Source organism: Xanthomonas sp. NCPPB 3005, from assembly GCF_041228095.2.
GTDB classification, from domain to species: Bacteria; Pseudomonadota; Gammaproteobacteria; order Xanthomonadales; family Xanthomonadaceae; genus Xanthomonas_A; species Xanthomonas_A bonasiae.
Genome location: NZ_CP166096.2, coordinates 4775185 through 5002686 on the forward strand (window position 1 = coordinate 4775185; position 227502 = coordinate 5002686).

A 227502-nucleotide genomic window follows, 5' to 3' on the forward strand; every position below is an offset into this window, starting at 1 on the left:
GTGGCGCTGTACGACCTGCGCCGGCGCAACGTGCTGCAGACCGATCCGGTCAACGACGGCTACAGCATCGCGGTCGGCGAGCAGCGCAGCCGCGGCCTGGAGCTCAACGCCGCCGCCGACCTGGGCAGCGGGGTCAGCCTGTTCGCCGGCTACGCCTACACCGATGCAGTGGTCACCGACGACGGCGGACAGAGCGTCACCACCGTCGGCGACCGTTTGTACAACGTGCCCAAGCACAGCGGTTCGCTGTGGCTGCAGTACGCGCCGCACGGCGCGGACGACGGCTGGACCTTCAGCGGCGGTGCGCGCGCCGAAGGCGAGAAGACCGCCTACGGCCATCGCATTCCCGGCTACGCGGTGTTCGATGCCGGTCTCGCCTACCGCCAGGGCCATTGGCGCTATGCGTTGAACCTGAAGAACGCGTTCGACCGCGACTATTTCGCCGGCGGCCTGCAGCGCGCCGTGGCACTGGGCGACCCGCGCACACTGCTGTTCTCGGTGGGCGTGGACTACTGAGCTGCCGAGCGCGTGTTGCTCCTGGCAGGAAGTTCAGCGGCCCCGGCGCCATGTCGCGGCTGAAGCCGCTCCTACAGTGCACCCGGCGAGTCGCCCGCGCGCTTCCTGTAGGAGCGGCTTCAGCCGCGACGAACGAAGCGATCCTGCTATCCGACTTCGGAAACAGTCGGGACTGAAGTTCACCACAGTGCACCTAGCCGGTCCGCCGCAAGCCCCTTGTAGGAGCGACTTCAGTCACGACGCGCGGACTCAGAAACCGCTGCGAATTTGACAACCTGTCGCGGCTGAAGCCGCTCCTACAGTGCACCCATCGAGTCGCCCGCGAGCTTCCTGTAGGAGCGGCTTCAGCCGCGACGAACGAAGCCATGCTGCTATCCGGTTTCGGAAACAGTCGGGACTGAAGCTCCCCCACAGTGCACCTAGCCGGTCGGCCGCAAGCCCCTTGTGGGAGCGACTTCAGTCGCGACGCGCGGAGTCAGAAACCGCTGCGACTTTGGCAACCTGTCGCGGCTGAAGCCGCTCCTACAGTGCACCCGGCGAGTCGGTCGCGAGCTTCCTGTATGAGCGGCTTCAGCCGCGACGAACGAAGCCATGCTGCTATCCGGCTTCGGAAACAGTCGGGACTGAAGTCCCTCCCACAATGCACCCAGCCGGCTCGTCGCAAGCCCCTTGTGGGAGCGACTTCAGTCGCGACGCGCGGAGTCAGAAACCGCAAGAGTAGCGGGGCCCAATCCCGAGACGCCAGCCACCCCTCAGCCCTGCGCGCACGGCTGCGGCGCGGCCGATGTCTCGGGCGCGACGCATTGGCCGAAGTCGCGCGGCAGGCCGCCGATCTCGCGGCGCTGGCCGACCTGCAGGTCGAACTCCTGCAGCATGCGCGGCGCGCACCGGGCCGCCGCTGCATTGCCGGCGGCCGCGGTCGGCGCCGCGCAGGCGGCGTAGACCTGGTAGTGGCAGCGCCCGCTGCGGCTGTCGACGCAGCGGAACGTGGCCAGCCCGCCGCGGTAGCTGGTGCGGCTGAAGATCACCGCGGCCCCGCGCTCGCTGGTGTGCACCACGGTCTCGCGGTGGGCGTCGGTGGACAGGTCGAAGGCGGCGTGACCCTGACATCCGACGATGCCGAGCAGACACGACCACAGCGCGGAGAGCAGACGCATGGCGAATTCCTTGTTCCAGTGCGGAGATGCGGGAGGCGGCGCTTACATGCCGCGAAACAGACTCATGTACGGCAGGCTGACGGTCAGCACTTCGTCGCGGTGGCGCAGCTTCATCCGGCCCTTGCCGGTGTCGTCGCGGACCACCGAGGCCACCGCCTTCAGGTTGACGATGGTGGACCGGTGGATCTGCCGGAACGCGGCCGGATCCAGCACCTCCAGCAGTTCGCGCAGCGGCGTGCGCAGCAGCGCTTCGCCGTCGCGGGTCAGCACCGTGGTGTACTTGTTGTCGGCCTGGAAATAGACCACGTCGTCGAGCAGGATCAGCCGCGTCTCGCGGCCGCTGTTGGCGGTGATCCAGGCCAGCGGCGGCGGTGCGCTGGGCGATGGCGGGCGTTGTCCCAGGCGTTGCAGCAGCGCATCCAGCACCGCCACGTCCGGCCCCTGCGCGGCGCGCGCCTGCAGCCGCTGCACGGTCGCCTGCAGGCGCTCGCGCACGATCGGCTTGAGCAGGTAGTCCACCGCGCCCTGCTCGAACGCATCGATCGCGTACTGGTCGTAGGCGGTGACGAACACCACCTGCGTGCGCGGACTCAACTCGCCCAGCGCGCGCGCCACCTCGATGCCGCTCAGGCCGGGCATGCGGATGTCCAGGAAGGCCACGTCCGGCTGGTGCTCGGCCAGGCGCTCCAGCGCGCTGGCGCCGTCCTCGCATTCGGCGACGATGCGCAGCTGCGGCCAGACGTCGCCGAGCAGCCCGACCAGTGCGGTGCGCAGCAGTTCCTCGTCTTCGGCGATGACGGCGTCAACCATGACCGGCTCCTGACGGCAGCGGCGGCGGCGGGGGTGACGACGGCGACGGCGGATACGGCAAGGTGATCGTCGCGGCCACGCCGCTGGGGAAGTTGGACACGATCGCGAACGTGGCCGCGCCGGCATAGGTCAGGCGCAGGCGCTCGCGCAGGTTCTTCAGGCCGATGCCGGTGCCGCTGGACTGGCTGTTGAACCCCAGGCCGTCGTCGGCGACGGTGATGGTGGCGTGGTCGTCGAACGCGCGCGCCAGGATCCAGACCGTGCCGCCGCCGGGCTTGGGTTCCAGGCCATGCTTGATCGCGTTCTCGACCAGGGTCTGCAGCATCATCGACGGCAGCGGCAGGGTCTTCATCGCTTCCGGCACCTGCAGTTCCAGCTGCAGCCGCGCGCCCATGCGGATCCTGAGGATCTCCAGGTAGGCCTGGGTGCGTTCCAGTTCCTCGGCGAGCGAACTCAGCGCGTCCTCGGCGCTGGGCAGCGAGCGGCGCAGGTACTGGATCAGGTAACCGAGCATCAGGTCGGCGCGCGGCGGATCGGTGCGCGCCAGCACCTGCGCGCTGGCCAGGGTGTTGTACAGGAAGTGCGGCTCGACCTGCGCGTGCAGCAGATTCAGCCGCGCCACGGTCAGCTCCTGATCGGTGGCGGCCTGCTTGGCGGCGGCCTGCTCGTCGCGGCGCAACTCGGCGACGCGGCGCGCCACCGCGCGGCTCAGCGCCTCGGCGTTCTCGTAGTTGCTGCCCTCGTCGACCGCGAACAGGTCGATCCAGGCGCTGGCGTCCGGTTCCAGCAGCAGGGTCAGGCTGCTGGTGCCGGCGCCGGGCGTCAGCGTGGCCAGCACCTGGTTGCGCTTGACCGCGAAGCGTGCGGCCAGGTTCCAGCGCGATGGCGTGCGGCCGTTGTACGGATCGATGCGACGCACCTTGGCGCGCACCTGCAGGCTGTCGGCGGCGCTCTCGATCTCTTCCACCCGCGGCAGTTCGCGCACCGCCGCATCGACCAGCGCGAACGCCTCGCGGGTGTCCAGCGGGATCTCGATCTGGCGGCGCTGGCGGCTGGACAGGGTGGCGTTGTCCAGCCGCCCGGCGATCAGCCAGACCCGGCGCAGATGGGTGATGCCGGCGACCAGCGCCGACAGCATCAGCAGCATCGCCAGCAGGCCGAAGAACCAGCCGGGCCGGTCTTCCATGCCGTAGAACAGGCCGCTCCAGACGAAGCCGGCGACGATCACCGCCGCGACCCAGGCGCACAGCAGGCGGAGAATCAGGGACACGCTGGAAAACATGGCGGCGGGGATCGGTGACATGGCCGCGAGCATAGCCGCGGCAGCGCAGGCCGCCAGTCCCCTTGCGACAAAACCATGCACGTGCGGACGGAACCTCGGATCGGCGGAGCCAAACCGCGGCGCCGCGTCGGCCGTGCGTCCGCGCGCGCCTAGCGCGGGCATGCCGCAGCGACGCGGGTGCGCACGCTCGCTTAGACTTCGCCCGTCACGATCAGGAGTCCGGCATGCACCGACGACACTTCCTGCGCAGCGGCGCACTGGCCGCCACCGCCTTCGGCGCCGGTCCCCTGCTCGCGCAGCCACGACGCGGTGCCGCGGTGCCGCAGCCAGCGCCGCTGCCGCGCCTTCCCGCGGCGGCCGCCCCCGCGGCCGCCTTCGCGGCGCCGGCGCCGCTGGCGCCGATCCGCGCCAGCGCCGACCGCATCGTCGCGCTGCACGCGTGCACGCGGCCGTTCCGCGCGCAGGGACCGCGCATCGAGGCCGAACGCATCGGCCGCAAGACCGTGATCCACAACTACGGCCATGGCGGCAGCGGCTGGTCGCTGTCGTGGGGATCGGCGGCGATCGCCACGCAGCTGGCGCGCGCCACCGGCCAGACCCAGCTGGCGGTGATCGGCTGCGGCGCGATCGGCCTGACCACCGCGCTGGTCGCGCAGCGCGCCGGGCTGCGCGTGCGCATCTACGCCAGGGAGCGGCCGCCGGAAGTGCGTTCCTCCTTCGCCACCGGGGTGTGGTCGCCGGATTCGCGGGTGTGCAGCAGCGCCTACGCCACGCCCGAGTTCGGGCGGCGCTGGGAGCGGATGGCGCGCACGTCGTTCGACATGTACCAGAATCTGCTCGGCCTGCCCGGCGACCCGATCGAGTGGCGCGACGGCTACGTGTTGTCGGATGTGCCGTTCGACCAGCCCAGCGGCCATGGCGGCAACGGCGAACCCGACTACCCGCCGCTGGAGGCGCAGTATCTGGCCGACCTGGGCCCGCGCTCGCAGCCGCTGGCGGCAGGCCAGCATCCGTTCCGGGTGGCGCACGTGCGCCGCTACACGCAACTGGTGTTCAACATCAGCGCCTACGCGCGGCTGCTGCTGGACGATTTCCTCGCCGCCGGCGGCGAGATCGAGACGCGCGAGTTCGCAAGCCCGCGCCAGTTCGCCGACCTGCGCGAGAAGACCCTGGTCAACGCCACCGGCTACGGCGCGCGCGCCCTGCTCGGCGACGACAGCCTGGTGCCGGTGCGCGGACAGACCGCGCGGCTGGTGCCGCAGCCGGAAGTGACGTACGGGCTGGTCTATCGCGGCCACAACCTCAACGTGGTGCCGCGCCGCGACGGCATCCTGGTGCAGGCGCAGGCCGACGGCGATTTCGGCAATCCCGATGCCACTTCGGACCGTGCCGCCTCGGAAGCGGCGGTGGCGCGGCTGGCCACCCTGTTCGCGTAAGCGGCGCCGCGACGCGCCGCATGCCGGCCACGCCGTGGTGGCCGCGGCGTCGGTTCGCAGGAGCCGGAGCGCCTCGGTAGACGGAGATGCCGCCTACGCGCCGCAGCGCGCTGGTTCGCTTGCCACGCCGAGGCGGCCGTGGCAGTGCCGAAACCCGTCGTCTCGATCCGCGGGCGCGGTGCACGCGCTTCGCTCGCGGCCAGCATGCGCTCGCCTTGCTGTCGCCTCCGCGACCAGCCGGCATGCGTGGCGTGCACGTGCGCTACAGCCGGCTGACGCTGCGGATGCGGATCTCGTCGCTGTCCACGCCATGCCGCTGCGCGGCCTGCGCGCGCAGCTGCTGCAGCAGGCGTTGCGGGTCCAGCGGCGCAGCGTCGTCCCAGCTGTGCGCCAGCGTGCCCCAGGCCACGCGCTGGCCGAAGCTGTAGGCGTCGTAGTCGGCCAGGTAGTGGCGCGCGCGCTCAGGTGCCGACGTGGACATCGCCTTCGTAGCCGTTGCAGCCCAGGTGTTCCAGCGCGATCGACAAGGCCAGCGCGTAGCTCTGCGCGCAATAGCCGCCGACCTGCCCCACGCGCTGCCGCGAGGCCGCGCACAGGCAGGGTTCGCGCTGGTCGCAGGCATCGTCGTGCACTTCCACGTAAGGCCGGCCGAGGTGCGCGACCGCGGCGGCGGTGGCGGCGCTGTCCGAGCACGCGCCCGGATCCAGCAGCAGCATTTCCACCGCCGCCGCGTCGGCCTGGGCCAGCGCCTGCAGCAGTTCGCTCTCGCTGGCGCAGCCGCGCACCGCCAGGGTCTTGCCGGCACGGCCGGCGTGCTCGAGCAATTGCCGCATCACCCGCGGCGCAATGCGCGCCGGGCGGCCGCGATGGCCGGCCACGCAGTCCGGGCCGCGCAACAACAGGATCGACATGGCGGCGCCCTCAGTTGGCCAGTGCCGCACGCGCGCCGAGATGGCGCGCGGCCACACCCAGCGCGATCGCGTAGCTGTCGGCGAGCGCGCCATTGGCGATCACCGTCAGCAGCGGCGCGTGGCGCGGATGCAGCAGCGGCTCCAGCGCCTGCGCGCTGGCGTCGTGCACTTCGATGTAGGGATGGCCCAGCGCATCGAGCGCCTCGCGCAGGTGCGCGCCGTGATCGGCCAGGTCCGCGGCCGGCAGCTCGCCGGAGTCCAGCAGCACCAGTTCGGTCTCGTCGTGCGCACCCTGCTGCAGCCGCGCCACGATCTGCGCCGCATCGGCACAGGCCACCGGCACCACCCGGGCGCCGGACGCGCCGGCCAGGCGCCGCGCAACGGCAATGGCCGGCGCATCGCGGTGCGGGCCTTGAATCACCAAAATCGACATGGAACACATCCAACGGAAAGGACGCTGCAGACTCTAGGCCTGTGCCGCGTAAGCGCGCCATTGCGGTAGGCGGCTGGGGCGTAAAGCTTGCGTAAGAAGTGCCGGGATTGGGGATTCGGCATTGGGGATTCGAAAGAACGCAAGCCGGCAGAGCCACGCTTCGCGACCCACCGCTTTTGCGAATCCCCAATCCCGAATCCCCAATCCCGGAAGTGCGGCGCCGCCGCGCTTCTGCGATCATCTCCGGTTTCCCGCTGCCGACGCCGCCAGGAACCCTTCCATGACCCAAACCGCCTTGCGCCGCGATGTCGGCCCATTCGCCCTGATGCTGACCGGCCTGGGTTCGATCATCGGCTCCGGCTGGCTGTTCGGCGCCTGGCGCGCGGCCGGGCTGGCCGGCCCCGGCGCGGTCTGGGCCTGGCTGCTGGGCGCGGCGATCGTCACCACCATCGCCCTGGCCTATGCCGAACTGGGCGCGATGTTCCCCGAGTCCGGCGGCATGGTCCGCTACAGCCACTACTCGCACGGCTCGCTGGTCGGTTTCATCGCCGGCTGGGCCAACTGGATCGCGATCGTGTCGGTGATTCCGGTCGAGGCCGAGGCCTCGGTGCAGTACATGGCCTCGTGGCCGTGGCAGTGGGCGCAGGATCTGTACGTGCAGCAGCCCGGCGGCGCCGGCGAGCTGTCGGTGCCGGGCCTGTACATCGCCGCGGCGCTGGTGCTGGTGTATTTCCTGCTGAACTTCTGGAGCGTGAAGCTGTTCGCGCGCTCCAACAGCCTGATCACCGTGTTCAAGCTGGTGGTGCCGGCGCTGACCGGCGTGGCGCTGATCGCCAGCGGGTTCCACAGCGAGAACTTCAGCGTCGGCCTGCACGGCGGCACGCATACGATCGATTTCGCCGCGGTGCTGACCGCGGTGGCCACCGCCGGCATCGTGTTCAGCTTCAACGGCTTTCAGAGCCCGGTGAACCTGGCCGGCGAAGCGCGCGATCCCGGGCGCAGCATCCCGTTCGCGGTGCTCGGCTCGATCGCGCTGGCCACGGTGATCTACCTGATCCTGCAGGTGGCCTACATCGGCGCGGTGCCGCCGGAACTGCTGGCCAAGGCCGGCTGGCACGGCATCGATTTCCGCTCGCCGTTCGCGCAGCTGGCGATCATCGTCAACCTGCATTGGCTGGCGATGCTGCTGTACGTGGACGCCTTCGTCAGCCCCAGCGGCACCGGCATCACCTACACCGCGACCACCGCGCGGATGATCTACGGCATGGAACGCAACGGCACCCTGCCGGCGGTACTGGGCAAGCTGCATCCGCACTGGGGCGTGCCGCGCCCGGCGATGTTCTTCAACCTGGCGGTGTCCTACCTGTTCCTGTTCTTCTTCCGCGGCTGGGGCACGCTGGCGGCGGTGATCTCGGTGGCCACGATCATCTCCTACCTGACCGGCCCGATCAGCGCGATGGCGCTGCGCCGGCACGCGCCGGAGATGCACCGCCCGCTGCGCATCTTCGGCCTGCCGGTGCTGGCCGCCACCGCCTTCGTGCTGGCCACCGAGCTGCTGTACTGGGCGCGCTGGCCGCTGACCGGCGAGATCATCGTGCTGATGCTGGTGGCGCTGCCGGTGTACGCCTACTACCAGCACCGCCAGGGCTGGAAGGACTTCGGCAAGCACCTGCGCGGCGCCAGCTGGCTGATCGCCTACCTGCCGACCATCGCGCTGCTGTCGTGGGCCGGCAGCACCACCTTCGGCGGCCATGGCTACCTGTCCTATGGGCCGGACCTGATCGTGGTCGGCGTGGTCGCGCTGGGCTTCTATTTCTGGGGCGTGCGCGCCGGCTGGCGCACGCCGTCGCTGCAGCAGGCCAGCGCCGGCTGAGGCCGGCGTCGGCGCGGGGTCAGCGCAGCGCCTGCAGCAGGCGCGAGACCAGCGTGGCGCCGACGAACCCGGGCAGGCTGCACAGCAACGCCATGGTGAAGGTCTCGATGAAATCGCGCCGCGTGTCCAGTACCGCGAACGCGATGCCGAGGCAGATCAGCGACAGCAGCAGCCCGACCACGCCGATCCGCGCATGCGCGCGCCAGCCGTGCAGCCGCGGCCAGTACCACGCGGCGACAGCGCCGGTCAGCAGCGCCGGCACCGCGCCGAACAGATAGGAAAACAGCGAGATCGCCAGCGCCCCCGCCAGCGCATCGATCGGCGCGTCGCCGCCATCCAATGCGCCGAACAGCAACAGCGGCAGCGCCACCACGAACGTTCCCAGCGGCGGCCCCCCGATCAGGAACGCCAGCACCACGCCGGTGCGCACCAACCCGGGATGCAGCGGGTCGACGGCATCGGCCGCATCGGGCAGGGTGTCTTGCCCGACCGCAGGCGCAGGCGGGTGGAGCGTGTCCGGCGCCGCCGGCGCGACGTCCGGCGGGTCGGCGGACACGCCTCAGCCCCGGCTCACTGCCGCTGCGCCGCGCTGGCGTCGCGGGTGGCGCGGAACTCCGAGTCGCTGCTCCAGTTCGGCCATTGCGGCGAGTTGGCCAGCTCGCTGCCCAGCGTGTACAGCACCTGCAGGTCGCGCGCGGCGCCGGCGAAGGTCCAGCTCGGCAGCCATTCGTCGCCGGGCTGGTGATAGCGCTTGGCGGTGTAGTCGTCCGACGCCGCCTTGCCGGCCTTGACCCCGCCATCCACCCAGTCCTGCCCGGCCGAGAACGACAGCGCCGGCACGCCGCGCTTGGCGAAGGAGAAGTGGTCGGAGCGGAAGAAGTAGCCGGCTTCCGGCTTCGGGTCCGGCGTGTAGCGCAGGTCCCAGCGCTTGGCGACCGTCTTCAGATCGTCGAGCAGGTCCAGCTTGGCGGTGCCGTAGATGCCGAAATCGCGCGACGGGCCGAACGGGCTCATGCCGTCCATGTTGATCACCGCCACCGTGCGCGCCAGCGGATACAGCGGCTTGGACGCGTAGTACTCCGAGCCGAGCAGGCCCTTCTCCTCGGCGGTGACCGCCAGGAACACCACCGAGCGCTGCGGCGCCGGGCCCTTGGCGAACACGCGTGCCAGTTCCAGCAGCGCGGCGGTGCCGCTGGCGTTGTCCAGCGCGCCGTTGAAGATGCGGTCGCCGTTGGCGTCGGGCGCGCCGACGCCGATGTGGTCCCAGTGCGCGGTGTAGATCACGCTGTCGTCCGGATGGGTGCTGCCGGGCAGCCGCGCGACCACGTTGTGCGAAGTGATGACCTCCGACTTCACCGCGTAGTCGGCATGCAGGCGCTCGCCCTTCAGTTCCACCGGCTTGAACTCGCGCGATTGCGCCTGCTTCTTCAAGGCCTCGAAATCCAGCCCGGCGCGCTTGAACAGGTCCACCGCCAGGTCGCGCTGGATCCAGCCTTCGAGCGTGGGATGCGCGGCCTTGGGATCGTCGCGGACCACGTCGAACATGCTGTTGGTGTTGGAGCTGGCCACCGTGGCCCAGCCGTAGGAGGCCGGGGCGGTCTCGTGCACGATCAGCACGCCGGCCGCGCCCTGCCGCGCGCCCTCTTCGTACTTGTAGGTCCAGCGGCCGTAGTAGGTCATGCCCTTGCCGTCGAACGCGCCCTTGCCGGTCTCGAAGTCCGGGTCGTTGATCAGCACCACCGCGATCTTGCCCTTCAGGTCCACGCCCTTGAAGTCGTCCCAGCCGCGCTCCGGCGCCTTGACCCCGTAGCCGACGAACACCAGCGGCGCGCCGTCGATGGCGACCTGGCTGCTGCCGTCGAGCGCGGCGCGCACGGCGATCTGCTGGCCCTGGGTCAGCGCCTGGCGCTGGCCGCCGGCCTCGACCGCCACCTGCGGCGTGCCGACGATGTCGGCGCGGCGCAGCGGCACCGCCTGCGTCCACAGGCGCTTGCCGTCCTGCAGGTCGCCGCCCGGCTGCAGGCCCGCGGCCTGGAACTGCGCGCTCAGGTAGGCCACGGTCTTGTCCTCGCCCGGCGTGGCCGGCGCGCGGCCTTCGTACGCGTCGGAAGACAGCGTCTTGACGTCGGCGGAAATGCGCTTGGTGTCGAAATTCGGTGCCGACGGCGGCGCCGCCATCAGTGCGCCGGAAATCGCCAGCGCCAGCATGCCCATGATCGGTCGCTTCACTCTTGCCCCTTGGATGGATGTACCCGCCCGAGTGTAGCGACGCCGGCGGCGAGCGGCCAAGCAGGGCCGGCACCGCCCAAAAAGACGTGACGCACTGCTCGGATTGCCATCTGCGCATGCTCTAATCGCCGCGCTCGCCAAGCGCATCGCAGCGCTCGTGGACAAGCCGCCCTTCTGTGCCGGCAATCACGACGCCCGCCGCATCGGCTCCCGATGATGGCCGCCATGCGCCCCGCCGGCGCCCCCACCTTTGGCCGTTCCGTCTTGGACCGGCCGTTTTCGGAGAACCAGAGAGATGTCGACGTCGAAAAAATCCCGCATCACCCGCTGCCTGCTGGCCGCGGCGCTATTGGCGGCCAGCGGTTCGGCCTGGAGCTACGCCATCAACGGCGGCAAGGTGGTGGACGACAGCGGCAATCCCGTGCAGCTGCGCGGCGTCAACTGGTTCGGCTTCGAGACCAACGTGCACAGCGTGCACGGCCTGTGGGCGCGCAACTGGAAGGACATGATCACGCAGATGCAGGGCCTGGGCTTCAACGCCGTGCGCCTGCCGTTCTGCCCGCAGACCTTGAACGGCACCGCGCCGAGCAGCATCGACTACGGCCTCAATCCGGACCTGCAGGGCCTGAGCGCGTTGCAGGTGATGGACAAGGTGATCAACGAACTCAGCAGCCGCGGCATGTACGTGCTGCTCGATCACCACACGCCGGACTGCAACGCGATTTCCGAGCTGTGGTACACCTCCTCCTACAGCGAGCAGCAATGGCTCGCCGACCTGACCTTCGTCGCCAAGCGCTACGCAAGCGTGCCGGGCGTGATCGGCCTGGACCTGAAGAACGAGCCGCACGGCGCCGCCACCTGGGGCAGCGGCAACGCCGCCACCGACTGGAACAAGGCTGCCGAGCGTGCCTCGGCAGCGGTGCTGAAGGTGGCGCCGAAATGGCTGATCGTGGTCGAAGGCATCGGCGAGAACGGCAACTGCTCCAGCAGCGGCGGCCACTTCTGGGGCGGCAACCTGGAGCCGCTGGCCTGCACCGCGTTGAACATCCCGGCCAACCGCCTGCTGCTGGCGCCGCACGTGTACGGCCCGGACGTGTTCATGCAGTCCTACTTCAGCGCCTCCAATTTCCCGGCCAACATGCCGGCGATCTGGGAGCAGCACTTCGGCCAGTTCGTGCAGTCCGGCCACGCGCTGCTGCTCGGCGAGTTCGGCGGCAAGTACGGCCAGGGCAATGCGCTGGACGTGAAGTGGCAGAACGCGCTGGTCGACTACCTGATCGGCAAGGGCATCCACAGCGGCTTCTACTGGTCGTGGAATCCGAACAGCGGCGACACCGGCGGCATCCTCAACGACGACTGGTCCTCGGTGCGCACCGACAAGGTCACCCTGCTGAAGAAACTGTGGGGCGATTCCAGCAGCACCACGCCCGCACCGACGCCGACGCCTACTCCAACGCCGACGCCCACGCCCACGCCCACGCCGACCCCGGGCAGCGCCAGCTTCAGCACCAAGACCATCGTCGACAGCGACTGGAACGCCGGCTATTGCCACCGCGTGCAGGTGACCAACACCGGCAGCGCGAGCGGCAACTGGGCGGTCAGCCTGTCGATCGGCGGCACCGTCAACAACCTGTGGAATGCCACCTGGTCGCAGTCCGGCAGCACGCTCAAGGCATCCGGCGTGGACTGGAACAAGACCCTGGCGCCCGGCGCCACCGCCGAATTCGGCTTCTGCGCCGCGCGCTGACCGCGTGCAATGAAAGCGCCGCCGCGCACACCTGCGCGGTGACAATGCGAACGGCAGCGTCCCACGACGCTGCCGTTCGCATTTGCGGCGACGCAGCGCGCTCGCCGCGCTTTCGATGACCACGCCAGGTGCGGGAGTGCGTCGGGGTCGCGCCGGACGATCGCCCGCGACGGGCTCGCTCGGCAAGTCCACCGCCACCGACCTCGCTCCCGGTTCCAGACGCTCGGCAAGGCAAGCGGGAGAACGCGTCTTGGCCGCCGCCGCTGTGCCATAAGTCACGTTCCGAGCCCGGCGTGCGCCCACTATGCTGGCCCATTCTCCTCATCAGGCCCGGCCCCATGCTTCGACCCTTGTCGTTGTTGATCTCCAGCATCCTCACCCTTGGCGTCGGCGCCGCCATCGCACCGGCCAGCGCCGCGCCGCCGGCACTGGCGGCCAAGGCCACCGTGCCGGAGATCGCCTACACCCGCTTCACCCTGCCCAACGGCCTGACCGTGGTGGTGCACGAAGACCACAAGGCGCCGGTGGTGGCGGTGAGCATCTGGTACCACATCGGCTCCGGCGACGAGCCGGCCGGCAAGACCGGCTTCGCCCACCTGTTCGAGCACCTGATGTTCTCCGGCTCGGAAAACCACAAGGGCACCTATTTCCAGCCGTTCGAGAAGGTCGGCGCCACCGACATGAACGGCACCACCTGGTTCGACCGCACCAACTACTTCGAGACCGTGCCGACCACCGCGCTGGACATGGCGCTGTGGATGGAATCGGACCGCATGGGCCACCTGCTCGGCGCGATCGGGCAGAAGGAACTGGATACCCAGCGCGGCGTGGTGCAGAACGAAAAGCGCCAGGGCGAGAACCGCCCGTACGGGCGCGTGGACGAGAACATCCTGGCCAACATCTTCCCGGCCAACCATCCGTACCAGCACGACACCATCGGCTCGATGGCCGACCTCGACGCGGCCTCGCTGGACGACGTCAAGCAGTGGTTCCACGACAACTACGGCGCCGCCAACACCACCCTGGTGCTGGCCGGCGACATCACCGTGGCCCAGGCCAAGGCCAAGGCCGAGCAGTACTTCGGCGACATCCCCGCCGGCAAGCCGGTGCCGCGCCAGCAGCCGTGGATCACCCCGCTGGCCAGGCAGACCCGCGGCGTGCAGCACGACCATGTCGCGCAGCCGCGCATCTACCGCACCTGGGTGGCGCCGCAGCTGGGCAGCGACGACGCCGTGCAGCTGGACCTGGCCACCACCGTGCTCGGCGGCGGCAAGACCAGCCGCCTGTACCAGCGCCTGGTGTACCGCGACAACCTGGTGGACGACGTCTCGGCCAGCATCCAGCCGTTCGCGCTGGCCAGCCAGCTGCAGATCACTGCCGACGTGAAGGACGGCGTGGACCCGGCCAAGGTCGAGGCCGCCATCGCCGACGAACTGAAGAAATTCCTGGCCGAAGGCCCGAGCGCCGACGAACTGCAGCGCGCCCAGGTCAACTACCGCGCCGGCTTCGTGCGCGGCCTGGAGAAAGTCGGCGGCTTCACCGGCAAGGCCGCGATCCTGGCCGAGGGCCAGGTCTATCGCAAGGATCCGGGCGCCTACAAGCACGACCTGGAGCGCGCGCAGGCGGCCACCGCGGCCAGCGTGCGCAAGGCCGCCGACACCTGGTTCGGCAAGGGCGACTACCTGCTGACCGTGCTGCCGGCCGGCGACGGCTTCGACCCGGTGGCCGAGGACAAGGCGGTCAAGCCGCTGCCCGCGGCCGACGGCAAGCCCGCGCCCACGCTGCCGGCCAAGGCCAGCTACAGCGTCGGCAAGAACCAGGTCGATCGCGCCGCCGGCATCCCGGAGACCACCCAGTTCCCGAGCCTGAGCTTCCCGCAGCTGCAGCGCGGCAAGCTCAAGAACGGCATCGAAGTGGTGTTGGCCGAACGCCACACCATCCCGGTGACCCAGGTCGAACTGCTGTTCGACGCCGGCTACGCGGCCGACCAGGGCGGCAAGCTCGGCACCGCCAACTTCACCGCGGCGCTGATGAACGAGAGCACCCGCAGCCTGGATTCGGTGGAAGTGGCGCAGCGCCGCCAGCGCCTGGGCGCGATCACCAGCGTGGCGTGCGAGCTGGACAGCTGCGCCGCCTCGCTCGACGCGCTCAACGACCAGCTGGCACCGTCGCTGGCGCTGTTCGCCGACATCGTGCGCAACCCGGCGTTCAAGGCCGAGGACATCGAACGCATCCGCGGCCAGTGGCTGGCCTCCATCGCGCAGGAGAAGACCCAGCCGCAGGGCCTGGCGCTGCGCACCCTGCCGCCGCTGCTGTACGGCCCGCAGCATCCCTACGGCGTGCCGCTCACCGGCAGCGGCACCGAAACGGCGATCAAGAGCCTGAGCGCCAGCGACCTGACCGCGTTCCAGAACAGCTGGCTGCGCCCGGACAACCTGCGCATCCTGGTCGCCGGTGACACCACCCTGGCGCAGATCATCCCGCAGCTGGACGCGGCGTTCGGCGACTGGCAGCCGCCGGCGGCCACGCGCCCGAGCAAGACCCTGTCGCAGGTCGCCGCACAGCCCAAGCCGCGCGTGTTCCTGATCAACCGCGCCGACGCGCCGCAGTCGCTGATCCTGGCCGGCCTGCTGGCGCCGTCGACCAAGGCGCCGAACAACCTCGCCATCGGCGTGGCCAACGGCGCCTTCGGCGGCACCTTCACCTCGCGGTTGAACATGAACCTGCGCGAGGACAAGCGCTGGGCCTACGGCGCCAACAGCTTCATGCTGGATGCGCAGGGCCAGCGCCCGTTCCTGTTCTTCGCCCCGGTGCAGACCGACAAGACCGCCGAATCGGCCGCGGAGATCCTGAAGGAAGCCAAGGCCGTGGTCGGCGACAAGCCGCTGACCGCCGACGAGATCGCCAAGATCAAGAACCAGCGCATCCGCGCCCTGCCGGGCAGCTTCGAGACCACCGGCGCAGTGCTGGGCGCGGTCGAGAGCATCGTCCAGTACGGGCGTCCGGACGACTACGTGCAGACCCTGAAGACGCGCCTGGAAGGCATCGACCAGACCGCGGCGGAAGCGGCGATCAAGGAAATCGTCGCGCCGCAGGCGATGACCTGGGTGATCGTCGGCGACCTCAAGCAGATCGAGGCGCCGGTACGCGCGCTGAAGCTGGGCGAGGTGCAGGTGCTGGACAGCGACGGCCAGCCGGTCAAGGCGAAGGCCAAGGCCGCCGGCAAGCAGTAAGGCAACACGCGCATGGCCGGGAGGTCCCGGCCATGCGTGGCAAGGCGGCGTACGGGCGGATCGCCCGCGACGCCGGAACGCCTTGGCGTGGCGACGCGCGCGCAGTGGTGCATACGCTGCCCGATCCCCAGTCTCGCATTAGAGGCACGCGCGCAAGCGCGCTGCCGATTGCAGCCATCGTTGCGCGCTGCACGCATCGGTCGCTCGACATCCAAGCAGTGCAAGGTCAGGACGACGGCCGCGAGCCGTTCCTTCCTGTTTCCGGAAAAAGCTGGCTGACCGAGCATCCTCGCAGAAGTAGACTCGCCTCCTGGACGCTGCTGCCGATCGGAGATCGCGATGCTTGAAAACACATTCTCGGATGGCGAAGCGGCCATCACCCCAGCGGACCTGGATCACCTGGAATCGGTGATTGGCAGAAAGCTGCCGACTCCCTTCAGGGAGCATTACCTCAAGTACAACGGCGGCATGCCTGAGCGAGCGTATTGGGTCGGCGAAGATGGTTACGAGCCGATCGAGGTCGCCACGTTTAAACCGATTGCGCATTGCGACTACACGCTGCTGTCCACCTACCGGTTGATGCTGCAGAAACAGGTTCTGCCCGCACGCCTGCTGCCGTTCGCGAACGACTGCGGCGGCAACTTCTTTTGTCTGGATCTGGACACGGGAGCCGTCCGCTATTTCACCACCGACACCTTCGACAGCGACCTCAGCCCGGAGCAAAACCAGGCCAACGCCGAAAGGCCTGTCTGCCCGGATTTCCTTCAGTTCGTCCAAGGGCTGATCGACGAGGAGGATGCGGACGAGGAATGAACCGGGCAGCAAAACGAGCATGGCAAGCAATGCCCTTCACGGCACCTGGCCGCAGCGCTTGCTATCCCGGACATCCTTCCCGCCGCTACCCGTTCGATGCCGACCGCTCCGCCACGCATCGCCAATCCCGCTCCGCGCATCCGCGTCGGCTGCGCCGGCTGGTCGATCGCCAGCACCCAGCGCGCGCTGGTCGGCGACGGCGCCAGCCAGCTGCAACGCTATGCGACCCGCTTCGATGCGGTCGAGATCAACTCCACCTTCTACCGCGCCCACCGTCCCGCCACCTACCAGCGCTGGGCCGACAGCGTGCCGGCGGACTTCCGCTTTTCGGCCAAGCTGCCGCGCACCATCACCCACGACGCGCGCCTGTCCGGCGTGGGGCCACTGTTGCAAACCTTCCTCGACGAAGCCGGCCACCTCGGCGACAGGCTCGGCTGCCTGCTGGTGCAACTGCCGCCGAGCCTGGCCTTCGATGCGCGCACCGCCGCCACCTTCTTCGCCATGCTGCGGCGCCGCTGGCACGGCGGCATCGCCTGCGAACCGCGCCACGCCAGCTGGTTCAGCGCGCGCGCCGAGGCCTTGTGGCAGCGCCACCGCATCGCCCGCGTCGCCGCCGATCCGGCGCTGAACGCCAGCGCCGCGCAACCCACCGGCACCGCGGCCCCGGCCTACTGGCGCTGGCACGGCGCGCCGCGCGTCTACTACAGCGACTACGCCGACGACACGCTGCGCGGCCTGGCCGAGCGCGTCGCCGCCGCCACGCCGCACACGGACGAAGCCTGGGTGATCTTCGACAACACCGCGCTCGGCCACGCCCTCGCCAACGCCGCCACGCTGCAGGCGCAACTGCGCGCGCTCGGCGCCGGCACCGCCGGCTGACCGCCACGCCCCGCCGGGGCCCGCCGTTTGCGGGACAAGGGCCCGCCCTGCTGCGGCAGGAACCGGACACTCGCTCGCCGCCCCTGTAGGAGCGGCTTCAGCCGCGACACACCGTGTCGGCACCCGGCTGCCGCCGATGCAAGGCGCTCCGCTTTCGTGCGCCAGGTCCGCAGACTCGGGCCAGCGGCCAACATCGACGCACCGCGCCGTCCGGCCCGCAGCGGCGGCGCCAAGCCCGCGGGCGGCGGCGCCCGATTGGCCCCGCTCTTGCATCGCCTCCGGCATGTCTCCGCAACGCACTCCGATTCAAGCCCACCGGCGCATGGCCGATATCGCCAGATCGGCCGATCGCGTCGCGCCTCGGCCGGACCGCCCCGCGCTTCCGGGTTTCGCCAGCGCGCGGCCGCCACAGCCGCCAGTCACCCGCCTCCTCCTTCGGTCGTTTACCATGCCGCACGCATCCTGCTCTGGACCCGAGATGAGCCATGCCGCTCCTCCCTGTTGCACGCCGCTGCTGAGCCTGTCGCTGGGCCTGCTGCTGGGCAACTACGACACCGCCTCGGCGCAGCCCGCGCCGACCGCGATGCAGACCGCGCCGGCACCCGCGCCGCTGACCCCGGACCTGGCCTACCCCGAACTGTTCCAGGCGGTGCAGCAGCAGGAACTGTTCGACGACCAGAAGCACTTCGTCGATGCGCTGCCGCTGCGCGACCCGGCCCTGATCAACGCCGACTACCTGGCCCAGCGCCAGCAGCCGGACTTCGACCTGCGCCGCTTCGTCGCCGCCAACTTCGAGGAATCCGGCCCGGTGCAGACCGAGGCGATCCGCCAGGACACCGGCCTGCGCGAGCACATCGACGCGCTGTGGCCGCTGCTGGTGCGGCGCCAGGTGGACGTGCCGGCGCACAGCAGCCTGCTGTCGCTGCCGCAGCCCTACGTGGTGCCGGGCGGGCGCTTCCGCGAGGTCTACTACTGGGATTCGTACTTCACCATGCTCGGCCTGGTCGAGAGCGGCGAGCGCGAACGCAGCCGGCAGATGCTGGACAACTTCGCCTACCTGATCGACACCTACGGGCACATCCCCAACGGCAACCGCAGCTACTACCTGAGCCGCTCGCAGCCGCCGTTCTTCTCGCACATGGTGCAGCTGCAGGCCAAGGTGGAAGGCGACGCCGCCTATGCGCGCTACCTGCCGCAGCTGCAGAAGGAATACGCGTACTGGATGCAGGGCGCGCAGACGCTGGCGCCGGGCAGCGCGCAGGCGCACGTGGTGCGGCTGGCCGACGGCAGCCTGCTCAACCGCTACTGGGACGCGCGCGACACGCCGCGCCCGGAAGCCTGGCTGCACGACGTGCGCACCGCCGCCGAGGCCAAGGACCGCCCGGCCGCCGAGGTCTACCGCGACCTGCGCGCCGGCGCCGAGAGCGGCTGGGACTATTCCAGCCGCTGGCTGGGCGACCGCAAGACCCTGGCCACGATCCGCACCACCGCCATCGTCCCGGTCGATCTCAACAGCCTGCTCTACCACCTCGAAACCACCCTGGCCCTGGCCTGCGCCAAGAACCCGGGCGCGGCCGGCTGCGACACCGACTACGCGGCCCTGGCCAGCGCGCGCAAGACCGCGATGGACAAGCACCTGTGGAGCGATGCCGGCTACTACGCCGACTACGACTGGCAGCAGCGCCGGCTGCGCGACCAGGTCACCGCCGCGGCGCTGTATCCGCTGTTCGTCGGCATCGCCTCGCCGGCGCGCGCCAAGCGCAGCGCCGACACCGTGCAGGCGCAGCTGCTGCGTCCCGGCGGCCTGGCCACCACCCGCCTGCATACCGGCCAGCAATGGGACGAGCCCAACGGCTGGGCGCCGCTGCAATGGATCGCGGTGGACGGCCTGCGCCGCTACGGCCAGGACGCGCTGGCGCAGCGCATCGGCAGCCGCTTCCTGGCGCGGGTGCAGGCGCTGTTCGCGCAGCAGCACAAGCTGGTGGAGAAGTACGGCGTCGACGCCAAGGCGCAGGGCGGCGGCGGCGGCGAATACGCGCTGCAGGACGGCTTCGGCTGGACCAACGGCGTGACCCTGCTGTTGCTGGACCTGTACGCCAAGCAGGCGCCCGCCCCAGCGCTGACGCCGGCCGCGCAGCAGGCGCGGCAGCCGGAGCCGGCCACGCCCTGAGGCGCCGGCCGGCGGGTATGCTGCGATCCTTGCCCAGACCCAAGGATCGAAGATGAGCGTACGTACCCTGGCCGAATTCCTGTCGGCCTCGCGCGAGAAGGACGCCTCCGCGGACGCGTTCGAACTGGAAAGCCCGCACCTGCTGGAAGTGCGCCTGGACGGCCTGGTCTGGGCCAAGGCCGGGGCCATGGTCGCGCGCAAGGGCGCGGTCAAGTTCACCCGCCAGGGCCTGCTGGAACAGGGCCTGGGCAACCTGCTGAAGAAGGCGGTCAGCGGCGAAGGCATGCAGCTGATGAAGATCGAGGGCCAGGGCCGCGTCTATCTGGCCGACGCCGGCAAGAAGATCACCCTGCTGCGCCTGGCCGGCGAGTCGATCTTCGTCAACGGCAACGACGTGCTCGCCATCGAGGCCGGCATCGACAGCCAGATCACCATGATGCGCAAGGTCGCCGGCATGCTCTCCGGCGGCCTGTTCAACGTGCGCCTGAGCGGCCACGGCATCGTCGCCATCACCTCGCACTACGAACCGCTGACGCTGCCGGTCAACGCGCAGAGCGGCCCGGTGTTCACCGACCCCAACGCCACCGTGGCCTGGTCCGGCGGGCTGACCCCGGAGATCGTCGCCGACGTCAGCCTGGGCACGCTGCTCGGGCGCGGCTCCGGCGAGAGCATCCAGCTGCGCTTCGCCGGCGAAGGCTGGGTAGTGGTGCAGCCGTACGAGGAAGTGGCGCTGCAGGCGAAGAGCTGAGCCCGGGCGCCGGAGACCAGCGCCTGCGTCAGCCTGGACGCGCTGCCTGACCGCGGCGGCGGCGAGAGCATGCAGTTGCGTTTCGCAGGCGATCGCCGGGAATGGTGCAGCCGTACGACGAAGTGCGCTGCAGGCCAGGCGCTGAGGGCTGGCACACACGGTCAGCCTGGCTTGCCGATGGAATGGCCGGATGCCGCGCATAGCCGCCGGGTCGGTGCACCATGCTCCCTGCGCTGCCGCGCGCTGCGCGGACGCACCGTGGCGGCATGTATGCGGATGCCAGGTTCGATCGTGCGTGCGTCGGCGGGAAAGCGCGCGACCACGCGACCTGCAAGCCTTACGTGGGAACCCGCGCTACTGCGCCGGCGTTTCCGTCTTGATTCCCATCGCTTCGCGGTAGCGTTGATAGAGCGCCATCACCTTGTCGATGTAGTCGCGGGTTTCCGCATACGGCGGCACGCCGCGATAGCGCGCCACGGTGCCGATGCCGGCGTTGTAGGCGGCCGCGGCGAGCGTGCGGTCGCCCTGGTAGCGGCGCAGCAGCGACTGCATGTAGCGCGCGCCGCCGGCGATCGACTGGTCGGCGGCGAACGGATCGGCCACGCCGTATTCCTTCGCCACTTCGGGCATCAGCTGCATCACGCCCTGTGCGCCCTTGGGCGACACCGCCGCCGCGTCGAAGCCGCTTTCGGCGTGCGCGATCGCGCGCAGCCACGGGTCGTCCACCCCGGTGGCGCGCGCCGCGGCGCGGAATTGCTTTGCGTGCATGTTCAACTGCGGCGCGCCGACCTTGCCCAGTCCCGGATGCGCCGCCTCGCCCGGCGGAGTGACCGCGGTGAAGCGCAGGTACGGGCGCGACCCGGGCAGATTGCGCGTGGAATACACCAGGCGTCCGTCCTGCTCGCGCTCGTACAGGGTGCCGCTGAACACGCCCATGCTGCCCCACAGGTTGGGCGTGGCGATCGCGGCGTCGTCGAGCTCCTTCGGCGTGCATTTGGAGCCCGGCTCCGGCGCGGTCGCCAGGCTGACCGTGCCGTCGCGCACGCAGCGGTACACCGTGCGCGCCTGCGCGCCGGCGACGACGCAGCACGACAGCAGCAGGACCAGCAGCGGTCGGGAACAGGGCATGGGCGGCTGACGGAACGGGCGAAGGCGGGCGCGCATCATCGCGCACCGGGCGTCGGCGCAGGTGAGGACCGGGCGGACGGCGCTTTCTGACGCGCGCCGTGTAGGAGCGGCTTCAGCCGCGACATGTTGCCGACGCCGCCGCAGTTCAGGCTCCGCTCGTCGCGACTGAAGTCGCTCCCACAGGAGACTTGCGGCGAGCCGGCCGGGTGCACTGTGGGGGGACCTCAGTCCCGGCCGCTTCCGAGATCGGATAGCCAGACCACTCCGTTTGTCGCGGCCGAAGCCGCTCCTACAGGAGAGACTTGCGGCGCGCCGGCCGGGTGCGCTGTGGGAGGGACTTCAGTCCCGACTGCTTCCGAGCCCGGATAGCCGGCCACGTCGCTTGTCGCGGCTGAAGCCGTTCCTACAACGGCACGCAGCCGGGAAAGCGCCACCGCTACGGCGCGCACGCCGCTAGTTTCTGGTCGGCATACCACAGCGCGCGCCGCGCCAGGTCGTAGGCGCTGTCGGCGGCGCGCGGCAGGGTCTGCTGCGCCAGGATCGGGTCGGCGCCGTGGGCCATGGCCTTTTCCACGCGCTGCAGTTCGTCCAGGTTGTCCAGCACCGGCTGCAGCAGGCGGCTGCGCTGCGCCGCCGGGCAGGCCGCGCGGCGCTGCTCCAGTTCGCCGATCGCCTTGCGGATGCGGCGGCTGGCTTCGCCGTCCAGGCCGGGCGCCTTTTCCAACGCGATCGGCGCGGCCTTGTAGGCATCGCCGGTGGCCTCGCTGCCGAGGTCGCCCGGGCGCTCGTGCAGCGCCGGGTTAAAGCGCACGTCCGGCGGCGGCCGCGCCACCGCCGACTGGTGGGTGCTCTTGGGCAGCATCTTCTTCATCGCATCGCCGATGCCCTGCATCGCCACGTCGCCCAGGGTGCCGCTGGTGGCCCAATCCTTGTCGAAGCGGGTGGGCCGGTAGTCGATCGGGTTCGGACGCTCGAGCAGGCGCTTGGCCTTGGCCAGGTCGCGCGGATTGGTGGTGCCCGGCGGGGTGCCTTGCGCCTCGGCGAACGGATCCACCGCCACGCCGTCCGGCAACCGCGCGCTGCCGTCGCGGGTGTACAGCGTGGCGCTCATCGGCGCGGCCTGCGTGGCCACGGGGGCGGCCGTGCGGGTCGGGGGCGGCAGCGGCGCTTGCGCCGCGCGCGCGGTGGCCGGCGCGCGCCGTGCCGCGGCATGCGGCGCGGACTGGGCGGCCTGCGGTGACGGTGGCGGCGCGGCAACCGGTTCCGGGCGCGGCACGAACACCAGCCGCATCGCGTCGTGGACGCGCGGCGGCGTCGCCGCCGGCGCGATCAACAGCAGGCGGCCGAGCAACAGCAGGATCAGCAAGGTGGTGGCGGCCGCGCCCAGGTGCAGCAGCCGGTCTTCCGCAGGCGCAGACGTCACGACGATCGAGATTCCATAGCGAGGTATGCGTCCACCGGAGGATTGTCTCCGGACTCCGCTATGGTGCCGTGAGTTCCTGTGCCGCAACGTGTCAATCGGCGTCCAACGCCGTCATGCGCTGCCACCCGCCGCCGGACTGCGGGTGCAAAACCCCCGCCACGCTTGACGCTGCGCCGTGTCGCGAGGAAACCGGCTAAGGTGGCCGGCGCCGCTACGGCGACAGCCGGCGTACAGCCAACGCGCGTCGCCCCCCTGGTTTGGAGAACGCCCCGTCGTGAAAACCCGTCTGCCATGAAGCACGCAACGATTCGCTGGCTAAGCGCCTGCCTGCTGAGTGCCGCCGCGGCGCTCCCGGCCACTGCCGCGCCGTCGCACCTGGACAGCATCGCGCAGCGCGGCACGCTGCGCGTGTGCACCACCGGCGACTACCTGCCCTACAGCCTGCTGCGTGCGGACGGCGGCTACGAAGGCATCGACATCGCCCTGGCGCAATCGCTCGCGGCCAGCCTGGAGGTGCCGGTGACCTGGGTCCCCACGCGCTGGGCGACGCTGCTGCCGGACCTGCTCGCCGATCGCTGCGACATCGCCGTCGGCGGCATCTCGGTGTCGCTGCAGCGGCAGCGCCACGCCTGGTTCAGCGCCGTGCTCGACGTGGACGGCAAGATCCCGCTGGTGCGCTGCGCCGACCAGCAGCGCTATCGCGACATCGCGCAGATCGATCGCGCCGAGGTGCGGGTGATCGAACCGCGCGGCGGCACCAATGAAGCCTTCGCCCGCCGCGAACTGCCGCAGGCGCGGCTGACCCTGTCCGACGACAACACCGCGATCTTCCGCGAACTGCTCGAAGGCCGCGCCGACGTGATGATCACCGATGCTTCCGAAGCGCGCTTCCAGCAGCGCCGCATGCCCGGCCTGTGCGCGGTGAATCCGCAACAGCCGCTGCAGTACAGCGAAAAGGCGTTCCTGCTGCCGCGCGACGACATGGCCTGGAAGGCCTACGTGGACCAGTGGCTGCACCTGAGCAAGGCCAGCGGCGAGTACCGCAAGGCACAGGCGCCGTGGTTGGGAGATGCGGCGGACTAGCGCCCGCATCGCAGGCAGCCAGTCGCCAGTCGCCGCAGTGCATGGCGCCGGCGGTGCATGCGGAGAGCGCCCGGCGGCCCTTCGCGATCCCGCCGGCAAGGCGCTATGCTGCCGACGCCGGCGGCGATCGCTCCGGCAGAAAGGGACATCGACAAGGGGACAATCATGAAGAACGGATGGAGCGCGCTCGCGCTGGCGAGCGTGATGCTGGTGGCCGGGTGCTCGACCAATAGCGTGGTGCGCCAGAGCTACAAGGCCGCGGCGCCGGAAACCTACTGGTACCAGGTCAAAGGCAACGAAGACACCGATGCCGAAAGCCTGGGCATGTTCCAGCGCCAGCTCGACGAAAAACTGGACGCGGCGCATCTGCGCGGTGCCGAGGGCAGTGCCGACGCGCGCAAGATGACGATCACCATCGACCATTACTACATGCGCAGCAACGGTGCGCGTTTCTGGGCCGGCATCATGGCCGGGCGCGACAAGATCAAGAGCAAGGTCGAGGTCGCGGGCGCAGATGGCAAGACCGCTGCGCGTTTCGATGTCGAGTCGACCAATACCAGCGCCTGGGGCACGTCCGAAGGCCTGGTCGGCCGCCACGCCGAAGAAATCGTCGAACGGCTCAAGCAGCTGCAGTAGGCAGGTGCGCTGGCGATCGCCGTTGTGCGGAGGACGCAACTGGCGTTCTCCGCGCGCGATGACTGTGCCAGAACACGCCCCACACGGGTATTCGAAGGTGACGCAGCGTTGTGGGAGCGACTTCAGTCGCGACGGGCTTTATCGGTAACGCCCGTCGCGACGGAAGTCGCTCCCACAAAAAGGGCGCATGCCTGCAGATCGACAAGAGCATCGGCTCCGGAACGCGCCTCTGCAGATGGCTCAACGTGTCGCGCGCGCATCTCGCCGCGGTGCCCTGCGCCTACTCCAGCGTCACCCGCAGGTCGCGATTCGCAATGGCCTGGTTGCCGCTGTAGTCGCTTGCGGTGATGCGGATCAGATAGTCGCCCGCGGGCAGTGCGCTCGGCTGCCATCGCCCTTCGGCAATGCGGCCGTCGCGCACGGTGTTGGTCACCACGTAGCGGAAGCGGGTCGTGGCGCTGCCGTGCACGGTGATGCCGCTGTCGGCCGCGTACGCCACCTTCACCGCATCGGCATCGGCGGGCATGCGGTCGAACCGGATGCCCGGCTGCGCCGGCGCGGCACCGGGCAGCGGCCGGCCTTGCGCATCCAGCACCTCGTAGCCCAGCGCATACAGGCCAAGGCGCCGGCGCGGCAGGTTGCGATCCACCTGGTCCCAGGCCTCCACCACGATCTGCACGCCGCCGTTGCCGCGCGCCACCCGTACCCGTCCTTGCGTCGCCGGCAGCGCCTGGCCGTTGCCGTCGAACAGCTCGATGCGCTGGATATGCGGCGGGTAGTGATCGGCGTAGTCGCGGAAACCGAGCAGCACCGCATTGCGTTCGAAGCCGCTGGCGCCCACGCTCAGGTGCACATGCGCCATCGCGTTGATCGTGCCCAGCGCGTCGCCGGCGGCGAAGCGGGTGCCGCGCAGCACGCGCACCCGTTCCGGCGCGCCGTTCTCGTCGGCGAGCAGATGGAAGCGATGCGGATCCAGCGGCGCGCCCTGTGCGGTGCGGCCCACACGCATGTGGATGTAGCCGAGCTGGTCCAGCGCCATGCCTTCGCCGAGTTTGCCCAGCGCCCAGGTCGCGCTGGGGCTGGCGACCTTGGCATCGGCGATGGCGTAGACCGTCTGCCCGACGTCGCCACGGATATCCAGGCCCGCATGCAGATGGTCGCGGCGCTCGCCCTGGTAGTTGCCGCGCACCTCGCCGAGCGTGCCGACCACTTCGTGCCAGCCATCCTGCGGACGCAGCGGCCAGCGGCCGTGGGTGGCCGGCAGCGGCTGTGCGGCGGCCGGTCCGATCACCACGGGCGCGGCAGCGGCAGCGGCCTGCGGCGTGGTCGGCAGCAACCGGTGCACCCGCGCGCTGCCCGCATCGGTGACATAGACCGCGCCGTCCGCGGCCACGGTCACGCCGGCCGGACGCGCCAGGCGGGTGTCGCTGCGCTCGCCGGACAGCACCAGCACGTGTCCGGTCGAGGTGACCTGCAACACGCGGCCGTCGTCGCTGCCGACGTAGCCGTGGCCATCGAAGGTCAGCCCCAGGCTCAGCGGCCGAGATAGCGGCGACGCCTCGCTGGCGCCGGCCAGGGTGACCACCCGCCCGTCCGGCAGCAGCTGGCGGATCGCGTCGTTGCGCAGGTCGGCGATCCACAGCACGCCGGCGCGATCCACCTTCAGGTCGGTCGGCGTATCGAAGCGCGCTTCGGCGCCGATGCCATCGGCATAGCCGGGGCGATCGCCGCCGGCGAGCGTGCGCACCTGGCCGTCGCGCTCGATCACGCGGATGCGGTCGTTGTAGGTGTCGGCGACGTAGACGCGCCCCTGCGCATCCACCGCCACGCCCATCGGGCCGTTGAAGCGCGCCTGCGCGGCCGGGCCATCGCGGAAGCCGGCCGTGCCGTCGCCGGCCAGCGTCGTCACCACGCCCTGCGCGCTGAGCTTGCGGATCGCATGGTTGCCGGTATCGGCGATGTACAGCGTGCCCGCCGCGTCCACGGCGATGCCCGATGGCGTGGCGAAGCGCGCCGCACTGGCGATGCCGTCGGCGAAGCCTTCGGCGCCGCCGGCAACGGTGGCGACCGTGCCGTCGCGGGCGATGCGGCGAATGCGGTTGTTGTCGCCGGCATCGGCCACGTACAGCACGCCGTGCGCATCGACCACGATGCCGTAGGGATCGGCGAAGCGTGCGCGTCCCGCGGCGCCATCGGCCAGGCCGCGCACGCCGTCGCCGGCCACCCACTGCAGCTGCGCCAGCCAACCCAACAACGTCGGCGCCGGTGCGCTGGTGCGCGCCGCGCTGTGCGGACGTTCGCTTCGCCACCAAGCGAACAACGCGAGCGATACCAGCGCCAGCAACAGCAGCCACACCCCGGTCTTTCTCATATCCTGCCCGCGCGACGAATGGTCAGGCACCTTAGACAAAGCGCGCGGCGCAGGGAAGCGCGCGTGCTGGCGGCCTCCCTAAGCGAGCGCGCCTGCGAAATCGATGAACGCCACCGGCACCTGCGCGGTCAGCCAGACGCCGTTGTCGGCGCGATGGAACGCATGCCCGGCCTCGGCCATGGCCTGCGCGCGCACCGTCAGCAACACGGCCCGTCCATAGCGCTGCCCGACCTGCAACGCCGTGTCCGCCGACACCGACAGGTGCACGTGCTGGCGCTGGCCCGGCAGCAATCCATCGCGGCGGATCGCGTCCAAAAAGCGGGTCGCCGTGCCGTGGTACAGCTGCGGCGGCGGTTCCACGGATGCAAGGCCCAGGTCCACCGGCAGCGAATGCCCCTGGTTGGCGCGGATGCGCAGGCCATCGGCGCTGATCGCGAAACGCTGCTTGTCGCTGTCCGCCACCACCCGCTGCAGTTGCGCGGGGGTCAACGGATGCGTGGGCTGCGCCAGCCGCAGCAGTGCGTCGATCGATGCCCAGCCCTGCGCATCGAGCTGCAGTCCGATCGCCTGCGGCTGGTGCCGCAGCACCCAGCTCAGGAACTTGCTCGCGGTCTCGTCGGAACCTTCCATCGCAGCGGCCTCGGCATGCACTCGGGCCGGGCACGATAGACCACGTCGGCGCGATCAGCCACTCAGGCCGAGCTGTTCGGCCAGGTCGTTGCGCGGCGAACGGCCGTACAGGCGGCTGTATTCGCGGCTGAACTGCGACGGGCTCTGATAGCCGACCCGATAGCCGGCCGAACCCACGTCCATCCGCTCCACCACCATCAGCCGCCGCGCCTCGCGCAGGCGCAGCTGCTTCTGGTATTGCAGCGGGGTCATCGAGGTCACTGCGTTGAAATGGTGATGCAGCGAAGACGCGCTCATGTTCACCTGTCGCGCCAGGTCTTCGATCCGTATCGGTTCGGCATAGTGCTGGCGCAACCACGCGATCGCCTTGGCGATACGGTTGCTGGGGCTGTCCTCCTGCGCGATGCGCAGCAGGTTCGGGCCGCACGGTCCGGTCAGCAGGCGATACAGGATTTCCTGCTCGATCAGCGGCGCCATCGCGGCGATGTCGTCGGGCTGTTCCAGCAGCCGGAGCATGCGCAGCGTCGCATCCAGCAACGCCGCGCTGGCGGTGTTGACCGACACGCCGCGCACGCAATCGGCGCTGGCCTGCGCCGGCAGCGGAATGCGTTCGAGCAGGTCGCGCAGCCGGTCCGGGCGGATCGCCATGGCCAAGCCCAGCAATGGCTGCTCCGGGCTGGCCTGGGTGATGCGCGATACCACCGGCAGGTCCAGCGCCACCAGCAGATAGGTGCCGGCCGCGTAGCGGTATTCCTCCGTGCCCAGGCTCAGGCACTTCTCGCCCTGCACCACCAGGGCGAAGCAGGGCCACTGCGCGGTGTGTGCCTTTGGCGAGGGCGCGGTGCGGTAGGAACAGAACAAGCCGTCGATGGCGGTATCGCCGTCGCCGTCGGGGACGGCCAATCGGGCAATGAGTGCGGCGATTTCTTGATAGCGGTCGGCGAGCGCGGTCATCGGCGTCGGGCGCGGTGGCGGGCAATCCAGGGACAGACAGCTTGCCTGATGCTGCGACGGCGCGTTCGCCGCCGCGGCACGGTTTGCAGGATCGGACAAGAATTCCGCGGGATCGCGATAACGCGGCACGGCGCCGCGCTCGCATTCTGTTCAGGCCGGATCCCCCGTCGCGTCTACCGGAGTGCTCCCATGCCCATCCTGCTCCCCTCCTCCCCCACCTGTGCGCCGATCGCCGCCGCCGTGCCCTGCCGCCCGCTTTTCCCACACTGCGCCGCGCCGCGCAAAGCGCAGGGCTGAGCCGATGCAAGCGCATAGCGAAGCCCTGGAAATCACCACCTTCCGCCTGCAGGACTGCACCTGGCGCACCTTCCTGCGCGCCAACGCCGAGGTCGATGCCTGGCTGCAACGCCAACCCGGCTTCCGCTCGCGGCGCATCGCGCGGCGCCGCGACGGCACCGTGGTCGACATGCTGCTGTGGGACAGCGTGGCGCACGGCACCGCCTCGGCGCGGCGGCTGATGCGCGAACTGCAAGGCGCGGCGATCCATGCACTGATCGATCCGGACACGGTGTCCTGGGACATCGCGCCGGTGCAGCACGTCAGCGGCGAGGAGCGCGACGACAGCGAGGCGGAAACCGAGGCGGACAGCCTCGCCGCCTAGGCAGCGCGAGCGCCTGCACCCGCCGCCGCGCTCACACCCAGCCGCGGCGGCGGAACCACGCCAGCGGCAGCACCACGCTCAGCGCGATCACGCCCAGCGCCCAGTAATAGGCGTCGTGCCACTTGAGTTCGGGCATGTGCGCGAAGTTCATGCCCCAGATGCCGACCAGCACCGTCGGCGGAATGCCCACCACCGACGCCACCGCCATCACCTTCATCACGTTGTTCTGGTCCATGTTGATCATGCCCAGCACGCTGTCGAGCAGGAACTCGACGCGGTCGTCCAGGTGCTGCTCGAACTCGCCCAGGGTGACCAGGTCCTTGTGCAGCAGGCCGATCCGCTTGGCCGCATCGGCGCCGAACCAGTCCGGCGCGGCACCGTCCAGGTAGGTGGCCAGGCGCAACAGGCCCTGCCCGGCGTTGTGCATGCCGCCGAGCCGCCGACCCATGCCGCCGACCTGGCGCAGCATCCGCTCCATGTCGCGCGATTTGTAGGGTTCGTCGAAGACAGCGCGCGTGGTCTCGGTGATCTCCGCCTCCAACGCTTCCAGCCGGTCCGCCAGGCGGCCGACCACCTGATCGAGCAGGCGCAGCAGCAGATCGTCGCTGGTCCGGCACGGGTTCTTTTCCAGTTGCGCAGCCACCGCTTCCAGCGAGTCCATGCGCTGCTCGCGCTGGGTCACCAGCATCTGCGGCGACAGCGCGAAGCCCAGCGGCGCGGTCGGGCCGTCGTCGTCCTGGAAGCGCGGCACGTTGAGGAACAGCACATCGCCCTCGATGCGCACCCGGCTGCTGAACTCGATCTCGCCGATCGCCGCCCGCGTGGGCAAGGCGAACCCCACCTGCCGGTCGGCTTCGGCGAGTTCCTCGCGGCTGGGCTGGCACAGATCCACCCAGCAGAACGGTTGCGCGGAGGTTCCGGCAATGCGGTGGATCGTGATCATCGGGATCGGCTTGATGGCGGGAGGGCGCGAGCATCCTCCGCCGCGGCTGAAGCGAACGTCAACGGCGCAGGCACGCGGTGCGGCGGCCAACGCCGCGCCATCGCGCCGAACAGCGCCATCGCCGCGCTACGGCCGGCCCTCGCCACGCCGCTGCCGCTCAGGCGCGCCCGCCACCGCGGCGCTTCAACGCATAGCCGATGCCCAGCAGCAGGAACCAGGCCGGGCTGGCCAGCAACGCCTGCCGGGTGTCGTCCTGCAGCGTCAGCAGCGCCAGCACGAAGGCGAAGAACGCCAGGCACACGTAGCACATGACCACGCCGCCAGGCATCTTGAACGCCGAGGCCGCATGCAGCTGCGGGCGCTTGCGCCGGTAGGCGATGTACGCGCACAGGATCAGCGACCAGACGAACATGAACAGCACCGCGGCCAGCGTGGTGACCAGGGTGAAGGCGGTGACCAGGTTCGGAATCAGGTACACCAGCAGCGTGCCGCCGAGCAGGCAGGCGCAGGAGAACAGCAGGCCGCGCGCCGGCACCGCCGCGCGCGACAGCCGGGCGAAACCGCGCGGCGCATGTCGCTCCTCGGCCAGGCCGTAGAGCATGCGGCTGGTGGAGAAGATGCCGCTGTTGGCCGACGAGGTGGCCGAGGTCAGCACCACGAAGTTGATCAGGCTAGCCGCGGCCGGCACCCCGGCCAGCACGAACAGCTCCACGAACGGGCTCTTGCCCGGCACCACCTCGCGCCACGGCGTCACCGCCATGATCGCGATCAGCGCCAGCACGTAGAACACCAGGATCCGCACCGGGATCGAATTGATCGCCTTGGGCAGGTTGCGCTGCGGGTCGGCGGTCTCGGCGGCGGTGGTGCCGACCAGCTCGATGCCGACGAAGGCGAACACCGCGATCTGGAAACCGGCGAAGAAGCCGCCGATGCCCATCGGGAACATGCCGCCGTCGTTCCACAGATTGGCCAGCGCCGCCACGTGCCCGGACGGCGACTGGAAGCCCCAGGCCACCAGCCCGGCGCCGGTGAGGATCAACGCGCAGATGGCCACGATCTTGATCAGCGCGAACCAGAATTCCATTTCGCCGAACAGCTTCACCGTCACCAGGTTCAGGCTCAGCAGCAACAGCACGCACAGCATCGCCGGGATCCACGGCGCCAGGCCGGGGAACCAGAACTGCGCGTACGCGGCGATCGCGATCACGTCGGCGATGGCGGTGATGATCCAGCAGAACCAATAGGTCCAGCCGCAGAAGAACCCGGCCCACGGGCCGAGCAGGTCGGTGGAGAAGTCGATGAACGACTTGTACTCCAGGTTCGACAGCAGCAGTTCGCCCATCGCGCGCATCACGAAGAACAGCATCGCGCCGATGATCAGGTACACGAACAGGATCGACGGCCCGGCCAGGCTGATGGTCTTGCCCGAGCCCATGAACAGGCCGGTGCCGATGGCGCCGCCGATCGCGATCAGCTGCAGGTGGCGGTTGGACAGGCTGCGCTTGAGATGGTCGGGCTGGGCGGACGGGTCGGACATGGGCGCGGCCATCGGCGGGGACGATCCGACAACATAGAAGATGCGACGCGCACGCGCCAGAGCGCTGCGCCCGCGTTGCGCGCGGAAATCGGCACAAGGCGCGCCACACCCGGGCGCCGGCGCTTCAGACGATCTTGGTGCGGCGCCACCACTGCGTGACTTTTTCCTCGCGCACAAGGGTGAACAGCCCTGCGCCCAGGATCAGCGCGATGCCGACCAGCATCGGCCAGTCCAGGTGGTCGTGGAACAGCCAGTAGCCGAAGCCGATCGCCCACAGCATCTGGCTGTACTGGGTCGGCGCCACCGCGCTGACCGGGGCCAGCCGCGACGCGTACATCAGGAAGATCGCCGCCAGCCCCGCGAGCAGGCCATAGCCGGCGAGCAGCACCCATTGCTGCCAGGTCGGCCACACGAAGGTCGGCAGCATCAGCAGCGCGCCCATCAGCAACGGGCCGAGCACGCCGGCGCCGTACAGGGTCAGGCGCTTCTCGCCCGGCCCGGCCATGCGCAGGCTGATCACCGAGATCGCCCCGACCAGGCCGCAGACGATGGCCGCGACATGGCCCTCGCCCAGGTGCCGGAAGCCGGGCCGCAACACGATCAGCACGCCGATGAAGCCGACGATCACCGCCAGCCAGCGCCGCCAGCGCACCTCCTCCTTGAGCAGCAGCACCGACAGCACGGTGACGAAGATCGGCATCAGGAAGATCAGCGCGAACGCCTCGGCCATCGGCAACAGCGTGAACGCGGTGACCGCCGACAGATTGCCGACCGCGCCGGTGAACGCGCGCAACAGCCAGATGCTGGGCCGCTGCGCCACCACCACCTCGCGCCAGCGGTCGCCGCGCTTCTTCAGGAACGGCAGCGCGGCGAGCATCAGCAACGCGCCGAAGAACACCACCTCGTATGCCGGCAGCGTGCCCTCCAGGCCCTTCACGAACGCATCGCTGATCGAATAGGCGGCATAGCAGGCGAAACCGAGCAGCACACCTTTGAGCATCGCGGATCCTGGGCGCTGGCGCCGCGAGCGGCGTCGGCCATTGAGGGGAGAGGACGGCATCATTATGCGTCGCCATCGCCACGGCCACCATGACGGTTCGCCGCAGCCAGCACATGCGCGCGCCAGGTGCCGCTGTGCGGACTGCTCCGCCGTCGCCGACGATTGCCGTGCGACGCATGCCGACGACCGCAGGCCTGGCACGCCGCGGCCGCGCCAGCGCAGGACTTCGCACCGGGCCTCGGTTACGATGCCCTCCCCCATCTCGACGACCCGGCCTCGCGCAGCGCGCGCGGGCGCATCGCCTCCCTCGACGTGACCCAGTCCTCCGGCCCCCTGCTGACCCGCCCGCTCGCCGACGCGCTGCTTGCCGCACGCGATGGCGGCGCCGCCACCTGGACCGGGTCGCTGGACCTGCAGCGCAGCGAGGGCCAGGCCCTGCTCGCCGCGGACAGCTGGCAGTGGCGCGGGCAGGCGTATCCGTATCCGTCCAGGCTCAAGGACCGCACGATCTACCACTGGGACGGCGAAGACTTCGCGCCGGTGTCGCGCTTCGGCGGCGCGCTGATCAAGCTGGTGCCGACCGAATGGGGCGCGCCGACCTTCGAGATCGACGGCATCAAGATGCTGCCCAGCGCGCAGCTGTCCCCGTTCGAGGACGCGCGGCGCAAGGTCGCGCTGATCGAACCGCGCGGCAAGCGGGTGCTCGACACCTGCGGCGGGCTGGGCTATTTCGCCGCCTGCGCGCTGGAGGCCGGCGTGGCGCAGCTGCACTCGTTCGAGAAGAACGCCGACGTGCTGTGGCTGCGCACGCTCAATCCGTGGTCACCGGATCCGGCCGCCAGCGAGGGGCGCCTGCAGCTGGCGCACGCCGACGTCGGCCAGGCCATCGGCGCCATCGCCAGCGATTCGATGGATGCGCTGCTGCACGACCCGCCGCGCTTCGGCATCGCCGGCGAGCTGTACTCGCAGGCGTTCTACGACCAGCTCGCGCGGGTACTGCGTCGCGGCGGGCGGCTGTTCCACTACACCGGCAGCCCGAACAAACTGACCAGCGGCCGCGACGTGCCGCGCGAGGTGGCCAAACGCCTGGAGAAGGCCGGCTTCCGCGCAGACCTGGCGCTGGACGGGGTATTGGCGACGCGTCGTTAGGCTGTCTCGACTCGATCGTAGTCCTTGCAGGAGCCGCGCCGGGTCGCCTCGGGCCACCCGCAACGGTGGGCCTGACGACATCGGGAAAAAGCGTCGGGGCTGAAGCCCCTCCTACAGTGGATTCAACCGGCTTGCCATGCCCTTGCTGGCTTGCCGCACACCCTTGTAGGAGCGGCTTCAGCCGCGACAGACAGCCCATCGCGACCGCTGACCCAACGCTATCCGCAGCCGCTTCCGCACCATGTAAAACACTGGAAAAGGCTGTAGCGCTGCCTTCACACCGAAGCGGCAATCTGCTCGCGCAACCAGCGATGCGCCGGATCGCGATGCACACGCTCGTGCCAGAGCATGGCCATTTCGTAGCCGGCCACGGGCACCGGCGGCGCACAGACCTTCAGCCCGGGATGCGCGCGCACCAATCGCTCCGGCAGCATCGCCACCAGATCGGTCCGCAGCAGCGCATCGATGACGAACAGGAAATGCGGCACCGACAGCACCACCCGGCGCTGCAGCCCGCGCGCGTGCAGCGCCGCGTCGGTGACGCCGCTGAACCCGCCGCCGTCCGGCGACACGATCACGTGTTCGAGCTTGCAGAACTGCGCCAGCGTCGGGCGCCGCTGCAGCCGCGGATGCCCGGCGCGGCCGGCCAGCACATAGCGCTCGGCGAACAGCGTGCGCTGGCGCAGGTTCGGCGGCGCGCCGTCGCGGGTGTGCAGGGCCAGGTCGATCTCGCCCTGCTCGGCCTGGCGCGCGATCTGCAACGGCGCCATTTCCAGCACCGCCAGCCGCGTGCCCGGCGCCGCGCTGCGCAGCGCCGCCAGCGCCGGCCGCAGGATGGTCGATTCGCCGTAGTCGGTCGCGGCCACGCGCCAACTGTTGCCCGCCTGCGCGGGATCGAACGACGCATCCGCCGCCACCGCACGCTGCAGCGCCTCCAGCGCCTGCCGCAGCGGCGCGCGCAAGGCCTCGGCACGCGCGGTCGGGCGCATGCCGCGCGGCCCGGGCAGCAGCAGCGGATCGTCCAGCGCCTCGCGCAATTTCGCCAGGTGCACGCTGACCGAGGGCTGCGACAGGTGCAGGCGCGCGGCGGCGCGGGTCACGTTGTGCTCGGCGAGCAGCGCGTCCAGGGTCAGCAGCAGGTTCAGGTCCAGGCGTCCGAAATTAAGCATGGCTATAGCTGGAATTCCCGTAATTCATTTCCACTATAGCGGGCCGCGACCTACCTTGGCGCATCCCAATCGCCGAGATCGCCCATGAACGTCCTGCTGGTCTACGCCCATCCCGAACCGACATCGCTCAACGGCGCGCTCAAGGACTTCGCCGTGCACCATCTGCAGGCCGCCGGCCACCACGTGCAGGTGTCGGATCTGTATGCGATGCAGTGGAAGCCGACGCTCGATGCGCAGGACAGCCTGGACGGCACGGCCGGCAATCGCTTCGATCCGTCGCTGGACTCCAAACGCGCGTTCGCCAACGGCCGCCAGAGCGCGGACATCGCCGCCGAGCAGGCCAAGCTGCGCTGGGCCGACGCCGTGCTGCTGCAGTTCCCGCTGTGGTGGTTCTCGATGCCGGCGATCCTGAAGGGCTGGGTGGACCGTGTCTATGCCTACGGCTTCGCCTACGGCGTCGGCGAACATTCCGACGCGCGCTGGGGCGACCGCTATGGCGAGGGCACGCTGGCCGGCAAGCGCGCGATGCTGATCGTCACCACCGGCGGCTGGGAATCGCACTACGCGCCGCGCGGCATCAACGGCCCGATCGACGACGTGCTGTTCCCGATCCAGCACGGCATCCTGCACTACCCCGGCTTCGACGTGCTGCCGCCGTTCGTGGTCTATCGCAGCAGCCGCATGGACGCGGATCGGTTCGCACAGATCCGCGACACGCTCGGCCAGCGCCTGGACACCCTGTGGAGCGCCGCGCCGATCGCGTTCCGCAAGCAGAACGGCGGCGACTACGCCATTCCGGAGCTGACGCTGCGGCCGCAGGTCGCCCAGGGCCAGGTCGGGTTCGCCGCGCATGTGATGGGGTGCGAGGAAGAGCGCGCCGCAGCGGCATCGCCCGCGCACGACCAGCCGATCCCTCAGACATGAAGCGCCGCGCTGGACGGTAGGATGGCGCGTGCGGCGACTGCGCCGCGCCTGCCATCGGAGTCCAGCCGCACGTGATCGCCCCCACATTCGCCCGCCTGTTCGTCCCGTGCGCCACCCTGCTGCTCGGCGCCTGCGCCACGCAGGCACCGCGCGCGCCCGAGCGCACGCCGACCGAGATCAAGGCCGACATCGCACGGCGCATCCCGGCCGCGATCCCCGACCGCAGCGGCTGGGCCAACGACGTGTACGTGGCGCTGTCCTCGCAGGAACTGGCTACCAGCGCCGACAACATCTGCGCGGTGCTGGCGGTGATCGAACAGGAATCCACCTACCAGGCCAATCCGCCGGTACCCGGCCTGGGCAGGATCTCGCGCGCCGAACTCGGCCGCCGTGCGGCCGCGCTGCATGTTCCCGCGTTCATGCTCGACGCGGCGCTGGCAGTGAATTCGCCCAATGGCCGCAGCTACGGCGAGCGCATCGCCAGCGCGCGCACCGAGCAGGAACTGAGCGGCATCTTCGAGGACTTCGCCGACAGCGTGCCGCTGGGCCAGCGCCTGTTCGGCGGACTGAACCCGGTGCATACCGGCGGGCCGATGCAGGTGAGCATCGCCTTCGCCGAAGCGCATACCGATGGGTATCCGTATGCGCAGCAGGACACGGTGCGCCACGAGGTGTTCAGCCGCCGCGGCGGCGTGTGGTTCGGCACCCGCCACCTGCTCGGCTACCCGAGCGACTACGACGCGCTGCTGTACCGCTTCGCCGACTTCAACGCCGGCTGGTACGCCAGCCGCAATGCGGCGTTCCAGGCCGCACTGGCGAAGGCCAGCGGCACCACCCTGGCGCTGGACGGCGATCTGCTGATCCCCGGCAGCGACATCGACCAGCCCGGCGCCACCGAGCGCGCCGCGCGCGGCCTGGGTTCGCGCCTGGCGCTGGACGACAAGGAGATCCGCCGCGCCCTGCAGCGCGGCAACGCTGCCGATTTCGGCGACACCGCGCTCTACCGCAAGGTGTTCGCACTGGCCGAACGCAGCGCCGGCAAGCCGCTGCCGCGCGCGATCCTGCCCGGCATCACCCTGGAAAGTCCGAAGATCACCCGCACCCTCACCACCGCCTGGTTCGCGCAGCGCGTCGCCGACCGCTGGCGCCGCTGCATGGGCAGGTGACCGCAGCGACATGTCCCAAAGCCGCGCTACTTCGGCTTGTCCAGCACCAGAAACACCCACGCGATGGCCACCGCCAGCAGCAGCAACAGCAGGGTGAAAACCCCGTCCCATGCCATCCAGAACCAATAGCGCCCGGGATCGGCGTCCAGCAGATACACCTGAGGCGAGCCGAAGCGCGATCCGCTCGTGTACACGCCGCTCAGCACTGCCTTCACCAGCCCGTAGAGCTTCAACAAGGCGCTCGCCGCCGCCAGCGCGACGACCAGCAGCGATACCGGCCAACGCAACCTGCCGGCCAGACGGCGGCCGAATCCGCGCGTAGCTGCGTTCTCATGCTGCCGTCGTTGACGCTTTCCCATCGTCTGCACTGCCTGCGTTTATCGCCTGCATTCTAGAGCCGCCGCAGCGGCTGGCGCGCGCGGCAACCGCGCCGGCGCAGCGTTGCCGCTATACTTGCCGCGCATCGCCTGCGCAGAACGCGTTACCGGCCCGGACTGCCGCCATTGCACCCATCAAGGATGATCGCGCCAGCCGCGCCCCGGCATGCCGCATGCGTCGATTTCCTTGCCTTTCGCTCCCGTGCCGGTCGCCCGGCGGACAGCGTGTTCCCACCAAGGAAACTCCTCTTGAAACATCTCCTCACCCTCGTCCTGCTGGCCTTGTGCGCAACCGCGCTGTCCGCCTGCGACCCCACCACCGGCAAAAAGAACATGTCGCCGGAGGACTACCTGACCTACAACGTCTCGGCCTGGAACGGCATCACCTCGGTGACCGCGCCGTGGATCGGCGGCGAGCGCGGCGAGCAGCTGCTGGCCGATGCGAGCGAACTGAAGTCGATGCAGCCGCACCGCAACGCGCTGAACAATCCGCGCAAGCAGATCGCCAGCGCCAACCGGGGCTACGAAGGTTTCGGCATTCCCGAAGACGCGCAGGACATGGACGCCAAGCTGAAGTCGTACTACAAGAACACCGACACGGTGCTGGCGACGCTGCAGGAAATCACCGCGCTGCCCGACGGCTACACCCAGGCACAGGTGCAGCCGCTGCTGGAACGGCTGAACACCGAATCGGACGCCCTCGACAAGGACGCGACGGCCCTCGACGCCGCGCAGAATGCCTACGCCAAGAAGCACCGCATCCACCTGGTGACCAGCGGCTGAGCGGCGGCGGCAATGGACAAGGAAAAGCGGCCCATGGGCCGCTTTTTTTTTATGCCTTGCGCCGAGCAGAAAAGCCGAGCGGCGCGTGATTGGCCCTGCTCCCCCTATCGCCGCACGCCCTGCCGCGGCAAGCCGAGCAGCCCGATGCGGCGGAACCACATTTCCAGCGGCACCGTGACCAGCGGCGGCAATGCCGCCAGCAGACTCAACAGCCACGCCCACCACGGCCAGCGCAGGCGCACCGCAGCGATCACGCTCGCGACCAGGTAGACCAGGAACGCCACGCCGTGCAGGCGGCCGAACAGCCACACGCCCAGTTCGGTGGTCTGGGTACCGTATTTGAGCAGCATGCCGAGCAGCAGGCCGGCCCAGGTCAGGCCCTCGAAAAAGGCGGCGGCGGCGAACAGCCGCCCGACAGGCGACATCGGATGGGAAGGCACAGGCAACTCCAGTGGGAAGAAAGACGCCGCGACGCGATGGCGGCGGCGACGCCCGCTGGCACCATCATTCTACAGACACGGCGCCGGCCGTCGGCGCTGGGTCGCGGCGAACACGGCGTCAATCGCCGCCGAGCAACGTATCGAGCATGCGCTGCGGTTGCTCCAGGAACGCGCGCGTCAACCGGTAGTGCTCGGTGTCGCGGTACGCCACGCGCTGCAGGCCATCCTCGCCGATCTGCAGGATGTCCGCATGCGGGTACGCCATCAGGATCGGCGAATGCGTGGCGATCACGAACTGCGAGCGCTGCTGCACCAGCTGATGCAGCCGGGTCAGCATCGCCATCTGCCGCGACGGCGACAATGCCGCCTCCGGCTCGTCCAGCACGTAGAAGCCGTTGCCGCCGAAGCGGTGCAGCATCAGCGCGAAGAACGCCTCGCCGTGCGACTGCGCGTGCAGCGACACGCCGCCGTAGCTGTCGATGACGGGAGCGCCGAACGATGGCGCCCGATCCAGACGCTCGATCTCGCTGGCGACGTTGTAGAAACTCTCCGCCCGCAAGAAAAACCCGTCGCGCGCACGGCGGCCGCTGCGACCCAGGCGCAAGGCCTCGTGCAGATTGGAATGCGACGCCAGCGTGCTGAAGTTGAAATTCCGGGTCCCGCCCTCGGCATTGAAACCCCAGGCCACCGCGATCGCTTCCAGCAGGGTCGACTTGCCGCTGCCGTTCTCGCCGACGATGAAGGTCACCTTGGGATGGAAGCGCAGCACGCCCAGGTTGCGCACCGCCGGCAGCGAATACGGCCAGGCCTGCATCGAGGCCACGCGGTCCTGCTTCAGCGTGACATCCATCAGATAGTGCTCGGCATCGATCGCGCGCACGGGTTCCCTCCCGGCCGGCGGGGAGGCCGGCGCCACGGCGTCAAGTGTCGCGGCGATGCGCACTGCGCGCAATGCGCGCGCAGCGCGGGGCATCCGCCATGGCCGTTCCTGCGCCGATCCGCACCTGCCGCAGGCACGGATCGGCCGCACGGCGTCGGCCGCGCATCGCGATCGCGCTCAGCGACGGTCGTCCAGCACCGCCACGCCCTCCGGCGCCAGCTGCACCACGTCGCTGGCCGCGCCCGTCCCCAGCAGCGAGCGCATCGGCGTCGGTAGACGCACCTGCTGCGCATCGCTGCCATGGTTGATCAGCACCAGCACGCGGCGGCGGCCGTCGCTGCGCACGCCGACCTCCACGTCCGCCGGCACGTCCGCCAGCGGCGCGCGCACCTGCGCAGCGCGCAGCCAGTCGCCGGTGAGGCGATCCAGGGTGGCGTCGTCGAGCCAGGCGCCGACGTAGCTGATGCGGCCCTTGCCGACCCGCCGGGTCAGTACCGCCGGCTCGCCGTCCAACCAGCCGTTGGCCTGGCCGTAGCGCAACGGCACCTCGGTCTGCGCCGCATGCGCCTGCAGTTGCTCGGCCCAGATCTTCGCGCTGCCCTCGCCGGCCGCACCGGCGACCGGGACCGGCTTGTCCAGCGCATAGAACTGCTGCACGCGGCCACCCAGCAACGCGCCGAGCGGTCCGGGCTGGCGCTGCGGCTGCAAGCCGTTGTCGGCGTTCTTCATCGCGCTGCGCGGGCCCAGCACCAGATGCCCGCCGCGTTCGACATAGGCTTTCAGCCGCTGCGCCTGCGCTTCGCTGAGCACGTTGAGCGACGGCGCGACCACCAGCTTGTAGCCGTCCAGCGGCGCCAGCGCCGAAACCACGTCGACCACCTGCGCCTGCTGCCGCAGCGGGCGGTAGAACGACTTCATCTGCACCACCGGATCGAAGTCGGCCGAGTGCTTCTGGAAACCCAGCGCCCAGCGGCTGTCGAAATCGTTGATCAGCGCCACGTCCGCGTGCGGCGTGGTCCCCGCCAGCGCCGCGCCGGCCTTGGCGAACTCCGCGCCGACCTGCTGGATCTCCGCATACACCGGCACCGGCTCGCCATCGGCGCCGACCAGCGTGCCGTGGTATTCCTCCTGCCCGTTCGGCGCCGCGCGCCACTGCCAGTACGCGACTGCATCGGCGCCGTGCGCAACGGCCTGCCACGCCATCGCCCGCACCTGGCCCTTGCGCAGCGCCACGTTGGTCGCGCGCCAGTTGACGAAGCCCGGCTGCGTTTCCATCACCCAGTAGTTGCGCTGCTTGTAGCCGCGGGTGAGATCGTGGCGCGCCGCGTTGTCCACCCAGTCGTAGCGCTCGCCGGCGACGTAGTCGTCCCAGGCGGCGATGTCGAGCACCTCGTGCACCTTGTAGGCGTCGAAGCCGGCGAACCAGCCCATGGTGTTGGTGGTGATGAACTGGCGCGGATCGGCATGTGGGCGGATCGCGTCGATCTGGTTGCGCGAATAGTCGGTCCAGGTGTCGCTGACGAAGCGTTTCCACTCCAGCAGCAGGGCCGGATTCTGCCCGTCCTCGTGCACCGGGATCTGCGCGAAGTCGTTGTAGGTCTGGCTCCAGTACGCGGTGGCCCAGCGCCGGTTCAATTCCTCGATGCTGCCGTACTTGCGCTGCAGCCAGGCATGGAACTGCGCCTTGGCCTCCGGATCGAACGAGGCCTGCGCGTACTCGTTGTCCAGCTGCCAGCCGACCACGTGCGGATTGCGGCCATAGCGCTGCGCCATCTGCTCGGCGATGGCATGGGCGAAACGGCGATAGCGCGCGCTGGCGAAGGAGAACTGCTGGCGGTTGCCGTGTTCGTCGCGCACGCCGTCCTCGCCGACGCGCAGCGTGTCCGGATACGCCTGGGTCAACCACGCCGGCGGCGCCGCGGTCGGCGTGCCGAGCACCACCACCATCTGGTGCCGCGCCGCCGCGGCGATGGCGCGGTCCATCCACCCGAAGTCGTACTGGCCCTCGCGCGGCTCCATGCGGCTCCAGGCGAACTCGCCGATCCGCACCACGCGCACGTGCGCCGCCTCCATCAGCGCCAGGTCGTGTTCCCACTGCGCCTCCGGCCATTGCTCCGGATACCAGGCCACGCCCAGCAGCAACGGCGCGGCATCGGCATAGCGCGTGGCCTGCGCGCGGGCATCGGGCAATGCCGCCGCCATTGCGAACAGCGTGCCGAACAACAGCGCGATCGCGCGCTGCGGGAACCAGGAAGGCGATGGCATAGGCGAACTCGTCGATAGTGGGAAAGGCGGCGAGCAACCCCGAGCCGTCGCCACCGCCCATTGTGCGCGTACGTGGGGGACGCCACTTGTGCAACTTGTCGAACTTGGGTGCGCAACTGTGCACAAAACGGGCAATCGCCCGTTGCCTGCGCAGGGTCGCCTGCTGCAGTACTGGGCGGCGTGCGCTGTCCTGGCAGCGCGCGCCGACGCCCGCATGACGCGCCTGGGGCGGCATGCAAGACGCTGACGAACGCAGTACGCAGCGCATCCGCCTGCACCGGCGCGTGTCCCAAGACAGCCTCGCGACTGTCCCATGCGCCTGCAACGCGCTTCGCGGAAACGATCCCTGGCTGCCTGCGCGCTGCATCTCATTTGCCGCAGTTGGCGCATGCACCGATTGTCTATGTCATGTCGACGGCGTAGCGTCACGCCCTGCCACAAACCCCTGTTCCATTCCCCCGGAGCCACCCATGAGAACACCACGGATCCTCGCCACCCTGCTGGCGATGGCCACGGCCGCCTTTTCCGCCGCGCCCGCCCTTGCGCAGAACGTCACCGTCACGCCCAGCGAAACCTACCAGACCATCCAGGGATTCGGCGGCATGAGCGGCGCCGGCTGGATCGCCGACCTCACGCCGGCGCAGGTCGATCTGGCCTTCGGCAGCGACAACGGCCAGATCGGCCTGTCGATCATGCGCATGCGCATCGACCCCTCCAGCTCGGGCTGGAGCCTGCAGGTTCCGGCCGCGGTGCGTGCGCGCTCGCATGGCGCGGTGTTGCTGGCCACGCCGTGGTCGCCGCCGGCGTACATGAAGTCCAACAACAGCCTCAACAACGGCGGCAAGCTGCTGCCGCAGTACTACGGCGCCTACGCCAAGCACCTGCTGGACTTCTCCAGCTACATGTCCGGCAAGGGCGCGCCGCTGTACGCGCTGTCCGTGCAGAACGAGCCGGACTGGCACCCGGATTACGAGTCGGCGGAATGGAACGCCAGCGACTTCACCAACTTCCTCAGCGCCCAGGGCGCCAGCTTCGGCAACCTGAAAGTGCTCGCTGCCGAGTCGTTGAACTTCAATCCCAACCTGACCGATGCGTTGCTCAACAGCAGCGCCAGCCAGCACGTGGACATCATCGGCGGCCATCTGTACGGGGTGCAGCCGAAGGACTATCCGCTGGCGCGCAACAAGGGCAAGCAGCTGTGGATGACCGAGCACTACACCGACAACACCGACGGTAACGCCTGGCCGTCCGCGCTCGGCGTGGCCAGCGAGCTGCACAAGAGCATGGCCGCCAACTACAGCGCCTACATCTGGTGGTACATCCGCCGCAGCTACGGCCTGATCACCGAAGGCGGCGCGGTCAGCAAGCGCGGCTACGCGATGGCCCAGTACGCGCGCTTCGTGCGTCCCGGCGCCAAGCGGATCGGCGCGACCGCCGCGCCGTACAGCGATGTCGCGGTCACCGCCTACAAGCGCGCCGACAACAAGATCGTGCTGGTCGCGGTCAACACCGGCACCCAGTACCGCGAACTGAAGGTCAGCCTGCCCAGCGGCAGCGCCGCCAGCTTCACCAAGTACAGCACCTCGGCGAGCGTCAACGTCGGCTACGGCGGCGCGTACCAGGTCAGCAACGGCCAGACCGCGTTCTATGTCGACCCGCAGAGCGTGGCGACGTTCATCAGCAACTAGCGCAGCCGCGACGCATCGCCAGTGGCGATGCGTCCACTGCCACCCGGCCGGCGGACGCTCAGTCCAGCCCGGCCAGGAACGCCAACAACGCGGCATTGAACGCGTCGGCATGGCTGACATTGCAGCCATGCGGCGCATCCGGCAACACCACCAGCGTGCTGCCGGCGATGGCGCGATGGGTACGCTGCCCGGAACCTTCGAACGGGACCGTCGCATCGGCGTCGCCATGCAGCACCAGGGCCGGCACATCGACCGCGCCCAGGTCGCGGCGGAAGTCGGTGGTGCCGAACGCCTGCATGCAGCCGAGCGCGGCGGTCTGGTCGCTCTGCTGGCACAGCGCGATCGCCTCCTGCCGCTGCGCCTCGCTGACCTTCAGCGCGCCGTTGGCGCTGAAGAACTGGCGGGTGAACTGGTCGAAGAACGTCTCGCGCGATGCGGTCAGTCCCTGTTTCATTTCCTCTGCCTTGTCCTTGCTCAGCGGGCCGTCCGGGTTGTCGTCGGTCTTGAGCATGTAGGGCGGTACCGCGGAAGCGAACACCACCCCGCCCAGGCGCGCACTGCCGTGCCTGGCCACATAGCGCGCGACCTCGCCACCGCCCATCGAGAAGCCCACCAGCACGGCGTCGTGCAGGTCCTTGTCCTCGATCACGCCTGCCAGGTCGTCGGCCAGCGTGTCGTAGTCGTAGCCGTCGGCTGGCTTGTCCGAGCGGCCGAAGCCGCGGCGATCGTAGGCCACCACGCGGTAGCCGGCGTCCTGCAACGGTCCAACCTGCGCCTGCCATGCCGCGGCCGACAACGGCCAACCGTGGATCAGCACCACGGGCCGACCGCTCCCGCCGGTGTCTTCAACGTGCAGGCGGACGCGCGATTGTGCTGCAGTCATGGTCGTGGCTCACGAAGGGAAGGAACCGCAAGCTTCCATGCCGGCATGTCCGGCGTACGTGAGCGCAATGTTGCCAAGGCGTCAATGGCGCCGCGCCGCATCGATGTCAGCCGATGCGCTGCGTCGCTCGCGCGGTTTGCGCCAATGCGCTCGCCGCAGACTGCGGAAGTCTGCAGAAGTGGCCGCGGCCTGTGCGACGCGCTCCCAGAACTCCAGCGCCATCGCTGCCGCGGCGCGCCCGTCGTCGCGGTATGCCGGTGTGGGCAACGCCAGCGTGTAGTCGCGCTCGACCACTTCGCCGCTCGCCGCAGGACGCAACGCCATCGGCAGCATGTCGTAGGAAGGGGCCAGCGCCAGCGGGCGCGTATCGGCAAGCAAGGCGCCCGCATTGCCCAGGGGCATGTCGTTGTTGCCGATCAGCACGCCGAACCAGCCGTACACGCCAAGCCGCCGTGCATCGTCGCGGTCGAGGCTCCCTGGCTGAGCGGCAGCGCGGTCGAGTCGCGGAGGCGGGAGTCACTCATGGGAGTGACTGAATAGAACATTGAATGGATAGCCAAGCCATGCCCGCTACCGATCCACTTATACATCAGTCACTTCCTTTCGTTGCGCAAACGCAAACAGGGGAAAATTTGAATAGATAAAGACTGGATGCATGGCGGATCGCTGGTACCAGGGTGGTGTCCGCCGCAGCGAAACCCACCCTGGCGCCGACTAAAAAGCAGCGTCCACCGGCCAACACTGCAGTGCGGATATGCGACAGCCACGTCTTAGGGAAGGAGCACGACTATCCCCGAGCGGAACTCGCAGGCGCCATGGCCGTGCAAGGCCCGCTCGGCAGCCTCATCGATGGGCCTGCCGAGCGGGAACGCCAAGATCCCTAGGTCCAGTTGTCGTCGCCCCCCAGGCTGCCATCGTCCGAAAAGTCCTGGTCGGCGTCCTGCAGCGGCGCATCGTCGTAGTAGTTGTTGGTGACGTTCTCGACCACGGTGGGCTGCGACGACCCACCGCCCAGGAAACCGCCGTGGTGACTGCCAAGCAGGCTCTCCACGCCCTCGAACAGCAACATGCCGCCGGCCACGCCTGCGGCCGTGGTGGCCGCGGTGCCGAGAAAGCTGGGACCGCGCGCGGCCGGCGCCGCGACCTGCGCCTGGTCCGGCACGCTGGCGCCGCCGCCGAACAAGCGCTCGCGCCAGCCCGGTGCGGCCTGCGGTGCGGGCACGGGCGGCAACGGCGGCGGCCCCGCATTGAAGCCCTGGCCCAGGAAACTCGCAGCCGGCGGCGGCGGTGGCGGCGCGGCCTGCTGCAGCTGCGCGATCTGCGCCTTGGCGTTCTCCAGCGCGTGTTCGAGCAGCAATGCCCGCTGCACCAGCAAATAGGCGGCATCGGGCTGGCCGGCCAGGCGCTCGCGGATCAACGCGTCCGCCTGCGGATCCATCGCCACGCCGCTGGCGCTGCGCACGCGGGCCAGGAAATCTTCGAGTAGCTGTTGTTCTTGCGGAGTCATACCAATACCTGGAAGAGGTGACCGGCTCGATGCCGGCAGGCACAGCATGGGCACGGACGCGCCGGCGCCAAGGGCGGCTGCGCGGCCTGGTGCGGCGACATTCATCAAAGCCCCGAGGCTGGCGCGCTCGCATCAGGATGCAATCGCCGACATCCGCGTCGATTCCGGCATGACTTCCGGCATTTACGACCCGATCGCCAGTGACTACACTTGTAGTCAAATACGGCTACGCAGGGTGCTCGGCGATGCAGTGGCGAAGAATGCAGTGGATACCCACGCTGGCGTTGATCGCATCGGCGCCAGCCTGGGGCGGCGAACAATGGATCGTGGCCACGGATCTGTGGGGCAACCGCGGCTATCAGACGCTCGAGCTGGACGCGACCGGCACGCAGCTGCAGGGTCGGCTCGACAACGCGCCGGTTCGCGGCACCCGCCATGGCGATGCGCTCGCCTTCGTGGCCACCTCCGCCGATGGCAGCGTCTACCGCTTCGACGGCCGCGTGGAGGGCGAACGCATGCGCGGTCGCAGCGACCAGCCCGATCCCAATGCCGCCGACGTGCGCGCCTTCCATGCGTTCGACGCCTGGCGCGTGCCGGCCCGCGACACCGCCGCACCGCGCACGCACGACTTCGTGCCCAGCGACTACGCCAATACCTTCAGTGCCGATCGCCCGCCGGTGCTGGTGCTCTGGCCGGGCGACACGCTGCGCACGCAGACGCTGGATTCCGGCGGCGTGGATGCAGGCGGCGTCACCCGCGCGTTGTTCGGCAATCCGCAGGTCGGGCCGTTCTTCGTCGCCGGCGCCGAGGCGGGCGATACGCTCGCCATCCACGTGGTCTCGCTGCGGCCCAACCGCGACTCCGCCGACAGCCTCGACGGCCTGGTCGGGCGCCTGCAGACCCCGCGGGTGGCCGCGCAGGCCGCCGCACTCGGCAAGCACGTGCGCTGGCGCCTGGACCGCGATGCGGCACTTGCGCGACCCGTCGACGGCGAAGGGCCGATGCAGCACTTCGCGATCCCGCTGCGGCCGATGCTCGGCGGCCTGGCGCTGGCGCCCGGCTTCGGCAGCGCCGCCCTGTCCACCGGCGATACCGGCGCCAGCGGCGGCAACATGGACTTCAATGCCGTGGTCCAGGGCACTACCGTGTACCTGCCGGTGCAACAGCCGGGCGCATTGCTCTATCTCGGCGACGGCCACGCGCTGCAGGGCGATGGCGAGACCACGCAGTGGGCGCTGGAGACGTCGCTGGACGTGGAACTGCGGGTCGAACTGATCAAGCATCGCGCGATCGCGATGCCGCGGGTCGAATCGCCCGAGCAGATCATGACCCTGGGCCAGGCCGGCTCCAGCGACGACGCGCTGCGCGTGGCCACCTCCGGCATGCTGCACTGGCTGCAGCAGGACTACGGGCTTTCGCTGGCGCAGGCCACACAGGTGCTGGGCGTGGCGGTGCATTACCGGGTGGCCAATCTCGCCGGGCGCAGCATCGGCGTGGCCGCCAGCATCGACAAGGCGGTGTTGCTTACGTTGTATTTGCCGAGCCGATCAGAGCTGGATCTCGCCAAGAAAGCAAAGCATGCGCGATAGCGCCATGCAGGGACGTCGACTCGCACCTATTCCGGTTCCCAGCAACAGAAGCCAGTGCGCCGCATCTCGCCCTCTTCTACGGCACGATCCAATCCCGCGATATCAAGTGTAGGCATCGGTATGCCATTGGAGAAGATCACACCAACCCACCCAATCAGATGGGACCGCGATAGTGCGCGACCTCATTCAGTTCGGACATGCGACGCGCTTCGGCCACATAGGCCCCACTTGCAATGTTGTAAACGCACCCTACTGCGCGTGGCCACCATTAGACGTCGGCAAGACATCGCAGATCCTGCCACTCAAGACAAGGCCGGGCAAAGAAGCACGGCCGCATGAGATCGCATCATGGATGCGTCACCATCGCTATATGAAGTCGCTCTTAGCGTATCCGCGCTCGGCGAGATAGGACTTGAAGATACCTAGTCCTTTCGAGTGCAACTGCGATATCCGACCTTTGCTTAGACAAAGATCTTCCGCGATCCTGACAAACGGCATATGCAGGTAATAATGAGAAACGAAGATCAGCCGAATATTGTCAGGCATGCCGAGCAGCACGTTCTTGATGAGCTTTCCATTCTGTGCCTGTTGCAACGATTCGCCCTCGCAGAAGGCATCGGCCGCCTGCTCGATCATCTGATCGAGCGCGATCCCCACGATCGCGGAGACGAACTCGGAAAAGGTGTCCCCCTCTTCATCGCGGTCCGCGACCTCGACTAGCGCCAGCTCCTTCGGATAACGCTGTGACTTGGTGCTCGCGCGGATGCCGTTGAAGACGGCGCCCCGCACCCTGGCCTTGGCGTACAGCAGGAAGGGAACGCCCTTCTGTGGCTGATAACGATTCATCGCCTCAAGCAAGCCGACATGCCCGTTCTGCATGTGATCGGACCGGTCCAGATCGCGGCTCCCGGCCCTGCGCATGACCGTCATTACCACGGAGGCGACCCATGGCGAATACTGTGTGAGCAGATAGTCGCGCGCGACAAGATCGTTGTCGACCTTGAACCGCCTCCACAGCTCGGCTTCAATCTCCAGGGAGTCCATGCGGAGCTACGTCCACAAGCTGCCCAGTAAGGTCTTCGACACCAGCACCCATCCGTCGATCAGGATGAACAGCAGGATCTTGAGCGGCAGACTGACCGTCGAAGGCGGCAGCATGATCATCCCCAGGGCCATCAACACTGCCGAGACCACCAGATCAATCATCAGGAACGGAAGAAAGATCACAAACCCCATCTGGAACGCCGTCTTGAGCTCACTAAGCATGAAGGCGGCGGCCAGATGGGTGAAGCGGATGTCCTCCACCTTCTTCGGTGGTGCGACCCGCGCCATCTCCGTGACCGCAAGAAGATCCGATTCGCGCGTCTGCCTGATCATGAAATCCCGCAGAACCGGCGCAGCCCGCGACACGGCTTCTTCTGCGCCGATTCTGTCATGAAGGTAGGGGGCGATCGCCTGGGTGTTCATACGGTCCAGGACCGGCCCCATGGAAAACAGTGTCAACAGCATCGCCAGAGCGATCAGGACACTGTTCGGTGGCGTTTGCGGGATCCCCAACGCATGCCGCAACAATGCCAGGACCACAATGATCCGGGTGAACGATGTCATTCCGATCACGATTACAGGGATGAACGACAGAACCGTCATCAGCACCGCGATGCGCAGCGTCGAGGTGAACTCGGGAGAACCGGCGCTCTTGAGCGCATCGCCGAGCGTGTCGGCATGCGCCTGGAACCCGAACAGCAGCAGGCCGATTCCCAGCGACACTGCGCCCATCTTGGCGATCGATGAATTAGAGAATCGGATCATGGGATTCCACGGCATCCGGCGGCAGCATGCGGATATGCGACTTCGACTCGACCACGACCAGGCGACGCCCCGTCACCTCGATGAGATGCACCACCGTGCTGCGGCTCAAGCGCGTGTGCGCGATGCGCTTGATGGCAGGCGTCTGATCCAACGCCGCGGATTCGCCCAACCATCGTGCCAGCCATCCCTTGCGCTTGAGAACGACCAGGGCCACGACGGCAATGGCAAGCAACAGCAACGTGCACAGGATCATCTGGCCGACATCGGACATCTCGACGACGCCCGTGCGGCGATAGGGAATCGCTGCGAACGTGACGGCAAGGCTCATAGGATTTCGAGGATGCGTACGCCCAAGGTGTCGCCGACGGCCAACAACTCCCCGCGCGCCAGCGCCTTTCCGTTGAGGAGCAGCGTCACGACCGCCTCGCTCGACTCATTCAGCGCAACGATGTTGTCGGCCTTCAGCGACAGCACCTCGTCGATCGTCAATTCTGCTTTTCCGACCTCGGCCACCAAGGTGACTTTCACGTGGCCGAACATCTCGTAGTCGCGCGCGACCGGATTACTCTCATCAACCATTTCTAACTTTCCCACGTCTAGACAATGGACACGGAACGGGTTCCGTGCTCGTCGCGCAGCACGCCCTGCGCCAGAATCCGGCCATCGATCACCAGCCTTACCGCGGCTTCAAGAGAGGCATCACCCACAAGCACCTCGCCGACGCGCAGGCCGTTGACCTCGCTCAACTCGATCTCGCCGATATCCAATTCGGCACGCACCGCAAGGCACTGCGTGCCCAGCAAAGAGACGCGCGTGCTCAAGCCGGAACGCTGTGCGGATACGGCGCGCGCCATAGCATTCGCATCGCACCATGCGCGGTCTACCCAAAACCACAGCGGCACCGCCAGTCCGGTCACCGTACCGGCCAGTCCACCAGCCCTGCTGATGTCCTGCCATGGCGGGACACCATCGGCGTCCTGCACGACCTCGCCCCGCAGCGCGCCGAGTTCGCATGCCAGCGCGGAAAGCGCCGACAGGGCGACCTCCACCGCCAACGCCGGCGTCGCCTGACTCGGCAACTGCAGCACCGCGGCGCCGAGGGCGCTCAACGCTGGCCGTTGCACGCCGAGCAAGAACCGCCCCGAACCGGCAGCACCGAGCGACAACCAGCGCAGCGACGCGTCACGCAGCGCCGGCGTATCTACGGCACATGGCGCGATCGCACAGGGCGCGCCTGCCTGCGGAAGCCAGGCGGCCTGCCAGCGGGCCAGCCGCTCTGCCAGCGTTCCATGCAATTCGGCGAGCGTGGCGGCCGCCTGCCAACCAATGCGGTACGTTTCCATCAGCCGCCGCGCGTACTGTTGTAGAGCTGCTCGATCATCTCGTTGCTGACCGTCATCACCCGGGAACTCGCCTGGTATCCGCGCTGGATGATCAACATGTCGGCGAATTCGCGTGTCAGGTCGATGTTCGACATCTCCAGACTGCCGCCCTGGATCTTGCCGAAAACACTGGTGCCCGCACGCCCCAGCTCGCTGCGCTGGCTTTCCGCGTCGGACAGTAGTCGGCCACTGGAAAGCTTTAGGGTGCTCTCGCTCTTGAACGCCGCAAGCGCCAGCTGCTGGCCCTGCTGCTTCTCGGTCGAACTGTAGGTGATCTGCAGAACGCCCTTCTCGTCGAAAGCCAGTGCCGTGATGCCCAGCACCGGCCTGCCATCGTCGACCGTAGCGCTGACGTTGTCGGTCAACCCCGAAAGACTGGTGGTGCCCTGGAAGGTGCCAGGCGTTCCGAAGTTGAAGGTGATCTTCTGGCTCCCACCGGGCAAGGCAAGCGTGGCGTCGACCGTGCCGTACCCGGCCTCGAGCGAGCCGGCCGTGCTGAAGCGCAGTTCGCCGCTACCGACCTGTGCGCCGGACTCATCGGTAATGGTGACGGTGAACCGGCGCGAACTCCCCGTTCCCGTTCCGGTGTTAGCCACGGCGAACGCGGCTTTCAGCGTATGCGTGGCGCCGGCGGCATCGTAGACCGAGATGTTCTTGACCTCGCTCCCGCTGGAGGTAGGCGAAAGATTGCCGCTCAGCGTCACGCCGGTCGTCGGCTTGGCGGCGAGCGTCCTGTGCCCTTCAAGCGTCACTGGGGACAGGCGGCCATCCGTGTCGATCGCCATGACCTCGAACTTGCTGATTCCGTCGATCAGAATGCCCCGGTCGTCGAAGGCGAACTGTCCGGCGCGCGTGTAGTGCAGTGCACCGGCGCTGTCGCGCAGGACGAAGTAGCCCGCGCCCTCCACGGCGACATCGGTCGCGTTGCCGGTCTGCCTGAGATCACCCGCCGTGGTACGCAGCCCCTGACCTGCGATGCGTGTACCGTGCTCGCCGCTCAGGTTCTCCAGAAAGGCATCGCTTCCGCGAAAGCCCGGGGTGTTCATGTTGGCAACATTGTTGCTCACGGTATCCAGGCTCTTGGAGAAACTGAAGAGACCGGAAAGGCTGTTGTACAGGGCCTGAAACATGGCGGCTCCTTAGGGTCGCACGAGGGAAATTTGCGGCAGGCGGATGCCAGTCAGGACCGCGCCGGTCGTCTGCACAGTCAGTTCCGGACCGGACGCGGTGAATTGCACCGCCTTGATCGACCCCGTCGCCGTGGTGCCGTCCGCCTTGGAGACCTCCACCGCGTGGTTCAGCAGGCTCAAGGCCTGACTGGAGGAAGTCATGGTCAGCATGCTTTCCATGTTCAAGCTGAGCTGGCGAGACTGCTCCAGGTTGCTGAACTGCGCCAACTGCGCCAGGAACTCGCGGTTGTCGACGGGCTCCAGCGGATCCTGGAACTGCAACTGCGACAGGAACAGCTTGATGAAGCCTTCCTGGTCGATGGTCTTGCTGGTCTGTGCACTGGCGCTGCCGTTGTTGACCACGCCACCGATTGCATCAATTGCCACTGCCGTCTCCCTGTCGCGTCGTGGGGCGGCGCCAGACCTCGGCGCCATTGAACATGATCCGATGGGTTGCGCTGTTCGCGGTCTCGGACAGCAATGCGCCGACCAGGGCCTTGGTATCGCTGCCGCTCATGCGGTAGTCCCGCACCCAGATCGTCACCGTGCCCTCGGCATCCAGCACGCGCTTGATAGAGCGGTCGCTCCAGCGTTCGGCCGCGGAAACCAGGACCGCGCGGTCCGCCGCAGCCGACATGGACAAGGCGGCGTCCGTCGGATGCGCTGCACCCGTCAGGACCGCGCCAGCGAAGGCTGCGAAAAGCGCAGCCGCTTCCGGCAACGCATTGGGCGCAGCGGGCAACGCCTGCAGAGGTGCACAGAACGTTGCGGACTCGGCACGCGCGGCAATCTGTTCTGCTGCCTGCAGCGACACCGGCATCGGGGCAAGTCCCCGCGGTCGAGACAGCTGGGACAATGCGTAGCCTGGAGTGGCCTGCCATTCGTAGAGCACGCTGGCTTCCACCGCATGGTCGGCAACCGCGCGGAATGCGGCACGTGCCGCGGGCGTCGTCGGCACCTCTGCTACTTGCAGGTGGGCCGAGGCGGGGTACGGCGGATGGCCATCCTTCTCCACCCAATCGCGAAAGTCCTTGCGGTCCTGGTCGCCGTTCGCGCGTGCCCGCGCAGGTGTCCTCTCCGCGTCCTGCGGCGCACGGGCGGCAGGCAGAACGTCGTGGGAGCTCATGCGATTCCCCTCGCGCTCGCCCACAGGGCAACGCTCTCTTCGTGCGCGCACCGCTCGCGAGCAAGCAGCGCGCTTCGCCGCGCAGCATCGACGCGCCGCTGCACCGCTTCATGCGCCGCCGCCGCACGCCGATACTCCTGCTGGCCGAGCGCCAATTCCCATTGCACGGCCAGCAACGCCTCCGCTACCGCGTCGCAATGAGACTGGGCAAGCGACTCGGCCACGATGGCTTCCGCGTACAACGCCACGCGCAAGCCACCCGCTGCGTCGGTCTTTCGCTTCCACTCGGAGATGGACGCGACGGTCGTATCTGCCTCGACTTTTCGTACGCGCGCACCATGCTCGCTGGCAGCGGCAAGACGCAAGGCATCCGCCTGCTGCTGCTTGCCCAGCGCCTTCAACCTGGCGAGGGATTTCAAGGACTTCAGCCGCTTATCTTGCATGACTGGCCTCCACGCGACCGGCCACAGGGCGCAGCGCAGCAGCGAAGTGCTCCAGGGCCTCCGCACGCGAGGACGCCGCATGTGCCGACTGCCGGAGCACGCGCTCGAGCGAAGGCCAGACATCCACTGCCTGATCGAGTTCGACGTTGACTCCGCGCTGGTGCGCCCCGAGCTCGATCATGTCGCGGGACGCTTCATAGAGCGCAAGCGAGCGCCGGACCTGGACGGCCAGAGAAAGCTCGTCCTCGGACGCCAGACGGCCGATCAGGCGGCTGACACTCCCTAGCACGTTGACGGCGGGGTAGTGTCCGCGCGCGGCCAATTCGCGGTCCAGCACGATGTGTCCGTCGAGGATCGCGCGCATGTGGTCGGTCACTGGTTCGTTGAAGTCGTCGCCTTCCACCAGCACGCTGTAGATCGCAGTGATCGAGCCGAGGCCGTGGTTGCCGCAACGTTCGGCGATCTTGGGCAACCAGGAAAAGACCGACGGTGTGTAGCCGCGGAACGTGGGAGGTTCGCCGACCGCAAGCCCGATTTCGCGCTGCGCCATCGCGAAGCGCGTGATCGAATCCACGACAAGCAACACCGACTTGCCCTGATCACGAAAGAACTCGGCGATCGCATGCGCGGCATGAACGGCATGCGTACGCACCAACGCCGGCTGGTCGGCAGTGGCCGCAACCACCACGCTGCGCTTGAGTCCGTCTGCGCCCAGCGACTGCCGCACGAAGTCGCCGACCTCTCGGCCGCGCTCGCCGATCAGCGCCAAGACGACGACATCGGCCTGCACATTGCGCGACAACATGCCGAGCAACGAGCTCTTGCCGACACCGCTGCCGGCAAAGATGCCGATGCGCTGTCCCCGGCCCAGCGTCAACAGCGCATCCACCACGCGCACGCCGGTTTCCAGGACGTGGTCGATCTCCTGCCTGTGCAGAGGATTCGGCGCAGCGGCATGCAGTGGATAGCGGACGTCCTCGCGGATTGCGCCCAACCCGTCCAGCGGGTGGCAGAAGGCATCCACCACGCGCCCAAGCAGCTCCATGCCTACCGGCACATCGAGCATGCGGCCCGTCGCGCAAACTTCGTCGCCCGCCGACAGACCGGCAACGCCGTCGTAGGGCAGCAACAGTGTGCGTCCGTTCTTCAGACCGACCACCTGCGCGCGCACGCGCTCTTGGAGACGGTCGCTGAAGATTTCGCATACCTCGCCGATCCCGGCGTCAGGCCCGTCGGCCTCGATCACCAGGCCGTTGAATGCCGTGACCCGCCCACGACGCAGCACGTAGGGCTGTCGCTCGATCTCCGTCAGCAGGTGCGCCAACAGGCTCACGATGCGCCCCCCTCCGCCACATGAGCGGCGAAGCCCGCAAGCAGCGCCAGCTTCAATGCCTCCAGGCGGACATCGAGCCCGAGTTCGTGGTGCCCTGCGGCCGTCTCGATCACGCACTGCCCGGCGGACAGCGCCGGATCGGCGATCAGGTCCACCTGCAGGTCGGCCAGTTCCAGCACCGCGTCCTGCGGAGAAAGGCGAACCGCCGCGATACGGTGCTTCGCGGTCTGTACCGCTTGCTGACAAATCGACTGCATGAGGCTTCGCTTGGCGTACTGCTCGCCAACCACCTTCGCGACCGCAGCATAGCTGACTTCGACAGCAACTTCCTGCGCGCTCCTGGCCTGCGCATCGATGGCCTCCGTCAATCCGTCGAAGAGCGCCTCCAACTGACGGCGCGTCTGGGCGAGCCGCTCACGCTCTTCGTCAGCGCCTGCCCGCAGCTGTTCGCTGGCAGCGGCGATCTCGCGTTGAATTTCGCCAGCGGCATCCTGCTGTGCAGCTGCCCATCCTTCCCGATAGCCGCGCTCGCTCGCCGCGGCGAACGCCTCCTGCAGCGAATCGTCCGCAGACGGGCCTGACGAGGCGTCCATCGCCGCCGCACGTGCCGCATGCCAAGGTTGATGCAGCCCCTCCTGCCAGGCGGACCGCTTCATTGCGGCATTCCGTCCGTCAAGCGGCCATGTGCCGCGGCCACCACCGCTTCGCGAACCGCCGGCGCCAATGCAGCGCAGTCGCGCATGTCACGGCGCACCCGCTCGGCGAAGCGCACGTCGATCAACGAGAACAGGAAATCCGACGCATCCATTCCGAGCGCGACAACCAGGCGGCTGTACGAACCGCTGTCCAGCGTCCGCGACAGCGCCACCAGGCGATCCAGATCCATCTCGCCATGGCGACCCGGCGCGTGGCGCGCCTGCCGGCCGCAGATCGTTGTGACCAACGATCCAATATCCCACCGCCGCTTGCGCACGACCGCAGCTTCCGCCTCGATGCGCTCAGCCACCCCCGACGGCAACGACGCGATCAATGCGCGCCGGGCGCGAGGGTGCATGACGCTCGCCAGCAATGCAGCCATTTTGACCCGCTCAGGCGCGATCATTTCGGCGCCACCGCCAGCCAGGCGCGAATCTGCGTCGCGGCGGCCTCGCTTTCGCGCGGACTCAGGTAGCGGGCACGGCGGGCCATCAGCCACCCGGCCAGAAGCCCGACGGCGATCCCAGCCAAGCCCGCAAAGACCGCAACCAACATCGGAATGCCCCCCCGCTGCAGCGGCGCCGACCGCACGATAGACCGCGATGCAGGCACAAGCGCTGTTCCCGAAGCCGACACCCGCGCAGGTGCAGGCATCACCCCGATTTCCACGACATCGCCGCGTGCCGCATCGACGCCGACCGCAGCCGCCACCAGCCGCTGCAGATGCTGCTGCTGCGAGGCATCGACCGGTGCCGCCAATACGACTGCGACGGAAATGCGCTCGATCCTGCCGGTCGCCTTCGTCACCTCTTCCTTGTCTGTTCCGTGCGCGTACTCGATCTGCTCGTTGAGCAGACCATTGCCGGCACCCTCCGTCGCCTTGTCCGAACTTGCGCTGCGACGTACAACGGCTCCCGCCCCTTGGCCTGGCGCGTCGACCACGCGCTCGCTGGTCTTGCGCACCTTGTCGAAGTTCATCTGGACGTTGACGGAGACCGCAGCGTTCTCGCCCCCGGGCGCATTGGCCAGCAGCTTGCGGATGTCGCTCTCATATTGCGCAGCGAGCGTGCGCGCCGCACTGCCACGCTCGCTAGCGGCCTCTCCACCATCGGCCTCCGCGCCACTGAGCTGCAACCCGGAGGGGCCAACGACGACGACCGAATCAGCCTTCAGACCATCCACCGCCGCGGCGACCAGGTTGCGGATGCCAGCCACCTGTCGCGCATCGAGCCGTGCGCCAGGCGCGAGCGCGACTGCAACGGACGCCTTGGACTCGCCATCCTCGGCCAGAAACATGCCCGGACGGCGAATCGACAAATGCACGCGTACGTTCTGCACCCCGGGAATGGTCGCGATCGTCCGCTCGATCTCGCCCTGCAGCGCGCGTTGGTAGCTGATGCGCTGCGCGAACTCGGTGACCCCCAGATCGCTGTGATCGAACAGCTCGAAACCGACGTGTCCGCCCTTGGGAATGCCGGCCGATACCAGGCGCATCCGCAGCGGATGCACCTGGGACTGCTCGACCAGGATCCCGCTTCCGTCATCGGTATAGCTGTGCGGCACCTTCCACTCGTCCAGCGCCGCAGAGACCTCCGCGGCATCGGATTCCTTCATGTCCCCGAACAACAGCGCCTGGCGAGAGGACAGCGCCCACCACAGCGCGCCGGCAGTGACTACCACGATCGCCAGCGCGCCAAGCAGCAGGCCCCGGCGCCGCGACGGGCTCAGGGTGGAGTAGGTATTGGTTAGAAACGCCACGTATCCGGGTCCTTAAAGCTGCATTCTGGAAAGCTCTTGATAGCCTTCCATCAGTCGATTCCGCACCTCCGAGAACAGCATCAGGTGCATCCGCGCCTCTTCCAGGGAAATCATCAAGTCGTGCGGCGCGATATCGTGGCCCGCGGCCAACTCGCGCACGTTCTGGTCGGCCGCGCCCAGCGCCTGATCCACCTTGACCATGCCCTGTTCGACGATGCGGCCGAAGTCGGCCGGCTGCAGCGCCGACGTCGCCACGGGCGCTTCCGTTCCGGCATGGGCCAGCAGCGATGTCACCGCTTCTATCGCCGACATGGTCACTTGCCTCCGATTTCCAACGCGCGCAGCACCATGCTGCGCAACACGTTGAAGGACCGGACATTGGCCTCATAGCCGCGACTGGCCGTCATCAGCGTGGTCATTTCGCCCACCATGTCCACCGCGGGGTAGTGCACCATGCCCTTCGCGTCGGCCATCGGATGCTTCGGATCCAGCACCGTTCGCGTCCCGAGCTCGCGCGCCGCGGACACGCCCTCGTCCTGCCCCACCAGCGTCGCGAACGATGGACCGGCCTGGGTCAGTTGGTTCGGATCGAGGGCGCGGTTGGCGACCGCGATGTTCCGGCCCGCCTCATCCATCCGCAGCCGTTCGTTCTGCATGCCTGCGCGGCTTGCTTCCAGGATTGCATCGATGCCCATCTCAGCTCCTTCCGGTAATTGCCAGGCGCATCAGGCCGAAATGCCGGCTCAGCGATTCGGTCAGCGCCTGATAGTTGAGGCCGGCCGACACGGAATCGGCGACCAGTTCGTCGAGCGAGGCCTGCGGCAGATCGTTGCGTTCGTTCACCACTACCAGGGACCCCTTGGCCGGGTCGTGCAGCAACCCGGCGACGTCCTGCGGCGTCGCGCCCGCCGCGGCTTCCAGCAGACGCGCGGCCTCGGTATCGTCGACGACGAAACGGGTGGCGCTGGAGGCGGACGCGTTGACGATGTTCCAGCCTGCGACTTCCGCTTTCAGTTTGCTTACGCCCAATGCCGTACGTACGGCATCGACGGTCAGATCGTGCGCCATGACATCTCCTATTGAATGACCAGTTCGCCGTCGAGCGCACCCGCCGACTTGATGGACTGCAGTACCGCGATCACGTCGCGGGTGGAGAGCTTCACCGCGCGCAGCGCCGAGATCAGCTCGGCGACCGTGGCGCCTTCGGCGATCTTCACCACCGGCGCGACGCCCTCCTCGGTCTTGATCTCGCTTTCCGGCACCAGCACGCTGCGGATGCCCGGACTCGGGCGGACCAGCAGGCCATCCGGTTGGGAGACGCTGTAGTGCGTCGCGATTTCCACACGCAGGTCTCCATGCGAAATGCTGACCTGCCCCACCCGAATATCGCCTCCCGCCACGACGGTGCCGGTGCGTTCGTTGATGACCACGCGTGCCGGGCGCTCCCGCGCCACGCGGACGTTCTCGACCTGCGCGATCCGGGCGACGCGATCGCCGCCATCACGGAAACGAACGACCACCTTGCCCGCGTGCTCCGCCGTGGCGGTCGCCCCCGGCACGGCACGCGTGATCGCCTCGGCGATGCGGTTGGCTGTAGTGAAATCCGCTTCTTCCAGCAACACGCTGAGCGTGCCGGGCTGACCAACCACATCCAGCGGCGCCGCACGCTCCACGGTCGCGCCAGAGGGAATCCAGCCCACGGTCGGATGGTTCTTCTGCACCGAGGCGGTGACGGCCTCGAACTGGTAGCCGCCGACGGAGATCGCGCCTTGTGCGATCGCATAGACCTTGCCGTCCGGGCCGGACAACGGCGCGAGCATGAGCGTGCCACCGGTCAAGCTGCGCGCATCGCCAGCCGAGGACACCTGCACGTCCAGCGGTTGGCCCGGCTCCGCGAATGCCGGCAACTTCGCGGTCACCAGCACTGCCGCAACGTTGCGGCTGGACAGATCGTTCAGTTCGACCGCCACCCCGAAGTTGCGTAGGGTATTGGCGACCGACTGCACCGTCGCGCGGTTGCGTGGGGAGTCGCCGGAGCCGGACAGTCCGAACACCAGCCCATACCCGGTCAGCGGATTTTCGCGGACGCCGGCAATACGGGCGACGTCCTTGACTTTGACTTCATGGCTTTCGGTCGCCGACGCAGCGCCGGCGAACAGGCCGACAAGCAAGACGAACGGATGCAGGAGTTTCATAGCACCCTCAGCCATTTCAGCACCCGATACACCATGCTCTGCCGCTGCGATTCCGCCACTGCGCCCTTTCCGTCGAACTGCACATGCGCGTTGGCCAGGCGATGCGACCAGACCGTATTGTCCGAAAGGATGTCGTCGGGTCGCACGATGCCGCTCAGCACGATGTGCTGGTCTTCCTTGTTGATGGTCAGCGACTGCTCGCCCTCGACCGCCAGCGACCCGTCGGGAAGCACGGCGGTGACCCGAACCGACAGCTGGGTCCGCAGCTCGCCGACGCGGGAGGTTTCGCCGCTGCCCTTGGTGCCGCCGGCCAGGCCCGCATCGAACGCGCCACGGTAGGCATTGTTGCCCGCCGTACCGCTCACCCGTACGTCCGATCCGGCATCGGTGGCGGCGCTGGAACGCGCACGCGCCGCTTCCAACACATTGACCGTCAGGATGTCGCCCACCCGGTATGCACGCCGATCCGAGGCAATGCCGCGGTAGGTATCGGGATTGATCAGGCTTTCCTGGGCGATGGCCACATGCGCCACGCCGAACGCCAGCAGCAGCGACGCCGCCAGGCACCACACACGTTCAGCGTTCAATCGCCACCTCCCCTTGCGCCACGACGCGCGCCTTGACCGATGCGTGCGCCCCTTCCGGCACTACGGCGATCAACTCGCCGGCCTGCCCGCCATCGATGGCCAGCGCCGGCATGCGCACCACCACTGCCCCCTGGGTCAACCGCAACATGACGCGCTCGCGCTGTTCCACCGTACGCGGCTGCTGGAAATCCGATGCCAGCACGACGTCGCCCGCGCGTACTTCCCGCCGCAGGCGCAGTGAGACCGCGGACGCCTCGTCCGTCATGGCCGGGCCGCGCTCCGTCAGCCCCGCGATATTCACGCGAGCGGATCGGGTCGCCAGCGATGCATAGGCCGTGCCCTTGGCGTAGCGGTCCGCATAGACCGGCGCCTGCGCCCACCATTTCGCCGAGAACCACACCATTCTGGTCTGCTGCGTCTTGCCATCGACCAGGATCCGCACCGGCACGCCGACCCGTGCCCGCGGCCACCCGCCTGCGATCGTGCCGGCCTCGAGCGTGATGGCGGCAGGATCCGCGTCGAGATGCGATTCGGCCGGCAGGGTCGGTTCCAGCTCCAACTGCCCGGCCACCGACGACGGCAGACCGCGCAGATAGGCGCTGGCGCACGCGACCAGGCGCTCCGGCGCCAGGGTCGTCGTCGCCGCGATCGCCCACATCGGGCATACCGCCAACAGCAGGAGCGCGAAACGGGTCATCAGCGGCGCAGGTTGTTGATGGTTTCCAGCACCTGGTCGGATGCCTGCAGCACGCGTGCGTTCAACTGGTATGCGCGCTGCGCCAGCACCAGCCCGGTCATTTCGTCGATCATGTCGACGTTCGCGGACTCCAGATAGCCCTGCTGCAGCTTGCCCGCGCCGTCCACGCCGGCCGTGGCGACGATCGGTTCCCCGGAACGGCTGCTGGCCTGGAACACGTTGTCGCCATAGGCGCTCAGCCCTTCGGTGGACGCGAAGGTCACCAGATCGATGGTGCCCAGCACGCTGCGCTCCTGGGCTCCCTCCAGCGTCGCACTGACTTCGCCCGCGCTGGAGATCAGCAGGTCGGACGCGCCGCTGGGCACCTGGATGCCAGGCGCCAGCCGCATGCCGTTGACCGCCGTCAGATAGCCTTGCGCATCCAGCCGGAACTGGCCGGAGCGTGTGTAGAAACGTTCGCCATTGGCATTCTCGAGTTCGAAGAAGCCGCTTCCGTCGATGGCCACGTCCAGGGTGTTGCGGGTGGGCTGCATCGCGCCCGCACCGAACTCCATGGTCGTGGACATGACCCGCGTCCCGCCGCCATGCAGCATGGCCGCCTGGTCGATGCCCTCGCCCGCCATCGGCACATTGGCGATTTCGGCGAAGTTCACTCGCCCGCGTTTGAAGCCGGGCGTCTGCATGTTGGCGACGTTGTTGGAAATGACGTCGATCTGCTGCTGCTGGCTACGCAGGCCGCTGGACGAGATGTAAAGCGCATCGATCATGAGAGTGCCCTGTTAGTTGTCGCCGACGCGGTTGATGCCCACGTCGAGCACCTTGTCGTAGAGAGAAATCACGCGTTGTACGGATTCGGCGTGGCGTGTCAGTTCGATCAGCTGCAAGGTCTGCTCCGCGGCATCGACGTTCGACTGCTCGACCGCGCCCTGCTCGACGGTGCCGTTCCAGTCCTGCAATGCCCCGTCGTAACGGTAGCCACCGGCCGCTGGCACCAACCGGCCGGCGTCGGAGACGTCCACCAGCAGCAGGCGCCCGAGCGACTGATCGCCGCTCCAGACAGCGCCGTCGCGCTCCACGCGGATGTCGCCCTGCGGCAACGTCAACGGGCCGCTGTCGGTGAGGACCGGCATGCCGTCGCGCGTCACCAGCATGCCTTCCGCGGAACGGACGAACGAGCCAGACCGCGTCAGCACCCGCTGCTCTCCGTCCTGCACCACGAAAAAGCCATTGCCGCGCAAGGCCAGATCGAGGCCGCGCTGGGTCTCCTTCAACGGCCCGTCGCTCAGTTGCAGCGCGCCGCGCATCCCGGAGACGGTGGCGAAATCCGGAACGCCCCGCACCGCTTGGTAGCCTGGGGTGTTGATGTTGGCCACGTTCCGACTGATGGCGTTGAGGCCGTCGACATCCGCATTCAAGCTGCGGCTGACGGCATTGATCGCGTCGGTCATGCAGCCGCCTGCAAGGAAGTACCCACGGCCGCGAACGAGCGGACCATGGTGGTGGAGGGAATCTCGTTCAGCCCGAGCACGGCAACGTGCGGCAACGAGCGCTGGATCAGTGCGCGCAACGGACGCCGCAGCGGCGACGGGCACAGCAACACCGGCTGCAGGCTCCGTCCCATCATCGTTTCAGCGGAACGCGAGAGCTGACGCACGAAACCATCCAGTTCCGCCATGTCGTTGAACAGGGAAGCACGTCCTTCCGTCGCCCGCTGGTTGCCCATCAAGGCTCGCTCGATGCCAGGCTCCAGGGTCAGCACGTTCAGCTCGCCACGCGGGTCCACGTAGCGCTGGCAGATGGTCGCGCCCAGTCGCTCGCGCACGCGTTCGGCCAGATCGGCCGGCGCCTTCATGGTGCGGCCGCAATCGAGCAGCACTTCGATGATCGCTTCGAGGTTGCGAATGCTGACCTGCTCGCGCAGCAGCATCTGCAGGGTCTTCTGGATATCCGAGTAGGTGAGCACGGCAGGTACCAGCTCGTTGAGCATCGCCGTGCCGCGTTCGCCCATCCGCGCCATCAGGCGCTCGGTTTCAGTGCGGCTGAGCAGCTCCGGGCTGTGCGTCTTCACCAGCTCGTTGAGATGGGTGATCAGCACAGTGTCCGGCTCCACCAGTGTGTACCCCGCGGTGCGCGCGCTCTGCCGCTGCTCGGGCTGGATCCACAAGGCCGGAAGACCATAGGCCGGGTCACGCGTTTCCAGCCCCTCCAGCTTGGTCTTGATGCCGCCGGGATTGATCGCCAGCACCCGGTCCGGATACAGGACGCCGTGCGCCACACGGTTGCCTTCGAGATGGAACTCGTAGCCGCTGGCATCCAGGTCCTGGCGCAGGCTCGTCTGCACCTTCGGCAACACGAACCCAAGATCCATCGCCACCTGCTTGCGCAGATTGGCGATGCGCTCGGCGAAGTCGCCGGCCGGCCCCAACAGCATGTCGTGCACCGCGCCGCCCAGCCTGATCTCGACCGGCTCGACCCGCATCGCCTGCTGCAGATCGTCCTGCGCAGCCGGAGCCGCCTCTTCTTCGGGTTCGGTCGCCGCCGTTTGCTCCTTGTTGCGGCTGAACCTGATTAGCACCGCGATGCCAGCCAGCACCAGGAGCACCGGCCACTTGGGAAAGCCCGGCAGCAGCAGGACCAGCAGCAATGCCGCCCCGACCACCAGCAATGCCTTCGGATTGGACAGGACCTGGCGCGGGATCTCCGCACCCAGCCGCGCATCGGCAGCGGCGCGGGTGATGATGATGCCGGTCGCCACAGCGATGACCAGGGAGGGGATCTGCGTGACGATGCCGTCGCCGACGGTCAGCAGGGTGAAACGCTGCACCGCCTCCGTCCAGGGCATCCCCATCTGCGCGATGCCGATCGCCAGGCCGCCGACGATGTTGATCAGGACGATGACGATGCCGGCGATGGCGTCGCCCTTGACGAACTTGGTCGCGCCGTCCATCGCGCCGTAGAAATTGGCTTCCTTCTCGATCTGCTTGCGGCGCCGGCGCGCCTCGTGCTCGTCGATGAGCCCCATGTTCATGTCGGCGTCGATGCTCATCTGCTTGCCGGGCATGCTGTCCAGGGTGAAGCGCGCTGCCACCTCGGCGACACGCTGCGCGCCGGTGGTGACCACCACGTACTGCACCACCACCAGGATCAGGAACACCACGATGCCCACGACGTAGTTGCCGCGGATCACGAACGAGCCGATCGCGGCGATGACGCGGCCAGCATCGGCGCCGTCGAGGATCAGGCGCGTGGCCGACACATTCAGCGCCAGGCGGAACATCGTGGCCAGCAGCAGCAACGTCGGGAATGTGGAGAAGTTGAGCGGCGACTCGGTGAAGAAGGTCACCAGCAGGATCAGCAGCGCCAGGCTGATGTTGATGATCAACAGCAGGTCCAGCACCACCGACGGCACCGGCACGAACAGCACCATGAGCACGCCCACGACCAGGCCCACCAGGGCCAGGTCGCGTTTGTCCTGCAGCAGGGGCGCCAGCAGTTCCTTCATGCCGCCCTCCCCAGCCCTTGTGCGTACAGCTGCCGATAGATCGGCGCCAGCTGCCCGTAGAGATCCTCGGGGACCGGCGCGTCGATCTCGCAGGCGCGGTACAGTGCGCGTGCCAGCGCCGGAACGCGGATGACCGGCACGCCCGCGCGCGCGCCGACTCCGCGGACGCGTGCCGCCATGAACCCGCGCCCCTTGGCCAGCACCACCGGCGCGCGCATGCTGCGCGGACGGTACTTGACCGCGACGGCGTAATGGGTGGGATTGGTCAGGATCACGTCGGCATCGGCCGCACGCGGCAGCGCGCGCACTTTCTTCAACAGTTCGCGGATCTGCCGGCGTTGCCGCGACTTGACCTCAGGATCGCCGTCGCGGCGCTTGGCATCGTCGCGCACTTCGCGCCGGCTCATGCGCATGCGCTTGCCATGGTCCTTGCGCACGAACAGCAGGTCGGCGAACGCCACCACCAGCAGCGCAGACAACAGATAGAGCGAGGTCGTCCAGATACCGTCCTTCAGTCTCTCTGGCAGGTCCGCGACCGGGCTCAACGCGATGCGACCGACGAAGCCGGGTGCAGCCTTCATTGCCGCATAGGCGATCAACGTCAGCAACAGCAACTTCACAACGAGCTTGCCCAATTCCCACAGGCTGCGCATCGAGAACAGCCGTTTCAACGCCGCTGCTGGATTCAGCCGCTGAGCGCTGGGCTTCAGCGGGAATGCGGTGAGGATCGGCCCGGTCTGCACGAGGTTGGCGACCACGCCGACCACCAGCAGGGCCAGCACCATCGGCATCACCGCCTGGAGCAGGCCGAAGTAGGTGCCCTCCAGCCAGCGAAACAGCCCCGACCCGATGATCGGGCCGGTACCGGCCAACAACAGGGTGCGCTCGGTTGCCTGCGTCAGGGCGGCCGCGATCGAACGCACGGTCAGCATCAGGGTCAGCGCAAAGGCGATCAATCCCACCATGCCGACCATGTCGCTGCTTTTCGCCACCTCGCCCTTGTTGCGCGCTTCCTCCAGGCGATGCTGTGTCGGCTGCTCGGTCTTGTCCTGGTCGCCAGCCATCACGGCGCTCCCAGCACGGTCGGCACCGCATCGATGGCCTGCGCAAACAACCGCCCGATCAACGCCGGCGCGTAGGCCAGGGTCAGCGCCAGCAGGCCCATCGCCACCGCGACCTTGAGCGGCAGCGCCAGAAAATAGATGTTGGCCTGCGGCATCGACCTGGACGCATACCCCACTGCCACATCGACGCAGAACAGGCCCAGCACCACCGGCGCCACCACGGCCAGCCCGCCCACGAAGCTGCTTCCCAGCATGGCCAGCAGCGCATCGGGATTCAGGGGCCGGGTCATCCGCCCCAGCGGGATGAATTGAACGCTAGACGCCACCGCCTTGAACAACACCAGGTGCAGATTCAGGGCGAAGAACAACACGGTCGCCGCGAGCATCAAGGCGTGACCGAGCAAGGATTCCTGGGTATCGCCCGATCCGGGATTGAGCAGGGCACCGGCGCTGAGTCCGGCCTGCATGTCCAGCAACCACCCACTCTTGTGCAAGGCGGCATTGGGAAGCAGGAACGCCAGGCCGAAGACCCCCCCCAGCAACAGTTCGCCCAACGCCGCAAGCAGCAGCAGCAAGGGCTGATGCAGCGACGGCAACACCTGTCCATCGGGCAACGACAACACCGTCAACCACGCGAACGCCAGCATCACCACGATCCGCACCAGCAGCGGCGCCCAGGACAACGGAGACAACCCGGGGAGCACGGTCAACGGCAGATAGCGCAACGAGGCGAATCCGAACAACACGGCCAGGGCGGCGATCGCGTCCATGCTCACATGCCCGCTGCGATATCGAACATGCGCTTGGCCAGCTCGACCGAGGTCAGGATCATCCAGCTTCCCAACATCACGATCACCACGCCGACGGCGATCAGCTTGGGGATGAAGGTGAGGGTCATCTCCTGCACCTGCGTCACCACCTGCAGGATCGAGATGAGCAGCCCCACCACCAGCGTCACCAGCAGGATCGGCGCGGACACCTTGGCCGCCGCAAGCAGCGTCTCGGCCAGCAATTGCATGGCGGTATCGGCGTCCATCCGCTTCTCTCAGCCAGCGTGCCGCGGCGCCGTCAGGCGGGCACGCAGACGCATGGCCATCTGCGCCGCATCCGCGTCGGCGACCTCGATCGCGCCGGCTAGCGCGCCTTCGGCGACCAGGGCAGCGAAATCGGCCGCCGCGGTCGCCGCATCGCCCCGGTCCTGCAGCCACAGCGTGCGCGCATAGCGCCCGCTGATGCTGCGCGGATCCAGCCGCAACGCGATGCGCATCGAGGCCTCGCCCTCGTCACGCCCTTCCAGCAGGGCCACCACCGCCAGGCCACCGTGGGATTCGGCAAAGTTGCGATCCAGCGCATGGGCCTGGCGGTAGCTGCGCTCGGCCTCGCGGCGCTCGCCACGCAGCAGGTGCAGCCAGCCCAATGCATGCCAGGTCCCGATGTGATCGGGCATCGCCTGCGTGGCGGCCTCCAGCAAAGCGCGGGCGCGGTCCAGATCGCCACGCAACATGCAGGCCTGGCCTAGCCCGGAGAGCGCGCGGCCGGAATGCGGAAACCGCGCAAGCGCGCGTTCGAAGTCCGACGCAGCGCGTTCTGCATCCTGGCGATAGAGACTCACGCTGCCGGTCGTCAGCAGCGCCTCGTGCTGATCCGGGTGATCGGCCAGGCACGCTAGTGCGGTGTCCCACGCCTGCTGCGGACGGTCGGCGTCCAGGTGCGCCAACGCGCGTAGGCCCCACGCAGTGGCATGGCCAGGATCGAGCTGCAACGCCTCGTTCAGCGCAGCATCGGCAGCCGCATCGTCGTGCTGCATCAACGCAACGCGCGCCGCGAGCACAGCGAAATCGGCCGACGGTCCGTGATGCTGCCTCGCCTCGGCCAAGGTGGCGGTCGCGCCGGCAAGATCGCGCTGGCATAGCTGGGCAAAGGCGATGTCATGCGCGATGGCAGGCACGGCTGTGCGCTGCATCAGCGTCCGCAAGATCGTTTCGGCGGACGCATAGCGCCCGCTCAGCAGGTCGACCCGCGCGCTGCGAAACGCGACGCCGGAATCGTCCCGGGTGGCGGCTGGCAACCGCGCCAGCACCCGATCCGCTGCCGCAACCTGCCCGGCGGCGATCAGCGCATCGCACAGCTGGCACGCAAGCAGCGGATTGGCGGGGTCCTGTGCCAGAAACGCGCCAAGTCGATCGATCGACAACATTGCTACATCCATGTGACGAACAGCTGCACCCGTCCCATGGACGTCGCGGCAACTGACAATTCCCTGAAGCGCCAAGACCCGCAAGCACATCAACGCCATCACGCATGACGCCCTCGCGGACGATGCGTGTCATCGATGAAGTCTTCGGCGTGTCCCCCTGACAACGCTGCCACTTTACAGGCCTTACCGGGATAGCTGTCAAGCAAATGTGAAGAAGACCTTGATCAGCGGCCACACGGCTACGGCTGATCCGCACTCGCCATTAGTTAAGGTCGAACTTTTCGTCCGCCGGCGCAAAGTGTCAGGGCATTCAGTACTTGAGGCGGGTGGCTCGGCGCTTCGCCGGGGCGCGTTAATGCGATCGGCGCCTCAATACGCCCGCTTTTGGGACCGTACCCGAGCTGTTGATCTGACGCTAGTTGCCGGTTTTGAACTTGCTGTTGCTGCTGTCCGCTGCTGCAGAGCTGTCGCGCCCCAGGTAGCTGTTGCGGTAGGTGAGGGTGTAACCCTCATCGGAGGACACGCCACTGCCCTTCTCGTTGTGCACCGGCGTGTACCGATCGCCGCGCAGGCGGCCGGCCGTGTCGTAGCCGATGCTGGCATCGCCCTGTGCTGGTAGAGCACACCGCCGCCGACGAGCCCTTGCTGCACATGTGCACTCACGACCCCGCCGGTGATGCCGCGAACCAAGCCGGCTTGGAACTGTGCGGTCGAGTTCGTCGGATCCAGGCTTCCAGTTAGCGCCGGCGCCACTTTCGCTGTAATCCCCGCACTGATCGCGCTGGCCGCCACGTTGCGCCAGCTGAACCCGACCTGGTTGCCGACCAGTTGATTGGACGCATAGGCGCTGAGGTTGCCGACCGCTTTGGTCGGAATCACCGCCATCGGGAGCCCGACCACGTCATACGTAAATCAGTCGCTTGCCAAAGGCGCCGCAAAATTCCATCAATTTGTTTCTTGACACGTCATCCGCAACAATCCCAACATAGAGCGAAGCACAACTCTTCGACAACAGAAAATCACTGAAGAAACAGCAGACTCTTGCAAGTGTGGCATGCAAATAATCACACCACTTTCCAGAGCGATAATTTACTCAGTGACTATCGCTACCAACCAAGGCCTTCAAACAATCTCCAATTCGCTCATTTAGACGTTCATCTGGCAAACCAACACCTTCCCGCTCGGGGTTAACGCCTCTATTCCAGTTAATTACCGCAGTCATTACAAATGATGGCAAGCCGTCTATTTCTTCATCCAACAGCTTGGAAATATCCGCATTCGAACTCACCTCCCCTTGCTCAATAAGCAGACGAAATACTTCACTCGGCATCATCCCAGATTTAATCAACGACCTAACTTCACTCACGGAATCACCACTGGTTTTGAAAAAACTGGCTCAATGACATTAAGTTTCACTTGAGGAACAAAAACATCTGTATATCCATACCGACTAGCCATCCGCCCAGTCCAAGTAGAGAGAGCAGCACTTTCCGGAGTCAAACCTCTTGCTATGCCCGATACGTACTGAGCCGCGTTTACGCTTTCAGTTCCGATGTGCCATTCGCCCTTGATCGAAGAGACGGTCACATTGTCGCTTCTCAGCCTGTACATCAAACTGTCAAACATGTCACTACCAGAGCCAAGTTGAGCGCGGTCGCCAAGCGCACGAATCGCAAACCTCATTTGCCCTTCAGAATCGATTGCGGCGTACAAACCATGACCCATTCCCTCAGGCGAAGGATCATGCAGCTGATAAATCTTTCCGCCGCTTCGGGTTGGGGTAGCGAAGAAATCGTCGGCGAGATTGAGACGAGGAACCAATTCGCTGCCTGCCCACCCCGCCGTCTCCTCCAGTCTCACAGCTTGCCCTATCCGAAGTTCAGGAGCAATCGCAGTCGCCAGAAGTGCACCGCCATCAAACATCGCTGCTCCCATCTGCTGGTCAGATGCTATGTCGAACCTGGGCAAGTCCATCTGGTAGCCACTCAACACCTGCGTCAGCTTTCCACCCGAGGACGCATTGACTAGGCCTTCCACGCTGTCGCTGAGGAAGTTCGCCCCCCCCTTCCACTGTCCCATCGTCAAATCAAGCGGCGAATCCGGCATCGGGAACCCGTTGTCGGCCCAGGCAAGCGCGTTTTGTGCGATGGCGCCAGCGACTCCCCTGACCGCACCCTCGCCGCTCACATGCGGCAGCTGGAAGGTGGACGCATCCAGAAGACGTTGACCAATCGCGGTTTGGCCAAGCGTCCTGTCGGTGAACGGCAAACCCATCTCTGACAAAGTGGCACGGCTTTGCAAGCTTCGCGCATTGTAGGCATCGACCAACCCATTCAACCCCGACTCGATGCCGCTGCCTGGGAAGGCATAGTTTCTCGGCGCCATGGCCGCCGATTCCACCCCCTGCATCTGCCAGCCAGACGCAGTAACGCCGGCGCCGTAGCCATTAATCCAGCTGGCCGCCGCCGGCGGACGACTCCATTGCTGGACCGCCGGCTGGCCTGCCGAACGGTTCGCATTCAGCACCACTTCCGAGGAGGTGATCCAGCGCCGACTCTCCGCGCTCCATACCATGCTGTCCCAATCGCCCGTCGAATTGCGATGCATGGTCACCTGAATCGGATCCATGTCGGTCATCGCGGTCCCGCCGCCTTCCAGGGACGCCAGCGCATACGGATAGCGGCTCCGGAAGTCTCTGTCATCAGCGACCACGGCGGCAGTACCTGCAGAGCGTCCCACGGCGTTGGCCAACGCATTGCCAAACGCATCGGCAGTGATCGCCGCGTAGTCCACGTCACCGCCGATCAGGCCCTGGCGCACATGCGCGCTCACCACACCGCCGGTGATGCCGGCCAGCATGTCGCCCTGCATCGAGTCCGGATTGACGTTGAACCCGCGACCCAGCGCAGGCGCCACCTTCGCCGTGATCCCCGCGCTGATCGCGCTGGCTGCCACGCTGCGCCAGCTGAACCCGACCTCGTTGCCGACCAACTGGTTGGCCGCATAAGTGCTGAGGTTGCCGACCGCGCCCGTCGCCATCGCACGCACCACAGGATTGGCCAGTGCCGAGGCGCCGCTGCTCGCAGCGCCAAACCCCGCCGTCGCCGCGCCCGCCACCGTGCTGGCCGCCACGCTGCGCCAGCTGAAGCTGGTCGCGCCCATCGCGCTGCCGACACCCTGGCTGGCTACGCTTCCGGCAAAGGCGCCCGCCGCGCCGCCGACGACCGCCGCGGTGGTGCCGTAGGTCCCGGCCAACACGCCCGCACCTGCGGCGAACGTTCCTGCAGACCCTGCCGTGACCGCAGCCGTTGTTCCTGCAGCAACCGTGGCCGTGCCGGTCGCCGCGGTTGCCGCCGACCCCATCGCCGCGCCCGCCGCACCGGCTGTGTACACCGTCACCACCACCGCTACCACGACCATGATGATCGTCGCCAGCGACCCGCAGCCGCTGTCGCTCGGTGGATTGATGTACGGCAAGGCCGGGCTGGTCGAACCCACCGCCTCGCTGGCGTTGAACGGCCTGAACGTGTTGGCGTCGTTGGCCGCGGTCTTCACGTCCGGCACCGTCAGCGTCGAGCCGACCACCAGCCCGCTGTCGTCGTCCAGCGCGTTGGCATCGGCCAGCACGTACCACAGGTTGGCATTGCCGTAGAGCCGCTGCGCCAGGCTGCGCAGCGTGTCCCCGGCCTGCACCGTGGCCTTGGTCGTGCCGGCCTCGCTCACGTCGTAGGCCGGGGTCCGGCCCAGCACGTCCACCTTGCCGTCGTAACGGCCCGATGCCACGTTCTGGCCGTTGACGTAGGCATAGACCTGCGTGCGCAGCACCGCCGCGTCGTCCTGGGTGAAGGCCCCGTTCTTGATCGTGCCCTCGATGCGCCGCAGGATGTTGCCTTCCTGGTCCAACCCGAAGTAGCGCACCCGGTCGTCGATCTTGCTGCTCGGCGTCTGCTCGCGTACCGCCACCAGACGGCCCCAGTCGTCGTAGCTGCTGGTGCTGTTGCTGGTCTTGAACTTGCTGTTGGTACTGCTGCCGCTGACCACCTGCTGCAGGTAGCCCTCGCGCCCGATGTAGGTGTTGCGATAGGTGTGGGTATAGCCCTCGTCGGTGGACACGCCGCTGCCCACTTCGTTGTGCAGCAATGTGTAGCGGTAGCCGCGCAGGCGGCCTGCGACGTCGTAGCCGATGCTGGCATCGCCCTGTTGCTGGTAGGTCACCGTGCTCAGCAGGGTCAGGCCTTCGTAGCCGTCGGCCGGCGCCGCGTCACCGTCCGCTCCGCCGAGCGGGCGTCCGTAGGCCCGCTGCGCGATCAGGCGGCCATCGCCGTCGTACTGGCTGACGTCGATGTGCTTGGGCGCACCCGCATCGTCGTACATGCGTCGCTCCAGCACCCGGCCATTGGCGTCGTAGCTGCTGGTCTCCAGCACCCGCCAGATATTGTCCGGCATCTGCTGCAGCACCTGGGTCAGGTGGCCGCGCGCGTCGTAGACCATCTGCTGGCGCTTGAGCGTGCCGTTGTCGTAGAAACTGCGCGTGGCCACGTTGCCGGCGGCATCGTAGTTCTGGGCGAAGCTCACGTCGTCGCTGGAGACAACGATCTGCCCGTTCACCAGCGCGCCGTTGCTCACCGTCATCCGGTTCTCGGCATCGTAGCCGTACCAGTAGGTTTTGGTGATCGCAAGTTCGCCGTCTGCACCGTCGGAGACGAACCCCCAAGTGAAGTCGTCCACATTCAGCGCCGCGCCCGGGTTCTTCTTCGCGCTGGCGCCGATGCCCATCGACACCGCACCTGCCGGCACCTTGACCGTCACCGAGGATTTTTTCCACTCGCCGTTCGAGCCGCTATTGACGGTATTGCCCGCCGACCAAGACTTACCCTCGCCGCCCGGCAGCATGTTGCCGTCGGCGTCGTACCAGATGATCAGCACACGCGCGGCGGCATCGCCCGCGTCGGAGCCGCCTTGCTGCACCTGTACACTGGCCGTGACAGTCTGCCCGGCCACGACCGCAACGCGCTTCTTGTTGACGATGCTCTGCGGCCCACTGGTGGTACCGTCGAAGCGCGCGCCCCAGGTGCCGGTGTGGGCCTGGCCGCCATCGGTGAGCTGACGGATGCTCCAGCTTTCGCCGAGGATCCAGTCGCGATCGCCCTCCTCGAAGCCGGCATTGAGCGGCTGCTCGCCCGCCGGATTGTAGGAACTGCCGACCTGGATGCGACGTCGGTTGCCGACCGCGTCGTAGGCGTAGCGGGTATCGAGGATCCGGCGACCATCGGCCAGATCGTCCTGCACGATGCGCTCGATGCGGTTGTGCGCATCGTAGGTGGTGATGGTACGCAGGTGTAGCGTGCGACCGCTGGCGTCAGTGGCCTGGGTTTCTTCCAGTGTCCGGTTGCCATTGGCATCGTAGTCGTAACGGGTTCGGTTGGTCGTGCCCGACGACGTAAGCTCGGACACCTCCAGCAGAAGCCCGTTGGCCGCGTACTTGTAGCTGCGCGTTCCCTTGGTACCGACAGGCGTGGGCGGCGCGTCGTCCTGCCCGACGGAACCGCCGGACGTTTGCGTTGTCGTGGTTTGCGGGGTCTGCCGCTGCCCATTGTCGACCGATTGCGACAACAGCTGCCCGCTCGCCGCATCGTAGACGTAGTCGTAGTCGTAGCCACTAAGGTCGTTGTGGTCGACCAGGCGGTTGAAGTAGTCATATCGCCAGGTCTGCTCATTGGGTCGCAGCTGATCGCCATCACGATCGGTGATCCACGGCACGTCACCACTGAAGCCAGCGAGGCCAGGATCGGCTAGCGCGTTGGTCTCCCGGATCTTGTTGCCGTGGACGTCGTAGGCATACGCCATGGCCACACCCTCAGCCGACCGCGTCCAGAGCAGGCGCCCCTTGCTATCGTAGCGGTTGGCGACCGTCTTACCCTGGGCATCGGTCACCGTGAGCCGGTTGCCGTTCCGGTCCAGGGTGTACCGTTCCAACTCCGCCCAGGTATGACCATTGCTTCCGGCGGTAGTGTCGCTGAACGCAACGATCTGCCCGGCACTGTTGTAGTCGCGCCGGATGATATGACCCATCGGATCCTGCGCGAGAATCTGCCGCCCCAGCGCATCGTAGGCAAACTTGATGACGCTACCGGTCCCGTCGATTTGCCGTTTGAGCAGGCCGTTCTCGTACTCGTAGCGGCGGACATTCCCATTTGCGTCGCGAGTAGCGATTAGGCGACCCGAAGCGTCGTAGTACCAGGAGGTCTGTGGCCACTGCATAACCTCTTCACCGCTGGCACTCACCACCTTGACCCCAGGGCGGGCTTCGAAGACGACCTGGTTGAGCTCGTTGTAGTCGTAGTAGGTCGTTGCGCCACGGGCATCGGTACTGGACCAGACATTGCCCCAGCGGTCGTAACTCTGACTGGTACTCGTCGTGGTACCGGGAGTGATCCCAGGACGCTGCTGCCGAATCACGCGCCCTAGGTTGTCGAACGTATTGAGCGTGGTCACGACAATGGCCACACCGCCGGAGGCGGGCATGACCGCGTGTTGCTCGCTGATCTGCCTGCCGGCCGCATCGTAACCGTATGTACGCACCACGCCATCGCCTGCATTGGAGCTCAACAGGTGGCCGTAGGTGTCGTAGGTGTAGTGCTCGGAGTAGTCCGCCGCCTGGTTCGACGCACCGATCTCCGAGCGTTTGTGTACTATCTCGCCGAAGGTGTTGTACTGGACCTGCTCACTGGCGTCGATCTGCAATCCAATTACCATCTCTCCCATGAAGCTCTGGCGCGCCGTCTGCATGGTCAGCTGACGGCCCATCGCATCGTAGGTGTAGGAAGTGACGGTGTCGGCCCAGCGGCCGTCGTTTCCAGAACTGTAGCTTTCCGAAAGAATGCGATCAGCGGAATCGAACGTGCGCGTCTTCATCGTTCCGTAAGCGTCGCGCTCCCAGACGTTGCGTCCCTGGCGATCATAGCCAAAGCTGCGGACGACATCATCGCTGGATATCTTTGCCCACATCTCGCCAGTACGCCACCCCAGCGCATAAGCGCGCGATTGCACCATATTTCCGAATGCGTCGTAAAACATCGCTGTATACGGCGAAGTGGACTGATACAGCGTGATATCATCGAGATCGGTGAAATTGCCCGTCGCCAGCACTGAGTCGCGTGCCGTCGCCAAGACGTTACGGATGCCTTCCTTGGTCGACGTCACCCTGCCCGAGGCGTCGTAGGTCATGCTCACCGTCGCGCCGTTCACTGTGGACTGTAGCAGGTGCCCCTCGGCGTCGTAGGCGAAGGTACTGACCGACGACGGAGCCTGCGTCACGCCAATGTCCGCTGGCGAACCCTGAGGCAGGTAGCGATCGACCGACTCGCTGATCTTACGGCCAGCGGCGTCGTAGCTCCAGGTAGTGCGGCGGTTCCAGACCACCATCCCCTCCACCGGAGTAGCCGGCGGGGGCGGTTGTGCTATCGATATTTCGCCCTGGACCGGCTGCGTGTACTCGACCTGCTCGATCAACTCGCCGTTCGCAGAATAGGCGTAGGTGGTCAGATAGCGCTCCGCGTCAACGGAGGCGATCTTTCGATTCTCTTTATCGTAATAAAAGTACGTCGTTGCCCAGATACCATAACCCAACTCTGGATCGTAGTCCCCTTCCCCTTCGCTCAAACGGACGGACTGCTTTACGACGTTCCCAAATACGTCGTAACTATAGGTAGTTGTGCCAACCGCCCTGCTTAGAGCAGCCTCCAGACTGAAACGATCCGTGTGCGAGCCCAGTTCATCGCTTGGCAGTTGATAGCCAGGAGGCAGGGTAAACACATTCGCCTTCTGCCCAGCCGTGTTGTATCGAGTGTAGACACTGCGATCCAGATCTTCCGAGTGCTGTATCTGGCTCGCGATGTCAAGACTGCTTGCGACCTGCCCGGCCGTCAGGCTGATGGGAGTTGCGAAGCGCGTGAGCACCACTTGATTGCCCAATGCGTCGTATTCGTAGCCCGTGACGCCGCCATTCTGATCGACCTCATAGGCGAGCAGTCCGCGCGCGTCGTAGGCCTTGTAGGTGAAGTTGCCACGTACATCCTTCTGCATGACAGCGCGTCCCAACGCGTCATACGTCACCTCGACGGTCGGGTGTGTCCCCGATGGCGCGATCGTGCCATCGCCCTGCGCAATGCCGGCATCCGGAAAGATGATCCTGACCTGGTTTCCGCGATTGTCGTACTCGTACTGGGTGATGCGCGGCGCGCCGCCATCGGCATCCTCCCAGCGCGCGGTAACGTTGCCTTGCGCATCGTAGAACGTACGGTTGACGATCGCGCGCTCGACGTACGAAATGCTAAAGCCACTATTTTTAGAGACCGACGCGACCACAGTCGGCGGCGCGATCTCGGCGATGCGCCTGCCAGCCGCATCGTACTGATAGGTCCAGACCTTGCCATTGCGATCCTGGCGGCTTGCCAGCAACCCCGTGCCGTCATAGGTGAACCGCTCGGCCTGATTCAGGCCATCGTACTTGGCGATGACTCGGCCAGCAGCATCGTAGTCGGCCTTACTCGAGACGAAGGCTGCGCCCTCCAATCTAAACGACATATCCGCGGCAGATCCCGGCCTCCCCTCGATCCTGCTCGCAAATTTGCGGACTTCCACGACATTACCAACCGCATCGTAAACGCGCTGCTCGACCTCACCGGATCCGCCGACGCTATAAACCTTCCTTCCAGCGCCATCGTACAGCGCGAACGAATACCGATCCGGCGATGAATCTGGAGATCCATTCAAATCTCTAGTGATAACACCACTCTGTATTTCAGACTTGCTATATTCCGAGAATGACCGACCCCAAGATGGCGCGAGAGTTTTCGCATACTCAATGCTCTCAACCAGATTGTTCGCGCCGTCATATATATACTCAACAACGGCGCCAGCACTACCTCCCGCAACCCCAATCTTGCTGATCTCATACTTTACCCGACCAGCACCATCATAAAAATAAGATTTTTCATTGAATGCCGCCTGCTGCAATACCTGCCACTCAATGAAGCGCTCCATGGTCGCCACGGAAAAATTTCCAGAGTCCAAGTACTCTCTATTGCTTGCGTATTGCTCTCCACTCTGCAACGGGAAATACATAGAACTATCGGGCACGAACCGAGCGTTGAACTGACGGAACTGATTAATCCTCCCATAATAGTCATATGAGTATCTGGAGAATGCCCCAGCGCCATCGATGGTGTACGCTAGTCGGCCGCTGCTGTCATAGACGTTCCAACTGATCTTGTCCTTGGCGTCGCTCTCGACCAGCCCCAGCACCGATGCATCGGCCAACCCGGACTGAAGTTTTGCCCTGAGGTCGTCTGACAAGGAGATGGCGGCTGCCAGGTCCCTGGTCTTGGACAGGCGGCCAGCAGCGTCGTACTTGAAGGCGCGCACCGCCCCTACGCCGTCGATGGAGTAGTTCAAATACCCATCTTTGCCGAAGACACTGAATGCCTGGATGTCCTTGGCATCGTTGCGCTGCACCCTGCCATCGACATAGGCAAAGCTGACGGCGAGCGAGGCGTCCGCTAGATCGATCGCCTGCGCATACTTCCGCGACGCAACCAAACGCCCATCGGCGTCATAGTAATTGCGGACGACGCCACCGGCGCCATCCACGGCGAACACCACATGATTGGCCTCATCGTAGACGAAGCGCTGAATCTTGCCGGCCGGGTCGGTCTTGGCGACGACGTTGCCATTGCTGTCGTAACTGTAGGTGGTCACTAGGTTGAGGCTTCCCGGTGCGACGGTTTCGCTGACCCGGCGCCCGGTTGCATCGTAGGCGTACGCCGTGGTCCGCGCGTCCGCCGTGCCGGCGCCCTGGGTCACCGACAACTGACGTCCCAACGCATCCCAGGTGTAGGTGGTCCGTAGCGCCAGTTCATCCGGATCCTGGATCGTCTCCAGCAAGTTGCCGGCCGCGTCATACTGCATCGCCGTCACTCGACCCGACGCATCGACGGTCCGGATATTCCTGCCCAGCGCGTCGTAGCTGTAGGACGTGGTCAGCGCCAGGTAGTCGGAACTACTGGATCCGTAGTTGGGATCCACCGTGGTCTGCGCCAACCTGCCTCGGTCGTCGTAACTGTAGAGGATGGTCTTGCCGCGACCTTGTTGCTGAATCAGCAGGCCACGGTTGTCATAGGTGTACCAGACCCCTCCTAGCTTGGGATCTTCGTCGGAGATCACCCGCCCATCTGCATCATAGGTATAGCGATGGTTGTCCACGCCCTTGACGCTGACGATGCGCCCCTGGGAATCACGAATGGTTTCGGTCACGCGTCCTTCCGCCGTCAACGCCTTGACCGACCGGATCTTGTCGTCGTAAACGTAGGTCGTGACGTTCCCCATCGGATCGGTCTGCCGGGTGATCCGTGACAGCCCGTCGTAAGCGATGGTACTCGTTGCGCCAACCCCATCGATGACGCGCGTGGTCGCCACCTCCCGTCCCAGGCGATCATAGGTATGGGACACGGTATTTCCGCGCGGGTCGACCTCGGCGACTACGCGGCCGAATGCGTCGTATTGAAAGGCCTTGGTCAGGTTCAGCTTGCCGGCGCCGGTATCCTCGACCTGGCTGGTCCTCAGCCCACGCTTGTCGTACGTGTAGTGCGTCGAGGTCGCCAGCGCTGTACCGGAAGCTTTTTCTGCATCTACCAGTTCGCCGAATTGATTGTACTTGTAGCGCGTGACCGCACCAACAGCATTGGTTTCAGTAAGCAGCCGCCCCAATCTGTCATGAGTGGATGTCATTGTGACAGTGCGGCCGTACTTCGCAGAATTTGGCCTAACAAGCTTTATTGCTGCAAGTCCGCCCTCAAGGGTTCCTGCCGGCTGCCATGGAACACGCTTTATATAGCTTGCACGAAACTCCAGCTCTCCGAAGTGATTATATGCAAATTCCGTCAATTCAGCTTCAGCATTGGCGACCCCTGCTGCGTCGCGCACCCCATTTACTACGTAACGCAGCTTCCCATTGCTTAGATATATGTAGTATGTTTTTTCACCTCCAGGGCCTCTACTTAAGATTAGACGCCCTTCAGCGTCATAGGTATTGGTAGTACCAAGCTCCAGGAATACCTGCTGAATCTCGTCCTCAGGCATATCCGGACCCAACACCGACGCTCCTTGAGCACCGAGCTCGGCAACCAGATTCCCGAAAGCATCGTATCGCCGAAACGACAGCTTCGATGTTCCATCGGCATCACGGACTGCGGTCGACTGTAGCCGCCCTGCATCGTCGTAAAAATACTCCAGTGTGACGCCCGAACCGATCCAGTTTTCAGCTTGATTTGTTTCTACTGCGACTAGCTCTCCTAGCTCATTATAGAGTTCCTTACGCACGGCAATTGTTTCGGCCGGATCAGCAGCTGTCGCTAGCGCCGCCCCCCAAGCTGTGGTTAAACTCGTCTCCCGATAGAACTCGGCAATCGGAAGCTTGGCAACCTGCTTCATCTTAGTATTGCCGTCATCACTCTCGGTGTAGCGGGTCATATAGCCTTCGCTATCGATGACACCAGCGACCGTGCCCAAGCCGGTGTAAAAGTACGTCGTCTTCTGATCGCTGGATCGACCCTGCGGAATTAACTCCGTCATCGACTCCTTGTCACGCAGCGCGAGATCCACTTTTGTGACATACTTGATCTCGTGAATAGTTTTTCCAAAATAGTTGTTGATGCGGCGGGTCAGATATCCTTCTGCATCTAGCGACCCCTCATTATTTCCCAATGCATCATAGAAGTAGCGTGTAACACGCGCTTCAGAGTCCGTCCCTTGAACTGCCTTAACTAGTTGTCGTTTCCCGTCGTACTGATAGCTCAAAACAGCACCGGAACCATCGATCTGACTTATTAGAAGACCAGCATCATCGTAGTTGTAACGAGTCGCACGGTCGTTTTCAGGATCGGCATTAATTTTAAGATCGCCAAGACTCTTCGGAATTGAGCCGAGGTCACCCATCCAAGATGATGTATTTACCCCATTATTATATGCAATGAAACGTATACGCCGATCAGCACCATCATATTCATTAACGAAGACATTCAATGCCGCATCGATTGTTGCTGACAGCCTGCCCTTGGAATCGTAAAAGTAGTATGACCACATGCCCCTAAAATCTTTGGTGGCACGCAGCCGCCCAAGCTCGTCGTAGACGTTCTGGCTGACATGCGTCTCCATGACGCCATTACTCATCCCCGATTCGCTTATCGATACTACTCGCCCCTGATCATTGCGCGTCTCCGTCCGGACCATGCCAGCATCGGAGGTAATCTGTGTCTGGCGACCAGAATCAGCGTAAAAGTATGTCGTTTGCCGCGTCATTACGTCATAGGCAGTGGGATCACTCGCAGCCAATTCGGTGGTCGCAGCGGAACCGTGACGCAGCGTGCTTAGCAGCCGCCCCATCCCGTCATAGACGTAGTCGGTGATCTCACTTAGCGGATCGGTGGCCGCCATTGGATCAGCGGATCGGCTAGCGCCGTGCACGATTACCTGTTGCCGCAATAGCCCTTGAGCGTCATACGTATAGCGTGTGATCTTCGCAAAGGCGTTCAACTCGCCTTCCCCCGACGAACCGACTGCTTCGTACTGCAGCTCTTGCACCAACTGCCCACGAGCATCGTAGGCATAGGCGGTCACGTTGCCGGCCGCCTTGTTGTCCTGTGCCCATTGCGCAAGCTCCGCCTCGGCCGGCGCAGCAAGGGAACCAGTGTAGTGTGCGAACCCGGTACCACCGTTGTAGGTGATGGTCGCGCTCTTCTGCCCGATGCCATTGCCCGAGGTCGCGTATCGGATCTCGGTCACGGCTCCATAGGAGTTGACGATGAACCGCACGCGGTCGCGCTCGTCGTAGACGTAGGTCGTCTTGGTGCCGACGGCATCCTGCAGGCCGGTCCTGCCGGGATCGACATCTGTGTAGGTGGTTTCGCTCAGCACCTGGTTGGTGGCGCTGTAGATCCGATGCGTGGCGCGTCCTTCGCCGTCCCACTGCCACAGGCGGTTGCCGCGCTCATCGTAGCGGTTGTCCACCCGCGCCAACATCTCATCACCACGGGTCTGCTTGCTTTGCACCAGGTTGCCGGCGACGTCGTAGGTGTAGGTCGTCAGGTCGCGCAGACCGTCGATGGAGGGGCCTGCCTGCTGCACCAGGCGCCCCGCACTGTCGTATTGGTAGCTCCAAGGCTGGCCGTTGCCGTCGGTGACCTGGGTGGTCAGCGTCGAGGCGTCGTAGGAGAAGATGCTCTTCTGCGCCTGCTCGCCTGCGCCATAGACGACAGTCTTCACCTTGCCGTCGGCATAGTAGTCGTAGCTGACGAGGAAGCCGTCGCTCTGGCGCACGCTGGCGATGCGCAGGGTATCGCCCGCATAGCTGTATTCGGTGCGGAAGCGCAGGCCATCGTTGCTCGCCAGGTTTACCGCGTCCCAGGCGTTGTCGGCTGCATTACCGGGGGTCAGGTCGGTCACGACGGCGGTCAGCCTGCCCAGCGCGTCGTACTCGTACGCGGCCTGCGTCAGTTCCACGCCGTTCTCTCGGGTCGACAGGCCTGTCAACCGGCCTTGCGCATCGTAGGCGAACAACATGGCATCGCCGGCCTGCGAACCATTGGCGGCCCGCACCTTGATGACGCGGCCGGCGCTGTCGTACACGACGTCGAACGCCGCGGGCGTTGCCGCGTCGGTGGTGGTGGAGACGATCTTCAGCAAGCGCCCGCGCAGGGCGCCGTCGGCGTGGTCTGCATATACCTCCTGCTGCCGGGTACTGCCCTCGGTGTAGGTCCAGGTCTTGGCGCCAGCGTCCCAGACGATGTTGTCCTTCGCGCCGCTGCCCGCCGTGGTCTGGTAGCTCTGGCTGTCGGCGTCGTAAAGGAACTCTACGGACTGGCCATCGCCCATCTGCAGCCTGACCTTGCTGTCGCTGGCGCCCAGCGTGCCGACCAGCTCCACACGTCGTTCGAAGCCGGTCACCCAGCCATCGCTGCCCGTGTCCGACAACTGGCCGAAGCTGTTGTAGGTCCGCACCATCGAAATCGGCAATCCCCGGAAATTCAGGAACTCGTCGCGCCCCTGCAGCACCAGGTTGCCGTTGGCCACATTGATGAACTGCCGGTCCTGTCCACGGCCCAGGCCCGCCGCCCCGCCGTTCGCGGCGCCCAGCTTGGACAGCGAGCTATCGAACAGACCGAGCCCATTTCCCGTGAAGACAGCCACCATGTGAATCGCTCCTTGGTTGATCGGAACGGGGCGCTTCTTGCCCCTACTCCTCTATCAATCCCAGGTAGCGCAAATAAGTTTAGTGGCCGGCCCACGGTGTCATGGAGCCATGTTCAGGCTTATGGCTTTTCGAACTAAAGTCAATCGCTTCAGATAGATAGCGATCTCGTCGCGAGCGGCTGTTCGCCAGGGGCTCAAATGTGCCGCCCACGACCACGGTGCCCCGAGAGCGATGCCCTGGACGCCAGAGCGTTTGCCCCTCAGGGGTGATCTAGGTTCCCGGCGCCTTCTGCAGATCCCGGACCAGGGCACTGAGCGAGTGCATCGCAGGGTCGTGCCGATCGAGCTCCTGCTCGATACGCTCCATCAGCTGTTGCCACTGTGGCTGCTCGCGCAGCTGCGGGCCGAACTGCCACAGCAGGACCGTGCGTATCAACGCCGGCCGTACCCGCTTGACCGCCATGGGGTCATCGGCCGCGACCAAGGCGACCAGATCCGACAGCTGACCACGTAGTTGGGCCACCGATGGGCGTTCTCCTCGGGCTTGCTGCTCTGCCGCCGCCGTGCGTGCATCGCTGGCAACACCCAACTTGCCCAACGCTCCGCGTTTTACGGCCTCACCCCGAATGGCCGCGATAAGGGCTGAAGTGGGAGAAAGCCGATCGATCGCCATGGATTTCAGTTGTGACGCTGGTAGTTGGACAGATAAAGCAGCGCGCCATTTGCGACGGTTGCATCATCGGCATCGGCACCCTCGGCGACGCCAGCCGCCAGGGCGGTCAGCTGGCTGTGCAATTGCAGCATATCCTGCCTGAGCGCATCGAGCTGCTGCGGCTCGGCCAGACCCTGGCGCAAAAGCACGATGGCGCCCGCGATGTCCGACACCGCCCAGCGGGTGATCGCCGCGGCATATGCAGTCAAGGCTCCCTCTCCGGCATGCACGAGCGGCGCCAGCACATCGATGGCCTCCGTCTGCCGCCCCGCGAGCATGAGCAATTGACCGAGCTGAAACCGCGCCATCGGCATTGGCAGCGCCAAGCCAAGCACGTGACGAAAGCCGGCCTCCGCCGCAGCCATGTCGCCGAGCTGCGCATACTGGGCGGCGAGCAAATAGTGGGCCTCCGCGAAGTCAGGCTCGGCATCGGCCAGCGCCCTGAGCAAAGTCATGGCTTCGTCATCGCGCGTCCCCTGCATGGCGCTGAGCGCCAACGCCAGGGCAACATTCCTATCGATCTGCAGGTTCACCACATTCTCCCTTAACGGACGAAGCTACTGAAGCAGGCGCAGCACAGACGCTGCCTGCCCTCTGACTCAATATCCCCGCATCGGTTACGAAGTTTAGCCCCTGGCTCCAGCTCCCCGTGCTCCACTCATGAAAATATCAGTCGGTCCATCGACCGTATCAATACGAAAAGCACCCGATCAACCTCGCACGCGGCCAATCCGCACGCTACTCAGAGCCGATCCCCGCCAGCGCGAACACCCACCCCGGCACCGCCGGCTCGCCGGCATAGAAGTCCTTGGGCTTGTGCTCGGCCATGGCCCAGCGGTGCAGCCAGCTGATGCCGCCACCGCCGGTATAGCCCTCCGCGTGCCGGTAGGCCGGATCGCGCAGCGCCTCGTCCAGGGTGACGAACGCATAGCCGCGACGGCGCGTGGCGGCGATCAGTTCCGGGAACGCGACGGCGTTCAATTCGTTGGCATGCATCAACCACACCTGCGCGATGCGGCGGCCGAACAAGCGCTGCGATTGCGCCTCGAAATAATCCAGCTTGTTGAGCATGTACGGCACATAGCCCTTGCGCAGCCGCAGCAGCGTGGCCTCGCGCGCCGCGCCATCCGGCTCGGTCTCCAGCACCCGCGCATAGGCGAAGGCCCACACCCAATCGCCGTTGTCCACGGTGACCGGCGCGATGCGGTAGCCGCGCGCGGCGACGAAGGCGACCACCGCCTCGCGATCGGCATCGCTGCGGCCGGTCGCCAGGTAGGGATGGCGGAACCAGCGCAGCGGCTGTCCGTACTTGGCCAGCAGTGGCCGCAGCGTGCGTTCGCCGCGCACGATCGCGTCCTCGTAGGCAGGCACCCCCACGTCATGCAGATTCACATGGCCATAGGTGTGATTGCCCAGTTCGTAGCCCGCATCCAGCCAGTCGCGCAGCATCGCCACCCGCTGCGGCTGCAACTGACCGTCCTGTTCGAGCTTGTCCTCGTTGACGAAACCGACGATGGGCACGTTCGCCTGCTTCAACGACGCCATCAGCTGTGCGTGGAATGCCGGCACCTGCGCGGCCGGCGTCTTGCCCATGCGCTGCCATGGCAGATCGTCGATGGTCACGGCGATGCGGCGCTCGGCATCCTGCGCCTGCGCGACACCGAAGACGGCCAGCAGGGCCAGCAACACGAAGCAGCGGTAGCGGTTCATCGGTCGCACCAGAGCATGGAGCGGCCAAGTCTAGCGGGTACGGCAGCCCGCATCCCTGCGCCGCGATGCAGGCCGACACCGCATCGCTGGCGCAGCGTCGGCGATGCATCGTCCAGATCCCCGCCGGCAGGACCGGGTTCCGGCATGGCATGATCCAGCGCTGTCCATGCATGGGGCAGGTGACGCCAATGCGGCCAGGAGATCGAGATTGAGCAAGTGGTTGTGGGTGGGATTGAGTGCAGTGCTGCTGGTCGCTTGCACCGACAGGTCGCAGGAACCGGCGTCGACGTCGGCACAACACACGCCGGAACAGGCACCGGCCGCGCGCACCATGGCCTCGGTCGCCGGCGGGCAACGTGGCGAAGGAAAGCCTTACGAAATCGTGGACAGCCAGGTCTGGAACGTCCCCGACCCGGTCTCCGGCCGCGACTACCAGGTGTTCGTCGCGTTGCCGCGCGCCTATGCCGACGAGCCTGCCCGCCGCTATCCGGTGCTCTACGTCACAGATGCCGACTACTCTTTTCCTCTGGTCCGGCAGATCGCGCGCCGCTTGAACGGCGAAGGGCCGGCCATCGACGAGTTCGTGCTGGTCGGCCTTTCCTACGCGATCGGCGACGCGCCCATGCCCAGTCGCCGGCGCGACTACACCCCGACGCCGGAAGGCGGCGCAGACGCAGCGCCGGACGCGACACACGGCAAGGCGGGCGCCTACATGGCCTACCTGCGCGACCAGGTGCTGCCGTTCGTGGCGCAACGCTATCGCACCGACGAACACCGGCGCCTGTTCCTCGGCCACTCCTACGGCGGCCTGCTCGGCACGCAGATCCTGCTGACCGCGCCGGAGATGTTCTCCGGCTACATCCTGGGCAGCCCCTCCTACTGGTACGGCGAGCACGCCATGCAGGCGCAGGAAACGGCCTTCGCCGCCAGCCACAAGGACTTGCCGGCGCAGGTCTACATGTACGTCGGCGAATACGAGCAGCGGCGTTATGGACAGAACTACGACATGGTGTCGGATGCGCAGGAGATGACGCGGACGCTGCGAGCACGGCACTATCCGTCGTTGCAGCTGCAGTTGGACGTGCTCAACGACGAAGACCACCTGAGCGTGGCGCCGCGCGGGCTCACCCATGGGCTGACCTATCTGCTGGGCAGCAAGGCGCCCCGATGACACGACCGCCACGCCGGCGTGCGGGCCGGCACGCGTGCGCCGCGTTGGCGGCCCTGGTCGCCGCATCGGCTGCGGCGGGCGCGGCGGCACAGCCGGTGGCGCCGGCGCCCGGTACGGGATTCGAGGTCGAACGCTACGCGGTGACCCTGCATCCCGATCTGGCGACCACCGCCGTGACCGGAACCCAAAGCATCACGCTGCGTGGCACGCAGCGGGTGTCGCAGCTGGTGTTCTCGCCCAACGCGTTGCAGCTGCACGCAGCGTCGCTGGACGGGCGCGCGGTGACCGTGGTCAAGCGCGCCGACGGCCTCGTCTTCGACCTGCCCGTGCCGCTGGAGAAGGGCGCGACCGCCACGCTCCGCTTCGCGCTGGAGGGCGTGCCGGCGCGCGGCCTGGTGCGCGCCGGCGACGGCGTCTACAGCAGCTATTTCGCCTGCGACTGGATGGTCTGCCTGCAGGACGCGCCCGGCGACAAGGCCGAGTTCGCGCTCGACCTGCTGCTGCCGGCAGGCGCGGCCTCGCTGGGCGTCGGCAAGGCGTTGCCGCTGCGCGCGCGCCGCGACGGCCTGGTCCTGCATCGCTGGCGCTCCACCCGGCCCTACTCGGCCTACCTGTTCGGCTTCGCCGCGGGAACCTTCGCCAAGGCCACGGTCAACACCGACGTGGGCGAGCTGGTGTACATGGACGCCACCGGGCAAGGGACCGACCTGGCGGCAGCGTTCGCACAGGCACCGGGCATCGCGCGCTTCCTGGCCGACAAGGCCGGCATCGCGCTGCCCGACCGGCGCTACACCCAACTGCGGGTGCCGGGACAGGAAGCACAGGAAGCCGCGACGTTTTCCCTGATCGGCCAGGAGGCGCTGGAAGAGGACAGGCAGGCACCGTCCGCGGCGTGGATCGTGGCCCACGAGATGGCCCACCAGTGGTGGGGAAATCTGGTGACCTGCGCGTCGTGGCAGGACTTCTGGTTGAACGAGGGCATCACCACCTTCATGACCGCGGCCTGGAAGGAACAGGCGGTCGGGGCTGACGCCTACCGGCAGGAGCTGGAACTGGCGCAGCGTCGGCTCGAGCACGCCCGCGCCGCGGGATTCGACAAGCCGCTCGCCTGGTCGGGCGGCTACCCCTCCCTCGGCATGCGCCGCGCGGTCCAGTACAGCAAGGGTGCGCTGTTCCTCGCACACCTGCGCGAGCGCATGGGCGAGCAGGCCTTCTGGAACGGCATCCGTGGATTCACCCGCGGCCATGCCGGAAAGACCGTCACCAGCCGTGATTTCCAGAACGCGATGGAGCGCGCCAGCGGCCAGGATCTGTCGGCCGTCTTCGCCGAATGGGTCTACGGCACCGGGACGCCGGCGCCGGCCACGATGCCGCCCGCGACGACTGCTGCGCCGGCCCGATGAGCGAGGCGTGGCAGATCGACGACCTGCCACGCCCTGCGCTCACATCGCCTTCTTGATCGCTTCCGCTTTCGCCAGATGCTGCTCGACGTGGGTCTTGGTCTCGGCCAGGTGCGCCTTGACCGGCTCCGTCGAAGCCGCCGCCATCATCTGCGTATCGATCAGCTGCAGCGCATCCTTGTGCCCGGCGATCATCGCGTCGATATAGGCCGCGGCATAGTCCTTGCCGGATTTCTGGCCCAACGTCGTCAGCTCCTGCTCGCCCTTGGTCTCGAGTTGCTTGACGTCGGGCGTCTCGGCCAGCGTGCCGAGCGCCTTGGTCTTCTCCAGGTTCTCGGCGTGCTCTTTCTCCATCATCTGCGCGTAGTCCAGCACCGCGCCCGTCACCTTCTTTTCCTGCGCCTGCTTCGCCGCGGCGATTTCGTTCTTGTCGACCGCCCCCAGCAACCCCAGGGCGATGTCGTCGCCCGAACTCGCGCGCGCCGCGCCCTCCGGTGCCGGGCTGGCCTCGCCGACCGGCAGCGTGGTAGGAGTGGCGGTGCCGCCCACCGGCGTCGGCTCGGTGCTCGCGGCGGGCGTCTGCGCCGTCGGTGCCGGTGCCGGCGCGTCGTTGTCCTTGTTCGGCTTGCAGCCCGCCATGGTCAGCGCAGCGGCGATGGACAGGACCAATAGTGAATGTTTCATATGCGATTCCCTCTCGAATGGGGGTATCAGCATCCGCCTGCCCGGGTGAAGACGCCTCATGCAGTGCGCGTGAATTCTTCAGCTATTCCCGATTCGCGAGACGACGCGCGCTTCGTGCACATGCCGTGAGGCAGATCTCCGCTGCGTTGCCTGGACGCTCGCACCGGGTCCGGCCCGATACGTGCGCGCCGTTGCAGGCACTCCGATGAAACCCGCACCGCGCCCGAGTCGCAGGATCGACACGTCCTTTGCTACTCAGTACTTGCGCGCATCCGCGCTAGGCGCAAGCGCGGCGAAGCGGGCAGTGCTGAAATCGTGCAGCAGGCGCACGACCTGCTCGCCGTCCTCGGCGTAGCGCCGGAAGTCGCTCTTGGCCAGCCGGTACAGACAGCCATCGCGAGCGAAGACCAGGTCGCCACCGTCCCAATCGGCCCAGTCGCTGCCGGGAAGGTCCAGCAACAACGCGCCCTCCCGGTCCAGCACGCGGTGATCCAGGCCGTACCACGCTTCGTTGTTACGACCGACAGCATGCAGCAGCGACTGCAGCCGGCGTCCGCTGGCGCCTGCCTTCTCCCATATGCGCGGCCGGGTGAAGCGGTAGAGCGTGGTGGAGCTCAGGCCGCCGGTTTCGCCCGCCCCCGCATCGATCACCTGCCAGCCGTCGCGTTGGCGCAGTATGCTGTCGATCGGCTCGTCCTCGCCGCCGCCCGCGTGGTGGCCGAATGGCCGGACCTGCATGTCGTGCGGCACCTGGAAGCCGGTCGGCAACGGAAACGGATCGCGGCCTTGCTGCGGGCGATGGTTCAACAGCAGCGTCCGCTCGTCCTCGAACATGCCGCCGCCGCCCCAACAATCGCCCTTCGGCCACAGCGCCAGTGCGGTGAGGAACGGCGGACGCGACAGCGCCGTCCACGTGACGAAATCGCCGTGTTGCTTGGACGCGAAATACACCAGCAACCGGCCCGATGGCGACAGATCGCAACGCCGCTCGTAGATGCGGCCCTTGAACCACTGCCCGTGTTCGAAGCTGTCGTCGCGCAGGTCCCAGCGGATCAGCTGCACCTGCTTGCTGGGCCCGCGGCGGAAGATCACCCCGCTGCGCGCGTCGCGCGCAAGCAATGCGTAGAGCCGCGTGGCGGGTGCACGGTGTCCGTCGTCGTGCCGAGTCGGTTGCAAGCGATCGTCTCCATGAAACCACAGGCTGCCCGAACCCGCTGCGTACGCCCGGATGGACCGACACTCGGTTCTGCGCAGTTGCCAATCCTACCCGCATGCGCCGCGACAGGCAGGCCACCCAACTGCACGAAGCGGTGAGTTTCCTGGCAATGCCTCGGCTGCAGCACACGCAGCGACACCCTTCGAAGACGCCACCGCCGAGACGCATGGAACGATCGCCGGACCATGCGCCATCCTGCATTCGCATGCGTCTGCGCATGCATGACACGCGTAAAAAAGGCGGGGTAAGCTGCGGGCACTCCGCCATGTCCCCATGCCCTCTCATGCGCCATGTCCAGACCGATGCCCTCTCCATCGACCTGCCCGATCGCTTCAGCACCGTGCGACAGATCGGCCAGTGCATCAAGGCCGCCTATCCCGTCGCCGACGACGAGGTCTCGCTCGGCATCGTGATCGCGCGCCACAAGACCCCGCACGACACAGCCGCCGATCCGTGGGCGCACTTCCGCGCCGAGTGCCGCACACGGCGCGGCGACGTGGAGGTGCTGTCGGAACAGGCGCTGGACATCGACGGCCATGCCGCGCTGCGGATCGCTTCGCAGGGCAACGGCTATGCCTACCTGTTCGTCATGGTCCAATTGGACGACGCGTTGTACCTGGACATCGCGGGCGATTGCCCGGCGGGGACCGAGGCCGAGCACTTTCCGGTACTGGACGCCGTCCTGCGCAGCCTGCGCGTGACCGGCGATCCCGCCGCCGCCCTCGCGGCGCACGAAACCTGGATGCAGGACATGTTCGGCGGCGATGAGGACGAAGAAGACGCCGACGATGCGCATCCCGCGCCGGTGGCCGCGCCGGCGGAACCGTTCCGCATTCCCGAGGACGGCGTGGAGGTGTTCCAGATCGACGACCTGGCATTCGACTTCCCGCGCGAGACCGCGCCCAGCATCGGCACGGCGAGCAGCACCGGCGGCGAGCTGAGCATCGACCTGCAGGCCCGCGCACGCAAGGCGGACGCCGCCGCGCGGCCGCACCTGGTGGACGAGGCCAAGGTCTATTTCCGCTTCTCGGTGAAGGGCATCCACCATGCCGGGATTCCGACCGGCCGGATCCGCTTCGAGGACGATCGCGCCCAGGACCAGCAGGCCTATCTCTGGTCTGGCGGACTGCGTCACGACCTCAAGCTCTGGGGCGAACTGGTACTGGAACAGGGCTGGGCCGGCTTCAGCGGCTATCTGCAGGCCGATGGCGCGGGCCCTCGCTATCCGGTGCGCATCGCGCGCAAGCTGGCGATGCATGCGCTGGATTGGTCGCACTACCGTTTCACCTCGATGGACGAGCTGGCGAGCGCGCCTCCCGGCGTGCCGCGCCACGTGCACCTGACCAACCTGGCCGGGCCGACGCTGCCGCACGCGCTTTACGCCTATCCGGCGCTGCGCTCGCTCAGCCTCTACTACGACGACGACGCCATCGCCGCCAGCGGCGTGCGGGAACTGCCGGACGCGGTGGCCGGCCTGTCCAATCTGGAAGACCTGACGATCGTGAGGGCCAGCGCGCTCGAACAGCTGCCCGCCGCACTCGGGGCGCTGCGCGGATTGCAGCGCCTGCATATCACCGGCACCGGCATCCGCACACTGCCGCCGCAACTGCTGTCGTTGCCACTGGTGTATTGCGTGCTGGACAACAACGCCCTCGCGCAGCTACCCGAGGCACCGTTCCCCGCCACGCTCAAGACCCTCTCGCTCGCACGCAACCAACTGCAGACAGTGCCCGCCAGCGTGGCGGCGTTGCCGATGCTGCAGCGGCTGGATCTCACCCACAACCCGTTGACCGCGCTGCCGGCCGGCCTTGAACGCATCGAGCGATTGGAACTGGAACTGCCGAAGAAGCACGCGCTGTTGGATTACCGCTACAAGGGCGCCAAAGGTGAGGGCACCATCGCCTTCGACGACGCCGCCTTTTTCGCGCGCAACGACGCGACACTCGCCGGGCAGTTGGAGGAGGCGCTGGCCAGCGATGCGCAATGGACGCCGTACCGCTCCGGAATGCAGGCGCTGGCCTGGCATGCGGTGGCACTGGCCACGGACGCGCCGGACGACTACCGCGCACGCGGCAACACCCGCTTCGGTGGACTGCCCGACCTGCCGCCGGACATGTCCTACCCGCGCCACACCGACGCCGACGGCAGCACCAGGCCCATGCAGTTCATCGCCCAACTGAACTGCGCGCAGCTGGCGCCGCTGCAGCGCTACCTGCCGCGGACCGGCGTGCTGTACTTCTTCATCTCCGACCAGGAAGACCTCGCGCCACGGGTCTTCCATTACGACGGCCCGCGCGATGCCCTGCAGACGGCGGCGGACCTGGCGCGCGATGCCGCGCAGATCGATGGCATGGAAGACGGCTCCCTGCCCTACCGTGCAAGCGCCGCCGCCTGGATCAGTGTGCCGCACTTCTATTCCGACGAAGCGTATTACCAGGGAGCGGCCGAGGGTCTGGACGGCCTGGAGGACGCGTACGAACTGGTCGAAGCGCTGCGCGACCGCCTTGCGGCGCAATCCACCGTCCAGCCGGTGCATGGCGTGAACAGCCATGTGTTCAAGCAGCACGACACCCCGCTCAGCGAAGCCGCCAACCGCCTGCGCGGGCGCACCGAGGACTTCATGGTGCTGCTGCGCGTCGCCTCGGACCCGCACCCCGGCTTCTGCTTCTGGGACGCGGGCGAGCTGTATTTCGTGATCCACAAGAGCGACCTCGCCAAGCGCGATTTCTCCAACGTGTATTGCGGACTGGAGAGCAGCTAGGCGCGCGCATCTTCGCGTTGGTGCCGGGATGCGGTGACATCCTGAGTGCCGAACCGACACCGCGGCATCGGCGGCAAGGAACGCAGCCAACGCCGCACCGAATCGGCACGCGCTCGGCATCCGCCGCGACATGCCGGCGGCGGCAACCGCGCCCCACGCAAACTCGATAAGATCGCCGCCGGACTTCAGCGCAATCGGACCGGGGGCAACGTGGCATCGAACGAGCGGACTTGGCTGCGCGACGCGGGCCTGTGCATCGGATTCGTCTTCGGCATGGTGACGTGCAGCGGCGTGCAGGCCCACTCGGTGTCGGTGTCCAGTCCCGATCGCAGGATCGTGGCAGTGCTCAGCGACGACGACGGCGCGCTGCGCTACACCATCGAGGCCGACGGCCAGGCGCTGCTCGCGCCTTCGCCGCTGGGGATCCGCGTGGACGGCCTGGAACTCGGCGCGCACAGCACGATCGGCAACGTGCGCCGCGGCGCCACCGATGCACGCTATCGGCTCAACGGCGGCAAGGCCGTGGCGCACGACCGCGCCACGACCGCGACGGTGTCGCTGACCGCGCACGGCCGCGCCTTCGAAGCGGACCTGCATGTCGCCGACGACGGCGTCGCGGTACGTTTGCGTCTGCCCGCGCGCAAGGACAGCCACGTCGAGGCCGACCGCTCCGGATGGACCTTGGCCGAGAACGATCCGCCGGTCTGGGCCACCGCACTCCTGCCCGACTACGAGAACAGCTACACCGGCCTGTCGCTGCGCAGCCTCGGGGCGGGACGCTACGGCCTGCCGCTCACCGCGCACAGCAAGGGATTCTGGATCACCCTGAGCGAAGCGGCGGTGGTCGACTACGGCGACCTGGCCATCGAGCGCGCGGCGGACGGCGGCCTGGCCGGCGTGCTCTATGCCGATCCGCAGGGCTGGCGAACGGACGCCGCCGTCGTGCAACCGTGGCGCGTGACCATCATCGCCCGCACGCTGACCGACCTGGTCAACTCCACCCTGGTGCAGAACCTCAACCCGCCGCCAGCGCCCGCCCTGGCCGACGCGAACTGGATCCAGCCGGGGCGCTCGGCATGGCAATGGCTGGCAGTCGGCGAGCCACGCGAGGACGAGCAGCGGCAATGGGTCGACTGGACCCACCAGTTGGGCTTCGAGTACTACCTGGTGGACGACGGCTGGAGCACATGGAAACGGCCGTGGGAGACGCTGGCCGATACGGCGCACTATGCGCGCGCACAAGGCGTCGGCCTGTGGCTCTGGGTGCACAGCCGCGAGGTGCAGCATGCGCCCGAGCGCAAGGCGCTGCTGCGCAAGATCGCCGCCACCGGCATCGTTGGGGTCAAGGTCGATTTCCCGGCGCCGGCCAGCCGCGACTGGTCCAACTGGTATACGGATGTGGCGCGCGACGCGGCGGCCGAACACCTGATGGTCGATTTCCACGGTGCCATGAAACCCACCGGCACCGAGCGCACCTGGCCCAACGTCCTCACCCGCGAGGGCGTGCGCGGGCACGAATGGCACATCACCCGCTACAAGCGCGTACTGGCCGCCGACCACGACACCATCCTGCCCTTCACCCGCTACGTCGTCGGGCCGGGCGACTACACGCCCACCGTGTTCGAACCGAAGGAACTGATGGGCAACAGTTGGGCGCACGAACTGGCGCAGATGGTCCTGTTCACCTCGCCGTTCCTGGCGATGGGCGGCCATCCGCAGACCTATCTCGCCAATCCCGCCCTGGACGTGCTCAAAGCGGTGCCCGCCACATGGGACGAAACCCTCGTGCTGCCTGGTAGCGAGCCGGGCAAGGTGGCGGCCATGGCCAGGCGCCATGGCCGCGACTGGTTCATCGCGGTGATCAACGGCGGTGCTGCCACGCGCATGACGCTGAAGCTGGATTTCCTGAAGAAGGGCAACTGGAAACTCACCGAATTGCGCGATGCACACGCGCGGCCGGATGCGTGGGAGCGCAAGGACCGAGACGTGACGCGGGATGGAGCGATCGCGTTGGAGTTGGCGCCGCGTGGCGGATTCGTCGGTTATCTGAAAGCGCAGTAGGCACTGCACCTCGACAACGCTTTCCGACGGCGCATGGCCGCGATCGTACCGGGCCTGCGACTACTGCAGGCCCGGATGTCACGTGCGAACGAGCCGCTTGGCAGCGACGCCAGGCAGGCTACTTGGCAATGACCGAGGTTCCGGACGGCACCATGTAGCACGCCTGCGCCTTGGCGCAGGCCTCGGCGTTGGTCTCGGCGATCTGGCTGGCCAGGTACTGCTCCGGGGTCAGGCCCATGCGATTGCGGTAGGCGTTGTCGGCGTCGGCCTTGGCCACCTGTTCCTGCTCGCGCTGGCGCTCGGCGGTGGTGGCCTCGACCAGCGTCTTGACCCGCTGCTGTTGCGCGGCGGTGAGGTTCATCTGCTGCAGCACATCCGCATTGGGCCGCGCACGGCCAAGGGTGATGTTCTGGATCTGGATCGGCAGGCCCTGCTCCTTGACCAGCGCGCGCACGCTCTCGGTGACCGCATCGTCGATCTTCCGCGCGGTGTCCGGGTCGCTCATCATCCGCGTCATGTCGTAGCGCTTCACCTGGTCGCGCACGATCGCCGCGTACTGACTGGCCACGTTGTTCTTGAACCAGTCCTGCCCGAAGCCCGACAGCAGCAACGCCGGCGCGGTGATGCGGTATTGGATCTGGGTGGAGAAGTCCAACAGGATGTTGTCGCTGGACGAGAAATCGTCGAACGCCACCTGCACCGTCTGCGGCGTGACATCCACGTACACCGCCGACGTGGTCCACCAGGCATAGGTCCGGCCGGGCTCGCGCACATCATCCAGGCGGATGCCGCCCTTGCTCCAGAAAATGGGTTTATCGACCAGCACGGCCTGCTGCCCCGGATCGGGCGAGACCACGGTACACGCGCAGAGCAGGCTCGCCATCGCGGCGGCCAGTGGAAGGTGTTTCATCGATGTCCCCTGATCGGCCGGCGCGGCCCGCGGCCCGTTGTGCCGTAAATGCTAGCCGATCCCTGCGAGCCTGCACTAGAGGTTGCCGACCCAGGCACCGGACATGGCGCGCGCGAGGCGTTCGGATCGACCTCAGCGTGCAGGCCTCCACGATCGCAACCCTGACACCGCCTATTCGAGCACCCGGCCCAGTCCCTAGCGCCCATCGGCAATGCTGCCGTTGCTCACCAGGTCCGGCATGCCCCCGGCGCCGACGACGTCGCTCCCTGCCCGCGCTCGACTTCCAGCGTTCATGCCGTCCCAGCGGATGCCCGGCTAAGCTCCGATCGACGCCAAGGACTCCAGGGAGGACACGCACGATGTCACAGCACGCCATCGAAGATCTGGTCGAGAACACGATCCACCTGGTGGACCGCAGCACGCTGGACGGCGCGCGCCAGGCCGAGATGATCCACGGGCTGCTCGATCTGCAGGCGCGCTACGACACCAGCCTGACCTGGTTCCGACTGCCCGACGTACTGCTGCGGCACGGCGTGCTGGTACGGACGCCAGCGCAGGCGCTGACCGATACCGCACTGCGTGCCCAGGTGTTGGCAGCCGATGCGCCGGGCTGGCTCGGGCACGAGGACGACGCGGCCTACCTCGAATGGGAGGGCCAGGCGCGCGTGCTCTACCGGCAGGCCAAGGCCGGCACCTCGCTGCCAGTGTCGAAGCTCTTCCGTGACGTGCTTGCGCTCGCCGACGAGGCGGACGACACCGACCTGTTCACCGACTGGTACGCGCTGCTGGCGAATGGCTGGCTGGACGACACCTTCACCGCCGAGGACGGCATCGCCGCCACGCTCGATGGCCTGCTCGCTTCGGACGATCTTCAGGCGATCCGCGCGCTCGCGGCGCGTCGTGGACTCAAGCGCCGGCGTGGCGTGCCCGAGGCGCTTGCGCTGCCGCGGTCGAATGACAGCATCGAGCAAGGCGACGTCGAACGCAGCGCCGTCCTGCGCTTCTTCCTGGAACCCAAGCGCAAGCCGGCCGCCTTGCTGACCGCGCGCGACAAGGCGCGGGCCCAGCAAGCCCGCGTGCGCGAAGTGATTCCCGCGTTGATCGAGCAGCATTTGGGCAGCGCGCTGCACGCCGCCGGCTGGTCGCCTGTGCCCACCGATACCGCCTTCCAATGGCGATGGACCCGGGAGCGCGACGATAGCCGCCAGTTCCTCTGGGCGACCCACGACGCCACGTTGGGCGTGCTGATGGTCCAGGCGGGCCTGCAGCATGCGCAACTACTCGCGTGGCAGCAGCGTGCCGCCACCACCCAGCTGCACGACCTGCATTTCCAGGACATTGCCGCGGGATTCCTTGGGCAGCACATTCTCCACAGCAAGGACATCGGCGCGTTCGGCGGCTGGGTGCTGAATCCGGCCGACAGCGATGCGCAGCTGCGCGCCACCCTCGATCGCCTGGCGGCCGCACTTCCCGCGCTGGACACCAACTACTTCGATTTCATCACCCGGCAGCTCTCGCAGTCGCTGTTCGCCCGCGACGTCGACACCCTGCTGCATCTGCTGGAAGAGGGCGACGACGACGGCGCGGTTCCGCCCTACGTGCTGTTCGACAGCCCCGACAGCCTGCTGCTGGCCTTCGTCTTCCATCATCTCCAGCGAGGCGACGAGGCCGCCGCGACGGCAATCATTGAGCGCCTGCAGGCACGCCAGGCCGCGCGCGGGCGCCTCAGCCCCTGGCACCGCGACCACCTGGCGCCGTTCCTGCAGCAATGGGACGAAGGCCGGCGCGATCTGCCGATGCCGCCGGTGCTGCATGCGCTGCTGGTCAGTCATTTGCGTGCGCAGGAAACGGGGTGAGCGCCGTCCTCAGATTCCACCTCGCTGGTGGCGTACCGCTTCGTGCCCGTCATTCGCGGCGGGCGGTGACGCACGCGGTGGGGGCATGACAGCGTGGGCAGCTCATGGCGCTGCGCATCGCGATACAGCGCACGCCTGTCCATCCATCGCTGGCGTTTCCGCCAGCACTAGCCGCACAAGGAAACGGCCCGCTTCGCATCAGCGGATGTGCGCACCCGCACCAGATTGACCGCCCTGCGCGTGCAGGGCTGGCCGGCCGGGACCTATTGTCCAGCAGGTGCTCGATCGGCAGCCGACCGGCTTGGTCTGGAGATCGAGCCCAGCTTCATCGGCCTGCTTCCGGCAATCCCCAACGCCGCCACCGCTTGTTCGAGCACCGAGTCCCTCCCCTCGCGCACATCGGCGATGGTGCGGCTGGCCACGACGTCGGGGACGACACCGACGCCGACGAAATCGCTGCCATCCGGATAGCTGTCGCGCTTCAAGCAAATCCGCGCCGAACCGCCGCCCGGCAAGTCCAGCGTGAGCGGCTGCCCCGTGCTGCCGCCGGTCGCTTGCCCCACCAAGGGGCCGCGCCGCATCAGATGAAACACCGCCGCCGTGTCTTCGCCGGCCGAGAAGGTCGCAGCATCCACCAGCATCGCCACCGGTCCCTTGTAGGTACGCGGCTCCGGCATCAACACGTCATCGCGTACCGGCAGCCATTCGATCAAGCGGCCACTGCGCGCTTGTTGCAGCGACGATCCGTTATCGCGCATGACGGATCGCACCTGCGGCAAGGAACCTTCAGCCACGAAGCGCAGGATCGACAATCCGAACCGGGTGTTCCCACCGCCATTGCCGCGCAGATCCAGGATCAAGCCCGGCGCGGCGAGCACCCTGTCCAGATCCTGCCTGAGCGCCTTGACGCTGGCGTCGTCCTCGAGCTGCGCCACGCGCAGCACGGCGACACCGTCCTTGCGGAAGGTCAACAGCGGCGCGGCCGCCACCGCCTGCGCTTTGTAGCCACTGCGCGCCGCCCGCACCTCGCGGCGGCGCCCATCGCGGTGTACGACCGTCAGCACCACCGGCTTGGCCGCATCGCCGGACAGCAACGCATAGGTGTACGTTCGCACCTCGAGGTCTTGCGGCGTCGAACTGCTGAGATAGGGCCGCACCGCGCGCTCGGCGTAGCGCTCCACCGGCTCGCCGTCGATCGCCTCGACGGTATCGCCGGGCTGCACGCCCTGCCGAAGCAATGCCGCGTCGGTGACCGACGTGACCACCACCTTCCCTTCCAGCCGCGCGGTGCGCAGCCCCGGGCGCGCATACCAGCGCGCCTCCAGCGCCGTGGGAGGGAACACGCCGCTATGCCCGTCCTGCAACTTCGCCATGAAACGCGTCAGCACGCGATAGTAGGCATCGGTATCCTGCGCCTGCTGCACCAGCGGCACGGTGTCCAGATACAGGCGATCCCAATCGAGCTCAGGCACATGATCGAACCAGACGAAGCGGTCGCGTGCGGTCATCCACAGTTGCGAGAGCCCGGCAATGCGCTGTGCCTCCGTCAGCTGCGCAGTGTAAGGAACCACCAGCGCAGGTGCCGTCGCGTCGCGCTTCGCCAGCGCCTCATGCCGCCGGAGATCGGCCAGGCGCGGATCGTCCAGCAAGGCCAGCGTCGCGGGATCCTTGTTCACCACGAAATCGATCAGGCCCTCCTGCCAGGCCATGGCGTCCAGCGCTCGCCAGGCCGCGACGGCCGCGTCCCGATCGCCGAGCCACACCTGCACGCGCACCAGATCGCCCAGCAGATTCAAGCGGCGAAAACGCAGCGTCATGCTGCCGTCGGCCAAGGCCAGCACCTGCGGATCGTCCAAATAGCGCAGACCGTCGAGCAATGCGTCGCGCGCACGCCGCAGATCTTCAGGCGAACTCGTTGCACCGTGTTCGGCAAGCTGACTGGCACGGTCGCGGAACTCGGTCACGTGCGCGTAGGCCTGCATGGCCGGATCTTCGGCGGCACTGGCCAACTGGGCCAACTGGGCCAACGACAGACAAACCCCCAAACCAAGCCATCCTGGAAATTTCATCGCAGCTCCTGTGCACGACGCGAAGCGTCCAAAAGCGCCATGCCGGCGCGCCGCAGCTCAAGGTTTAGAGCTAGAAGGCCTGAAGGAGCGACATTGCGAAAGCAGCCACTCTCCGGCTGAGGTGTCGGACGCAATCGCCTCTCCCTTGGATATCTGCAGGACCTCCGAGCGAACGAGTTCGGCACTTTCCGAAGAGTCAAAAACATCCTCGTCGGTGGAGTCGACGGCAAAGCCCGGAAGTGCCGAATTCTCGAGCTTCCCCGACGCCACAAGCTGGCCACATAAGCCATAGTAGTAAGCAGCACGCTCGTTCGCGGACAGACCAATATCACCAGCCACGAACATGCTGACGTGGAACGTTTCGTGCGCAACAAGATCTGCGATATTGGCCAACGTCTCTTCCAAGTTCCGCATCTGGGGCGCAATTAGAGTCAATTTCGGCCCTCTGCCGAATCTAAAGAAGCTCCGGTGATAATCAACGCGCGCCGGAACAATCCGGATTTCAACCGAGACATGATCGACGGCTGCTTGTTCAAGTACGAAGCGAAGCGCTCTGGACGCAACAAGGCAGACATCTTTTACGGGGACATTCGTGCCGTTTGCGACAGCCACTTTCACGTATCGATCTTCACACCGCACCGGGCTAGCAAAACGTACCTTTTCTCGTACGCCCTGCGTAAGGACTTCAGAGCGAGTGATAAAGAGTCCGAATCCCGATCGGATAGTGTGCTTGTTCATTCCCTCCACAGAAAGACGTGGCAAGGCAGAACCATCACTTGGCCTGGCAAAGAGCATGGCCAAGATGAAGATAAGCAGCATCCCTGCCAACTTCAATGCTTCGCAGCCCGAACTGCTGCATCCAGAAGATCAGCAGATATCGCCCAACAGTTTGGAGCCAGCGTTTGATTATCCGTCATCTACTCGCCCTTGATTTTCGCCGTCAAGTCACAAGCAACTTCTTTGATTGAATCCCATAGCAATGTGCCAACTGTGTGCACCTGCCCAGACAATATCATCACTACCTAGGCGGCAAACGCAAGTGCGCGGCGCAGCCTACCTCCGAACCTGGATCAACCATCGACACTACTAGATCGCCGGCCCGGGCGGTGATCTGCGGCTTGTTGACAATGGAGAAGCCCAGTCGCTCCAGCCACAGGCCGCTCAGGCGCAGGACCGCTACGCGGCGGTCGCCGGTGTGGCAGTGCGACACGGGATAGGCCGGGGGCGCAATGGATGGGCTGGCTGGTCGCATGACGGCCGCTTATTCCCTCAGGGGCCTCACACCCTTTGCTCACCCACTGGCGCTCGCTGCATCCCAGGGCCGGTCCCGCAACACGAGGCCGGCCCTCTCCGGCGACGCATCCCTGCCTCATCCCAGCCATGCGGCGATCAATGCAGCCGCCCGCCTCCCGCAGGCGGCGTGGCCCACTCCACCGCATAGACCGCCCGCTCCTCGCGTAAGCCGTTGGGCGTGGGTTCGCGCAGCGGCTGGCGCTCGATCTGCAGCAGCAGCGCCCGCATCGCGTTCGCTGCATCGCAGAGCGTGTCGCCCACCGCTGGCAGTGCCTGGCCGGCATGCGCGGTTGCATCGCCGGCCGCCACCACCCGGGCATGGGCCGAGACGGTCTCGGCCAGCAGGGTGAGCCGGTCGAGTTGCGCCAGCGTGACGCGGAAGGCGGCGCCGCCCACGTCCGGCGCCGCCTCGACGGTGGCAGCGGGCCGGGCGCCGTGCGTCGTGTCGGTCCGCTGCGCAGGATAGGACAGCGCGTCCAGCACCAGCTCCACCTGGTCGGCCAACAGTTCCAGACAGACCGCCAGCTCGCCCATGCGCACTTTGGGCTCGGCGGCACGTTCCTCGTCCGGCGTGCGCGGCTGCGCCAGCCGAACCAGGAACCTCACGTGATCGCGCAGCTTCGCCAGCCGGAACTGGCTCTCCTCCGGCAGGAAATAGCCGGGCATGTCTTCATCGTCCAAACGGTCGTACGACATCGTTGCCTCCTCGTTCCATGAAGGGGTCCGTCCGCCACGCGTGGCGGACGGGAAGTCGGGAGGTTCGAAACCGCAGACAGCCGGCGGGCGTATTTCCCCGAAGGGTGTTGTATTAGCCGCCCTCCCGACGCAGGCGTCGCGTCGGCTTGCGCCCGAGGATCGGGCACAAAAAACCCACCGGTTTGTCGGAGGTGGGTACCGCTGTCTGAGGAGTTTCGACGCTCCTTGAGGTAGAGATTGCTACCGCGGCGCATAACCTGTCAATAGCGATTCGTAGAATCTTTCATCAGGAAATCGAGTTGCCCTAGCGATGCGTCAGTGGCTACGGGATACTCGCCAGCGACAGCCTCAGCTTGGACGCTCACAGGTAAGAAATGGCGAACTCCAAAGACGAAATGCCCGCAACGTCTCCCGAAAGGATCGAAGACAGCGCCGCACTCCACGAGCTCAGCTTTCCTTCGCTCTCCGCAGTGATGAGTCGCTACTTGCAGGTCACCGAGCAGAGCCGCGCCGGAGCAGTGGAACGCTGGAGTCTCATCATCGGCCTGATGGGCGCCGGTTTCGGGCTATTGTCTGGCGCATTGCTTGATGGCCAGGCGGCGCTCGTCTGTACGGTGACCGGACTGGTGATTGAACTCGTCGGCTTTGCGGTCTCCGCCGTCTTACAGGTCATACGTGAGGCGCCGGGCTTTCGACATCCCTATGCCACCCATGCGAAGGAGATGGAGCAGCAGTTTCATCACTACCAAGGTATCGTCGCTGCACTGCGTGCGTTTCCTTTGGAGCACCGCCGCCAGCGCGAAACGTTCATCCGCGATCGCAGGACCAACATGCATGAACGTCTGGGCTTGTTCACCGGCGGGATGGAGAGGCTGGGCGTCATGCCGGTTTTGCTTGCACTTTATCTGCAATTCAAGGACTGGCGCTGGGGTGACTGGAGCGCGCTGGGCAAGATCACGGCGGTCCAGAGCGTGCTCGCGTTCTTGCTGCTATTTGCTTACGCGCTTTCCTGGCACCTGATCCGATTGCGAGTTCGCGTGCAGACATACGAGCAGCTGCTTAGTGAAGCGAACCGGCAAGACAGTGCCGCGAGTGGTTGAGCACGCCTCATCGCGTAAAGAACCATTCCATGAACTCCTCCGCGACGTCAGCCGTGAGTTCGAGGACGGCCTCAGCGACCGCGGGCTGCCCTTTCGCAGCGGCGACGGCGGCTAGAGCGCAAGCAAGAAACTCCGGGTCCCAGGCACGAGAGGACGCAGCGGCGACTAAAGAGGGAAGTTGAGCGAGGGAATGCACGTAGGCAGCCCGAAGATCCTCGGGAATCTCGGCCTGCCTTTTCGCGCGGCAAATCTCGACCCAGGCGGGGAACTGGAAGTATCCGTGATCCGCCTTGTCGGGCGCCCGTGCCAATGCATGGACGACATGCGGGACGGCCGCGAAGGAAGCCGAATAGACGTCGCCCTGATGCGCAAGGGCGCTCCACAAGGTGAACCACGGCTCCGATCCATCTACGGATGAGGGCACCGTTTGTAGCTGCCCCAACAACGCGGGAATGTCGCTGGCTGAGCCATATGCGTGCTGCAGCTCGGACCAGCGCGGACTTTCGAGACTGAGCACAGTGCCTCCTCCGGTACGAAATTGATTGAGCTGTGAAGGCCGGACAGTAGTGGAGGAAAGTGCACTCTGACCCCTATTCCTGTTAACCGGTTGATCCTAATCGGGAAAACGTGGGGATACCTCAGACTCTGACCCCTGTTTCCATTACATCATTCAGTCAGCAACCTTTCTTACATACTTCATTCCAAGACCTTCCTTGAATAATCGGCCTGCGCGCCACTTCGTAGCATCACTGGGGTGAACCTCAAATATCCCCATATCCTTCATCCTACGCAACGACTCACGGATCTCCACACTGCCAATCCCTTCGGATAATCGAACCGAAATCTGCTCGATACATTTATCGAGCACGAATGGCGTCTGAAGCCCTGTGAATGCCTGCAAAAGATCTGAAACGTCCTTTTTATTCCTGTCCACCGATTCATTTAGATTTAGGGCGAAGTTCAGCTCTTGCTTTACCTCATTGATAAAGTCTTTTGCAGCAAACTCGAAGGCCTCCAAGACTACATCGTGGGCGACTCGCCCCTCATCGGTGGCAGCCTCCCCTCTCTCCGCGCCAATATCACCGATCTTCGCGATAAATTGCCCAAAAACTCTTGGGTAGAATGAAGACTTATTATCACCCTCGCCTGCCGCATCGGAAAAATAGGTCTTGAGGAACGTCATAGTAAGCAGATTATTCCTACGGAGCTTCTGCGGAAATACCTGCAACATCAGAGATTCATACTGCTCTGGCGTCAACTTACCCAGGCGTATGTCCGCTTGCATTGAATCAATTTGAGCGCAAACCTCAGAGAAATTTTTCCGAAACCAAGGGCTCCGCGCCAACTCAGCAAGGAAATAGTGAAAGATCGATGCTTCGTCCCACCTTAGATCCATTTTTCTGCCATGCACTTGCTGCTCAATATTTTGCAAGCCGACTGGCAAGTCCGCGCGTATGAACAACCGAAACCTTACTTTCTCGGAAAATATTGAGTCATTTTGAACGGTACTAAGAAATCTAAACAAAGACTCGACAAAGACACCGGTTTTGGCGGCTTCGACCGCGGTCTCAACACCATCGATTGCAACGGTGATTCGCCCAGGCAGGGCGGCGGCCAGTCCTGCGGAATACCTAGGCTCCGATGGCTGTAAATCTGAAGCGTCGACCCATGTCGCAAGCGTTTCTCTAGCGGAAACATCGTTTGCTGCCGCGTGAAGCTCCGCAGCGAGGGCCATCCACCACATTCTCTCATAGTCGCCGCCAACAAGAGCTATAACAGATCGAGAAAGGGTGCCTTGAGCTTGAAGGGTAGAGTTTCCAAAGTCGGAGGAGGAGTGCATTGGCTTCGCCAACATTCGCTCAGCGAGCTCTCTAAAAAGCCTAGTTTTACCAGTGCCCTTTCTTCCGTAAACATAATATGAAGGCAGTGATGCCTGCAGGAGCCTAGATGCATCCGGAGTCTCCAAAAACCAACCACCGTCAAGCGCACCGCTCGGTGACTGTTGAGAAGCAATTGCGACGCCCCCCTGGGATGCAGAATGCTTTCCGGCCAAAGGCTGAGGGCTAATTCCCAGCACATCCCTGAGCTGCCGCACCGATAATATATTGAGAGCACTAATCTCGCCAAGCTGAGGGGCAGGCGAGTCTAAGAAAGCCCTATCGTGATACCAACTTATGAAGAACTCGCCAAGGTCTGAGGGGTCGATTATCACACCCTCTTCCGCCCCCCGCTCGATAGCAGATGCCATAAATTGAAGCATTGACTGCTTCAGGCGTGCCTCATATCCAGTGAGCGAATCCTTTTTCTTATCGGGATCCAGCGAAAAGCAGACAAATGCTCCAGGATATTCTCGATCAACAGAGAGAAGCGAGGAAACGATAGCTCCTTGTCCTTCAGAGAAACCATCCGCCCTAGTATTGATGACAACCGACCCAGGCCAACCCATAAGTATCGGGAGAACAGAACTCGCAATACCAGTTCGATGATCGAAGAGAACAAAGTCATACTCCTCTCCAATTTGAGATTTCAATCGCTCAACCGACCTGTGAAGCAGATCAGAATCTAGATTAATTCTAAGCACGAATGATGCGTAATCTAGATCGTAATGATCGATTGAAGGACGGGCTTGCAGAAGGTGTAGCTGTCCGCCCGACGAATTTTCCTCTACTGCAATTGGCTCCGCCTTTTTCCCCTGAACAAGCCCCACTAAGCTCGTTGTGATGGATGACGATTTCGCGTCCAGCGCAGTGGAGAGCGTGGGCGCTTCAAGATCAGCGTCCACCAATAGGATCCGATATCCGGAATTCGCTAGCAGTCTTCCTAATGCGACAAGAACGGTAGATCGCGCCTGCCCGCCCTTGAACCCATAGAAGTGGATCGCTCGGCATGAAGCACTTTTTACAGACTTGCTCAGTTCTTCAGCCCAACTGTCACGGAGCGTCTTATCGAACATTGCGAGCCAATGATTTCCAGAGCTCCTATCCCGAATGTATTTATAATCATCCCGCCACTCCTCTGGACTGACCAGAAGTAGCGAAACCTGAAGATCCGATTCAACTTGGGCGAGCAGATCTTTTGGAACTCCTACCAGCTTCCTGAATTGGTACTTCCTGACCTCCTCATCCTCTTCATGGAAGTCGGGAGCACATACAACTACATGGAGGATAGGGTGGACATAGACCAGCCGCACTTCATCCACTGCCGCACGAACCACTGCAAGAAATTCACTTAGAAGCATCAGAGCATTACTCCAGCAGTCTTAAGAAGAGCTCGCGTGGAGCTAACGATATTTGCTAGGTTTTGCATATCGTCATCAGTTGAGTAATCGCTTTCCCACCCATCGGAATTATGCCGAAGATACCTTAAATATGGATAACACGATGCGGGGACATTGACTGCGATACCGCCGCGGTCCTGACACCACAACGCATTGAGCGCCCCGCTCAATTGGGTCGCCAAAGCATTCACATTCCCAGCATTCCCGGGGCCTGCGCCGGACGCATACTGTTGGAGCAGGTCCGGCACGTTATGGCCGCCATTGCTCCTCGTGTTGATCTTGCCCAAAAACTCTTTGAGAGCAAGCTCGATTGCCACAAGGTTGCAGTAAGCGGCCTTTAAGTGATGTGCACCTGCACTGGTGAAGCCATCTCTGTTGTACGAGTAACCCGCCATCCCCACTCCTTTTGGATGCCAGCCATAACGTTGCCTATTTTCGCACTGGAGGGCCACAGAAAGAAAAAGCGGCCTCAGCCGCTCTTCCTTAGACCTGAATCAAACCCCGACCGGATTCCCCTTCTCCGGATCGATCTTGTACTGCTTGATCGCCCGAGCCACATCCTTGCCAGTCATCTTCCCATCCTTCGCCAACGCCGCAATCGCCGCATGCGCGATGTAGTACCGGTCCACTTCGAAGAACCGCCGCAGGTTGGCGCGGGTATCCGAGCGGCCGAACCCATCCGTCCCCAGCACGGTGTAATGCGTCGGCACGAAGGCACGGATCTGGTCGGCAAATGCACGCACGTAATCCGTGGCGGCAATCACCGGGCCCTGGCGGCCTTCCAGCAGCTGGGTGACATACGGCTTGCGCTGCTCGCCTTCCGGATGCAGGCGGTTCCAGCGCTCGGCGTCGAAGCCGTCGCGGCGCAGTTCGTTGAAGCTGGGGCAGGACCAGATGTCGGCGGTGACGCCGAAATCCTTGTCCAGCAGCTCCGCCGCGGCGATGGCTTCGCGCAGGATGGTGCCCGAGCCCAGCAGCTGCACGCGCAGTTCGCCCTTCTTGGGCTTGCCGGCGTCGGTCAGCAGGTACATGCCCTTGATGATGCCGTCCTCTGCACCGGCCGGCATTTCCGGGTGGGTGTAGTTTTCGTTCATCAGGGTGATGTAGTAGTACTCGTCCACCTGCTCTTGCATCATCCGCTTCATGCCGTACTGCATGACCACGGTGACTTCGTAGCCGAAGGTGGGGTCGTAGCTGCGCACGTTCGGGATGGAGCCGGCGATGACCTGGCTGAAGCCGTCTTCGTGCTGCAGGCCTTCACCGTTCAACGTGGTGCGGCCGGCGGTGCCGCCGAGCAGGAAGCCGCGGGTGCGCATGTCCGCCGCCTGCCAGGCGATGTCGCCCACGCGCTGGAAGCCGAACATGGAGTAGTAGATGTAGAACGGCAGCATCGGCACGTTGCTGACCGAGTAGCTGGTGCCGGCGGCCAGCCACGAGGAAATCGCGCCCGGCTCGCTGATGCCCTGCTGCAGCACCTGGCCGGACTGGTCCTCGCGGTAGAACATCAGCTGGTCCGCGTCCACCGGCTTGTACTTCTGGCCGAACGGGGCGTAGATGCCGATCTGGCGGAACATGCCTTCCATGCCGAAGGTGCGCGCTTCGTCGGCCACGATGGGCACGATGCGCGGGCCCAGGTCCTTGTCGCGCAGGGCGATGTTGAGGCTCTGCACGAAGGCCATGGTGGTGGAGTAGCTGCGCTCGCCGCTGGACTTGAGCAGGCGGTCGTACTTGTCCAGGCCGGGCACGGTGAAGGACTGGTCGGCCTTGCGGCGGCGCTGCGGCAGGTAGCCGCCGAGCGCGGCGCGGCGCTCCTGCAGGTACTGCACTTCCGGCGAGTCCGGGCCGGGGTGGTAGAACGGCACCTGTTCGGCATCGGCCAGCTGCTTGTCGCTGAGCGGGATGTTGAAGCGGTCGCGGAACGCGCGCACGGCGTCGTCGTCCAGCTTCTTGGTCTGGTGGGTGGGGTTGAGCGATTCGCCCGAGGAGCCCATGCCGTAGCCCTTGACGGTCTTGGCCAGGATCACGGTGGGCATGCCCTTGGTGTTCACCGCCTGGTGGTAGGCGGCGTAGACCTTGTGCGGGTCGTGGCCGCCGCGGTTCAGGCGCCAGATGTCGTCGTCGGACAGGCCGGCGACCATGGCCGCGGTCTCCGGGTATTTACCGAAGAAGTTGGCGCGGGTGTAGGCGCCGCCGAAGGCCTTGCAGTTCTGGTATTCGCCGTCGACGGTTTCCATCATCAGCTTGCGCAGCACGCCGTCGGTGTCGCGCGCCAGCAGCGCGTCCCAGTAGCCGCCCCACAGCAGCTTGATGACGTTCCAGCCGCCGCCGCGGAACACGCCTTCCAGCTCCTGGATGATCTTGCCGTTGCCGCGCACCGGGCCGTCCAGGCGCTGCAGGTTGCAGTTCACCACGAAGATGAGGTTATCCAGGCCTTCGCGGCCGGCCAGGGCGATGGCGCCCAGGGTTTCCGGCTCGTCGCTCTCGCCGTCGCCGATGAAGCACCACACCTTGCGGTCGGACTTCTCGATCAGGCCGCGGTGCTCCAGGTACTTCATGAACTGCGCCTGGTAGATGGCGCTGAGCGGGCCCAGGCCCATCGACACGGTGGGGGTCTGCCAGAAGTCCGGCATCAGCCACGGGTGCGGGTAGGAGGAGATGCCCTGGCCGTCCACTTCCATGCGGAAATGGTCGAGCTGGGTCTCGTTGATGCGGCCTTCGAGGAAGGCGCGGGCGTAGATGCCCGGGGCGCTGTGGCCCTGGATGTAGAGCAGGTCGCCGGGGTGCTTGTCGGACGGGGCGCGCCAGAAGTGGTTGAAGCCCACGTCGTACAGGGTGGCGGCCGAGGCGAAGGAGGCGATGTGGCCGCCCAGGTCGCCGGGCTTGCGGTTGGCGCGGACCACGGTGGCCATGGCGTTCCAGCGGATGATCGAGCGGATCTTCCACTCGATGGCCGCATCGCCCGGGCTCTTGGCCTCGTTGGCGGGCGCAATGGTGTTGACGTACTCGGTGGTGGGCGAGAACGGCAGGTAGGCGCCGGAACGACGGGTCAGTTCGACCATGTCCTCCAGCAGCTGATGCGCGCGTTCGGGGCCCGCGACATCGATGACGGCCTTGAGCGATTCGATCCACTCCTGGGTCTCAGTGGGGTTCGGATCGTTCTGCAGCACCTCGTTCAACCAGTTCATAGCGCTCCCGTAGGTCGCACGCACGCGCGCGATTGCATGTGTTTTTCGAAGCCTCCAAGTGTAGCGCAACCGCCCCGCCGGACCTCGTACGCCAGCGTATGGAACGGACTGTCACATTGGCCCGGGACAGCGCGCGACACCCGGCGCGCGGCGGGGCGCGGCTGCGCTTATGATCGGGGCCGACTCCCGCGGAGCGCCGCCATTACCGCCCTCTCGTCAGTGCAGGACGCTTCAGCGGTCGCCTGGCGGCACAGCCTGCGCACCCGGCTGATGCTGTGGGGCAGCCTGATCCAGGTGGCGCTGCTGCTGGGCCTGGCGGTGCTGTTCTACCTGGGCGCGCGCCAGGTGGTGGTGCGCAATGCGCGCGAGGAGGTGGCCGGGCTGGCGCAGCAGACCGCGCGCAGCCTGGATGCGACGCTGGGGTCGGTGCAGGTGAGCGGGCGCACGCTGGCCGCCGGCGCCTCGGCGGTCGGGCGCCAGCCGTTCAACCTGCGCAGCCTGCTGCACGCCACCCTGGAGGGCGACCCGGACATCGCCGGGGCGCTGCTGGTGATCGAGCCGGGCACGCTGAAGGGCGAAGACCGCGGCTTCGCCTGGCACCTGCGGCGCGCCAACGGCCGCGTGACCGAGCAGCCGGCCGATGCGCTGGGCTACGACTACCGGACCATGCCCTGGTACCGGCGCACGCTGGTAGCGCAAGCGCCGTGGTGGTCCGAGCCGTACAGCGACGCCTCCACCGGCGGCGACTACCTCACCACCTACAACCTGCCGCTGCGCCTGCCCGGCGACGGCGTGCAGGCGCCTGCGATCGGCATGGTCAGCGTGGACGTGCCGCTGAAACGGCTGCAGGCGATCGTCGGCGAGCTGCCGGCCAATGCCGGGCTGCAGCCGATGCTGCTGTCGCCGGACGGGCTGTTCGTGCTGCATCCGGACCCGGCGCTGCGCTTCCACCGCACCCTGGAGGCGCATGTGGCGCGCGCGCGGCCGGACCTGTCGCCGCTGGCCGCGGCGGTGGCCGCGCACGCACCGGTGCGCTTTTCCCACACCGCGCCGGACGGCGAGCGCTACCTGACCCAGAGCGCGGCGGTCGGCGATACCGGCTGGACCTTCGCGCTGACCGTGTCCGAGGGCTACATCGTGGCCGGGCTCAACCGCATCGCGCTGTGGGTGGGGCTGGGCGGCGGCACCGCGCTGCTGCTGTGGCTGTGGCTGCTGCACCGCTACACCGCGCGGCTGGCGCGGCCGATCGAGGACCTGACCAATTCGGCCGGGCATTTCAGCCAGGGCGAGTTCGACTATCCGCTGCGGCATGTGGAGCGGCAGGACGAGGTGGGGGTGATGGCGCGCGCCTTCGACAGCGCGCGCGGTTCGATCAAGCGCCAGCTGGCGGAGATCGCCACGCTGGCGCAGGCGCGGCAGCGCATGCAGAGCGAGTTGTCGATCGCGCGCGACATCCAGCAGGCGATGCTGCCGGACGGGCGCACCTTCGACAGCGCGCACAAGCACCTGGAGACCTATGCGTTGCTGGAGCCGGCGACGATGGTCGGCGGCGATTTCTACCAGTTCTTCGAGACCGAACCGGGGCTGCTGTGGTTCGTGGTCGGCGACGTGTCCGACAAGGGCGTGCCGGCGGCGCTGTTCATGGCGCGGGCGATGACCGTGCTGGAGGTGGCCGCGCGCCGCCACAACCGGCCGGACGCGATCCTGATCGCGGCTTCGCAGCGCATGGTCGAGGGCAACGAGACCTGCATGTTCGCCACCGTGCTGTGCGGGCTGATCGACGTGCACAGCGGCGACTACTGGCTGTCCAGCGCCGGCCACGAGCCGCCGGTGCTGCTCGGCGCCGACGGCCACGCGCAGTTGCTGGCAGTGGAATCGGGGCCGCCGTTGGGGATCGAGCCGCAGACCCGTTACCCGGTGGTGCGCGGGCGCCTGGCCGCCGGCGCCACGCTGTTGAGCTATACCGACGGCATCACCGAGGCGATGGACGCGCAGCAGCAGGCCTACGGCTCCGAGCGGCTGCTGGCCGCGCTGGAAGCGGGCATCGACGCGCAGGCGCAGTGCGCGCGGGTGCTGGCCGCGGTGCATGCGTTCACCGCGGCCGCACCGCAGTCCGACGACATTACCTTGCTGGCGATCCGGTTGCGCCAGGATCCGACGCGGGAGGGAAGCACATGAAACTGAGGCTGCAGATGGTGCCGGCGCTGGACACGCTGGCGCAGCTGAGCGACACGCTGGAGGCCGCGCTGCTGCGCCACGGCGTGGTCCTGGACCACGTGAACCGGGCGCGGCTGATCGTGGAGGAACTGGCCTGCAACACGCTCGAGCACGGCCACCTGGCCAGCGAACAGCCGCCGGTGGAGGTGATGTTGCAGGTGGACAGCGGCGCGCTGGTGCTGGAATTCCACGACAGCGGCCCGGCCTTCGATCTGCGCAGCGCACCGCCACCTGACCTGGACGCGGACATCGCCGAACGCCCGATCGGCGGCCTCGGCCTGCACCTGGTGCGGCAGCTCGCCGACCACATCGACTACCGCCACGACGCCGGCCGCAACGTCGTGCGCATCACCTTGCTGCAACCCTTCGACCCCGCCCCCCAGGAGTTCCCCGCATGACCACGTTGAGCCTGCAGATCGACCCCACCCAGGACAGGCGCCAGCGCATCACCCTCAGCGGACGCCTGGACACGCATACCTACCAGGCGCTGGACGAGGCATTGGCGCCGCTGCTGGCCACGCAGATCACCACGCTGGTGCTGGACCTGTCGCACCTGGACTACATCAGCAGCGCCGGCATCCGCTCGATCTTCAAGGCGCGCAAGGTGCTGGCCACCCGCGACGGCCGCGTGCTGGTGGTCAACCCGCAGCCGCAGATCCGCAAGGTGTTCGACGTGGTCAAGGCGGTGCCGTTGAACGAGATCTTCACCTCGGTGCAGGAACTGGACGACTACCTGGACGAGATGCAGCGGCGGGTGCTCGAGGAGGGCGAGGGCGGCTGAGCTGGGTTCGTCGCGGTTGAAACCGCTCCTACAGGGAAGCGTGCGGATCGCCGGCGCGCTGCATTGTGGGAGGGACTTCGGTCCCGACAGCGTCCGGAGCCGGAGCGCCTGACGACGCCGTTGGTCGCGGCTGAAGCCGCTCCTACAAAAAAGCGCGCGACCGTCGAAAGCGCGCGACCGACCCGACCGGTGCACTGTAGGAGGGGCTTCAGCCCCGACAGGCAGGCACCGAAGCCGATCGCCGACCGATCCCGCGTCGCGACTGAAGTCGCTCCTACAGGGAAGCGTACAGATCGCCGACGCGCCGCATTGTGGGAGGGACTTCAGTCCCGACAGCGTCCGGAGCCCGAGCGCCTGACGACGCCGTTGGTCGCGGCTGAAGCCGCTCCTACAAAAAGCGCGCGACCGTCGAACGTGCGCGACCAACCCGACCGGTGCACTGTAGGAGGGGCTTCAGCCCCGACAGGCAGGCACCGAAGCCGACCACCGACCGATCCCGCGTCGCGACTGAAGTCGCTCCCACAACGATGCTGCACAGCGCGTCGCGGACTGCCCGCAAGGCAGGCCTTGTCTTCCGGTACCACTTCCGGCCCCGCGCTTTTTGTGGGGGCGACTTCTTCTGTGGGAGCGACTTCAGTCGCGACGCGACCAACCAAGCCGCGCCCCGCACACCACACGCCGGGCAACACCAAGGCGCCAGCCACCTGCCCGGCCACGCCGCTGAACGATCCCCCACCCCACCTGCACAGGCCCCGCCCTCACGGCCTTGCCCGCCACTCAGATTCGATATATCGTTTCGCAAAACTTAGACATATCGAAACGATGCCCCGCCCGACCGATTCCAGCCACCGCCACCCACGCCGCCTGTTCGACGAAGACGGCCCCGGCCGCGGCCCACATGGCCGCGGCGGCGGCCGCGGCAGCCGCCCGCTCGGCCATGGCGACCTGCGCCTGCTGCTGCTGGCGATGATCGAAACCCAGCCGCGCCACGGCTACGAGCTGATCCGCGCGGTCGCCGACCTCTTCCATGGGCTGTACACGCCCAGCGCCGGCACCATCTACCCGACCCTGGCGCAGCTGGAGGCGCAGGGCCTGGTGCAGGCCGATACCGGTGCCGCGCGCAAGCGCTACGCGATCACCGCCGACGGCTTGGCCTTCGTGCAGGCGCAGCGCGCGCAGCTGGACGCGGCGGTGGAACGCACCCACCACAGCGCCCGCGCGCTGGTCCGCGCCAATGTGCCGGCGCCGGTGCGCGAGGCGATGCGCCGGATCAAGCATGGCCTGCTGGCTCGGCACGGCCGCTGGACCGAGGCGGAGATCGAACGCGTCGCGCAGCTGCTCGCCCAGGCCGCCGACGGCATGGAACGCGATGGCGATGGTTGAGCGCTGCCCGCACGCCATTGCCACCCCTCCTTCTTCTGCGCAGGCGCAACGCGCCGCTCCCCCTTTCCCCAAGGACCTTTTCGCATGAACACCCATGAAAACCGCCTGCTGCGCCATCCGCTGCGGATCCGCCACCTGCAGGTGCTGCGTACCCAACCGCTGACCCCGCACATGCGCCGCATCGTGGTCGGCGGCCCGGCGCTGGACGGCTTCGTCAGCGCCGGACCCGACGATCACGTCAAGCTGTTCTTCCCCAACGCCGACGGCGCATTCGTGCTGCCGACGATGACCGACAGCGGCCCGGTCTACCCGGCCGACGCCGCGCCCTCGCCGGCGCGCGACTACACCCCGCGCCACTACGACGCCGCGACGCAGGAACTGACCCTGGATTTCGTGCTGCACGGCGACGGCCCGGCCTGCCGCTGGGCGGCGCGGGCCAACCCGGGCGACCCGTTGGTGGTCGGCGGCCCGCGCGGCTCGTTCGTGGCCGCCGACGACTACGACACCTACGTGCTGATCGGCGACGAGACCGCGCTGCCGGCGATCGGCCGCTGGCTGGAGGAGTTGCCGGCCGGCGCGCAGGTGGAGGCGCTGATCGAGATCCCCGGCTTCGCCGACCGGCAGGCGTTGCCGTCGCGCGCGCAGGTGCGCATCACCTGGCTGGAACGCAATGGCGTGCCCGTGCTGAGCAGCCAGTTGCTGGAAGACGCGCTGCGCGATTTCGACGTGCCGGACGGCGACGCGTTCTACTGGATCGCCTGCGAATCGGCACGCGCGCGGATGATGCGCAAGTTCGTCGAAGGCCGGCTCAACGTGCCGAAGGAGTGGATCCGGGCGACGGGATATTGGAAGTCCGGGCGCGAGGACGAGGCGTAGGCCTGTGCGCTTGCGCGCTCGATCGATGTGGATGCGGGTGGTTTTCGTGCGTCGGGATTGAAGTCCCTTCCACAGAGAACATGATTGCTGGCCGGACACGGTAGGAGCGGCTTCGGCCGCGACGCTTCTTTGGTTCGATCGATCCGAACGTTTCCTTCTCCTGTCGCGGCTGAAGCCGCTCCTACACAAGGGCTGGGCGGTGCGGAGGCCGCGGTGTCATGCGCCGGGACTGAAGTCCCTCCCACAAAAGAGCATGACTCCCTCCCACAAAAGAGCATGACTGCTTCCCATAAAAGGCATGGTTCCTACCCACAAAGGCATGCCCCCCCACGAAAAGGCATGACCCCTTGTGGGAGGGACTTCAGTCCCGACTGCAGCCAACCGACAACGCCCACGGCTGCGCATCGCCGCAGAATCCCGCCAGCGGCCGCCGGCATCTCCATCCGCGCCAGCGCAAACGAAAACGCCCACCAAGCGGTGGGCGTTTTCATCGAAAGCGGCAGCCTGGTTCAGGCCGCCGCCATCAGCGCAACACGCAGGCTTACTTCGCGTCCTGCAGCGCCTCGGTGGTGATGCGGATCTTGACCTCGTCGCTGACGTTCGGCACGTACGCGCCCAGGCCGAAGTCGCTGCGCTTGATCGTGGTGCTGGCATCGAAGCCCAGCGCCGGCACCTTCTTCATCGGGTGCGGACCGGCACCGTTGAGCGTCACCGCCAGCACTACCGGCTTGGTGATGCCCTTGATGGTCAGATCGCCCGTCACGCTCAGCTTGTTGGTGCCGGCGGCGGCGACCTTGGTGCTCTTGAAGGTGGCGGTCGGGAACTTGGCGGCGTCGAAGAAGTCGCCGCTCTTCAGGTGCTCGTCGAACTTGGCGGTGAAGCTGTTGAGGCCCGACAGCGGCAGGGTCACCTGGACGCTGGACTTGCCCACGTTCTCGGCGTTGTAGACCAGGGTGCCGTCGACGTCGCCGAAGTGCGCGCTGGGGTTGGAGAAGCCGAAGTGGCTCCACTGCACCAGCACGTCGGTGTGCGACGGGTCGAGCTTGTAGGTGCCGGTGGTGCCCTTGATCGCGGTGGCGGCCGCGGCGGCCGGCGCGGCGAAGGCGGTGCTGACGGGCTGGGCGACGACGACGGCCAGCGCCAGGGCGAGCGGAAGCAGCAGGGTGCGGGTCTTGTTCATGGGCGGAGCTCCTGGAGAAATCGGTGGTTGGGAAACTGCGGCAAGCGCAGGCACAGCGGTGTGAGGGTGCAGCGGAACGAGCCGGCTTACTCGATGCGTGCCGCCTCGTCGAAACTCAGCCGCGGCAGGCGCGGGAACAGACCGGCGGGATCGCCGTAGCCCAGGTTGACCAGGAAATTGGACTTGATCGCGGTGCCGGCGAAGAAGGCCGCATCGACCTTGGCGTTGTCGAAGCCGGACATCGGGCCGGCATCCAGGCCCAGCGAACGCGCGGCCAGGATCAGGTAGGCGCCCTGCAGCGTGCCGTTGCGGAACGCCGACTCGCGGCGTCCTTCGCGCGGGCCGTCGAACCAGCTCTTGGCGTCGGCGTGCGGGAACAGGTACGGCAGCTTCTCGTGGAAGTCCTCGTCGTGGGCGACGATGACCGTCACCGGCGCGGCCAGGGTCTTGGCCAGGTTGCCTTCGGACAGCGCCGGCTTGAGCTTCTCCTTGCCCGCGGCCGAGGTCACGAACACGAACCGCGCCGGGCTGCCGTTGGCCGCGGTCGGGCCCCACTTCAGCAACTCGTACAGGGCGCGCAGGGTGTCTTCGCCGACGGGCGTATCGCGGAAGGCATTCTGGGTGCGGGCGGTACGGAACAGTTGATCCAGGGCGGCATCGTGCAGAACGTCGGACATGCGGAAGTACCTTTTGTCGTCGGGGGAAGGCCGATGCCCCAGTGGTGGGCGGTTTCGGCGCAAGGCGGCCAGTGTAGAGTGGCACGATAGCCGCAACACCCAGCCGCAATGCAACGGATTACTACCAAACGTGAAACGATCGGGCGCGCCCTGGGCGATTAGCGACGGCCGCGCCGGCAACGCACGCCAGGCGGAAGCGCTCGCCGCGGCGCTGGCTGGGGCCGCAATGCTGCCCGCCCCGGCGTTGGTGCTGCAACCGCACATGCCCTGGCGCTGGCTGGCGCCGCGGCGGCTGCCCGGCGCCGCGCAGGCCTATGGTCCCGCCTTCGCCGCGTTGCTGCGGCAACCGCCGGCGCTGGCGATCGGCTGCGGCCGCCAGGCGGCGCTGGCGACGCGGCTGCTGCGCGCGCGCGGCGGCGCCGTGGTGCAGGTGCTGGATCCGCGCCTGTCGCCGCGGCACTGGGACGTGGTGGTGGTGCCCGAACACGATCGCCTGCGCGGCGACAACGTGCTCACCCTGCTCGGCAGCCTGCATCCGATCGACGATGCCTGGCTGGCCGCCGCGCGCGCGGCGTTCCCGCACTTCGGCGCGCTGCCGTCGCCGCGCACCGCGGTGCTGGTCGGCGGCCCCGCCGCGCTGGCGCCGTGGACGGCGGAGGCGGCGGCGTCGGTGTTCGCACACTTGGCGACGCAACTGCGCGACAGCGGCGGCAGCGTGCTCGCCAGCACCTCGCGACGCACGCCGCCGGCAGTGGCCGCCGCGCTGCGCAACGCGTTCACCGGTGTGCCGGGCGTGGTCTGGTGCGGCGAAGACGACGGCGCGAACCCCTATGCCGGCCTGCTGGGCTGGGCCGAGCGCATCGTGTGCACGCCCGATTCGGTGAACCTGCTGTCGGAAGCCTGCGCCACGCGGGTGCCGGTGACGGTGGCGATGCCGACGTCGGCGCGCGGTCGCGCACGCGACTTCCATGCCGCGCTGCGCGCGCGCGGCCGCCTCGCCGATGCACCGGACGGGCATGGCGCCGATGCGGGCATGATCGAACCGCTGCGCGAAACCGCACGCATCGCCATGCGCATCCGCGAGCGCCTGCAGCTCGATTGAAACGATCCCGTCGGCGCGCAATGCCGGCGCTGACGCAATCGGGCCGCAGGCGCGCCAGCATTGGCGCACCTGCGGCCCCGCCGTTGCGTTGCCGTCCGGTCAGGGATTGCTGGGCGAGCGCGGCGCGCCGGCCGGAGCGGCATCCAGCGCACCGATCAGGGCGCGCACGATCGGCGTCCCCAGGCCGGCCGTGTAGTTGTACTTGCCCTTGAGCGGCACGTCGTTGTCGACGACGCCATTGTTGCCCGGGATATCGCGATGGAACGCCTGCGGGTAGTTGGCCGCCAGCCGGTACAGGTAATCGTTGAGATTGCCCTGGCGCCCCTGCTTCTCCACCAGCAGCGCGGCCACGCCTGCGAACTCGGGCGCGGCGACGCTGGTGCCGATCGTCGAATAGAACTCGCCCTTGTACACCGACAGCACCGAACTGGCATACAGCCCCCTGCCTTCGCGGCACGGCTGTTTCGCGGTGTCGGGGCAACCGCCGACCAGCATGCCGATATCCGGCAGCGCGCGCATCGACGTGCGGGTGCCGCCCAGCGCGCGCAGCTGATAGGCCGGGCGCTGGAACAGGGTGCTCACCCCGCCGCCGGCGCCCCAGTAGCCACCGGCCAGCAGCGCGCCCACGCCGTAGTAATCCTGGGTGAGCAGCGGATCGGCGAAGGCGCTCTCGGAGCGGTAGCTGGAATCCGCCGATCCCTTCTGATAGTTGGTGGACAGATTGCCGCCGCCGACCGCGGTCACATACGCATCGGCCGCGGGATGCTCGACGCCGGCGACGAAGTTGCCGTTCTGGCCGTCGACCGCATAGTGCGTATCCGCGCAGGCGACGCCGGCGTTGTCGCCGCTGGAGGCGATGAAGGTGATGCCTTGCGCGTTGCCCTGCTTGAAGATCGCATCCATCGTGCGGAAACTCGCCGTGGCATCCTGGCCGCCGTTGTACGCCTTGGTGTAGTACAGCTCGCAGGCGCCGAACGAGGAGGTGACCACGTCCGCCTCGTTGTCCTGCACGATCTGCCGGTAGCCCGCGGCGAGCGATGCGTCGGTCAAGTCGGGAATCACGTACAGCAGCACATGCGCGCCCGGCGCGCCGGCCAGCGCCATCTGCACGTCCAGCGCCGCTTCGCCTCCGGCCCCGCCCTCCTCGTTGATGCCCGGCTTGGCGCCGGCCACGTAACGGCGTGCGTACAGTTTCGGATTGACGTGACCGGCGCCATAGCGGCTGAATTTCTCTTCGTTGAACAGCGCGTCCACGTCCGAATCCAGCACGTCGCTGGAGATCAGGACCGCGATCGTGGTGCCGGTGCCGTCGAGGCGGCGCTGCTGGCCCGGCGGGCCGATCATGCTCTGGTAGGACGGGTAGCCGTAGGCCTGCTTGAGATCGTTGTACGCGTAGACGCCGAGGCGGCCATTGCGATTGGCCGGATCGACCTGCCGCAGCCGCTGCGAATGGACGTGGTGCAGCGGCAGGCCGCCGGTCAGGCCGGTGACCACGGCGCCGCTGTCGCGCAGCGCGGCCGGCAGTTGCAGGGTGCCGGCGGCGGCGAGCCTGGCATGCCCGCCTTCGGGCAGATCCACTGCCAGCGGTGCGGAGAACAGGCGCTCGACGTTGTCGGCGCTGGCGCTCACGTGCAGGCTCGCGCCCTGCTGGGTGACCGTCATGTGCGCGGCCTGCAGGGCCGCGCGCACGCGGTCGACCTGCGCAGGCAACGGTGTGAAGCGACGCTCGAACTCAGCGCGCGACAGCCAATGGTGGTACTGCGGCGACACCGGATCCTGGATGTCCGCCAGCAAGGCGTCCAGGCCGGCCTGGTCGCGCAACGGCAGGTGCACGTCGAAGCTGACGGGCGCGCTGCGCAAGGTGGCGGACATCGCGGCGAGCGTGGCATCCGTGGCGTCCTGCGCGGCATGGGCACTGCCGAACACGAGCGCGCACCCGGACAACGCGGCGGCCAGCAGCGGCTGGCGGCGAATACGATCGATCATGCATCTCTCTCCGTGGATGGAACGATAAGGCGTCGCCCGCAAACAGGTGCAGGCGGCGTCGCGTGGGAACGAAACACCCGCATACGCGCAGCGGCCGCTGCGCGCCAACAGCCACTCGCGATCGACTACGGCATCTGGACGGCCACCACGGCCGCACGCAGGTGCGGTGAAGGCTCCCCAGCGAATGCGCGCCGCATTCGCGTGTGCAACGGGCCTGCTGGCGGCGATGCCGTCCAGCCATCCGATACCTGTTTCGGAACTGTCACGCGCGAAGACCAAACGAGGAGGTGGCCGCAATCATTGATGAAGCCACGCGTCGAAACTTTGACGGCGCACCGCATTTGCGATCCTGGAAAGAAATGCATCGGCAATGTTTCATCGGCAGCATCGAAGCGCCTGTATGCCTTCGAAAAAAATGTGCGGGCGATGCGTGTTTTTCGTCGGAAAACGGAGGCGCACGCACCGCGGCTCGCGAACGATCGCACTCGCTGTTTTGCGTCCGTTTAGTTTCATGGAAGCGACGCCGGACCACGGCAGACGACTCGGCAAATGTGTCGCCTGTGTCGGCATTGCATGACAACCGCAACACGCATGACGCGGTTCTGAAATCTCGTTGTCGCATCTTCGCCGGACCTCCTTAGCGAATCCCCCACGCATGCCTACCCATCACTTGCTGAGCGCCGCGATCCTCGCCACGTTGCTGTCGCCGCTGGCGGCGCACGCGGCAGACGCGCCGGCCGACAGCGCGGCGACCGACGCCCGCCAACTCGATACGGTCTCGGTGATCGGCCAGGGCGAGACCCGCCAGGTGCAGCGCATCGCCCGCCAGGACGTGGCGGTGCTGCCGCCGGGCACCAGCATCCAGAAGCTGCTCAACCGCATTCCCGGCGTCAACGTGCAATCCAACGACGCGTTCGGCGCCAACGAGGAATCGCAGACGGTGAGCCTGCGCGGCTTCAACGGCACGCGCCTGGGCTATACGCTCGACGGCCTGCCGCTGGGCGACAACGCCTACGGCAACTACAACGGCTTGAACATCAGCCGCGCGCTGATCGCCGAGAACTTCGGCGGCGTGGAACTGGCTTCGGGCATCGGCAGCCTGGGCACCGCGTCCACCAGCAACCTCGGCGGCACCGTGCAGTACTTCTCGGACGATCCGTCCACTGAAACCGGCGTGCGCCTGTCGCAGACGGTCGGCTCGGACCAGAACCGCCGCACCTACCTGCGCCTGGACACCGGCGAGCACAACGGCTTCTCGGCATACCTGTCCGGCGTCTACGCCAGCGCCGACATGTGGGCCGACCCGAAATCGCCGACCAGCACCGCCCAGTTCAACGGCAAGGGCGTGTACCAGTTCGAAAGCGGCAAGATCACCGCCTTCGTCGATACCTCGCGCACCTCGCAGGCCGACTACGCCTACCTGTCCAAGAGCGGCCTGCACCGCGGCCTGGGCTGGGACTGGAACCTGTACGCGCCGGACTGGCAGCGCGCGCTGGCCGCGGCCTACTGCGCGCCGGCCACCCGCGACGCCAGCCGCTGCGCCTACAGCGGCGGCGTGGACAACATCGACGACGCGTACTACCAGAGCCGCGCACTGCGAAACGACGACCTGTATTACCTGGCCGGCGACTTCCAGCCGTCCGACACGGTGAGCGTGCACACCCAGGTCTACCACCACGAGAACGAAGGCCAGGGCCACTGGTGGTCGCCGGGCCAGGCGTCGAATCCGGGCACGCCGCAGGCGCTGCCGATCTCGATCCGCAGCACCAACTACACCATCAACCGCACCGGCGGCATCGCCTCGCTGGGCTGGGACCTGGGCCCGCACCACCTGGAAGCCGGCGTGTGGTACGAGCGCAACAAGCACCACGTGGAGCGCAACTTCTACTGGATCGACGGCCCGATCGACGACGACCTGTTCCTCAGCGGCCCGGACCGCCGGCTGTTCTCGCAGGACTACACGATCACCACCAAGCAGGCCTATGTGCAGGGCACCTTCAAGCTGCTCGACGAGCGCCTGACCCTGGACGTGGGCGCGAAGAGCCCGCACACCACGATGACCGCGCGCGAGACGCCGGGGATCGCGGTGGAATCGCCGGTGGCCAACGGCACGCTCAAGGCCAGCGAAGCGCTGCTGCCGCAGGTGGGCGTGAGCTATCGCCTGGCCGAAGGCCAGGAAGTGTTCGCCTCCTATGCCGAGAACATCGCCGCGTTCCAGGGCGGCGGCGCCGGCGGCCCGCTGCTGGTGACACAGGCCTCGTTCGACGCCAGCGTCGGCGCGCTGGAACCGGAGAAGTCCAAGACCTTCGAGGCCGGCTACCGCCTGGTGCGCGACCAGTTCGAAGCCTCGCTGGTCGGCTACGACGTGACCTTCGACAACCGCCTGCTCTCGCTCAACCCCTGCCCGAGCATCCAGCAGGGCACCACGCCGGCGTGCACCACGCGCTTCTTCAACGTCGGCTCGGTCAGCAGCCGCGGCGGCGAGCTGACCTTCATCTGGAAGCCGACCGCGCACCTGCAGTGGTACAACTCGGCCTCGATCAACCGTTCCACCTACGACGACAACTACGTGCAGAACGGCGTGACCATCCCCACCGCCGGCAAGTACACGGTGGATACGCCCAAGCGCATGGTCACCAGCGAGATCAGCTGGAACTACAACGGCTGGAACGCGAATCTGCGCGGCAAGTACACCGGCCAGCGCTACTACACCTACACCAACGACCAGGGTTTCGGCGGCTACACCGCATTCGACGCCGGCACCGGCTACGACTTCGGCGCGGTGTCGTTCCTGCAGGACCTGAAGCTGTCGCTCAACGTGACCAACCTCACCGACAAGCGCTATGCCTCCAACCTCACCGCCTTCAGCAACAGCGATCCGAACGGGCGGTCGCTGGCGTTCCATGCCAGCGCGCCGCGGCAGGTGTTCCTGACCCTGGACGCGCGCTTCTGAACGCGCGCATCCTGCCCCCACCTGGCCGCCGAGCGCATGCGATGATGAAACCCATGGTCTGGATGCTGGGATGTTCGATGGCGCTGTCGTCGCTGACCGCCGCGGCCGAAACGGTCGCGGTTGCGGGTACGCACAAGCCGCTGGTGATCGGCCACCGCGGCGCCAGCGCGCTGCGCCCCGAGCACACGCTGGCGTCGTATGCGAAGGCCATCGCCGACGGCGCCGACTTCATCGAGCCGGACCTGGTGTCGACCAAGGATGGCGCACTGGTGGCGCGCCACGAGAACGAGATCGGCGCCACCACCGACGTCGCCGCGCATCCGGAGTTCGCCGCGCGCAAGACACGCAAGACCATCGACGGGCAGCAGGTGGAGGGCTGGTTCACCGAAGACTTCACCCTGGCCGAGCTGAAGACGCTGCGCGCGCGCGAGCGCCTGCCGCAACTGCGCGGCACCGCCTTCGACGGGCAGTTCCAGTTGCTCACCTTCGACGAGATCATCGATTTCGCCGCGGCCGAATCGGCCGCGCGCGGGCGCCCGATCGGGCTGATCCCGGAAATCAAGCACGGCACCTATTTCCAGTCGCTGGGCCTGGCGATGGAGGACAAGGTGCTGGCCACGCTGGACGCGCATGCCTACACGCGCAGCGCGCCGGTGATCGTGCAGTCGTTCGAGATCGGCAACCTGCAGTCCCTGCACCGCAAGCTCGGCAAGGACCATCCGAATGTGCGCCTGGTGCAGTTGCTGGGCGATCCGAAGGACCGCCCGGGCGACCAGCTGCGCGATGGCCCGACCTATGCGCAGATGGGCAGCGCGCAGGGCCTGCGCGAAGTTGCCAGGTACGCGCAACTGGTCAGCCCCAACCTGCGCACCATCATCCCGGTCGATGCCGACGGCGCGCTGGCCGCGCCTACCGCCTTCGTCGCCGATGCGCATGCGGCTGGGCTGCAGGTGGTGCCGTACACGTTCCGTCCGGAGAACTATTTCCTGCCCAAGCACCTGCAGGATGCGCGCGGTCCGGCCGCGGTGAATGCCGCCGGCAGCATCGCCGAGATGCGCGCGTTCATTGCCGCGGGCGTGGATGCCTTCTTCACCGACGACCCGGCGCTGGGCCGCGCGGCGGTGGATGGGACGGCGGTGTCGCGCTAGCGCCGAGGGCACTTCCTCGGCGGCTGGCTCCCTGTGGGAGCGACTTCAGTCGCGACGGGCATTACCGGGAAAGCCCGTCGCGACTGAAGTCGCTCCCACAAAAGAGCGGCGAACTTCTCCCTTGTAGGAGCGGCTTCAACCGCGACCGGATCCTACTGGTGAAGCCCGGTCGCGGCTGAAGCCGCTCCTACAGGGAGCACCCGCGGTCCGCCGGCATGCCGCGCTGGCCGCAACGCCGCCGCATCGCGATAATGCGCCGCTTCGCCTCACCCGCAGCGCAACCGCCCATGCATCCCCCCTCCCCGCCATCGCCCGCGTTCGCCGCATTGACCCCGCGCGCCCTGCTGCTGGCGGTGCTGGCGATGGGCGCCGTCGTGCTGCTGTCGAACGTGCTGGTGCAGTTCCCGATCAACGACTGGCTGACCTGGGGCGCCTTCAGCTATCCAGTGGCGTTCCTGGTCAGCAACCTGATCAATCGCCGCTTCGGCCCGCGCGCGGCGCGGCGCGTGGCCTGGTGCGGCTTCGCGCTGGCGGTGCTGCTGTCGATCTGGATCGCCACCCCGCGCATCGCCGCCGCCTCGTGCCTGGCGTTCATCGCCGCGCAGCTGCTGGACATCGCCGTGTTCGACCGCCTGCGCCGCGGCCGCTGGTGGCGCGCGCCGATCGTCGCCACCACCTGCAGCGCGACGCTGGACACGACGATCTTCTGGTCGGTCGCCTTCGCCGGCTCGGCGCTGCCGTGGGTCAGCTGGGCCGCCGGCGACCTGGCGGTGAAGCTGGGCATCGGCGTGTTCCTGCTGGCGCCGTTCCGCGCGCTGCTGTGGCGGACGGCGCCGTCGACCGCCGCCGATGCATCGGCCACGCGCGCGCCGCAGCGTTAGGGCGAACCGCGATCCGCTTGGCCGCCGCCATGGAAACAGCCCCCCACGTTTGCGCAACGTCCCGGCCTGGCGACGCGCAGACACGCAGACACGCAAGCGCCAATGCACCGACCCGGCGACACTCGCCACGCCAGGCCGACGTCGGCAACATCGTCGCCGAGCCGGTGCGACGGATCGAACAAGGCTGCCACATGCGGTCGCGCACGTGACTCGGATCCAAAACACGCCTCGAATGCTTCCCCGCGACGCATCGACGGCGCCGCGACCCGGACGCGCATCGGCCACCTCAAAAACGAAAGGAAGCGAAGACAGATGACATCGAACTACAGCCGCATGCTCCGCGATCCACTGCTTCTTCCGTTATTGCTCGCCTCACTGTTGAATGCGCTTTGCGCAGACGTTCTTTGGCAAAAATTTGCGGCCGCATGCGAGCTCGGCCCCGGCTGGCCGGAATTGCTGCAAGGACTCTCCGGCTTTCTTTTGCTTGTGCTCATGCTCATCAGGGCGCTCTGGCTCAAAAAGCGAATCAACCCCAGATGACGGGCACGCCCCCATGTTCGCCGCAGGGGCCTGCCATCCACGTCCGGGCAGGCCGGGCGGATCCGGCGGACCGTCGGCTGGCCCGCCGCGCTATCGGCCGCTGCGCCCCGGCTCGAATGCCAGTCCCTTGGCCTGCGCCGCAGCGGCGATCGCCGCGCGCGCGTGCTCGATCGCGGGGGTAATTGCGGTCAGCCGTGGGCGTCGGTCCAGCGTGCAGGCCAGGCCGGCGTCGACCAGCGTCGCGTGCGCCTCGTGCAACGCGACGGCGGTCGGCGCATCGCACCATGCGCTGGCCACCAATGCGTCGATCAGCGCCGGCGTAGCGCGCGGCACGGTCAGCTCGGGATGCTGCGCGGCGCCGAGCAGCACCCCGGCCTGCAGCAGGAATTCCAGATCGACCAGGCCGCCGGCGCCCTGCTTCAGGTCGAAGCGCGCGGCATCGCTGCGATCCAGTTCGGCGCGCATGCGTGCGCGCATCTTCAACACTTCCTCGCGGAGCTGGGCCGCGTCGCGCGAACGCGCCAGGGTCTGTTCTCGCACCTGCTCGAAGCGTTGCAGCAACACGGCATCGCCGGCGACGCCACGCGCACGCACCAGCGCCTGGTGCTCCCAGGTCCAGGCGCGCTCGCGCTGGTACTCGGTATAGCTGGCCAGCGACGACACCAGCGCGCCCTTGCCGCCGTCCGGGCGCAGGCGCACGTCGATGTCGTACAGGCGGCCGCCGCCGGTGACCGCGCCGAGCAATGCGATCACTTTCTGCGCCAGCCGCGCGAACCAGCGCCCGCTCTCCAGCGGACGCGGTCCGCTGGAGGCTTCCGCGCCGGCGGCATGGTCGTACAGGAACACCAGGTCCAGGTCCGAGCCGATGCCCAGTTCGATGCCGCCGAGGCTGCCGTAGCCGACGATCGCGAAACTGCCGCCGGGCACTTCGCCGTGGGCCGCGACCAGTTCGGCACGGGCCAGGCGCAGCACGGTCAGCACCACGCCTTCGGCCAGTTCCGCGAGCTGGCGGGCGCTGTGCACCGCCGGCTGGCGCCGGTCCAGCGCGGCCAGGGCGATGCGGAAACTCAGCGCCTGGCGCGCTTCGTTGAGGCCGCGCAGGGCGGCTTCCGGATCGTCGCCGGCCGCAGCGACCGCGCTGTCGCACAGCCGCTGCATCGCCACCCGGTCCGGCATCGGCCCGGCGACGCGGCTGTCGAGCAGTTCGTCGAGCAGCAACGGATACGCGACCAGCCGTTCGGACAGGAACGCGCTGCGCGCGAGCACATCGACTAGCCGCGCCAGCGCGCTGGGCTGTTCGTCGAGCAAGGCCAGATAGCTGGCGCGGCGCAGGATCGCCTGCAGCAGGCCGAGCACCCGGTGCAGCGCGGCATCGGCCTGCGGCGAGCGCGCCGCGGCGTGCAGCAACGCCGGCAGCACCCGGTCCAGCCGCGCGCGTGCCGCATCCGACAGCGTGCGCACGCCCAGCGACTGTACGAAGCCACGCAGCGCCTGGTCGGCGCCCTCGGCATCGGCGAAGCCGGCGGCGGCCAGCACCTGCGTGCCGGCTTCGTCCGGCAGGCCGCGCCAGTAACTGGCCAGCGCATCCGGCGCCACGGCCTGCACGCGCGGCGCCAGCAACTCGGCGAATTCGGCGGCGACGCAGTCGCGCTGCACCTGCAACGCGGCATACAGCTGCGTCCAGTCGGCGTAGCCGAGACCGAGCGCGATGCGCGCGCGGTCCAGCGCGTCTTCCGGCAGCGCATGGGTCTGCGCGTCGCGCAGCATCTGCAGGCGGTTTTCGACCTGGCGCAGGAAGCGGTACGCGTGGGCCAGCGCCGCTCCATCCGCGGCCGCGACCTGGCCGCCGGCGACCAGCGCCTGCAGCGCCGGCAACAGGCGGCGCTCGCGCAGCGCCGGCTCGCGGCCGCCGCGGATCAGCTGCAGCGACTGCACCAGGAATTCGATCTCGCGGATGCCGCCGGGACCGCGCTTGATGTCGTCGAGACGATCGTGCCGCGCGACTTCGGCGGTGATCGCCGCCTTCATCTCGCGCAGCCCGTCGAGCGCGGTGAAGTCGAGGTAGCGCCGGTATACGAACGGGCGCAATGTCTGCAGCCAGTCCTCGCCGGCGGCGATATCGCCGGCCACCGCGCGCGCCTTCAGCCATGCGTAGCGCTCCCAGTCGCGGCCCTCGCGCTGGAAGTAGTGGTCCATGCCGGCGAACGACAGCGCCACCCGCCCGGCAGTGCCGAACGGACGCAGGCGCAGGTCCACCCGGTGCGAGAAGCCGTCGGCGGTGGTCTCGTCCAGCAGCCGCGCCAGGCGCTGGCCGAGGCGCGCGAAATATTCCTCGGCGGCGAGCGCACGCGCACCATCGGATTCGCCACCCTGCGGATAGGCGTAGACCAGGTCCACGTCCGAGGAGAAGTTCAGTTCGCCGCCGCCGAGCTTGCCCAGGCCGAACACCACCAGCCGCTGCGCGCTGCCGTCGGCGGCACGGACCACGCCGTGGCGCGTGGCGAATTCGCCTTCCAGCGCCTGCAGCGCGATGCCCAGGCAGGTCTCGGCCAACTGGGTGCTGCCGGCCAGGGTCGCATCGACGTCGTCCAGGCCCAGCACGTCGCGCCACACCAGCCGCGCCGAGGCCGCCGCGCGATAGCGGCGCAGCTGCGCCGGCCACGCCGCCGGCTGCGCCGGATCCAGCTGCGGCACCGGCAACGGTGGCGGATCGGGCTGCGCCAGATGCTCGAGCAGGGTCTGTTGCCGGCACAGCGTATCGAGCAGGAACTCGCTGGCGAGCACCGCACGCTGCAGGTCGGCGTCGAAGCCCGGGCGATCGGGCCAGGGTCGCGCGCCGACGGCCTGGCGCAAGCGCGCCAGGTTGCGGTCGAGCACGGGTTGCACGGTGTCGGGGACAAGCGGGGAGGAGGCGGGCATCGGTCGATTCTGGCATTCCGGCGCGTCGGCAGACAGAGGCCGCATGTCGCCCGGACGACGTTTGCGGCCAGGCCGCCGGCAGGAACGGCGCTGCGCTGTGCTGCCTGCGTTCAATCGCTGGGGTTGGCGCTGGCAGAACGGCCGCATGGCACCATGCGCTGTCCGAACTCCAGGCAAAAAAAAGCCCGCTTGCAGCGAACTGCCAGCGGGCCTTGCTCCCTCCCCCACGTCGGGATGCAGGTTGATCTTGGGCGCTTTATTCGCACATTGCACGCTGCACTGCAAAATGAAACCGGGCGGTACATTCTGCTGCGATGCAGTATGCGGCGACGCCCTGTCTTCACGGGGGCGTTGCTACTGCGAACGCGCCGTGGGCGATCTGGCGATCGGTCGTAACTGAAGTCGGCAAAGGGGTTTGCGGCAAGGCTGCTGGGTGCACTGCAGGAGGGGCTTCAGTCCCGACAGTGGCCTGGAGTTGGAAAGGTCCATCGCTTCGTTCGTCGCGACTGAAGTCGCTCCCACAGGGACGTGCCGTGACGTTACTAGGTGCACTGTGGAAGTGCTTCGGCCTGACAGAGGCTGGAGTCATGAAGGTGTATCGCTTCGTTCGTCGCGGCTGAAGCCGCTCCTACCGTCTCTCGTCGGCGGTGCATCTGGCGACGCGATGACGACCATGCACGAAGAGGATCACGGCTTATGCCGGGTCAGGGCGCCGACGGCGTCGGGGCTGGAGCGGGCAGCGTGTCCGATAACCACGCCGGTTGCCGCTCGTACCATTCGCGCGCGCCGAGCAGATGCCATTGCCGCTGTTCGCCGCGCAGCGCCACGCCGACGCCGAGCACGCCCCAGCGCGCATACAGCTCGCCCTGGGTGCCGGCATCGCCGACGCGCAGGCGCGCACGCAGCGACACGCGCTGGTTTTCCGCCTGCAAGCGATCCAGCCACAGCGCGTCCTTGCGCCAGCGCAGCTGGCCGCTCGCATCCAGTTGCCCGGCGTCGACCAGCTTGAGCAGCCAGGCCGGCGCATCGCTGCGCTGCGCGAACACCGCCAGCACCGGACCGGCATCGCGCATCTGGATCTGCACCTGCGCATCGGCCTGCGTGGCCGGCGTTGCGGCGATGCGTCCCTGCGGCACGCGCAGCGTGGCCCACCAGTCGCGCTGCTTGGCGCCGTCGCCGTAGCGCACGCCCTGCAGGCGCAGCGTGCTGCCGCTCAGGTCGAAGCGCTTGCCCTGCAGTTCCGCGCGCCGCAGCCGCGCATCGAGATCCAGGTCGCCCGCCAGCGCCAGTCCGGCCGCCTGCAGCCGCGCCTGGCGGCCGCGCACGCGCACGTTGCCTTCGCCCACCTGCCCGGCCGCGTCCAGGTGCAGGTCGCCGCTGAGCGATCCGCTGCCGCCGAGCACGCGCACCTGCGATGCCGGCAGGTAGCGGTTGTAGGCGCGCAGGTCGGGCACGCGCGCATCGTCGAAGCGCATGCGCGCCTGCAACGATTCCTTCAGCGTCGCCAGCGCGCCGTCGCCCTCCAGGTCCAGGCGCAGGTTCTCGCCTTGCACGAAGATCGCCTTGGGTTCGGCCAGCGGCGCCAGCGCGAAGGTGCGCATGCGCACGTCGACCTGGGTGCGCGGCTGCGCGGCGGTGCCGACGATGCGTCCGACCGCCTGCGCCTGGCCACGGATGCGCAGCCGCAGCACATCGGCCACGGCCTGCACGTCGGGCACGTCGAGGCGGCTGCCCGGCTGCAGCGCGCCGTGCGCCAGGCGCAGATCGGCGGACACGTCGCCGCCGCCGTCGAGCCGGAACCACGGCTTGCGTACCAGCAGGTCGCTGATCCAGTTCAGCGATTCGAAATGCCAGCGCCCTTGCACCGTGCCGGACACGCGCGGCAACAGCGCCGCCGGCTCGGCGAACGGCACACTGCGCCCGGCGATGCGCACATCGGCATCGAGCATGCTGCGCGGATCGACCTGCCCGGGCAGGCGCGCGCGCAACCGGATGTCGCGATCGACATCGAGCAGCAGCGCCAGCACGCCGCGGTCGGTGGCGCCGACGCCGGCGTGCAGCGGCACCCGCCAGGTGAGCTTGCTGCCCGGCTGCAGTTCGCCGCGCCGCATGCGCAGGTTCGCATCCACATGGCCGAGCCCAGGCTCGGTGCTCAAGCGCGTGTGGGTCCCGGCGGTGTCGATCCGCAATGCCACGCTGCGCCCGTGCAGCTGCAGCGCCAGGTCGGCGATGCCGAGCTTGCGCAGGCCCGGCGCCTGCGCGCGGTAGTGGCGCGGGAACGAGAAGCGCGCGTCCAGATGCGCCTGGTCGGCGATCTGGCGCTTGCCGTAGCGCACGCTGGCGTCGTCGAACACGATCTGCGACGGGAACAGTTCCGACGGCCCGCCCTTGAGTTGTTTGAGGAACCCCACCGTGCCGTGGCCCTTGCCTTCGATCGCCAGTTCGCCGATGCGTGCCCGGCGCAGCGTGCCGCTGTGGATCGCGTCGAAACGCAGGGTCCAGCCCTGGTCGCTCTGCGGCGGCGGCGGGATGGCGTCGGCGACGCGGTCGATCTCGCCGATCACGTTCACCGCCTCCATCCATGGCAACCGCACCTCGCGGTGCAGCAGCGGCAACAGCGCGATGCGCGCGCTGGCGCGATCCGCGCGCAGGACCCAGACGCTGCGCTGCACATGCCCGCGCATGCGCACGTCCCACGCGGTGACGAAGCCCGGCAGCACGGTCAGCGCCGGACCGGTCTGCATGCGGAATTTTTCCGGCTTGCCGTTGGTCGCCATGTCGAACAGCGGCGTGTTGAGGAACACGTTGCCCAGCAGCAGGTACAGCAGATAGGCGATCAGCAGCGCGCGCAGCAGCAGGCGCCACGGGCGCGGCAAGCGCCGGTAGCGTTCGAGGGCGGCATTCGGCGAGAGGCGGGCGAAGGGCGGCACCGGGGCACTATCGCCGCGGCGCGGCGTGAGGCGCGTGAAAGCCGGACCGCGGCGCGCCATTGCACCATCGCCGCAAACCCACTCCGGGCGCGATCCGCGATAATCGGGGTCTCCCTTCCCTGCACGGTTGCCCCATGTCCGCCGAACGCATCCTCCACCCGCGCCTGCGCGAGCGCATCGTCACCGCCGAGGCCGCCGCCGCACTGATCCAGCCCGGCGAGACGGTGGCGATGAGCGGCTTCACCGGCTCGGGCTACCCGAAGGCGGTGCCGATCGCGCTGGCGCAGCGGATCGAGGCCGCGCACCTGCAGGGTCAGGCGTTCAAGATCCGCCTGATGACCGGCGCCTCCACCGCGCCGGAACTGGACGGCGCGCTGGCCAAGGCCGACGGCATCGCCCTGCGCATGCCGTTCCAGACCGACCCGGACGCGCGCCAGCGCATCAATGCCGGCACCCTGGACTACATCGACATCCACCTCAGCCATGTCGCCCAGCACGTGTGGTTCGGCTTCTATGGCGAGATCGACACCGCGGTGGTGGAAGTGGCCGGCATCCGCGAAGACGGCAGCCTGATCCCGTCCACCTCGATCGGCAACAACAAGACCTGGCTGGACCTGGCCAAGAAGGTGATCGTCGAGGTCAACGACTGGCAGCCGGCCGGCATCGACGGCATGCACGACGTGTACTACGGCACCGCGCTGCCGCCGCAGCGCAAGCCGATCCCGCTGCTGCACGCCGACGACCGCATCGGCGAACCGTCGCTGCGCTGCGATCCGGACAAGATCGTGGCGGTGGTGCGCACCCACGGCCCGGACCGCAACAGCCCGTTCACCCCGGCCGACGCCACCAGCGAGCGCATCGCCGCGCACCTGATCGACTTCCTCAAGCACGAAGTAAGCAAGGGCCGGCTGCCGGCCAACCTGCTACCGCTGCAGTCGGGCGTGGGCAACATCCCCAACGCGGTGCTGGCCGGCCTGGCCAGCAGCGGCTTCCGCGACCTGAGCGCCTTCACCGAAGTGATCCAGGACGGCATGCTCGACCTGCTGCGCAGCGGCGTGCTGAAAGTGGCCTCGTGCACCGGGTTCGCGCTGAGCCCGGAGGCGAACGAGGAGTTCAAGCGCAACATCGATTTCTACCGCGAACGCATCATCCTGCGCACGCAGGAGATCTCCAATCATCCGGAACTGGTGCGGCGGCTGGGCTGCATCGGCATGAACGGCATGATCGAGGCCGACCTGTACGGCAACGTCAACTCCACCCACGTGATGGGCAGCCGCATCATGAACGGCATCGGCGGCTCCGGCGACTTCGCCCGCAACGGCTTCCTGTCGATCTTCCTCAGCCCCAGCACCGCCAAGCACGGCAGCATCTCGGCGATCGTGCCGATGGTCAGCCACGTGGACCACACCGAGCACGACGTCTCCATCATCGTCACCGAACACGGCCTGGCCGACCTGCGCGGCCTGCCGCCACGGCACCGCGCGCGGCAACTGATCGACCACTGCGTGGACCCGAGCTACCGCGCGCAGTTGGAGGATTATTTCGACCGCGCGCTGCGCGACAGCTACGGCAAGCACACCCCGCACCTTCTGCCCGAAGCACTGTCCTGGCATCAGCGCTGGTTGGAGACCGGGACGATGCACGCGGCGAGTTGACCCATCCAGCGCGCTACGCAGTGCCATCGCCGCGGCTCCGGCGTGCTTTTGTAGGAGCGGCTTCAGCCGCGACAAGCGAAGCCCGGACTGCGACCGTTTCGGTGATCGGTCGGGGCTGAAGCCCCTCCTACAGTGCACCCAGCAAGCAAGCCGCAGTCCCTGTAGGAGCGGCTTCAGCCGCGACAAGCGACGCGGCGGGGCTCGCCCGCTTCGGAAAGAGTCGGGGCTGAAGCCCCTCCCACAGTGCACCCAGCAGGTTCGCCGCAAGCTCCTGTAGGAGCGACTTCAGTCGCGACGAACGAAGCGGCGATGCTGGCCGGTCGCAGACGCGATCGAGGCCGAAACCTTCGCAGCCTCCGTTACGCGTCAATTGACAGGGAAACCCCTTCAGGCTCGCTCAGGAACGCCAGTTTGCGCGCGCGCGGCAGTTGCTTGAGCGCGTATTCGGCGCGCGAGGCGGCGGCGCGGTCCGGATAGGCGCGGCTGGCCAGCAGCCGCAGCGGCGGGTTGGCGCGGGTGTACTTGGCGCCGGTGCCGCGCAGATGCGCCCGGTAGCGCGCCTCGAGGTCGAGGGTGATGCCCGCGTAGTAGCTGCCGTTGCGGCATTCGAGCAGATACAGGAACCAGGGCGGGGAGTCGGCCATGCACGCATTATCGGCCAGCGCGCGATTTGCGCCACCGTTCGCGAGCGCTGCATTGCCCTATGCGCTCGACCTCAGGGCATGCCTCTGCCCATCCGATCTGATCCGACTCATCCGATGCCGATCATCGCGACCGCGTCGCGGCGCTGAACCGTCCCGAAACCGGCTTTAACGCAACCCGAACACCTTGCCAGCCGCTGGCACACGCCGGCAAACCGCAGCCACGGCACGGGCGCATAAATTCACCACCGGCCGGATGCCGTCGATGAAGAGGCTCTCTCCCTTTGGATTCGACGGCACGGCCGGGTCTTTTTGGGCGCCATGCAACGGACACCCTGGGCGTTGCCTGCAATCCGCCACCAGATCAACACCGCTTCGATGACCCGTGCCCGCACCGGATCGGAAGCGCACCCAGCCTTTTGCTGGACGACGCCGGCATGGCGCAGCTGAAGCCGCCTACAAAGACGTGCGCCCCCTGCTACACGCGCTGCGGAAGAGGCTTCCACCCCTGCTGTCACCGGAGCTGGAGCGATCGCGGCTTCGCTCGTCGCGGCTGAAGCCGCTCCTACAGACTGGCCACGGCGGGCATCGTGATAGCGGCGAATCTGTCGGGCGACACGCATCGGGCTCCTGGCCCGATGCCTGCCGCTCCGCCGCGCCGCTCAGGCCGCCTGCGACAACCGCGCCTGGCGCCGCGCGCGCACCGCCTGCGCCAAGCGCTCCAGCACCTGCACCGAGCTGTCCCAATCGATGCAGCCGTCGGTGATGCTCTGCCCATAGACCAGCGATTGGCCTTCCACCAGTTCCTGGCGGCCGCCGACCAGGTGGCTCTCCACCATGGCGCCGACGATGCGGGTCTGCCCGGCCTCCAACTGCGCGGCGATGTCCTCGATCACCTTCGGCTGGTTGTCCGGGTTCTTGCCGCTGTTGGCATGGCTGGCATCGACCATCAGCCGTGCGGGCAATCCGGCCTTCTCCAGCACCTGGCCGGCGGCGGCGACGCTGGCCGCGTCGTAGTTGGGCAGCTTGCCGCCGCGCAGGATCACGTGGCAGTCGGGATTGCCGGTGGTGGTGGCGACCGCGGTCTGCCCGTCCTTGGTCACCGCCAGGAAATGGTGCGGATGCGAGGCCGCGCCGACCGCATCCACCGCGATCTTGACGTCGCCGCTGGTGCCGTTCTTGAACCCGACCGGGCACGACAGGCCCGAGGCCAGTTCGCGGTGCACCTGGCTTTCGGTGGTGCGCGCGCCGATCGCGCCCCAGGCCACCAGGTCGGCGATGTACTGCGGCGAGATGATGTCGAGGAATTCCACGCCGGCCGGCAGGCCGAGGCGGTTGATGTCGCGCAGCAGGCCGCGCGCCAGGCGCAGGCCCTTGTTGATGTCGAAGCTGCCGTCGAGATTGGGGTCGTTGATCAGGCCCTTCCAGCCGACCGTGGTGCGCGGCTTCTCGAAATACACCCGCATCACGATCTCCAGCGCATCGCCGTAGGTGTCGCGCAGCGGGCGCAGGCGCTGCGCGTACTCCATCGCCGCCACCGGATCGTGGATCGAGCACGGGCCGATCACCACCGCCAGGCGGTCGTCGCGGCCGTGCAGGATCTCGTGCAGCGCCGCGCGCGAGGCGGCCACGGTCTGCGAGGCCTCTTCGTCGCAGGGCAGCAGCGACAGCAGGTGGGCGGGCGGGGTCAGCGGTTCGATCTTGCGGATGCGCAGATCGTCGGTATGGGGAGCCATGGGGAATCTCTCGGTCGGGTTCTGGGTGGGGGACCAGGTCCGGCGGCATGAAAAAAGCCGCCAGGTTCGCTGGCGGCTTTCGGGGATGCGGCTGAAGTTTCCTTCAGGGTGAACGCACTCCTTCCTCCGCCAGCGGCATCGGAAAACCGTAGTACCAAAAATAAAAGCTGCGGTTGGCGTTCATGGGATGCATTGATAGCACAGGATTTTTGGCGGCGCCACAGTTGCTGATGCAACTGTGGCGCCGGGAATGGGGAAACGAGAATGGGGAATGGGCAAAGCCCGCACGGCGAAAATGGCGGTAAGGCTCCATTCCCGATTCCCCATTCCCCACTCACGGCCCTCAGAAATCGAACACATACTCCGCCGCCACCTCGCGCCCGATCGCGTCGTACAGCGTGGTGTTGTAGAACTGGTAGCCGTAGTAGCGTTCCTTGTTGTCGTAGCCGGTGGTGTTGAGCACGTTGTTGACGTACAGGTTCACCTTCATCTTCGGAGTGATGCGGTAGCCGGCAGTGAGGTTCCAGTACACCGCCGGGCCGACGCGGCCGAAGTAGCGGCTGGTGCTGTCGCCGAAGTGCGGGTTGGCGCTGTCGGTGACCCGGCATTCGTCGGAGGGACTCGGCTGGTAGCCGTCGTCGAAGCGCGTGCAGGTGCCCCAGTTCACCGCCTGGGTGGAGCCGAAGCGCTTGGCGTAGACGGTCAGGTCCAGCGGACCGCCGTTCTCCCAGTGCACGCTGCCGCGCAGCTTGCTGCGGATCTTCTGGTCGCGCAGGTTCTTGTAGGCGTCGGTGCGGTAGGTCTGCTCGCGGTAGCTGATCAGGTTGTTGTAGTCCAGGCCGAAACTGAAGTTGCCCCAACGCGCGGTGCTCACCCGGTACTTCAGCGAGGCATCGACGCCGGAGACCTGCATCTGCGCGATGTTGATCGGCCCCTGCTCGATATCGACGACGCGGCCGGCGGCGTCGCGCGTCACCCGCGAGACGATGCGCGCGCAGTATTCGGCGCCGCCCGGGTTGACCCACACCCCGCCGGCAGTGGTGAGGCCGGTGCGGCAGCCCGCTTCGGCGGTCAGGATCTCGTCGCGGTTGAGGTCCTTGATCATGTCCTGCAGGCGGATCTTGTAGTAATCGACGGTCAGCGACAGGCCGTCGGCGATGTCCCACACGAAACCGGCGGTGGCCGAGCGCCCGTGTTCCGATTCCAGGTCCGGGGTGCCGCGGCGGTTGACCTGCATCAGGTAGTAGACGTCGGCGTTCTCGGCGCTGCAGCCGCCGGTCAGGTAGTAGCCCTGCTGGATGCAGCGGTACTGGTCGATCACGGTCTGCTGGGTGGAGCTGGGTTCGCCGAGCACGTAGTGCATGTCCGGGGCGCGGAAGCTGGTGGCGAGGCTGCCGCGCAGCAGCAGCGTGCTCAGCGGACGCCACTCCAGGCCGGCGCTCCAGGTGGTGTCGCTCTGCTTGCCGATCGCCGAGCCCAGGTCGCTGTTGTAGGACTTGTAGTCGCCGTAGCGGTCGTGGCGCGCGGCCAGGCTGGCGTTGAGCGAGGACAGCAGCGGCACGTCGAACTCGATGCCGCCGGAATAGCGCAGGCGCTCGCCGCCGCCGTAGTCGACCACGTCCAGCGGATAGCAGGTGTTGGCGCACGGATCCGGATCGAGCCGGTAGCCTTGTTTGGCGACCTCGCCGACCGCGGCGAACTTGATCGGCCCGGCCCAGCCCTGGAACAGTTCGCCGGTGATGTTGGCGCTGGCCTGGTTGACCCACGAATCGGCCTGGTTGTGCGCCTTCACCGCCAGGTCGTTGTACTGCGCGCCGCTGAGCGGCTGGTACCAGCGCTCCTCGTTGAGGTCGTAGATCGGCGTGCCGTCGGCGGTGCTGCCCAGTTGCGCACCGAGGAAGTAGTCGGTGGCCTTCTGCGTGTCCACGGTACGCACGTATTCGTCGGTGGTGTAGCGCGCGCGGCCGAGCGCGACTTCCCAGTCGAAGCGGTCGGCCAGCGTGCCCTTGAGGCCGGCGCTCAGATCCCAGGACAGTTCCTTGGTGGTGTTGGCCAGGTTCTTCCAGCCGCCGGATTCGTAGCGGGTCAGCTGGCGGATCGCGTACAGGTTGCGGTCGGTGCCGGTGTCGTGGAACGGGCCCAGATAGACGTAGGGCGGATCGTAGGTCCAGTAACCGATGCTCTTGTTCACCGACAGCGTGCTCCAGGCCTGCATGCCGTTGTCGAAATCGAAGGTGCCGTACAGATAGGCCGAGCCGCTGTCGCCACCGCTGGCCGCAAGCCAGTCGGCGTAGTCGTGGGCCATGCCGCAATAGCCGCCGAGGTTGGTGAGGGTGCTGCTGTTGTAGTCGTAGCTGAGCCGCTGCGAATCGACGAACTGGCCGCCGAAGCGCGCGCAGGTGCCGCTGGGCGGCGCCAGGCGCTGATTGGTGTCGGCGTCGAGCAGGGTCAGGCCGGTGTAGGAATTGAAGCCGTACTTGCGCGCCTGCGCGGTCCAGTTGCTGTAGGACTCGTCGTCCTGGTCGTCCATCTTCGGGCGTTCGCCGACCGACAGCGGATCGCGCCGCGTCCACTGCAGCGCATAGGTCAGGTTCCACCTGTCGCCGCTGGTGCCGCCGACCCAGGACAGGTCGAACACGTCACGGCCGCCTTCGGTGGCGGTGCCGCCGCGCAGCCGCACCTGGTTGCCCTCGTAGCCCTTCTTCAGGATCACGTTGATCACGCCGGCCACCGCATCGGAACCGTAGATCGCCGAGGCGCCGCCGGTAAGGATCTCGATCCGCTCCACCGCCGCCGACGGGATGCTGCTGTAGTTGGCGAAGTTGCTCTCGCCCGCATACGGCTGCGGGTAATCGGCGACGCGGTGGCCATTGACCAGCAACAGGGTGCGGCCCGGGCCGAGGTCGCGCAGGCTCACCGGCGAGGCGTTGGGCGTGTGCGAGCCGTATTTGGTATCGGCCTCGACGCTGCCCTGCTGGTTCAACGTGTTGAGCACGTCGTACACGGTGAGGAAACCTTCCTGCTGGATCTGCTGCGCGCTGATCACCACCACCGGTTCGGCGCCCTCCACCTCCGAGCGCTTGATCCGCGATCCGGTGACCACGACCTGGCCCAGGTCGGTGGCGGCGGCCTTGGGCGCGGCATCGTCGGTGGCGTCCTGCGCCAGCGCGTCGGGCGCGCCATGCAACGCCAGCACGATGCCGAGCGCGAGAGTGGTGAAGGGGTGACGAGGCATGCGGATCTCCCTGCTGCGGGCTGGCGTGGAACGCCGACGGACGACGGCGGCGACGATGCGCGTCTCCGTCCCGCGACCACACGAGGAGCCTCGTGTCGTTGCCCACAGCGCAGCCGCACGCGTGCGATGGCACGCGCTGCGTTGCGCCTCATCGGCGCGCAGAAGGAAGACGAGCGGTGCGGGCGCGCCTATCCCCTGACGCGCTCGCGGACCTAACCTGCAATGCGGCGACAACGTTGTCAACACGTCGCCACATGGATCTTGTAGACGATGCCGCTTTATGCGCGATTCGCTGCGAGAGGCGCCGATTTGCGCGGGATGCGCCGCCACCGGCCGCGCAGCGAACCCTTGCACCGCCCTCCGCGCGCGAGGCTTCGCTGTGTGCTGTGCGGCATGCGTCGCCGCGGGCAATCGCCCTGCCTCCTACGCTCCGCCGTGCCGCGATTCGCCACGACTACTCGGCCATGCGCGCGGCGCGTGCATGCCCCGCAAACGCATAAAAAAAGCCCCGCATCGCTGCGGGGCTCCTTTTCACTGCGTACTGCAGGTCGGCTTGCGCCGGCGCGGATCAGAAATCCATGCCGCCCATGCCGCCCATGCCGCCGCCCATGCCGCCAGCGCCGCCGGCCGGCTCGTCCTTCTTCGGCGCTTCGGCCACCATCGCTTCGGTGGTGATCATCAGGCCGGCGATCGACGCGGCGTTCTGCAGCGCCGAACGGGTCACCTTGGTCGGATCCAGGATGCCGAACTCGACCATGTCGCCGAACTCGCCGTTGGCGGCGTTGTAGCCGAAGTTGCCGGTGCCTTCCTTGACCCGGTTCAGGATCACCGACGGCTCTTCACCGGCGTTGGTGACGATCTCGCGCAGCGGCGCTTCCATCGCGCGCAGCGCGATCTGGATGCCGTGGGTCTGATCTTCGTTGGCGCCCTTCAGCTCGCCGATCGCGGTCAGCGCGCGCACCAGGGCCACACCGCCGCCCGGGACCACGCCTTCTTCCACGGCCGCACGGGTCGCGTGCAGGGCGTCTTCGACGCGCGCCTTCTTTTCCTTCATCTCGATCTCGGTCGAAGCGCCGACCTTGATCACCGCCACGCCGCCGGCCAGCTTGGCCACGCGCTCCTGCAGCTTCTCGCGGTCGTAGTCCGAAGAGGTCTCTTCGATCTGCGCCTTGATCTGCTTGATGCGCGACTCGATCGCCGAGCTGTCGCCAGCGCCGTCGATGATGGTGGTGTTCTCCTTGGAGACCTGCACCTTCTTGGCGCGGCCCAGGTCCTTGATGGTCGCCTTCTCCAGCGCCAGGCCCACTTCCTCGGAGATCACGGTGCCGCCGGTCAGGGTGGCCATGTCTTCCAGCATCGCCTTGCGACGATCGCCGAAGCCCGGCGCCTTGACCGCGACGACCTTGACGATGCCGCGGATGGTGTTGACCACCAGGGTCGCCAGCGCTTCGCCTTCGACTTCCTCAGCCACGATCAGCAGCGGCTTGCCCGACTTGGCCACGCCTTCCAGCACGGGCAGCAGGTCGCGCACGTTGGAGATCTTCTTGTCGTGCAGCAGGATGAACGGGTCGTCCAGGTCGGCCGACTGGCTCTGCTGGTTGTTGATGAAGTACGGCGACAGGTAGCCGCGGTCGAACTGCATGCCCTCGACCACGTCCAGCTCGTTGTCCAGGCCCGAGCCTTCTTCAACGGTGATGACGCCTTCCTTGCCGACCTTCTTCATCGCGTCGGCGATGATGTTGCCGATCGACTCGTCGGAGTTGGCCGAGATGGTGCCGACCTGGGCGATCGCCTTGTCGTCGGCGGTGGGCTTGCTGATCTTCTTCAGCTCGGCCACGGCGGCCTTGACGGCCTGGTCGATGCCGCGCTTGAGGTCCATCGGGTTCATGCCGGCGGCGACCGCCTTGGAACCTTCGCGGATCAGCGCCTGCGCCAGCACGGTGGCGGTGGTGGTGCCGTCGCCGGCGTTGTCGGAGGTCTTGGACGCGACTTCCTTCACCATCTGCGCGCCCATGTTCTCGAACTTGTCGGCCAGTTCGATTTCCTTGGCGACGGAGACGCCGTCCTTGGTGATGGTCGGCGCGCCGAAGCTCTTCTCGAGCACGACGTTGCGGCCCTTCGGGCCCAGGGTGGCCTTGACGGCATTGGCGAGAATGTTGACGCCGCGCACCATGCGCGAACGAGCGTCTTCACCGAAACGGATATCTTTGGCAGCCATGTGGAGTTACCTCGGGAATAGGGAATGGAGAACAGGGAATAGGGGAGTCAAAAGCGCACGATCGGGAAGGGACGGGAACCGCAGGCGGCAGAAATCGCTCTTGCCGATTCCCGATTCACCATTCCCGATTCCCGCCATCGTCAACCGACGATGGCGAGGATGTCGTCTTCGCGCAGCACCTTGTACTCGACGCCTTCGGCCTTGTAGCTGGAGCCGGCGTACTGGCCGTAGATGACCTTGTCGCCGACCTTGACCGCCGGAGCGCGGACGCTGCCGTTGTCCAGCGGCTTGCCGCTGCCGATGGCCACGATCTCGCCCTTGGTGGACTTTTCCTTGGCCGAATCCGGGATCACGATGCCGCCGGCGGAAATTTCGTCGGCTTCGATCGGCTTGACTACGACGCGGTCGTGAAGCGGCTTGATGCTCATTGAGAGAGACCCTCTTAAGTGATTGATTGGTCTAGGAAAGGCTGGCGATGTTAGCACTCGCATGTGACGACTGCCAGCAACGCTCGCGAAAAAACCCGGTACGCCGGGATGCGCAAGATGTGGTGCTGGTCGGCGCCCTTTCAAGGGCTGGCGACGAAAAAATTTCGCTTCGGCACCCTCCCGGCCGCGGAACTGGTACCCGGATTCCGCAACGCTGTCACAGGAGCAGGCTAGGCTCGCAGACCCAGGGGGGACCATCCAAAAGGAGTTGTCGATGAAGCCATCCGCCGTTGCCTTACCTCTCGCCTGTCTGCTGGCCCTGGCCGGCCACGCCCAGGCCGCCGTGTTCATCAACGAATTGCACTACGACGATGCCACCGCCGCCGGCGATACCGGCGAGGGCGTGGAGATCGTCGCCACCGCCGGCGAGAGCCTGAGCAGCTACAAGGTCTACCTGTACAACGGCAGCAGCCCCAGCGCCGCCGCCGTCTACGCCACCACCTCGGTGCCGGCCGGCAGCCTGGTCACCTGCGGCGGGCAGGTGCGCATCGCCACCGTCGGCTATGCCAGCAACGGCGTGCAGAACGGCCCCAACGACGGCCTGGCGCTGGTCGACGGCAGCGGCCAGGTGGTGCAGTTCCTCAGCTACGAGGGCGCGATCACCGGCGGCGGCGGCCCCGCCGCCGGCCTGACCAGCCAGAACCTGCCGGTCAGCGAGAGCAACAGCACCGCGGCCGGCACCTCGCTGCAGCTGCGCGGCAGCAACGGCAGCGCCGCGTCCGACTTCAGCTGGGCCGGCAGTTCGGCCAGCAGCTTCGGCGCCTGCAACAGCGGCCAGACCTTCAGCGGCGGCAGCAGCAATACCGCGCCGGCGGTGACCGCGACCACGCCAGCGCAGGGCGCCAGCAACTTCCCCGCCGCCGGCGACCTGGCGGTGACCTTCAGCGAGGCGGTGACCCTGGCCAGCGGCGCGTTCGGCCTGAGCTGCAGCCAGTCCGGCACGGTGGCGCTGAGCTACCCGAGCAGCGGCAGCCAGTTCGCGATCTCCACCAACACCGCCCTGGCCGCCGGCGAAAGCTGCAGCCTGAGCATCCTGGCGGCAAGGATCAGCGACGCCGGCGGCGCGCATCCGGCGCAGGACAGCAGCATCGCCTTCAGCGTCGCCAGCGGCAGCGGCGGCGGTACCAGCGGCTACTACTCGCGGGTCAACACCTCCAACGCCAGCCAGTTGCGCTGCTCGCTGCACGAGACGATCAAGGGCCACACCGTCTACCCGTACAGCAGCAGCTCCGGCACCAGCACCTGGACCATCCTGGAGATCGCCGACGAGGACCCGAACAACAGCGGGCGCATCCTCGACGCCTACCGCAACCGCAGCTACGCCAAGGTCACCGACCGCGCCGGCAGCGGCAGCGGGCTGAAATACAACCGCGAGCACAGCTGGCCGAACTCGCTGGGCTTCGGCACCGCCAGCGGCGACAAGGGCCTGCCCTACGCGCCGTACACCGACACGCACATGCTGTACCTGACCGACTCCACCTGGAACGCCGACCGCGGCAACAAGCCGTACGCGAACTGCGACAGCAACTGCGGCGAGCGCATCACCGAGGCCAACGCCGGCTTCGGCGGCGGCAGCGGCAGCTACCCGGGCAACTCCAACTGGGTGCGAACCCCGGACGGCAATGGCGGCAGCTTTGAAGTGTGGAACCACCGCAAGGGCGACATGGCACGCGCGGTCATGTACATGGCGATCCGCTACGAAGGCGGCACCGACGCGGCCACCGGGCAGTCCGAGCCGGATCTGGAACTGACCGACGACCGCAGCAAGATCGTGCAGACCTCGGCCTCGCCGGCCTACATGGGCCTGCTGTCGACGCTGATCGCGTGGAGCCAGCAGGATCCGCCGGACGACGCCGAGCGTGCCCGCAACGAAGTGGTGTACAGCTTCCAGGGCAACCGCAATCCGTTCATCGACCACCCGGAGTGGGCGACCTCCTCGCTGTTCACCTCGGCCAAGCCGGCGACCTGCCAGCTGCTCAACTGAGCAGGATCTCCGGCGCGCCGATCGCGGCGCGCCGGAGGGTCTGCGAACGACCCGGGTGGCCCCGGGGCCATCCGGCGTCGCCCGTACATGCAATGAAGGCTCGGCGGTAGATAGCCGCCGCTGCCGCGCGCCCCCCGGCACCGTCGCGGCCCTGCCTTCCCGCCGCCGCCACAACCACCCAACTGCCACGCCGTTCCCGCTGCGCAGCGGGTCGCTGCCGCACGGCCCAGTGCCAGGCCCGGCCAGCGCCCTCCGCGGCCGCCCCGCGCAGGCCTGCAACCGCGCGCCCGCGGGCGCGCACTCATGCCCGAACCAGGCCCGGCAAAGCCCTGCCGGCGTCCCTATACTGTCGGCCGCATGTCTTCGCCCCCACTCCGTTTGCTGTTCAGCACCTGCCCCGATCCGGCCAGCGCCGCGCGGATCGCCCAGGTCTTGGTCGAAGAACGGTTGGCCGCGTGCGTGAGCCGCCTGCCCGGCGTGCACGCCACCTATCGCTGGCAGGACGCCGTGGAGCAGGCCGAGGAAGTGCTGCTGCTGATCAAGACCGCCGCCGACCGCGTCCCCGCGTTGCAGCGGCGGCTGAGCGAACTGCACCCCTTCGACGTCCCCGAACTGATCGAGGTCGAGGTCGCCGGCGGCCTGCCCGCCTACCTGCAGTGGGTGTATGCCGAAACCCGTGAGGAACCGTAAGCCGATGACCGTGCTGCACCGTATCGCCGCCCTGTGCCTGCTGGCCCTGGCCGCCTTCCCCGCCCTGGCGATCAGCGAAAAGGATCTGCTGCCGGTCGATCAGGCCTTCGTGCTGAGCGCACAGGCGCCCGAGCGCGGCCGCATCGAACTGCACTGGAAGATCGCCAACGGCTATTACCTGTACCGGCACCGGATCGCGGTGCGGGTGCTGAGCGGCTTCAAGGCCAACCCGACCGTGCAGCTGCCGGCCGGGCACAAGAAGACCGACCCGTACTTCGGCGAGGTGGAGACCTACCGCGGCGAGTTGAACGCGGTGCAGAGCGGCGTCGCCGATCCCGCCACGACCAGCCTGCAGGTGGAGGTGCGCTACCAGGGCTGCGCCGACGCCGGCGTGTGCTATCCGCCGCAGAAGCGCGTGCTCACGGTGGCGCTGCCGGCGGCCGAGGCCGACGCAACGGCGGCCACGTCCTCGCCGCTGCCGGGCAGCGCGCCGGGCGCGGCCGGCCCAGCCGCCAAGCCGTTGTTCGGCGCCGGCGCCGGCGCCGTGCAAGGCCTGCCGCTGCCGTCGGACCAGGCGTTCGGCTTCGAAGCCATCGTCGGCGACGGCAACACCCTGCTGCTGCGCTTCACCCCCGCGCCGGGCTACTACCTGTATCGCGACCGCACCGCGCTGGCGCTGGAAGGCGCGGCCGGCATCCGCACCGGCATGCCGCGCTGGCCGCAGGGCCGCTCGCACCAGGACGAGCACTTCGGCAACGTGGTGGTGTATTTCGACCAGACCGAGGTCAGCGTGCCGCTGCAGCGCCAGCGCGCCGATGCCGCCGACGCGACCCTGGTCGCCACCTTCCAGGGCTGCCAGACCGACGGCATCTGCTATCCGCCGATGACCCGGCGGGTGAAGCTGTCGCTGCCCAAGGGCAAGCTCAGCCCGACCGACCAGGCCGAAGTGGCGCCACTGCTGGTGACGCCGCTGGACAGCCGCCAGGCCGACGCCAGCGCCGCGGCGGCCGACGCGGCCGCGCCGGTGACCGCGCCCGATGCGGCGAGCGCGCCCGATGCCTCGGTGCACAACGCCGCGCGCAGCACCGCGCCGGCGGCCGCGCCGCAGAACCTGCTGTGGGTGTTGCTGGCGGCACTGGGCGGCGGCCTGATCCTGAACCTGCTGCCGTGCGTGCTGCCGATCCTGTCGCTGAAGGTGCTGGGCCTGGCGCACAGCGGCGAAAGCCATGCGCGCGCCCGCAGCCATGCGCTGTGGTACACGCTGGGGGTGCTGGCATCCTTCGCCGTGGTCGGCGGCATCGCCGTCGCCGCGCATCTGCTGTGGGGCTTCCAGCTGCAGCGCCCGGGCTTCGTCGCGGTGCTGACCTACCTGATGTTCGCGATGGGCCTGAGCCTGTCCGGCGTGTTCACGCTCAGCGCCAACCTCGGCGGCCTCGGCCAGTCGCTGTCCTCGCGCAGCGGCCCGGTCGGCGACTTCTCCACCGGCGTGCTGGCCTGCGTGGTGTCCAGCGCCTGCGTCGGCCCGTTCATGGGCCTGGCGCTGGGCTATGCGTTCGCCGCGCCGCCGGCGATCGGCATGCTGGTGTTCCTGACCATGGGCCTGGGCCTGGCGCTGCCGTTCCTGCTGGTCGGCTTCATCCCCTCGCTGGCCAAGCGCCTGCCCACGCCCGGCCCGTGGATGGAGACGCTCAAGCAGGTGCTGGCGTTCCCGATGTACCTGACCGCGATCTGGCTGCTGTGGGTGCTGGGCAAGCAGCGCGGCGTGGATGCGGTGGCGCTGCTGCTGGTCGGCGCCACGCTGCTGGCCCTGGGCCTGTGGTGGATCGAGCGCGCGCGCTGGCGCAGCCACAAGCTCGGCTTGCGCCTGGCCTCGCTGCTGGTGCTGCTGGCGCTGCTGCCGGTATGGGGCGTGACCCGGCTGGCGCCGCCCAGCGTGACCGCAGAGCGCAACACCGTGGCCTTCTCGCCGGAGATGCTGGACCGGCTGCGCACCGACAACCGCGTGGTGTTCGTCAACATGACCGCCGACTGGTGCGTGACCTGCAAGGCCAACGAACGCAACGTGCTCGGCAGCGATGCCTTCCGCGACACGCTCAAGCGTGTCGATGCGGTGTACATGAAGGGCGACTGGACCAACGAGGACCAGCGCATCAGCGCCTTCCTCGCCGAACACAAGGCAGTGGGCGTGCCGCTGTACGTGGTCTACGGCCCGGGCGCACCGCCGACCGTGCTGCCGCCGGTGCTGAGCCAGGCGGTGGCCGAGGACGCCCTGCTGCGCGCGGCGCGATGAACGCCACGCCGCCACGCCTGCTCGCGGTGGCGGCCATCGCGGCGGCGCTGGGCGTGGCCGCCGCGCAGGTCTGGTGGCGGTCGCCGACGCCAGCGCCGCCAGCGACCGCCACCGGCAGCGCGCCGCCGGCCGGCGTTGCCGCGGCCCGCCCCGGCAATCCTGCCCCGGCGCTGCGCCTGCCCACCCTCGACGGCGGCAACCTGAGCCTGGCCCAGTTCCGCGGCCGTCCGTTGCTGGTCAATGTCTGGGCCAGCTGGTGCGAACCGTGCGTGCGCGAGATGCCGGAACTGGACCGCCTGGCACGTGCGCAGCCGGCCAACGGCCTGCAGGTGCTCGGCATCGCCCTGGACCGCCCCGAGGACGTGCGCGCATTCCTGCAGCGGGTGCCGATCGGCTACCCGATCGCGCTGGAAACCCCCGGCCCGGCCGACGCCAGCGTGCGCCTGGGCGACACCCAGGGCCTGCTGCCCTACAGCGTGCTGATCGACGCCGACGGCCGCATCGTGCGGCAGAAGCTGGGGCCATTCGCGCCGGGCGAAGCGGAGCGCTGGGCGCGGCTGCCGTAGCTGCTCGTTTGCGCAATCGGCCGTGTGCCCGTTCGCGCACTCGCCCCTGTAGGAGCGGCTTCAGCCGCGACGGGCTTTCCTGGCAATGCCTGTCGCGGCTGAAGCCGCTCCTACAAGAGATGGGGGATCGTCGCCTGGATCGGGATTGCGCTATACCGCCTGCCGCTGCGCCTTGCTGCCTGCGCCGCCGGCAGCAACCCGTGCCTGCCCCAGCGCCGCCAGTTCCGCGGCCAGACGTTGCGCCCCGGCGCGCAATTCCGGCACCGCGGTGATCTCCCACAGGCCGCCGCGCAGCAGCGGCCCCAGACAGTACAGTCCGGCGACCGGGTGGCCGCTGCCGTCGCGCACTTGCAGGCGCTCGTCCACCACCAGGCCCAGGCCCAGCGGATCGGGCTGCAGCAGGCCCGCATCGCGCATCGTCGCGATCAGCGGATGGCTGGTGCGGGCGACGTCGGTGTCCAGCCCGGTGGCGCGGATCAGCACGTCGAAGTCTTCGGTGCGCGCGCTGTTGCTGGCGCGGTCGCGGATCACCGCCTCCACCGCGCGCTCGCCCAGCCGCGCGCGCAGCAGGCGCCCGGCGCGGATGCGCAACTGGCCCTGCTGCTGCATCTGCGCCAGCGCGTTCGCGGCAGCCGGCGCCAGCCGGTGCCGCGCCGCTTCCCAGTACGGACGCAGATGGCGCAGGAACCGCGCGCGCGCCGCCGGCGCCATGCCTTTCCAGAACGGCTGCAGATGCGGGCGCAGCGCATCGACCACGCAGCGCCAGTCCTCCACCACCGTGGTCAGCTGGCGCAGGCTGCGCACCAGGCCGGCGAGGTCGTGGTTGCGCAGCGCCTGCGCCACGCTCGGCGGCAGCGTCACCGCTGCGCCCGGCTGGGCCAGGTGCGCCTGCGGCGCCAGGCCGCGCCGCGACAACGCGGTGATCGGGCCGCGATGGCCGCGGCGGCGCAGGGTCAGCGCGACATCGGCCATGGTCAGGCCGGTGCCGACCAGCAGCAGCCGCGCCTGCGGCGGCACCTCGTCCAGCACCCCGTCCTGCCACGGCCAGCCGATGTAGCGCCGGTGCACCGCCAGGCGCGGGCCGATGCCGGGCAGCGCCGCCGGCGGCAGCGCGCCGATCGCCAGCACCACCACGTCGCTGACCACGTCCTCGCCGTTGGCCAGGAAGATGCGGAAACCGTCCGGGCCGCGTTCCACCGCCACCGCCTCTTCGCTCACCCGCGCTACCTCGACCGCCGACGCGGCGAGCGCGGTGTCCAGATGCTGCTCCAGGTAGCGGCCGTACTGCAGCCGCGGCAGGAACTGCAGACGCTTCTCGGCGTCGAGCTGCAGGGCATCGGCGAAGCCGCCCGGATCCTGCGGATCCACGCCGAGATCCTTGGCGCGCACGTTCAACAGATGTTCCGGCCGCGCCGCGCCGTAGGCGATGCCGCGGCCGTAGGTGTCGGCCACGCCGATCAGGGTGATGCGACTGGCGGCGCCCTGCCTGGCCAGCGTCGCGGCCAGCACGTTGCCGCAGAATCCTGCGCCGATGATCGCAATTCGCATGGCTCGCACTCGTGGCCGGTCGGGGCGTCCTTTGTGCCCGGGATGCCGGCCGCGGGTGTAAATCGCCGGTTAATGCGCGGCACTTGGTGCATGCCGATCGGGTATCAGCACATGCGTTTGGCCCATAAGCGATGTCCGCTGGACCTTGGCGCGGGACCGCGCGATCGTCGCGCGATGCGAGGAAATCGCCAGTACGCCATGGTGCGTTTCCCGCATCGCGCGCGGATGCCCAAGAGTGGATAAGCGGGCGGCCTACTGCAGCCCTTCTTCGCTCAGCGCCTGCTGCACCGACGGCCGCGCGTGCACGCGCCGGTACCATGCCTGCAGGTTCTGCAAGGCGTCGAAGTGGATGTCCGCCTTGTAGTGCGAGGTCAGCCAGGACGCCTGGCCCCAGCCGGTCAGCGCATACAGATAGGCATCGGCCACGGTGAACGCATCGCCCATCAGGAACCGGCGCCCGGCGAGCTGCGCATCGATCCAGGCGAAGCGCTGCTCCAGCTTCGGCCGGGCGGTGTCCACGTACTGGCCGGCGAGCCGCGCGTACAGCAGGGGAATAAAGCCCTTGTGGATCTCCGTCGCCAGGAAGTTCAGCCACTCCTGCAGCCGGTAGCGCTGCATGCTGCCATTGGGCGGCACCAGACCGCGTTCCGGCGTGCGGTCGCCCAGGTATTGGACGATGGCGGGACCTTCGCGCAGCACGCTGCCGTCGTCGAGTTCGAGCGCCGGCACGTAGCCCATCGCATTGACCCGACGGAAATCCGCGCCGTCCTCGGTCAGGTGCTTGCGGTGATCGACCCGCACCAGCGTCGCCTCGAGGCCGAGCTCATGCAGCACGATATGCGGCGCGAGGGAGCAGGCGGCCGGGATGTAGTACAGCTTCATTGCGATCTCCAGAAAGTGGGCGCAGCGCTCGCGAGCGCGGCCCGACGCATTCTAGAAACCAGGTATAGAAAAGGAAGAAGGCACTATAATGTTGTCTAGGTACAAAATTTATACCTAGTGCGCGCGCACCGAGGAAGCTGCGATGAAGGACAACGTTTCCGGCTGCTCCGTGGAAGAGGCCATGCGCCTGCTCGGCGGAAGATGGCGCCTGTTGCTGGTGTCGTACCTGCTCGACGGGCCCAAGCGGTTCAACGAACTGCGCCGCGACATTCCGGCCATTTCGCAACGCATGCTGACCCTGGATCTGCGCGCCCTGGAAGAGGCGGGGCTGATCCAGCGCACCGTGTACGCCACCGTGCCGGTCAAGGTCGAATACGCGCTGACCGGGGACGGGCGTCGCCTGGAACCGGTGGTCGCGGTGATGCAGGAGTTCGGGTTGTGGGTCAAGGCGCGGTCCGCCAACTGAGCGATGCCGGCTGGGGACGGCGATGTTCGCGATCGCGGCCGCCCTGCGCTTGACCTGGAAGGACGCATGTCCGAGCCTGCGGCAGCGCACAGCGTGGCGCCGTCCTCCGCGCACGATCTCGGACCATGCAGACCGGCGGGACGGGCCAGGAGGTACACAGGCAGCGCGGAGACGACGCCCGCGTTCGCGCCCGAACTGCCAGCGGCGCGCGCCGCAGAACCAAACATCCGTTTAAAACACGCGCAACTTCGCCGAACTGGACAGTAATCCCGGCTTCGCGCAGACTGCCGCCCTTTCCGCTGCTTTGTCTTCCATGGCGCGACTGCTGCTGTTGCATGGCCCCAACCTCAACCTGCTCGGCACCCGCGAGCCGGGGGTCTATGGGCACGCGACGCTGGCGCAGATCGATGCGGCGCTGCTCGCGCAGGCCACGGCCGCCGGGCACCAGCTGGACAGCCTGCAGTCCAACGCCGAGCACGTGCTGGTGGACCGGGTGCAGGCCGCACGCGGCGACGGCACCGCCTTCATCCTGATCAACCCGGCCGCGTTCACCCACACCTCGGTGGCGCTGCGCGACGCACTGGCGGCGGTGGCGATCCCGTTCATCGAGATCCACCTGTCCAACCCGCACAGCCGCGAGCCGTTCCGCCACCACAGCTATTTCAGCGACCACGCGGTCGGCGTGATCTGCGGCTTCGGCGCCGACAGCTACCGCTACGCGATGGACGCGGCGCTGACGCGGCTGGGCGCGGACGCATGAACACCTGTCGCGCGCACCCGGCGGCGTACGCCCCTATCCGAGTTCGCCAGGCCGCGTGCCTGGTCATTTCCCGATTCACCTCAAGAGGCCGTTATGGATCTCCGTAAAATCAAGAAGCTGATCGACCTGCTGGAAGAGTCCAATCTCGCCGAGATCGAGATCAAGGAAGGCGAGGAAAGCGTGCGCCTGGCGCGCACGCCCAAGGGCATGATCGCCAGCGCCCCGCAGTACGCCGCGCCGGCCCCCGCCGCGCCGCCCGCTGCCGCGCCGATGCCGATGAGCTCGCCCACCGAGGCCTCCACCGGCGGCACCGCCAAGCCCGGCAACGCCCTGCCCGAAGGCCACGTGCTGCGCGCGCCGATGGTCGGCACGTTCTACACCTCGCCGTCGCCGGACAAGCCGGCCTTCGTCAGCGTCGGCCAGGCGGTCAAGGCCGGCGAGACCCTGGCGATCATCGAGGCGATGAAGATGTTCAACCCGATCGAAGCCGACGTCTCCGGCACCATCGTCGCGATCCTCAGCGAAAGCGGCGTGCCGGTGGAGTTCGATCAGCCGTTGTTTGTGATTGGCTGATGCGCGGGAACCGGGAATGGAGAATGGGGAATCGTCGAAGCGGCCGCACGAGCGGCTGGATGTCTGGCGCGACTCCATGGATCTGGTGGAAATGATCTACCGCCTTTCTGATGCGTTTCCGGCAACGGAACGCTTCGGATTGACGGCGCAGCTGCGCCGTGCGGCGGTCAGCATTCCCGCCAACATCGCCGAAGGCGCGGCACGCCGCTCCACTCCCGAATACCTGCGTTTCCTGTCGATCGCGCGCGGCTCGCTGTCGGAGGCAAGCACGCATCTGCAGATCGCGCGCCGGCTCGACTATACCGGCGACATCGCGGCGCTCGACGGATTGATCGATACGATCTTCGCCAAGTTGACCGCATTGATGAATGTCCTGAGCAAGCGCGGAGATTGACGATGCACGCCATCCCCCATTCCCGATTCTCCATTCCCCATTCCCGGCCTTCCCATGCTCGATAAAGTCGTCATCGCCAATCGCGGCGAAATCGCGCTGCGCATCCTGCGCGCGTGCCATACGCTCGGCATCCGCACGGTCGCGGTGCATTCCACCGTCGATCGCAACCTCAAGCACGTGGCCATGGCCGACGAGTCGGTGTGCATCGGCCCGGCGTCCTCGGCCGAGAGCTACCTCAACATCCCGGCGCTGATCGCCGCGGCCGAGGTCACCGACGCGCAGGCCATCCATCCCGGCTACGGTTTCCTGTCGGAGAACGCGGACTTCGCCGAGCGCGTGGAGCAGTCCGGCTTCATCTTCATCGGGCCCAAGGCCGACACCATCCGCCTGATGGGCGACAAGGTCGAGGCGATCCGCGCGATGAAGGCCGCCGGCGTGCCGTGCGTGCCCGGCTCGGGCGGCCCGCTGGGCGACGACATCGTCGCCAACACCAAGGTCGCGCGCGAGATCGGCTACCCGGTGATCATCAAGGCCGCTGGCGGCGGCGGCGGCCGCGGCATGCGCGTGGTGCATTCGGAGGCGGCGCTGAAGGCGGCGATCGAGACCACCAAGTCCGAAGCCAAGGCCGCTTTCAGCAACGACCAGGTGTACATGGAGAAGTTCCTGGAGAATCCGCGCCACGTGGAGATCCAGGTGCTGGCCGACGGCCAGGGCAACGCCATCCACCTGGGCGAGCGCGACTGCTCGATGCAGCGCCGCCACCAGAAGGTGGTGGAGGAAGCGCCGGCGCCGGGCATCACCGAGCAGCTGCGCAGCGAGATCGGCAAGGTCTGCGTGGACGCCTGCGTGCGCATCGGCTACCGCGGTGCCGGCACCTTCGAATTCCTGTTCGAGGACGGGCGCTTCTACTTCATCGAAATGAACACGCGCATCCAGGTCGAGCACCCGGTGACCGAGCGCATCACCGGCATCGACCTGGTCTGCGAGCAGCTGCGCATCGCCGCCGGCCACAAGCTGAGCATCAAGCAGAGCGACATCGTGCTGCGCGGCCACGCGATCGAGTGCCGCATCAACGCCGAGGACCCGGAAACCTTCATGCCCAACCCGGGCCTGATCACCGGCTTCCACCCGCCCGGCGGCCCCGGCGTGCGCGTGGATACGCACATCTACAGCGGCTACAAGGTGCCGCCGAACTACGACTCGATGATCGGCAAGCTGATCGTGCACGGCCCCGACCGCGAGACCGCGATCGCGCGCATGCGCGTGGCGCTGAGCGAGATGGTGGTGGACGGGATCAAGACCAACATCCCGCTGCAGCAGCGGATCATGCGCGACAAGGGCTTCCAGGCCGGCGGGCAGAACATCCACTACCTGGAAAAGCGCCTGGCCGAGCGCAAGAACAAGTCGATTGCGTTGGTGTGAGAGGCCGGGATTGGGGAGTCGGGAGTCGGGATTCGTAAAAATGCGGACCCGGGTCCTGATCCATTCCTGGCGATGGCAGGCGACCGGTTCCCGTCGCTGCCAGGGCGCGCCTTGGGCAAGCCTTCGCCGGATGCGCGTTGCGCGGCACAGTGCCAATCGCATCCGGCCACTTCGGCTTGCCCGCAGATGGCGTTGCAAAAGACTGCCATCGGCATCGCCGCCGCGTTTTGCGTCAGCGCTTGGCGTATTGGCTGGGCGCTTCGCCCACGTGGCGGCTGAAGGCGACGCTGAAGCTGCTGGTCGAGCCATAGCCGACGCGCTGCGCCACCTCGGCTACGCTCAATCCGTCGCGCCGCAGCAGGTCCTTGGCCACCTGCATGCGCCAGGCCAGCACGTACTCCATCGGCGGCACGCCGACGGTGCGGGCGAAACGCTCGAAGAACGTGGAGCGCGACAGCGCCGCCGCCTGCGCGAGCTCGCCCACCGTCCAGGCGTGATCGATGCGGGCATGGATCCGCGTGAGCGCCATCGCCAGCCGTTCGTCGCCCAGGCCGCGCAGCAGGCCCGGCGGCGCATTCCCCGCGGTCGTCCAGCGCAAGGCCTCGACCAGCAGCATCTCGACCAGCCGCGAAAGCACGTACTCGCTGCCCGGCTTCCTGTCGTGGTACTCCTCGCCCACCATCTGCACCAGTTGCATCAGGCGGCCGGCGCCCCGCACGTGGACCACCGCCGGCAGCAGCGAGACCAGCAGCCCGGCATGGGCGCTGTCGAACAGGAAGGCGCCGCCCAATGAGCGCATGTCCGGCGCGCCATCCGGTTCGCCGTGGCGCCGTTCGCCCTGCCCGCCGGGAACGACCTTCGGATCGATGAACACCGGCGGCGCCGGCACCAGGCTGGAGAGCGTGAACGCCGGCGTGGTCGGCAACAGCACGAAATCGCCGGCGCCGATCGTGATCGGCGGATGCCCGTCCACCGCCAGCACAGCGATGCCCTCGAGCACGATGCAGAACCCCGGCTGCCCGTACTCGGCATAGCGCACCGCCCAGTTGCCCTTGCCGCTGATGAGGTTGGCGAACACCGCGCGGGGTTGGAGCAGGCAGACAAGGTCGGAAAGTGGATCGTGCATTTCGGACTTTCGCTAAAACAAAACGGATTCCGCATTATCGATCATCCGATGCGGCTGACCTATCGTTTCCTCCCGAGTCCACTCACTCCTGGAGAACGCAATGCAGACCGTCCTGATCACTGGCTGCTCCTCCGGCTACGGCCTGGAAACCGCGCGCCACTTCCTGGCCCAAGGCTGGAACGTCGTCGCCAGCATGCGCCAGCCGCACCCGGCGCTGCTGCCGGCCTCGCCCGACCTGCGCCTGCTGGCGCTGGACGTGACCCAGCCCGACAGCATCGCGCTGGCGCTGGAAGCGGCCGGCCCCATCGACGTGCTTGTCAACAACGCCGGCATCGGGCTGTTCGGGGCGTTCGAGGCCACGCCGATGGCGACCGTGCGCGAGGTGTTCGAGACCAACACCTTCGGCGTCATGGCGATGTGCCAGGCCGCGATTCCGCGGTTTCGCCAGCGCGGCGCGGGCGTCATCGTCAACGTGACCTCCAGCGCCACGCTGGCGCCGTTCCCGCTGGTGGCCGCTTACACGGCGAGCAAGACCGCGGTGCAGGGCTTCACCGCGTCGCTGCGCCACGAACTCCAGGCGTTCGGCCTGCGGGTCAAGCTGGTGGAGCCCGGCTACGGCCCGTCCACCCGGTTCACCGCCAACGGGCAGCAGCGCATGCAGGGCCTGATCCCGGACGCCTACGCGCCGTTTGCCCGCGAAGTGTTCTCGAGCCTGGGCCAACCGACAGCGGTGACCATGGCCAGCGACGTCGCCCAGGCGATCTGGGACGCCGCCAACGACGCCAGCGACCGCCTGCATTACCCCGCCGGCGCCGACGCCCTGGCCCTGTCCGCGCAGCCGGCGCCCGCCAAGGAGCGCTGATCACCAAGCTGCAAGACCTCACGGGAACCGCAAACCCGCCTTTGCGAATCCCAAATCCCGAATCCCCAATCCCGGCTACTTCGCCTGCTGCGTCCCCGGCACCGGTTCGGCGCCCAGGGTCGAGGTCGGGCTGACGATCATCACCGTCTCGGTCGAGCCATCCGGCCACACGATCTGGAAGGTGCTGCCCGGGCTCAGGGTGGAGAACGGCATGCCGCTGCGCGCGCGGTAGATCGCCGCCACCTGCGCGGCACCGGCGCGGCGCAGGTCCGGGTCGGCGTGCGCGGTGGTCAGCTCGACCTTGGACAGGCCGCGGTAGCGCTGCTCGGCCGTGTCGATCAGCAGCAAGCCGGCCGCCGCCGCCGAATAGGCGACCAGGGCCAGCACCCAGAACCAGAACTTGGCGCCGTGCAGCCATCGCCGGTAATTCATGACCCCGCTCCTCTCGCCGTCGTATCCACCAGCCGGTTGACCATCTCGTTCATCGTGTCCGTACCTTGCCGCGGCACCGCGGCGTCGTAAACAAAACTGCTGAAATCCTGGGTCGGGTCCTGCGAGCAGATCCCGCCGTTGGCGCAATAGCGGGTCATCAACTCGCTGTTCGGGCCGCAATCCAGCCCCAGCCGGCAGGCGGCCAGCTGCCAGGCCAGTTCGGTGAAGGCGGTGCCGGCGATGCGCTCGTCCAGGCTGTCGTCGCCGCTGGCGGCCAGGCCCATCGCCGGCGCCAGCGCCATGTACGCATCCGGATCGCCGGAGGCGCGCACCCGTTCGACCAGGTCGCGCTTGTAGCCGGCCGAGGACTGCAGCGGCTGCCCCAGCGTCAGCAGCGCCGCCTCCGCGGCCAGGTTGCCGCCGCGCGCGGCCTGCACGCGCTGGGCGACGATGGCCTGGCGGGTCAGGCCGTCGCCGGGCACGAAGCCGGCGCAGCGGCGGCCGACCCGCGCGCGCGCAGCGACCATCCGCCCCGAGGTCGGCAGTTGCGCCGCATCGATCGCGCGGGTGTCGGCGGCATAGCCGGCCGGATTCATCGCATAACCGGCGCAATAATCGTAGATGCGGCTGAGCAGCCAGGACGCATCGGCATCGCCCTGCGCGGCGGCGGCGGACAGCTGCTGCGCGGTGCGGTACAGGTCGGGACTGCGTTCCAGCGCGGTGCGCCGGTCGGGCGACGCCGCCGACAATAGCTGAACCGAGGTGGGCCTGCGCTGGTCCTGCGCCGGCACGCCCACGGTCGCCGGGGTGGCCGCGGCGGCACCCGCGCTCACCGGCAGCGCCGGTGCCGCCGCCAGCAGCACCGCGCGATAGCCGACCACGCCCAGCAGCAGCGCAGCGGGCGCCAGCAACAGCCAGGTTTTGCGGGACACGGCGAAGGGCATGCGCGTAGGCGATCGGGGCAGCAGGCGACGAGGGCGGCCGCGTCCGCTGGAACCGGGGGCCGCCGCAATGTCGCAGTCTAGCGCAGCCGATGGCGGGCCATGGCAGACAATGGCGCCCGCGGTCACGTCGCGCGCGGCCGGCGCCGGGCCGGGCCGCCGCCGCGGTCGTCTAAGATGCGCGGTCACTCCTCCTCGTGCCCGACCGATGCCGTTCCTCGAACTGACTGTGCGCTGCACCGATGCCACCCAGCCCCGCTACGAGAACGCGCTGGAGGACGTCGGCGCGCTGGCGGTCACCCTGCTCGACGCCGAGGCCGACACCAGCAACGAGCGCGCGATCCTGGAACCGGGGGTCGGCGAGACCCCGCTATGGGGCACGCTGGTGCTCAGCGCGCTGTTCCCCGCCGAACAGGACGCGTTGCTGCTGCTGGCCGCGCTGGAAGCGTTCGATCCGGGACTGGACTGGGCCCAGGCCACGTTCCGCAAGGTCGACGACCAGGACTGGGAACGCGCCTGGCTGGACCAGTTCCAGCCGATGCGCTTCGGCACCCGCACCTTCATCGTGCCGTGGAACCACGAGCTGCCGGAAGAAGCGCGCGGCGCCGATGCCGCGGTGGTGCGGCTGGACCCGGGCCTGGCGTTCGGTTCCGGCACCCACCCGACCACCGCGCTGTGCCTGCGCTGGCTCGACGGCCTGGCCGCCGACGGCGCGCTGGGGCAGGCGCGCGTGCTCGATTTCGGCTGCGGCTCCGGGATCCTGGCGCTGGCCGCGCTGAAGCTGGGCGCTGCGGCGGCGGTGGGCGTGGACAACGATCCGCAGGCGCTGCTGGCCACGCACGACAACGCCGAGCGCAATGACGTCGGCGCGCGCCTGGCGGTGCACCTGCCGGCCGACGAGCCGGTGGCCACCTATCCGGTGGTGGTCGCCAACATCCTGGCCTCGGCGCTGGACGCGCTGGCGCCGACCCTGGCCGAACGCGTCGCGCCGGGCGGGCGCATCGCCCTGTCCGGGATCCTGCATGGCCAGGAACAGGAGCTGTTGCAGCGCTACGCACCGTGGTTCGAGCACTTGCGCACGGAGCAGGACGGCGACTGGATGCGCATCGACGGCGTGCGCCGCGCCTGAGTCCGCGGACCGGCGGGTCCGCTCACGCGGTCGCGCCGGATCCAGCGCTCACCCGCGGCCTGCGGCCAGGCTGCGGATCGCCGCGGTCAGCAAGGCCGCCTCGGCATGGATCGCCAGCACCCGGGTCCGCGGCCGCCAGCCCTGCGCGCGCAGGCGGCGCTCGTGCCAGCGATGGCCGCGCCGCGCCCGCGGCAGCCGCCAGGCCAGTTCCAGCAGCACGCCGATCAGCGCCGACGCGCCCAGCGCCTGCACCAGCGCCACCCAGCCCGCGGCGTGCACCAGCAGCCACAGCGGCGCCGGCACCCGCGACGGCGGCGCGGGCGGATACGGCAGCGCGAACACCTGCCATGACCAGCCCTGCCTGACCGCGCGGCGACCGTCGCCGGCATCGGCCCAGATCCGGTAGCGGTGTGCGCCGATCCCCGGCGGCGGCCGCGGGCGGCGGCGCGCGCGCAATGGCGCGAGCGCGAAACGGGGGTGCTGGGCGTCTTGCAGCGGGGCATCCTGCATGTGCATCGGCGCGTCCTGGTCCATGGCAGCGGGTCGGGCGGCGGCGGCAGAGACGGCGCGGACGATGCGGCGTCTTCACTGCGCACAGCCATCGTCGACGACAGTATCAACAACAAAGTGCTCATTGAAAGCCGTACGAACCAACTTTCCCAGTCGGCGCGGCTATATCTCGCCTCCCCCGCGGAGGTGAGCGTGAGCAGCAGGTTGTACGAACGGGTGCGCGAAGCGCGCAAGCTGACCGGCCTCACCCAGGAAGCGCTCGCGCTCGACCTGTCGGTGACCCGCAGCGCCGTGGCGCAGTGGGAGATGGCCGACGGCACCGCGCCGGCGGTGGAGCACCTGATCGCCCTGGCCCGCCGCAGCGGGCTGACCTTCGAATACCTGGCCACCGGCCGCGGCGAACGCGTGTTCGGCGAACCGCTGTCCGTCGCCGAGGAAGCCGCGCACTACCGGCAACTGTCCGACCAGCAGGCACGCCTGCTCGACAGCTTCGAGACCCTGAGCCCACGCCAGCGCGCCGGCCTGCTGGACCTGATCGGCGCCGGCAAGCACCGGCGCTGAGCGGGGCGGGCGCCGCCGCCCGGCGTTCCTGTAGGAGCGGCTTCAGCCGCGACAGGAACTTGCCGAAGGTGCCTGTCGCGGCTGAAGCCGCTCCTACAGAAGGCCATGACCGCGCTGCAGCCCGCTCCCGCGCGTGCTTGAATAGGGTTCTCGTTGCCGCCGTCGCCTTCACGCATGCCCGATCCCACCCCGCCCCGCCCCAGTCTCGCGACCCTGCTGCGCCAGCCCCAGCGGCCGGCGCCGGAACAGGCCGATGGCGCCGCGCCGGCCGGTCCCGCGGCGGACGCGGCGGCCAGCCCCGCCGAGACGGGCGACACCGGTGGCGGCGCGACGCCGCGTGCCGATGCCGCCGGCGCGCCACTGTCCACGCCTGCGCCGGTGTCGATGGCGGAGACGGACGCCTCGCGCGCCGCCGGGGCCTCCGCAACGCCGCCCGCTTCGGTGAGCGGCGAGTCGATCGCGCCTGGCGTACTCGAACTGCAGTCGGAGCCGGAATCGGAGCTGGCGCCGCCGGCGCAGGAACCGGAACCCAGCGCCGCCGCCACCGCAACCGCCGCCGCTCCCAGCTTCACGCAGCCCAGCGCGCCCCGCCGGCCGGTGCTGCGCGCCGCGCCCTGGCAGTGGATCGCGCTGGTCGGGCTGGGCCTGCTGCTGGCGCTGCAGATCCTGGTCGCCGACCGCCAACGGCTGGGCGCCGACGCGCGCTGGCGGCCGTGGGTGGCCGGCGTGTGCCAGGCGCTGCGCTGCAGCCTGCCGCCGTGGCGCGAGCCGAGCGCGTTCACCATGCTCAGCCGCGAAGTGCGGCCGCTGCCCGGACGCGCCGGTACCCTGCAGATCCAGGCCACCTTCCGCAACGACGCGCGCTGGGCGCAGGCCTGGCCGCTGCTGCAGCTGTCGCTGGCCGATGCCGACGGCCGCACCATCGGCAGCCGCGTGCTGCGCCCGGAGGAGTACCTGGGCCGCACCCGCCCGGATGCGGCGACGCTGGCGCCCGGACAGAGCGCGCAGGTGGCGTTCCAGGTGCGCGAACCGGCCGCGGGAACCGCGGCATTCAGTTTCGACTTCCACTGAAACGCTGTGACACCACGATCCGCCATGGCAGCGAGGCAGGCCACGCGCTAGACTCGTCCCCCCGCGCCGGCCCTCCGCCCTCCGGCGCCGCCGTCATCCGGGGACCCGCCGAACTTGAACGCTGCCACCACTCGTCCTGACTCCAGTCGCGGCGCGCCGAAGCCGCCGCTGCGCGAACACGTGGCGCAGTCCGTGCGCCGCTACCTGCGCGACCTCGATGGCTGCGACGCCGACGACGTGTACGAGATCGTGCTGCGCGAGATGGAGATCCCGTTGTTCGTGGAAGTGCTCAACCACTGCGAAGGCAACCAGAGCCGCGCCGCGGCGATGCTGGGCATCCATCGCGCCACGCTGCGCAAGAAGTTGAAGGAATACGGGTTGGCTTGAGAGCCGGGATTCGGGATTCGGGATTCGGGATTCGGACTGCAGGATTACGTCTGCGCGCAAATCCGCTGTCAGACCGCTGATAAAAAGGCCGCCTTTTCTGCAGAAAAGGCGGCCTTTTCATTTCAATCTGTGCGCTCTTCTGTAGGAGCGGCTTCAGCCGCGACGCGTTACCGGTACGGCGTCGCGGCTGAAGCCGCTCCTACAGGAGGCGGCCCGGTCACCGCGAATCCCGAATCCCCAATCCCCAATCCCGGCCTCTCACACCCACCCATACCGGATCAGGTGGAAGAACACCGGCGCGGCGAAGCACACCGAGTCCAGCCGGTCGAGCACGCCGCCGTGGCCTTCGATCATGTGGCCCCAGTCCTTGATGCCGCGGTCGCGCTTGATCGCCGACATCACCAGGCCGCCGAAGAAGCCCATCAGGTTGGCCACCAGCGCCAGCGCGAACGCCTGCAGCGGCGAGAACGGGGTGATCCACCACAGGGCCGCGCCGAGCAGGCTCGCCGACAGGATGCCGCCGACGAAGCCTTCCACGGTCTTGGACGGCGACAGCTTCGGCGCGATCAGGTGCCTGCCGATCAGCTTGCCCCACACGTACTGCAGCACGTCCGAGGACTGCACCACGATCACCAGGAACGCGAACAGCAGCAGGTTGCGGCCCTCGTAGCCGGGAATCTCCAGGTTCAGCAGCGCCGGCACGTGGGAGATGCAGAACACGCAGATCATCAGCCCCCACTGCACTTTCGCGGTGCGCTCCAGGTAGCGCGTGGTGTCGCCGCCGATGGTGGCCAGGATCGGCAGCACCAGGAACGCGTAGACCGGGATCAGCAGCGTGTACAGCCCGTACCAGCCGCTCCACACCAGCCAGTACTGCCACGGCAGCACGATGTAGAACGCGGCCAGCAACGCGTAGTAGTCGCCGCGCCGGGTCGGCGCCAGGGTGATGAACTCGCGCAGCGCGAACAGCGACACCAGCGCGAACAGCACGATCACGCCGATGCGCCCGAACACGAACGCCAGCGCCACCACCGCGGCCATCACCCACCAGGCGCGGATCCGCGCCACCAGGTTGTCGAGCACCGCGCTGGGGCGCCCGCGCGCGCGCCAGCGCAGGGTTTCGGAAATCAGCGTGGCCAGCAGCAGCACCGCGGCGATGCCGAGGAACAGCCAGATGGTCTGCTGCCGCAGCGAGGATTGCTGCAGATGGTCGCTGAAGGCGATCGCGCTCATCGTGCGGCCTCCATCTGTTCCGGCGACAGCGCCAGCAGCGCCGCACGCGTGCGCTCCAGGAACGCCTGCTTGTCCTCGCCGGCGCCCAGCCGCAGAGGCTCGCCGAAGGTGGTGGTGCACAGCAGCGGCAATGGCAGCCACTTGCCCTTGGGCATCACCCGCTTGAGGTTGTCGATCCACACCGGCACGAACTCCAGCTCCGGCCGATTCCGCGCCAGGTGGTAGATGCCGCTCTTGAACGGCAGTACGCCTTCCTCGGTGTTGCGCGTGCCTTCCGGAAACAGGATCAGCGAGCCGCCGCCATCGACCGCCTCGCACAGGCATTCGATCGGATCGCGGCTGCGCTGCGCGGCTTCGCGCTCGATCAGCACGCCGTTGAACACCGCGTGGATCAGGTAGCGGCGCAGCGCGTCGCGCTGCCAGTACTCGGCTGCGGCCACCGGCCGCACCTCGCGCCGCAGCGCCGCCGGCAGCGACGACCAGATCAGCACGAAGTCGCCGTGGCTGGCGTGGTTGCCGTAGTACACGCGGCGCTCGCTGGAGGGAATGCAGCCGCGCCAGAACGCACGCGCGCCGGTCAGGATGCGGATCGCGGCACTGCAGCCGCGGGCGATCAGACGTTCGATCATGTCCACTCCAGTTCGCGCACGATGGCGCGCAGACGCATCACGATGGTCAAGGCCGCGCCGCCGATCAGCAGCGCCATGGTCGCGACCAGAATCATTTCGGCGACGGCCGTGTAGTGCAGCAGCAGAACGACGGCCGCCAGCAGCGCAGCCAGCGACAGCCAGTGCATGCGTTGCACGCGCGCCATCGGCCCCTGCAAGGGCTCGCTGACGCCACAGGCCAGGCCGAGCATGCGCACGTAGGCGGTGCCCACGCACAGCAAGGCCGCGGCCCAGCCCAGGTCGGCGCCCCAGCTCAGCACGTGCTGCAGGCCGTAGCCCACGCCCAGGCACACGACGACGTCGGACAGGCGGTCGGGCGCTTCGTTGTAGACCTCGCCGGCGCGGCCGACCATCCGCGCCTGCCGCGCCATCAGCCCGTCCAGGCGATTGCACAGCAGCCGCCCCTGCAGGCCGAGCGCGGCCAACAGCAGCAAGCCGGCCGCATCGCGCGGCGGCTCGCGCCAGGCGCAATAGAACATCAGCGCCGCCAGCGCGGCGAAGCCGGTGGCGGTCCAGGACAGGCCGTTGGGCGTGGCGCCACGTGCGCGCAGCGCCGTCGCCAGGCGCGCGCGCCACTGCGCGCGGCGTTGTGCCAGGGTCGCTCGGGCCATCAGTCGCCACCTCCACCGCAACCGCCGCAGCCGCTGCTGCAACTACTGCCGCAACTGCTGCCGCTGCCGCCGCCATCGCCACCGCCGGTGCTGCAGCTGCTGCCGCCACCGCTTCCGCCGCTGCTGGCGACCACTGGCGATCGCAGCGCGTGATAGTCGGCCCACGCCGTGCTCATCAGCACGCCGGTGCCGCCCAGCGCCAGCGGCGTGGCCAGGTGCGTGCCGGGCGTCGTGGAGGAGAGGACCGTCCCGGCGCGCCATGCCGCATCGCGCGCGGCCAGCAGCCGGTCGCCGGCGACGCTGCGGCGCGGCGGGGTCAGCAGGAAGCCCAGTGCGATGAGCGTCACCGCCACCATCGCCGCGACCAGGAAGCCGACCGGGCGCTGCAGCTGCAAGCCGATCTCGATCTTGAGCGCACCCACGACCCACAGCGCTACCGGCGGCGCGGCGCCGAGCAGGCGCGCGCACCAAGCCTGGCCGCGCCCGAGCAGCAGGCGCTTGCCGATCAGCGACTGGCGCAGCGGCATCGCGTCGTCGCGCAGCGCCTGCAGCGCCAGCGACAAGGTCGGGTTGGCGCGGACCAGTTGCAGGGCGCGCTGCAACGACGCCGGCACCGCCACGCCGTCTGCCACGTGCAGCGCGGTCGCATCACTGCGGCGGCGCGTCAGCGTCGACAACGTCGGCCGCAGCTGCACCGCGCCGCAGATCTGCAGCAAGCCAAGGTGCAGGTCAGCCACGCGCTCGCTGCCGCCGGCCAGGAACGCCAGCTCGGCGTGATCGACCACGCTGGCCGCGTGCCGCTGGCCGAGGCCGCGCATCGCGCGCCGCAACCGCGCGGCCAGCGCCCAGGCCAGGCCGATCCCCGCCAGGAACAGCACGATGAAGGCACTGCCGCGCCAGTGCAGCGGCGAGACGGCCGGGTTGTCCAATCCCAGCCACCAGCCCAGCAGCAGCGTGGCCGCCGCCCACAGCCATAGTGCCTTGCCGGATGCGCGCGGCCTGTCCCAGCGGCGCGCGTGGAGATCGTCGGCGGTGGCGGCCCGCGCGGCGCGCTCCCCGGCCGGTGCCGGCCAGCAGGCGGCCGGCGGTTCGCCGAAATAGCAGCGGTAGCGCGCCAGCGTGGCCCGGTATTGCGCGGCATGGCGCTCGGCGTCGGCGGCATCGCCGCGGCCGGGCCGGTGATGCAGGGTGGTCTGCAACACGTGGGGGCAGAACTGCTGCCAGTATTCGCGAGTATCGGTGAGATGGGTATGCCAGACCTGGTCGATCAGCGCACTGGGGGTGACGTCCTCGGCTCCGCTGCAGGCCAGGAAGCAGAAGCGCCGGTATTCCTCGATCGCCTGCGCGGCCACGGTCAGGGAGACCTTGGCTTCCTTGGCCACGCGGCGCACGAACACCGGCAAGGCGTCGTCGGCCTCGCCGAAACGGTAGGCTTGCAGCCGCTGCCACAGCGCTTGTTGCGCGGCGTCGGCGTGGGGCAGCGGCGCCGGATCGGTGGAGGCGGTCATGGCCTGCGCTCCGTCATGCGAACTGCGCCGCGATCGGCGCCGCCAGCAGCGCCAGCAGCTGCAGCGCCAAGCTGGCGATCTGCCGCAGCAACAAGCCGCGCATGCCGCGCCAGCGTGATTGCCAGTCGCGCGGCGGCGGCAAGCGCCGCAGCAGGCCGAGCCGGTGCAGGGCGGCGTCGAGATCGGTGCCGGCCTGGTCCAGGTCCGCTTCGGCCAGCACCGCGTCGAGCAGCGCGGCATCCAGGCCGACGCGCGCGGCCCAGTAGCGCTGCACCACGCCGGCGAGCACGCTGAGCAGGCACAGCATCGCCGCCAGCGACGCGCTGACGTTGGCGTACCACGCGCCCAGCAGCAGCGCGACGGCGAACAGCACCAGCGACAGCCGGTCCAGCGGCGATGCCTGCCGCAGCAGTGCGGCCATCGTGCGCAGTTCCAGCGGCATGCTCATGCCGGCAGCTCCAGGGCGCGCGGCGGCAGGTGCGGCGCGGCGCATGCGGCGGCGATGGCATCGCGCTGCGCAGGCCCCAGCACCACCCGCGCTGCGCGTGCGCGCAGCAGCGCGAGCGCGGCATCCAGATCGCCAGCGCGACCGCTGTGCAGCAGCCAGGTGGCGACCGCGGCGGCGCTGCGCGAATAGCCCAGTGCGCAGCACACCAGCACCGGGCCATGGCGGCGTGCGGCCTCGATCGCGGCGGCGGCTTCGCGCAATGCCGGCGCGGGCGGCGCGACCAGGTCCAGCATCGGCACGCTGCGGTCGTGCGCACCGGCATCGCGCAGCGACAGTTCGGCGCAGACATCGACCACCACGGCGAACGCCGCGCGCTCGCCGCGGCCGGGAAGCCGCCCCAGCCAGACCCCGTCGGCGATCTCGCGCGGCGCCGGATCGCGCCGGGTCCAGGCGCGCGCATTGAGCCAGGCCGCGGCCAGGTACGGCGCGTACAGCCAGCGCGCGGCCAGGCTGAGGCGGCCATCGGCGCGCTTCTGCAGGCCGAGCGCGCCAAGCAACGCGTAGTCGAGCGCGACCAGCAGCAGCGACAGCGCCGGCCACAGCAGCCACCATGCCGTCCCGCCGAATGCGTAAGCCAGGGCCACGCAAGCCGCGCTGCCGAGCAGGTAGGCAACGGCCAGCCGCCAACGCGCCGGATCGCGCGCCAACGCCAGCGCGCTCCACGGCGGCGCGATGCGCTGCGGCCATAGCCACACGCACAGCCAGCCGGCGGCCAGGCCGGTGGGAATGTCCAGGAAATGGTGCTGGTAGGTGGTCAGCACCGACAGCCCGATCAGCGCGAACCAGGCGTGCAGCGCGCCGCGCGCGAGCCCGTGCAGATGCTGCGCATAGCGCACCCACAGCACCACCAGCAGCACGATGTGCAGCGACGGCGCCTGGTTGAACGGCTTGTCGAAGCCGAGCAGCACCGCGAACAGCCAGCCGAACACGCCTTCGCTGGGCGGCCGTTCGAAACTGAAACGCAGCGGCCACAGCAGGAAACAACCCACCGCCAGCAGCTGCGCGGTCAGCAACCGCCGGGCGTGGGTATCCAGTTCGTCGCGCGTGCGGCAGACGAAGAACGAGATCACGTAGAACAGGTCGATCGACCAGTACGGCACGATCGTCCACGGCCAGAACGGGATCTGCGTTTCCCACGCGAACGGCAGCGACGGCACGTAGGCGCGACGCTCGGCCAGCGTATTGGCCAGGCCGTAGCTGAGGAAGAAGAACGGCCCCAGCAGCGCCAGCCACGCCAGCGCCCGCCGCCACGGCCGCGGCGCCGCTTCGCTCACGGCGCGATCCGCTGCGCCAACGACACGGTGAAGATGCCCCATTCGTCGATGCGCTGTTCGAGTTTGCGGAAGCCGGCCGCGCGCACCAGTTCGTCCATCTCCTGCTGGGTGCGGCGGCGCATCACCCAGGCCGCGCCGCCGCGGTGGCTGGTCAGCGCGCGGGCGATGAATTCCAGCTGCGGGTGCCACGGCTGGCCGGTGTAGGCGAGGTAGCCGCCGGGTTCGACCGCGGCGGCTACGCCCTGCAGCGAGCGCAGCACCTGGTCGTTGTCGGGGAACAGTTCGTACAGGCCCGACACCACCGCCAGCGTCGGCCGCGGCTGCAATGCCGCCAGCGCGTCGCGGTCGAAGGCGTCGCCCTGCTCGAAACGGGCGATGTCGGCGGCGCCGAGTTCGGCGATCAGCGCGCGCCCGCGCTCCACGTTCAAGGCGCTGAAATCGCGCAGCGCGATCGCATCGGCGCGCTGTTCGCCGCCGGCCAGCGCTTCCAGCACGTAGCGGCCGTGGCCGGCGGCGATGTCGAGCACGCGCACCGGCGCGCCGGCGTCGCGCAGCCGCTGCATGGCCAGGCGCAGCAGTTCGTGCAGATGGGTGCGGCGCACGCGGATGCCGCGCCAGCCGATCGCATCCAGGTAGTTGCGGTCGATGAAGCGCCCCAACGGGCCCTTGCCGCTGGCGCGGTCGCGATACACGTAGTCCAGCGTGCTGCCGGAATCGAAGCCGGTCTGCAGGCCCAGCGCGACGCCCTCGGACAGGGTGCCGCCGAAGCGCAGGTTGGCGCGCACGAAGCGCCAGCGCAGGTCCTGCAGGCTGTATTTCTGCGGCGGCCAGGACAGCCGCTCGGCTTCCTCGAAGGTCGGCCCGCGCCGGTGCGCCTGCAGCAGGCTCGGCAATGCCGGCGCCTCGGCGAAGCGCTCGCGCACGAAGCGGCGGATCTGCGCCAGCGCCGGCGCGCGGTCGCGCTCGCCCAGGGTGTCGTGGAAGAACCCGGGCAGCAGGTGGCGCTCCTTCACCGGCGAGGACAGCCGCTCGTAGAAACGGTCCTGCGGGCCGCGGTGCACCACGAAATCGTCGCCGGACACCAGCAACTGCACCGGCACGGTGATCGCCTGCGCGTCGCCGACCACGCGGTCGGCGGCGGCGTACACGCCCAGCAGCACCCGCACCGAGATCGGCCGGGTGATCAGCGGATCGTCGCGGTAGCTCGCCACGCGCGCCGGGTCGTGGGTCAACCACTGCGGCTTGACGTAGCTGTTGACGAAGAAATTGCCGCGCAACTTGTGCATCAAGGCCAGCCCGGGCCGCGCGAACGGCACGTACAACTTGACTTTGAACGCCGGCGAGGCCAGCACCAGCGCGCGCAGCGGCGGCGCGTAATCGTGCACCCAGGTGCTGGCGATCACCGCGCCCACGCTCTGCGCGATCACCACGATGTCCTGCACCGCGATGCCGTGGGCCTCGCCGATGTGGGCGATGAAGCGGTCCAGGTCGCGCACCAGCGCCGGGAAGCCGGGCGCATCGCCGCGCACGCCGGGCGAGCGGCCGTTGCCGCGCGCGTCCCAGGCGAACATCGCGCAGTCGTCCAACCCCAGTTCGTCCGCCAGGTGCAGCACCCGCCCCGAATGTTCGTGGCCGCGATGCAGCAGCACCACCGCACGCGGCACCGCCGCCGGCGCCATCGCCGGCCAATGCCGGTAGAACAACCGCGCTCCGTCGAAACTGCAAAACTCGCTTTCGCTGACCTGCCGCATCCGTTGCCGATTCCCTGTCGTTCGTACTTGCCGTTGCCGTGAGTGCCGCTACCGCTTCCGTGTCGTTGCCGCGGCCTGCGCCGCGCGGCTCAGCGCGGCGCCCCCTCGCGCAGGCCGGCGGCAACGCGCCGCAGCACCGTCGCCGCGCACAGCAGCGCCAGCACGATCGCGAACCCGTCCACCGTCTTCGCCCCGACCCAGCCGCCGGCCAGCAGCAGCCCCAGCAGGCCGATGGCGAAGGCGCGATCGCTCTTGCCCATCGGTCCGTCGTAGCGCCGTCCGGCGCCGACCATCAGCCCCAACACCCCGGCATACTCGGTCAATGCCGCCGCCAGCGCCAGCGCCCACAGCCAGCCGGCAGCCGCGCCGGGCACGCTGGCCAGGCTCAGGTACAGGGCCGCATCGGCGATCACGTCGCTCAGTTCGTTGAGGTAGGCGCCCAGTTTGGACTGCTGGCCGAACTCGCGCGCCAGCATGCCGTCGACCGCGTTCAAGGCCATGCGCAGCAGCATCCACGCCGGCAGCAGCGCGTACCACAGCGGCTGCGCCGGCCCGCGCCAGAACACCCAGGCGGCGACCAGCAGCGACACCGCGGCTGCGCCCACGGTGACCTGGTTGGCGGTCACGCCGAGCCGGTAGAGGCCACGCACCCCGGGGCGCAGCAGGTCCTGGAAGCGTCCTTTCAATGCGTAGATCGAAACCATTGCGGGGTCCTGAGGGTCCATGCCGGGGCGGCGCAGCCTACAATATCGGCTCCCCGCTCCGATGTGTGCCCTGCCCCCATGTCCTCCGATTTCCTGCCCGTGCGCCGGGCATTGCTGTCCGTTTCCGACAAGACCGGCCTGATCGACCTGGCCCGCGCGCTGGCCGCGCGCGATGTGGAACTGCTGTCCACCGGCGGCACCGCCAAGGCGATTCGCGAGGCCGGGCTGGCGGTCAAAGACGTGTCCGAGCTGACCGGCTTCCCGGAAATGATGGACGGCCGGGTCAAGACTCTGCACCCGCTGGTGCACGGCGGCCTGCTCGGCCGCGCCGGCACCGACGACGCGGTGATGGCCGAACACGGCATCGCCCCGATCGACCTGCTGGTGCTGAACCTGTATCCGTTCGAGGCGGTCACCGCCAGGGCCGACTGCACGCTCGCCGAGGCGGTGGAGAACATCGACATCGGCGGCCCGGCGATGCTGCGCTCGGCGGCGAAGAACTTCGCGCGCGTGGCGGTGGCCACCGATCCGGCGCAGTACGCCGACCTGCTCGCCGAACTGGAGGCGCACGACGGCCAGCTGTCGGCGGCCAAGCGCTTCGCGCTGTCGGTGGCCGCGTTCAACCGCGTGGCGCAGTACGACGCGGCGATCAGCAATTACCTGTCGGCGGTGGTCGAGCACAACGAGGCCGGCGCGTGCCGCACCGCGTTCCCGGCGCAGAGCAACGGCAGCTTCGTCAAGGTGATGGACCTGCGCTACGGCGAGAACCCGCATCAGCAGGCCGCGTTCTATCGCGATCTGCACCCGGCCCCGGGCTCGCTGGCGACGTTCGCGCAGCTGCAGGGCAAGGAACTGAGCTACAACAACATCGCCGACAGCGACGCGGCGTGGGAATGCGTGCGCCAGTTCGACGCGCCGGCCTGCGTCATCGTCAAGCACGCCAATCCCTGCGGCGTGGCGGTGGGCGCGGCCTGCGGCGATGCCTACGAACTCGCCTACGCGACCGATCCGACCAGCGCCTTCGGCGGCATCCTCGCCTTCAACCGCACGCTGGACGCGGCCACCGCCAAGGTCATCCTGGACCGTCAGTTCGTCGAGGTGCTGATCGCGCCGGACTACGAAGAGGGTGCGCTGGAGTACGCGAAGAAGAAGGCCAACGTGCGCGTGCTGCGCATTCCGCTGGCGCCGGTGTCCAGCGGTTTCGTCGACACCAAGCGCATCGGCTCGGGCCTGCTGATGCAGACCGCCGACGACCGCGTGGTGAGCCGCGACGACCTCAAGGTGGTCACCCGCCTGGCGCCGACCGAGGCGCAGTTCGCCGACCTGCTGTTCGCCTGGAAGGTGGCCAAGTACGTCAAGTCCAACGCCATCGTCTACGCCAAGGACCACCGCACCATCGGTGTCGGCGCCGGGCAGATGAGCCGGGTATATTCGGCGCGCATCGCCGGGATCAAGGCCGCCGATGCGGAGCTGGTGGTGGAAGGTTCGGTGATGGCCTCCGATGCGTTCTTCCCGTTCCGCGACGGCATCGACGCGGCCGCGGCGGCCGGCATCAAGGCGGTGATCCAGCCCGGCGGCTCGATGCGCGACGGCGAGGTGATCGCCGCCGCCGACGAGCATGGCATCGCCATGGTGTTCACCGGCGTGCGCCACTTCCGCCATTGAGCGGCCAGGGATCCGAACGATGAAATCCAGCCCGTTGCGCCACGGCCTGCCGCTGCTGCTCGCGCTCGGCATGGCGGCCTGCAAACCGACCGCCACGCCAACGCCGGCCGCGCCGGCGGCCGCACCGACGCCAGCCGCAGCGCCTGCAGCCACTGCGCATGTGCCGCGCACCGAACGCCTGCAGGCGTTCCTGCAGACGCGCTACGGCAAGCAGGCGCGCCTGTCGGAGAGCTGGTCCGGCCAGGCCGACGGCAACGCGGTGCAGAGCGAGGTCTGCGCCGAACAGCCGGTGGTGGTCGGCGACCAGATCCAGGAGCTGCTGGCGGTCTGCCACCGGCTCAGCGACGGCGGCCATGCCAATCCGGGACTGATCGATTTCCTGATCCTGCGCGACGCCGGCCAGGGCCTGGCGGTGGTGGCCGAGAAGCTCGGCGACGGCTTCGGCAGCGATGGCGATCCGGGCGCGGTGGACATCCTGCGGCTGGGCAGCGATTTCTACGGCTTCCTGGTCTACAGCAGCTGGGTCGGGCAAGGCACCGTGCTGGAATCGCAGGATCTGGTGCTGCCCGGCCCCAAGGGCCTGGTCAACGCCGGCTCGGTGCGCCAGCACATCGACAATCATGGCGCGCTGGACTGCAGCGATGACGGCCGCGATCCGCAGCAGACCGCCGCGCAATGCCAGGCGCAGCTGTTCGACGTGGACTTCGAACTCGACGTGGACGACAGCGATCGCGCCGCGCGGGTGTGGCCGGTGACCATCGAGGAACGCGGCATCTCCTGCGGCAAGAAGCTCGGCACCACCCAGGTGTTCGCGTTCGACGCCAAACGCTGGGCCTATCCGTTCCCCGATTCGATGCAGCGCGAAGCCTGCGAATAGTCCTTCCTTCGACCTCACGAGACACGCCTTGAAAATCCTCGTCATCGGTTCCGGCGGCCGCGAACACGCCCTGTCCTGGAAGCTGGCCCAATCCCCGCGCGTCAGCGAAGTGCTGGTGGCCCCGGGCAATGCCGGCACCGCCACTGAAACCAAGTGCCGCAATGTGGCGGTCAAGGTGGACGACCTGGATGGCCTGCTCAAGCTGGCCCAGGACGAAGCCGTGGCGCTGACCGTGGTCGGCCCGGAAGTGCCGCTGGTGCTGGGCGTGGTCGATCGTTTCCGCGCCGCCGGCCTGCGCATCTTCGGCCCCAGCGCCAAGGCCGCGCAGCTGGAAGGCAGCAAGGCCTTCGCCAAGGCATTCCTCGCCCGCCACGGCATCCCGACCGCGTTCTACGAAGTGCATACCGAGGTGGACGCGGCGCTGGCCTATGTCCGCGACAAAGGCGCGCCGATCGTGGTCAAGGCCGACGGCCTGGCCGCGGGCAAGGGCGTGATCGTGGCGATGACCCTGGACGAGGCCGAAGCCGCGGTGCGCGACATGCTCTCCGGCAATGCCTTCGGCGATGCCGGCGCGCGCGTGGTGATCGAGGAATTCCTCGATGGCGAGGAAGCCAGCTTCATCTCCATGGTCGATGGCGCCACCGCGCTGCCGATGGCCACCAGCCAGGACCACAAGCGCGTCGGCGACGGCGATACCGGCCCCAACACCGGCGGCATGGGCGCGTATTCGCCGGCGCCGGTGGTCACGCCGCAGGTGCACGCTCGGGTGATGCGCGAGGTGGTGGAGCCGACCGTGCAAGGCATGATCGCCGACGGCGTACCGTTCACCGGTTTCCTGTACGCGGGGCTGATGATCGACGCCAGCGGCGCGCCGAAGGTGATCGAGTTCAACGTGCGCTTCGGCGACCCGGAAACGCAGCCGGTGATGCTGCGCCTGCAGTCGGACCTGGTGGATCTGATCGAAGCGGCGATCGACGGCCGCCTGCATGCGACCGAAGCGCAGTGGGATCCGCGCCCGTCGCTGGGGGTGGTGCTGGCGGCCGCGCCGTATCCGGAAACGCCGGTCACCGGCGAAGCGATTTCCGGGCTGGACCAGGTGCCGTCCAGCGCCAAGGTGTTCCATGCCGGCACCGCGCTGGACGGCCAGGGCCGCGTGCTCAGCGCCGGCGGCCGCGTGCTGTGCGTGGCCGCGCTGGGCGACAGCGTGTCGGACGCGCAGCGCAATGCGTACGCCGGCGTGGCGCAGATCCGGTGGCCCAGCGAATTCCATCGCAGCGACATCGGCTGGCGCGCGATCGCGCGCGAACGCAGCGCGTAGGGGCCACGCCGCCCTCTGTAGGAGCGGCTTCAGCCGCGACAGATCGTATGGGCACCTGCGGATAGGATCTGTCGCGGCTGAAGCCGCTCCTACAGCTGACACCATCGGCATTCGAGGACATTCCATGGCGCTGGATCCCGACCTCCGCACGCAATTCCGCGCGCTGGCGGCGCAGACCGACGGCATCGACACCAAGGTCTACGCCGACTACGCCAAGGACCCGCTCGAGCCGATCATCGGCCTGGGCCGCCGCAACGCGCGGCTGTGTGTCTTCGGCCGCGATCCAGGCCGCACCGAGGTCGAATACGGCGAACCGTTCGTCGGCAGCGGCGGCCAGCTGGTGCGCAAGGCGCTGTACCGGCACCTGCACGGCGGCGAGGCGATGCCCGATTTCGCGGCCTCGCTCGCGGTCGGCCGCGATGTCTTCTGGATCAACACCGTGCCGTACAAGCCGCTCGGCAACAAGGCCTGGTCGATGCAGGTGAAGCGGCGCTTCCATCCGTTGATGCGGCGCCTGCTGATCGAACAATGGCGCGGCCGCGACATCGTCACCCTCGGCCGCGAAGCGTTCCTCTGGTTCGGCATCGACCAGCCCAGGGACGTGCGCGCGCAGCTGGACGCATTCTGGGCCGACCCGTCGCGCTTCGACGCGCACATCGACATCGGCCTGCGGACCGAGACCGGCGCAGCGCGCCGCTTCACCCTGCATCCGCTGCCGCATCCCTCGCCGCTCAACCAGACCTGGTTCAAACGCTTCCCGGCGCTGCTCGAAGCGCGCTTGCGGCAACTGTCGGTGTGAGCGCGAGCGCCCGCACAGCCGTGCCGGCCGCCATGCTGGAGCGCGTCCAGGCAACGATCCGTTGACCTGAGCTTCACAAAAGAGAACAATTCGCATTAGCCAGCGCATGGCTCCGCGTCGACGGAGCCAGTTTCCCCGCATCCGGGACATCCAGCGGTCAGCCATCCCCCTTCCTCTCCCACCGCTTTCGCCGATCGCGGGCGGCACGCCGCTGCCCGCAGAAAAGGATGCTGCCGATGTCTTGTCCGTCCGCGCACGCCGCGCATGTTCTCCGCTGCCGATTCCATCGCGGCGTGCGCCTGGCCGCGCTCGCCGCCGCGCTGCTGCTGGCCTGCGACGCCCATGCCGGAGACGCGGAGAGCGAGCAGGCGACCGAGCTGGACGCGATCAGCGTGACCGCCGCGCGCGTGCATGCCAACGCCGGGGCGCTGGGCGAACGCACCGTGCAGGACACGCCGTTCGCGATCCAGGTGCTGGACCGCGACGACCTCGACAAACGCCAGGTGGTGTCGCTGGGCGACGCCTTCTTCAACGATCCGTCGGTGGTCACCCAGGTCGGCGCCTATTCCAGCGGCTGGAGTTCGCCGATCATCAACCGCGGCCTCGGCCTGAGCTACGACAGCTACCGCGTCAACGGCCTGCAGGTCTCGTCCTGGGGCAGCGAATGGCCGCTGGAAGCGATGGAACAGGTGGAGCTGCTGAAGGGGCCGGCCGGCTTCCTGTACGGCTTCGGCCAGCCCGGCGGCCTGGTCAATTACCTGACCAAGAAACCGACCGACGACACCACCCTATCGGCCAGGCTCGGCTGGCGCTCGGACGCCGTGGCCAGCGCCCAGCTCGACGCGGGCGGGCGCTTCGGCAACCAGGACATGTTCGGCTACCGCCTCAACGCCTTCCGCGAGAAAGGCGAGACGTACAACGGCGGCGAGATCGACCGCAAGGTCGTCTCGGCCGCGCTGGACGCGCGCCTGAGCGATCGCCTCACCTGGACCGCCGACCTGGTCTACCAGAGCCGCCAGCTGTCCGAGGAAGCGCCGCAGTACTACTTCATCGGCCTGAGCGCGGTGCCGCGCGCGATCGCCGGCGACGCCGACCGCTCGGTGACCGGTTCGTACTACGACACCCGCTCCCGCCTGCTGTCGACCGGGCTGGAATGGCGCTTCGCCGACGGCTGGAAGGCCAGCCTGAACTACGGCGTCACCACCTCGTGGAACGACGTCAACAAGATCTTCGCCTACATCGACGACGGCAACGGCGACTACGCCGTCAACGCCTACGAACTGGGCGGCAGGAGCGAGTGGAAGCTGGTGCAGCTGATGCTGCAAGGAAACTTCGCCACCGGGCCGCTGCGCCACCAGCTGGTGGCCGGCGCCTCGCGCCAGGACGCCACCGGCTGGGACCGCCCCTACGTGTGGCAGACCATCGGCCGCGGCAACCTCTACGACTGGCAGGGCATGACCCATTACAGCAGCGCCTCGCGGGTGATGACCCGCAGCAGCGAGACGCTGCAGAAGGCGCTGTTCGTCAGCGACACCGTCGCCTTCGCGCCGGGCTGGTCGCTGCTGGCCGGCTGGCGCTACAACGACTACGAACAGGTCGGCACGTACCACACCTATCCGGTCACGCCGACCTATGCGCTGATGTACAAGCCGGCCGACACGGTCACGCTGTATGCCAGCTACATCGAGTCGCTGGAAGCCGGCGGCCGCGTCGGCGACGACTACATCAACGCCGGCCAGGTGCTCGACCCCACCATCAGCAAGCAGTACGAGATCGGCGCCAAGATCGCCTATCCGCGCTGGAACGCCAACGCGGCCGCGTTCCGGCTGGAGCGCGGCGCCAGCATCGACCGCATCACCGCGGCCGGCAAATATCTGGAGCAGGACGGCGTCACCCTGTACGACGGCATCGAACTGAGCGGCGACTACCGCCTCACCGAGCAACTGAGCATCGGCGTCGGCGCCACCTGGCTGGATCCGCGCTACGACAAACTCTCGCCGGACAACGCCGCCGATCAAGGCCACCGGGTCAGCTTCGCGGCGCGCTGGCAAGGCGTGGCGCACGTGGACTACGCGTTCCCCGGCATCGACGGACTCAGCGTCTATGCCGCGCTGCGCTACTTCGGCGACGTCTGGTACGACACCGCCAACACGCTGAAGCTGCCGGACTACACGCTGGCCAATGTCGGCGCCGGCTATCGCATGCGCCTGCACGGGCATCCGCTGACCTGGCGCGCGAGCATCGACAACCTTACCGACCGCAAGTACTGGATCACCAACAGCGTCGGCGCGCCGCGCACCTATGCGCTGAGCGTGCAGTTCGACCTGTGAACCGCGCGGCGGCCTGCGCAGCGGCCGCCGCGCCTTTCGTCCACCCAGCCCCAGCGGCAAGGCACGACGCCCTCTTCCCCGACCAACGGAACCCGTCATGCCCACCCGACTCCCACGCCATTCCCTGTTGCCGCTCGCGCTGGTGGCCGCGCTCTGCGCATCCGCCCATGCCGCAGCGGCCGAGACCGATGCCGACCCCGCCGACCGCAAGGCCACGGAGCTGGACGCGGTCCGGGTCAACGCCGAGCGCGCCGAGGCGCCAGCCGGCGCCCTGGGCGAACGGCCCGCGCGCGATACCCCGTTCTCGATCACCCGCATCGATGCCGACGCCCTGCAGGAGCGCCAGGTCAACTCGCTGGCGCAGATGTTCATGACCGATCCGTCGGTCTCCGGCAACGTCGGCGCCTACAACAGCAGCTGGTACACCACCATCCAGGTGCGCGGCCTGCCGGTCAGCTACAGCAACGGCTACAAGCTCAACGGCATGCCGCTGTACACCTACGGCGCCGAGTGGCCGAGCGAGACCATGGAGCAGGTGCAACTGCTCAAGGGTGCCAGCGGCTTCATGTACGGCTTCGGCGCCCCTGGCGGCATCGTCAACTACATCACCAAGAAGCCCACCGACACGCCGCTGCTGGACCTGAGCGTCGGCTACCGCGACGGCGGCGTATACAGCGCGCAGCTCGACAACGGCCGCCGCTTCGGCGAGGACGACCGCTTCGGCTACCGCCTCAACGTGCTGCGCGAACAGGGCGATACCTACAACGACACCCACGTCGAGCGCACGCTGGCCTCGCTGGGGCTGGATGCGCGCCTGAGCGACGACCTCACCTGGACCGCCGACCTGCTCTACCAGGACCGCAAGCTGGAGAACGAAGCGCCGACCATCACCTTCTACGGCTATGGCGACAGCGCCCTGCCGCGCCGCCTCGACCCGCGCCGCGACCGCGCCATCCGCGACACCTTCTTCAACACCGAGATGCAGTCGGCGATGACCGGCCTGCGCTGGCGGATCGACGATGCCTGGAACGCGCGCCTGGACCTGAGCTACAGCAAGTTCCGCAGTTCGATCAACAAGATCTGGGACTACGTGCTCAACCGCGAGGGCGACACCAACACGTATATCTACGACCTGGGCAATCTCGCCGAGAACTACCTGGCGCAGGGCCTGCTCGAAGGCCGCTTCAGCACCGGCCCGATCGACCACCAGCTGGTCGCCGGCGCGAGCTGGCAACAGGCCGACAGCGGCTGGGCCAAGCAGAACCTGTGGTACCAGCTGGGCACCTCCAACCTGTACGAGGACAGCACGCTCAGTTACCACAGCACCCATTCGCGCGACACCTACCGCAGCGACCGGGTCGAGCAGAACGCGCTGTTCGCCAGCGACACGCTCAGCGTCGGCGCGCACTGGTCGCTGCTGCTGGGCCTGCGCCACACCCGCTACGAACAGAACAGCTGGGACGTGGACGGCACGCACACCGCGCGCTACCAGAAGTCGGTCAACACCCCGACCGTGGCGCTGCTGTTCAAGCCGCGCGAAGACCAGACCGTGTACGCCAGCTACGTGGAATCGCTGGAGCAGGGCAGCACCGTCGGCCAGCTCTACGAGAACCGCAACACGCTGCTGCCGCCGCTGGAAAGCAAGCAGTACGAGCTGGGCTACAAGCTGGAGCATGCGCGCTGGGCGCTGGATGCGGCCTGGTTCCGCATCGAGCGCGGCGCCGAATACGGCAATGCCGCCAACTACTACGTGCAGGACGGCGAGGTGCGCTACCAGGGATTCGACCTCAGCGGCCATGTGCAGGCCACGCCGAACTGGCGCATCGGCGCCGGCGCGACCTGGGTCGACGCCGAATACCTGCGCAACGAGGCCGCCGCGGTCGGCCGCACCCCCGCCGGCGTGGCCAGGTTCCAGGCCACGCTCGACACCGCGTACGCATTCGACGCCGTGCCCGGGCTGAGCGTGCACGCGGCCGCCAAGCACTACGGCTCGCAGCCGTACGGCGCGTCGATGTGGAACGACCTGTACGACCTGAAGCTGCCGTCCTTCACCCTGCTCGATGCCGGCCTCGGCTATCGCACGCACTGGGGCGCCACGCCGCTGACGCTGCGCGGCGAACTCACCAACCTCACCGACCGCCGCTACTGGACCAACGACGGCAACGGCTACGGCCAGCCGCGCACCTGGTCGCTGAGCGCCACGTTCGAACTTTGAGCGCCGCGCTGCGCCTTGCCGCGGCAAGGCGCAGCGACGACCGCAGGACAGCGGCGACGGTCGCACCGCGGACGCAGCGCCGATGCTCGCCGACCCCACTTCGGCGTCGGCAAGCATCATCGCGGCCAGCGTTGCGTTATCGTGTCGCCGTGCCGAAATCCTCGATCGAAACCCGCCTCAGCCGCCTGTGGGCCCACGAAAAGGCCAGCTACGGGCTGCGCGTGTTCATCGCCCTGGGCGTGGCGATGGGCGTGTGCTGGCAGCAGCAGCAACTGACCGCGCTGCCGGCGATCTTCCTCGGCGCCATCGCCAGCGCCATCGCCGAGACCGACGACAACTGGCTGGGCCGGATCAAGTCGGTGCTGCTGTCGCTGCTGTGCTTCGCCGCCGCCGCGGCCGCGGTGGTGCTGCTGTTCCCGTATCCGCTGGCGTTCGTCGCCGGCATGGCGCTGTCCACCTTCGCCCTGACCCTGCTCGGCGCGCTCGGCGAACGCTACGCCTCCATCGCCCAGGCCACGGTGGCGCTGGCGATCTACGCGATGATCGGCATCGACCATGGCGGCCGTTCCGGCCACGTCGGCGGCAGCGCCTGGCACGGCATCGGCCTGTTGATGCTCGGTGCGGCCTGGTACGGGCTGCTGTCGATCCTGTGGACGCTCCTGTTCGCCAACCGCCCGGTGCGCGAGCGGCTGTCGCGGCTGTTCTTCGAACTCGGCCGCTACCTGCGGCTCAAGGCCGCGCTGTTCGAACCGGTGCGACAGAGCGACCTGCACGCGCGGCGGCTGGCGCTGGCCGAGCAGAACGCGCAGGTGGTGGCGGCGCTGAACGCGGCCAAGACCGCGATCATGAGCCGCTTCGGCCGCTCCGGCCGGCCCGGCGTGCAGTCCGGCCTGTACTTCCGGCTGTACTACATGGCGCAGGATTTCCACGAACGCGCCAGCTCCTCGCACTATCCCTACGAGGCGCTGACCGACGCGTTCTTCCACAGCGACGTGCTGTACCGCTGCCAGCGCCTGCTGGCCCTGCAGGGCAAGGCCTGCGCCGCGCTGGGCGAAGCGATCCGGATGCGCCAGCCGTTCGAATACGGCGAGCAGACCCAGCAGGCCACCACCGACCTGCGCCAGTCGCTGGACTTCCTGCACGCCCAGGCCGACCCGCGCCAGGCGCGGCTGCTCGGTTCGCTGGAACTGCTGGTCACCAACCTGCAGAGCATCGAGCGGCGGCTGTCCGAGGCCGCGCAATCGGACACCACCAGCGACACCCTCGACACCCGCCTGCGCGACTCCTCGCCGCACACCTTGCGCGAGATGCTGGTGCGCGTCGGCCAGCAGCTCACCCCGGGCTCGGTGCTGTTCCGGCACGGGCTGCGCATGGCGATCGCGCTGGTGGTCGGCTACGCCATCATGCAGTCCATCCACGCCAGCAACGGCTACTGGATCCTGCTCACCACCGCCTTCGTGTGCCGGCCCAACTACGGCGCCACCCGGCTGCGCCTGGCGCAGCGCATCGCCGGCACGCTGATCGGGCTGATCGCGACCTGGGCGCTGATGCAACTGTTCCCCGGCACCGAACTGCAGCTGCTGTTCGCGCTGTTCGGCGCGCTGCTGTTCTTCGTCACCCGCACCGACCGCTACATGCTGGCCACCGCCGCGATCACGGTGATGGCGCTGTTCTGCTTCAACCTGCTCGGCGACGGCTTCGTGCTGATCTGGCCGCGCCTGGTGGATACGCTGATCGGCTGCGCGATCGCCGCGGCGGCCTCGTTCCTGATCCTGCCCGACTGGCAGGGCCGCCGCCTCAACCAGGTGATGGCCACGGTGCTGGCCAGCTGCGCGCGCTACCTGGCGCAGGTGCTGGAGCAATACCGCAGCGGCATGCGCGACGACCTGTCCTACCGCATCGCCCGGCGCGACATGCACAACGCCGACGCCGCGCTGTCGGTGGCGCTGTCCAACATGCTGCGCGAACCCGGCCGCTACCGCCGCAACCTGGATGCGGGCTTCCGCTTCCTGGCGCTGTCCAACACCTTGCTCGGCTACCTGTCGGCGCTGGGCGCGCACCGCGCCGCGCTGGCCGGCGAGGCCGATCCGGCCATCGACCGCGCCGGCGGTTACCTGCAGGACACCCTGGGCGCGATCGCCGACGCGCTGGCGCAGCGCCAGGCGCTACCGCCGGCCGACGAATCGGCCGAGGTGGGCATGGCCGATGCGCTGGAGCACGAGGACGGGATCGACGAGGCCAAGCGGCGGCTGGTGCGCAACCAGTTGGCGCTGACCCTGCGCCTGCTGCCCAAGCTGCGCGCCGCCGCGCACGCGGTCACCGCTCCGGCAGCGGCGCCAGCGCCGCCGGCGGCCGTGCCGGCCGCACGCTGACGCCCATCCACAGCAGCGCCGCCACCGCCAGCGCCGCGCCGCCGACCACCACCCCGCGCCAGCCGGCGTAGGCGTAGGCGGCGGTGCCGAGGCTGGAACCGATCGCGCCGCCGATGAAATAGCAGGTGACGTAGGCCGAGGTGATGCGGTTGCGCGCCTTCGGATCCAGTTGGTAGATCACGTGCTGGTTGCCGATGTGCACGCCCTGCACCGCCACGTCCAGCAGCAGCACCCCGGCGATCAGCAGCCACAGCGAGTGCGGCGCGGCGGCCAGCAGCAGCCACGACAGCAGCAGCATGGCCAGCCCGCCCCAGCCCACCCACTGCCCGGCGCCGCGGTCGGCGAGCTTGCCCGACAGGTTGGCGGCGAACGCGCCGGCGGCGCCGATCAGGCCGAACAGGCCGATCGTCGCGGTGCCGTAGCCGTAGCTGGGACCGGACAGCAGGAACGCCAGCGTGGTCCAGAACATGCTGAAACCGGCGAAGATCAGCCCGCCCAGGATGGCGCGCGCGCGCAGCACCGGTTCGTCGCGCAACAGCGCCAGCACCGAACCGATCAGGTGCGGATAGGACAGCTGCGGATTGCCCGGATGCCGCGGCAGCGCGCGCCACAGCAGCGCCGCCACCAGCAGGATCAGCGCCGCGGCCACCCAGTACACGACATGCCAGCCGCCGGCGCCGGCCAGCAGCCCGGACACGGTGCGCGCCAGCAGGATGCCCAGCAGCAGGCCGCTCATCACCGTGCCGACCACACGCCCGCGCTCGTGCGGCGCGGCCAGGGTGGCGGCGAACGGCACCAGGATCTGCGCGGCCACCGAACTGAGTCCGGTGACCAGGGTGCCGAGCAGCAGCAGCGCGAAGCTGGTCGAGGCGGCGCTGATCAGCAGGCCCACCGCACTGAGCGCGTACAGCCCCACGATCAGGCTGCGGCGCTCGAAGCGGTCGCCCAGCGGCACCAGCAACAGCAAGCCGGCGGCGTAGGCCAGCTGCGCGGTGGTGACCACCGCGCCGGCGCTGCGCACGTCGATCGCGAAGGTCTGCGCCAGCACTTCCAGCAGCGGCTGCGCGTAGTAGTTGCTGGCCACCGCCAGGCCGGTGGCGGCGGCCATCAGCAGCACCAGGCCGCGATGCAATGGGGGGTGCGGGGTCGTGTCCATGAGCCGAATCCAAGGGTGCGGAAGGAATGGCGGCAGTCTGGGCAAGCGCCATCGATCTTTCCAATGTATTGTTTTCACTCGATCCATCTCGTTTGCAGATGCCATGCTGACCCTGCGCCAACTCGAGTTCGCCGTCGCCGTGGCCGAGGAGGGCAGCTTCACCGCCGCCGCGCGGCGCTGCCACACGGTGCAGTCGGCGCTGAGCCACCAGATCGCCAAGATCGAGGAAGCGCTGGGCGCGCGCCTGTTCGAGCGCGGTGCGCGGCAGGTGCGGCTGACCGCCGCCGGCGAGGTATTCCTGCACAACGCCCGCGAAACCCTGCGCGCGGCCGAACGCCTGCACGAGGAGATGGCGCAGGCGCTCGGCACCGTGCGCGGGCGCCTGCACATCGGCCAGATCTCCTCGCTGACCACGGTGCAGGTACCGGCCCTGCTGCGCCGCTTCCGCGCCGCGCATAGCGCGGTGGACGTGCACCTGCGCACCGGCATGAGCGATGCGCTGCTGCTCGAGTTGGGCGAAGGCCGGCTGGACGTGGCCCTGGTCGGGGTCGGCCCGCATATCGTCCTGCCCGAGCAGCGCCTGCTGCTGCACGAGGAACCGCTGGCGCTGATCGCCGCGCCCGGCAACCGCTTCGCCGCGCGCGCCGAGGTGTCCCTGCACGAACTGGAGGACGCGCCGATGGCCGGGCTGATCGCCGGCGCCGGCGTGCGCGGCATCATCGACCGCGCCTTTGCCGAGGCCGGCCTGCGCCAGCGCCTGCAGTACGAGGTCACCCATGCCGATCTGCAACGGCAACTGGTGGTCGAGGACCTGGGCCTGGCGATCGTGCCGCAGACCATGGCCGCGGCGATGCACGGCGTGGCGGTGATCGCGCTGCGCGAGCGCTTCCGCTTCCTGACCTACGCCACCTGGCGCGCGGACCCGACCCCGGCCGCACGCGCGCTGATCGCGCTGCTGCGGCAGCAGGCAGGCGCCGTCGCAACCGGCTAACCGGATCGCCTCGCACCGCAGCCCCCTGTAGGCGCGGCTTCAGCCGCGACGAACGGAGCACGCCACCATGACGCCGCCTGCAAAAAGCCAGCACGCGCTTCCCCCGCAGACGCCACCGCCGACACAGCCCGCATCGCGGCACGCCGCGCCCCACGGCGCCGCATCCGCCGCGCAACGAACCTGCTAGGCTGCGCGCGTTCGCAAAGGAGCCTGCATGTCCGGCCATAGCCAGTTCGCCCTGCTGAAACAGCGCCGCTTCCTGCCGTTCTTCGTGGTCCAGGGGTTGGGCGCGTTCAACGACAACGTCTACCGGCAGGCGATCATCGGCTTGCTGTTCTATCTGGGCGTCACCCCCGAGCAGCGCACGCTGTACACCAATCTGGCGCCGGCGCTGTTCATCCTGCCGTACTTCCTGTTCTCCGCATTGGCCGGGCAGATCGCCGAGAAGCTGGAGAAATCGCGGCTGGTGGTGATCACCACCACGATGGAGATCGCGATCATGTCGCTGGCCGCGGTCGGCTTCCTGACCGAGAACATGGCGGTGCTGCTGGTCGCGCTGTTCTGCACCGGCCTGCAGTCCACCCTGTTCGGCCCGGTGAAGTATTCGATCCTGCCTTCGGTGCTGAAGCCGGAGGAACTGACCGGCGGCAACGGCCTGGTCGAGATGGGCACCTCGATCTCGATCTTGTGCGGCATGATCCTGGGCGGACTGATCTTCCAGGTCGCCGGCAGCCACGGCCCGGTCGCCGCGGCCACCGCGGTGATCGCGCTGGCGGTCACCGGCAACCTGGTCGCGCGCCTCATCCCCAAGGTCGATGCCGGCGCGCCGGAGCTGAAGATCAACTGGAACCCGCTGCCCGAGTCGCTGGCGATCATGCGCCTGACCCGGCGCCAGCTGGCGGTGCGCAACGCGGTGCTCGGCGTGTCCTGGTTCTGGTTCATCGGCACGGTACTGACCGCGCAGTTGCCGACCTACGCCGAACTCAATCTCGGCGGCGCGCAGGACCTGTACATCTTCGCCCTGGCGCTGTTCTCGATCGGCACCGGCACCGGCTCGCTGCTGTGCGAGAAGCTGTCCGGACGTACCGTGGAGATCGGCCTGGTGCCGCTGGGCGCGTTCGGCATCAGCGCGTTCATGCTCGACCTGTATTTCGCCCGCCCCGGCGGCGCGCTGCAGGCCGGGCTGGGCATCGGCCAGTTCGTGCACCAGGCCGGCAGCTGGCGGATCATGCTCGACCTGGTCGGCATCGGCCTGTGCACCGGCCTGTTCGTGGTGCCGCTGTTCGCGCTGATCCAGAGCCGCACGCCCAAGGCGGAACTGTCGCGGGTCATCGCCGGGCTCAACATCCAGAATTCGATGTTCATCGTCATCGCCGCGATGGTCGGCATCGCGCTGCAGATGAAACAGCTCACGCTGTTCGGCATGCGCGTGCCGATGCCCGGGCTGAGCATCCCGCAGGTGTTCCTGGCGCTGGCCATCGCCAACGCGGTGGTGGCGATCTGGATCTTCAGCATCGTCCCCGAATTCCTGATGCGTTTCCTCAGCTGGGTGATGGTGCGCGCGCTGTACCGGCTGCGCCTGCACGGCATCGAGCGGCACGTGCCCGACGAGGGCGCGGCGCTGATCGTGTGCAACCACGTCAGCTACATGGACGCGCTGGTGCTGGCCGCGTCGATCCCGCGCCCGGTGCGTTTCGTCATGTACTACCGCATCTTCAACATCCCGGTGATGCGCTGGATCTTCCGCACCGCCAAGGCGATCCCGATCGCCGGCGCGCGCGAGGACCCGGCGCTGATGCAGCGCGCGTTCGACGAGATCGACGCGGCGCTGGCCGAGGGCGAACTGGTGTGCATCTTCCCCGAGGGCGCGCTGACCAAGGACGGGGAGATCGCCAAGTTCAAGTCCGGCGTGGAGAAGATCGTCGAGCGCCGCGCGGTGCCGGTCGTGCCGATGGCGCTGCGCAACATGTGGACCAGCATGTGGAGCAAGCGCGACTCGCGGCTGCGGCGCATGCGCGTGCCGCGGCGCTTCCGCGCGCACGTGGAGGTGATCGCGGGCGCGCCGGTGGCGGCCGCCGAGGTCAGCGCGGAGCTGCTGGAAGCGCAGGTGCGGCAGCTGCGCGGGGATGCCGCATGAACCTGCAAGGTGCCTGGAAACGCCGCTTCGGGTAGATTAGGCGCCGGGGAGACGCCTGCGTACTGCAGCGGCGTCCATTGCAGGGGTCGATCAGTTGAGTCAGGTATTGCCGCCACCACCGCCCAACGGCGCGGGCATCTACGTCCCCAACAATCTGGTGTGGGCGATCCTGTCCACGCTGTTCTGCTGCCTGCCGCTGGGCGTGGTGTCGATCGTCTATGCCTCGCAGGTGGACGGCAAGCGCGCCGCCGGCGATGTGGCCGGCGCACGCGACGCCTCGCGCAAGGCTGGCCTGTGGGCGATGTGGTCGGCGCTGGCTGCGCCGATCCTGCTCGCGCTGTGGTTCCTGCTGTTCGGCGGCATCGCGATCCTCAGCAGCGCGCTGGGGCAGTGAGTCCGCCCGCTTTCTCGTTTTTTCTTCGTTCCACCACGCAACCGGAGTAACACGGATGAATACCACCGCACCGCAAGTGTCCAACAATCTGGTCTGGGCGATCCTGAGCACGCTGTTCTGCTGCCTGCCGCTGGGCATCGTTTCGATCGTGTTCGCCGCCCAGGTCAACACCAAGCTCGCCGCCGGCGACGTCGCCGGCGCCCGCGAATCGGCCGACAAGGCCAAGAAGTGGGCGATCTACTCGGTCATCGCCTGGGTGGTGCTGGTCGTGCTGTACCTGATCTTCATCTTCGCCCTGGGTGGCCTGGGCATGATGCAGCAGTCGTCGACCACGTACTGATCGACGATCCGGGCCGCCGTTGCCGCGCGCCGCGGCGGCCTTGTTCGATCGCTCCACGATTCCGTTACCGACGATTCCGTTGCCGATGTTCCTGCGCGCACGCCCCCTGCCCCGCTGGCTGCCGCTGGCCGCACTGAGCGGCGCCGCCGTGGTCGCGACGCTGGTGCTACGCCGGGTCGATCCCAATGTGCCGGGCAATCCGTTGCCTGCGTGCCCGTTCTACGCGCTCACCGGCCTGTATTGCCCAGGCTGCGGCAGCACCCGCTGCCTGCATGCACTGGTGCACCTGGATATCGCCCATGCCATGGCGACCAATCCGCTGCTGGTGGTGGCGCTGCCGCTGCTGGCGATCATGGCGCTCAATGCCGCCGGGCTGCGCATGCGCCTGCTGGCGCCGCTGCTGAAGATCCTCGCCGATCCGCGCCTGTGGCTGTGGCTGCTGCTCGGCTACGCGGTGCTGCGCAATCTGCCGTGGTACCCGTTCACCCTGCTGGCGCCGCACTGAGCGCATCGCGCGGCGCCGAAAGATGGAGCCGCGGCGACCACCTCGTCTAGACTTGGCCCCATGCCCAGCGCATAGCCCCTCAAGGAGATCCACACATGAGCACCGTCAGCCCCGTCACGCCGCCGCCCGCCCCCGGCGCGATTCCCAATCATCTGGCCTGGGCGATCATCGCCACGGTGCTCGGGTTCTGCCTGTGCTGTCCGTCGATCATTCCGGGCATCGTCGCCATCGTGTTCTCCAGCAAGGTCAACGGGCTGCTCAACCAGGGCGACCTGGACGGCGCGCGGCGCGCCTCCAACAGCGCCAAGACCTGGTGCTGGGTGACCACCGCGCTGGCCATCATCGGCCTGTTGATCAACATCGGCATGGTCGCGACCGGCGGCATGCAGAGCTACATGGAATACGTGAACCAGATGCAGCACATGAGCTGATCGGCATGCGCGCCTGGCAACAACGGGCGTGTCTCGGCGCCGCCACCGCCCTCGCGGCGGCCGGCGGCGCGCTGTTGTACCGGTTCGATCCCAACGCCGCGGACAATCCATTCGCGCCGTGCCTGTTCCATGCGCTCACCGGCTACTACTGTCCCGGCTGCGGCATGACCCGCGCGCTGCACGCCCTGGTGCACCTGGATCCGCTCGGCGCCTTCGCGATGAATCCCGGGGCGATGCTGGGCCTGGCCGTGCTGCCGGGCCTGATCGCGTGGAAGGCGGGCTGGCGCGCGGCATGGTTCGCGCCGGTGGTCGCGCTGCTGTCGCGGCCGAACTTCTGGCTGCTGGCGCTGCCCGGCTACTGGATCGCGCGCAACCTGCCGTGGTTTCCGTTCACCCTGCTCGCGCCGGGTTAGTCAGCTGACCCAGCCGGCGATCACGAGCAACGCCAGCACTACCAGCCACAGCAGCAGTACCCGCCAGATCTGGCTCATCGCATCGCGCAATTCCGGCAGGCGCCGCAGCACCGGCACCACCATGCCGGCATCGCTGTAGTCGTGCGCCTCCTCGTCGAGTTCGCCGCGCACGCTGGCGCAGGCCACCGGGCCGAGGAAGCCGCTGTCCAGCTGCCAGCGATTGCCGCCGGCAGCACGCCAGGCGCCGAACACGGTCTCGAAATTGCCGACCAGCGCCAGCGAGAAGGTCATCAGCTGCGCCACCGGCCATTCCATCGCGGCCAGCACGGTGCGTGCGCCGAGCGCGGTGGCCAACGGCAACCGCGGCGCGTACGGGCCGACCGCGGCCAGCGCCAGCAGGCGATAGCCGAGCGCGCCGAACGGCCCCAGCAGCAGGAACCAGAACAGCACCGCGAACCAGCGCCGCAATGCGCTGACCGCCACCGCCTCCACCAGCCCGGCCGGATCCTCGCGCGGCGGCCCGCCATCGGCGTGCAGGTGCGCGACCGCCACGCGCCGCGCGGCGACGTCGTCGGCCTCGATCACCGCTTCCACATCGGTATCCAGGTCGCGCGGCCCCCAGCTGAAGGCCAGCACCAGCACCCCGAACAGCAGCGCCAGCAGGCCCAGGTGCGGCGCGGCGAGCAGCCACTGCAGCAGGCCGACCAGCAGCAAGGCCGGCAGCAGCGCCAGCGCGATGCCGTAGCGGCCGCGCCAGCCGCTGCCTTCGCCGGCATGCGCATCCAGCCACGACAGCCAGTCGCCATAGGCATCGAAACGGCGCAGCGAGGCCACCATGCCGGGCGCGACATGGCCCAGCACCAGGGCGACGATCACAGCGACGAGGGTAGTGAACATGCAGGTCCTCCGGGACCGTTCTGAAGCGTGTGCAGCGGACGCCGGGCGGCCTACGCGTGCGTGCCGCCGCGGCGATACCAGTCCACGACCAGCGCGCGTGCGATGGAGATGCCCGGCGGCAGGCGCAGGCCGTGGCCGTCGTCGGCGCTGTCGCCCTGTGCCGCGGCGCGCTGCAGGGCGGCCCCGATCTCGTCGCGTTCGAACCAGCGGGCGTCTTCCAGCTCGCCGTCCACCTGCGGCAGGTCGGGCTCGGCCAGTGCGCTGAAGCCGAGCATCAGCGCACCGGGGAACGGCCATGGCTGCGCGCCGTAGTAGCGGCAACTGCCGGGCCGGACCCGCACCTGGGTCTCCTCGGCCACTTCGCGCGCCACGGTCTGCTCCAGCGACTCGCCCGGCTCGACGAAGCCGGCGATCACCGAATAGCGCCGCGCCGGCCAGCTCGCCTGGCGCCCCAGCAGCAGCCGCGCGCCGTCGCTGACCGCGACGATCACCGCCGGGTCCACGCGCGGATAGTGTTCGCTGGCGCATTGCGCGCAGACGCCGAGGAAGCCGCCGCGACGGAACCCGATGGCGCCGCCGCAGACGCCGCAGAAGCGGGTGCGCGATTGCCAGTGCAGCATGCCGCGGGCATAGGCGAACAGGCCGGACGCGAACGCAGGCCACTCGGCCGCGGCGCGGCGCAGGTCCATGCGCTGCGGCGGGTCGATGTCGGCGTCGCGCAGGCCTGCGCCCACCGCGAACCAGGCATCGCCATCGCGCAGGCCGAGAAAGATCGCCTGCTCGACCACGTTGCCCAGCGCGGCGCCGGTCAGCGCCAGCGGCTGGCCGTGCGCATCGGCGTAGGCATTGCCGTCGGCATCGAGCAGCAGCAGGCGCGCGGTGGGCCAGGCGCGGCGCAGGGCTTCGGGATCGTTGCGCAGCGCGTCGGCGCGGTCGATGACCGCGTCGGCGAACGCGAAGGAAACAGGCGTCAGTTCGGGCATGCGGCGCAGGGTGCAGGCAAACCGCGCATCCCGCAAGCCGCAGCGTGTCTACACGCTGAAGCTGCTGCCGCAGCCGCAGGTGGTCTTGGCGTTGGGGTTGCGGATCACGAACTGCGCGCCGTGCAGGCCTTCGCTGTAATCCACTTCCGCGCCCATCAGGTATTGCAGGCTCAGCGGGTCGACCAGCAGGGTGACCTCGTCGGTGCGCACCGACAGGTCGTCCTCGGCGCGGTTCTCGTCGAACTCGAAGCCGTACTGGAACCCGGAACAGCCGCCACCCTGGATGTACACGCGCAGCGCCAGCGCATCGTTGCCTTCCTCGCGGATCAGCTCGCGCACCTTGGCCGCGGCGGCCTGGGTGAAGTTCAGCGGCCGCTCCAGCGACTGGTAGTCGGGGGCGGGCGCGGCGCTGGGCAGGGAAACGAGAGTGCTCATGGCTGCAGGATGGGGGCGGCCGGGAGCCGAATCAAGCATCCGCCGCGGTCAGCGCGCGCTGCGCCAGCTCGGCCTGCGGCTCTTCGTGCGCCCGCTCCGGCGGCGCCAGCGCGGCCATGCTGCCGGCATGGATCAGCCGTCCGGTCAGCTGCGCACCGGCGTTCATCTCCACCACCTGGTAGTGCACGTTGCCCTGCACCCGCGCCTTCGGCGCCAGTTCCACGCGCTCGGCGGCATGCACGTCGCCGGTCAGCTGGCCGTTGATGATCACGATCGGGGCGCGCACCTCGCCCTCGATGCTGCCGTGCTCGGACAGGGTCAGCGTCGCCGGCGCGCCGTCCTCGGCCAGCACCTTGCCGAGGATGCGCCCTTCCACGTACAGGCCGCCGCTGAACACCAGGTCGCCCCGGATCACCACCTGCGCGCCGATCAGGGTATCCACCACGGTCTGGCCGCTGCTGCGGCCGTTCTTGTTGCTTCCGAACATAAGCTGCCTACTCCCCTTTGCCGTTGCCGGCCAGTGTCCAATCGAAACTCTGGGTGACCGGCGCCCCTCCGCCGGACAGCGATACTCGCACCCGTTGCGGGGTGAAATCCTTGGGCAGGATCACGCTGCCGTCCAACTGCTGGAAATAGCGGAACGAATAGTCCTGCCCGGGCACGCCGCTCTTCTGGTGCAGCTCGTCCCAGCCCACGCTGGCCAGCTTGCCGCCGCGCACGCCTTCCACCGCCAGGCGCATCTGCCCCTGGCTGATCGCGCCGCGGTTGAGGTTCTGGGTCAGCACCACGTTGTAGTGCCAGGTGCCGCCGGCCTCGGCCGAGAACTCGGCCGAATGCACGGTCAGGCCCTTGCGCTGGCTGGTGGCGCCGACCAGGCGCTCGTAGAAGGCCACGTCGGCCCGCAGCCCGGCGATCTCCTCGTCGCGCTCGGCCAGCGAACTCTGCACTTCGTTGTTGGCGGCGCGGCTGATCTGGTCGGAGCGGGCCAGAGTGGCCTGGCGCTGGTTGAGCGTGTCGATCTGCCGCTGCTGCGCCTGCAGCTTGGCGTCGGCCTGCCGCAGCTGCGTCCTCACCTCGCCCAGCTCGGGCGCGGCCTGGCGGCTGGCCAGCAGCCAGGTTCCTGCCAGCGACAGCAGCCAGACGATGGCGATCAGCAGCCACAGGCCACGTCCGCGCGCGGGCGCGGCGCCGTTGGGCACGATCTGGAAACGGGGCACGGGTCGGTTCATCGTCAAAGCCGCGCCACCGAGGCGGCAGCGGCGTCGATCCTCGCGGGGGGTCGGCCGGCCGGCTAGTGTAAGCCACGCGCCGTAGCTTGCCGTTGCCGGCACGCGCGGCCCGTGCGCTGGCCTTCGCTGCACGCTTGGCCGATAGTGGCCGCCACCCGCGCATCTGCAGGAGCGCCTCGCCATGACCGACGCCCACCTCTTCGTAATCGGTATCCTGCTGGCCTGGCTGGCCGGCATCCGCGTCTACCTGACCGTGTTCGGGATCGGCGTGGCCGGCCTGCTCGGCTGGCTGGACTTGCCGCCGGCGCTGCAGGCCACCGAATCTTGGTGGGTGCTCGGCACCTCCGGCGCGCTGGCGCTGGCCGAGTTCTTCGCCGACAAGATTCCCGGCGTGGATTCGGTCTGGGACCTGCTGCAGACCCTGACCCGGATCCCGGCCGGCGCGTTCCTGGCCGCGGCCACGCTGTCCCAGGACGGCCAGCTGGGCGCCGGCGCGCTCGCCACCGGCGCCGGCGTCGCGCTCACCAGCCACGTGCTGAAGGCCGGCTCGCGCGCCTTGCTGAACACGTCGCCGGAACCGGCCAGCAACTGGATCGCCTCGCTGACCGAGGATTCGGTGGTCCTCGCCACGCTCGCGCTGGCCCTGGTGCATCCGTGGCTGGCGCTGGCCGTATTGCTTGGGGCGAGCGTGCTGGGTGCGCTGCTGGTGTGGTGGGTGTGGCGCACGCTGTGGCACGGCGTCCGCCGCCTGCTGGCGGCGCCCGCGGACGCCGCCGTCGCCAGGCCGAGCCGAGAAGGTTCCCTGTCTTCGTGAACTTCATCGCATAATTGCGCGCGCACCAGGATAAAGACGCGATGGCCGCAAGAGACACCGCACCACTTTCCAGCCGCGACGATCCGCGTTCGCGCAACGTCCGTGCCGAGACCCCGCCACCGCACTACTGGCGGCGCTGGGCCGCCGACGCGGTGCCGGACGCGCAAGCGCCGACGCCCGACCTCGACATGGCACCGCGCGCGGAAGACGGCACCGCCTCCGCCGCCGCCCCCGGCGAGCAGGCCGCCGCCGCCGCGCCGAGCGCGGCAAGCGACGCTGCCGCGCCGCCGCCGCCGCTGGACGCGCCGTACCGCATCCTGATCGTCGAGGACGACCGTTCGCAGGCCTTGTTCGCGCAGAGCGTGCTGCATGGCGCCGGCATGCAGGCGCAGGTGGAGATGCGGGCCGAAGGCGTGCAGCAGGCGATCGCCGACTACCGCCCCGACCTGATCCTGATGGACCTGCACATGCCCGGCCTGGACGGCATGCGCCTGACCGCGCTGATCCGCCAGCAGCCGCAGCACCAGTTGCTGCCGATCGTGTTCCTGACCGGCGACCCGGATCCGGAGCTGCAATACGAAGTGCTGGACAGCGGCGCCGACGATTTCCTGACCAAGCCGATCCGGCCGCGGCACCTGATCGCCGCGGTCTCCAACCGCATCCGCCGCGCGCGCCAGCAGGCGCAGCAGAGCGCCAGCGACGGCGTGCCGCTGAACAATCCCGAGACCGGCCTGCCGACCCGCACCCACGTGCTGCAGTTGCTCGGCGAGTCGCTGCGCGCGCGCGCCGGCGGCGGCCTGTTCTTCATCGAGATCGCCAGCGCGCTGGGCCTGCGCGAACGCTACGGCTACGCCGCGTTCGAACGCCTGATGACCCAGGCCGGGCGCCGCCTGGCCAGCGTCACCGCGCCGCAGCCGCTGGCCCGGCTCAACGACAACAGCTTCCTGCTGCTGGCCCAGGACAACGACCTGGACGCGCTGCGGCAGCGCGCGCAAGCCTTGCGCGAAGCCCTGGCCAGCCATGCGTTCCCGCTGCGCGACGACGAAGCCGTGCACCTGCGCTGCGCGATCGGCTATGCCGACCTGGCGCAAGGGTTCGAGGACGCCGGCAGCGCACTGGAAGCGGTCGAACGCACCGCGCTGCAGGCGCGCCTGCATCCGCAGGGCGTGGCCGCGTACGCGCCGCCGCGCGAGGAAGAGGACCTCGGCCGCATCGCCATGTTCGAAGGCCAGCTGGAGCCGGCCTACCAGCCGATCGTCGCCGTGGCCGGCGGCGATACCGCGCAGTACCAGGTCCTGCTGCGCCTGCGCCAGCGCGACGGCACGCTGCTGTCGGCCGGGCAGGTATTGCCCGCGGCCGAGGCCGGCGGGCGCATCGCCGACCTCGACCAGCAGGTGCTGGACCACGCGCTCGGCCTGCTGCACCTGTACCAGCACGCCACGCCGCCGCTGCGCCTGTTCGTGTCGCAGTCCTCGCGCACGCTGGCGCGCGGCGCCTTCGCCGACTGGCTGGTCGAGGCGATCGGCCGCCGCGGCGTCACCGGCACCTCGCTGGTGATCGACCTGCGCCTGGACGATGCGCTGATCCACACGGTGACGCTGCAGCAGTTCTGCGCCCGGCTGATGCCGCTGGGCGTGCAGTTCTGCCTCAGCCAGTTCGAACCCGGCGCCGAGGCCGAGGCGCTGCTCAACCAGTTGCCGCTGGGCTACCTGCGCCTGTCCGCGCGCTTCGCCAACGCGCATGCCGGTGCCGAACTGCGCGACCAGTTGCGCGCCGCGATCGACCTGGCGCACCGCGCCGGGCTGCTGATCATCGGCCAGCAGATCGAGGAAGCGCAGGCGGCCGCGGCGATGTGGATGGGCGGGGTCGATTTCATCCAGGGCAACCTGGTGCAGTCGGTCGGCGACGAACTGAACTTCGATTTCCAGAACGCGGTGCTGTAGCGATGCCCGCACGCCGGCGCCGGCCCCTGCCGTGGCTGGCCGCGTCGAGCGCGGCGAGCGCGGTCGCCGGCGCGCTGCTGGCGGTGCCGCTGCTGGCCCCGCCGCCGCCGTGGCACCTGCTGGCCCCGCTGTGCATCGGCAGCGCCGCGCTGCTGGCGGTGGTGGCCGGCTGGCGCGCGCAACAGCAGGCAGGCGCGCTGGATGCGGCGCTGGCGCGCGCCGCATTGGCCGAATCCGAACGCGACGCGCTGCAGCGCGACGTGCACCTGCGCGAACGCCTGGAACGGGAGCTGGTGCAGGCCAAGCAGGCCGCCGAGGCCGCGGCGATGGCCAAGGGCGAATTCCTGGCCACCATGAGTCACGAGATCCGCACCCCGCTCAACGGCATCATCCCGATGCTGGAACTGATCGCGCGCGGCCAGCTCGGCACCGAGCAGCGCGAGATGCTGCGCGCCGCCAACGACTCCTCGCTGCAACTGCTGCGCATCGTCGACGACATCCTCGACTACTCCAAGCTGGAAGCGAACCGGCTGGAGCTGGAGATCACCAGCTTCAACCTGCGCGAACTGCTCGACGGCGTACTGCAGCTGATGCAGCGCTCGGCCGAGGCCAAGGGCCTGCGCGTGAGCCTGCAACTGGATCCGGCGGTGCGCCTGCCGGTGCGCGGCGACCCGGTGCGGCTGCGGCAGGTGCTGAGCAACCTGATCGGCAACGCGATCAAGTTCACCGCGCGCGGCAGCGTGGAGTTGCGCGTGCGCCGCCTCGGCGAGACCCCGGCGCAGCACCTGCTGCGCCTGGAGGTGCGCGACACCGGCATCGGCATCAGCGCCGAGCAGCAGGAACGGCTGTTCCGCTCCTTCACCCAGGCCGATGCCTCCACCACCCGCCTGTACGGCGGCACCGGCCTGGGGCTGGCGATCTGCAAACGCATCGTCGACCTGATGGGCGGGCGCATCGGCGTGGAATCGGGCAGCGACCAGGGCGCCACGTTCTGGTTCGAGATCCCGCTGCTGAAGGTGATCGGCGACCTGCCGCAGCTCCAGGGCGGCCTGCCGCGGCTGCGTGCGCTGCTGGTCGGCGCCGACCTGCGCCTGTACCAGCGCCTGAAAGGGCTGCTGCCGAACTGGGGCGTGCAGCTGAGCAAGGTCGACTCGACCCAGGAAGCGCTGGAGCGGCTGCGCGCCGGCGGCGCCGCGCTCCCGCCCTACGACCTGGTGATCGGCGACCTCGACGGCCTGCGCCAGAGCGCACGGGCCTTGCAGCGCGCGGTCGGGCGCCTGCCGGCGCCGCATGGCGTGCGCCTGATCTGGCTGTACGGGGAAGTGGAGATTCCCGATGAGATCCGCGCGCACGGCGCGCTGCTGTCGCGGCAGGCGGCGGATCTGGACTTACGCGGAATGCTGGCGCTGGTGCCTGCGGCGGCCCCCGCTGGCGCCGTGGGCCTGGCCCCGTCCGATGCCGCGCTCTACCCCACGCACGCCGCCGAACCAACGCCAACCCCGGCCATCGCCACCGAACCCGGCCTGGACATCGCGGCCGGCCCGGCCTCGCTGCCCGCCGATTACCGCCTGCTGCTGGTGGAGGACAACCCGGTCAACCTGCTGGTCGCGCAGAAGCTGCTCGACGTCCTCGGCTACCGCAGCGACAGCGCCACAGACGGCGCTGCCGCGCTGGCGCGACTGGACGCGCAGCCCTACGACCTGGTGCTGATGGACTGCCAGATGCCGGTCCTGGACGGCTACGCCGCCGCCCGCCAGTGGCGCCAGGCCGAAGCGGCCGCGGGACGGCCGCGGTTGCCGATCGTGGCGATGACCGCCAATGCCATGGCCGGCGACCGCCAGCGCTGCCTGGAGGCCGGCATGGACGACTACCTGTCCAAGCCGGTCAACCGCGAACTGCTGGCGGAATGCCTGCAACGCTGGCTGCCGCACCGCGCCGCCAATGCCGCGCCGGTGGATGCCGCGCTGCCGGCGGAGGCGGAGGCCACGGAAAGCGCGGCATCGCCGACGCCGCCGTCCGTCGCTCCCACGCCCGCCGCCAATGGCGCCGACACGGCGCCGATGCTGCCGCCGACCCCGTTGCCGGTGCTGGACATCGCGGTGCTCGACGAATTGCGCGAACTCGCCGGCAGCGCGACCACCGCGCAGATCGTCGACCTGTTCCTGGACGATGCGCCACAGCTGATCCAGCGCCTGGAGCAGGCCGCCGCGATCCCGCAGCTGGACCCGTTGCGCGACGCGGCGCACACGCTGAAGTCCTCGGCCGCCAATGTCGGCGCGCTGGCGCTGTCGGCCGCCGCCGCGCGCATCGAGGCCGGCGTGCGCGCCCATCAGCTGGAGCGCCCCGCGGTCGCGGTGGCGCTGGTCATCGCCGAATTCGCGCGTGCGCGGCTGGCCTTGAAGGGCTACCGCAACACCTTGCGCGACGCCGCGGAAAGCGCGGCGCCGTAGGCGGCCCATTACCCATTGCCTGTGTAGGAGCGGCTTCAGCCGCGACAGGCCGTATCCGAAGGTACCCATAGGATCTGTCGCGGCTGAAGCCGCTCCTACAGGGGTGCCAGCATCCTTGGGCTACCTACGCCGGGCGAGGCCCGAATGCTGGCCAAAACACGGCCAGCAGAAGCGCCGCTCAGTCCTCGAGCTTGGTCAGCAGATAGTTCGGCTCGCCGATGCGGCCGATCAGATCGAGCTGGGTTTCCAGCCAATCGATGTGCTCTTCCTCCGACTCCAGGATGTCGGCCAGCAGTTGGCGGCTGACGTAGTCCTGGATCGACTCGGCGTAGGCGATGCCTTCGCGCAAGGTGGTGGTGCCGTCCTGTTCCAGCGCCAGGTCGCACTCGAGGATTTCCTTCGGGTTCTCGCCGATGCGCAGCTTGCCCAGCGCCTGGAAGTTGGGCAGCCCCTCGAGGAACAGGATGCGGTCCGCCAGCTTGTCGGCGTGCTTCATCTCGTCGATCGATTCCTTGTACTCGTGTTCGGCCAGTTCCTTCAGCCCCCAGTTCTTCAGCATCTTGGCGTGCAGGAAGTACTGGTTGATCGCGGTCAACTCGTTGTAGAGGACCTTGTTGAGGAACTCGATGACCTTGCTGTCGCCCTTCATCGCAGTGCTCGCTAGTGCGTGGAAAGCGCAGACTTTAGCGAATCGGCCGCGGCCGTGAAGGAACGCGAATCGTGATCATCCCGCTGCGCATCCGCGCCGCGCGGACGCCGCTCTCAGGCGGCGCGGGCCATGCCGCCCAGCATGGGCAACGGCAGGTCGCGCAGCAGCGCGCGTTCCAGCAGGTCGCCGGCCATGTCCAGGCAGGAACCGCAGGTGGCACCGCAACCGGTGCGCATGGTCAGCTCGGATACGGTGCGGCAGCCGGCGTCGGCGGCTTCGCGGATCTGGCGATCGGTGACCCCATTGCAGATGCAGACGTACACGATGGCGTTGGCGGCGGACGGCGCGGACTGCGCCTGCCGCCATTCAAACCAAAGTGAGAATGGTTGTCAATTCCGACCGTTAATCGTTATTAATACGGGCGACCAGGGGACCGCCGCGCTTGCGCGGCCGCTTGCGCGGGCGCTCGTGGCCGGCGTTGTTGCCGGGCATCCACGCTTCCTGCGCCAGGGTCGGCATGGCGCGGATGCCCGGCCCGGCGATGCTCTGCGCCAACGGCGCCAGGTGGCGCAGGGCGCGGGCATACACGCCGCGCTTGAACAGCACCACATGTTCCACCGGATACCAGAAATCGACCCAGCGCCAATGGTCGAATTCCGGGGTCTCGGTCAGCTCCAGGTTCAATTCGCTCTCGTCGCACTGCATCCGCAGCAGGAACCAGACCTGCTTCTGGCCGATGCACACCTGGCGTTCGTTGCGGCGGATGGCGCGGCTGGGCAGCCGATAGCGCAGCCAGCCAGGCGTCGCGCCGAGCACTTCGACGTGCTCGGGCAACAGCCCGGTCTCTTCACGCAACTCGCGGTACATGGCCTCGACCGGGGTCTCGTCGGTATTCATGCCGCCTTGCGGGAACTGCCAGCCATCCCGGCGCACGCGACGTGCCCAGAACACCTGACCGTCCGGCCGCATCAGCACGATGCCCACGTTCGGTCGATAGCCGTCCGGATCGATCACGATGCGGACTCCTGAAAAATCTACTGGCTCCGACTCTGCCATGGCTGCGGCCGGCCCACAAGCGCGGCAAAAACCCGTTGACAGCCGCCCCATTTACTATAAGAATTGGCGGTTCACCAAGGCTATGTAGCTCAGCCGGTTAGAGCACAGCACTCATAATGCTGGGGTCGGTGGTTCGAGTCCACCCATAGCCACCATGGTGTCCACGCAGCAGGCGTGCGATAATTGCAAACTGCGACATTGCCCCGTCGCCAAGCGGTAAGGCACCTGACTCTGACTCAGGCATTCGGTGGTTCGAATCCATCCGGGGCAGCCAAACAAAAAAGAAAGGCCGATCTTTGATCGGCCTTTCTTTTTTGTTTGGCGCGGGGTTTGCGCAGGCGCTACGCGCCTGCGCCCCGCACCTTGCTGCGCAAGATGCGGGCCCCAGCCCTTCCGCCCCCACATCCCCGCGCCTGTCGGCGCGCCCCCTTGGACTCCAAGGGGGCTTTTCACCAGACGCTTGATGCAGATTGGATGCAAAGGACGCAAAGCCTCGGCGGACGGCCGTGCCCGGCGGCAAATACCATTGAATGACACATCGCCTTGGGCGCAGCGACCGAACGCGCACGATCCACAGCAGTCGCCATTGCCTGGCTCCGCCATTTCGATGGACTGCCGGTCGCCGCGACACAGACCCGACCCCGAAACGACAAAAGCCCGGCCGGAGCCGGGCTTTTGCGTGTTTCCCAGGGGAATCCCGAAGGATTCCACGCCAGGCGCGGTGGATCAGCGCTTGGAGAACTGGGTCGCGCGGCGGGCCTTGTGCAGACCGACCTTCTTACGCTCGACTTCGCGGGCGTCGCGGGTCATGAAGCCGGCCTTGCGCAGCTCGGACTTCAGGGTTTCGTCGTACTCGACCAGCGCGCGGGCGATGCCCAGGCGGATCGCACCGGCCTGGCCGGTGGTGCCGCCGCCGGCGGCGGTGACGAAGATGTCGAAGCTCTCGGTGTTCTTGGTCAGCTCCAGCGGCTGGCGCACGATCATGCGCGCGGTCTCACGGCCGAAGAACTCGTCCAGCGGACGGTTGTTGACGGTGATGTTGCCGGAGCCCTTGCGCAGGAACACGCGGGCGGTGGAGGACTTGCGGCGGCCGGTGCCGTAGTTTTGCGTGATAGCCATGATTAGATATCCAGAACTTGCGGCTGCTGGGCGGTATGCGGATGCTCGGAGCCCTTGTAGACCTTGAGCTTGCGGTACATGGCGCGACCCAGCGGACCCTTCGGCAGCATGCCCTTGACCGCGATCTCGATGACGCGCTCGGGATGACGCTCCAGCGCCTGCGCCAAGGTCTCGGTCTTCAGGTTGCCGATGTAGCCGGTGAAGCGGTGGTACTTCTTGTCGTTGAGCTTGTTGCCGGTGACCGTGATCTTCTCGGCGTTGATCACCACCAGGTAATCGCCGGTATCGACGTGCGGGGTATAGACCGGCTTGTGCTTGCCGCGCAGACGGCGGGCCAATTCGGTGGAAAGCCGGCCCAGCGTTTTGCCGGCGGCGTCGACGAGATACCAGTCGCGCTGGACGGTCTCGGACTTAGCGGTGAAGGTGCTCATTAGAAGACTCGGTTGGTCGGGCGGATTCCGGCAGCACGCTGCCTGAACTTTGCCACGCGTTGTGAATTGCAAAAACGCAAGAGGCGAAATTCTACGCGCCGCCGCCGCCGCTTGCAAGTCCACCCCTGGCGGAGCCGCCACGGGCGGCGGCCGCGCTTGGCATCGCGGCGGCCCGAGGGGAAAATCGAATCCCCCTACCGCCCCCGGCCACTCGATGACGGCTCCCCGCCTGCATACCCCGCTCGACCGCGCCCTGGTCGAGGCCCAGCGCGCCCTGGAGACGGTGTTCGGCAATCCGCCGGCACAGCGCCCCTACCCGGCCGCGGCCACCGCCGACGTGGTGCTGGCGCCGGACGAACGCCGCCACGCCGCCGGGCTGATGCGCATCAACCATGTCGGCGAGGTCTGCGCGCAGGGCCTGTACTTCGGCCAGGCCGCGGTCGCGCGCGATCCGGCGACCCGCACGCACCTGCTGGAGGCTGCGCAGGAAGAGACCGACCACCTGGCCTGGTGCGCGGCACGGCTGCGCGAACTGGACAGCCGCCCGAGCCTGTTCAATCCGATCTGGTACGCCGGCAGCTATGCGATCGGCACCCTGGCCGGGCTGCGCGGCGACGGCTGGAACCTGGGCTTCGTGGTGGAGACCGAACGCCAGGTCGAGGCGCATCTGGACGAGCACCTGCAGACGCTGCCGCCGGCCGACCTGCGCAGCCGCGACGTCCTGAAGGTGATGAAGGCCGACGAGGCGCGCCATGCCGAGCACGCCGAACAGGCCGGCGCGCGGCGCTTGCCGGCGCCGATTCCGAGCCTGATGGCCGCGGCCTCGCGGCTGATGAAAGCGGTCGCCTACCGGCTCTGAACGCGGCGCGGCACGCGTGCCGCGGACGCTCGCGCTGGCATTGCCGGCGCATTCGGGTTAAAGTGAACGAAAGCTGACTGATTCCACGTCGGCTTGCCCTGTTCCGGCGACCGGCGGTTCCATCCCGGCACCGCCCGTCTCCGCCGCAGCACTGCGCCGAGCCATGCCGCTCGCGCGCGCATTTTCGACCGACATGCCCGCACGCTCCATCCACATTGCCTCGCCACGGACCCGCTGGCTCTCGCGCCTGCTGTTCGCCAGCCTGTTCGCGCTCGGTGGCGGCGCGTTGCTGTACCACCTGCTCGGCGACTACCGCCACGCCAGCGCGATCCTGTCCGACCACTCGGTGGCCACGGTGCCGGTGATCGCCGACGGCGCCTTCGGCGTACATGCCGAGCCGTTGGTGCATTACCGCTTCCACTATGTCTTCGAGAGCAAGGGCCGGCTGCACCGCGGCACGTTCGAGGCCAGCGGCGCCGAGGCCGCGCCGCTGCTGCTCGACGGCGCCACGGTGGAGATCGCCTACGCCAATGCCGACCCGTCGCGCTTCGGCCGCCTCGACCAGCTGCAGCACGCCGGCAACCTCGGCGGCGTGCTGACCCGCCTGGCGATCGCGCTGTCGATCGCCGCGCTGCTGGCCGCAGCCGCGCACCAGGTGCTGATCGGACGCGTGCTCGGCACGCGCCGCCGTCGTCCCGCCGTGGCCTGAGCGGTTTCGGACCGCGCGCGCCGCGCAGGCGCCGCTGCGCCAGCCCACGCGTTAGGGCATGGGCTTGCTTCTCAGGCGGCGAACCCGGCAGCGCTCAGGACTGGACCAGCTTCAGGCCGATCACGCCGGCCACGATCAGCCCGATGCAGGCCAGCCGCGCCGGCGAGGCGCTGTCGCCGAACAGCGCGATGCCCAGCGCCGCGGTGCCCAACGCGCCGATCCCGGTCCAGATCGCATACGCCGTGCCCAGCGGGATGTGCTTCAGCGCCTGGGTCAACAGCCACAGGCTGATGCCGGCGCCGGCCAGCGTGCCCAGCGTCGGCCACAACCGGGTGAAGCCTTCGCTGTACTTGAGTCCGAGCGCGAAGCCGATTTCGAACAGGCCGGCGAGCAGCAGGTAGATCCATGGCATTGTCTGTCTCCGTAGACAAATAAAAACAAAAACGGCCCGATGTCTGCACATCGGGCCGCCGTCGGCAGGGGTCGCAGCGCAAACGCCGCGGGGCGGGCCGTCCCGCCGAATGTGACGTGCTACTCGGCCAGATTGCGACCGTGGAACAGTTCCTCGATCTCGCGCTTGAGCAGCGCCTCGATCCGCATGCGCTCCTTGAACGAGAGGTTCTTGGCCTTTTCCTCGAACAGGTACTGGTCCAGATCGAAGTCCTTCAGGTGCATCTTGGTGTGGAAGATGTTCTCCTGGTAGACGTTGACGTCGAACATCTCGTAACGCGCCTTGATGTTCTTGGCCAGGAAGTTCTGGATCGAATTGATCTTGTGGTCGATGTAGTGCTTCTTGCCCTTCACGTCGCGGGTGAAGCCACGGATGCGGTAATCCATGATCACGATGTCCGATTCCAGCCGCTCGATCAGGTAATTGAGCGCCTTCAGCGGCGAGATCACCCCGCAGGTGGCGACGTCGATGTCGGCGCGGAAGGTCGCGATGCCGTGCTGCGGGTGGGTTTCCGGGTAGGTATGGACGGTGATGTGGCTCTTGTCCATGTGCGCGACCACCGCGTCGGAGATGATCTCCTTGCCGGCCAGCTTCTTGTCGATCACCGGCTCTTCGGAGATCAGGATGGTCACCGAGGCGCCCTGCGGATCGTAGTCCTGGCGCGCGATGTTGAGGATGTTGGCGCCGATGATCTCGGCCACATCGGTGAGGATCTCGGTCAGTCGGTCGGCGTCGTACTGCTCGTCGATGTACTCGATGTAGCGCTGGCGCTCCTCTTCGGAAACCGCGTAGCAGACGTCGTAGATGTTGAAGCTCAACGCCTTGGTGAGGTTGTTGAAACCTTGCAGCCTCAGGCGAGGCAACGGCTTGACCACGGGCGTGAATCCTCTAAAAGATGGATGGGGTAGAAAGGGCAGCAATTATGGGCCAAACGCGCCCGTAGCGAAACGTGGGGATTGGCGCTCGTTTGCCGCAGACAACGCGTCCCGTTAAGCTTCGGGACTCACGTAGTAGCGAAGCCGCCATGAGTCCCGGAAACACCTCCACTGCAACACCTGTGCGCATCGCTCCAAGTCCTCTGACGTTGGACACCGCCACCATCGACCGCTTCCTGGCGCACAGCCATCGGCGTCGCTATCCGGCGCGGACCGACGTGTTCAGGCCCGGCGATCCGGCCGGCACCCTGTACTACGTCGTCAGCGGCTCGGTCAGCATCATCGCCGAGGAAGATGACGACCGCGAGCTGGTGCTGGGCTATTTCGGCAGCGGCGAGTTCGTCGGCGAGATGGGCCTGTTCATCGAATCGGACCAGCGCGAGGTGATCCTGCGCACCCGCACTCCATGCGAACTGGCCGAGATCAGCTACGAACGGCTGCACCAGCTGTTCCTGGGCTCGCTGTCGGCCGATGCGCCGCGGGTGCTGTACGCGATCGGCGTGCAGCTGTCCAAGCGCCTGCTCGACACCTCGCGCAAGGCCAGCCGCCTGGCATTCCTGGACGTCACCGACCGCATCGTGCGTACCCTGCACGACCTGGCGCAGGAGCCGGAGGCGATGAGCCACCCGCAGGGCATGCAGCTGCGCGTCTCGCGGCAGGAGCTGGCGCGGCTGGTCGGCTGCTCGCGCGAGATGGCCGGGCGGGTGCTGAAGAAGCTGCAGGTCGACGGCATCCTGCACGCCCGTGGCAAGACCGTGGTGCTGTACGGCGCGCGCTGAGCGCAAGGCCGCGACCGCGCGCCGCGCTAGCGGCGGCGGTCCACCGCGATGGTTCTGAGCGAGACCTTCTATTGGTTCGTGCTGGTCGGCCTGGCGGCGCAGCTGGTCGATGGCGCGCTGGGCATGGCCTTCGGCCTGGTGTCCTCATCCGTGCTGCTGAGTATGGGCCTGCCGCCGGCGGCGGTCAGCGCCAGCGTGCACAGCGCCGAAGTCTTCACCACCGGCGCCTCGGGCCTGTCGCACCTGGCGCTGGGCAATGTCGACAAGCGCCTGTTCCTGCGCCTGGCGCTGCCGGGCATGGCCGGCGGCATCCTCGGCGCCTATGTACTGACCCAGCTGCCGGGCGATGTGATCCGCCCGTTCGTGCATCTGTATCTGCTCGGCCTGGCGGTGCTGATCCTGTTGCGCGCCGCCGGCCGTGCGCTGCCGCGGCAGCAGGTGCAGCGGGTGCCGCTGCTGGGCTTCGTCGCCGGCCTGCTCGACGCCAGCGGCGGCGGCGGCTGGGGGCCGGTGGCGACCTCGACCCTGCTGGCGCGCGGCGGCCAGGCGCGCACCACGATCGGCACGGTCAATGCCGCCGAATTCCTGGTGACGCTGTCGATCTCGCTGACCTTCCTGCTGACGATGGGCGTCCAGCACCTAGAAATCGTGCTCGGGCTGCTGGTCGGCGGCATGCTGGCCGCGCCGCTGGCGGCGGTGCTGGTCAAGCGGGTGCGCGAACGCTGGGTGCTGGTGGCGGTGGGCCTGCTGGTGCTCGGGATCAGCCTGTACCAGATCGGCAGCACGCTGCATCGCTGGTGGGCTTAGCCCGTTATTGCGGCGAGGCGTCGCCAGCGCGGTCGCGGCAACCCCAGTTCAGGATCGGCGTGCCGGAGGGCAGTTCGCGGCGGAAGCGGGCCACGGCCGAGGCCTTCGGATTGACCACCACCGGCGCCGCGGCGGCCTGCAGCAGCGGCAGGTCGGCGGTGCTGTCGGAGTAGGCGGTGGCGATCTCGCCATAGCCGAGCTCGCGCAGCATGCGCATCTTCTCTTCGTTGTGGCAGTGGCGGGTGGCGGTGACCGCGCCCAGCCGCGGGCCGATCAGGCTGCCGACCACCGGCACGTCCTGGTGGGCGACGAAACCGAGAATGGCGCGTGCCAGTTCCGGCGGCGCGCCGGTGGCGACCACCACCCGGTCGCCGGCGGCGCGGTGCCGGGCGAACACCTCCAGCGCGTGCGGCAGCAGGCGCTGGCGGATCCGCGCCTCGTGCTGCAGCACGTACTGGTCGATCACCCGATTGAACTCGCGGGCGCGGTGCAGGCCGAAGCTGGCGATCCACACGTAGCCGGAGATGCCGGTGCGCCGGGTCGGCAGCATCGCCACCAGCGGCCCCAGCAGCGGCGTGGCCAGCAGCGCGGCAGCCAGGCGCACGGGGTTGCGCCGGATCAGCCAGGCGAACAGGTGGCTGCCCGAATCGCCGTCGTACAGCGTGTGGTCGAAATCGAACACCACCAGCGGCGCATCGGCGCGCGGCGCGGGATAGGCCTCGCTCATGGTTCGAAGAACAGCTGGCGCAGCGCCTCGCCGGGTTCCTCGGCGCGCATGAAGGCTTCGCCGACCAGGAACGCGTGCACGCCGGCCGCGCGCATCGTCGCCACGTCGGCCGGGCCGAGGATGCCGCTCTCGGTGACCAGCAGGCGATCGCGCGGTACCGCGTCCTGCATTGTCAGCGTGGTCTGCAGCGACACCTCGAAGGTGCGCAGGTTGCGGTTGTTGATGCCGATCAGCGGCACCGGCACCTGGATCGCGCGTTCCAGTTCGTCGATGTCGTGCACTTCGACCAGCACGTCCATGCCCAGTTGCAGCGCCAGCGCCGACAGTTCGGCCAGCTGCAGGTCGTCGAGCGCGGAGACGATCAGCAGGATGCAGTCGGCGCCGAGCACGCGCGCCTCATACACCTGGTACGGGTCGATGATGAAGTCCTTGCGCAGCACCGGCAGCGTGCACGCCTCGCGCGCCTGTTGCAGATAGCGGTCGTGACCCTGGAAGAAGTCCTCGTCGGTCAGCACCGACAGGCAGGCGGCGCCGCCGAATTCGTAGCTGACCGCGATATCGGCCGGGTGGAAGTCGGCGCGGATCACGCCCTTGGATGGGCTGGCCTTCTTGACCTCGGCGATCACCGCGGGGTCGCCGGCGGCGATCGCGGCCTGCAGCGCGCGCGCGAAACCGCGCACCGGCGGCGCCGCCTCGGCGCGCGCCATCAGCTCGGACAGCGGCACGCGCGCGCTGCGCGCGGCGATCTCTTCGGCCTTGCGGGCGAGGATGGTGCGGAGGATGTCGCTGCTCATAGGGCTTGGATCCTGGGGGACGGGCATTATCGGTCAAGATGGTGAAGGCCGGAGTATGGGCCGGGATTCGGGATTCGGGATTCGGGATTCGGCCAGCGGCATGGCCGGTTGCCGCCGACAAGCGCACCGCGATGGCCGCCAAGCGCCTCAATGCGTAGATCCGCGTTGGTTCGAGCCTGGCGCCGCAGTCGGCAACGCGGTGACAACCGGGCTTCAGGTAGCGGTCGGCGGCTAGGTGCGCTGGAGTCTGCCGCGTCAGTCCCTGGCCTCGCGTGCGTCGAACTCCTGCCGGTCGGACAATTCGAAGTACAGCACCTCGGACCAGTTGGTGAGTCCCAGCGGCCGCTCGGTGGCGCCGGTGCGCGTGCTGTCGCAGTCGTCGTCGAAGCGCAGGCCGTGGAAGACATCGAGCGGCGGTGCGCCCTGTTCGACAGCCAGGCGGCGCAGCAGGCGCGCCGCCTCGTGGGTGTCGGCCGGCAAGGCTTCGAAGGCCGCACCGACGGCGCGGCAGCGTTCGATCTCCTCCTCGACGCATGCGCGCAGTTCCGCTTCTTCGGCCGCCGACATCATGTCCAGCTCGACGGTCTCCAGCAGCAGGAACGCGTCGCGGTTCTCTTCCAGGAACGCGATCGTTTCGTCCAGCCAGCCCGGCAAGTGCTCGACCGTCGCAGGCGCACGCACCGGCGCCTCGATCGGTGCCGATACCGGCGTCGCCGAGAACATCCGCGCGAGACGCCCCAGCCAGGACACCGGTGGTGGCGCGGCGATCGGCGCCGGAGAGGGCGGTGCGGCAGGCGCAGCCGTCGCCGCGATCACCTTCACGATCTCGGCGAAGCGCCTGACCCGCTCCAGGCCCGGCGCGAACGGACTGCTGATCGCATGCAGGCGCGGGGGTTGGTCTTCGTCCTCGTCTTCGCCCTCGTCGGGCTCCTGATCGCTGGCCTCAACGACATCTTCGTCGTTGTTCTCGTCATCGTCCTCGTCGTCATCCAGGCCTTCCGCCACGAGCGAGGCGCATAGCTGGGGATCGGCCGACATCAGCAGCCGGTACACGAACGGCACGTCGTACGCCCACTCCGAGAGGCTGGCAATGGTCTCGGGCCGGTCGTAGTAGGACGTCGGCCGGTTGCCGAGGCTGTAGAGATAGGATCGGTTGGCCATGCAAATCCTCGTGTCGGGGTGCGCCGCCGATGCGCAGCGGACCGCAGCTTATCGCGCCGGCCAACGTACCGCCCTGCACACGTATCGCCACCGGCACATTCGCTCATCCGCATGACGCGCGAACGACATGGCGCGCACCAAGCCTGCATTGCCGACGGCATGGATGGCCGCGGCGGCGACGCGGCGACCGTTTTGCCGCTCCGTCGCGTTCAGCCGGCAGCGGACGCCGCGTCCTGCAGACCCGCCAAGCGCCGCGTACACGCCACATACGCATCGAGCTTGGCGCGCGCGCGGCCGTCGGCGATCGCCGTGCGTGCCAAGCCGATGCCGGCGCCGATATCGGCCGCCACGCCGGCCACGTACAGCGCCGCGCCGGCGTTGAAGGCGACGATGTCCAGCGCCGGACCGGGCACGTTGTCGAGCACGCCGAGCAGCATCGCCATCGATTCGGCGGCATCGGCGACCTTGAGGTTGCGGCTGGCCGACATGGCGATGCCGAAATCCTCCGGATGCACTTCGTACTCGCGCACTTCGCCGTCGCGCAGTTCGCCGACCAGGGTGCCGGCGCCGAGCGAGAGTTCGTCCATGCCGTCGCGCCCCCACACCACCAGCGCGCGCTCGGCGCCCAGCTCGTGCAGCACGCGCGCCTGGATGCCGACCAGGTCGGGATGGAACACGCCCATCAGGATGTTCGGCGAACCGGCCGGGTTGGTCAGCGGTCCGAGGATGTTGAAGATGGTGCGCACCCCCATCTCGCGCCGTACCGGCGCCACCACCTTCATCGCCGGGTGGTGCACCGGCGCATACATGAAGCCGATGCCGGTGGCGTCCAGGGCCTGCGCCACCTGCTCGGGCTGCAGCTCGATCGCCGCGCCCAGCGCTTCCAGCGCGTCGGCGCTGCCGGACTTGGAGGAGACGCTGCGGTTGCCGTGCTTGGCCACCTTGGCGCCGGCCGCGGCGGCCACGAACATCGCGCAGGTGGAGATGTTGAAGGTGTGCGAGCCGTCGCCGCCGGTGCCGACGATATCGACCATGTGGGTGCGGTCGGCGACCTCGACGGTGCGCGAGAACTCGCGCATCACCGCGGCCGCGCCGGCGATCTCGCCGATCGTCTCCTTCTTCACCCGCAGCCCGGTGAGGATCGCCGCGGTCATCATCGGCGACACTTCGCCGCGCATGATCTGCCGCATCAGCCCGACCATCTCGTCGTGGAAGATCTCGCGGTGCTCGATGGTGCGTTGCAGGGCTTGCTGGGGGGTCAGCGTCATGGCGGTTCCTGGACGTTCAAAGACTGGCGTGCTCGAGGATTTCCTGGCCCATCAGCACGCAGTCGCCTTCGCGCATCCGGTAATAGAGCAGGCGCATGCGGTACTCGCCCTTGTAGACGTAGCCCATCACTTCCAGAACGTCGAAGCGTTGCTTGGCATTGGCCGGATTGGCGATGGACGGCAGCGGCCGGGCCGGGCCCGGCACCTCCGCGCGCTCGTCGTTGCCGACATGGAAATTCAGCAGGCGCCGCGCCTGCGCCACGGCCTGGTCGGCGCACTGCATGGTCGAGGGCACCGCAGCGGCTCGGACCGGCGCCATGGCCAGGATGGCGCTGGCCGCCAACAACAACGACAGGTATCGGTTCATTGCGGACGCTCCAGAAAGTTACGCAGCAAGGCGTGGCCGTGCTCGGTGAGGATGGACTCGGGATGGAACTGCACGCCCTCGACCGGGAACTGGCGGTGACGCAGGCCCATGATCTCTTCCATCGTGCCGTCTTCGTTTTCGGTCCAGGCGGTCACTTCCAGACAGTCCGGTAGCGTGGTCTTCTCCACCACCAGCGAGTGGTAGCGGGTGGCCTCGTAGCGGTCCGGCAGGCCGGCGAACACGCCACGGCCTTCGTGGCGGATGCGCGAGGTCTTGCCGTGCATGATGGTGCCGGCACGCACCACCTGCCCGCCGTAGGCCTGGCCGATGCTCTGGTGACCCAGGCACACGCCGAGGATCGGCGTGCGCTGGCCGAGCCGCTCGATCAGCTGCAGCGACACGCCGGCCTCGTTCGGCGTGCACGGGCCGGGCGAGATCACGATCCGCTCCGGCGCCAGCCGCTCGATCTCGTCCACGCTGAGCGCGTCATTGCGCACCACCTTGACCTCGGCGCCGAGCGCCTGCAGGTACTGCACGAGGTTGTAGGTGAAGCTGTCGTAGTTGTCGAGCATCAGCAGCATGGCAGGGGACTCATTGCGCGATCAGGAAGACCGCATAGACGTTTTCGGAAAGGGTGAGGCTGCCGGCTTCGAGGGATTCGGCGGCACTTTGAGCACGCGACCCGCTCACCGTGACGATGTCGGATCCGCGCGGCTCGGCGATTACTTGCGTCCCGGACGATGGCCAACTCCCGGCCTGGATACCGTAGGCAAAATCCGGCGCCACTTCAGAGATGGTGTACAGGCCGCCGAGGCGCACGCCGTAAGCTTTGGCCAGTGCCTGTGCCGAAATTCGCGTCTGCTCTGCCGCCTGGCGCTTGAGCTCGGCCCGTGCAGCAGCTTCCCCGCTGTAGCTCGGACTGATACCCGACACCTGCAGTTCCTCGCTGGTGCTGAGCTTGCCGAGCAAGCCGCGTACGTCGTCCAGCGAACCGAAGTCGGCGGACAAGGTCCGCTGCACCCGGGTCCCTTCGAAGACTTGCTTGTTGTCTTCGTAGCGCCGCTCTGGCTGGATCGACAGCGTCGTCGCCTGCACGCTGTCGGCGAGCGCATGCTGTTGCTTGAATGCAGCCAGCACGTTCGCCGCATTGGCCTGCACGCGCTTGCGCGCCGCACCCGGGTCGGCATCCACTGCACTCAGCGTGATCTTGACCCCGAAGCGATCCGGCACCACTTCGCGCTGCGCCTCGCCCTTGACCAGCAGGTGCGGCTGCGACGGCAGGCTGTTGACCTGCGCGCTGGCGAACGCCGGCAATGCCAGCAGCACGGCGATGACCCAGCGACCGATCGTGTTCGTTTTCATCCTTGCTCTCCTTGGCGAATGTCAGCCGGCCGCGCGTCGCGCGCCGGGGTACGAAAGCGCGGCGAAATCGCTGCACAGCGCGTCGACCGCCGCGGCCTGCGTGGCCCACGAGGTCACGAAACGGATCACCCAGCGGCCGTCGGCCAGCGCCTGCCAGCGCTCGAAGTCGTAGCGCTGCGCCAAGGCCTCGACGGCGTCGGCCGGCAGCGTCACGAACAGCTGGTTGGTCGGCGAATCCGACGCGAACTGCGCGCCAGCCGCGGCCAGGCCTTCGCGCAGGCGCGCGGCCATGCGGTTGGCATGCGCGGCCAGTTCGTAGAACAGGCCGTCCTCGAACAGCGCGGCGAACTGCGTGCCGAGCACCATGCCCTTGGCCAGCAGCGCGCCGCGCTGCTTGAGCAAGTAGCGGAAATCGGCCTGCAACGCGGGATTGACGATCACCAGCGCCTCGCCGAGCAGCGCGCCGTTCTTGGTGCCGCCGATATAGAACGCATCGGTCAGCGCGGCGACATCGGCCAGGCTCAGGTCGTTGCCCTCGGCGGTCAATGCGCTGCCGATGCGCGCGCCGTCCAGGAACAGCCACAGCCCATGCGCGTCGCAGACGTCGCGCAAGGCCTGCAGCTCATGCTTGCGATAGATGGTGCCGAGCTCGGTGGTGTTGGACACGTACACCAACCGCGGCTGCACCATGTGTTCGTTGCCGTGCTCGGCCAGCAGCGGCGCGATCAGCGCCGGGCTCAGCCGGCCATCGGCCGCCTCCACCGTCAGGACCTTGTGCCCGGTGGCCTCGATCGCGCCGGTCTCGTGCGTGGCGATATGCCCGCTGGCGGCGGCGATCACCGCCTGATGCGGACGCAGAAAGGCGCCGATCGCGGCCAGGTTGGTCTGCGTGCCGCCGACCAGCAGGTGCACGTCGGCGTGCGCGCAGGCGATCTCGCGGCGGATCAGCTGCGCCGCGCGGTCGCTGTGCCGGTCCAGGCCGTAGCCGCCGTTCTGCTCGGCGCTGGCCGCGGCCAGCGCGGCGAGCAGGCGCGGATGCGCGCCTTCGCTGTAGTCGTTGCGGAAGCTGATCCGCGGGCTCGGCGCGGACACGCTCACAGCCCCTTCGCCGCCTCGGCCACCGCGCGGAACAGCGCGCGGCCCTTGTTCATGGTCTCGTCCCATTCCTTCTGCGGATCGGAGTCGTAGACGATGCCGGCGCCGGCCTGCACGTGCAGGCGGCCGTGCTTGATCACCGCGGTGCGGATCGCGATCGCGGTATCGGCATCGCCGTGCCAGCCCAGATAGCCGATGCTGCCGGCATAGACGTTGCGCTTGATCGGCTCCAGTTCGCGGATCACTTCCAGCGCGCGGATCTTCGGCGCGCCGCTGACGGTGCCGGCGGGGAACGTGGCACGCAGCACGTCGGCGTAGCTGAGCCCGGGCAGCAGCGTGCCGGTGACTTCGCTGACGATGTGCATGACGTGGCTGTAGCGCTCGATCACGAAGCGTTCGCCGACCGCGACGGTGCCGGCCTGCGACACGCGGCCGGCGTCGTTGCGGCCCAGGTCGATCAGCATCAGGTGCTCGGCGCGCTCCTTCGGATCGGCCAGCAGCTCCGCTTCCAGCGCCAGGTCCTCTTCCACGGTCTTGCCGCGCGGGCGGGTGCCGGCGATCGGACGCACGGTGACCTGGCCGGCTTCCAGCCGCACCAGGATCTCCGGCGAGGAGCCGACCACCTGAGTGTCGCCGACGTCGAGGAAATACATGTACGGCGACGGATTCAGCGCGCGCAGCGCGCGGTACACGTCCACCGGGCGCGCGCTGAACGGCACGCTCAGGCGCTGGCTCAGCACCACCTGGAAGATGTCGCCGGCGCGGATGTATTCCTTGGACTTCTCCACCGCGGCGATGAAGCCTTCGCGGGTGAAACCGGACACGAAGTCGCTTTCGTCGAGCACGTCGCGCGCCAGCGGTACCGGGTAGCCGGCGCCGGGCTGGCGCAGCGTGGCGGTCAGCGCGTCCAGCCGCGCCTGCGCCTGGTCCCAGGCGTCGGCGTCGCGCGGATCGGCGTGCACGATCAGGTACAGGCGGCCCTTGAGGTTGTCGAAGACCGCGACCTCTTCGGACAGCATCAGCAGGATGTCGGGCGTGTCGAGTTCGTTGCGCTTGTCGCCGCTGGCCAGGCGCGGCTCGATGTAGCCGATGCATTCGAAGCCGAACCAGCCGACCAGGCCGCCGGTGAAGCCGGGCACGCCGTCGAGCTTGGGCACCGAATGCGCCGAGCGCAGCGCTTCGACCTCGGCGAACGGATCGGCGACCTCGCGGCGCTCGATCAGCTCGCCGTGATCGCGCACTTCCAGCGTATGCCCGCTGAAGGTGTACACGCGCCGTACCGGCAGGCCGATGATCGAATAGCGGCCGAAGCGTTCGCCGCCTTCGACCGATTCGAACAGGTAGGTATGCGGGGCGTCGGCGAGCTTGAGATAGACCGACAGCGGCGTGTCCAGGTCGGACAGCACTTCGCGGACGACGGGGATGCGGGTGTGGCCTTCAGCGGCGTAGCGCTGGAACAGCTCGCGGGTGATCAAGACGACTTTCCTTCCGGGACTCGGTGGCGGGGCGGACGACGGCTACAGGCCACCATCGCCACGCACGGCGAGCGGAAGTGAAGGAACGCTGGGTCGTCAGGCTGGACACGGCGGCTACTTTACCGCAACTGCGGCGACTGGCAACGGTTGCAGAAGGGACCATCGGCGCTGCGGTGGATGGGCTGTTGCAGCCTGGAAAGCGAAAGCACTGCTTAGGCTGGATGCAGTCGGGACTGAAGTCCCTCCCACACTGCACCCGGCCGCCGCGCCGCAAGTCCCATTGCGGGAGCGACTGCAGCCTGGAAAGCGAAAACACTGCCTGGGCTGGATGCAGTCGGGACCGAAGTCCCTCCCACAGCGCACCCGACCGCCGCGCCGCAAGCCCCAGTGTGGGAGCGACTTCAGTCGCGACGCGGCACCCCTCCAGGCCAGCGCCCGGCGCGGCCGCTACCCCGCCCGGCCGCGCAGCAACGCCGAATCGGCCGGCAGGTGCATGCGCAGGCGGCCGGCGACGCAATCGATGCGGAAGTGCCGCGAGGTCTCCGGTTCGCCGTCCAAGTTCAAGGTCAGCGGTATGGCCGCGTCGATGCGCACCCACGGCAGCTGCGCGCGCACCGCGACCCGCTCCAGCGCGGCCTGCTTGCCGGAGGTGACCAGCGTGCCCAGGGTCGCGGCGACTTCGCCGCTCATCTCCGGGACGATGGTCAGGTCGAGCAGGCCGTCGTCGAGCAACGCGTCCGGGCACAGCGCCTGGCCGCCGCCGGCCTGGCGTCCGTTGCCCAGGCCGAGCGCGATGAATTCGCCTTCCCAGGCGAAATCCGGCCCCTCGAACCGCGCCTGGATCGGATCGATCTGGCCCAGCTTGCCCATCCCGGTGATCAGGTAGGCCAGGCCGCCGAGCATCTTCTTCAGGCCCTCGTCGGTTTCCACCGTGACCTGGGTGCCGAAGCCGCCGCTGGCGACATTGGCGCACCAGTGCGGCCCGTGCTCGGCCTCGATGCGCAGCAGGTCGATGGCCACCGCCGGCGCCTGCGCGACCAGTTCCAGCGCCGCCAGCGGGGTGTCGGGAATGCCGGCGGCGGTGGCGAAATCGTTGGCCGTGCCCAACGGCACCAGGCCCAGCGCCGGCAGCGCCGCAGCCGCGGCGTCATGGTGCGCGAGGGCGCTGGCCACCTCGCTCAAGGTGCCGTCGCCGCCGGCGGCGACGATGCAGTCGGCGCCGTCGGCCACGGCCTCGGCCACGTAGCGCTCGGCGTCGCCCTCCTCCCAGGTCACCCGCACCTGCAGTCGGATGCCGCGCTCGCGCAGCGCGGACACGGCCTCGCGCAGCGGCTCGTCGCCCGCCGACTTGCCATTGAGGATCAGACGCCAGTGCGGTGCTGCCATGCGGACCTTCCCGAGATCAGGCCTGCAGCCTAGCCGGCGACGGATGCGGACATCGTGAATGCGCGGCGCGCCGGCGCGCGGGCGATGCCCGCCGTGCCCGGAGCGCGCCACGGTGAGACATCGGCCCTGGCCGGCCTGCCGCGAGCGGTCGCTGGCCTAGCGCCCGGCACGCGGCGCGATGTCGGCCGCGCTGTCATACCTGCGTCACCGATCGCCCGGAACATGGAAGGCCATAGCAAGGACGACGGATGGAGGCAGGATCAGCCTCCGATTTCTCCCAGGGGCCGCACTGGCGACAGTGCGGTTCTTTCTTTTGCGCCGCCGCTCAGCCGGCCGCGAACCTGGCCAGCGCCTCGCCCTGCAGGCGGTACACGGTCCATTCGTCCTGTGCCTGCGCGCCGGCGGCCTGGTAAAAATCAATCGCCGGCTGGTTCCAGTCGAGCACCGACCATTCGAAGCGGCCGCAGCCCTCGGCCAGCGCCTGCCGGGCCAGGTGCCGCAGCAAGGCCTTGCCGGCGCCGCTGCCGCGGTGTTCCGGGGCCACGTACAGGTCTTCCAGGTACAGGCCGTTGCGGCCGAGCCAGGTCGAGTAGTTGTAGAAGTACACCGCGTAGCCGATCGGCTGCGCGTCGGCCTCGCAGATCAGCGCGTGCGCGGTGGCGCCGGGGCCGAACAGGCTGGCGCGCAGGCCGGCCTCGTCGGTCTGCACCGCGTCCTCGGCGCGCTCGTAGCGGGCCAGGTCGCGGATCAGGCGCAGGATCAGCGCCGCATCGTCGGCGGTGGCCGGGCGGATGTGCAGCGCGGCCATCTCAGCGCGCCGCCACCGCTGCCCGCATCTGCGCGATCACCGCGGCATAGTCGGGCGCGTTGAAGATGGCCGAGCCGGCGACGAAGGTGTCGGCGCCGGCGGCGGCGATCGCGGCGATGTTGTCGGGCTTGACCCCGCCGTCGATCTCCAGCCGGATCGGCTTGCCGCTGGCGTCGATCCGGGCGCGGATCGCGCGCAGCTTGTCCAGCGCCGACGGGATGAAGGCCTGGCCGCCGAAGCCCGGGTTGACCGACATCACCAGCACCAGGTCCAGGTCGTCGAGCACCCAGTCGAGGATGTCCACCGGCGTGGCCGGATTGAGCACCAGCCCGGCCTTGCAGCCGTGCGACTTGATCAGCTGGATGCTGCGGTGCACGTGGCGGCTGGCCTCGGGGTGGAAGCTGATGAGGCTGGCGCCGGCCTCGGCGAAGTCCGGGATCAGCCGGTCCACCGGCTCGACCATCAGGTGCACGTCGATCGGCGCGGTGACGCCGTGCTTGCGCAGCGCCTGGCACACCATCGGGCCGATGGTCAGGTTGGGCACGTAATGGTTGTCCATCACGTCGAAATGGATCCAGTCGGCGCCGGCTTTGAGGACGTTGTCCACTTCCTCGCCGAGGCGGGCGAAATCGGCGGACAGGATGGACGGGGAGATGATGCAGTCGGACATGGCGAAGGTCTCAGCGCTTGCGCAGGGTGCGGATACGGTCGTAGGCGGTGTTGAGCTGGCTGGCCTTCTTCTCGGCCCGCGCCCGCAGCTCCGGGCTGGCGCCGGCGACCTTGTCGGGGTGGTACTGGGAGATCAGCCGGCGGTAGGCCAGTTCGATCTCGGCGTCGGTGGCGTCGCGGCGCACGCCCAGCTCGCGGTAGGGGTCGTCGCGCTGGCCGAGCTTGAACCAGTCAGCATCGAAGGCGTGCCCGACCAGCAGCCCGAGCACCGCGCCGAACACCGGATTGGGCCGGAACAGCAGCGCCCCGGCGATGGCGCCGAGCAGTTTTCCGTACCAGTGCATGGGCGAGGGCGGGCTCGGCGGACAAGGCCTCGCATTTTACGGCACAGCGGGGCTTTCCGGCCGTACACTACGCGGCCCGCTGTCGAGCCGCGGGCCCGCCGGGTCCCGGGACAGCCGCCATTGCGAAGTCCGTAGGAGTGCCTGTGTCCACCACGCTGTTGCAATCCGATCTGCCCGGCCTGCCGTTGCGTCACCGGGGCAAGGTCCGCGACGTATTCGATATCCCCCGCGACCGCCTGCCTGCCGACGCCCCGCCCGGGGACTACCTGCTGATGGTCGCCACCGACCGTCTGTCCGCGTTCGACGTGGTGCTGCCCGACCCGATTCCCGGCAAGGGCGAGATGCTGTGCCAGGTCTCCAACTTCTGGTTCAAGAAGACCGAGCACCTGATGCCCAACCACCTGACCGGCATCGACGTGGCCGCGGTGCTGCCCGCCGGCGTGGACGCGGCGCTGTACGCCCGGCGCGCGGTGGTGACCAAGAAGCTCAAGCCGGTGCCGGTGGAAGCGATCGCCCGCGGCTACCTGATCGGCAGCGGCTGGAAGGACTACCAGCGCACCGGCAAGGTCAGCGGCATCGAGCTGCCCGACGGCCTGCGCCAGGCCGAGAAGCTGGCCGAACCGATCTTCACCCCCTCGACCAAGGCCGCGGTCGGCGACCACGACGAGAACATCGACTTCGACGCGATGGTGAAGACCGTCGGCGCCGAACTGGCCGAGCGCGTGCGCGACGCCACCCTGCGCATCTACCGCTTCGCCGCCGACTTCGCCGCCGAGCGCGGCATCCTGCTGGCCGACACCAAGTTCGAGTTCGGCACCGACGCCGACGGCCGCCTGTACATCATGGACGAGATGCTGACCCCGGATTCCTCGCGCTACTGGCCGGCCGACGAGTACCAAGTGGGCACCAGCCCGCCGAGCTACGACAAGCAGTTCGTGCGCGACTACCTGGAGACGCTGGACTGGGGCAAGACCGCGCCCGGCCCCAGCCTGCCGCAGGACGTGATCGACCGCACCCGCGCCAAGTACGCCGAGGCGCTGCAGCGGCTGGCGGGGATTTCGATCGACTGAGGTCGGCGATAGCCGCCGGGTGGAGGGGGGGCGCGGGATTGCCCTCCTCTTTACCAATCTGCCGCTCGCGGATAAAGGCTTGCACCGGGTTCGCAGCCCATCTGGGCACGACCGCGAACGCCCGCGTGCCAGGGGCCAGCGGCGCTTCGAGCGCACCCCGCAACGCGATGGATTTCACCGACTTTTTACCCTTCGCTGACGAGACTCACCGTCTGCACGTGGTCATGCCATCCAACAAGATCAGGAGGATCCGTTGGTCATCGTACGCACTCTCTTCGCCACCCTTGGCCTGGCCCTGGCGCTCTCCGCCTGCAAGCCGCAGCAGGACGACCCAACAGCCATCGCATCCCCTGCGCCCACGCCAGCAGTCGCGCCGGCACCGGCGGCGCCTGCCTGTCCGGATGCGGACTTCGATAGCTTCCTCAAGCGTTTCAGCGCCGACATCGCGGTGCAGGAAAAGGCCACGGCTGATCCACTGACGATGATCCGGCTCGATCCGGAGGCCCAACCCGAGCCGAAGCCGGTGACCAGCGCCGTCCCGCTACACGATGTCGAGTGGCCGGTGATTCCGAACTTGGAGGCGGCCCGCAACGGTGGCCGCGAGGTCACCGTCTCCGAGGAAGCCGACGGCCGCCGGGTGCTGGTGCGCACGGCGGACACCGGCGACCAGCAGGTCTACCACTTCGCCCAGCGCCCGTGCTGGACGCTGGTGAAGGTGGACGACCAATCCTTGTGAGCCTATCCGCCGTCCCTGACGGTTTCGTGCTGAACGGTTTCGTACGACGTCTCCCGCGCGGAGACGACATTGAGGCGATCCGATGCGAAGTTCCATCTCCATCCTGCTTGCCCTTGGTTTGACTCCCTGGCTCGGGCTCGCCGCATGCGGTGCCAGGCCTGACGCCGCAGACCGAATCGCCGAGGCACCGCCAGCGGCGCCCTCACGTTCGCCCTCCCCTGCTTCGACGCCATCGGCCATACAAGGACAGACCGGCATGATCAAGGAATGCCCCGGCGCACGCCTGCACCTGACCACCGTCCCTTCCCAGAGTCAGGCTCCCACCGTGACGCGTGTGGAGCTGGAGCGTGGCGGACAACGCCAGACGCTGGCGCCACCTCCTGAGATGGCGGACTACACCGCGGTGGGCCTGGGCTGCGCACAAGACAAGACAGGAACTGATTATTTCGTCGTCCAGTACGGCGAACTGCCCTACGGTTGCGAGTTTTGCGAATGGTTCTTCCTCTACGACACGCAGGGACGGCTGCTGAATCACGCCACGCCGCCATTGCGCGAACAGGACCACCAGCAAAGCCCGAACAACGACGAGTACGAAGGCAAGCTTGAAGAGCTGGGGCTGAAGCACCCGGAACTGATGCCCTTCCAGCCCTGAGCCAAGGATGTCCATGCGCCGGCGATGGCGGCACGTGGCCGATGCAGTACGCAGTACATGGAGCAGCACCCCTCGCAAGGAAGAATCTGTCTCATAGAAAGGAACGCACGATATGACCGACGACACGATCTACACCGACATGGTGCAACCGCGCGGCAACGCCTACCGCAGCGACCAACTCAAACCCTGGAGCCACTATCGCGAACCCATCGACAGCGAAGATGGCCGACTTCATGGCGAATCCCGCCGCTGGGGCGACGCCAGCCCGCAAACCCAGTCCAGGGTGATAGATAGCCTGATAGACGCCTCCCACGATGCCGGACTTTCAGCGCGAGAAACCGCTTACGTGCTTGCAATCGCCCGGGTCGAATCAGGCTTCAATCCCGATGCGGCGGCGGGGACCACATCGGCTTCTGGCCTGGGCCAGTTCATCGATCGCACCGGCGCCCATTACGGCATTAACGGGACCAATCGTTTCGATGTGCAGACACAGTCGCAGGCGCTGGTGCAGCACTTCGTCGAAAACCGCAATCTCGCGCATAGCCGTGGCCAGGGCGAGGACTACATTTACAAATACCACCACGACGGCCCCACCCAAAACCATGGCGGCCTTGCCCTGTCCCGACGCGAAATCACGCCCTACCTGGAGCGCTACGAGCAGTTCGTGGAGCAGCACCGCGCCCAGACGCAGGGACACGCGCCAAACCAGCCGGCGGCAACGGCGCCGCCAAGCGAATCGCGCACTTCCCGCAGCGATTTCCAACAGACCATGGAACGCATGCTACCCGGCCAAGGTGGTACCGATGCGCACATTACCGGCCACTACGGCGAGCACCGCGGCAGCCGCGGCGCGCACGGCGGCACCGACTTCAACTACGAAGGCGGGCAAGCCGGACTCAACAAGCAGCACCCAACGGTGCATGCGCCGATCGCCGGCACGGTGACCTTCTCCGGCGGCCAGTACGGCACGGTGAAGATCCTCGATGCGCAGGGCAATTCGCACGAGATCCTGCACCTGGACTCGCGTTCGGTGCGCCAGGGCCAGACGGTGAACGCCGGCGATCCGATCGGCACGATGGGCGGACGCGGTCCCGAAGGGCCCAACCAGTACGCCCAGCACGTGCACTACCAGATCAAGGGCCCGAACGGGGCCACGATCAGCCCGGAAACCTGGTGGAACCAGGGCCGCCAGGTCGAGGCCGGCGAGCGTGGCCAGCACCATGCCGCGACCGGGACGCTGGTCCACGGCGACCACAACGAGGGCGTCCGCACGCTGCAGCAGCAACTCAACCAGCTTGGCGTGCGCGATGCGCACGGGAAGCCGCTGACCGAAGACGGTCGCTTCGGCGACAACACGCGCGACGCGGTACGCACCTACCAGCAGACGCATGGGTTGCTGGTCGACGGCAAGGCCGGGACGCAGACGCTGGGCAGCCTGCGCGAACAACTGCGCGCTCCGCAGGAGCAGGCACAGGCGCCACAGCGCCAGACGCCTGCCGAGGCCGATCCACTGGTCAAGGCGGTACGCGAGCGCATGCCGGAAGGCACCACGCCCGAGGTCGCCGCCAATGTGGCGCTGCAGGCCAAGCAGAGCGGCATCGACAGCGCCGACAAGCTGCGCAGCATCACTGTACAGGACGACAAGGCCTACGTGCTCGGCACCACGCCCGGTTTCCGCGCGGTGGTGGACCTGCAACAGCCTGCGCCGCCGCTGGAGCAGACCAATGCGCGGTTGCTGGCCAGCCATGCGGCGCAACAGCAGAACGTGCAGGAAGAGCAGCAACGGATCGTGCAGGGCGGGCGCTGACGCCTGTCGCTTCCGCGCTGCCGGCGCTCGCGTGCGACAGCACGCGCGCCGGCAGCGTGCAGGTACTCGGCGTGACGCGCGGCGCGTCCGCCGCGCCGCGCGCTTCAACCTGCCGCAGTGCCCTGCAGGGCCGGCTCGCGCGGCATGCTCCGTTGCAGGCCGCGTAGCAGGACCCAGGCCACCAGGGACACGGCGACGACCACGTAGCCCACCACCGGGAAGTGCTGCAGCTTGCCGTCGGCCCCCATGGTGACGATGTGCCCGGCGATCAGCGATGCCAGGCCGCCGGACAGTTGCTGCACGGAGGCACCGATCGCGTTGAACGCCCCGCGCTGCTGCAGCGCCGGTACCGAGGCGGCCAGTGCCTGGTACGGAATCATGCGCGAGAAGATCGCGGCGAACAGCAGCACATTGACCACGATCAGCACCGGCAGCGAGACCCGGCCAAGATGGGTGTAGATCAGCACCATGAGGATGCTGAGCGCGGTGCCGAAGGTGAACACACGCAAGGTGCCGAAGCTGTCGGTCGCCCTGCCGATCAACGGGCCGAACACGATGGCGCAGACCCCGGTGATCAGATAGATGGTGGGCAGACTGTGCAGGTCGATGCCGAGATTGCCGACGAGGTACGCACTGCCGAACGGCATCAGCATGAAGCCGCCGGTGCTCAGCAGCGCGGTCGTCGCGAACGCCAATTGGTAGCGCGGCACGGCGAGGGTGCGCAGCAGATGCCGCCATGCGCCGTGTTCGCGCGGCGCCTGCAGATGTCCGGCGACCGGTTGCAGCTTCCACGCCACGACCAGGCCGGCGGCCAGGCCGAGCGCGGCCATCGCCAGGAATGGCGCATGCCAGTCCCAGCGGTTGGACAGGTACAGGCCGATCGGAATCCCCAGCACCTGGCTGGCGGCGAAGGCGGTCTGGATCAATCCCATCACCCGGCCACGCAGCTGCGCGGGGAACAGGTCGGTGGCGATGGCCAGCACCACCGAGCCGATCACGCCGCCGAACAGCCCGGTGACGATGCGCGCCAGCAACAGGCTGTGGAAGCTCTGCGCCAAGCCGCACCACGCGGTGCCGACCACGAAACCGGTGTAGAAGAACAGCAGGATCTTCTTGCGATCGAACCTGTCGGCAAAACCTGCCGTCAGCAAGCCCGACGCCGCGGCGCTGAACGCGTACGCGGACACGACCAGGCCGAATTGGGTCGGGCCGATGCGCAGCGCGGGCATGATGGTGGCACCCAGCGGCGACATCAGCATGAAATCGAGGATGACCGCGAACTGCAGGAACGCCAGCATGCCCGCCACCACTTTCTGGTAGGCGGTGAAGCCGGATGGGACGACGGCGGCGTCGGCGCTCATGGCTGCGGCATCCGGCGGCGCAGGCTGATGGCATGTTCCGGGCACGCAGCGACGCACAGGCCGCAGCCGAGGCAGGCGTCGGCCTTGGGCGTATACGCCACGCGCATGCCATGCACGCGCAGCTTGAACCGGGGCCGCCATCCAAGCTCCGCATAGTCGGCCGCATCGATGCGCCGCAGTTCGAATACCTGCTCCGGGCACACCTGCACGCAATCGCCCTTGCCCTCGCAGCGCGCCAGTTCGACGATCGGCGCCACCGTCCCGGGCGGCTGCCTGCAGACGGTCAGCGCACTATCAAGAGGCGTCATTGGCGTTCGCCCCGGTGCCGGCGGCGGTGCATGGCGTGCCTGAACTGCTCGCGCTCTTCCGGCGTCATCGCCTGCCATTTCTCCCAGTGGCGGTGTCTGTGCCAGCCACCGTGCCCGCGGAATCCGCCGAACAGGATGCGGCTGAGCACCAGCAATCCCAGCGCATGCGGATAGTCGATCGGGTGTGCGCCACTCACCGCGAACGGCACGACCGCATTCCACAGCAGCATGACCACCGCGCCGAGGACGGCCAACGCCGCCAGCACGAACACCGCCTTGCCCAGATATCTCGCTTTGAATGCCATCTCGTTCACTCCTTCAGGATTCGAGTTCGTCGTAAGCCGTTTGCAGGCGCGCGCGCAGGTACAGCACGGCGTAGCGCTTGCGTGCCAGCAAGGTGTTGATCGCGATGCCGCTGTCGGCCGCCATCTGCTTGAAACTGCGGCCTTCGAATTCGTGGGCCACGAACACCTCGCTCTGGCTCTGCGGCAGCTCGTCGAGCGCCTGCTGCAAGGCCAACAGCAGGCGCGCGCGCGCATACGCCGCGTCCGGTCCGCCGCCGGGCGCCGGCAGCGCCAGATCCAGGCGCAGCGTGTCGTCGTCGGCGTCCTCGCCGGCGTCGTCGCGGTACTCCTGCAGCGGCTGCGCGTTGCGTTTGCGGAAGCGGTCGATGATGCGGTTGCGCGCCACCTGGAACAGCCAGGCGCTGGCCTGCTCGATCGGCGCGGGAAGCCTGTAGGCCTGCACGAACTCGGACAGCACGTCCTGCAGGATGTCCTCGGCCTCGGCGCGGTCGAGCACGCGGCGGCGGATGAAGTTGCCGAGCCTGGAGCGCTCGCGCAGGACCGTCGCGGCGATGGCGCGGTCGGTCTCGGGCGCTGGGTTCGTTGGGCTCATGCTGTTGCAGACGTGGCAGCGCGGCCGATATTGTGGCCGGCGCCGGTTTTTTTCGCGCGTGCCGCAAGCCGTCGCAAAACGGACCCGGCCGCAGGCGCCGGCGCCCGCTGCGAGAGGTGCGCCGGCTTGTGCCGCCCGCTGTCTCCGCGTCGCTGCCTGGATGGCGCTATGCTGGTCCGATTCCTGGGAGGGAAGATGGATACCACCGCCTACGCGCGCCCGATCGACCGCTATTTCGCCAGCTATTCCGACGATCACCGCAATGCCGCCAACCAGCGCATCCATGTGCTGGCGGTGCCGGCGATCCTGTGGTCGGTGGTGGCGCTGCTGTGGTGCATCCCGGTCGGCGGCAGCTGGTTCCAGAGCGGGCTGTGGGCGGCACTGGGCATGTTCGCGGCGTGGATGTTCTACAACCGGCTGTCGCGGCCGCTGGGCTACGGCATGCTGGCCACCTTCTTCTTCTGCGGCTGCCTGTGCCGGCTGCTGGAGGCGCGCCTGGGCCTGCACGGCCTGCTGTGGCTGGCCATCGGCGTGTTCGTGGTGGCCTGGATCGCGCAGTTCGTCGGGCACAAGCTGGAAGGCCACAAGCCCAGCTTCCTCACCGACCTGGTGTACCTGCTGATCGGGCCGGCCTGGGTGCTGGCCAAGCTCTATCGGCGCATGGACTGGCGCTACTGAACCTGGCGCCGGGCCTGCTGCCCGCGCCTCAGCGCGGCACGCCCAGCATCGCCGCATCCGGTGCGAAGGCGCGCGGCGCGTAGCCGAAATCGCGCTGCGCCGGCGCCAGATCGAACACCAGGTCCTCGCCCATGCGCTGCAGCGCGGCGCGGTTCATGCCGCGCAGGCGGCCGCCGGCATGGGCGATGCCCAAAGCCAGCGCGAACAGCGCATGCGGCAGCGACAGCAGCCGCGCCGGCGGCTGCAATGCGGCCAGCACGCGCCGCACCATCTCGCGGTAGCTGAGCACTTCGCCGCCGCCCAGCGCATAGCTACGGCCATGCGTGGCCGGATGCGCCAGCACCGCCAGCGCCGCATCGGCCAGGTCCTGCACGTGCACCGGCTGGCGCAGGCCGCGCGCACTGCGCGGCAGCACGAACCAGCCGCTGCGCCGCGCCAGCGTGGCGATCGCGCTCAGCGTGCGGTCGCGGCCGGCGCCGTAGACGAGCGTCGGACGCAACACGGTCACCGCGGCGCCGCGTTCGGCCGCGGCGGCGAACAGGGCCGCCTCGGCCTCGCGCAGGCGCCGGGCGACGTCGCGTTCGGCGGCGTCCAGCGAATCGCGCTTGACCTCCAGGCTGGTGGAACCGAACGCGACCACGCGCGATGCGCGCAGCGGCGTGCGCCGGTACCAGTCGGCGAACGCATCCAGCGGACCGCAACTGAAGATCGCCTCGGCCTGCACCGGCGGCGCCTGCAGCTGGCTCAATTCGCCCGGATGCCAGTGCAGGCCGTCGCGCGGCGTTTGCGGCGTGCGCGAGAACGCATGCACCTGCCAGCCGGCGGCCAGCAGACCGTGCAACAGGCGCTCGCCGATCTGGCCGCTGCCGCCGAACAGCAGCGCCACGCGCGCTTGGGCCGTGGGCGTAAGCGTCGGGGAGGCGGCAGCGGTCGCAGGGGGCGCATCGGTCATCGCAGAAGCATAGCGAGCGCGCGCCGCCGCGCCCAATCCCGTGACCGCCACGCGCTCGCAAGCGCATCACCTGGCCTGCGCTATCGTGGCGCGATGACCTTGCATGCGCCGACCACCATCGCAGGCCAGCGCCGCGGAGTGCCTGTTACACTCGGGCTCCTGCTCGCGAATCTCGTATTCCCTGCATGATCCCCGCTCTGGACATCCTGCTGGCCTTGCCGTTCCTGATGGCGGCGGCCGTCATCGCCCTGCGCCATCGTTCGCGCGCCACGCTGGCCTGGGTCGCCGCGGCGGCGCCGTTGGCCGGGCTGATCCTGCTCGGCACCCTGACCCCGACCGTGCTCGGTGGCGGTATCGTGCGCGCCGACCACGCCTGGCTGCCGCAGATCGGACTGCAGTTCTCGCTGCGCCTGGACGGACTGGCGTGGATGTTCGCCGGGCTGGTGCTGGCGATCGGCGCGCTGGTGGTGATGTACGCGCATTACTACCTCAGCGCGCGCGAGAACGCGGCGCGCTTCTACGGCTACCTGCTGCTGTTCATGGGCGCGATGCTGGGCATGGTGATCGCCGGCAATCTGCTCTTGCTGATGGTGTTCTGGGAACTGACCAGCATCAGCTCGTTCCTGCTGATCGGGTTCTGGTCGCATCGCAAGGATGCGCGCGACGGCGCGCGCATGGCGCTGGTGATCACCGGCGGCGGCGGCCTGGCGCTGCTCGGCGGCGTGCTGCTGATCGGGCGTATCGTCGGCAGCTACCAGCTCGATGCGGTGCTCGCCGCCGGCGACGCGATCCGCGCCAGCGCGCTGTATCCATGGGCGTTGGGGCTGATCCTGCTGGGCATCTTCACCAAGAGCGCGCAGTTCCCGTTCCATTTCTGGCTGCCGCATGCGATGGCGGCGCCGACGCCGGTGTCGGCGTATCTGCACTCGGCGACGATGGTCAAGGCCGGCGTGTTCCTGCTGGCGCGCCTGCATCCGGCGCTGGCCGGCAGCGACCTGTTCTTCTACACGGTCAGCGGCGTCGGCGCGGTCACGCTGCTGGTCGGCGCCTGGTACGCGATCTTCCAGCACGACCTGAAGGGGTTGCTGGCGTATTCGACGATCTCGCACCTGGGCCTGATCACCATGCTGTTCGGGCTGTCCACGCCGATGGCGGTGGTGGCCGGCGTGTTCCACATCCTCAACCATGCGGTATTCAAGGCCTCGCTGTTCATGGCCGCCGGCATCATCGACCACGAGACCCACACCCGCGACATGCGCCGGCTCGGCAACCTGCGCCGCTGGATGCCGTTCACCAGCGCGCTGGCGATCATCGCCTCGCTGTCGATGGCCGGCATTCCGCTGCTCAACGGGTTCCTGTCCAAGGAGATGTTCTTCGCGCAGGCGCTGGACGCCGACGGCCCGGTGGCGATGCGCGTGTTCACCGCCACTGCGGCGCTGCTGGCCGGCGTGTTCGGCGTCGCCTACAGCCTGCGCTTCGTCTACGAGACGTTTTTCGGCAGCGGCCCGCGGCAATTGGACGCCATGCCGCACGAGCCGCCGCGCTGGATGAAGATCCCGGTGGAGATCCTGGTGCTGCTGTGCGTGGCGGTCGGCATCTTCCCGGCGCTGACCGTGGCGCCGGTACTGCGCACCGCGGCCGGCGCGATCCTCGGCGACGCGCTGCCCGCGTACAGCCTGGCGGTCTGGCACGGCTGGAACGCGCCGCTGGCGATGAGCATCGCCGGCGTGGTCGGCGGCGTGGCGCTGTATTTCGGCCTGCGCCGGCTGACCGTGCTGTACACCGAAGTGCGCCGCTCGCTGGGCAAGCGCGTGTTCCACTGGCAGGTGGACGCGCTGTTCGGCATCGCCGCGCGCTTCACCCGCGTGCTGACCAACGGCAGCCTGCAGCGCAGTCTGCGCTGGCTGCTGCTGAGCGCGGTGGTGGTCGCCGCGGCGCCGTTCGTCGCCGCGCCGCCGCTGTGGAGCCAGTGGCCGGCACCGCAGCCGATGCCGCTGCTGGGCTGGGCGCTGTGGCTGCTGATCGTCAGCTGCGCGCTGGCCACCTTGTTCCTGTACCGGCAGCGGCTGCTGGCGGTGCTGGTGATCGGCGGCAGCGGCCTGGGCGTGAGCCTGGTGTTCGTGTTCCTGTCGGCGCCGGACCTGGCGCTGACCCAGCTGCTGGTGGAGATGGTCACCCTGGTGCTGATGCTGCTGGCGATGAACTACCTGCCCAAGGCCTCGCCGGTGGAACCGCAGCGCTGGCGCAAGCTGCGCGATGCGGCGCTGGCGATCGCCGCCGGCACCGGCATGGCCTTGCTGGCGTATTCGGTGATGACCCGGCCGGCGGCGACGATGGCCGGCGAGCTGTTGCAGCGCGCGCTGCCGGAGGCCTACGGGCGCAACGTGGTCAACGTGATCCTGGTCGATTTCCGCGGCTTCGATACGTTCGGCGAGATCACCGTGTTCGGCATCGCCGCGCTGGTGGTGCACGCGCTGCTGCGGCGCGCGCGGATGGCGCCTGAGAAAGTGATGCCGGGGCCGCCGATCAAGCTGCCGGTGCCGGCCGACCTGGCGCAGCTGATGTTCCCGCTGACCCTCACCGTGTCGATCTTCCTGTTCCTGCGCGGGCACAACGCGCCCGGCGGCGGCTTCATCGCCGGGCTGGTGCTGGCGGTGCCGCTGCTGATCCAGTACGTGATCCAGGGCGCGGCCTCGGTGGAATCGCGCTTCGGCTTCGACTACATCCGCTGCATCGGCCTGGGCCTGTTGCTGGCCGCGCTCAGCGGCATGGCCTCGATGCTGTTCGGGGTGCCGTTCCTGACCAGCGGCCACTACGACCTCTACGTGCCGCTGATCGGCGACATCCCGCTGGCCAGCGCACTGGGCTTCGATACCGGCGTGTACCTGGTCGTGTTCGGCGGCACCATGCTGACCCTGTCGATGATGGGCACGATCAAGCCCTCGCGCACGCGCGAGTCGCAGCGCGGCGAGATCGATCCGGCGCAACGTTCGGCACGCACCGGGGAGATGCGCTGATGGAACTGGCATTGGCGAGCGCGATCGGCGTGCTGACCGCGGTCGGCGTGTACCTGCTGCTGCGCGCGCGCAGCTTCGACGTGATCCTGGGCATGACCGTGCTGTCCTACGCCACCAACCTGCTGATCTTCGCCGGCGGGCGGCTGGTGCAGGGCAAGGCGCCGGTGCTGCGCGACGGCGTGGCGCCGACCCTGGCCGACTACACCGACCCGCTGCCGCAGGCGCTGGTGCTGACCGCGATCGTGATCGCCTTCGCGATGACCGCGGTCAGCATCGTGCTGGCGATGCGCAGCCGCGGCGACAACCGCAGCGACCACGTCGATGCGCGCGTCGATCACGACGGCGGCAGCGCGCTATGAACCACCTGCTCATCCTGCCGATCCTGATCCCGCTGCTGGGCGCGGCGTTGTCGCTGTTCGTGGAGCACCGCCGCTACGGGCGCCACGTGCGCCGCGCGGTGGCCTGGACCGCGATGGCGGCGCTGGCGGCGGCGGTGATCGCGCTGTTCGTGCGCGCCGGCGACGGCCAGGTGCAGGTCTACCTGCTCGGCGACTGGCCGTCGCGGCTGGGCATCGCGCTGATGGCCGACCGCCTGTCGGCGTGGATGCTGCTGACCACCACCCTGCTCGCCGCGGCCTGCCTGCTGCACGCCTGCGCCGGCTGGGACCGGCGCGCGCCGCACTTCCATGCGCTGTTCCAGTTCCAGCTGGTCGGGCTCAACGGCGCGTTCCTGACCGGCGACGTGTTCAACCTGTTCGTGTTCTTCGAGGTGATGCTGATCGCCTCCTACGGCCTGCTGCTCAGCGGCGGCCGCGGCCTGCGCCTGCGCGTGGGCTTCCACTACGTGGTGTTCAACGTCACCTCCTCCACCCTGTTCCTGATCGCGCTGGGCCTGCTGTACGCGCTGCTCGGCTCGTTGAACATGGCCGAGCTGTCGCAGCGCATCGCGCAGGCGCCGCCGGAGAACCTGCGCCTGATCAAGGCCACCTTCGGCCTGCTGCTGCTGGTGTTCTGCGCCAAGGCCGCGCTGCTGCCGCTGTACCTGTGGCTGCCGGAAACCTATGCGCGCGCGCCGGCGCCGGTGGCGGCGCTGTTCGTGGTGATGACCAAGGTCGGGCTGTACGCGGTGCTGCGGGTCAGCACGCTGATCCTGGGCAACCAGGCGCAGGCACTGGACGGCTACGGCCGCGCATGGCTGCTGTGGCTGGGTATCGGCACGCTGCTGCTGGCCGCGCTGGGCGTGCTGGCCGCGGTGCGCCTGCGGGTGCTGGTCGGCTACCTGGTGATCGTGTCGGCGGCGACGCTGTTCATCGCCTTCGCGCTGGATGCGCCGGGCACGCTCGGCGCCGGCCTGTACTACCTGGCGCACAGCAGCTTCGTGGCCGCCGCGCTGTTCCTGATCGCGGACCTGATCCGCCGCCGCCGCGGCGACGCCAGCGACCGCAAGGAAGTGATCGCGCCGCTGCCGGGCAAGACCGTGCCCGGCGTGCTGTTCCTGATCGCCGCGGTCTCGGTGGCGGGGCTGCCGCCGCTGTCCGGATTCCTGGCCAAGGTCGCGATCCTCAGCGCCACGCCGGCGGGCAATGCCGGCCCGGTATGGGCCGCGGTGCTGCTCAGCAGCCTGATGGTGATCATGGGCCTGACCCGTGCCGGCGTGCGCCTGTTCTGGCGCGTGCCGGGCGACCAGCACCTCGACGACGACGGCATCGAACAACCGCCGCCGCCGCAGCCGCGCAAGGCGCGCGCACGGCCGCTGGAAACCGCGGCGACGCTGCTGCTGCTCGGTTACGGCGTGGCGATGACGGTCGCCGCCGGGCCGATGCTGCGCTATACCGAAGCCGCCGCCGCGCAGTTGCTGCGTCCGGCCGATTACGCCACCGAGCTGCGCGCGACCGCGCCAGCGCTGCGGGAGCCCTGACATGCACCGTCCCTGGTTGCGCCGCCTGTTTCCGTCCTGGCCGCTGAGCGTCACCGTCACCGTGTTCTGGCTGTTGATGAGCGACAGCTTCGGCCTGGGCCAGTTGCTGTTGGGCGCGGTGCTGGGCGTGGCGGTGCCGCTGTTCGCCGCGCGCCTGGACCGCGAGTTCGCGCGCATCGGCTCGCTGCGCTCGGTGCCGAAGATGCTGTGCGTGGTCGCCTGGGACATCGTGCGCTCCAACGTGGTGGTGGCGCTGCAGGTACTGGGCCCGGAATCGCGGATCCACCCCGGCTTCATCTGGGTGCCGCTGGACATCGCCAACATCCACGGCATCGCCGCGCTGACCAGCATGATCACGCTGACGCCGGGCACGGTGTCGGCGGCGCTGTCGGACGACCGCAAATACCTGTTGGTGCACGTGCTGCACCTGGACGACGCCGAGACCGTGATCCGGCAGATCAAGACGCGCTACGAAGCGCCCCTGATGGAGATCTTCCCATGACCGGCCACATGTTCATCGAGGGCACCATCGCCGTGTGCATGCACGTGGTCGCCTTGGCGATGCTGCTGGCGCTGTGGCGGCTGCTGCGCGGGCCGACCGTGCCCGACCGCATCCTGGCGCTGGATACGCTGTCGGTGACCGCGATCGCCGAGCTGATGCTGTTCGGCATGTACCTGGATTCGCCTGTGTACTTCGAAGCGGCATTGGTCATCGCCATGCTCGGCTTCGGCAGCACCGTGGTGCTGAGCAAGTACGTGCTGCGCCGGGATATCGTCGAATGATCGGGCTGCTGCAGGTCGGGCTGTCGCTGCTGCTGATCGTCGGCTGCTTCTTCATCCTGCTCGGCGCGCTGGGCCTGGTGAAGCTGTCGGACTTCTTCAAGCGCCTGCACGCGCCGACCAAGGCCAGCACGCTGGGCGTGGGTTGCGTGCTGCTGGCTTCGGTCGGCTACCACCTGTTCCTGGGCCAGGACCCGCAGCCGCGCGAATTGCTGATCACCGCATTCCTGTTCATCACCGCGCCGATCAGCGCGCACATGATGGCCAAGGCGGCGCTGTCGCTGATGATGGAGCAGCGGCCGCAGGTGCCCGACAGCCGCGATCATGCCGACAAGGAAGGGCTGCCGCCGGCGGCGCAGGACGACGAGCGCTGACCGCGTGGACGAAGTCCTGTAGGAGCGGCTTCAGCCGCGACCGGGGCGTTACCGGTAATGCCGGTCGCGGCTGAAGCCGCTCCTACAGGTGGCGTCGCCTTGAACAGGCTATAGCCGCGCCTCACCCCACCAACGCCACTTCCAGCCCGACCCAGGCCAGGAACGCGACCAGCAGCACCGCGCCTTCGCCGCGGCTGATGCGCATGTCGCCGCGCAGCATCGGATACAGCACCACGCTCAGCGCCACCGCCGCCGGCAGTTCCAGGCGCACGAACGAGGCCGGCAACGGCAGCGGGCGCAGCGCCGCCATGCCGCCGATCACCACCAGCAGGTTGAACAGGCTGGAGCCGAGCACATGCCCGACCACCATGTCGCCCTGCCCGCGGCGCGCGGCGGCGATCGCGGCGACGGCTTCCGGCAGCGCGGTGCCGATCGCCACCGGCAGCAGGCCGACCAGCAGCGGCGACAGGCCCCAGGCGGCGCCGAGCCGCGGCGCCGCATCGACGACGAGCTTGGCGCCGAAATACAGCAGCACGCTCGCGATCAGCAGGCGCAGCAGGTTCAGGCCCAGCGCGGTGCGCGTCACCGCATAACCGGACAGGCCGAGCTGGCGCGCGGCGTCTTCGTTGCGCGCGCGGCGCAGCAGAAACACCACCACGCCGACGAAGCCCAGCAACAGCAACACGCCTTCCAGGCGCGAGATCGCCCCGTCCAGGCCGAAGCCGATCAGGGCCAGCGTCGCCACCGCCAGCACCAGCAGCAACGGGGCGAGCATCCGCGTGCGCACCAGCAGCGGTGCCGCCAGCGCGGCCAGCGCCAGGGTCAGGCCCAGGTTGGCGATGTTGCTGCCGACCGCATTGCCCAGCGCCAGGTCCTGCGCG

At 68.1% G+C, this 227502-nt stretch carries 203 protein-coding genes, 2 tRNA genes and 1 pseudogene (2 of these 206 cut by a window edge); 85 read left to right on the forward strand and 121 right to left on the reverse strand.

Features of this window, described 5'->3' with window-relative positions:
• Nucleotides 1-516, forward strand: the end of a protein-coding gene (locus AB8810_RS20680; RefSeq protein WP_369914726.1) for a TonB-dependent receptor. 1581 nt of this gene lie to the left of the window's left edge; the window shows 516 of its 2097 coding nt (coding positions 1582-2097); its start codon lies off the left edge, out of view; its stop codon occupies nt 514-516.
• 752 nt (nt 517-1268) lie between these two features.
• Here the strand turns inward: AB8810_RS20680 and AB8810_RS20685 are convergent.
• The 3 genes from AB8810_RS20685 to AB8810_RS20695 are packed head-to-tail and all read right to left on the reverse strand — an operon-like array spanning nt 1269 to nt 3765.
• Nucleotides 1269-1673, reverse strand: a complete 405-nt coding sequence (locus AB8810_RS20685; RefSeq protein ID WP_369914727.1) for a hypothetical protein — start codon at nt 1671-1673, stop codon at nt 1269-1271.
• A 42-nt stretch (nt 1674-1715) separates the two neighbouring features.
• The gene (locus AB8810_RS20690) at nt 1716-2483 is read right to left on the reverse strand and encodes a LytTR family DNA-binding domain-containing protein (protein ID WP_179568910.1); all 768 of its coding nucleotides are present in this window, start codon (nt 2481-2483) and stop codon (nt 1716-1718) included.
• Nucleotides 2476-3765: a sensor histidine kinase gene (locus AB8810_RS20695; protein ID WP_206258204.1), complete on the reverse strand. Its 1290-nt coding sequence runs from the start codon at nt 3763-3765 to the stop codon at nt 2476-2478. The genes AB8810_RS20690 and AB8810_RS20695 overlap by 8 nt, the downstream gene beginning before the upstream one ends.
• A 224-nt stretch (nt 3766-3989) precedes the next feature.
• Between AB8810_RS20695 and AB8810_RS20700 the strand changes: the two genes are divergently transcribed.
• Entirely contained in the window at nt 3990-5201 is a 1212-nt protein-coding gene (locus AB8810_RS20700; protein ID WP_369914728.1) for an FAD-dependent oxidoreductase, read from the forward strand.
• A gap of 262 nt (nt 5202-5463) precedes the next feature.
• On the opposite strand, the gene AB8810_RS20705 is transcribed toward AB8810_RS20700, so the two are convergent.
• Genes AB8810_RS20705 through AB8810_RS20715 form a run of 3 tightly spaced genes read right to left on the reverse strand, consistent with a single transcriptional unit; the run spans nt 5464 to nt 6545 of the window.
• Nucleotides 5464-5682, reverse strand: coding sequence for a hypothetical protein (locus AB8810_RS20705; RefSeq protein WP_179568914.1), 219 nt, complete (start codon nt 5680-5682; stop codon nt 5464-5466).
• Entirely contained in the window at nt 5663-6112 is a 450-nt protein-coding gene (locus tag AB8810_RS20710; RefSeq protein ID WP_179568916.1) for a type II 3-dehydroquinate dehydratase, read from the reverse strand. Before AB8810_RS20710 ends, AB8810_RS20705 begins: the two co-directional genes overlap by 20 nt.
• A 10-nt stretch (nt 6113-6122) precedes the next feature.
• Complete coding sequence (locus AB8810_RS20715) at nt 6123-6545, reverse strand: hypothetical protein (protein WP_179568918.1); 423 nt, start codon at nt 6543-6545, stop codon at nt 6123-6125.
• 280 nt (nt 6546-6825) lie between these two features.
• Here AB8810_RS20715 and AB8810_RS20720 point away from each other — a divergent pair, with 280 nt between their 5' ends.
• Complete coding sequence (locus AB8810_RS20720) at nt 6826-8418, forward strand: APC family permease (RefSeq protein WP_369914729.1); 1593 nt, start codon at nt 6826-6828, stop codon at nt 8416-8418.
• A gap of 19 nt (nt 8419-8437) precedes the next feature.
• Here AB8810_RS20720 and AB8810_RS20725 read toward each other — a convergent pair whose 3' ends face one another.
• Complete coding sequence (locus tag AB8810_RS20725; RefSeq protein ID WP_338123914.1) at nt 8438-8974, reverse strand: hypothetical protein; 537 nt, start codon at nt 8972-8974, stop codon at nt 8438-8440.
• 14 nt (nt 8975-8988) lie between these two features.
• Nucleotides 8989-10647 carry a M28 family metallopeptidase gene (locus AB8810_RS20730; protein WP_179568922.1) on the reverse strand — a complete coding sequence of 553 codons (1659 nt, stop codon included), beginning with the start codon at nt 10645-10647 and terminating at the stop codon, nt 8989-8991.
• A gap of 295 nt (nt 10648-10942) precedes the next feature.
• Between AB8810_RS20730 and AB8810_RS20735 the strand changes: the two genes are divergently transcribed.
• The 7 genes from AB8810_RS20735 to AB8810_RS20765 all read left to right on the forward strand — a co-directional run bounded on the left by AB8810_RS20735 (nt 10943) and on the right by AB8810_RS20765 (nt 20237).
• Nucleotides 10943-12394 carry a glycoside hydrolase family 5 protein gene (locus tag AB8810_RS20735; RefSeq protein WP_179568924.1) on the forward strand — a complete coding sequence of 484 codons (1452 nt, stop codon included), beginning with the start codon at nt 10943-10945 and terminating at the stop codon, nt 12392-12394.
• A gap of 338 nt (nt 12395-12732) precedes the next feature.
• Nucleotides 12733-15627 (forward strand): M16 family metallopeptidase, encoded by a 2895-nt coding sequence (locus AB8810_RS20740; protein WP_369914730.1) that lies wholly within the window; start codon nt 12733-12735, stop codon nt 15625-15627.
• A 32-nt stretch (nt 15628-15659) separates the two neighbouring features.
• Entirely contained in the window at nt 15660-15974 is a 315-nt protein-coding gene (locus AB8810_RS20745; protein ID WP_369914731.1) for a hypothetical protein, read from the forward strand.
• Entirely contained in the window at nt 15967-16440 is a 474-nt protein-coding gene (locus AB8810_RS20750; protein WP_369914732.1) for an SMI1/KNR4 family protein, read from the forward strand. Before AB8810_RS20745 ends, AB8810_RS20750 begins: the two co-directional genes overlap by 8 nt.
• 96 nt (nt 16441-16536) lie before the next feature.
• On the forward strand, nt 16537-17319 hold the full coding sequence (locus AB8810_RS20755; RefSeq protein ID WP_179568932.1) for a DUF72 domain-containing protein: 783 nt from the start codon (nt 16537-16539) through the stop codon (nt 17317-17319).
• A 478-nt stretch (nt 17320-17797) separates the two neighbouring features.
• Nucleotides 17798-19489: an alpha,alpha-trehalase TreA gene (gene treA / locus AB8810_RS20760; RefSeq protein ID WP_369914733.1), complete on the forward strand. Its 1692-nt coding sequence runs from the start codon at nt 17798-17800 to the stop codon at nt 19487-19489.
• Between the two features lie 52 nt (nt 19490-19541).
• Nucleotides 19542-20237 carry an AIM24 family protein gene (locus AB8810_RS20765; RefSeq protein WP_179568936.1) on the forward strand — a complete coding sequence of 232 codons (696 nt, stop codon included), beginning with the start codon at nt 19542-19544 and terminating at the stop codon, nt 20235-20237.
• A gap of 354 nt (nt 20238-20591) precedes the next feature.
• On the opposite strand, the gene AB8810_RS20770 is transcribed toward AB8810_RS20765, so the two are convergent.
• Together AB8810_RS20770 and AB8810_RS20775 are read right to left on the reverse strand one after the other, a co-directional pair.
• Nucleotides 20592-21365 (reverse strand): lytic transglycosylase domain-containing protein, encoded by a 774-nt coding sequence (locus AB8810_RS20770; RefSeq protein ID WP_369914734.1) that lies wholly within the window; start codon nt 21363-21365, stop codon nt 20592-20594.
• Nucleotides 21366-21801: 436 nt separating this feature from the next.
• Nucleotides 21802-22788 (reverse strand): hypothetical protein, encoded by a 987-nt coding sequence (locus AB8810_RS20775; protein WP_369914736.1) that lies wholly within the window; start codon nt 22786-22788, stop codon nt 21802-21804.
• Between the two features lie 291 nt (nt 22789-23079).
• On the opposite strand from AB8810_RS20775, the gene AB8810_RS20780 reads away from it, so the two are divergent.
• Both AB8810_RS20780 and AB8810_RS20785 read left to right on the forward strand, forming a co-directional pair.
• Entirely contained in the window at nt 23080-23871 is a 792-nt protein-coding gene (locus AB8810_RS20780) for a transporter substrate-binding domain-containing protein (protein ID WP_191826859.1), read from the forward strand.
• A 165-nt stretch (nt 23872-24036) separates the two neighbouring features.
• Nucleotides 24037-24507: a DUF4410 domain-containing protein gene (locus AB8810_RS20785; protein ID WP_191826876.1), complete on the forward strand. Its 471-nt coding sequence runs from the start codon at nt 24037-24039 to the stop codon at nt 24505-24507.
• A gap of 280 nt (nt 24508-24787) precedes the next feature.
• Here AB8810_RS20785 and AB8810_RS20790 read toward each other — a convergent pair whose 3' ends face one another.
• The 3 genes from AB8810_RS20790 to AB8810_RS20800 form a co-directional block, all read right to left on the reverse strand.
• Nucleotides 24788-26878 (reverse strand): gluconolaconase, encoded by a 2091-nt coding sequence (locus tag AB8810_RS20790; RefSeq protein ID WP_369914737.1) that lies wholly within the window; start codon nt 26876-26878, stop codon nt 24788-24790.
• 78 nt (nt 26879-26956) lie between these two features.
• Nucleotides 26957-27508, reverse strand: a complete 552-nt coding sequence (locus AB8810_RS20795) for an RNA 2'-phosphotransferase (RefSeq protein WP_206230285.1) — start codon at nt 27506-27508, stop codon at nt 26957-26959.
• A 54-nt stretch (nt 27509-27562) separates the two neighbouring features.
• Nucleotides 27563-28462 (reverse strand): AraC family transcriptional regulator, encoded by a 900-nt coding sequence (locus tag AB8810_RS20800; protein WP_179569444.1) that lies wholly within the window; start codon nt 28460-28462, stop codon nt 27563-27565.
• Between the two features lie 301 nt (nt 28463-28763).
• Between AB8810_RS20800 and AB8810_RS20805 the strand changes: the two genes are divergently transcribed.
• Nucleotides 28764-29123, forward strand: coding sequence for a hypothetical protein (locus tag AB8810_RS20805; RefSeq protein WP_179568948.1), 360 nt, complete (start codon nt 28764-28766; stop codon nt 29121-29123).
• 31 nt (nt 29124-29154) lie between these two features.
• Here AB8810_RS20805 and AB8810_RS20810 read toward each other — a convergent pair whose 3' ends face one another.
• The 3 genes from AB8810_RS20810 to AB8810_RS20820 all read right to left on the reverse strand — a co-directional run bounded on the left by AB8810_RS20810 (nt 29155) and on the right by AB8810_RS20820 (nt 32603).
• The gene (locus AB8810_RS20810; RefSeq protein ID WP_369914738.1) at nt 29155-30066 is read right to left on the reverse strand and encodes a CorA family divalent cation transporter; all 912 of its coding nucleotides are present in this window, start codon (nt 30064-30066) and stop codon (nt 29155-29157) included.
• Between the two features lie 157 nt (nt 30067-30223).
• Nucleotides 30224-31603 carry a D-serine/D-alanine/glycine transporter gene (gene cycA, locus AB8810_RS20815; protein ID WP_369914739.1) on the reverse strand — a complete coding sequence of 460 codons (1380 nt, stop codon included), beginning with the start codon at nt 31601-31603 and terminating at the stop codon, nt 30224-30226.
• A gap of 124 nt (nt 31604-31727) precedes the next feature.
• Nucleotides 31728-32603, reverse strand: a complete 876-nt coding sequence (locus AB8810_RS20820) for a DMT family transporter (protein ID WP_191826855.1) — start codon at nt 32601-32603, stop codon at nt 31728-31730.
• A 312-nt stretch (nt 32604-32915) separates the two neighbouring features.
• On the opposite strand from AB8810_RS20820, the gene AB8810_RS20825 reads away from it, so the two are divergent.
• Nucleotides 32916-33752, forward strand: a complete 837-nt coding sequence (locus tag AB8810_RS20825; protein WP_206230281.1) for an SAM-dependent methyltransferase — start codon at nt 32916-32918, stop codon at nt 33750-33752.
• A 275-nt stretch (nt 33753-34027) separates the two neighbouring features.
• On the opposite strand, the gene AB8810_RS20830 is transcribed toward AB8810_RS20825, so the two are convergent.
• The gene (locus AB8810_RS20830; protein WP_191826853.1) at nt 34028-34921 is read right to left on the reverse strand and encodes a LysR family transcriptional regulator; all 894 of its coding nucleotides are present in this window, start codon (nt 34919-34921) and stop codon (nt 34028-34030) included.
• 84 nt (nt 34922-35005) lie between these two features.
• On the opposite strand from AB8810_RS20830, the gene AB8810_RS20835 reads away from it, so the two are divergent.
• Nucleotides 35006-35845, forward strand: coding sequence for an NAD(P)H-dependent oxidoreductase (locus tag AB8810_RS20835; RefSeq protein ID WP_369914740.1), 840 nt, complete (start codon nt 35006-35008; stop codon nt 35843-35845).
• 74 nt (nt 35846-35919) lie between these two features.
• On the forward strand, nt 35920-37011 hold the full coding sequence (locus AB8810_RS20840; protein WP_369916695.1) for a DUF1615 domain-containing protein: 1092 nt from the start codon (nt 35920-35922) through the stop codon (nt 37009-37011).
• 26 nt (nt 37012-37037) lie between these two features.
• Here the strand turns inward: AB8810_RS20840 and AB8810_RS20845 are convergent, their stop codons facing one another.
• Entirely contained in the window at nt 37038-37370 is a 333-nt protein-coding gene (locus tag AB8810_RS20845) for a hypothetical protein (protein ID WP_191826851.1), read from the reverse strand.
• Between the two features lie 267 nt (nt 37371-37637).
• On the opposite strand from AB8810_RS20845, the gene AB8810_RS20850 reads away from it, so the two are divergent.
• Nucleotides 37638-38171 (forward strand): hypothetical protein, encoded by a 534-nt coding sequence (locus AB8810_RS20850; RefSeq protein ID WP_369914741.1) that lies wholly within the window; start codon nt 37638-37640, stop codon nt 38169-38171.
• 104 nt (nt 38172-38275) lie between these two features.
• Here the strand turns inward: AB8810_RS20850 and AB8810_RS20855 are convergent, their stop codons facing one another.
• The 3 genes from AB8810_RS20855 to AB8810_RS20865 all read right to left on the reverse strand — a co-directional run bounded on the left by AB8810_RS20855 (nt 38276) and on the right by AB8810_RS20865 (nt 41756).
• On the reverse strand, nt 38276-38596 hold the full coding sequence (locus tag AB8810_RS20855) for a DUF3817 domain-containing protein (protein WP_206230297.1): 321 nt from the start codon (nt 38594-38596) through the stop codon (nt 38276-38278).
• 133 nt (nt 38597-38729) lie between these two features.
• Nucleotides 38730-39491: an AAA family ATPase gene (locus tag AB8810_RS20860; RefSeq protein WP_369914742.1), complete on the reverse strand. Its 762-nt coding sequence runs from the start codon at nt 39489-39491 to the stop codon at nt 38730-38732.
• Nucleotides 39492-39668: 177 nt separating this feature from the next.
• Entirely contained in the window at nt 39669-41756 is a 2088-nt protein-coding gene (locus tag AB8810_RS20865; protein WP_369914743.1) for a DUF4350 domain-containing protein, read from the reverse strand.
• A gap of 470 nt (nt 41757-42226) precedes the next feature.
• Between AB8810_RS20865 and AB8810_RS20870 the strand changes: the two genes are divergently transcribed.
• Nucleotides 42227-43444, forward strand: coding sequence for a glycoside hydrolase family 30 beta sandwich domain-containing protein (locus AB8810_RS20870; RefSeq protein WP_369914744.1), 1218 nt, complete (start codon nt 42227-42229; stop codon nt 43442-43444).
• Nucleotides 43445-43502: 58 nt separating this feature from the next.
• Here AB8810_RS20870 and AB8810_RS20875 read toward each other — a convergent pair whose 3' ends face one another.
• The 3 genes from AB8810_RS20875 to AB8810_RS20885 all read right to left on the reverse strand — a co-directional run bounded on the left by AB8810_RS20875 (nt 43503) and on the right by AB8810_RS20885 (nt 45834).
• A complete protein-coding gene (locus AB8810_RS20875; RefSeq protein WP_369914745.1) occupies nt 43503-44327 on the reverse strand; it encodes an alpha/beta fold hydrolase in 825 nt (274 codons plus the stop codon).
• 81 nt (nt 44328-44408) lie between these two features.
• Complete coding sequence (locus tag AB8810_RS20880; protein ID WP_369914746.1) at nt 44409-44768, reverse strand: hypothetical protein; 360 nt, start codon at nt 44766-44768, stop codon at nt 44409-44411.
• Between the two features lie 439 nt (nt 44769-45207).
• Nucleotides 45208-45834 (reverse strand): DUF2076 domain-containing protein, encoded by a 627-nt coding sequence (locus tag AB8810_RS20885; RefSeq protein WP_369914747.1) that lies wholly within the window; start codon nt 45832-45834, stop codon nt 45208-45210.
• A 260-nt stretch (nt 45835-46094) separates the two neighbouring features.
• Between AB8810_RS20885 and AB8810_RS20890 the strand changes: the two genes are divergently transcribed.
• Nucleotides 46095-47423: an acetamidase/formamidase family protein gene (locus AB8810_RS20890; RefSeq protein WP_369914749.1), complete on the forward strand. Its 1329-nt coding sequence runs from the start codon at nt 46095-46097 to the stop codon at nt 47421-47423.
• Between the two features lie 366 nt (nt 47424-47789).
• Here AB8810_RS20890 and AB8810_RS20895 read toward each other — a convergent pair whose 3' ends face one another.
• From AB8810_RS20895 to AB8810_RS21045, 31 genes are all read right to left on the reverse strand, one after another.
• Nucleotides 47790-48467, reverse strand: a complete 678-nt coding sequence (locus AB8810_RS20895) for a sigma-70 family RNA polymerase sigma factor (protein ID WP_369914750.1) — start codon at nt 48465-48467, stop codon at nt 47790-47792.
• A gap of 6 nt (nt 48468-48473) precedes the next feature.
• Nucleotides 48474-49232: a flagellar type III secretion system pore protein FliP gene (gene fliP / locus AB8810_RS20900; protein WP_369914751.1), complete on the reverse strand. Its 759-nt coding sequence runs from the start codon at nt 49230-49232 to the stop codon at nt 48474-48476.
• A complete protein-coding gene (locus AB8810_RS20905; protein ID WP_369914752.1) occupies nt 49216-49560 on the reverse strand; it encodes a hypothetical protein in 345 nt (114 codons plus the stop codon). Before AB8810_RS20905 ends, fliP begins: the two co-directional genes overlap by 17 nt.
• A complete protein-coding gene (locus AB8810_RS20910) occupies nt 49557-49811 on the reverse strand; it encodes a FliM/FliN family flagellar motor switch protein (protein ID WP_369914753.1) in 255 nt (84 codons plus the stop codon). Before AB8810_RS20910 ends, AB8810_RS20905 begins: the two co-directional genes overlap by 4 nt.
• 17 nt (nt 49812-49828) lie before the next feature.
• Nucleotides 49829-50575 carry a hypothetical protein gene (locus AB8810_RS20915; RefSeq protein ID WP_369914754.1) on the reverse strand — a complete coding sequence of 249 codons (747 nt, stop codon included), beginning with the start codon at nt 50573-50575 and terminating at the stop codon, nt 49829-49831.
• Nucleotides 50575-51744 carry a flagellar hook-basal body complex protein gene (locus AB8810_RS20920; protein ID WP_369914755.1) on the reverse strand — a complete coding sequence of 390 codons (1170 nt, stop codon included), beginning with the start codon at nt 51742-51744 and terminating at the stop codon, nt 50575-50577. The genes AB8810_RS20915 and AB8810_RS20920 overlap by 1 nt, the downstream gene beginning before the upstream one ends.
• Nucleotides 51745-51753: 9 nt before the next feature.
• On the reverse strand, nt 51754-52170 hold the full coding sequence (locus AB8810_RS20925; protein WP_048490582.1) for a flagellar hook assembly protein FlgD: 417 nt from the start codon (nt 52168-52170) through the stop codon (nt 51754-51756).
• The gene (locus tag AB8810_RS20930) at nt 52160-52909 is read right to left on the reverse strand and encodes a hypothetical protein (RefSeq protein ID WP_369914757.1); all 750 of its coding nucleotides are present in this window, start codon (nt 52907-52909) and stop codon (nt 52160-52162) included. The genes AB8810_RS20925 and AB8810_RS20930 overlap by 11 nt, the downstream gene beginning before the upstream one ends.
• Nucleotides 52906-53352, reverse strand: coding sequence for a hypothetical protein (locus AB8810_RS20935; RefSeq protein ID WP_369914758.1), 447 nt, complete (start codon nt 53350-53352; stop codon nt 52906-52908). The genes AB8810_RS20930 and AB8810_RS20935 overlap by 4 nt, the downstream gene beginning before the upstream one ends.
• Nucleotides 53342-54685, reverse strand: coding sequence for a FliI/YscN family ATPase (locus AB8810_RS20940; RefSeq protein WP_369914759.1), 1344 nt, complete (start codon nt 54683-54685; stop codon nt 53342-53344). Before AB8810_RS20940 ends, AB8810_RS20935 begins: the two co-directional genes overlap by 11 nt.
• A complete protein-coding gene (locus AB8810_RS20945) occupies nt 54682-55341 on the reverse strand; it encodes a FliH/SctL family protein (protein WP_369914760.1) in 660 nt (219 codons plus the stop codon). Before AB8810_RS20945 ends, AB8810_RS20940 begins: the two co-directional genes overlap by 4 nt.
• Complete coding sequence (locus AB8810_RS20950) at nt 55338-55787, reverse strand: hypothetical protein (protein ID WP_369914761.1); 450 nt, start codon at nt 55785-55787, stop codon at nt 55338-55340. Before AB8810_RS20950 ends, AB8810_RS20945 begins: the two co-directional genes overlap by 4 nt.
• Nucleotides 55784-57139: a flagellar basal-body MS-ring/collar protein FliF gene (fliF, locus tag AB8810_RS20955; protein WP_369914762.1), complete on the reverse strand. Its 1356-nt coding sequence runs from the start codon at nt 57137-57139 to the stop codon at nt 55784-55786. The genes AB8810_RS20950 and fliF overlap by 4 nt, the downstream gene beginning before the upstream one ends.
• Nucleotides 57140-57151: 12 nt before the next feature.
• Complete coding sequence (locus AB8810_RS20960) at nt 57152-57451, reverse strand: flagellar hook-basal body complex protein FliE (protein WP_369914763.1); 300 nt, start codon at nt 57449-57451, stop codon at nt 57152-57154.
• Between the two features lie 2 nt (nt 57452-57453).
• Nucleotides 57454-57834, reverse strand: coding sequence for a flagellar basal body rod protein FlgC (locus AB8810_RS20965; protein WP_369914765.1), 381 nt, complete (start codon nt 57832-57834; stop codon nt 57454-57456).
• 1 nt (nt 57835) lies between these two features.
• On the reverse strand, nt 57836-58207 hold the full coding sequence (locus AB8810_RS20970; protein ID WP_369914766.1) for a hypothetical protein: 372 nt from the start codon (nt 58205-58207) through the stop codon (nt 57836-57838).
• Between the two features lie 8 nt (nt 58208-58215).
• Nucleotides 58216-59334, reverse strand: coding sequence for a flagellar basal body P-ring protein FlgI (locus AB8810_RS20975; protein WP_369914767.1), 1119 nt, complete (start codon nt 59332-59334; stop codon nt 58216-58218).
• Entirely contained in the window at nt 59331-59906 is a 576-nt protein-coding gene (locus tag AB8810_RS20980) for a flagellar basal body L-ring protein FlgH (protein ID WP_369914768.1), read from the reverse strand. Before AB8810_RS20980 ends, AB8810_RS20975 begins: the two co-directional genes overlap by 4 nt.
• Nucleotides 59907-59910: 4 nt before the next feature.
• Nucleotides 59911-60618, reverse strand: a complete 708-nt coding sequence (locus AB8810_RS20985; RefSeq protein WP_369914769.1) for a flagella basal body P-ring formation protein FlgA — start codon at nt 60616-60618, stop codon at nt 59911-59913.
• On the reverse strand, nt 60618-61385 hold the full coding sequence (locus AB8810_RS20990; RefSeq protein ID WP_369914770.1) for a flagellar hook-basal body protein: 768 nt from the start codon (nt 61383-61385) through the stop codon (nt 60618-60620). Before AB8810_RS20990 ends, AB8810_RS20985 begins: the two co-directional genes overlap by 1 nt.
• A 12-nt stretch (nt 61386-61397) precedes the next feature.
• On the reverse strand, nt 61398-62066 hold the full coding sequence (locus tag AB8810_RS20995; RefSeq protein WP_369914771.1) for a flagellar hook-basal body protein: 669 nt from the start codon (nt 62064-62066) through the stop codon (nt 61398-61400).
• Entirely contained in the window at nt 62063-64120 is a 2058-nt protein-coding gene (locus tag AB8810_RS21000) for a flagellar biosynthesis protein FlhA (RefSeq protein WP_369914773.1), read from the reverse strand. The genes AB8810_RS20995 and AB8810_RS21000 overlap by 4 nt, the downstream gene beginning before the upstream one ends.
• Entirely contained in the window at nt 64117-65184 is a 1068-nt protein-coding gene (locus AB8810_RS21005) for a flagellar biosynthesis protein FlhB (RefSeq protein WP_369914774.1), read from the reverse strand. Before AB8810_RS21005 ends, AB8810_RS21000 begins: the two co-directional genes overlap by 4 nt.
• The gene (locus tag AB8810_RS21010; protein WP_369914775.1) at nt 65184-65954 is read right to left on the reverse strand and encodes a flagellar biosynthetic protein FliR; all 771 of its coding nucleotides are present in this window, start codon (nt 65952-65954) and stop codon (nt 65184-65186) included. The genes AB8810_RS21005 and AB8810_RS21010 overlap by 1 nt, the downstream gene beginning before the upstream one ends.
• 2 nt (nt 65955-65956) lie before the next feature.
• Nucleotides 65957-66220, reverse strand: coding sequence for a flagellar biosynthetic protein FliQ (locus AB8810_RS21015; RefSeq protein ID WP_369914776.1), 264 nt, complete (start codon nt 66218-66220; stop codon nt 65957-65959).
• A 9-nt stretch (nt 66221-66229) separates the two neighbouring features.
• A complete protein-coding gene (locus AB8810_RS21020) occupies nt 66230-67381 on the reverse strand; it encodes a tetratricopeptide repeat protein (RefSeq protein ID WP_369914777.1) in 1152 nt (383 codons plus the stop codon).
• 1093 nt (nt 67382-68474) lie between these two features.
• Complete coding sequence (locus AB8810_RS21025) at nt 68475-68714, reverse strand: hypothetical protein (RefSeq protein ID WP_372530399.1); 240 nt, start codon at nt 68712-68714, stop codon at nt 68475-68477.
• Nucleotides 68715-68743: 29 nt separating this feature from the next.
• Nucleotides 68744-81628 (reverse strand): DUF6531 domain-containing protein, encoded by a 12885-nt coding sequence (locus AB8810_RS21030; protein WP_369914779.1) that lies wholly within the window; start codon nt 81626-81628, stop codon nt 68744-68746.
• A gap of 271 nt (nt 81629-81899) precedes the next feature.
• The gene (locus AB8810_RS21035; RefSeq protein ID WP_369914780.1) at nt 81900-82301 is read right to left on the reverse strand and encodes a hypothetical protein; all 402 of its coding nucleotides are present in this window, start codon (nt 82299-82301) and stop codon (nt 81900-81902) included.
• A gap of 5 nt (nt 82302-82306) precedes the next feature.
• Entirely contained in the window at nt 82307-82873 is a 567-nt protein-coding gene (locus AB8810_RS21040) for a hypothetical protein (protein WP_369914781.1), read from the reverse strand.
• Between the two features lie 205 nt (nt 82874-83078).
• Nucleotides 83079-84050, reverse strand: coding sequence for a polysaccharide deacetylase family protein (locus AB8810_RS21045; RefSeq protein WP_369914782.1), 972 nt, complete (start codon nt 84048-84050; stop codon nt 83079-83081).
• Nucleotides 84051-84216: 166 nt separating this feature from the next.
• On the opposite strand from AB8810_RS21045, the gene AB8810_RS21050 reads away from it, so the two are divergent.
• Nucleotides 84217-85221, forward strand: coding sequence for an alpha/beta hydrolase (locus AB8810_RS21050; RefSeq protein ID WP_369916696.1), 1005 nt, complete (start codon nt 84217-84219; stop codon nt 85219-85221).
• Entirely contained in the window at nt 85218-86624 is a 1407-nt protein-coding gene (locus AB8810_RS21055; RefSeq protein WP_369914783.1) for a M1 family aminopeptidase, read from the forward strand. The genes AB8810_RS21050 and AB8810_RS21055 overlap by 4 nt, the downstream gene beginning before the upstream one ends.
• Nucleotides 86625-86663: 39 nt before the next feature.
• Here the strand turns inward: AB8810_RS21055 and AB8810_RS21060 are convergent, their stop codons facing one another.
• Together AB8810_RS21060 and AB8810_RS21065 are read right to left on the reverse strand one after the other, a co-directional pair.
• On the reverse strand, nt 86664-87338 hold the full coding sequence (locus AB8810_RS21060) for a DUF4142 domain-containing protein (protein WP_369914784.1): 675 nt from the start codon (nt 87336-87338) through the stop codon (nt 86664-86666).
• Nucleotides 87339-87560: 222 nt separating this feature from the next.
• On the reverse strand, nt 87561-88481 hold the full coding sequence (locus tag AB8810_RS21065) for a hypothetical protein (protein ID WP_369914785.1): 921 nt from the start codon (nt 88479-88481) through the stop codon (nt 87561-87563).
• A gap of 323 nt (nt 88482-88804) precedes the next feature.
• Between AB8810_RS21065 and AB8810_RS21070 the strand changes: the two genes are divergently transcribed.
• Nucleotides 88805-91282, forward strand: coding sequence for a DUF1963 domain-containing protein (locus tag AB8810_RS21070; protein ID WP_369914786.1), 2478 nt, complete (start codon nt 88805-88807; stop codon nt 91280-91282).
• Between the two features lie 273 nt (nt 91283-91555).
• A complete protein-coding gene (locus tag AB8810_RS21075) occupies nt 91556-93343 on the forward strand; it encodes a glycoside hydrolase family 97 catalytic domain-containing protein (protein ID WP_369914787.1) in 1788 nt (595 codons plus the stop codon).
• 118 nt (nt 93344-93461) lie between these two features.
• On the opposite strand, the gene AB8810_RS21080 is transcribed toward AB8810_RS21075, so the two are convergent.
• Nucleotides 93462-94253, reverse strand: coding sequence for an SPFH domain-containing protein (locus AB8810_RS21080; RefSeq protein WP_369914788.1), 792 nt, complete (start codon nt 94251-94253; stop codon nt 93462-93464).
• Nucleotides 94254-94612: 359 nt separating this feature from the next.
• Here AB8810_RS21080 and AB8810_RS21085 point away from each other — a divergent pair.
• Nucleotides 94613-95722, forward strand: a pseudogene (locus AB8810_RS21085) (hypothetical protein); the annotation flags it as partial.
• 650 nt (nt 95723-96372) lie between these two features.
• Here AB8810_RS21085 and AB8810_RS21090 read toward each other — a convergent pair.
• Both AB8810_RS21090 and AB8810_RS21095 read right to left on the reverse strand, forming a co-directional pair.
• Nucleotides 96373-98178: a S41 family peptidase gene (locus AB8810_RS21090; RefSeq protein ID WP_369914789.1), complete on the reverse strand. Its 1806-nt coding sequence runs from the start codon at nt 98176-98178 to the stop codon at nt 96373-96375.
• A 57-nt stretch (nt 98179-98235) separates the two neighbouring features.
• Complete coding sequence (locus AB8810_RS21095) at nt 98236-98916, reverse strand: hypothetical protein (RefSeq protein ID WP_372530400.1); 681 nt, start codon at nt 98914-98916, stop codon at nt 98236-98238.
• Here AB8810_RS21095 and AB8810_RS21100 point away from each other — a divergent pair.
• Complete coding sequence (locus AB8810_RS21100) at nt 98909-99109, forward strand: hypothetical protein (protein ID WP_369914791.1); 201 nt, start codon at nt 98909-98911, stop codon at nt 99107-99109. The genes AB8810_RS21095 and AB8810_RS21100 overlap by 8 nt on opposite strands.
• Before the next feature lie 458 nt (nt 99110-99567).
• Here the strand turns inward: AB8810_RS21100 and AB8810_RS21105 are convergent, their stop codons facing one another.
• The gene (locus AB8810_RS21105; RefSeq protein ID WP_369914793.1) at nt 99568-100167 is read right to left on the reverse strand and encodes an XAC0095 family protein; all 600 of its coding nucleotides are present in this window, start codon (nt 100165-100167) and stop codon (nt 99568-99570) included.
• A 374-nt stretch (nt 100168-100541) separates the two neighbouring features.
• Here AB8810_RS21105 and AB8810_RS21110 point away from each other — a divergent pair, with 374 nt between their 5' ends.
• Nucleotides 100542-101267, forward strand: coding sequence for a hypothetical protein (locus tag AB8810_RS21110; protein ID WP_369914794.1), 726 nt, complete (start codon nt 100542-100544; stop codon nt 101265-101267).
• A gap of 7 nt (nt 101268-101274) precedes the next feature.
• On the opposite strand, the gene AB8810_RS21115 is transcribed toward AB8810_RS21110, so the two are convergent.
• From AB8810_RS21115 to aceE, 4 genes are all read right to left on the reverse strand, one after another.
• A complete protein-coding gene (locus tag AB8810_RS21115; RefSeq protein ID WP_369914795.1) occupies nt 101275-101784 on the reverse strand; it encodes a hypothetical protein in 510 nt (169 codons plus the stop codon).
• Between the two features lie 153 nt (nt 101785-101937).
• On the reverse strand, nt 101938-104505 hold the full coding sequence (locus tag AB8810_RS21120; protein ID WP_369914796.1) for an AAA family ATPase: 2568 nt from the start codon (nt 104503-104505) through the stop codon (nt 101938-101940).
• The gene (locus AB8810_RS21125) at nt 104505-104939 is read right to left on the reverse strand and encodes a hypothetical protein (RefSeq protein WP_369914797.1); all 435 of its coding nucleotides are present in this window, start codon (nt 104937-104939) and stop codon (nt 104505-104507) included. The genes AB8810_RS21120 and AB8810_RS21125 overlap by 1 nt, the downstream gene beginning before the upstream one ends.
• Nucleotides 104940-105038: 99 nt before the next feature.
• On the reverse strand, nt 105039-107729 hold the full coding sequence (gene aceE, locus AB8810_RS21130) for a pyruvate dehydrogenase (acetyl-transferring), homodimeric type (protein WP_369914798.1): 2691 nt from the start codon (nt 107727-107729) through the stop codon (nt 105039-105041).
• 270 nt (nt 107730-107999) lie between these two features.
• Here aceE and AB8810_RS21135 point away from each other — a divergent pair, with 270 nt between their 5' ends.
• The 5 genes from AB8810_RS21135 to AB8810_RS21155 all read left to right on the forward strand — a co-directional run bounded on the left by AB8810_RS21135 (nt 108000) and on the right by AB8810_RS21155 (nt 112986).
• Nucleotides 108000-109907 (forward strand): SpoIIE family protein phosphatase, encoded by a 1908-nt coding sequence (locus AB8810_RS21135; RefSeq protein ID WP_369916697.1) that lies wholly within the window; start codon nt 108000-108002, stop codon nt 109905-109907.
• A complete protein-coding gene (locus tag AB8810_RS21140) occupies nt 109904-110344 on the forward strand; it encodes an ATP-binding protein (protein WP_369914799.1) in 441 nt (146 codons plus the stop codon). The genes AB8810_RS21135 and AB8810_RS21140 overlap by 4 nt, the downstream gene beginning before the upstream one ends.
• Nucleotides 110341-110727, forward strand: a complete 387-nt coding sequence (locus AB8810_RS21145; protein WP_179569021.1) for an STAS domain-containing protein — start codon at nt 110341-110343, stop codon at nt 110725-110727. Before AB8810_RS21140 ends, AB8810_RS21145 begins: the two co-directional genes overlap by 4 nt.
• Before the next feature lie 822 nt (nt 110728-111549).
• Entirely contained in the window at nt 111550-112110 is a 561-nt protein-coding gene (locus AB8810_RS21150) for a PadR family transcriptional regulator (protein ID WP_369914800.1), read from the forward strand.
• Nucleotides 112111-112194: 84 nt separating this feature from the next.
• Complete coding sequence (locus tag AB8810_RS21155; protein ID WP_369914801.1) at nt 112195-112986, forward strand: siderophore-interacting protein; 792 nt, start codon at nt 112195-112197, stop codon at nt 112984-112986.
• Between the two features lie 541 nt (nt 112987-113527).
• Here the strand turns inward: AB8810_RS21155 and AB8810_RS21160 are convergent.
• Both AB8810_RS21160 and AB8810_RS21165 read right to left on the reverse strand, forming a co-directional pair.
• Nucleotides 113528-114166, reverse strand: a complete 639-nt coding sequence (locus AB8810_RS21160) for a YceI family protein (RefSeq protein ID WP_179569027.1) — start codon at nt 114164-114166, stop codon at nt 113528-113530.
• An 86-nt stretch (nt 114167-114252) separates the two neighbouring features.
• Entirely contained in the window at nt 114253-114843 is a 591-nt protein-coding gene (locus AB8810_RS21165; protein ID WP_206259826.1) for a malonic semialdehyde reductase, read from the reverse strand.
• Between the two features lie 130 nt (nt 114844-114973).
• On the opposite strand from AB8810_RS21165, the gene AB8810_RS21170 reads away from it, so the two are divergent.
• Entirely contained in the window at nt 114974-115945 is a 972-nt protein-coding gene (locus tag AB8810_RS21170) for a mitochondrial fission ELM1 family protein (protein WP_369914802.1), read from the forward strand.
• 99 nt (nt 115946-116044) lie between these two features.
• On the opposite strand, the gene AB8810_RS21175 is transcribed toward AB8810_RS21170, so the two are convergent.
• On the reverse strand, nt 116045-117931 hold the full coding sequence (locus AB8810_RS21175) for a protease pro-enzyme activation domain-containing protein (RefSeq protein WP_369914803.1): 1887 nt from the start codon (nt 117929-117931) through the stop codon (nt 116045-116047).
• Nucleotides 117932-118586: 655 nt separating this feature from the next.
• Here AB8810_RS21175 and AB8810_RS21180 point away from each other — a divergent pair.
• The 4 genes from AB8810_RS21180 (at nt 118587) to AB8810_RS21195 (ending at nt 123453) form a co-directional block, all read left to right on the forward strand.
• Nucleotides 118587-120884 carry a TonB-dependent receptor gene (locus AB8810_RS21180; protein ID WP_191826289.1) on the forward strand — a complete coding sequence of 766 codons (2298 nt, stop codon included), beginning with the start codon at nt 118587-118589 and terminating at the stop codon, nt 120882-120884.
• Nucleotides 120885-120961: 77 nt separating this feature from the next.
• Complete coding sequence (locus tag AB8810_RS21185) at nt 120962-122032, forward strand: glycerophosphodiester phosphodiesterase (RefSeq protein ID WP_369916698.1); 1071 nt, start codon at nt 120962-120964, stop codon at nt 122030-122032.
• 287 nt (nt 122033-122319) lie between these two features.
• Nucleotides 122320-122913: a queuosine precursor transporter gene (locus AB8810_RS21190; protein ID WP_369914805.1), complete on the forward strand. Its 594-nt coding sequence runs from the start codon at nt 122320-122322 to the stop codon at nt 122911-122913.
• Nucleotides 122914-123225: 312 nt separating this feature from the next.
• Nucleotides 123226-123453, forward strand: coding sequence for a hypothetical protein (locus tag AB8810_RS21195; protein WP_369914806.1), 228 nt, complete (start codon nt 123226-123228; stop codon nt 123451-123453).
• 90 nt (nt 123454-123543) lie between these two features.
• Here the strand turns inward: AB8810_RS21195 and glnE are convergent, their stop codons facing one another.
• Both glnE and AB8810_RS21205 read right to left on the reverse strand, forming a co-directional pair.
• Nucleotides 123544-126372 carry a bifunctional [glutamate--ammonia ligase]-adenylyl-L-tyrosine phosphorylase/[glutamate--ammonia-ligase] adenylyltransferase gene (gene glnE / locus AB8810_RS21200; RefSeq protein WP_369914807.1) on the reverse strand — a complete coding sequence of 943 codons (2829 nt, stop codon included), beginning with the start codon at nt 126370-126372 and terminating at the stop codon, nt 123544-123546.
• A 704-nt stretch (nt 126373-127076) separates the two neighbouring features.
• Complete coding sequence (locus tag AB8810_RS21205) at nt 127077-129362, reverse strand: hypothetical protein (protein ID WP_369914809.1); 2286 nt, start codon at nt 129360-129362, stop codon at nt 127077-127079.
• 74 nt (nt 129363-129436) lie between these two features.
• On the opposite strand from AB8810_RS21205, the gene AB8810_RS21210 reads away from it, so the two are divergent.
• The gene (locus AB8810_RS21210; protein ID WP_369914810.1) at nt 129437-130957 is read left to right on the forward strand and encodes an acetyl-CoA hydrolase/transferase family protein; all 1521 of its coding nucleotides are present in this window, start codon (nt 129437-129439) and stop codon (nt 130955-130957) included.
• Between the two features lie 359 nt (nt 130958-131316).
• Here AB8810_RS21210 and AB8810_RS21215 read toward each other — a convergent pair whose 3' ends face one another.
• The 5 genes from AB8810_RS21215 to AB8810_RS21235 all read right to left on the reverse strand — a co-directional run bounded on the left by AB8810_RS21215 (nt 131317) and on the right by AB8810_RS21235 (nt 139215).
• Nucleotides 131317-131601 (reverse strand): GIY-YIG nuclease family protein, encoded by a 285-nt coding sequence (locus tag AB8810_RS21215; protein WP_179569047.1) that lies wholly within the window; start codon nt 131599-131601, stop codon nt 131317-131319.
• Between the two features lie 659 nt (nt 131602-132260).
• Nucleotides 132261-133334, reverse strand: a complete 1074-nt coding sequence (locus AB8810_RS21220) for a 3-deoxy-7-phosphoheptulonate synthase (protein ID WP_206230245.1) — start codon at nt 133332-133334, stop codon at nt 132261-132263.
• A gap of 343 nt (nt 133335-133677) precedes the next feature.
• Nucleotides 133678-136569 (reverse strand): TonB-dependent receptor plug domain-containing protein, encoded by a 2892-nt coding sequence (locus tag AB8810_RS21225; protein WP_369914811.1) that lies wholly within the window; start codon nt 136567-136569, stop codon nt 133678-133680.
• Nucleotides 136570-137137: 568 nt separating this feature from the next.
• Nucleotides 137138-138787, reverse strand: a complete 1650-nt coding sequence (gene groL, locus AB8810_RS21230) for a chaperonin GroEL (RefSeq protein WP_179569051.1) — start codon at nt 138785-138787, stop codon at nt 137138-137140.
• A 140-nt stretch (nt 138788-138927) separates the two neighbouring features.
• Entirely contained in the window at nt 138928-139215 is a 288-nt protein-coding gene (locus AB8810_RS21235) for a co-chaperone GroES (protein WP_003470504.1), read from the reverse strand.
• A 274-nt stretch (nt 139216-139489) separates the two neighbouring features.
• Here AB8810_RS21235 and AB8810_RS21240 point away from each other — a divergent pair, with 274 nt between their 5' ends.
• The 4 genes from AB8810_RS21240 to AB8810_RS21255 all read left to right on the forward strand — a co-directional run bounded on the left by AB8810_RS21240 (nt 139490) and on the right by AB8810_RS21255 (nt 144805).
• Nucleotides 139490-141259: an endonuclease gene (locus AB8810_RS21240; RefSeq protein WP_369914812.1), complete on the forward strand. Its 1770-nt coding sequence runs from the start codon at nt 139490-139492 to the stop codon at nt 141257-141259.
• A 357-nt stretch (nt 141260-141616) separates the two neighbouring features.
• The gene (gene cutA, locus AB8810_RS21245) at nt 141617-141949 is read left to right on the forward strand and encodes a divalent-cation tolerance protein CutA (protein WP_179569055.1); all 333 of its coding nucleotides are present in this window, start codon (nt 141617-141619) and stop codon (nt 141947-141949) included.
• Nucleotides 141950-141953: 4 nt separating this feature from the next.
• On the forward strand, nt 141954-144239 hold the full coding sequence (locus AB8810_RS21250) for a protein-disulfide reductase DsbD family protein (RefSeq protein ID WP_369914813.1): 2286 nt from the start codon (nt 141954-141956) through the stop codon (nt 144237-144239).
• Nucleotides 144236-144805, forward strand: coding sequence for a TlpA family protein disulfide reductase (locus tag AB8810_RS21255; protein WP_369914814.1), 570 nt, complete (start codon nt 144236-144238; stop codon nt 144803-144805). The genes AB8810_RS21250 and AB8810_RS21255 overlap by 4 nt, the downstream gene beginning before the upstream one ends.
• 150 nt (nt 144806-144955) lie before the next feature.
• Here AB8810_RS21255 and AB8810_RS21260 read toward each other — a convergent pair whose 3' ends face one another.
• Together AB8810_RS21260 and gstA are read right to left on the reverse strand one after the other, a co-directional pair.
• Nucleotides 144956-146353, reverse strand: coding sequence for an FAD/NAD(P)-binding protein (locus AB8810_RS21260; protein ID WP_369914815.1), 1398 nt, complete (start codon nt 146351-146353; stop codon nt 144956-144958).
• A gap of 252 nt (nt 146354-146605) precedes the next feature.
• A complete protein-coding gene (gstA, locus tag AB8810_RS21265) occupies nt 146606-147235 on the reverse strand; it encodes a glutathione transferase GstA (RefSeq protein WP_179569063.1) in 630 nt (209 codons plus the stop codon).
• 142 nt (nt 147236-147377) lie between these two features.
• On the opposite strand from gstA, the gene AB8810_RS21270 reads away from it, so the two are divergent.
• The 5 genes from AB8810_RS21270 to accC all read left to right on the forward strand — a co-directional run bounded on the left by AB8810_RS21270 (nt 147378) and on the right by accC (nt 150850).
• Nucleotides 147378-147701 carry a helix-turn-helix domain-containing protein gene (locus tag AB8810_RS21270; protein ID WP_206230239.1) on the forward strand — a complete coding sequence of 108 codons (324 nt, stop codon included), beginning with the start codon at nt 147378-147380 and terminating at the stop codon, nt 147699-147701.
• A 313-nt stretch (nt 147702-148014) separates the two neighbouring features.
• Nucleotides 148015-148461, forward strand: coding sequence for a type II 3-dehydroquinate dehydratase (gene aroQ / locus AB8810_RS21275; protein ID WP_369914816.1), 447 nt, complete (start codon nt 148015-148017; stop codon nt 148459-148461).
• Between the two features lie 93 nt (nt 148462-148554).
• Complete coding sequence (gene accB, locus AB8810_RS21280; protein WP_179569069.1) at nt 148555-149034, forward strand: acetyl-CoA carboxylase biotin carboxyl carrier protein; 480 nt, start codon at nt 148555-148557, stop codon at nt 149032-149034.
• Nucleotides 149035-149050: 16 nt separating this feature from the next.
• Nucleotides 149051-149428: a four helix bundle protein gene (locus tag AB8810_RS21285; protein WP_228320097.1), complete on the forward strand. Its 378-nt coding sequence runs from the start codon at nt 149051-149053 to the stop codon at nt 149426-149428.
• A gap of 54 nt (nt 149429-149482) precedes the next feature.
• Nucleotides 149483-150850, forward strand: coding sequence for an acetyl-CoA carboxylase biotin carboxylase subunit (gene accC, locus AB8810_RS21290; RefSeq protein WP_179569073.1), 1368 nt, complete (start codon nt 149483-149485; stop codon nt 150848-150850).
• A 232-nt stretch (nt 150851-151082) separates the two neighbouring features.
• Here accC and AB8810_RS21295 read toward each other — a convergent pair whose 3' ends face one another.
• The gene (locus AB8810_RS21295) at nt 151083-151976 is read right to left on the reverse strand and encodes an AraC family transcriptional regulator (protein WP_369914817.1); all 894 of its coding nucleotides are present in this window, start codon (nt 151974-151976) and stop codon (nt 151083-151085) included.
• Between the two features lie 100 nt (nt 151977-152076).
• On the opposite strand from AB8810_RS21295, the gene AB8810_RS21300 reads away from it, so the two are divergent.
• Nucleotides 152077-152838: an SDR family oxidoreductase gene (locus AB8810_RS21300; RefSeq protein ID WP_369914818.1), complete on the forward strand. Its 762-nt coding sequence runs from the start codon at nt 152077-152079 to the stop codon at nt 152836-152838.
• A gap of 75 nt (nt 152839-152913) precedes the next feature.
• Here the strand turns inward: AB8810_RS21300 and AB8810_RS21305 are convergent, their stop codons facing one another.
• Nucleotides 152914-153270: a hypothetical protein gene (locus AB8810_RS21305; protein WP_179569078.1), complete on the reverse strand. Its 357-nt coding sequence runs from the start codon at nt 153268-153270 to the stop codon at nt 152914-152916.
• Nucleotides 153267-154214: a hypothetical protein gene (locus AB8810_RS21310; RefSeq protein ID WP_369914819.1), complete on the reverse strand. Its 948-nt coding sequence runs from the start codon at nt 154212-154214 to the stop codon at nt 153267-153269. The genes AB8810_RS21305 and AB8810_RS21310 overlap by 4 nt, the downstream gene beginning before the upstream one ends.
• A gap of 205 nt (nt 154215-154419) precedes the next feature.
• On the opposite strand from AB8810_RS21310, the gene prmA reads away from it, so the two are divergent.
• Complete coding sequence (gene prmA / locus AB8810_RS21315; protein WP_206259778.1) at nt 154420-155340, forward strand: 50S ribosomal protein L11 methyltransferase; 921 nt, start codon at nt 154420-154422, stop codon at nt 155338-155340.
• Between the two features lie 48 nt (nt 155341-155388).
• Here the strand turns inward: prmA and AB8810_RS21320 are convergent, their stop codons facing one another.
• On the reverse strand, nt 155389-155856 hold the full coding sequence (locus AB8810_RS21320) for a hypothetical protein (protein WP_206259777.1): 468 nt from the start codon (nt 155854-155856) through the stop codon (nt 155389-155391).
• A 186-nt stretch (nt 155857-156042) separates the two neighbouring features.
• Here AB8810_RS21320 and AB8810_RS21325 point away from each other — a divergent pair, with 186 nt between their 5' ends.
• From AB8810_RS21325 to fis, 3 genes are all read left to right on the forward strand, one after another.
• Nucleotides 156043-156411 (forward strand): helix-turn-helix transcriptional regulator, encoded by a 369-nt coding sequence (locus tag AB8810_RS21325; protein ID WP_179569086.1) that lies wholly within the window; start codon nt 156043-156045, stop codon nt 156409-156411.
• Between the two features lie 174 nt (nt 156412-156585).
• Nucleotides 156586-157482, forward strand: a complete 897-nt coding sequence (locus tag AB8810_RS21330) for a DUF3426 domain-containing protein (RefSeq protein WP_369914820.1) — start codon at nt 156586-156588, stop codon at nt 157480-157482.
• A gap of 114 nt (nt 157483-157596) precedes the next feature.
• On the forward strand, nt 157597-157869 hold the full coding sequence (gene fis / locus AB8810_RS21335; RefSeq protein ID WP_003471008.1) for a DNA-binding transcriptional regulator Fis: 273 nt from the start codon (nt 157597-157599) through the stop codon (nt 157867-157869).
• Between the two features lie 258 nt (nt 157870-158127).
• Here fis and AB8810_RS21340 read toward each other — a convergent pair whose 3' ends face one another.
• The 8 genes from AB8810_RS21340 to AB8810_RS21375 all read right to left on the reverse strand — a co-directional run bounded on the left by AB8810_RS21340 (nt 158128) and on the right by AB8810_RS21375 (nt 166126).
• Nucleotides 158128-159102: a phosphatidate cytidylyltransferase gene (locus AB8810_RS21340; protein ID WP_206230362.1), complete on the reverse strand. Its 975-nt coding sequence runs from the start codon at nt 159100-159102 to the stop codon at nt 158128-158130.
• On the reverse strand, nt 159099-159731 hold the full coding sequence (locus AB8810_RS21345; protein ID WP_179569090.1) for a 1-acyl-sn-glycerol-3-phosphate acyltransferase: 633 nt from the start codon (nt 159729-159731) through the stop codon (nt 159099-159101). Before AB8810_RS21345 ends, AB8810_RS21340 begins: the two co-directional genes overlap by 4 nt.
• Nucleotides 159728-160381 carry a CDP-alcohol phosphatidyltransferase family protein gene (locus AB8810_RS21350; RefSeq protein WP_206259948.1) on the reverse strand — a complete coding sequence of 218 codons (654 nt, stop codon included), beginning with the start codon at nt 160379-160381 and terminating at the stop codon, nt 159728-159730. The genes AB8810_RS21345 and AB8810_RS21350 overlap by 4 nt, the downstream gene beginning before the upstream one ends.
• Nucleotides 160381-161889: a TIGR04222 domain-containing membrane protein gene (locus AB8810_RS21355; RefSeq protein WP_369914821.1), complete on the reverse strand. Its 1509-nt coding sequence runs from the start codon at nt 161887-161889 to the stop codon at nt 160381-160383. The genes AB8810_RS21350 and AB8810_RS21355 overlap by 1 nt, the downstream gene beginning before the upstream one ends.
• Before the next feature lie 13 nt (nt 161890-161902).
• The gene (locus AB8810_RS21360; protein WP_179569096.1) at nt 161903-162337 is read right to left on the reverse strand and encodes a hypothetical protein; all 435 of its coding nucleotides are present in this window, start codon (nt 162335-162337) and stop codon (nt 161903-161905) included.
• Nucleotides 162334-163671, reverse strand: a complete 1338-nt coding sequence (locus AB8810_RS21365; RefSeq protein ID WP_369914822.1) for a phosphatase PAP2/dual specificity phosphatase family protein — start codon at nt 163669-163671, stop codon at nt 162334-162336. Before AB8810_RS21365 ends, AB8810_RS21360 begins: the two co-directional genes overlap by 4 nt.
• The gene (locus AB8810_RS21370) at nt 163668-165422 is read right to left on the reverse strand and encodes a bifunctional alpha/beta hydrolase/class I SAM-dependent methyltransferase (protein WP_369914823.1); all 1755 of its coding nucleotides are present in this window, start codon (nt 165420-165422) and stop codon (nt 163668-163670) included. Before AB8810_RS21370 ends, AB8810_RS21365 begins: the two co-directional genes overlap by 4 nt.
• An 89-nt stretch (nt 165423-165511) precedes the next feature.
• Nucleotides 165512-166126, reverse strand: a complete 615-nt coding sequence (locus AB8810_RS21375; RefSeq protein WP_191826265.1) for a CDP-alcohol phosphatidyltransferase family protein — start codon at nt 166124-166126, stop codon at nt 165512-165514.
• A gap of 78 nt (nt 166127-166204) precedes the next feature.
• On the opposite strand from AB8810_RS21375, the gene purH reads away from it, so the two are divergent.
• The 7 genes from purH to yccS all read left to right on the forward strand — a co-directional run bounded on the left by purH (nt 166205) and on the right by yccS (nt 177702).
• Nucleotides 166205-167791 carry a bifunctional phosphoribosylaminoimidazolecarboxamide formyltransferase/IMP cyclohydrolase gene (gene purH / locus AB8810_RS21380; RefSeq protein WP_369914824.1) on the forward strand — a complete coding sequence of 529 codons (1587 nt, stop codon included), beginning with the start codon at nt 166205-166207 and terminating at the stop codon, nt 167789-167791.
• 19 nt (nt 167792-167810) lie between these two features.
• A complete protein-coding gene (locus AB8810_RS21385) occupies nt 167811-168668 on the forward strand; it encodes a hypothetical protein (RefSeq protein ID WP_369914825.1) in 858 nt (285 codons plus the stop codon).
• A gap of 28 nt (nt 168669-168696) precedes the next feature.
• Nucleotides 168697-169986 (forward strand): phosphoribosylamine--glycine ligase, encoded by a 1290-nt coding sequence (gene purD, locus AB8810_RS21390; RefSeq protein WP_179569108.1) that lies wholly within the window; start codon nt 168697-168699, stop codon nt 169984-169986.
• Between the two features lie 124 nt (nt 169987-170110).
• On the forward strand, nt 170111-170785 hold the full coding sequence (locus AB8810_RS21395; protein WP_179569110.1) for a uracil-DNA glycosylase family protein: 675 nt from the start codon (nt 170111-170113) through the stop codon (nt 170783-170785).
• Nucleotides 170786-171021: 236 nt separating this feature from the next.
• Nucleotides 171022-173115 carry a TonB-dependent siderophore receptor gene (locus tag AB8810_RS21400; protein ID WP_369914826.1) on the forward strand — a complete coding sequence of 698 codons (2094 nt, stop codon included), beginning with the start codon at nt 171022-171024 and terminating at the stop codon, nt 173113-173115.
• 97 nt (nt 173116-173212) lie between these two features.
• Nucleotides 173213-175330: a TonB-dependent siderophore receptor gene (locus AB8810_RS21405; RefSeq protein ID WP_369914828.1), complete on the forward strand. Its 2118-nt coding sequence runs from the start codon at nt 173213-173215 to the stop codon at nt 175328-175330.
• 149 nt (nt 175331-175479) lie between these two features.
• The gene (yccS, locus tag AB8810_RS21410; protein ID WP_369914829.1) at nt 175480-177702 is read left to right on the forward strand and encodes a YccS family putative transporter; all 2223 of its coding nucleotides are present in this window, start codon (nt 175480-175482) and stop codon (nt 177700-177702) included.
• On the opposite strand, the gene AB8810_RS21415 is transcribed toward yccS, so the two are convergent.
• Nucleotides 177647-178858 (reverse strand): MFS transporter, encoded by a 1212-nt coding sequence (locus AB8810_RS21415; RefSeq protein WP_369914830.1) that lies wholly within the window; start codon nt 178856-178858, stop codon nt 177647-177649. The genes yccS and AB8810_RS21415 overlap by 56 nt on opposite strands.
• 103 nt (nt 178859-178961) lie before the next feature.
• On the opposite strand from AB8810_RS21415, the gene AB8810_RS21420 reads away from it, so the two are divergent.
• From AB8810_RS21420 to AB8810_RS21450, 7 genes are all read left to right on the forward strand, one after another.
• Nucleotides 178962-179849, forward strand: a complete 888-nt coding sequence (locus AB8810_RS21420) for a LysR substrate-binding domain-containing protein (protein WP_369914831.1) — start codon at nt 178962-178964, stop codon at nt 179847-179849.
• Nucleotides 179850-180063: 214 nt separating this feature from the next.
• The gene (locus tag AB8810_RS21425) at nt 180064-181986 is read left to right on the forward strand and encodes an MFS transporter (RefSeq protein WP_369914832.1); all 1923 of its coding nucleotides are present in this window, start codon (nt 180064-180066) and stop codon (nt 181984-181986) included.
• A 106-nt stretch (nt 181987-182092) separates the two neighbouring features.
• Nucleotides 182093-182380 carry a CD225/dispanin family protein gene (locus tag AB8810_RS21430; protein ID WP_225210070.1) on the forward strand — a complete coding sequence of 96 codons (288 nt, stop codon included), beginning with the start codon at nt 182093-182095 and terminating at the stop codon, nt 182378-182380.
• Nucleotides 182381-182435: 55 nt separating this feature from the next.
• Complete coding sequence (locus AB8810_RS21435) at nt 182436-182720, forward strand: CD225/dispanin family protein (protein WP_179569127.1); 285 nt, start codon at nt 182436-182438, stop codon at nt 182718-182720.
• 85 nt (nt 182721-182805) lie between these two features.
• The gene (locus AB8810_RS21440) at nt 182806-183225 is read left to right on the forward strand and encodes a DUF2752 domain-containing protein (RefSeq protein ID WP_179569129.1); all 420 of its coding nucleotides are present in this window, start codon (nt 182806-182808) and stop codon (nt 183223-183225) included.
• A gap of 95 nt (nt 183226-183320) precedes the next feature.
• Nucleotides 183321-183656: a CD225/dispanin family protein gene (locus tag AB8810_RS21445; protein WP_179569131.1), complete on the forward strand. Its 336-nt coding sequence runs from the start codon at nt 183321-183323 to the stop codon at nt 183654-183656.
• Nucleotides 183657-183661: 5 nt separating this feature from the next.
• The gene (locus AB8810_RS21450) at nt 183662-184069 is read left to right on the forward strand and encodes a DUF2752 domain-containing protein (RefSeq protein ID WP_064542810.1); all 408 of its coding nucleotides are present in this window, start codon (nt 183662-183664) and stop codon (nt 184067-184069) included.
• Here AB8810_RS21450 and AB8810_RS21455 read toward each other — a convergent pair whose 3' ends face one another.
• The 5 genes from AB8810_RS21455 to AB8810_RS21475 are packed head-to-tail and all read right to left on the reverse strand — an operon-like array spanning nt 184070 to nt 187613.
• A complete protein-coding gene (locus AB8810_RS21455) occupies nt 184070-184966 on the reverse strand; it encodes a hypothetical protein (protein WP_179569135.1) in 897 nt (298 codons plus the stop codon).
• A gap of 50 nt (nt 184967-185016) precedes the next feature.
• Nucleotides 185017-185949, reverse strand: a complete 933-nt coding sequence (gene nudC / locus AB8810_RS21460; RefSeq protein WP_369914833.1) for an NAD(+) diphosphatase — start codon at nt 185947-185949, stop codon at nt 185017-185019.
• Nucleotides 185950-185997: 48 nt separating this feature from the next.
• Nucleotides 185998-186384, reverse strand: a complete 387-nt coding sequence (gene erpA, locus AB8810_RS21465) for an iron-sulfur cluster insertion protein ErpA (protein ID WP_053836095.1) — start codon at nt 186382-186384, stop codon at nt 185998-186000.
• Nucleotides 186385-186415: 31 nt separating this feature from the next.
• A complete protein-coding gene (locus AB8810_RS21470; protein ID WP_179569139.1) occupies nt 186416-186871 on the reverse strand; it encodes a polymer-forming cytoskeletal protein in 456 nt (151 codons plus the stop codon).
• Between the two features lie 7 nt (nt 186872-186878).
• Nucleotides 186879-187613, reverse strand: coding sequence for a DUF6776 family protein (locus tag AB8810_RS21475; RefSeq protein ID WP_179569141.1), 735 nt, complete (start codon nt 187611-187613; stop codon nt 186879-186881).
• Nucleotides 187614-187794: 181 nt separating this feature from the next.
• Here AB8810_RS21475 and AB8810_RS21480 point away from each other — a divergent pair, with 181 nt between their 5' ends.
• From AB8810_RS21480 to AB8810_RS21490, 3 genes are read left to right on the forward strand one after another with little or no spacing between them, the layout of a single operon-like run.
• Entirely contained in the window at nt 187795-188427 is a 633-nt protein-coding gene (locus tag AB8810_RS21480; RefSeq protein WP_369914834.1) for a DUF4126 domain-containing protein, read from the forward strand.
• Nucleotides 188428-188468: 41 nt separating this feature from the next.
• Entirely contained in the window at nt 188469-190370 is a 1902-nt protein-coding gene (locus tag AB8810_RS21485; protein ID WP_369914835.1) for an EAL domain-containing protein, read from the forward strand.
• 35 nt (nt 190371-190405) lie between these two features.
• Nucleotides 190406-192820: an ATP-binding protein gene (locus AB8810_RS21490; protein WP_369916699.1), complete on the forward strand. Its 2415-nt coding sequence runs from the start codon at nt 190406-190408 to the stop codon at nt 192818-192820.
• A gap of 178 nt (nt 192821-192998) precedes the next feature.
• On the opposite strand, the gene bfr is transcribed toward AB8810_RS21490, so the two are convergent.
• The 3 genes from bfr to AB8810_RS21505 form a co-directional block, all read right to left on the reverse strand.
• Nucleotides 192999-193469: a bacterioferritin gene (gene bfr / locus AB8810_RS21495; RefSeq protein WP_145704796.1), complete on the reverse strand. Its 471-nt coding sequence runs from the start codon at nt 193467-193469 to the stop codon at nt 192999-193001.
• Nucleotides 193470-193582: 113 nt separating this feature from the next.
• Nucleotides 193583-193792: a bacterioferritin-associated ferredoxin gene (locus tag AB8810_RS21500; RefSeq protein WP_179569147.1), complete on the reverse strand. Its 210-nt coding sequence runs from the start codon at nt 193790-193792 to the stop codon at nt 193583-193585.
• 79 nt (nt 193793-193871) lie between these two features.
• Nucleotides 193872-194483: an RNA pyrophosphohydrolase gene (locus AB8810_RS21505; RefSeq protein ID WP_179569149.1), complete on the reverse strand. Its 612-nt coding sequence runs from the start codon at nt 194481-194483 to the stop codon at nt 193872-193874.
• A 120-nt stretch (nt 194484-194603) separates the two neighbouring features.
• On the opposite strand from AB8810_RS21505, the gene AB8810_RS21510 reads away from it, so the two are divergent.
• Nucleotides 194604-194680 (forward strand) — tRNA-Met (locus AB8810_RS21510).
• Nucleotides 194681-194724: 44 nt separating this feature from the next.
• Nucleotides 194725-194799, forward strand: a tRNA-Gln gene (locus AB8810_RS21515).
• 452 nt (nt 194800-195251) lie between these two features.
• Here the strand turns inward: AB8810_RS21515 and rpsI are convergent.
• Together rpsI and rplM are read right to left on the reverse strand one after the other, a co-directional pair.
• Nucleotides 195252-195644, reverse strand: a complete 393-nt coding sequence (rpsI, locus tag AB8810_RS21520) for a 30S ribosomal protein S9 (protein WP_369914836.1) — start codon at nt 195642-195644, stop codon at nt 195252-195254.
• Between the two features lie 2 nt (nt 195645-195646).
• On the reverse strand, nt 195647-196075 hold the full coding sequence (rplM, locus tag AB8810_RS21525; RefSeq protein WP_003470250.1) for a 50S ribosomal protein L13: 429 nt from the start codon (nt 196073-196075) through the stop codon (nt 195647-195649).
• A gap of 214 nt (nt 196076-196289) precedes the next feature.
• Here rplM and coq7 point away from each other — a divergent pair, with 214 nt between their 5' ends.
• The gene (coq7, locus tag AB8810_RS21530) at nt 196290-196934 is read left to right on the forward strand and encodes a 2-polyprenyl-3-methyl-6-methoxy-1,4-benzoquinone monooxygenase (RefSeq protein WP_369914837.1); all 645 of its coding nucleotides are present in this window, start codon (nt 196290-196292) and stop codon (nt 196932-196934) included.
• A 193-nt stretch (nt 196935-197127) separates the two neighbouring features.
• On the forward strand, nt 197128-197643 hold the full coding sequence (locus tag AB8810_RS21535; RefSeq protein WP_241093113.1) for a hypothetical protein: 516 nt from the start codon (nt 197128-197130) through the stop codon (nt 197641-197643).
• Between the two features lie 94 nt (nt 197644-197737).
• Here AB8810_RS21535 and AB8810_RS21540 read toward each other — a convergent pair whose 3' ends face one another.
• Complete coding sequence (locus AB8810_RS21540; protein WP_003470247.1) at nt 197738-198055, reverse strand: multidrug efflux SMR transporter; 318 nt, start codon at nt 198053-198055, stop codon at nt 197738-197740.
• A gap of 119 nt (nt 198056-198174) precedes the next feature.
• Nucleotides 198175-198969, reverse strand: coding sequence for an adenosylmethionine decarboxylase (gene speD / locus AB8810_RS21545; RefSeq protein ID WP_003476431.1), 795 nt, complete (start codon nt 198967-198969; stop codon nt 198175-198177).
• A gap of 149 nt (nt 198970-199118) precedes the next feature.
• Here speD and crp point away from each other — a divergent pair, with 149 nt between their 5' ends.
• Nucleotides 199119-199808: a cAMP-activated global transcriptional regulator CRP gene (crp, locus tag AB8810_RS21550; protein ID WP_046979198.1), complete on the forward strand. Its 690-nt coding sequence runs from the start codon at nt 199119-199121 to the stop codon at nt 199806-199808.
• 48 nt (nt 199809-199856) lie between these two features.
• Entirely contained in the window at nt 199857-200615 is a 759-nt protein-coding gene (locus AB8810_RS21555; protein ID WP_179569155.1) for a sulfite exporter TauE/SafE family protein, read from the forward strand.
• Nucleotides 200616-200619: 4 nt separating this feature from the next.
• On the opposite strand, the gene AB8810_RS21560 is transcribed toward AB8810_RS21555, so the two are convergent.
• The 13 genes from AB8810_RS21560 to AB8810_RS21620 form a co-directional block, all read right to left on the reverse strand.
• The gene (locus AB8810_RS21560) at nt 200620-201342 is read right to left on the reverse strand and encodes a haloacid dehalogenase-like hydrolase (RefSeq protein WP_369914839.1); all 723 of its coding nucleotides are present in this window, start codon (nt 201340-201342) and stop codon (nt 200620-200622) included.
• Complete coding sequence (trpC, locus tag AB8810_RS21565; protein WP_369914840.1) at nt 201339-202136, reverse strand: indole-3-glycerol phosphate synthase TrpC; 798 nt, start codon at nt 202134-202136, stop codon at nt 201339-201341. The genes AB8810_RS21560 and trpC overlap by 4 nt, the downstream gene beginning before the upstream one ends.
• A 255-nt stretch (nt 202137-202391) precedes the next feature.
• On the reverse strand, nt 202392-203297 hold the full coding sequence (locus tag AB8810_RS21570) for a hypothetical protein (RefSeq protein WP_369914841.1): 906 nt from the start codon (nt 203295-203297) through the stop codon (nt 202392-202394).
• A 209-nt stretch (nt 203298-203506) separates the two neighbouring features.
• Nucleotides 203507-204565, reverse strand: a complete 1059-nt coding sequence (gene trpD / locus AB8810_RS21575; RefSeq protein WP_179569163.1) for an anthranilate phosphoribosyltransferase — start codon at nt 204563-204565, stop codon at nt 203507-203509.
• Nucleotides 204566-204581: 16 nt separating this feature from the next.
• Nucleotides 204582-204932, reverse strand: a complete 351-nt coding sequence (locus AB8810_RS21580; protein ID WP_179569165.1) for a hypothetical protein — start codon at nt 204930-204932, stop codon at nt 204582-204584.
• Entirely contained in the window at nt 204929-205513 is a 585-nt protein-coding gene (locus AB8810_RS21585; RefSeq protein ID WP_179569167.1) for an aminodeoxychorismate/anthranilate synthase component II, read from the reverse strand. The genes AB8810_RS21580 and AB8810_RS21585 overlap by 4 nt, the downstream gene beginning before the upstream one ends.
• Nucleotides 205514-205523: 10 nt before the next feature.
• On the reverse strand, nt 205524-206294 hold the full coding sequence (locus AB8810_RS21590; RefSeq protein ID WP_369914842.1) for an SIMPL domain-containing protein: 771 nt from the start codon (nt 206292-206294) through the stop codon (nt 205524-205526).
• A gap of 21 nt (nt 206295-206315) precedes the next feature.
• Nucleotides 206316-207386: a low specificity L-threonine aldolase gene (locus AB8810_RS21595; protein WP_369914843.1), complete on the reverse strand. Its 1071-nt coding sequence runs from the start codon at nt 207384-207386 to the stop codon at nt 206316-206318.
• A gap of 2 nt (nt 207387-207388) precedes the next feature.
• Nucleotides 207389-208864, reverse strand: a complete 1476-nt coding sequence (gene trpE / locus AB8810_RS21600; protein ID WP_206259032.1) for an anthranilate synthase component I — start codon at nt 208862-208864, stop codon at nt 207389-207391.
• Between the two features lie 447 nt (nt 208865-209311).
• Entirely contained in the window at nt 209312-210250 is a 939-nt protein-coding gene (gene yegS, locus AB8810_RS21605; RefSeq protein WP_369914844.1) for a lipid kinase YegS, read from the reverse strand.
• A 325-nt stretch (nt 210251-210575) separates the two neighbouring features.
• Entirely contained in the window at nt 210576-211058 is a 483-nt protein-coding gene (locus AB8810_RS21610; RefSeq protein ID WP_179569177.1) for a GNAT family N-acetyltransferase, read from the reverse strand.
• Nucleotide 211059: 1 nt separating this feature from the next.
• Complete coding sequence (rpe, locus tag AB8810_RS21615) at nt 211060-211728, reverse strand: ribulose-phosphate 3-epimerase (RefSeq protein ID WP_191826242.1); 669 nt, start codon at nt 211726-211728, stop codon at nt 211060-211062.
• A gap of 10 nt (nt 211729-211738) precedes the next feature.
• The gene (locus AB8810_RS21620) at nt 211739-212071 is read right to left on the reverse strand and encodes a DnaJ family molecular chaperone (protein WP_145704749.1); all 333 of its coding nucleotides are present in this window, start codon (nt 212069-212071) and stop codon (nt 211739-211741) included.
• A 143-nt stretch (nt 212072-212214) separates the two neighbouring features.
• Here AB8810_RS21620 and AB8810_RS21625 point away from each other — a divergent pair, with 143 nt between their 5' ends.
• The 4 genes from AB8810_RS21625 (at nt 212215) to AB8810_RS21640 (ending at nt 216336) form a co-directional block, all read left to right on the forward strand.
• Nucleotides 212215-213141, forward strand: a complete 927-nt coding sequence (locus AB8810_RS21625) for a phosphoribosylaminoimidazolesuccinocarboxamide synthase (RefSeq protein ID WP_191826241.1) — start codon at nt 212215-212217, stop codon at nt 213139-213141.
• Nucleotides 213142-213394: 253 nt separating this feature from the next.
• A complete protein-coding gene (locus tag AB8810_RS21630) occupies nt 213395-213877 on the forward strand; it encodes a hypothetical protein (RefSeq protein ID WP_369914845.1) in 483 nt (160 codons plus the stop codon).
• Between the two features lie 256 nt (nt 213878-214133).
• Nucleotides 214134-214529 (forward strand): hypothetical protein, encoded by a 396-nt coding sequence (locus AB8810_RS21635; protein ID WP_179569183.1) that lies wholly within the window; start codon nt 214134-214136, stop codon nt 214527-214529.
• A 112-nt stretch (nt 214530-214641) separates the two neighbouring features.
• Nucleotides 214642-216336, forward strand: a complete 1695-nt coding sequence (locus AB8810_RS21640) for a peptidoglycan-binding protein (protein ID WP_179569185.1) — start codon at nt 214642-214644, stop codon at nt 216334-216336.
• Between the two features lie 104 nt (nt 216337-216440).
• Here AB8810_RS21640 and AB8810_RS21645 read toward each other — a convergent pair whose 3' ends face one another.
• Genes AB8810_RS21645 through AB8810_RS21660 form a run of 4 tightly spaced genes read right to left on the reverse strand, consistent with a single transcriptional unit; the run spans nt 216441 to nt 218902 of the window.
• Entirely contained in the window at nt 216441-217697 is a 1257-nt protein-coding gene (locus AB8810_RS21645) for an MFS transporter (protein WP_179569187.1), read from the reverse strand.
• Nucleotides 217694-218005, reverse strand: a complete 312-nt coding sequence (locus AB8810_RS21650) for a 4Fe-4S dicluster domain-containing protein (protein ID WP_369914846.1) — start codon at nt 218003-218005, stop codon at nt 217694-217696. Before AB8810_RS21650 ends, AB8810_RS21645 begins: the two co-directional genes overlap by 4 nt.
• Nucleotides 218002-218319, reverse strand: coding sequence for a hypothetical protein (locus AB8810_RS21655; RefSeq protein WP_218848428.1), 318 nt, complete (start codon nt 218317-218319; stop codon nt 218002-218004). Before AB8810_RS21655 ends, AB8810_RS21650 begins: the two co-directional genes overlap by 4 nt.
• Before the next feature lie 4 nt (nt 218320-218323).
• Nucleotides 218324-218902 (reverse strand): RNA polymerase sigma factor, encoded by a 579-nt coding sequence (locus AB8810_RS21660; protein ID WP_179569191.1) that lies wholly within the window; start codon nt 218900-218902, stop codon nt 218324-218326.
• Nucleotides 218903-219097: 195 nt separating this feature from the next.
• Between AB8810_RS21660 and AB8810_RS21665 the strand changes: the two genes are divergently transcribed.
• Nucleotides 219098-219580 (forward strand): DUF962 domain-containing protein, encoded by a 483-nt coding sequence (locus AB8810_RS21665; protein ID WP_369914847.1) that lies wholly within the window; start codon nt 219098-219100, stop codon nt 219578-219580.
• A 28-nt stretch (nt 219581-219608) separates the two neighbouring features.
• On the opposite strand, the gene AB8810_RS21670 is transcribed toward AB8810_RS21665, so the two are convergent.
• Complete coding sequence (locus AB8810_RS21670) at nt 219609-220532, reverse strand: SDR family oxidoreductase (RefSeq protein WP_179569195.1); 924 nt, start codon at nt 220530-220532, stop codon at nt 219609-219611.
• A gap of 185 nt (nt 220533-220717) precedes the next feature.
• Here AB8810_RS21670 and AB8810_RS21675 point away from each other — a divergent pair, with 185 nt between their 5' ends.
• From AB8810_RS21675 to AB8810_RS21700, 6 genes are read left to right on the forward strand one after another with little or no spacing between them, the layout of a single operon-like run.
• A complete protein-coding gene (locus AB8810_RS21675; RefSeq protein WP_369914850.1) occupies nt 220718-223549 on the forward strand; it encodes a monovalent cation/H+ antiporter subunit A in 2832 nt (943 codons plus the stop codon).
• Nucleotides 223549-223908, forward strand: a complete 360-nt coding sequence (locus AB8810_RS21680) for a Na+/H+ antiporter subunit C (protein ID WP_185814264.1) — start codon at nt 223549-223551, stop codon at nt 223906-223908. Before AB8810_RS21675 ends, AB8810_RS21680 begins: the two co-directional genes overlap by 1 nt.
• Nucleotides 223905-225467: a monovalent cation/H+ antiporter subunit D gene (locus AB8810_RS21685; protein ID WP_179569201.1), complete on the forward strand. Its 1563-nt coding sequence runs from the start codon at nt 223905-223907 to the stop codon at nt 225465-225467. The genes AB8810_RS21680 and AB8810_RS21685 overlap by 4 nt, the downstream gene beginning before the upstream one ends.
• 1 nt (nt 225468) lies before the next feature.
• Complete coding sequence (locus AB8810_RS21690) at nt 225469-225969, forward strand: Na+/H+ antiporter subunit E (RefSeq protein ID WP_179569203.1); 501 nt, start codon at nt 225469-225471, stop codon at nt 225967-225969.
• The gene (locus AB8810_RS21695) at nt 225966-226250 is read left to right on the forward strand and encodes a K+/H+ antiporter subunit F (RefSeq protein WP_145704729.1); all 285 of its coding nucleotides are present in this window, start codon (nt 225966-225968) and stop codon (nt 226248-226250) included. Before AB8810_RS21690 ends, AB8810_RS21695 begins: the two co-directional genes overlap by 4 nt.
• On the forward strand, nt 226247-226621 hold the full coding sequence (locus tag AB8810_RS21700; protein WP_191826231.1) for a Na+/H+ antiporter subunit G: 375 nt from the start codon (nt 226247-226249) through the stop codon (nt 226619-226621). The genes AB8810_RS21695 and AB8810_RS21700 overlap by 4 nt, the downstream gene beginning before the upstream one ends.
• Before the next feature lie 121 nt (nt 226622-226742).
• Here AB8810_RS21700 and AB8810_RS21705 read toward each other — a convergent pair whose 3' ends face one another.
• Nucleotides 226743-227502 carry the 3' portion of a calcium/sodium antiporter gene (locus AB8810_RS21705; RefSeq protein ID WP_369914851.1) on the reverse strand. The gene runs 191 nt beyond the window's last position, so the window shows 760 of its 951 coding nt (coding positions 192-951); its start codon lies off the right edge, out of view; it ends in the stop codon at nt 226743-226745.

Bases quoted from the DNA above. Each gene is read 5' to 3' on its own strand.
- AB8810_RS20685 (WP_369914727.1), bottom strand. From the start codon at position 1,673: ATGCGTCTGCTCTCCGCGCTGTGGTCGTGTCTGCTCGGCATCGTCGGA.
- AB8810_RS20690 (WP_179568910.1), bottom strand. From the start codon at position 2,483: ATGGTTGACGCCGTCATCGCCGAAGACGAGGAACTGCTGCGCACCGCA.
- AB8810_RS20695 (WP_206258204.1), bottom strand. From the start codon at position 3,765: ATGTTTTCCAGCGTGTCCCTGATTCTCCGCCTGCTGTGCGCCTGGGTC.
- AB8810_RS20700 (WP_369914728.1), top strand. From the start codon at position 3,990: ATGCACCGACGACACTTCCTGCGCAGCGGCGCACTGGCCGCCACCGCC.
- AB8810_RS20705 (WP_179568914.1), bottom strand. From the start codon at position 5,682: ATGTCCACGTCGGCACCTGAGCGCGCGCGCCACTACCTGGCCGACTAC.
- AB8810_RS20710 (WP_179568916.1), bottom strand. From the start codon at position 6,112: ATGTCGATCCTGTTGTTGCGCGGCCCGGACTGCGTGGCCGGCCATCGC.
- AB8810_RS20715 (WP_179568918.1), bottom strand. From the start codon at position 6,545: ATGTCGATTTTGGTGATTCAAGGCCCGCACCGCGATGCGCCGGCCATT.
- AB8810_RS20720 (WP_369914729.1), top strand. From the start codon at position 6,826: ATGACCCAAACCGCCTTGCGCCGCGATGTCGGCCCATTCGCCCTGATG.
- AB8810_RS20735 (WP_179568924.1), top strand. From the start codon at position 10,943: ATGTCGACGTCGAAAAAATCCCGCATCACCCGCTGCCTGCTGGCCGCG.
- AB8810_RS20740 (WP_369914730.1), top strand. From the start codon at position 12,733: ATGCTTCGACCCTTGTCGTTGTTGATCTCCAGCATCCTCACCCTTGGC.
- AB8810_RS20745 (WP_369914731.1), top strand. From the start codon at position 15,660: ATGCGTGGCAAGGCGGCGTACGGGCGGATCGCCCGCGACGCCGGAACG.
- AB8810_RS20750 (WP_369914732.1), top strand. From the start codon at position 15,967: ATGCTTGAAAACACATTCTCGGATGGCGAAGCGGCCATCACCCCAGCG.
- AB8810_RS20755 (WP_179568932.1), top strand. From the start codon at position 16,537: ATGCCGACCGCTCCGCCACGCATCGCCAATCCCGCTCCGCGCATCCGC.
- treA (WP_369914733.1), top strand. From the start codon at position 17,798: ATGAGCCATGCCGCTCCTCCCTGTTGCACGCCGCTGCTGAGCCTGTCG.
- AB8810_RS20765 (WP_179568936.1), top strand. From the start codon at position 19,542: ATGAGCGTACGTACCCTGGCCGAATTCCTGTCGGCCTCGCGCGAGAAG.
- AB8810_RS20770 (WP_369914734.1), bottom strand. From the start codon at position 21,365: ATGCCCTGTTCCCGACCGCTGCTGGTCCTGCTGCTGTCGTGCTGCGTC.
- AB8810_RS20780 (WP_191826859.1), top strand. From the start codon at position 23,080: ATGAAGCACGCAACGATTCGCTGGCTAAGCGCCTGCCTGCTGAGTGCC.
- AB8810_RS20785 (WP_191826876.1), top strand. From the start codon at position 24,037: ATGAAGAACGGATGGAGCGCGCTCGCGCTGGCGAGCGTGATGCTGGTG.
- AB8810_RS20790 (WP_369914737.1), bottom strand. From the start codon at position 26,878: ATGAGAAAGACCGGGGTGTGGCTGCTGTTGCTGGCGCTGGTATCGCTC.
- AB8810_RS20795 (WP_206230285.1), bottom strand. From the start codon at position 27,508: ATGGAAGGTTCCGACGAGACCGCGAGCAAGTTCCTGAGCTGGGTGCTG.
- AB8810_RS20800 (WP_179569444.1), bottom strand. From the start codon at position 28,462: ATGACCGCGCTCGCCGACCGCTATCAAGAAATCGCCGCACTCATTGCC.
- AB8810_RS20805 (WP_179568948.1), top strand. From the start codon at position 28,764: ATGCAAGCGCATAGCGAAGCCCTGGAAATCACCACCTTCCGCCTGCAG.
- AB8810_RS20810 (WP_369914738.1), bottom strand. From the start codon at position 30,066: ATGATCACGATCCACCGCATTGCCGGAACCTCCGCGCAACCGTTCTGC.
- cycA (WP_369914739.1), bottom strand. From the start codon at position 31,603: ATGTCCGACCCGTCCGCCCAGCCCGACCATCTCAAGCGCAGCCTGTCC.
- AB8810_RS20820 (WP_191826855.1), bottom strand. From the start codon at position 32,603: ATGCTCAAAGGTGTGCTGCTCGGTTTCGCCTGCTATGCCGCCTATTCG.
- AB8810_RS20830 (WP_191826853.1), bottom strand. From the start codon at position 34,921: ATGCTTAATTTCGGACGCCTGGACCTGAACCTGCTGCTGACCCTGGAC.
- AB8810_RS20835 (WP_369914740.1), top strand. From the start codon at position 35,006: ATGAACGTCCTGCTGGTCTACGCCCATCCCGAACCGACATCGCTCAAC.
- AB8810_RS20845 (WP_191826851.1), bottom strand. From the start codon at position 37,370: ATGGGAAAGCGTCAACGACGGCAGCATGAGAACGCAGCTACGCGCGGA.
- AB8810_RS20855 (WP_206230297.1), bottom strand. From the start codon at position 38,596: ATGTCGCCTGTCGGGCGGCTGTTCGCCGCCGCCGCCTTTTTCGAGGGC.
- AB8810_RS20865 (WP_369914743.1), bottom strand. From the start codon at position 41,756: ATGCCATCGCCTTCCTGGTTCCCGCAGCGCGCGATCGCGCTGTTGTTC.
- AB8810_RS20870 (WP_369914744.1), top strand. From the start codon at position 42,227: ATGAGAACACCACGGATCCTCGCCACCCTGCTGGCGATGGCCACGGCC.
- AB8810_RS20875 (WP_369914745.1), bottom strand. From the start codon at position 44,327: ATGACTGCAGCACAATCGCGCGTCCGCCTGCACGTTGAAGACACCGGC.
- AB8810_RS20885 (WP_369914747.1), bottom strand. From the start codon at position 45,834: ATGACTCCGCAAGAACAACAGCTACTCGAAGATTTCCTGGCCCGCGTG.
- AB8810_RS20890 (WP_369914749.1), top strand. From the start codon at position 46,095: ATGCAGTGGATACCCACGCTGGCGTTGATCGCATCGGCGCCAGCCTGG.
- AB8810_RS20895 (WP_369914750.1), bottom strand. From the start codon at position 48,467: ATGGACTCCCTGGAGATTGAAGCCGAGCTGTGGAGGCGGTTCAAGGTC.
- fliP (WP_369914751.1), bottom strand. From the start codon at position 49,232: ATGATCCGATTCTCTAATTCATCGATCGCCAAGATGGGCGCAGTGTCG.
- AB8810_RS20905 (WP_369914752.1), bottom strand. From the start codon at position 49,560: ATGAGCCTTGCCGTCACGTTCGCAGCGATTCCCTATCGCCGCACGGGC.
- AB8810_RS20910 (WP_369914753.1), bottom strand. From the start codon at position 49,811: ATGGTTGATGAGAGTAATCCGGTCGCGCGCGACTACGAGATGTTCGGC.
- AB8810_RS20915 (WP_369914754.1), bottom strand. From the start codon at position 50,575: ATGGAAACGTACCGCATTGGTTGGCAGGCGGCCGCCACGCTCGCCGAA.
- AB8810_RS20920 (WP_369914755.1), bottom strand. From the start codon at position 51,744: ATGTTTCAGGCCCTGTACAACAGCCTTTCCGGTCTCTTCAGTTTCTCC.
- AB8810_RS20930 (WP_369914757.1), bottom strand. From the start codon at position 52,909: ATGAGCTCCCACGACGTTCTGCCTGCCGCCCGTGCGCCGCAGGACGCG.
- AB8810_RS20935 (WP_369914758.1), bottom strand. From the start codon at position 53,352: ATGCAAGATAAGCGGCTGAAGTCCTTGAAATCCCTCGCCAGGTTGAAG.
- AB8810_RS20945 (WP_369914760.1), bottom strand. From the start codon at position 55,341: ATGAAGCGGTCCGCCTGGCAGGAGGGGCTGCATCAACCTTGGCATGCG.
- AB8810_RS20950 (WP_369914761.1), bottom strand. From the start codon at position 55,787: ATGATCGCGCCTGAGCGGGTCAAAATGGCTGCATTGCTGGCGAGCGTC.
- AB8810_RS20960 (WP_369914763.1), bottom strand. From the start codon at position 57,451: ATGTCGGCGATAGAAGCGGTGACATCGCTGCTGGCCCATGCCGGAACG.
- AB8810_RS20965 (WP_369914765.1), bottom strand. From the start codon at position 57,834: ATGGGCATCGATGCAATCCTGGAAGCAAGCCGCGCAGGCATGCAGAAC.
- AB8810_RS20970 (WP_369914766.1), bottom strand. From the start codon at position 58,207: ATGGCGCACGATCTGACCGTCGATGCCGTACGTACGGCATTGGGCGTA.
- AB8810_RS20975 (WP_369914767.1), bottom strand. From the start codon at position 59,334: ATGAAACTCCTGCATCCGTTCGTCTTGCTTGTCGGCCTGTTCGCCGGC.
- AB8810_RS20985 (WP_369914769.1), bottom strand. From the start codon at position 60,618: ATGACCCGTTTCGCGCTCCTGCTGTTGGCGGTATGCCCGATGTGGGCG.
- AB8810_RS20990 (WP_369914770.1), bottom strand. From the start codon at position 61,385: ATGATCGATGCGCTTTACATCTCGTCCAGCGGCCTGCGTAGCCAGCAG.
- AB8810_RS20995 (WP_369914771.1), bottom strand. From the start codon at position 62,066: ATGACCGACGCGATCAATGCCGTCAGCCGCAGCTTGAATGCGGATGTC.
- AB8810_RS21000 (WP_369914773.1), bottom strand. From the start codon at position 64,120: ATGAAGGAACTGCTGGCGCCCCTGCTGCAGGACAAACGCGACCTGGCC.
- AB8810_RS21005 (WP_369914774.1), bottom strand. From the start codon at position 65,184: ATGGCTGGCGACCAGGACAAGACCGAGCAGCCGACACAGCATCGCCTG.
- AB8810_RS21010 (WP_369914775.1), bottom strand. From the start codon at position 65,954: ATGGACGCGATCGCCGCCCTGGCCGTGTTGTTCGGATTCGCCTCGTTG.
- AB8810_RS21015 (WP_369914776.1), bottom strand. From the start codon at position 66,220: ATGGACGCCGATACCGCCATGCAATTGCTGGCCGAGACGCTGCTTGCG.
- AB8810_RS21020 (WP_369914777.1), bottom strand. From the start codon at position 67,381: ATGTTGTCGATCGATCGACTTGGCGCGTTTCTGGCACAGGACCCCGCC.
- AB8810_RS21025 (WP_372530399.1), bottom strand. From the start codon at position 68,714: ATGATGCCGAGTGAAGTATTTCGTCTGCTTATTGAGCAAGGGGAGGTG.
- AB8810_RS21030 (WP_369914779.1), bottom strand. From the start codon at position 81,628: ATGGTGGCTGTCTTCACGGGAAATGGGCTCGGTCTGTTCGATAGCTCG.
- AB8810_RS21035 (WP_369914780.1), bottom strand. From the start codon at position 82,301: ATGGCGATCGATCGGCTTTCTCCCACTTCAGCCCTTATCGCGGCCATT.
- AB8810_RS21045 (WP_369914782.1), bottom strand. From the start codon at position 84,050: ATGAACCGCTACCGCTGCTTCGTGTTGCTGGCCCTGCTGGCCGTCTTC.
- AB8810_RS21050 (WP_369916696.1), top strand. From the start codon at position 84,217: ATGCATGGGGCAGGTGACGCCAATGCGGCCAGGAGATCGAGATTGAGC.
- AB8810_RS21055 (WP_369914783.1), top strand. From the start codon at position 85,218: ATGACACGACCGCCACGCCGGCGTGCGGGCCGGCACGCGTGCGCCGCG.
- AB8810_RS21060 (WP_369914784.1), bottom strand. From the start codon at position 87,338: ATGCTGATACCCCCATTCGAGAGGGAATCGCATATGAAACATTCACTA.
- AB8810_RS21070 (WP_369914786.1), top strand. From the start codon at position 88,805: ATGCGCCATGTCCAGACCGATGCCCTCTCCATCGACCTGCCCGATCGC.
- AB8810_RS21075 (WP_369914787.1), top strand. From the start codon at position 91,556: ATGGTGACGTGCAGCGGCGTGCAGGCCCACTCGGTGTCGGTGTCCAGT.
- AB8810_RS21080 (WP_369914788.1), bottom strand. From the start codon at position 94,253: ATGAAACACCTTCCACTGGCCGCCGCGATGGCGAGCCTGCTCTGCGCG.
- AB8810_RS21090 (WP_369914789.1), bottom strand. From the start codon at position 98,178: ATGAAATTTCCAGGATGGCTTGGTTTGGGGGTTTGTCTGTCGTTGGCC.
- AB8810_RS21095 (WP_372530400.1), bottom strand. From the start codon at position 98,916: ATGAACAAGCACACTATCCGATCGGGATTCGGACTCTTTATCACTCGC.
- AB8810_RS21105 (WP_369914793.1), bottom strand. From the start codon at position 100,167: ATGTCGTACGACCGTTTGGACGATGAAGACATGCCCGGCTATTTCCTG.
- AB8810_RS21110 (WP_369914794.1), top strand. From the start codon at position 100,542: ATGGCGAACTCCAAAGACGAAATGCCCGCAACGTCTCCCGAAAGGATC.
- AB8810_RS21120 (WP_369914796.1), bottom strand. From the start codon at position 104,505: ATGCTTCTAAGTGAATTTCTTGCAGTGGTTCGTGCGGCAGTGGATGAA.
- AB8810_RS21125 (WP_369914797.1), bottom strand. From the start codon at position 104,939: ATGGCGGGTTACTCGTACAACAGAGATGGCTTCACCAGTGCAGGTGCA.
- aceE (WP_369914798.1), bottom strand. From the start codon at position 107,729: ATGAACTGGTTGAACGAGGTGCTGCAGAACGATCCGAACCCCACTGAG.
- AB8810_RS21135 (WP_369916697.1), top strand. From the start codon at position 108,000: ATGCTGTGGGGCAGCCTGATCCAGGTGGCGCTGCTGCTGGGCCTGGCG.
- AB8810_RS21140 (WP_369914799.1), top strand. From the start codon at position 109,904: ATGAAACTGAGGCTGCAGATGGTGCCGGCGCTGGACACGCTGGCGCAG.
- AB8810_RS21145 (WP_179569021.1), top strand. From the start codon at position 110,341: ATGACCACGTTGAGCCTGCAGATCGACCCCACCCAGGACAGGCGCCAG.
- AB8810_RS21150 (WP_369914800.1), top strand. From the start codon at position 111,550: ATGCCCCGCCCGACCGATTCCAGCCACCGCCACCCACGCCGCCTGTTC.
- AB8810_RS21155 (WP_369914801.1), top strand. From the start codon at position 112,195: ATGAACACCCATGAAAACCGCCTGCTGCGCCATCCGCTGCGGATCCGC.
- AB8810_RS21160 (WP_179569027.1), bottom strand. From the start codon at position 114,166: ATGAACAAGACCCGCACCCTGCTGCTTCCGCTCGCCCTGGCGCTGGCC.
- AB8810_RS21165 (WP_206259826.1), bottom strand. From the start codon at position 114,843: ATGTCCGACGTTCTGCACGATGCCGCCCTGGATCAACTGTTCCGTACC.
- AB8810_RS21175 (WP_369914803.1), bottom strand. From the start codon at position 117,931: ATGATCGATCGTATTCGCCGCCAGCCGCTGCTGGCCGCCGCGTTGTCC.
- AB8810_RS21180 (WP_191826289.1), top strand. From the start codon at position 118,587: ATGCCTACCCATCACTTGCTGAGCGCCGCGATCCTCGCCACGTTGCTG.
- AB8810_RS21185 (WP_369916698.1), top strand. From the start codon at position 120,962: ATGGCGCTGTCGTCGCTGACCGCCGCGGCCGAAACGGTCGCGGTTGCG.
- AB8810_RS21190 (WP_369914805.1), top strand. From the start codon at position 122,320: ATGCATCCCCCCTCCCCGCCATCGCCCGCGTTCGCCGCATTGACCCCG.
- AB8810_RS21195 (WP_369914806.1), top strand. From the start codon at position 123,226: ATGACATCGAACTACAGCCGCATGCTCCGCGATCCACTGCTTCTTCCG.
- glnE (WP_369914807.1), bottom strand. From the start codon at position 126,372: ATGCCCGCCTCCTCCCCGCTTGTCCCCGACACCGTGCAACCCGTGCTC.
- AB8810_RS21205 (WP_369914809.1), bottom strand. From the start codon at position 129,362: ATGGCGCGCCGCGGTCCGGCTTTCACGCGCCTCACGCCGCGCCGCGGC.
- AB8810_RS21210 (WP_369914810.1), top strand. From the start codon at position 129,437: ATGTCCGCCGAACGCATCCTCCACCCGCGCCTGCGCGAGCGCATCGTC.
- AB8810_RS21215 (WP_179569047.1), bottom strand. From the start codon at position 131,601: ATGGCCGACTCCCCGCCCTGGTTCCTGTATCTGCTCGAATGCCGCAAC.
- AB8810_RS21220 (WP_206230245.1), bottom strand. From the start codon at position 133,334: ATGGCTCCCCATACCGACGATCTGCGCATCCGCAAGATCGAACCGCTG.
- AB8810_RS21225 (WP_369914811.1), bottom strand. From the start codon at position 136,569: ATGCCTCGTCACCCCTTCACCACTCTCGCGCTCGGCATCGTGCTGGCG.
- groL (WP_179569051.1), bottom strand. From the start codon at position 138,787: ATGGCTGCCAAAGATATCCGTTTCGGTGAAGACGCTCGTTCGCGCATG.
- AB8810_RS21235 (WP_003470504.1), bottom strand. From the start codon at position 139,215: ATGAGCATCAAGCCGCTTCACGACCGCGTCGTAGTCAAGCCGATCGAA.
- AB8810_RS21240 (WP_369914812.1), top strand. From the start codon at position 139,490: ATGAAGCCATCCGCCGTTGCCTTACCTCTCGCCTGTCTGCTGGCCCTG.
- cutA (WP_179569055.1), top strand. From the start codon at position 141,617: ATGTCTTCGCCCCCACTCCGTTTGCTGTTCAGCACCTGCCCCGATCCG.
- AB8810_RS21250 (WP_369914813.1), top strand. From the start codon at position 141,954: ATGACCGTGCTGCACCGTATCGCCGCCCTGTGCCTGCTGGCCCTGGCC.
- AB8810_RS21255 (WP_369914814.1), top strand. From the start codon at position 144,236: ATGAACGCCACGCCGCCACGCCTGCTCGCGGTGGCGGCCATCGCGGCG.
- AB8810_RS21260 (WP_369914815.1), bottom strand. From the start codon at position 146,353: ATGCGAATTGCGATCATCGGCGCAGGATTCTGCGGCAACGTGCTGGCC.
- gstA (WP_179569063.1), bottom strand. From the start codon at position 147,235: ATGAAGCTGTACTACATCCCGGCCGCCTGCTCCCTCGCGCCGCATATC.
- AB8810_RS21270 (WP_206230239.1), top strand. From the start codon at position 147,378: ATGAAGGACAACGTTTCCGGCTGCTCCGTGGAAGAGGCCATGCGCCTG.
- aroQ (WP_369914816.1), top strand. From the start codon at position 148,015: ATGGCGCGACTGCTGCTGTTGCATGGCCCCAACCTCAACCTGCTCGGC.
- accB (WP_179569069.1), top strand. From the start codon at position 148,555: ATGGATCTCCGTAAAATCAAGAAGCTGATCGACCTGCTGGAAGAGTCC.
- AB8810_RS21285 (WP_228320097.1), top strand. From the start codon at position 149,051: ATGGAGAATGGGGAATCGTCGAAGCGGCCGCACGAGCGGCTGGATGTC.
- accC (WP_179569073.1), top strand. From the start codon at position 149,483: ATGCTCGATAAAGTCGTCATCGCCAATCGCGGCGAAATCGCGCTGCGC.
- AB8810_RS21295 (WP_369914817.1), bottom strand. From the start codon at position 151,976: ATGCACGATCCACTTTCCGACCTTGTCTGCCTGCTCCAACCCCGCGCG.
- AB8810_RS21300 (WP_369914818.1), top strand. From the start codon at position 152,077: ATGCAGACCGTCCTGATCACTGGCTGCTCCTCCGGCTACGGCCTGGAA.
- AB8810_RS21305 (WP_179569078.1), bottom strand. From the start codon at position 153,270: ATGAATTACCGGCGATGGCTGCACGGCGCCAAGTTCTGGTTCTGGGTG.
- AB8810_RS21310 (WP_369914819.1), bottom strand. From the start codon at position 154,214: ATGCCCTTCGCCGTGTCCCGCAAAACCTGGCTGTTGCTGGCGCCCGCT.
- prmA (WP_206259778.1), top strand. From the start codon at position 154,420: ATGCCGTTCCTCGAACTGACTGTGCGCTGCACCGATGCCACCCAGCCC.
- AB8810_RS21320 (WP_206259777.1), bottom strand. From the start codon at position 155,856: ATGCACATGCAGGATGCCCCGCTGCAAGACGCCCAGCACCCCCGTTTC.
- AB8810_RS21330 (WP_369914820.1), top strand. From the start codon at position 156,586: ATGCCCGATCCCACCCCGCCCCGCCCCAGTCTCGCGACCCTGCTGCGC.
- AB8810_RS21340 (WP_206230362.1), bottom strand. From the start codon at position 159,102: ATGAGCGCGATCGCCTTCAGCGACCATCTGCAGCAATCCTCGCTGCGG.
- AB8810_RS21345 (WP_179569090.1), bottom strand. From the start codon at position 159,731: ATGATCGAACGTCTGATCGCCCGCGGCTGCAGTGCCGCGATCCGCATC.
- AB8810_RS21350 (WP_206259948.1), bottom strand. From the start codon at position 160,381: ATGGCCCGAGCGACCCTGGCACAACGCCGCGCGCAGTGGCGCGCGCGC.
- AB8810_RS21355 (WP_369914821.1), bottom strand. From the start codon at position 161,889: ATGACCGCCTCCACCGATCCGGCGCCGCTGCCCCACGCCGACGCCGCG.
- AB8810_RS21360 (WP_179569096.1), bottom strand. From the start codon at position 162,337: ATGAGCATGCCGCTGGAACTGCGCACGATGGCCGCACTGCTGCGGCAG.
- AB8810_RS21370 (WP_369914823.1), bottom strand. From the start codon at position 165,422: ATGCGGCAGGTCAGCGAAAGCGAGTTTTGCAGTTTCGACGGAGCGCGG.
- AB8810_RS21375 (WP_191826265.1), bottom strand. From the start codon at position 166,126: ATGGTTTCGATCTACGCATTGAAAGGACGCTTCCAGGACCTGCTGCGC.
- purH (WP_369914824.1), top strand. From the start codon at position 166,205: ATGTCCTCCGATTTCCTGCCCGTGCGCCGGGCATTGCTGTCCGTTTCC.
- AB8810_RS21385 (WP_369914825.1), top strand. From the start codon at position 167,811: ATGAAATCCAGCCCGTTGCGCCACGGCCTGCCGCTGCTGCTCGCGCTC.
- AB8810_RS21395 (WP_179569110.1), top strand. From the start codon at position 170,111: ATGGCGCTGGATCCCGACCTCCGCACGCAATTCCGCGCGCTGGCGGCG.
- AB8810_RS21400 (WP_369914826.1), top strand. From the start codon at position 171,022: ATGTCTTGTCCGTCCGCGCACGCCGCGCATGTTCTCCGCTGCCGATTC.
- AB8810_RS21405 (WP_369914828.1), top strand. From the start codon at position 173,213: ATGCCCACCCGACTCCCACGCCATTCCCTGTTGCCGCTCGCGCTGGTG.
- AB8810_RS21415 (WP_369914830.1), bottom strand. From the start codon at position 178,858: ATGGACACGACCCCGCACCCCCCATTGCATCGCGGCCTGGTGCTGCTG.
- AB8810_RS21420 (WP_369914831.1), top strand. From the start codon at position 178,962: ATGCTGACCCTGCGCCAACTCGAGTTCGCCGTCGCCGTGGCCGAGGAG.
- AB8810_RS21425 (WP_369914832.1), top strand. From the start codon at position 180,064: ATGTCCGGCCATAGCCAGTTCGCCCTGCTGAAACAGCGCCGCTTCCTG.
- AB8810_RS21435 (WP_179569127.1), top strand. From the start codon at position 182,436: ATGAATACCACCGCACCGCAAGTGTCCAACAATCTGGTCTGGGCGATC.
- AB8810_RS21440 (WP_179569129.1), top strand. From the start codon at position 182,806: ATGTTCCTGCGCGCACGCCCCCTGCCCCGCTGGCTGCCGCTGGCCGCA.
- AB8810_RS21445 (WP_179569131.1), top strand. From the start codon at position 183,321: ATGAGCACCGTCAGCCCCGTCACGCCGCCGCCCGCCCCCGGCGCGATT.
- AB8810_RS21450 (WP_064542810.1), top strand. From the start codon at position 183,662: ATGCGCGCCTGGCAACAACGGGCGTGTCTCGGCGCCGCCACCGCCCTC.
- AB8810_RS21455 (WP_179569135.1), bottom strand. From the start codon at position 184,966: ATGTTCACTACCCTCGTCGCTGTGATCGTCGCCCTGGTGCTGGGCCAT.
- nudC (WP_369914833.1), bottom strand. From the start codon at position 185,949: ATGCCCGAACTGACGCCTGTTTCCTTCGCGTTCGCCGACGCGGTCATC.
- erpA (WP_053836095.1), bottom strand. From the start codon at position 186,384: ATGAGCACTCTCGTTTCCCTGCCCAGCGCCGCGCCCGCCCCCGACTAC.
- AB8810_RS21470 (WP_179569139.1), bottom strand. From the start codon at position 186,871: ATGTTCGGAAGCAACAAGAACGGCCGCAGCAGCGGCCAGACCGTGGTG.
- AB8810_RS21475 (WP_179569141.1), bottom strand. From the start codon at position 187,613: ATGAACCGACCCGTGCCCCGTTTCCAGATCGTGCCCAACGGCGCCGCG.
- AB8810_RS21480 (WP_369914834.1), top strand. From the start codon at position 187,795: ATGACCGACGCCCACCTCTTCGTAATCGGTATCCTGCTGGCCTGGCTG.
- AB8810_RS21485 (WP_369914835.1), top strand. From the start codon at position 188,469: ATGGCCGCAAGAGACACCGCACCACTTTCCAGCCGCGACGATCCGCGT.
- bfr (WP_145704796.1), bottom strand. From the start codon at position 193,469: ATGAAGGGCGACAGCAAGGTCATCGAGTTCCTCAACAAGGTCCTCTAC.
- rpsI (WP_369914836.1), bottom strand. From the start codon at position 195,644: ATGGCTATCACGCAAAACTACGGCACCGGCCGCCGCAAGTCCTCCACC.
- rplM (WP_003470250.1), bottom strand. From the start codon at position 196,075: ATGAGCACCTTCACCGCTAAGTCCGAGACCGTCCAGCGCGACTGGTAT.
- coq7 (WP_369914837.1), top strand. From the start codon at position 196,290: ATGACGGCTCCCCGCCTGCATACCCCGCTCGACCGCGCCCTGGTCGAG.
- AB8810_RS21535 (WP_241093113.1), top strand. From the start codon at position 197,128: ATGCCCGCACGCTCCATCCACATTGCCTCGCCACGGACCCGCTGGCTC.
- AB8810_RS21540 (WP_003470247.1), bottom strand. From the start codon at position 198,055: ATGCCATGGATCTACCTGCTGCTCGCCGGCCTGTTCGAAATCGGCTTC.
- crp (WP_046979198.1), top strand. From the start codon at position 199,119: ATGAGTCCCGGAAACACCTCCACTGCAACACCTGTGCGCATCGCTCCA.
- AB8810_RS21555 (WP_179569155.1), top strand. From the start codon at position 199,857: ATGGTTCTGAGCGAGACCTTCTATTGGTTCGTGCTGGTCGGCCTGGCG.
- AB8810_RS21560 (WP_369914839.1), bottom strand. From the start codon at position 201,342: ATGAGCGAGGCCTATCCCGCGCCGCGCGCCGATGCGCCGCTGGTGGTG.
- trpC (WP_369914840.1), bottom strand. From the start codon at position 202,136: ATGAGCAGCGACATCCTCCGCACCATCCTCGCCCGCAAGGCCGAAGAG.
- AB8810_RS21570 (WP_369914841.1), bottom strand. From the start codon at position 203,297: ATGGCCAACCGATCCTATCTCTACAGCCTCGGCAACCGGCCGACGTCC.
- trpD (WP_179569163.1), bottom strand. From the start codon at position 204,565: ATGACGCTGACCCCCCAGCAAGCCCTGCAACGCACCATCGAGCACCGC.
- AB8810_RS21580 (WP_179569165.1), bottom strand. From the start codon at position 204,932: ATGAACCGATACCTGTCGTTGTTGTTGGCGGCCAGCGCCATCCTGGCC.
- AB8810_RS21585 (WP_179569167.1), bottom strand. From the start codon at position 205,513: ATGCTGCTGATGCTCGACAACTACGACAGCTTCACCTACAACCTCGTG.
- AB8810_RS21590 (WP_369914842.1), bottom strand. From the start codon at position 206,294: ATGAAAACGAACACGATCGGTCGCTGGGTCATCGCCGTGCTGCTGGCA.
- yegS (WP_369914844.1), bottom strand. From the start codon at position 210,250: ATGGCAGCACCGCACTGGCGTCTGATCCTCAATGGCAAGTCGGCGGGC.
- AB8810_RS21610 (WP_179569177.1), bottom strand. From the start codon at position 211,058: ATGGCCGCGCTGCACATCCGCCCGGCCACCGCCGACGATGCGGCGCTG.
- rpe (WP_191826242.1), bottom strand. From the start codon at position 211,728: ATGTCCGACTGCATCATCTCCCCGTCCATCCTGTCCGCCGATTTCGCC.
- AB8810_RS21620 (WP_145704749.1), bottom strand. From the start codon at position 212,071: ATGCACTGGTACGGAAAACTGCTCGGCGCCATCGCCGGGGCGCTGCTG.
- AB8810_RS21635 (WP_179569183.1), top strand. From the start codon at position 214,134: ATGATCAAGGAATGCCCCGGCGCACGCCTGCACCTGACCACCGTCCCT.
- AB8810_RS21640 (WP_179569185.1), top strand. From the start codon at position 214,642: ATGACCGACGACACGATCTACACCGACATGGTGCAACCGCGCGGCAAC.
- AB8810_RS21645 (WP_179569187.1), bottom strand. From the start codon at position 217,697: ATGAGCGCCGACGCCGCCGTCGTCCCATCCGGCTTCACCGCCTACCAG.
- AB8810_RS21650 (WP_369914846.1), bottom strand. From the start codon at position 218,005: ATGACGCCTCTTGATAGTGCGCTGACCGTCTGCAGGCAGCCGCCCGGG.
- AB8810_RS21660 (WP_179569191.1), bottom strand. From the start codon at position 218,902: ATGAGCCCAACGAACCCAGCGCCCGAGACCGACCGCGCCATCGCCGCG.
- AB8810_RS21665 (WP_369914847.1), top strand. From the start codon at position 219,098: ATGGATACCACCGCCTACGCGCGCCCGATCGACCGCTATTTCGCCAGC.
- AB8810_RS21670 (WP_179569195.1), bottom strand. From the start codon at position 220,532: ATGACCGATGCGCCCCCTGCGACCGCTGCCGCCTCCCCGACGCTTACG.
- AB8810_RS21675 (WP_369914850.1), top strand. From the start codon at position 220,718: ATGATCCCCGCTCTGGACATCCTGCTGGCCTTGCCGTTCCTGATGGCG.
- AB8810_RS21680 (WP_185814264.1), top strand. From the start codon at position 223,549: ATGGAACTGGCATTGGCGAGCGCGATCGGCGTGCTGACCGCGGTCGGC.
- AB8810_RS21685 (WP_179569201.1), top strand. From the start codon at position 223,905: ATGAACCACCTGCTCATCCTGCCGATCCTGATCCCGCTGCTGGGCGCG.
- AB8810_RS21690 (WP_179569203.1), top strand. From the start codon at position 225,469: ATGCACCGTCCCTGGTTGCGCCGCCTGTTTCCGTCCTGGCCGCTGAGC.
- AB8810_RS21695 (WP_145704729.1), top strand. From the start codon at position 225,966: ATGACCGGCCACATGTTCATCGAGGGCACCATCGCCGTGTGCATGCAC.
- AB8810_RS21700 (WP_191826231.1), top strand. From the start codon at position 226,247: ATGATCGGGCTGCTGCAGGTCGGGCTGTCGCTGCTGCTGATCGTCGGC.